Genomic DNA, 171,211 nt, shown 5'->3' with positions numbered 1-171,211 from the left:
GATCGCACTTACCAGGCCGCTTGGGGTGTAGGCAAATTCGGTCTTGTTGCCCAGCGGGTCGACCGTCTCTACCAGGTTGCCGCGCTCGTCGTAGTCGCGCAGCCAAAGGCCACCCTCGGCATCGCGGGTCTTAATCAGCTGGTCATGGTCGTCGTAGGCGTAATGCACCACGCTGTGGTCGGGACGGATGTGCTGCAGCAGGTTGCTACGCTCATCAAAGCTGTAGCGGTCCTGGCTACCGTCGGGGTGCACGTGGCGGATGATGTTCGAAAAAGTGCGCAACTTCTTGCGCAGTACTGTGCAAGAAGTTGCGCAGTTGGCTGCAGGCCACGTTTATTATGACCTGCAGCAATGTATGCACAGGTTTATCCACATTTTGGTGCGCAAGAAGTTGCGCAGCTGGGTGAAAGCGACGAAAGGTGAAATCCCCCGAGAATAGCGCTCCTCGAGGGGATTCAACCGGTACAAAGCGGCCCTAGGCCGTGGCAGGCTCGAAGGCATTCGGCCGCATCGCCAACAGCACCAGCCCGAACGCGCCCGCCGCCATCAGCAGCGGCAACGCATGCCCGCTCACCCACTGGCTGCCGGCCCCTGCAGCCAATGGCCCGATCAGGCAGCCGATGCCCCACAGCTGCGCCACGTGGGCGTTGGCGCGCACCAGCGCATCATCGCGATAGCGTTCGCCGATCAAGATCAGCGACAGGGTGAACAGGCCACCGGCACTGGCGCCGAACAGCACCCACAATGGCCAGATCGCCGGCGTGTGCATCAGCACCGGAATGGCCAGGCTCGACACCAGCAGGGTCATGGCGCAGCCGGTGAACAGCGTGCGGCGCGACATGTAGTCGGCCAGCGCCCCGATCGGCAGTTGCAGCACCGCATCGCCTACCACCACGGTACTGACCATGAACAGCGCCAGCTCGGTGGTGAAGCCCTGCTGCAGGCAGTACACCGGCAACAGGGTGAGGATCATCGCCTCGAACGCGGCGAACAGTGCAATGGCCCAGGCGATTACCGGCAAGCGCCGGCAGAAGCCCACCAGGTCACGCAGGCCCACACCACAGGCTTCAGCGCTGGGCGCCCCGCTGCGGCCGATCAGCACCAGCGGTGCCACCACCAGCAACCCGGCCCCGATCCAGAAGCCCAGGTCATCCTCCGAACCCAGCACGCCCAGCAGCAGCGGCCCGGCCAGCTGGCTGAGGGCATAGCTGCTGCCATACAGCGCCACCAGGCGGCCACGCCATTGCTCGACCACCAGCTGGTTGATCCAGCTTTCGCCAAGGATGAACACGATGGTCAGGATCACCCCGATCAGCAGGCGCAACGCCAGCCACACCGGATAGCTGGGCAGCAGCGCCAGCAGGCCGATGGACAACGCACCGGCCAGCAGGCACAGGCGCATCAGCGTGGCGGTGCCGAAATACGCCGCCAGGCGGCTGGACAGGCTGGCGCCAACCAGCACGCCAATTGCCGGCATCGCCGCCATCACGCCAATGGCAAAGCTGCCATAGCCCCAGCTCTCCAGACGCAGCGATACCAACGGCATGCTCACGCCCAGGGCAAGGCCGACGCTCAGAACCGACGACAGCACGGCGAAGTAGGTAGCCCAACGCATGTGTACTTCCTCGCAGAATGATGGATCGCCACAAGCAACACAGCCGGGCCTGCGCTAACGCAGGGCCCGGCTGTGGCGCGGATCGCTCGGGGCGCGGCACCAGGCCGCGCCCATGGCCTTACAGCTTGATCCAGGTGGCCTTGAGCTCGGTGTACTTGTCCAGTGCGTGCAGCGACTTGTCACGGCCGTTGCCCGACTGCTTGAAGCCACCGAACGGCGCAGTCATGTCGCCACCGTCGTACTGGTTGACCCACACGCTGCCGGCACGCAGGGCCTTGGCGGTCTTGTGCGCCTTGCTGATGTCGGCGGTCCATACACCTGCGGCCAGGCCGTAAGGGGTGTCGTTGGCGATCTGGATGGCTTCTTCGACGCTGTCGAAGGTGATCACCGACAGTACCGGACCGAAGATCTCTTCCTTGGCGATGCGCATGGCGTTGCTCACGCCGTCGAAGATGGTCGGTTCGACATAGGTGCCGCCGGTTTCTTCGAGGATGCGCTTGCCGCCCACCAGCAGCTTGGCGCCATCGGTGTGGCCAGCCTCGATGTAGGACAGCACGGTGTTCATCTGCTGGGTGTCGACCAGGGCACCAACGGTGGTGGCCGGGTCCAGCGGGTTGCCAGGCTTCCAGGCCTTGAGGGCCTCGAGTACCAGCGGCAGGAACTTGTCCTTGATCGAGCGCTCGACCAGCAGACGCGAACCTGCGGTGCACACTTCGCCCTGGTTGAAGGCGATGGCACTGGCCGCGGCGGCGGCAGCGGCGTTCAGGTCCGGGGCATCGGCGAACACGATGTTCGGGCTCTTGCCGCCGGCTTCCAGCCACACGCGCTTCATGTTCGATTCGCCGGCGTAGATCATCAGCTGCTTGGCGATCTTGGTCGAGCCGGTGAACACCAGGGTATCGACGTCCATGTGCAGGGCCAGAGCCTTGCCGACGGTGTGGCCGTAGCCAGGCAGCACGTTCAGCACGCCGGCCGGGATACCGGCCTCGATGGCCAGCTGGGCGATGCGGATGGCGGTCAGCGGGGACTTCTCGGACGGCTTGAGCACCACCGAGTTACCGGTGGCCAGCGCCGGGCCGAGTTTCCAGCTGGCCATCAGCAGGGGGAAGTTCCACGGCACGATGGCCGCTACCACACCCACAGGCTCGCGGGTTACCAGGCCTAGCTGGTCGTGCGGGGTGGCCGCGACTTCGTCGTAGATCTTGTCGATGGCTTCGCCGTTCCAGCTCAGTGCCTGGGCAGCGCCCGGCACGTCGATGTTCAGCGAGTCGTTGATCGGCTTGCCCATGTCGAGGGTTTCGAGCAGGGCCAGCTCCTCGACGTTCTGCTTGAGCAGCGCGGCGAAACGGATCAGGGTAGCCTTGCGCTTGGCCGGGGCCAGGCGTGACCACACGCCGGACTCGAAGGTGGCGCGGGCGTTTTCCACGGCGCGCTGGGCGTCGGCCTCGTCGCAGCTGGCGACCTGCGCCAGAAGGCGTCCGTCAACCGGGCTCAGGCACTCGAACGTGGCGTTGGAAACGGCGGCGGTGTATTCACCATTGATGAAAGCACGGCCTTCGATCTTGAGTTGCTGGGCACGCTGTTCCCAGTCCGCACGAGTCAGGGTGGTCATACGAAACTCCTCCTGTTGTTGAAATGCAGCGCCGCACGAGGGGCCAGGGCGCTGTCAGAATACGGCCGGAGCGATTGTCGCTCTACGGCACTCGACACCCTAAACTCTGGCACCTGAATTATCAATATATTTGACAATACATGGCCAAATGCCTAGTGATGTGCACTTTATTTAACAATCAGGGGACCCAAACATGAATATCCAGCAGATTGTCGACTTCGCACAGGTACTGACCGAGGCCGAGCGCTACCGCCCGGCTGCCGAAAAAGTGCTCAAGGGCGACCCGGAGCAGGCGGTCTACAACCATTACGCCAGCCCTTGCGGGCAATTCGCCGCTGGCGTGTGGGAGGGAGCGCCCGGGCAATGGACCGTCAATTACACTGAACACGAATACTGCGAGATCGTGCACGGCGTATCGGTGCTGCGCGACGAAGAAGGCAACGCCAAGACCCTGCGCACCGGTGACCGCTTCGTGATCCCGGCCGGCTTCAAGGGCACCTGGGAGGTGCTGGAGACCTGCCGCAAGATCTACGTGATGTTCGAGCCCAAGGCATAGGCCATAGATAGATACCGCCGCGCCAGCCCTCCCTGGCGCGAGCATGGCGAGGTCCTTATCCGGACCCACCTGAACTCAAGGAGCCTCACCATGCAAAAGGATCAACCGGTCGTCTGCCCCATCGAAGCGTTGCAACTGAGCAACGACGAAGTGCTCACCTGCATCGGCCGCCTGGTCGGCACCCGCTACGTGCCGACCGTGAAGGCCTACATCAGCGAACTGACCGGGCGCCAGCGCGTGGTCGGCATCGGCGAGATGTCGACCCGCGAAATGGACCCGCAACGCGTGAACATCAGCGGCAACGAGGCGGGCCTGATCAGCGGTTTCCATTTCGGCTGAACAGAAAATCGCCATAAAAAAAGGCCCGCATCGTGAGATGCGGGCCTTTTTTCGTAAGCCGGGATCAATTACTTGATCTTGGCTTCCTTGTAGATCACGTGCTTGCGAACAACCGGATCGAATTTTTTGATTTCGATTTTGTCCGGAGTGGTGCGCTTGTTCTTGTCGGTGGTGTAGAAGTGGCCGGTATTAGCGGTCGACACCAGACGGATCAATTCACGCATGATTTTCTCCCTTAGACCTTGGCGCCGTTACGGCGAATTTCGACCAGAACGGCATCGATGCCGCGCTTGTCGATGATACGCATGCCTTTGGCAGAAACGCGCAGACGCACGAAACGCTTCTCCGACTCGACCCAGAAGCGGTGATGCTGCAGGTTCGGCAGGAAACGACGACGGGTTTTGTTATTCGCGTGGGAAATGTTATTCCCGGTTACCGGACCCTTACCGGTAACTTGACAGACTCTCGACATGCCTCAGCCCTCTAAAACCACATGCCCAACCCGGCATGGGTTGGCCGCTTAATCTCTCAGTCTTTGGCGCCAGGCGCCGTGTTTCTTCAGGGTCTTATCGGCAAGATCTGCAGATGCGACAAACCGAGCCCCTAGAAAAGAGCGCTGCTTTATACCAGAAAGGCCGGGGTACAACAACATTTGATGTGATCGCACGATGCATGAATCAACCCAGGCCGCCCGGATGCAGGGCTTCCAGCGACAAAACCGCTCGTCGCAATATTCCTTGAAAAAGGAGTTGGCCATTTACGGCCTTGCGCACTAGGGTAGGAGTTTTCCAGACTGCACGGGCAGATGGGCCATTGATCAGCCAAGGAGTCACCATGCGTCGTGCCGCTTTACCCCTGTTGCTCGCAGCGCTGCTAAGCCCCGCACTGGCCCAGGCAGGCGCCTTGAGCGTATGTACCGAGGCCAGCCCCGAAGGCTTTGACGTGGTGCAGTATAACGCGCTGACCACCACCAATGCTTCTGCCGATGTGCTCATGAACCGGCTGGTGGAATTCGACGCCACCAGCGGCAAGGTGGTGCCGAGCCTGGCCGAAAGCTGGACGGTATCGGCCGACGGCCTGGTCTACGACTTCAAGCTGCGCCCGGGGGTAAAGTTTCACAGTACGCCGTACTTCAAGCCCAGCCGCGTGCTGAACGCCGACGACGTGCTGTTCAGCTTCCAGCGCATGCTCTACCCCGCCCACTCCTGGCACAAGATCACCCAGAGCGGCTACCCGCATGCCCAGTCGTTGCAGCTGCCCAGCCTCATCAAGCAGGTGGAGGCACCCGATCCGCTGAGCGTGCGCTTTACCCTCGACCATCCGGACGCGACCTTCCTCGCCACCCTGAGCATGGGCTTCGCCTCGATCTATTCGGCCGAATACGCCGACCAGTTGCTCAAGGCCGGCACCCCGGAGAAGCTCAACAGCCAGCCGATCGGCACCGGCCCGTTCGTGTTCCAGCGTTTCCAGAAGGACGCAGTGATCCGCTACCGCGCCAATGCCGACTATTTTGCCGGCAAGCCGAGCGTCGACCCGCTGATTTTCGCGATCACCCCCGACGCCAACGTGCGCCTGCAGAAACTGCGGCGCAACGAGTGCCAGATCGCCCTGTCGCCCAAGCCGCTGGACGTTGCGGCAGCCGCCGAAGACGCAAACCTGAAGGTCGAGAAGACCGAGGCGTTCATGACCGCGTTCGTCGCGATCAACAGCCAGCACCCGCCGCTGGACAAGGTCGAGGTACGGCAGGCGATCAACCTGGCGCTCGACAAGACCAGCTACCTCAAGGCCGTGTTCGAAGGCACCGCAGTCGCCGCTGAAGGCCCCCTGCCGCCCAACACCTGGAGCTACGCCAAGGACTTGCCGGGTTACCCGACCGACGCGACCAAAGCCAAGGCGCTGCTGGTCAAGGCCGGGTTGCCGGACGGCTTCAGCACCACAATCTGGACGCGCCCTTCGGGAAGCCTGCTCAACCCCAACCCGAGCCTGGGGGCACAACTGCTGCAGGCAGACCTGGCGAAGGTCGGCATCAAGGCCGAGATTCGCGTGATCGAATGGGGCGAGCTGATCCGCCGTGCCAAGGCCGGTGAGCACGATTTGCTGTTCATGGGCTGGGCCGGCGACAACGGCGACCCCGACAACTTCCTCAGCCCGCAGTTTGCCTGCCCGGCAGTCGAGTCGGGGACCAACTTCGCGCGGTACTGCGACAAGCGCCTGGACCAGTTGATCAGTGCCGGCAAGACCACCAACGACCAGAGCGTGCGCAGCCGCCTGTACCAGCAGGCCCAGGGGCTGATCCAGCAGCAGGCGCTGTGGCTGCCACTGGCGCACCCCACGGCAGCGGTGCTGATGCGCAAGGATGTGGAGGGCTACACGGTCAGCCCGTTCGGCCGGCAGGACTTTGCCACGGTGAAGACCGCACGCTGAACGACTCGCGCCTGCAGGCTTCTGACAGCGTCCTCTGGTAGCCCGAAGGACACTGCAGCAGCCTGCAGCGCGTGTTCAGCCGCCAGGTGACTCTCGCCATCGACTTACGATGGTTGCCCAGCGAACCGCACCGTACGGATAGCCGCATTGGATATTGAATACTGGACCGAAGCGGCTATCGCCGGCCTCACCGTGGCACTGATACTCGGCCCGGTGGTCTTCGGCGCACTGCTTCTCTACATTGCCACCCAGCGATTGGCCGAAGCACTCGAGCACCTTCACAACTCGCCGCTGGTTGACGCTCATCGGTACAGCCTCAACCTGGGCCTGCGCCAGCGATTCAGGGCAGTGGGCGACATTGCCGGCCTGTTGGCCTACCCCGATTGCCCGGTCGAGTTCGGGGGCCTGAGCGCAGAGGACATCAAGCGCTTCCCCGGCAACCTCAGAACGCTGCTGGTTCTTAGCCACCACCTCAGGCTGGCAATGCTGGCCGTTCTGGTGCTGCTGGCCCTTGCCCTGCAGGTGCTCAAAGCCGTTCAGCACCAGGGCGAGCCGACGGAGTTCGGGCTCGGCGGGTATTCACCCTATTGGCTGCCCCTTGCACTGCAACTGCCTTGCATCGCCGGCCTGGGGTGGGTCGCCACCCAGTACGCACAGGCTGGCATGCGCTACATGACCAGTGCATCCCGGTACCTTGCCAACTGCAAGGCGGTGGTGAATCGACAGCGCCCGGTGATGTACAACACGGTGTTTGGCAGAATCGTGTTTACCGTATGCATCGCTGCGCTTCTGGCTCATGCGAAGCTCTTCATCAGAACAGGATCGCTGCAGGCCGCAGACGTGGAGTCCTTTCCAGCCACGATCAGAACCGAGCTTGTGGTGCGTCACTACCTGCTGCTGGCTTCGGTTGTCGGGCTGGCTGCGTCGTTTGTTGCAACAAAGCTGATCGACTAGTACCGCCCACGCACAGCAGCGTCAGGCAGCGAACAAGCCCCGCTCCACCATCGACAATGGCTCCCCATCGCCGATGATGATGTGATCCAGCACCCGCACCTCGATCAGGCCCAGGGCTTTCTGCAAGCGCAGGGTCAGATTGATATCTGCCTGGCTTGGCTCGGAAACACCTGACGGATGATTGTGGCAAAGGATCAATGCTGCGGCATTTCTGGCCAACGCACGCTTGATGACTTCCCGAGGGTAGACGTTGGCACTGCTGATGGACCCGCGGAACAACGCCTCGAACCCTAGAGGACGGTGCTTGTTGTCCAGGTACAGGCAGCCGAACACCTCGCTTTCTTCATGACGCAGCATCGATTTCAGGTAACGCCGGACCGCCCCCGGGCTCTGCAACGCCGGGTCGCGGATGATGGTTTCGGCCAAGTGCCGGCGCCCAATCTCCATCACCGCCTGCAGTTGCGCATACTTCGCCGGGCCCAGCCCCAGCTCGCGCTGAAACGTCGGCTGATCGGCCTCCAGCAGTTGCCGCAAGCCGCCAAACTGCTGCAACAGGTGGCGCGCCAGGTCCACCGCGCTCTTGCCTGCCACACCGGTGCGCAGGAACACCGCCAGCAACTCGGCGTCCGACAGGCTCGCGGCCCCTCGCTCCAGCAACTTCTCCCGCGGGCGTTCCGCCGACGGCCAATCCCTGATACCCATAGCTGTCCCTCTGTCTGTGTGTGGCTGCTCCCCATTTCAGCCCTGTGCTATCGTAGCCCCCTCTTTTTACGCGACGATTCGGCCTGGGGAGGCGTCGTCGCCGCGTGCAAACACTGATCAAAGAAAGGCAAGCCTATGCAGCGGCTGTATCGGAAACGCATCGTTCTTGGCGTCGGCGGCGGCATTGCTGCCTACAAGAGCGCCGAGCTGGTTCGCCGACTCCTGGAGCACGGCGCGCAAGTGCGCGTCGTCATGACCCACGGCGGGGCCGAATTCATCACCCCGCTGACCATGCAGGCCCTGTCCGGGCACCCCGTGCACATGGACCTGCTCGACCCTGCCGCCGAAGCGGCGATGGGCCATATCGAACTGGCCAAGTGGGCCGACCTGGTGCTGATCGCACCTGCCACCGCCGACCTGATCGCGCGCCTGGCGCAAGGCGTTGCCAACGATCTGCTGACCACCCTGGTACTGGCTACCGACGCCACCGTGGCGCTGGCACCGGCCATGAACCAGGCCATGTGGCGCGACCCGGCCACCCAGGCCAACCTGCAGCTGCTGCAAAGCCGCGATATCCAGGTGTTCGGCCCGGCCTCCGGCAGCCAGGCCTGTGGCGACGTGGGCCTTGGCCGCATGCTCGAAGCCACCGACCTGGCCTGGTGCGCCGCCGAAACCTTCAAGCGCCAGTCGCTGACCGGCAAGCACGTGCTGATTACCGCAGGCCCGACCCAGGAAAACATCGACCCGGTGCGCTACATCACCAATCATAGCTCGGGGAAGATGGGCTTTGCCCTGGCCGAAGCGGCGGTGGAAGCCGGTGCTCGGGTAACCCTGGTGACAGGGCCGGTGCACCTGCCCACACCCGACCGGGTGACCCGTATCGACGTGGTGAGCGCGCGGGACATGCTCGCCGCGTGCGAAGCGGCGATCCCGTGCGATGTGTTCATCGCATCGGCTGCGGTTGCGGACTACCGCCCCGAAGTCGTCGCCCCGCAAAAGCTCAAGAAAGACCCTACGACAGGTGACGGCCTGCTGCTGCAGATGGTGCGCAACCCGGACATTCTGGCCACCATCGCCACCCGCCCCGACCGCCCGTTCAGCGTCGGCTTTGCCGCCGAGACCGAACACCTGCTCGATTACGCCGCGCGCAAGCTCAAGGACAAGAACCTCGACCTGATCGTCGCCAATGACGTGGCCAACCCCAGCATCGGCTTCAACAGCGAGGAGAACGCCTGCAGCGTGATCGATCGCCAACTTCAAGCAACACTCTTTGCACAGACCAGCAAGGGCAAGATCGCCCGTCAGCTGGTAGCCTTCATCGCCGAACGTCTCAACCAGGTTTAACTCTGCATGCACGCCTTACAAGCCAAGATTCTCGATCCGCGCCTTGGCAGCGAATTCCCGCTGCCGCAATACGCCACCCCCGGTTCTGCCGGCCTCGACCTGCGCGCCATGCTCAAGGAAGAGACCGTCCTGGAGCCGGGCCAGACCATACTGATCCCTACCGGCCTGTCGATCTACGTCGGCGACCCGGGCCTGGCCGCGCTGATCCTTCCGCGCTCGGGCCTGGGCCACAAGCACGGCATCGTGCTGGGCAATCTGGTCGGCCTGATCGATTCGGACTACCAGGGCGAGCTGATGGTGTCGTGCTGGAACCGCGGCCAGACCCCTTTCACCATCGCCATCGGCGAGCGCATTGCGCAACTGGTGCTGGTACCGGTGGTACAGGCGCACTTCGACATCGTCGAAACCTTCGACGAAACCCAGCGTGGCGCTGGCGGCTTCGGCCATTCGGGCAGCCATTGAACAACGCGCGAGCCCTGCTGCCAGGCCTGTATTGGGGCCTGGCCGGCATGCTCGTCGCCGGGCTCGCGGTGTGGCTGACGCTGGTAATCCCTCTGCAACGCGAGCAACGTAACCTGCAGACGTATTTTCCGGCCTTCGGGCTGGTCATTGCGCTCGACCAGCAGATCGCCCGTCTGGTGTCCGAGGTCGACACCGTGGCCCGCCATCCGGCCCTGCTTGCCGCCGCCAAGGCGGCTGACGCCCGCCAGGCGCGCCAGGTGCTGGACGACTTCAGCTACCTCGAAGGGTTGGTCAGCAGTCGGTTGCTCACGCCCGGCCAGGCCAGGCGCGAGAGCCTCCACGACCGCTCACTCAGCCCGCCATTGCTGGACATGATCGGGCGAGCCGAACGCGGGGTACCACCGAACCTGGAGGCCCACCCGACCAACGGGCAACTGCATATCCACAGTGTCACGCCCATTCGAGGCAGTGCGACAGGCCCGGTGCAGGCTGTGCTGCTCATGACTTTCGAGCTGCAACGTGTAAGTGCTGCTCTGAAAATAGACATGCCGGAAATCGGCAAGGCCAGCCTCGTGCAAGGCGTGTTCGACGACCCTCAGGCCGTACTGGCCAGCGCAGGCGAAAGTGATAGCCCGGCAATAACCCCGATAGGGACCTTCAACGATGCATGGAGCCTGCACTTTCAGCCCGGGTCGATCTTCCAGAGGTGATCGACGGATGAATGGCCCGGCTCAAGAACTCTATGTCGAAAATGCCGTCAAAGCCGGACATCTTTAGCCGCGCGGCGCGCCGGGTGCCTGCAGCGCATGCCGACCGTCGACCCAACATAGCCCCTTCCAATTGGAGTTTCCCCAGGTGAGCAACATGGAACGCATGACCCCGAACCTCCCCGCCAGCATCTTCCGCGCCTACGATATCCGAGGTGTGGTCGGCGAAGGCCTCACCGCCGAAACCGCCTACTGGATCGGCCGCGCCATCGGTGCACAGAGCCTGGCCCAGGGCGAGCCGCATGTATCGGTTGGCCGCGACGGTCGCCTGTCCGGCCCGATGCTGGTCGAGCAACTGATCAAGGGCCTGGTCGAGGCCGGGTGCAAGGTCACCGATGTCGGCCTGGTGCCCACGCCCGCCCTGTACTACGCCGCCAACGTGCTGGCCGGCAAGTCCGGGGTGATGCTCACGGGCAGCCACAACCCGCCGAACTACAACGGCTTCAAGATCGTCATCGCTGGCGACACCCTGGCCAATGAGCAGATCCAGGCCCTCCTGATTCGCCTGCAGACCAACGACCTCACCCGCGGCGAAGGCAGCGTCGAGAAGGTCGAGATCCTGGACCGCTACTTTACCCAGATCACCGGCGACATCAAGCTGGCGAAGAAGCTCAAGGTGGTGGTGGACTGCGGCAACGGCGCCGCCGGGGTGATCGCCCCGCAGCTGATCGAGGCGCTGGGCTGCGAGATGATCCCGCTGTTCTGCGAGGTCGACGGCAACTTCCCCAACCACCACCCCGACCCGGGCAAGCCGGAAAACCTGGTGGACCTGATCGCCAAGGTCAAGGAAAGCGGCGCCGACCTGGGCCTGGCCTTCGACGGTGACGGCGACCGTGTCGGCGTAGTGACCAACACCGGCAACATCGTCTACCCCGATCGCCTGCTGATGCTGTTCGCCCAGGACGTGCTGGCGCGCAACCCGGGCGCCGAGATCATCTTCGACGTCAAATGCACCCGCCGCCTGACCCCGCTGATCGAACAGTACGGCGGCCGCGCGCTGATGTGGAAGACAGGTCATTCGTTGATCAAGAAGAAGATGAAGCAGACTGGCGCCCTGCTGGCCGGCGAGATGAGCGGGCATATCTTCATCAAGGAGCGCTGGTACGGTTTCGACGACGGCATCTACAGCGCCGCGCGCCTGCTGGAGATCCTGAGCAAGGCCGATAGCGATGCCGAAACGCTGTTCGCGGCGTTCCCGAACGATATTTGTACCCCTGAAATCAACATTGATGTGACGGACGAGGGTAAATTCAGCATCATTGAGGCACTGCAACGCGACGCCGACTGGGGCCAAGACGCCAACCTGACCACCATCGATGGTGTACGGGTCGACTACCCCAACGGCTGGGGCCTGGTTCGCGCCTCCAACACCACGCCGGTGCTGGTACTGCGCTTCGAGGCCGACAGCGAAGCCGAGCTGCAGCGAATCAAGGACGTGTTCCTTGCCCAGCTCAAGCGCGCAGCCCCTGATCTGCAACCAACGTTCTGACCGACCCCTTGTTCCAACTGGAGCCCTGCATGACCCTTGATCGTGATGCCGCCACCCATGTCGCCCAGGTACTGTCCGAAGCGCTGCCCTACATCCGCCGCTTTGTCGGCAAGACGCTGGTGATCAAGTACGGCGGCAACGCGATGGAGAGCGAAGAGCTCAAGACCGGCTTCGCCCGCGACGTGGTGCTGATGAAGGCAGTCGGCATCAACCCGGTGGTGGTGCACGGCGGCGGCCCGCAGATCGGCGACCTGCTCAAGCGCCTGTCCATCGAAAGCCGGTTTGTCGATGGCATGCGCGTCACTGATGCGCAGACCATGGACGTGGTGGAGATGGTGCTCGGCGGCCAGGTGAACAAGGACATCGTCAACCTGATCAACCGTCATGGCGGCAGCGCCATCGGTCTGACCGGCAAGGACGCCGAGCTGATTCGCGCCAGGAAGCTCACCGTCACCCGCCAGACGCCAGAGATGACCAGCCCTGAAATCATCGACATCGGTCATGTGGGCGAAGTGGTCGGGGTGAACACCGACCTGCTGAACATGCTGGTCAAGGGCGACTTCATCCCGGTGATCGCGCCAATCGGCGTGGGCGCCAACGGCGAGTCGTACAACATCAACGCCGACCTGGTGGCAGGCAAGGTGGCCGAAGCGCTCAAGGCCGAGAAGCTGATGCTGCTGACCAACATCGCCGGCCTGATGGACAAGCAGGGCACCGTGCTCACCGGCCTGACCACCGAGCAGGTTGACGAACTGATCGCGGACGGCACCATCTACGGCGGCATGCTGCCCAAGATCCGTTGCGCACTGGAAGCAGTACAGGGCGGCGTGCACAGCTCGCACATCATCGACGGCCGCGTGCCGAATGCGGTGCTGCTGGAAATTTTCACCGACAGTGGCGTGGGTACCCTGATTACCAATCACGAACCGCGCTGAGGCATCCGCCGGCAAGGCCGGCTCCTACAGGAGCGGGCCACCACAGGTACAAAAAAGGCGACCCGCGGGTCGCCTTTTTGTTTGCCTCAGATACCGTACTGGGCCCGGTAGGCCTCGACGGCCGGCAAGTGCTGCTTGAGCGCCGGGTCATCGGCGAGGAACTGCAGCACCTGGGTCAGCGATACGATGCTGACCACCGGAATGCCGAAGTCACGCTCCACTTCCTGGATCGCCGACAGGTCGCCGTTGCCACGCTCCTGGCGATTCATCGCGATCAGTACGCCCGCCGCCCTGGCCTGCTGGCCCTGGATGATCTGCATCACCTCGCGGATGGCCGTGCCGGCAGTGATCACGTCGTCGATGATCAGCACGTCGCCTGCCAGTGGCGAGCCCACCAGGCTGCCACCCTCGCCGTGCGCCTTGGCTTCCTTGCGGTTGAAGCACCACGGCACATCCAGCCCATGGTGCTCGGCCAGTTGCACCGCCGTCGCGGCAGCCAGGGGGATGCCCTTGTAGGCCGGGCCGAACAGCACGTCGAACGGGATCTTGCTGTCGACGATCGCCGCCGCATAGAACCGACCGAGCTGAGCCAGGGCAGCGCCACTGTTGAACAGGCCGGCGTTGAAGAAATACGGGCTGATGCGGCCCGACTTGAGGGTGAACTCACCGAAGCGCAGAACCCCACGATCGATGGCAAAACGAATGAATTCGCGCTGATACGGCTGCATGAAGAGTCCCGGCTACCACAGATTTAGCTAAATGAGTACAGCTCGGGTATCATACACGCACGAGATTTTTGGGGCCATTTATGCGGATCATCAGTGTGAACGTTAATGGCATTCAGGCTGCAGTCGAGCGTGGTTTGCTCAGTTGGCTACAAGCCCAGAATGCCGACGTCATCTGCCTTCAGGATACCCGCGCCTCGGCCTTTGAACTCGACGACCCAGCTTTCCAGCTCGATGGCTACTTCCTTTATGCCTGCGATGCAGAAGTTCCAGCCCAAGGCGGCGTGGCACTCTACTCGCGTTTGCAGCCCAAGGCAGTCATCAGCGGCCTGGGCTTCGAGACAGCCGATCGCTACGGGCGTTACCTGCAGGCCGATTTCGACAAAGTCAGTATTGCCACCTTGCTGTTGCCTTCGGGCATGAACGGTGACGAAGACCTCAACCAGAAATTCAAGTTGATGGACGACTTCGGCAAATACCTGGACAAGCAGCGCCGCAAGCGTCGCGAGTACATCTACTGCGGCTCGCTGTATGTGGCGCAGCAGAAGCTCGACGTGAAGAACTGGCGCGACGGCCAGCAGTCGCCAGGTTTCCTGGCGCCAGAGCGGGCCTGGATGGACGAGATCGTCGGAAACATGGGCTATGTGGATGCGTTGCGCGAAGTCAGCCGTGAGGGCGACCAGTACAGCTGGTGGCCGGACAACGAGCAGGCCGAGATGCTCAACCTGGGCTGGCGTTTCGACTACCAGCTGCTGACCCCGGGCCTGCGCCGCTTCGTACGAAGCGCTCGCCTGCCGCGTCAGCCACGCTTCTCCCAGCATGCGCCACTGATCGTGGACTATGACTGGACGCTGACGATCTGATCGCTCAGCCACAAAAAAGCCGACTGCGTGTCGGCTTTTTCGTATCTGGCCTTCGGGCCCTTTCGCCGGCAAGGCCGGCTCCTACCGGGTCAACACAACCGCCGTAGGAGCCGGCCTTGCCGACGAAGCATGTCAGGTCAGCACACGCCAGGCCCAGGGATAACGAAAGGCCTTGCCCTGCTTGACCTTGACCGCCGCAATGACGATCAGTACCGCCACCCCCAGCGAGATGATGGTCAGCGCCAGCTTGGCCATCGGTACGGTAAACCCCACCACGCACACCATGCCCAGCAGGGTCATGGTCAGCTGGAAGTTCACCGCCTCCTTGCCCTGGGCGTCGACGTACGGGTCGATCCCGCGCTTGAACCACCACAAGGCCAGCGGCGCGATCAGGTTGGCGAACGGCACCACCATGCCGGCAGCCGCCGCCAGGTGGCACAACATGCCCCAATGACGGGCTGCATCACCGGGCATCGGCGCGTTGGACGGCTCGGCCATGTCGACTCCCGATCAGTCCGCCAGCGCGGCCTGCTGCAGTTGGAACAGGTCGGTCATGCCCTTCTGCGCCAGCGCCAGCATGGCGTTGAGCTCTTCAGGCTGGAACGGAGCCCCTTCGGCGGTGCCCTGGACTTCGATGAAACCACCGGCGCTGGTCATCACCACGTTCAGGTCGGTTTCGGCCGCCGAATCTTCCGGGTAGTCCAGGTCGAGCACCGGCACGCCCTGGTACATGCCGACCGATACGGCCGCAATCATGTGCTTGACCGGGTCGCCGCCCTTCAGGCCGCCACGCTTCTTGACCACGCGCAGGGCGTCGACCAGCGCAACCATGGCACCGGTGATCGACGCGGTGCGGGTGCCGCCATCGGCCTGGATCACGTCGCAGTCGACGTACAGGGTGATGTCGCCCAGCTTGCTCATGTCCAGCGCGGCGCGCAGCGAGCGGCCGATCAGGCGCTGGATTTCGAGGGTACGACCACCCTGCTTGCCGCGGCTGGCTTCGCGCTGGTTGCGCTCGCCGGTGGCGCGCGGCAGCATGCCGTACTCGGCGGTCAGCCAGCCCTGGCCCTGGCCTTTGAGGAAGCGCGGTACGCCGTTCTCGACGCTGACCGTGCAGATGACTTTGGTGTCTCCGAACTCGACCAGTACAGACCCCTCGGCGTGTTTGGTGTAGTTGCGGGTGATGCGGATCGAGCGCAGCTGATCGGCAACGCGACCACTTGGACGTTTCATTTGGGCTACCTGTACTGGATATGAATCTGCCCGGCATTATAGGGCTACAGGGCCCTCGGTGGACATGCCTGCGGCCAAATGCACGGCCAGCCGATCATCGGCGCACCACGCCACAAGCCCCGATCTGGCCGCGCCGCCCGGTATTTGCGGCGCCCTGCCCGCTGCTTTGTAGCATCAGCGCATTGGGAGCCGGCGCCGCACTGCGTTACAATCCTGCGCCTTTGCAGGCTGTCGGCTTGCTCCCTAATCTGCGAGGTACTTCCCATGGTGCACAGCATGACCGCCTTCGCCCGCGTCGAGCAGGCCGGGACCCAGGGCACACTGATCTGGGAACTGCGCTCGGTCAATCATCGCTACCTCGAGCCGCACCTGCGCCTGCCCGAAGCCCTGCGCGACCTCGAAGGCGCGGTGCGCGAGTCCCTGCGCCAGGGCCTGTCGCGCGGCAAGGTCGAATGTACCCTGCGCTTCAATGAAGAGAACGCCGGCAAGCCGCTGCAGGTCGACCGCGAGCGTGCCGCTCAGCTGGTCGCCGCCGCCGAGACCGTGGCCGGCCTGATCAAGCAGCCCGGCCCCCTCAACCCGCTCGAGGTGTTGGCCTGGCCGGGCGTGCTGGTGGCCGATGCCAGCGACCCGCAGGCGCTCAATGCCGAGGCCATGGGCCTATTCGAACAGGCCCTCAAGGAGCTCAAGAACGGCCGCAACCGCGAAGGCGCGGAACTCGCCCGACTGATCAACGAGCGCCTCGACAGCATGAGCGAGGAAGTCACCACCCTGCGCGCCCTGGTGCCGCAGATGCTCGCCGCCCAGCGCCAGAAGGTGCTGGACCGCTTTGCCGACATGCAGGCCGAACTCGACCCGCAGCGTCTGGAGCAGGAGATGGTGATGCTGGCGCAGAAGAGCGATGTGGCCGAAGAACTCGACCGCCTCAGCACGCATGTAACCGAAGTGCGCCGCGTGCTCACGTCGGGCGGCGCCGCCGGCCGGCGCCTGGATTTCCTGATGCAGGAACTCAACCGCGAAGCCAACACCCTGGGCTCCAAAGCCTTTGACACACGCAGCACCCAAGCGGCGGTCAACCTCAAGGTTCTGATCGAGCAGATGCGTGAACAAGTACAGAACATCGAGTAAGGCCACCCCTACCATGACCCACAGCAGCGGCACCCTTTTCATCGTCTCGGCCCCTTCGGGCGCCGGCAAGACCAGCCTGGTCAAGGCGCTCACCGACGACCTCAACCACATTCGCGTGTCGGTCTCGCACACCACGCGGGCCATGCGTCCGGGCGAGCATGACGGGGTGAACTACCACTTCGTCGACCGCGCCGAGTTCGACCGCATGATCGCCCAGGGCGACTTCCTGGAGCAGGCCGAAGTCTTCGGCAACTGCTACGGCACCTCGCGCAGCGCACTGCAGCAGACCCTTGACCAGGGCCATGACCTGATCCTGGAAATCGACTGGCAGGGTGCACAGCAGGTGCGCAAGCTGATGCCCGAGGCGCGTTCGATCTTCATCCTGCCGCCCAGCCAGCAGGCCCTGCGCCAGCGCCTGACCAACCGCGGCACTGACAGCGACGAGATCATCGAAGGGCGCATGCGCGAGGCGGTCAGCGAGATGGTGCATTACGACGAATACGAGTTCGTCATCATCAACGACGACTTCGCCACGGCACTGGACGACCTCAAGGCGGTGTTCCGTGCCAACCGCCTGCAGCGCGGCCAGCAGCAGCAACGTCACAGCGAACTGCTCAGGCAACTGCTTGCCTGAGCAGCGTGCCCCGGCCGCTTAACCGCGGCCGGGCACCGTTGCGTGACGGCGCAGGGTCATGCCCAGGAAGAACGCCGGCGCACGCAGGCGCGACAGCATCATCAGCACCAGGCCCAGCAGGGTGATGATCATCGCGATCACGAACACCAGCCCCAACCCCCCTACATGCGAACCGCTGCCGAACGACGGCGAAGCACTGTCATAGGCTGTCTGCAGGAAGATCACCGAAAGAATGCCGCCGCCCAGCAACGGGCACAGGCCGCGCATCAGGAAGTGACGCAGGCTGTCGGTGAGGCTGTGGCGGAAGTACCACACGCAGGCGAACGCGGTCAGCGAGTAGTAGAAGCAGATCATCATGCCCAGGGCAGTGATGGTGTCGGCCAGCACGTTCTCGCTCAGGGTACGCATGGTGACGTAGAACACGCCTGCGGCCACGCCGGCACAGATGGTGGCATAACGCGGGGTTTTCGAACGCGGGCAGACGCTCGCGAAGCGCTCCGGCACTGCGCCGTAGTACCCCATCGCCAGCAGCGTGCGCGCCGGCGAAACGAAGGTCGACTGCAACGAGGCCGCGGTGCTGGCCAGTACCGCGATCGACATCAGGATCGCCAGTGGCCCCATCACCGGGCCGGCCAGGTGGGCGAAGACGTTTTCCTGGATACGCGGGTTGCCCAAGCCCAGGCCGATATCGCTGATGCCGGCAAACTGCAGGGTGGCAATTGCGGTCACCAGGTACAGGCCCAGAATCAGCAGCACGGTCAGGGTCGCTGCCTTGCCCGGTACGTCATCGCTGCCCACCGATTCTTCGCTGATGCTCAGACACACGTCCCAGCCCCAGAAGATGAAGATCGACAGCGACAGGCCGGCGGTGAAGGCCGAGAACGACTCCACCCCGAACGGGTTGAACCAGTCCATCTCGAAGGTCAGCGGCGGCGCCTCCGACGACCCGCCGAATGCGGCCATGGCAAAACCCAGCAGCACGATCAGTTGCAGCGCCACCAGGCCGTACTGCACGGTCATGGTGGTGGCGATGCCGCGACAGCAGATCCACACGGCCATGGCGATGAACACGCAACAGGTGGTCACATTGACCAGCAGGTTGTCGGCCAGCGCCGCCACCTCGTGTTTGCCGGTGATCTGCCCGAGGAACAGATAGAAGAAGTCCACCGCCACACCGGCGAGGTTCGACAACACGATGGTGGTGGCGGTGACCAGCCCCCAGCCACCGATCCAGCCGATCATCGGGCCGAAGGCACGTACCGACCAAGTGAACGAGGTGCCGCTGTCGGGTTCGGCGGCATTCAGCTCGCGATAACCCAGCGCCACCAGCAACATGGGCAGGAAACCGACGATGAACACCGCCGGCAGGTGGGCGCCGACTTCGCGTACGGTCGGGCCGAGGGCGCCGGTGAGGGTATACACCGGCGCAATAGTGGAAATGCCCAGCACGATGCTGGCCAGCAGTCCGAGCCGGCCCTTGGCCAGCCCTTTGGATCGCCCGCCCACACCTGGGGACAGGCCTGCTTTGTGTTCGCTCATGAGTAGTTGCCGTCACTATTGGTATTATTTTCCGGGCCCCCCGTGGGGTGCCCGCTATCACTCAATGAAACTTGTTGCAGTGCATCGCCGGCTCAGCCGGGTGACCTCATAGGGCCTTCTCCCGGCGTAGCGCATGGGCGATGCAGGCTTCGCGAAACGCCTCGAACAGGCGCAGCGACACCGGGTTTTCGGCAAAGCGGTATTCCGGGTGCCATTGCACACCGACCACAAAGCCTGGGGCGTCATCCATGGACACAGCTTCGATCAGTCCATCGGGAGCCAGGGCTTCGGCGCGCAGGCCGGCGGCCAGGCGATCGATGCCCTGGCTGTGCAGCGAGTTGACCATGAAGCGGGCAGGCAGCCCCATCTGCTCGAATTTCCCCCCGGGCTGACATGTCACCAGGTGGCGGGGGCTGTATTGCTCTTCCAGCGGCGCATCCTGCGACTCGCGATGGTCCAGGTAGCCTGGCAGCTCCTGCACACGCTGGTGCAAGGTGCCGCCCAGGCTGACGTTGAGTTCCTGGAAGCCCCGGCACACGCAGAACACCGGTACACCCCTGGCAATCGCGGCCTGCAGCAGCGGCAGGGTCAGCCGGTCACGAAACACGTCGTGGCGGGTGCCTTCCACGCTGGGGGCGCCATTGTAATGATGCGGCTCGACATTAGAAGGCGAACCGGTAAAAAGAATGCCATCCAGATGCTCCAGCACAAGGTTCGGGTCGCTTGCGACGTCCCGGGCCGGGAGAATCAGCGGCAATCCGGCAAAACCGGCCGCCTCGACATACTTGTCGCCCACGGTATGCGACGAGTTCTTGCCCAGTTGCTGGCGGCAAGCACTCACACCAATCAGGGGCAGCCGCCCTGCGCGCTCGTTCATCGGTTAAGCCTCCGTTGCAGCTTTATCCAGCCATCACACCGTATGCAGGTACCAGTTGTATTCGAGGTCGGAGATCGACACTTCGAACTCCGCCATCTCGCTTTCCTTGCAGGCCACGAAGATGTCGATGTAGTCGGGGCTGATGTACTGGTTCAGCACCTCGCTGTCATCGAGCTCGCGCAGCGCATCGCGCAGGTTGTTCGGCAGGCTCTGCTCCAGTTGCTCGTAGGAGTTGCCCTCGACCGGCTCGCCCGGGTCGACCTTGTTGGTCAGGCCGTGGTGAATGCCGGCCAGGATCGAAGCCATCATCAGGTACGGGTTGGCATCGGCGCCGGCCACGCGGTGCTCGATACGTACGGCATCGCTGCTGCCGGTAGGCACGCGCACGGCCACGGTACGGTTGTCCAGGCCCCAGCTCGGGGCATTGGGCACGTAGAACTGCGCGCCGAAACGGCGGTAGGAGTTCACGTTGGGGCACAGGAAGGCCATCGATGCCGGCATGGTTTCGAGCACGCCGCCGATGGCGTGGCGCAGGGTTTCGCTGTTTTCGGGGTCGTCGGTTGCGAAGATGTTCTTGCCGGTCTTCTTGTCCAGCAGCGAGATGTGCACGTGCAGGCCGTTGCCCGCCTGGCCAGGGTACGGCTTGGCCATGAAGGTGGAGTCCATCTCATGGTCGTAGGCGATGTTCTTGATCAGGCGCTTGAGCAGCACTGCGTAGTCGCAGGCCTTCATCGCGTCAGCCACGTGGTGCAGGTTGACCTCGAACTGCGCCGGGGCGCTTTCCTTGACGATGGCATCGGCCGGGATACCTTGCTCCTTGGCCGCTTCGAGCATGTCCTGCAGGCAGTCGACATACTCGTCCAGGTCATCGATCAGGTAAACCTGGGTCGATTGCGGGCGTTTGCCGGAGATCGGCGAGCGCGGCGGCTGCGGGCGACCGTTCAGGTTGTCCTGGTCGATCAGGTAGAACTCCAGCTCGAACGCGGCGCAGATATCCAGGCCCAGCGCGTCGAACTTCTCCACCACGCCGCGCAGCACTTCGCGCGGGTCGGCGAAGAATGGCGTGCCGTCCAGTTCATGCATGGTCATCAGCAGCTGCGCGGTGGGGCGCTTCTGCCAGGGCTCGAAGCTCAAGGTGCCGGGGATCGGGTAGCAGATACGGTCGGCGTCGCCGATGTCCAGGCCCAGGCCAGTGCTTTCGACGGTGGAACCGTTGATGTCCAGGGCAAACAGCGAAGCCGGCAGGTTGATGCCTTTTTCGTAGACCTTGACCAGGCTCGCACGCTCGATGCGCTTGCCACGCACCACGCCGTTCATGTCTGCAATCAGCAGATCGACAAATTGCACCTCAGGGTGGGCCTTGAGAAATTCACCCATCTCGTCGAGAGGGATGGCGCACGGGGAGACCGACGTCATGGCTAGGCATCCTTTGATTTTTTATCGGGCGGCAATGGAGGAGGTGTTACTGCGCTATCGGGAGCGGCGATGGTTTCATTTGTTCTTTTTAAGGTTCCCATCGTGGGGAATGCCGAACGCCGCGGCATTGCACGGTCGTTCCAGGTTCTGACAACGTCGCGGATTGATTCACGACTGCCGCCTCACTATAGAATGGCCCCCACGCAACAGACATTGGCATTTAGGCAAGCAAAGAGTGCACCCATGCAATATCAGATCAGTCACGCCGACCTTTCCCTGGTGCTCGCGCTGGTACGCGGACGCTCCCTGGCCAAGGCTGCAGACCTGCTGCGGGTCGATGTGTCGACGGTGTTCCGCTCGATCCGGCGCATGGAGGCCGCACTGGGCACCGCGCTGTTCGTGAAGAGCCGCAAGGGCTACATCCCTACCGGCACCGCCCAGGCCCTGGCCGAGCAGGCCGAACGTGCCGAGCAGGCGCTGGATGCGGCGCGGGTGGCGCTGGAGCACGGCGAACAGGTGGTCAGCGGCACGGTGCGCCTGACCTGTACCGATGCGGTGCTGCACAGCCTGCTGCTGCCGGCCCTGGCCGACTTCATGCCGGCATACCCGGCCCTGTCACTGGAACTGGCGACCTCCAACACCTTCGCCAACCTCAGCCGGCGCGACGCCGACCTGGCGCTGCGCCTGACCAATTCGCCACCCGAGCACCTTGTGGGGCGCTGCCTGGGGGCGGCCTCGTATGTGGTGTGCGGGCGCGAGGAGTACCGCGAGCGGCTGGCCGAGGCCCCGGCCAGCGTGCCCTGGATTGCCCCCGACGACTCCATGCAGGACCACGCCACAGTGGTGTGGCGCAGTCAGCAGCTGCCGGGGGTGATGCCGCGCTATCGCTGCAGCGGAATCGCGGCGATTGCACAACTGGTGGCGGCCGGGCTGGGGGTGGCTGCCCTGCCCGACTACATGGCCGACACCTTGCCGGGGGTGGAACAGTTGAGCGGTGCCCTGCCCGGGTGCAATACCGAGCTGTGGCTGCTGACCCGCCCCGATTGCCGTGCGCTGCGTTCGGTGCAGACCCTGTTCGACGAATTGACCCCGCGTTTGCGCGGGATGCTGGGGCGCCAGGAGGGTCAGGCCTGACTTTCGGGCCCCTTCGCCGGCAAGGCCGGCTCCCACGGGGCAGGTGCGCAGTTCTGCAGGCGCCGACCTGCCGGCCAAGCATTTGAATCCACTCCCACAAGACAGTTGTGCTAGAGCCTCACAACTGGTTATTGTCGGCTTACACAAGTCTCGACGTGAAATCAGCGCTTCCCTAAAGGCTGGTGATTTTTTAAACTATCGAGTCCGCTCGCCCATTCGGGCTGAACACCGCATTTGCTACTGAGGAAGACCATGGCCCGCGTAACCGTTGAAGATTGTCTAGAACACGTGGATAACCGCTTTGAGCTGGTCATGCTGTCTACCAAGCGTGCCCGCCAACTGGCCACCGGCGGCAAAGAGCCGAAAGTGGCGTGGGAAAACGACAAGCCGACCGTCGTCGCCCTGCGCGAAATCGCCGAAGGCATCTGCACCCCAGAATTCATGGCCGAACAGGACATCGTCCACGAAGACCCGGTCTTCGCTGCATTCGGTGAGGACGAGGCCAACGAGGCCGTCTAAGTCCATGCCTGGTCGACGTTGTACGGCGCAGGGCCCACTTTCTCGGCAGGAGCTAACATCGTGCCGAGCATAGACGCCCTCGCCGATCGCCTCTCGACCTACCTCGGCGCCGACCAGGTCAACCTGGTACGCCGGGCGTATTTCTACGCCGAACAAGCCCACGACGGCCAGCGCCGTCGCAGCGGCGAGCCATACGTCACGCACCCGCTGGCGGTGGCAAGCATTCTTGCCGACATGCACATGGACCATCAGAGCCTGATGGCCGCCATGCTGCATGACGTGATCGAAGACACCGGAATCGCCAAGGAAGCCCTCAGTTCCCAATTCGGCGAAACCGTCGCCGAACTGGTCGATGGCGTCAGCAAGCTGACCCAGATGAACTTCGAGACCAAGGCCGAAGCCCAGGCCGAAAACTTCCAGAAGATGGCCATGGCCATGGCCCGCGACATTCGCGTGATCCTGGTCAAGCTGGCCGACCGCCTGCACAACATGCGCACCCTGGAAGTGCTGTCGGGCGAAAAACGCCGGCGCATCGCCAAGGAAACCCTCGAGATCTACGCCCCCATCGCCAACCGCCTGGGCATGCACACTGTGCGCGTGGAGTTCGAGGACCTGGGCTTCAAGGCCATGTACCCGATGCGCTCGGCGCGTATCTACCAGGCAGTCAAGCGTGCCCGCGGCAACCGCAAGGAGCTGGTCAACAAGATCGAGGAATCGCTCAGCCACTGCCTGGCCGTGGACGGTATCGAAGGCGAGGTCAGCGGGCGGCAGAAGCACATCTACGGCATCTACAAGAAGATGCGCGGCAAGCGCCGCGCCTTCAACGAGATCATGGACGTGTACGCCTTCCGCATCGTGGTCGACAAGGTCGACACCTGCTATCGCGTGCTCGGCGCCGTGCACAACCTGTACAAGCCGCTGCCGGGGCGCTTCAAGGACTACATCGCGATCCCCAAGGCCAACGGCTACCAGTCGCTGCATACCACCCTGTTCGGCATGCACGGCGTGCCCATCGAGATCCAGATCCGCACCCGCGAGATGGAAGAGATGGCCAACAACGGCATCGCGGCGCACTGGCTGTACAAGTCCAGTGACGACGAGCAGCCCAAGGGCACCCATGCCCGGGCGCGCCAGTGGGTCAAGGGCGTGCTGGAAATGCAGCAGCGCGCGGGCAACTCGCTCGAATTCATCGAAAGCGTGAAGATCGACCTGTTCCCGGACGAGGTCTACGTGTTCACGCCCAAAGGCCGCATCATGGAGCTGCCAAAGGGCTCCACGGCGGTCGACTTTGCCTACGCGGTGCATACCGACGTCGGCAACAGCTGCATCGCGTGCCGCATCAACCGCCGCCTGGCACCGCTGTCCGAACCGCTGCAGAGCGGCTCGACGGTCGAGATCGTCAGCGCCCCGGGCGCACGACCGAACCCGGCCTGGCTGAACTTCGTGGTCACCGGCAAGGCGCGCACCCATATCCGCCATGCCCTGAAGCTGCAGCGCCGCTCCGAATCGATCAACCTGGGCGAGCGCCTGCTCAACAAGGTGCTCAACGGTTTCGACAGCGCGCTGGACAAGATCCCCCAGGAGCGCATCCAGGCCATGCTGGCCGAGTATCGCCTCGAAGTGATCGAAGACCTGCTCGAAGATATCGGCCTGGGCAACCGCATGGCCTACGTAGTGGCCCGCCGCCTGCTCTCCAGCGAAGGCGAGCAGTTGCCCAACCCCGAGGGTCCTCTGGCCATTCGCGGCACCGAGGGCCTGGTGCTCAGCTACGCCAAGTGCTGCACGCCGATTCCGGGCGACCCGATCGTCGGGCACCTGTCGGCGGGCAAGGGCATGGTGGTGCACCTGGAGAACTGCCGCAACATCAGCGAAATTCGCCACAACCCGGAAAAATGCATCCAGCTGTCCTGGGCCAAGGATGTCACCGGCGAATTCAATGTCGAGCTGCGCGTCGAGCTGGAACACCAGCGCGGCCTGATTGCCCTGCTGGCCAGCAGCGTCAACGCCGCCGACGGCAACATCGAGAAGATCAGCATGGACGAACGTGATGGCCGCATCAGCGTGGTCCAGCTGGTGGTCAGCGTGCACGACCGTGTGCACCTGGCCCGCGTGATCAAGAAACTGCGTGCCCTGACCGGGGTGATTCGCATCACCCGCATGCGCACGTAGCCCTCCCCCTGCAAGGAGTCACCATGACCAAGACCGTCATCACCAGCGACAAGGCCCCAGCGGCCATCGGCACCTACTCCCAGGCGATCAAGGCCGGCAATACCGTGTACATGTCGGGCCAGATCCCGCTGGACCCGAAAACCATGGAGCTGGTCGAAGGCTTCGAAGCCCAGACCGTACAGGTGTTCGAAAACCTCAAAGCCGTGGCCGAAGCTGCCGGCGGCTCGTTCAAGGACATCGTCAAGCTGAACATCTTCCTGACCGACCTGAGCCACTTCGCCAAGGTCAACGAGGTCATGGGCCGCTACTTCGAACAGCCCTACCCTGCCCGCGCCGCCATCGGCGTCGCTGCGCTGCCACGCGGCTCGCAGGTTGAAATGGACGCGATCCTGGTCCTCGAGTAATACCTCGCGCGGCGGGCCGGCCGGCTCGCCGCCGCACTGTTCTGGAAGGACCCCGCCATGCGCCACGCGCTTGCCCTGGCTCTGGCCGCCGCACTGTTGAGCGGCTGCGCCAGCCACAAACCCGAAGACTACAACGGCATCTGGATCAACCAGCAGGCCATCGATGCTGCCGCCAAAGGCGTGAGCCTGCGCAAGGCGCTGCAGGACAGCGGCGGCAACCTGGAATGGAAGGTCAACGTCGCGGCCGAACAGGCCAGCTACACCAACGGTTTCGAGATCGTCGAAGGCCAGCTCAAGGCCGGCGAAAAACAGCGGGACGTGGTATTCCCGGGGAATGAGATACAGACGCTGAGCCTGGATGGCGACGAACTGGTGCAGCACGCCACCCCGATGGCGCCGCAGCACAGCTTCCAGAAGGCCAGCTCTCCCGCCCCAATGGAAGCCCGCACCGGGACCACCTTCGAGCAGGCGCTGTACGGCGCCTACCTGAAGGGTGACTGGAAGGTGATCGAGGGCCCTGGTCAGGGCAATGTCGTGCGCTTCGGCGACACGGGCAGTGTCGAGGGCCTGCCCAATCTGGACCGCTACGCACTGTGCCTGGCCGGCGACTGCGCCAGCATGAGCGGCGAGTACGACAGCCTGTGGCTGGAGCGCAACCAGCAGGGCAACCCGTGGATCTTCAAGCGTGATGGCAAGACGCTGGAAATCCTGCGTGCCCTCAACAGCGCCCAGCCAGACGAGATGCCGCAGCTGTATCCCGGCGCCCGGCAATGGCTGCTCGAGCGCGACTGATCAGGTGAGCCCTCAGGGTTGCGCCGCCAGAATCGCCGCGTAGCCTTCCTTGTAGCTCGGGTACTGTGGCACCCAGCCCAGTGCCCGGGCACGCGCATTGCTGCAGCGCTTGCTGCCGGTGCGCCGCACACGCTGCTGCTCCGACCAATGCGTGACGCCCATGTACTCGCGCAACCAGGCCACCACGTCGGCCAATGGCGCCGGCGCATCGTCCACCCCGATGTAGCAGTCCTCCAGCGCACGCCCTGACGCATCGGCCTTGAGCAGGAAGGCCAGCAGCCCTGCCGCGTCCTCGGCATGGATGCGGTTGCCGTACAGCGGCGGCTCTTCGGTCACCCGATACCCCTGGCGCACCTGGCTGAGCAGCCATTCGCGGCCCGGCCCGTAGATACCGGTCAGGCGCACGATGCTGGCCGGAATGCCGCTGGCCAGTGCCAGCTGTTCGGCCTGGAGCATGACCTGCCCCGAATAACCTGACGGCAAGGTGGCGGCGGTTTCATCGATCCACTCGCCGTCCTGCTGGGCGAACACACTGCTGCTGGACACGAACAGCAGGCGCTGCGGTCGCTGGCCACGCTCGGCCAGCCAGCCCAGTACATGCTTGAGGCCCTGTACATAAGCCGCCTGATAGCCCGCCTCGTCATGCTGGCTCGCGGCCACGCAGTACACCAGGTAGTCGGGTGCGACCAAAGGCCAATCGGTCGGGCACTGCGGGTTTTCCAGGTCTGCCGCGATGCCGGCAACCCCCGCGGGCAAGGCCGCCACATTTCTGCGCAAACCGCTTACCGACCAGCCAAGGCCCAGCAATTGCTGGGCCAGACGGCCACCCACATCGCCGCAACCGACGATCAGAACTGAAGGCGAAGACATCCGCACACTCCGTCAGACAAAGCCACAGCCTATCTGTGGAAATCGATAGGCGGCTAGTTAATATGCAAAAAAAGATACTGTGTATCTTCTGTTAACAAGAATTACTTGCAATAATGGCCGCCCAAATTTTGTTCTCGGCCCGACTCGAGGCCTGGAAGGACAACCACCCATTTCTTCTTCATCAGGTCCGGCCAGCATGACACGTATTCAACCTTCCGCTTCGCCAACCCTGTCGCGCGCCTGGCGCGCCATTGCCGCGCTGATGTTCAGCCTGGTACTGGCCCCCGCCGCCATGGCCGATGAGCCCGCCGCACAGAACGCCACACCGGCCGCCGCCGTTGCCCCTGCCGATGCTACCCCGGCCGCACCTGCTGCCCCGGGCGCCGAGCCTGCGGATGCCGCCGCCGCGCCGGGCGCTGCCCCTGTCGAAGGCCAGGCCGACGACGCCACCCAAGCGCTGGTCGAAGACACCAGCCTGGGCATGGCCCACGACCTGTCGCCATGGGGCATGTACCAGAACGCCGACATCGTGGTGAAGATCGTGATGATCGGCCTGGCCATCGCCTCGCTGATCACCTGGACCATCTGGATTGCCAAGGGCTTCGAACTGATGGGCGCCAAGCGCCGCCTGCGTTCTGAAATCGCCCTGCTGAAGAAGGCCACCAGCATCAAGGACGCCAGCGAAACCGCCGACAAGCCCGGCACCCTGGCACACCTGCTGGTGCACGATGCCCTCGAGGAAATGCACCTGTCGGCCAATGCCCGTGAAAAAGAAGGTATCAAGGAGCGCGTGAGCTTCCGCCTCGAGCGCCTGGTCGCGGCCAGCGGTCGCAACATGAGCAGCGGTACCGGCGTGCTTGCCACCATCGGCTCCACCGCTCCGTTCGTCGGTCTGTTCGGTACCGTGTGGGGCATCATGAACAGCTTCATCGGCATCGCCAAGACCCAGACCACCAACCTCGCGGTGGTTGCACCCGGTATCGCCGAGGCCCTGCTGGCCACCGCCCTGGGCCTGGTTGCCGCGATCCCCGCAGTGGTCATCTACAACGTCTTCGCCCGTTCCATCGCCGGTTACAAGGCACAGGTTTCCGACGCTTCGGCGCACGTGCTGCTGCTGGTCAGCCGCGACCTGGACCACCAGCCAGGCGAGCGTTCCGCTGCGCCACACATGGTGAAAGTGGGGTAAACCATGGGCCTGCATCTTAACGAGGGCGGCGACGATCTCGCCGAGAACCACGAAATCAACGTCACGCCGTTCATCGACGTGATGCTGGTACTGCTGATCATCTTCATGGTGGCGGCGCCCCTGGCCACGGTCGACATCAAGGTCGACCTGCCGGCCTCGACCGCCAAGCCCGTGCCCAGGCCGGAGAAGCCGGTGTTCCTCAGCGTCAAGGCCGACCAGAACCTGTACGTCGGCGACGATCAGGTGCAACGCGACCAGCTGGGCGCGGTACTGGACGCCAAGACCAAGGGCGACAAGGACACCACCATCTTCTTCCAGGCTGACAAGGGCGTCGATTACGGCGACCTGATGGAAGTCATGAACACCCTGCGCGCAGCCGGCTACTTGAAGGTCGGCCTGGTGGGACTTGAGACGGCAGCCAAGAAATGACCAATACGCGGCATAAACTGGCGCGCTACGGCGTCAGCCTGGCGATTGTGCTGGCCGTGCATGCCGTTGCCGTGGTGCTGATGCTCAACTGGTCGGTGCCCCAGGCAATCGAACTGCCGCCTGCGGCGATGATGATCGAGATGGCGCCGATGCCCGAGCCGGCCCCACCACCGCCGCCGAAGGTCGTGGCCCCGCCACAGCCGCCGACGCCGGTCGAGGAGCCACCACTGCCCAAGGTGGCAGAAGCGCCCAAACCGAAAATCGCGATACCCAAGCCACCGCCCAAGCCCAAGGCCAAGCCCCAGCCTCCGAAACCGGAGAAAAAACCGGAGCCGCCGCAGGACAAGCCGGTCGACCAGGAAACCGTGGATTCCCCGCCAAGCAACGCTCCGGCGCAGAAATCCGCAGCACCGGCGCCAAGCATCGCCGCCAACAGCAATGCCCTGCCGACCTGGCAGAGCGACCTGTTGCGTCACCTTGGCAAGTACAAGCGCTACCCGGAAGACGCGCGTCGACGGGGCCTGCAGGGCATCAACCGGCTGCGCTTCGTGGTCGACGCCGAAGGCAAGATCCTGTCGTACTCGCTGGCCGGTGGTTCAGGCAGCGCGGCACTGGACCGGGCAACCCTGGAAATGATCCGCAAGGCTCAACCCGTGCCCAAGCCGCCTCAGGAACTGCTCAACAACGGCAGTATCGAAGTGGTCGCGCCGTTCGTGTACTCGCTGGACAAGAAACGCTGAGTTGTTTGTTTCTGTCACACGCACGCAAGTCTGATAACGTGCGTCTATCGATTGCAGCCGCTATGCTGGGCTCGCAACTTCATGGACGCACGTTATGACCCTCACAGAATTGCGCTACATCGTCACCCTCGCTCAGGAACAGCACTTCGGCCACGCGGCCGAGCGTTGCCACGTCAGCCAGCCGACCCTGTCGGTGGGCGTGAAGAAGCTGGAGGACGAGCTGGGCGTGCTGATCTTCGAGCGCAGCAAGAGCGCGGTGCGCCTGACCCCGGTCGGCGAAGGCATCGTGGCCCAGGCGCAGAAGGTACTGGAGCAGGCCCAGGGCATCCGTGAACTGGCCCAGGCCGGCAAGAACCAGCTGACCGCGCCGCTCAAGGTGGGGGCCATCTATACCGTCGGCCCGTACCTGTTCCCGCACCTGATTCCGCAACTGCACCGGGTTGCCCCGCAGATGCCGTTGTACATCGAAGAAAACTTCACCCATATCCTGCGTGACAAGCTGCGCAACGGCGAGCTGGACGCGGTGATCATCGCCCTGCCGTTCAATGAAGCCGACGTGCTGACGCTGCCGCTGTACGACGAGCCGTTCTACGTGCTGATGCCCAGCGAGCATCCCTGGACAAAGAAAGAGACCATCGACGCCAGCCTGCTCAACGACAAGAGCCTGCTGTTGCTCGGCGAAGGCCACTGCTTCCGCGACCAGGTGCTGGAGGCCTGCCCGACCCTGACCAAGGGCAACGACGGCGCCAAGCACACCACGGTGGAGTCCAGCTCGCTGGAAACCATCCGCCACATGGTCGCCTCGGGGCTGGGCGTGTCGATCCTGCCGCTGTCGGCCGTGCATAGCCATCACTACGCGCCGGGCATCATCGAAGTCCGCCCATTGAGCCCGCCGGCACCGTTTCGCACCGTGGCGATCGCCTGGCGCGCGAGCTTCCCGCGGCCCAAGGCCATCGAGATTCTGGCCGACTCGATCCGCCTGTGTTCGGTGGCCAAGCCACCCGCCGCACCTTAGGGCCCGAGCATGACCGAGTTGTCGAAGGTGTCGGTCACGGCACTGAAGGGCGTTGGCGAAGCCTTGGCCGAGAAGCTGGCCAAGGTTGGCCTGGAGAACATCCAGGACGTGTTGTTCCACCTGCCCCTGCGCTATCAGGACCGCACCCGCGTGGTGCCGATCGGCGCCCTGCGCCCGGGCCAGGATGCAGTGATCGAAGGCGTGGTCAGTGGCACCGACGTGACCATGGGCAGGCGCCGCAGCCTGCTGGTGCGCCTGGGCGATGGCACAGGTTCGCTGAGCCTGCGCTTCTACCACTTCAGCAACGCCCAGAAAGAAGCGCTCAAGCGCGGCACCCACCTTCGCTGCTACGGTGAAGCGCGCCCCGGCGCCTCGGGCCTGGAGATCTACCACCCCGAGTACCGCGCCCTGACCGGCGACGAGCCGCCCCCGGTCGATACCACCCTGACCCCGATCTACCCGACCACCGAAGGCCTCACCCAGCAGCGCCTGCGCCAGCTGTGCCAGCAGAGCCTGGGCCTGCTCGGCCCGCGCAGCCTGCCCGACTGGCTGCCGCTGGAACTGGCACGCGACTACCAGCTGGCACCGTTGGCCGATGCTATCCGCTACCTGCACCACCCGCCGGCCGATGCCGATGTCGAAGAACTTGCCGTGGGCCACCACTGGGCCCAGCACCGCCTGGCCTTCGAAGAGCTGCTGACCCACCAGCTGTCGCAGCAGCGCCTGCGCGAGAGCCTGCGCGCCCAGCGGGCCCCGGTGTTGCCCAGGGCGAGCAGGCTGGCGGCCCAATACCTGGCCAACCTGGGCTTCGCTCCAACCGGCGCACAGCAGCGCGTGGGCAACGAGATCGCCTACGATCTCAGCCAGCCCGAGCCGATGCTGCGCCTGGTGCAGGGCGATGTGGGTGCCGGCAAGACCGTGGTCGCCGCGCTCGCAGCCCTGCAGGCGCTGGAAGCCGGCTACCAGGTGGCGCTGATGGCCCCCACCGAGATTCTTGCCGAGCAGCACTTCGTCACCTTCAAGCGCTGGCTCGAACCGCTGGGCATCGAAGTCGCCTGGCTGGCCGGCAAGCTCAAGGGCAAGGCGCGCACCGCCGCGCTGGAGCAGATCGCCGCCGGCGCGCCAATGGTGGTGGGTACCCATGCGCTGTTCCAGGAAGAGGTGAAGTTTCACAACCTGGCGCTGGCGATCATCGACGAACAGCACCGCTTTGGCGTACAGCAGCGCCTGGCCCTGCGCCAGAAAGGCGTGGGCGGCCAGTTGTGCCCGCACCAGCTGATCATGACTGCCACGCCGATCCCGCGCACCCTGGCCATGAGCGCCTATGCCGACCTCGACACCTCGGTGCTCGACGAGCTCCCGCCGGGGCGTACCCCGGTCAACACTGTACTGGTGGCCGACAGCCGCCGCATCGAAGTGGTCGAGCGCGTGCGCGCCGCCTGTGCCGAAGGGCGCCAGGCCTATTGGGTATGCACCCTGATCGAAGAGTCCGAAGAGCTGACCTGCCAGGCCGCCGAAACCACCTTCGAAGAGCTCACCAGTGCCCTGGGCGAGTTGCGCGTGGGGCTTATCCACGGGCGCATGAAGCCGGCCGAGAAGGCTGCGGTGATGGCCGAGTTCAAGCAGGGCAACCTGCAACTGCTGGTGGCCACCACCGTGATCGAGGTGGGCGTGGACGTACCCAACGCCAGCCTGATGATCATCGAGAACCCCGAACGCCTTGGTCTTGCCCAGCTGCACCAGTTGCGCGGGCGAGTCGGACGCGGCAGTGCGGCCAGCCACTGCGTACTGTTGTATCATCCGCCACTGTCGCAGATCGGGCGTGAACGCCTGGGGATCATGCGCGAAACCAATGACGGCTTTGTCATTGCGGAGAAAGACCTGCAACTGCGTGGCCCGGGCGAAATGCTCGGGACCCGCCAGACCGGCCTGTTGCAGTTCAAGGTCGCCGACCTGATGCGCGACGCCGACCTGCTGCCGGCGGTGCGCGATGCTGCACAGGCCCTGCTGGCACGCTGGCCGGACCACGTCAGCCCGTTGCTCGACCGCTGGTTACGCCACGGGCAGCAATATGGCCAGGTGTGACGTACCTCCCATGTCGACGCGGGCCGCCCCCATCGAGCCGGCTATACTGGCCGCTGAAAAAATACTGGATACAGACCATGACTGAAGTTGCCCTGGATACCGCAACCCCCCACACACCGTCTGTTATCCGGTTGCTGCTCGACAAGCTCGGCATCGCCTACCGCGAGGTCATCGACCACCCGAAGCTGCCGCCCGAGGCCAAGGTCCAGGCCGTGCTGCTCGACGACGCGGTCGGTGCGCTGATGGTGCTGTTCCCGCAGAACCAGCTGCTGGACCTCAGCCACCTGACCGAGCTGACCGGCCGCAAGCTCACCGCCGTGCCGCTCGAGCGGCTCGAACTGATGCTCAAGAAGCACGGCCTGACGATCCTGCCCGCCATTCCGGCGCTGACCAGCTCACCGTGCCTGTACGAGGAGCGCCTGCTCAAGCAGCCGGCCCTGCTGATTCATTCCGGATCCCCCGGCCTGCTGCTGGAAATCCACAGCGAGCACTTCAGGAAGATGCTGGCCAAGGCCAGTGCCGGGCATTTCGGTGTACTGCTCAGCGAGATCCGCCCCAACCTCGACCGTCCGGCCGATGACAGCAAGGAGATCACCGAGGCGGTGCAGGCATTTACCGCACGACGCATCCAGCAGCGCCTGGAATCGACCATCGAGATCCCGCCGCTGGCCGAGACCGCACAGAAGATCATCAAGCTGCGGGTCGACCCCAACGCCACCATCGACGACATCACCGGTGTGGTCGAGACCGATCCGGCGCTGGCCGCGCAGGTGGTCAGCTGGGCCGCCTCGCCCTACTACGCCTCCCCCGGCAAGATCCGCTCGGTGGAAGACGCCATCGTGCGGGTGCTGGGCTTCGACTTGGTGATCAACCTGGCGCTGGGCCTGGCCCTGGGCAAGACCCTGAGCCTGCCCAAGGATCACCCGCAGCAGACCACCCCCTACTGGCAGCAATCGATCTACACCGCCGCCGTGATCGAGGGCCTGACCCGCGCCATGCCCCGCGCCGAGCGTCCGGAGTCGGGCCTGACCTACCTGGCCGGGCTGCTGCACAACTTCGGCTACCTGCTGCTGGCGCATGTGTTCCCGCCGCATTTCTCGCTGATCTGCCGCCACCTGGAGGTAAACCCGCACCTGTGCCACAGCTATGTCGAGCAGCACCTGCTGGGCATCAGCCGCGAGCAGATCGGTGCCTGGCTGATGCGCTTCTGGGACATGCCCGAAGAGCTGGCCACCGCCCTGCGCTTTCAGCACGACCCGAATTACGCGGGCGACCATGCCGCCTTCCCCAACCTGGTGTGCGTGGCGGTACGCCTGCTGCGCGCGCGCGGCATCGGCTCGGGGCCGGACGACCGCATCCCCGACGCGTTGCTGGAGCGCCTGAACATCAGCCGCGAGAAGGCCGAGGACGTGGTGCACAAGGTGCTTGAAGCCGAATCGCTGCTGCGTGAACTGGCGTCACAGTTCACCCCGCACTGACAACCTGAAGCCTGGGCGCTGCGCTCAGGCTTTCTTCTTGCGCGGCATCAGGTACTTCATCAGGCCCTGGAACCAGATCACCAGGGCCGGGTTGCCCTTGATCTGAATCGACTTGTCCTGAATCCCCTGCATGAACGCCAGCTGCTTGTTCTTGGCCTGCAGCGTGGCGAAGCCGTAGGCGGCATCCTTGAAGGCAATGGCGAACGCAGGCTCGGCATGGGTGCCACCCTTGCTGCGGATGCGCTGTTTGCTGACGATGAAGTGCCGGGCGACCTTGCCGTCGAGGGTCTGCAACTGGAACACCAGGTCCTTGTCCTTCAGTTGCTGCTGGAACGCCGGGTTGTTGCGGCTGGCCCGGGCCATCAGCAAACCCATGGCCCAGAGCAGAAAACGAAACTTCATATGCGCCCCTAGGCGAAAAGTGACTGAGGGGCGCAGTTTAGCTTTTTTGCGACCAAAGGCTACAGCCGACTTCGCTTTGTTGAAGGCGACTGTATGTCAGGGTGTGCGGCCTACCGGTTGGGGTCGGCAGCCGGTACCGCATCCAGGCGCAGTTGCACCCGTGACGGAATCTTCTGCGCCGCGCCGGCCTCCAGCATCTGCTGGCGATAGCGCGCGTAGTAAGGGCCGGCTTCGCGCGAGTTGCCGTAGCCCCAGAGAATATCGGCAATGTTCAGCTGCAGCGCCCGACGCCCCTGGGCAAAGGGCTCGATGGCGCGATAGATGCGCAGCATCAGGTTGGGGTTCCAGTCGTCGCCGATCAGGTAGCCCATGTCGTTGTAGCCGGGCACGTTGTCCTGGGGCGCATGGCAGGCCATGTAGGAATCCAGGCCCATGTACACCTCTTCGGCCAGTACGGCGTGACGCGCGGGTATCTCGCGGTTCTCGCTGCTGTGCAGCAGGCCTGCGACCTTGGCCGGCTTGATGGTTTCCAGCTTGGTAGCCCAGGGCAGCTTGTTCTCCGGCTGCCAGGCGCCGTTCTGCCAACGGCCCACGCAGTACTGGGCCAGCCGCGTGGCCATCACACAACCGGTGTCCATCGCCACCATGTCGCAGCGCAGCGTGGGGGGCGTGAACTGCCGCCCCGACTGGCGCAGGCGGTAGAGCATCACGAAGCGCCCGTCAGGCGACACTGCCGAAGCGTCGCCATCGATCGCATCCCGCGCAAACTCGTGCGGGTACAAGGTGAAGCTCTTGCCATTGGCGCCTTGCCACTGCACCGCATGCCAGCCGTTCTCCTCGGCGCTCCATTTGGAGAACGAAAGCTTCGCCCCGCCTGCGCCCTCGATGGTTTTTTCGGCAGGTACTGCGGCATGGGCAGTGCCTGCCAGTGACAGTGACAACGCCAAGGCAACGGCGTGAGGGGTACGCTTCATTTCGAACCCTTGAAGATGAGGTTGAGAAAGTGACGGTGCAGCTGCGCATTAGCGCCGATGGCCACCAGGGTCACACTGGCAGACAGCGTGCTGTAGAACAGCGCCCGCAGCGGATGCTCGGGCCACAGGTAGAAGCCGATGATCGCCACCATGAACACCGTGGCCTGTACCTTGCCCCACACTCGTGGCAGCAGGGCGATCAGCAGGTTCATGCCGACGAAGAACCAGAACACCATGTACATCGCTATGCCAACGGCTACCCCGCGCGACGTCAGCCCGCCGGCGTACTGCTTGTACCAGCTCACCAGCGTGCCGTTTAGCGCCACGTAGGCCACCACCGCAAACAGGTGCACCACTATCGGCAGCACCCAGCGCAGCAACTGGCGGTGGGTGACCGGGCTGTCGCCACGCCAGTGTTCGGGCAGTGGCGCCAGCCCGGGCGACGGAGGCTGGTTGTCGATGTGCGCCAGATACTCTGCCCAGCCACGCGGTGCGTTGTGGCGCAGCAGGTAGGCCTGCTGGCGGGCCTTGCCCAGGCGCAACCAGAACGGCCACCAGCAGTAATGCCAGTAGTGTTCGAAATCGCCCTGCAGGCTGCCCAGCCCCTGCGGGTCGAGCTCGGGAAAACTGACCCAGGGCGCGGGCGGGCTCAGCGCCGGGTCTTGCAGGCATTCGCGCCAGTTGTGGGCTACAGGCATGGCTGGTCCTTGTCGGCGCGGGCGCCGCGTTTGATCATCTCCTGGGCATTGAAGTCCGCCCAGTCTGCGCCGTGCGCCACCGCCTCGGTGTAGCAGGCCAGCGAGCGTGCCGGTTGGGCGGGCACGATTTCACCGCGCGCATACACGCTGCCCAGCTCGTTGAAGGCATTGCCCGAGCCCATCGCGGCGGACTGACGCAAGGCGTCGAGGGCCTTCTGCGGGTGTTTGCAGGTGTTGTCGTCGGGGCGGTACTGGCCCTCGTCGCAATAGAAGCTCGCCAGCATCAGTGCCCCTTCAGGCACAGTGGCCGACGACAGGCGCAGCAACTGCTCCAGGCGCTGGTTGCTCAGGCGCGGCGCCATGCCCGACAGGCTGATTGCCGCAGCGCTGTAGGCAGCGTAGGCAGAGCCCTGGTCCACGGCATCGAGATAGCTGTTGAGCGCAGCGATGAACAGCTGCTTGTCGATGGGCTTGATTTCACCCTGGCCCAGTTGCTCGTAGGCATCGCCGCGCAGCAGCGCACGCACGCCGGGGGCGGCATCATCGCGGGTTTTCACGCTCTTGAGCGCGTCGCTCGGCGACCAGTCCTCGACCCGCGCCAGCGCCCAGCAGTCGGCCTGCTCGAAGATGAATGCCTGCAACACCTCGCCGCGCTGGTCGCGCAGGTAAACCCGGTCGGGCAGCGCGATTTCACGGATCAGCCCGTTGGCCGCCACCCGCTCCGACGACAGCTGCGAAAGATCAGGACGCAGGGCCGGCTCGAGCTTGCGTACCACCGGTTGCGGCCCCTCGGGCCCGGCCTGGAGGCGCTGCTCGACCAGGGTATGGGCGGTAAAGTCGGCCTGCAGCTGCGCATCCTCGGCAAACGCCTTGAAAAACATCGCGAAGTCGCGGCTGGGGCAAACCGGCGCGGCCTGCGCCAGCGCACTTGCCAGCAGGCCGGCCAGCAGCATCGGGATACTCGACTTCATGGCTGATACACCGGGGGCGGGTTGATGTAGTACTCGGTTTGCGTGCAGGGGTAGTCGCTGACCCACACCAGCCACAGCCACAGGTCCCAGATGTAGCGCACCAGGTGCTCGGGCTTGCGGCAGCGGGCCTGTTCTTCGGCCACGGTGTAGTCGGTATTGGCGATGAAGCTGTTGAGCCAGTGCGGCTCCCATTGCGGCATGGCGATGTCGAAATGGCGGTCGCGCTTGTTGAAATTGATCCAGTAGATGCCCACTTCGGCTTCATCCTCGAAGTCGCGCATGTCCAGCGACTGCAGGTCGTACAGCGGCGTGCGCCAGACCTCACCCGGGCGCTCGCGATCGGTCACGCGCATGTAGCCCATGCCGCCGAAAGGTATCAGCCAACTGCGCGCCGGCACGTTCTGGAAACGGTAGCGCCCCGACTCGCTGACGAACGAGGTCTGTCCGGGTGCCTCGATCAGCGCGTGAATCTGATAGCCCACCCACGCCAGCACGCCCAGCACCACCAGCCAGCGCCACAGTTGCTGCTTTACGGTCGGGCTGCTCATTTACGCCTCAGCCAATGCGAGATCAGCACCGCCGACAGGCTGAGGCCGCCCGCCAGGCAACTGAAGAAGTACGCCCGCACCGGGTGCTCAGGCAACAGCCACCAGAGGATCAACACGATTTGCGCGGCCACCAGCCAGTACTTGAGCTTCCAGTTGGTCAACAGGGGCAGCACCACATTGAGCGGCACGAACACCCACATCACCAGGAACACAATGCTGCCGGAGGACACGCCACGGGCGGTAAAGCCGCCGTAGTGGCCCTTGTACCAGTCCACGGCAATATCGTTGAGCACCCCGTAGAGCACGATGGCCAGTGCATGCAGGGCGACATTGATCAGCAGTTGTCGCTTCATTTGGGCGGCGTTCCTTGCAGCGCATTGCACCAGCTGCGCACATCGTCACGGTCGAACGCCGGGCAGTGATTGTCCTTGGCGATATAGCGATAGGGGTGAGCGGGCTCATGCGTGAAGTGGTAGTAGTAACGGTCGTCCTCGCCGTACAGCCAATAGTTCGATGAGCCCTGGGACACCTGATACGGCTCGAAACTCAGCAGCGACGATTCGGCGGGGATGAAGTTGTCGCGGTCCATCAGCAGCATCAGCAGGTTGCCGAACAGCGGCGTGCCCACCCCCAGCGCCAGCACGGCCACCAATACCACTCCGATTACTGCCTTCATCACGGTACCTGGGTATTCATGCAGTAGGTGCCCACACCGTGCAGCAGCACCACCGCCAACAGGCAGCCAAACGTCAGCAGCCTAACCCAGCGCGTGTTGCGCTGGCGCTCGCCGAGGTTCAGCAGCAAGGCGAACAGGCACAGGATGGCCAGGCTGCCGAACAGGTTGCTGTCGGCGAGACCTGCCAGGTAATTCTTCAGCTCAAGGTCCATTGCACAGGCGCCTTTGCGCCGCCAGCAGCAGCGCGGTCAGGGTGACGAAAAAATAGCCGGCGCCCAGCAGGTAGGGCACAAAGGCCACCCACATCAGCATCAGGCCCAACCCGGCGATACGGCCGGTGAGCAGGTAGACCAGGCCATACAGCACCCAGGGCAGTGCGTAGAAAGGGACGCACCACAACGGCGCCCACCACAGGTGCCGAGGCGCCAGGTGCAGGCGGCGGCTGGCCCACAGCGCGAACAGGGGGTAGCCAAGCAGGCCGAAGCCCAGCAGGTAGATTTGCAGGAACGGCTCGAAACCGGTCACGCGCAGGCCGTACTGGTAGACATCCAGGCACAGCAGCGAAACCAGGCATACCCAGGGTAACCAGACGTAGAAGCGATAGGGGGGCGCACAGCTCACAGGCATGAGCCGAACGATTCGATGAATGATGAGTTGCCCATGCCGCTCCCTCCCTGGAACACCGCCGCGCGGGTGTGGGCGGCGGCGTATGCTAGTCACAAGCACGGGGCACGGCAATAGCGCACTGCACGGTGGGTTCCTCGCCGGCAACGCCGGCTCCTGCAGACGGCGGTTATCTCCTGCAGGCGCCGGCATTGCCGGCGAAGAGCCGCCACACAAACAAGAACGGGCACCTTGTAGGGGTGCCCGCTCTTCAATGCAATCAGTAGCCCACGGCCTTACGGATTGACGCTGTCCTTGAGGAACTTGCCTGGCTTGAACGCCACGGTGTTGCTGGCCTTGATCTTCACCGGCTCGCCCGTCTGAGGGTTCTTGCCGGTGCGCGCGCCACGGTGGCGCTGCAGGAACGTGCCGAAGCCTACCAGGGTGACGCTGTCTTTCTTGTGCAGCGCGTTGGTGATTTCTTCCAGTACGGCATTGAGCACGCGGTTGGCCTGCTCCTTGGTAAGGTCGGCTTTCTCGGCAATGGCTGCGGCGAGTTCTGGTTTACGCATGGTGAAGCCCCTCTGACGGATTTTTTGTTGTTATGCCGTGCTGCCTTGCAGGCAGCGCCTAAGGCACCGCAGGCTCTAAACTGCGGCAGACGGGTGTGAGAATGGCACGCCGCCAGTGGCCGCGCCAGTCTCTGGGCGGCCATTGTTCAGGCAATGGCAGGGTATATCCGACAGAACGACAGCTATTTATGCCAGCAACGGCGGAAGTTGACGGTTCAGCGCCAGCTTTTCCATCACTGCCGTACCGGTCAATACATAGCCCAGCAGTTGGCCATCGGCATCCCGGCAGAGCACCTTGATGTCGCTGCCCTGCCCTTCGACCTGCCACTGGCCTTCGCGGGCGCGTGGCGGCGGTGAAACGACCAGCGGGCATACCGGGGTCTTCACCGTGATGGGCATAGGCCCGTAGCTGACCACCGTCGGATTGCCCGCCAGGGTCTGCGCCAGCGCGCGCGCGCAGGCCATCAGCGGCATCACGTACAGCAGGTTGATGCCGTCGACCTCGGCACAGTCGCCCAGGGCATGGATATTGGCGTGCGAGGTGCGCAGGTGGCGGTCGACCACCACCCCGCGATTGACCTGCAGGCCAGCGGCGGCAGCCAGGTCGATGCGGGGGCGCAGGCCGATGGCCGATACCACCAGGTCGCAGACGATCACACTGCCATCGGACAGATGCGCTTGCAGGGCATCGGCCGAACGTTCCAGGCGGGTCAGCACCGGGCCCAGGTGAAAGCGCACACCAAGCCCTTGCAGCCCAGCCTGCACCGCAGCCGCGGCGGCCGGGTGCAGCAGGGTCGGCATGACCTGCTCGCAGGGGGCGACGATGTCGATCTCGAAGCCACCCAGGTGCATGTCGTTGGCGAACTCGCAGCCGATCAGCCCGGCGCCCAGAATCAGTACCCGGCGCTTGCCGGCCGCCGCGGCGCGAAAGCGCGCGTAGTCTTCGAGGTCGTTGATCGGGAAGATCGCATCGGCTGCGTCGCCCTGCACCGGCACCTGAATGGTCTGCGCGCCCAGCGCCAGCACCAGGTCGCGGTACGGCACCTGCTCCTCGCCGATCCACAGGCGCTTGTGGCCCGGGTCGATGCCGCTGATGCGCGTATGGGTACGCACCTGGGCCTTGAGCTGCTCGGCCATGGCCCCCGGCTCGGCCATGCTCAGGCCGTCGGCGTCCTTGTCCTTGGCAAAGCCGGTGGACAGCATCGGCTTGGAATACGAGCGACCATCATCGGCGCTGATCAGCAGCAACGGCGTCTCGCCGTCGAGCTTGCGAAATTCGCGGGCGAGGTTGTAGCCCGCCAGCCCCGTACCGACAATCACCACCGGATCGCTCATGCCTTCATCCCTTCCCTGTATAAAAAATGATCAGTTGATTTCGATCATCTCGAAATCCATCTTGCCCACGCCGCAGTCCGGGCACAGCCAGTCTTCCGGCACGTCCTGCCACAAGGTGCCCGGCGCAATGCCGTCATCCGGCCAGCCATCGGCCTCGTTGTAGATAAGCCCGCATACCACGCATTGCCACTTCTTCATGATCGCTCTCCCTCCAGTAATCCAGACGCACATCGGTTGTGATCATTACAGTCTTGGCGCTGCATGGATCGTCAGGGGGCTTTGTACTGAGGCTGGTGGCGCGATGCAAGCGCAACCGGCAAACATGCTAAGCTCGGCGCCTCACTGGCTTGTAACCGCATACCTACCGTGCCGTACGAAACCTCGCAAGTGCCCGCGCCACACTGGCTGCAGCAGCAAACGCCGCTGGCCGCAAGCGCCGACCCCCTTACCGCCGACTGGCTGTTCGACCAGGGCTCGTTGACCCGCCGCCTGACCCGATTATCCGCCGATCACTTCAGCGTGACCCCCCTGTACGAGGGCTGGCAGCCGCTGCGCGCCGACGAGTGCACCAGCCTCGGCCTGGCCCCGGGCAGCGAAGGCTGGGTGCGCGAGGTGTACCTGCGCGGGCATGGCCAGCCGTGGGTGTACGCACGCAGTGTGGCCGCGCGCAGCGCCCTGCAGCAGGGCGGCCTGGACATGGAAGCGCTGGGCAGCCGTTCGCTGGGCGAGTTGCTGTTCTGCAGCCCCGGGTTTACCCGCCAGGCCATCGAGGTGTGCCACTACCCTGCCGCCTGGTTGCCCCGCGAGCAGCGCCATGACGGCCTGTGGGCACGCCGTTCGCGGTTCGACCAGGGTGAACTGAGCATCCTGGTGGCCGAGATCTTCCTGCCCGCCCTGTGGCAGGCCACCGACACCCGCCTGGAGGACCGCTGATGTACCTGAGCCTGCTCAAGTCGCTCAATCGCCTGCACCCCCGGGCCTGGGACTTCATCCAGCTCAGCCGCATGGACAAGCCGATCGGCATCTACCTGCTGCTGTGGCCCACCCTCACGGCGGTATGGATCGCGGCCAAGGGCACGCCCACCGTGGCCAACGTGCTGATCTTCCTGTTCGGCGTGGTGCTGATGCGCGCCGCGGGCTGCGCGATCAACGATTTTGCCGACCGCAAGGTCGACGGTCACGTCAAGCGCACCGCCGAACGCCCGCTGGCGGCCGGGCGCATCAGCGGGCGCGAGGCGCTGGTCCTGTTCGCGACCCTGGTGGGGCTGAGTTTCGTGCTGGTGCTGTGCACCAATGCGCAGACGGTATGGCTGTCGTTCGGCGCCGTGGCGCTGGCAGCCTGCTACCCGTTCATGAAGCGCTACACCTATTACCCGCAGGTGGTGCTGGGCGCGGCCTATTCCTGGGGCATCCCCATGGCCTTCACCGCCGCCACCGGCGAGCTGCCGGCCATCGCCTGGCTGCTGTACATCGCCAACCTGCTGTGGACCGTGGGCTACGACACCTACTACGCGATGGTCGACCGCGACGACGACCTGAAGATCGGGGTCAAGTCCACCGCGATCCTGTTCGGCGAAGCCGATCGCGCCATCATCCTGACCTTGCAGCTGCTGTCGCTGGGCTGCCTGCTGATGGCCGGCAACCGCTTCGAGCTGGGTGGCTGGTTCCACCTGGGGCTGGTAGGCGCGGCGCTGTGCTTCGCCTGGGAATACTGGTCGACCCGCAGCCTGGATCGCGACGCCTGCTTCAAGGCCTTCCTGCACAACCACTGGGCCGGGCTGCTGGTGTTCATCGGCGTGGTACTGGACTACGCCCTGCGCTAGCCGCCCCCGGGGGCGGCCGCGCAAGGCCGGCCTCATGGCTTGGCGGCGTGCCAGACGTCCTTCATGCCGTCGCCGGTCATGTCACCGCCCTTCTTGTCCTTGACGAAGGTGTACAGCGGCTTGCCATCGTAGGCCCACTGCATCGAGCCGTCTTCGCGCTTGATCTGCGTCCACTTGCCCTCGGCGGCGTCGCCCGCCATGGCCTTGAGGGGCGGCCAGTTCTTGGCGCAGTCGTCATTGCACATGGATTTGCCGCCGGCATCCTTGTCGAAGGTGTACAGCGTCATGCCGGCAGAATCGACCAGCACGCCGTTCTTCTCCATCCCCGGCGCGGCCGCTGCCACCCCCGGCAGGGCCAGTGCTGCAACAGCAAAGAGAGCCATCCAGTTCAGCGTATGTCGTGTCATTGGATTCACCGTTTTTGGTGATGGGTGGGAGCTAAAGCCTAGCTCAGCCAAGGAATGTTGCCGCCAGGCCACACGACCTGTCACACGACTGCAATAATTCCGTTATCTAATGCGGGCCAAGACACCTTAATGGGAAGAGGTTTGAGCATGGTTGGCAGGAACATTCTGATCGTTGACGACGAGGCGCCGATTCGCGAGATGATCGCCGTTGCATTGGAAATGGCCGGCTACGACTGCCTGGAGGCGGAAAACTCGCAGCAGGCCCATGCCATCATCGTCGACCGCAAGCCCGACCTGATCCTGCTCGACTGGATGCTGCCGGGCACTTCGGGCATCGAACTGGCGCGGCGCCTCAAGCGCGATGAGCTGACCGGCGACATCCCGATCATCATGCTCACCGCCAAGGGTGAGGAAGACAACAAGATCCAGGGCCTGGAAGTCGGCGCCGACGACTACATCACCAAGCCGTTCTCCCCGCGCGAACTGGTGGCCCGCCTCAAGGCCGTGCTGCGCCGTGCCGGCCCCAGTGATGGCGAGGCCCCGATCGAGGTCGGCGGCCTGCTGCTCGACCCGATCAGCCACCGCGTGACCATCGACGGCAAGCCTGCCGAGATGGGCCCTACCGAATACCGCCTGCTGCAGTTCTTCATGACCCACCAGGAGCGCGCCTACACCCGTGGCCAGCTGCTCGACCAGGTATGGGGCGGCAATGTGTACGTGGAGGAGCGCACCGTCGACGTGCATATCCGCCGTCTGCGCAAGGCGCTGGGTGAAGCCTACGAAAATCTGGTACAAACCGTGCGCGGCACGGGATACCGGTTCTCAACCAAGAGTTGAGAACACGGCAAGCTACAAGCCTCAAGTAAGAGCAAAAGCAAACGCAGATCCGCTTCAATCTTGCAGCTTGCCGCTTGCAGCTTGCAGCGGGTCCTAAGGACCCACCGTGAACCAAAACTGGCATGGCACCCTGATTCGCCACATGCTGCTGCTGACCACCGTCTGCCTGCTGGCAGGGCTGATCAGCGGCCATTACGGCTGGAGCCTGGCCCTGGGCCTTGGCGTGTATCTGGGCTGGACCCTCAAGCAACTGCTGCGCCTGCACGACTGGCTGCGCCAGCACAAACCCGACGAGGCCCCGCCCGACGGCTATGGCCTGTGGGGCGAGGTGTTCGACAGCATCTACCACCTGCAACGCCGCGACCAACGCGTGCGCGGGCGCCTGCAGGCAGTTATCGACCGCGTGCAGGAGTCCACCGCCGCCCTCAAGGATGCGGTGATCATGCTCGACAGCGACGGCAACCTGGAGTGGTGGAACCGCGCCGCCGAGACCCTGCTGGGGCTCAAGACCCCACAGGACAGCGGCCAGCCGGTCACCAACCTGGTCCGCCACCCGCGCTTCAAGGAGTACTTCGAACAGGAGAACTACCTCGAGCCGCTGGAAATCCCCTCGCCCATCAGCGACCGCCTGCGCATCCAGCTGCACATCACCCGCTACGGCAACAACGAACACCTGATGCTGGTGCGCGACGTGACCCGCATCCACCAGCTCGAACAGATGCGCAAGGACTTCGTCGCCAACGTCTCCCACGAGCTGCGCACGCCACTGACGGTGATTGCCGGGTACCTGGAGACCCTGCTCGACAACGTCGAGGAGGTGAACCCGCGCTGGGTGCGGGCCCTGACCCAGATGCAGCAGCAAGGCGTGCGCATGCAGACGCTGCTCAACGACCTGTTGCTGCTGGCCAAGCTGGAGGCCACCGACTACCCCTCCGACAATCAGCCGGTGGCCATCGACAGCCTGCTGCAGTCGATCAAGGGCGATGCCCAGGCCCTGTCCGGCCAGCGCAACCAGCGCATCACCCTGGACGCCGAGCCGGGCGTGCGCCTCAAGGGCAGCGAGGCGGAACTGCGCAGCGCGTTCTCCAACCTTGTGTTCAACGCCGTCAAGTACACCCAGGATGAAGGCCAGATCCGCATCCGCTGGTGGGCCGACGCCCAGGGCGCGCACCTGAGCGTGCAGGACTCGGGCATCGGCATCGACCCCAAGCACCTGCCACGCCTGACCGAGCGTTTCTACCGCGTCGACTCCAGCCGCAACTCCACCACCGGCGGCACCGGCCTTGGCCTGGCGATCGTCAAGCACGTACTGCTGCGCCACCGCGGCCGGCTGGAGATCAGCAGCGTACCGGGCCACGGCAGTACCTTTACCTGCCATTTCGCCCCCGTTCAGGTGGCAACCCGCACCGTTTCCTGAGCGACCGCCCTTTAAATTTGCGCAGTCAGCCGCTACATTGGCTGACTCGCGCCAGTACCTGCTGGCATTGCCACACTCCCTTATTTCAGAAGACGGACCCCGTAAAACTCCATCATGGACCCTTCCCCTGGTATCACCCTCGCTTCACTGTTCGCCGATTTCGGCATGATTCTTTTTGCTCTGCTGCTGGTTCTGCTCAACGGATTCTTCGTTGCGGCCGAGTTCGCCATGGTCAAGCTGCGCTCGACCCGGGTCGAGGCGATTGCCGGCAAGAACGGCTGGCGCGGGCATATCCTGCGTACCGTACACAGCCAGCTGGACGCCTACCTGTCGGCCTGCCAGCTGGGCATCACACTGGCCTCGCTTGGCCTGGGCTGGGTCGGCGAGCCGGCCTTCGCGCACCTGCTCGAGCCGCTGCTGGCGGCGGTGGGCGTGCAATCGCCCGAAGTCATCAAGGGCGTATCGTTCTTCAGCGCCTTCTTCGTGATTTCCTACCTGCACATCGTGGTCGGCGAGCTGGCGCCCAAGTCCTGGGCCATTCGCAAGCCCGAACTGCTGTCGCTGTGGACGGCGGTGCCGCTGTACCTGTTCTACTGGATGATGTACCCGGCCATCTACCTGCTCAACGCCAGTGCCAACGCCATCCTGCGCATCGCCGGCCAGGGCGAGCCCGGCCCGCACCACGAGCACCATTACAGCCGCGAGGAACTCAAGCTGATCCTGCACTCCAGCCGGGGTCAGGACCCCAGCGACCAGGGCATGCGCGTACTGGCCTCGGCGGTGGAGATGGGCGAACTGGAGGTGGTCGACTGGGCCAATTCCCGTGAAGACATGGTCAGCCTCGACGCCCATGCGCCGCTCAAGGAGATCCTCGCGATGTTCCGCCGGCACAAGTTCAGCCGCTACCCGGTGCTCGACGCCGAAAGCGGCGAATTCGTCGGCCTGCTGCACATCAAGGACCTGCTGCTGGAACTGGCCGCGCTGGACCACCTGCCCGAGTCGTTCAACCTGGCCGAGCTGACCCGCCCGCTGGAACGCGTATCGCGGCACATGCCGCTGTCGCAGCTGCTGGAGCAGTTCCGCAAGGGCGGCGCGCACTTTGCCCTGGTCGAAGAGGCCGATGGCAAGGTGATCGGCTACCTGACCATGGAAGACGTGCTCGAAGTGCTGGTGGGCGACATCCAGGACGAACACCGCAAGACCGAGCGCGGTATCCTCGCCTACCAGCCCGGCAAGCTGCTGGTGCGCGGCGACACCCCGCTGTTCAAGGTCGAGCGCCTGCTGGGCGTGGACCTGGACCATATCGAGGCCGAAACCCTTGCTGGCCTGGTCTACGAGACGCTCAAGCGCGTACCGGAAGAAGAAGAGGTGCTGGAGGTCGACGGCCTGCGCATCATCATCAAGAAGATGAAAGGGCCCAAGATCGTGCTGGCCAAGGTGCTCAAGCTCGATTGACGCGCCTTACGGGTTGCCGGCGGTAAAGCTCGGCAGCCCGCCGATGGGCTGGTTGAACTGGTACGGGATCGACTCCAGCGCCAGCCCCACGTTGCGCTGCACCACGAAATGCAGGTGCGGCCCGCTGCTGTTGCCGGTGTTGCCGGACCTTGCCAGCGGCGTGCCATAGGCCACCCGCTGGCCTTCGCTGACCACCACCGACCCGCGCATCAGGTGCAGGTACACGCCCATGGTGCCGTCGGCATGCAGAATCCGCACGAAATTGCCTGCCGGGTTGGTACCGCGCCCGCTCTGGGTGTTTTCCGTCTTTATCACCACCCCTGCCCGCGCCGCGATGATCGGCGTGCCTTCGGGCATGGCGATGTCCATGGCATAGCGGCCCTTGGGGCCGAAGTGGCTGTAGGTGCCATTGGGGCCCTGGGAGAGGCGGAACGGGCCGCCGCGCCAGGGGAACGGGTAGCGATAGGCCTGGGTGCGCTGGGCGGGGTTGCCCAACGTGTAGTTGAACTGCTCGCGGTAGCTGACCGGGGTACCGGGCTTGCGCGCACCGAGGGCAGTGAGCAGCAGCGTGGAACGGGCCGGTACCACCCGCCGGACGATGCGCGGCGCCAGGTTCTGCACGTTGCCCAGGCGCTCCAGGCGCAGTTCCACTTCGACCGGGGCGTGCAGCTCGTTGCGGGCACTGAAACGCACGCCGTCGGCGTACTTGCTGACCTGCAACTGCACCTGCTGGCCCAGCTGCTCGACCATGCGATCACGGAACACCAGTGCGCGAGCGCCGGGGCTGGGGCGATCGGAATAGGACACCACGCCGTCGGCGTCGGTGTTCTTGTAGATGGTCATGGCCCAGCTCGGGCCGGCAGCCAGCAACAGGGCGCAGAACAGCAGCAGGTGTGGCGGCATCGGTAGTGGCCATCTGACAGGTTAGCTGTGAGCAAGCCTAGCAGGGGAATATGGAGGGCGTGTTGCGGGGAGTGATGCGGGGTATGGCAGGCGATCAGTGGTGTGTCCTTCGCCGGCAAGGCCGGCTCCTACGGCTGTAGGAGCCGGCCTTGCCGGCGAAGAGGCTGCGAGCAGCAAAGGGCCTGTCAGGCCCCCGGCACGAAGTGCTTGAGCGCCGTACCGCGGGCAATCAGCCGCGACAGGTAGTCGAGCTTCTGCGCATCCTGATCGACAAAGCGGAAGGTCAGCTGCAGCCAGTCGCTGTCCGGCTTGGATTCCACCGCCACCACCGCATGCAGGTACCCGTTGAGCCGCGCGATCTCGGCATTGTCGCCCTGCTCCAGGTCCAGCACCGCGCCTTCCAGGATCTGCGGCAGCACTTCGCCACGGCGTACCACCAACAGGGCTTCCTTCAGGCTCAGAGCCTTGATCACGCAGGCCTGGTTGCCGCTGGACAGGCGCAGCTGGCCCTGTCCGCGGCCCGCCGGCGCCGCCGCCTTGGCCGCGCCCGGTTGCGGCGCATTGATCAGTGGCTTGGCCGTCGCCACCGGGGCCGCGGCTGCAGGGGCGGCCGGGCGCACGGTCTCGGCCTTGCCGCCGGTCAGGGCCGACAGCGAATCATTGGCAAACGCGGAGGTGGCGCGGGTGGGCGCACTGGCCATCAGGGTATCGAGCTTGCCCAGCTTGGTCAGCGCCTTCTTCACCTTGGTCAGCAACTGCTCGTTGGTGAACGGCTTGCCGACAAAGTCCGACACACCGGCCTGGATCGCCTGCACCACGTTTTCCTTGTCGCCACGGCTGGTCACCATGATGAACGGCATGGCCTTGAGCGCTTCGTGCTGGCGGCACCAGGTCAGCAGCTCCAGGCCCGACATCTCGGGCATCTCCCAGTCGCACAGCACCAGGTCGAAACGCTCGCGCTCCAGCAGCACCTGGGCTTTGCGACCGTTGACCGCGTCCTCGATAACCATGCCGGGGAAGTAATTGCGCAGACACTTTTTCACCAGGTCACGGATAAACGGCGCGTCATCCACGACCAGAACACTGACTTTACTCATCGCCACTCCTTCAAGACCCGGCTAGCATAACGTTGACTGATGGCCATTTGCCAAGACTTCGCTCATGCCGGGGCTCCGTCAAATCATTCGCGGGTGCGTGCTGTTGCGCTGCCGCAAACGAAAACGCCCGGCCAAGGCCGGGCGTTCATTCTCGGGGCAGTCCTATTTATCGTCAGGTTTGCCCGGAACATTAGCTTTTTCGCCGTTGCCGTTGCCCTCGACTTCTTCCTTCATTCGCTTCAGGCCCAGGTGACGCACGTCGGTACCGCGCACCAGGTAGATCACCAGCTCGGCGATGTTGCGCGCGTGGTCGCCGATGCGCTCCAGCGAACGCAGCGCCCAGATCACGCTCAGTACCCGCGAGATCGAGCGCGGGTCTTCCATCATGTAGGTCACCAGCTCGCGCAGGGCGGTCTTGTACTCGCGGTCGATGGTCTTGTCGTACTGCGCCACCGACAGCGCCAGCTCGGCATCGAAGCGGGCAAAGGCGTCGAGCGCGTCGCGCACCATGTTGCGTACCTGGTCGCCGATGTGACGCACCTCCACGTAGCCGCGCGGCGACTCGCCTTCTTCGCACAACTGGATGGCGCGGCGGGCGATCTTGGTCGATTCGTCGCCGATGCGCTCCAGGTCGATCACCGACTTGGAGATGCTGATGATCAGGCGCAGGTCCGACGCCGCCGGCTGGCGCCGGGCCAGGATGCGCACGCACTCCTCGTCGATGTTGCGTTCCATCTGGTTGATCTGCTCATCGACTTCGCGCACCTGCTGGGCCAGGCCCGAATCGGCCTCGATCAGCGCGGTGACGGCGTCGTTGACCTGTTTCTCGACCAGGCCGCCCATTGCCAGAAGATGGCTGCGAACCTCTTCAAGTTCGGCGTTGAACTGCTGGGAGATGTGATGGGTAAGGCTGTCTTTGTCGATCATGAGAAATCCTTGGCGCGTCCGGTAAGTGCTGTCAGGCGGCGTTCAATCGTTGAATCCTAGCCATACCGACCGGTGATGTAGTCTTCGGTCTGCTTCTTCGCCGGGTTGGTGAACAGGGTGTCGGTGTCACCGTATTCCACCAGCTTGCCCATGTACATGAACGCGGTGTAGTCCGAAACCCGCGCGGCCTGCTGCATGTTGTGGGTCACGATGACGATGGTGTACTTGGACTTGAGTTCGTAGATCAGCTCTTCGACCTTGAGCGTGGAAATCGGGTCCAGCGCCGAGCACGGTTCGTCGAGCAGCAGCACCTCAGGCTCCACCGCGATGGTACGGGCGATCACCAGGCGCTGCTGCTGGCCGCCGGACAGGCCCAGGGCCGAGTCGTGCAGGCGGTCCTTGACCTCCTCCCACAGTGCGGCACCCTTGAGTGCCCACTCCACGGCTTCATCCAGTACACGCTTCTTGTTGATGCCCTGGATGCGCAGGCCGTACACCACGTTTTCGTAGATGGTCTTGGGGAACGGGTTGGGCTTCTGGAACACCATGCCCACGCGGCGGCGCAGCTCGGCCACGTCCTCGCCCTTGCGGTAGATGTTGTTGCCGTCGAGGTTGATCGCGCCTTCCACCCGGCAGCCGTCGACCAGGTCGTTCATGCGGTTGAAGGTGCGCAGCAGGGTCGACTTGCCGCAGCCCGAGGGGCCGATGAAGGCGGTCACGCGCTGCTTGGGAATGTTCAGGCTGACATCGAACAGCGCCTGCTTCTCGCCGTAGAACAGGCTCAGGCCCGGCACTTCGATGGCCACGGTCTCGTCGGCCAGCTGCAGGCTCTGCTTGGTGCGACCCAGGGCGGACATGTCGATGCCGTGGGTGTGGGATTCATGCTGCATGGTAAGACTCCATACGCTATCAATTTCGTTTCATCGTACCGCCCGGCACAACACACGGGCGGCGCTTGCAATAAGGGGTATCAGCTGTCCAGCGCCTTGTACTTCTCGCGCAGGTGGTTGCGTATCCATACCGCCGAGAGGTTGAGCGTGGCGATCACCATCACCAGCAGCAGCGCCGTGGCGTACACCAGCGGCCGCGCGGCCTCGACGTTGGGGCTCTGGAAGCCGACGTCGTAGATGTGGAAGCCCAGGTGCATGATCTTCTGGTCCAGGTGCAGGTACGGGTAGTTGCCGTCCACCGGCAGCGACGGCGCCAGTTTCACCACACCCACCAGCATCAGCGGCGCCACCTCGCCCGCGGCACGGGCCACGGCCAGGATCATGCCGGTCATCATCGCCGGGCTGGCCATCGGCAGCACGATCTTCCACAGCGTCTCGGCCTTGGTCGCACCCAGGGCCAGCGAGCCCTCGCGCACGGTCCGCGGGATCCGCGCCAGGCCTTCTTCGGTGGCCACGATCACCACCGGCACCGCCAGCAGCGCCAGGGTCAGCGAGGCCCACAGCAGGCCCGGGGTACCCAGGGTCGGCGCCGGCAGTGCTTCGGGGAAGAACAGGTGGTCGAGCGAGCCGCCCAGCACGTACACGAAGAAGCCCAGGCCGAACACGCCGTAGACGATCGCCGGCACGCCGGCCAGGTTGTTCACCGCGATGCGGATCAGCCGGGTCACCGGACCCTGGCGGGCATATTCACGCAGGTACACCGCCGCCAGCACGCCGAACGGGGTGACGATCACGGCCATGATCAGGGTCATCATCACGGTGCCGAAGATCGCCGGGAAGATCCCGCCCTCGGTGTTGGCTTCACGCGGGTCGTCGCTGAGGAACTCCCACACCTTGGCGAAGTAGGTGCCCAGCTTGGTGAAGTTGTTCATGGCGTTGGGCTGGTAGGCGTGCACCACCTTGTCGAGGTTGATCTCGACTTCGCGGCCATTGCCGTCACGGGCCACCAGGCTGTCGCGGCTGAAGTCCTGGTGCAGCTTGCCCAGGCGGTCCTCGATGGCCTTGTAGCGGTTGTTCAGCTCGGCGCGCTCGGCATCCATGTCGGCCTGCGCTACAGGGGTCAGCTTGCCTTGCAGTTCCAGCTTGCGGGCTTGCAGACGCAGGCGCTCAAGGCCATGGTTGATCGCACCGATGTCCTTCTTCTCGAGCTTCTGCAGCTCGCCGGCCAGGCCGGCAGCACGCTTGAGGCGTGCCTGCAGCTCGTTCCAGGCGGCCTGCCCTTCGGCAACCACCTTGCCGTTTTCCTTGACGCTGACCAGGTAGCCGTAGAAGTTGCCCCACTCGCGGCGCTCCAGGGCGATCAGGTCGACCGGCTTCTGCTGGTCCACCAGCCAGTCGCCGACCACCCAGGTGAAGTCACTGCCGTTGAGGTCACGGTTGCCGACCTTGATCAGCTCACGGGTCATGAACTCCGGGCCGTTGTCGGGTACCGGCAGGCCGGCCCCCTTGAGGCGTGCCAGCGGCACCTCTTCCTTCTGCACCACTTCGCCGATGACGATGTGGTTGGCCTGGCCCGGCACGTTGTAGCTGGCCTGGATCAGGTCGGCCGGCCAGAAGTGCGCCAGGCCGCGCACGGCGATCACGGAGAGCAGACCGATGGTCATGATCACCGCGATGGACACCGCGCCACCGCTTATCCAGACGCCGGGGGCGCCGCTCTTGAACCAGCTCTTGAGGGAATCCTTTTTCACGGATCTCTACCTTTCTATCAAAGCGACGAGTATTTCTTGCGCAGACGCTGGCGAATCAGCTCGGCCAAGGTGTTCATCACGAAGGTGAACATCAGCAGCACCAGCGCGGCGAGGAACAGCACGCGGTAGTGGCTGCCACCGACTTCCGATTCGGGCATCTCCACCGCGACGTTGGCCGCCAGGGTGCGCATACCTTCGAACAGGTTCATTTCCATGACCGGGGTGTTGCCCGTGGCCATCAGCACGATCATGGTTTCACCCACTGCGCGGCCCATGCCGATCATCAGCGCCGAGAAGATGCCCGGGCTGGCGGTCAGGATGACCACGCGGGTCAGGGTCTGCCACGGCGTGGCGCCGAGTGCCAGCGAGCCCAGGGTCAGGCTGCGCGGCACGCTGAACACGGCGTCCTCGGCAATCGAGTAGATGTTCGGGATGACCGCAAAGCCCATGGCGATACCGACCACCAGGGCGTTGCGCTGGTCGTAGGTGATGCCCAGGTCATTGGTGATCCACAGGCGCATGTCGCCGCCGAAGAACCAAGTTTCGAGGAACGGGCTCAGGGTCAGCGCGCCCCAGCCGGTGAACAGGATCACTGGGATCAGGATCGCCGCTTCCCAGCCATCCGGCACACGCAGGCGGATCGACTCCGGCAGGCGGCTCCAGATGAAGCCGGCCAGCAGGATGCCGAACGGCATCACCACGAACAGGCTGAACACACCGGGCAGATGCCCTTCCAGGTAAGGCGCCAGGAACAGCCCGGCGAAGAAGCCGAGGATCACCGTGGGCATCGCCTCCATCAGCTCGATCACCGGCTTGACCTTGCGGCGCATGCCCGGGGCCATGAAGTAGGCGGTGTAGATCGCTGCGGCAATCGCCAGCGGTGCGGCCAGGATCATCGCGTAGAACGCGGCCTTGAGCGTACCGAAGGTCAGTGGCGACAGGCTCAGCTTGGGCTCGAAGTCGGTGTTCGACGCGGTGGACTGCCAGACGTACTTGGGCTCGTCGTAGTTCTCGTACCAGACCTTGCTCCACAGCGCGCTCCAGGACACTTCCGGGTGCGGGTTGCGCAGGCTGGCCGGGATCAGCTTGCCGCCCTCTTCGACGAACAGGCGGTTGGCCCGTGGCGACAGTGCCAGCACGCCGGCGCCTTCGGCCATCGGCTCCACCAGCAGGGTGCGGTGCGCGGTGCTGTGGAACACGCCGAGCTTGCCGCTGGCATCCAGTGCCACGAAGCCCTTGCGGCGCTCTTCGGCATCGATCTGCACGATCGGCGCCTTGCCCATCTGGAAGGTACGAATCTGCTTGAAGCGCTGCTCGCCGTCCGGGTCGCGGGCCATGAACCACTGAGCCAGGCCACCCTTGGAGTCACCGATGATCAGCGAGATGCCGCCCACCAGCTGGGCGCTGGCGGTGACTTCGGCATCGGCGTCGTCGAGCAGCTTGTAACGACCGTTGAGGCTCTTGTCGCGCAGGCTGAACACATCGGCCTGGGCCCGCCCGTTGATCACGTACAACCACTGCTGGCGCGGGTCGATGAAGATCGCCTTGACCGCCTCGGTCATCTGCGGCAGTTCGATGTGGTTCTGCTCGCTGGTGACTTCGCCGGTCATCATGTTTTCTTCGCGGCTCAGTTGCAGTACCTGCAACTGCGCACCGCTGGAGCCGGCCACCACCAGGGTGTCGCCATTGACGTTCAGGCTCACGTGCTCCAGCGCACGGCCCGAATCGCCGAGGGCGAACGGTTGCTGGCCATAGGGGTAGTCGATGGCCGGGGTGATGGTCTTGTGGTTGTCCGGGTAGGTGATCTTGTAGCTGTGGCTGAACACCAGTGCCTGGCCGTTGGACAGGCCCAGCACCACCAGCGGGTTGCCCGGCTGGTCGGCGCCGATCGAGGTCACCTGGGTGCCGGCCGGTACCGGCAGGTCGACACGCTTGAGCTCGGCACCGGTCTTGGTGTCGAAGAACAGCGCCTGCCCCTTGTCCGAGACGCGCATGCCGACCAGGTTCTGCTCTTCGAGCGCGATCATCAGCGGCTTGCCGGCGTCCTGGGTCAGCCAGGCCGGGGTCATGGCCTTCTTGGTGGTCAGTTCGGCGCCTTGAAACAGCGGCACCACCACGTAGGCCAGGTAGAAGAAGATCAAGGTGATCGCCGCCAGCACGGCGAGCCCGCCCACCAGTACATACCAGCGGGTCAGGCGGTCCTTGAATGCACGCAGGCGACGCTTGCGTTGCAGCTCGGGCGTATTGAAATCAATCCGCACGGGGGGAGAATTTTGGGTCATGGTGGAGTTGGCCAGATCATTCATGCGCTCACCCTAGCGGTCCCGTATGACAAAAACATGACAATGCAGTGACGCAAAAAAGCCCGCCGCTCAGGCATGCCTGGCAGCGGACTCGCAATTTGCAGCGCGGCCCGCACAGATGCAGGGCGCGCCCGTTCACACTCAGTTTGCAGCGACGCCTTTGGCGGCGTGGTTCAGGCCCAGGTCGGCCAGCGCTTTCTCGGCCACTTTGGCGGGCAGCGGGATGTAACCGTCTTTCACCACGACCTGTTGACCGGCCTGCGACAGCACCAGCTTGACGAACTCGGCTTCCAGCGGGGCCAGAGGCTTGTTCGGGGCCTTGTTGACGTAGACGTAGAGGAAACGCGACAGCGGGTAGGTACCGTTCAGGGCGTTGGCTTCGTTGTCTTCGACGAACGCGCCGCCTTCCTTCTTGGCCAGGGCCACGGTTTTCACGCTGGCGGTCTTGTAGCCGATGCCCGAGTAACCGATACCGTTCAGCGAGCTGCTGATCGACTGCACGACGGACGCCGAGCCAGGTTGTTCGTTGACGTTAGGCTTGAAGTCGCCTTTGCACAGGGCTTCTTCCTTGAAGTAGCCATAGGTGCCGGATACCGAGTTGCGACCGAACAGCTGGACCGGCTTGTTGGCCAGGTCGCCGGTCACGCCCAGGTCGCCCCAGGTTTTCACGTCGGCCTTGGCACCGCACAGGCGGGTGGAGGAGAAGATGGCGTCGACCTGAGCCATGGTCAGGCCCTTGATCGGGTTGTCCTTGTGCACGAACACGGCCAGGGCGTCGACGGCGACCGGGATGGCGGTCGGCTTGTAGCCGTACTTCTGTTCGAACGCCTGCAGCTCGACGTCTTTCATCTTGCGGCTCATCGGGCCCAGGTTGGCGGTGCCTTCGGTCAGCGCGGGTGGCGCGGTGGAGGAGCCGGCGGCCTGGATCTGGATGTTTACGTTCGGGTATTCCTTCTTGTAGGCCTCGGCCCACAGGGTCATCAGGTTGGCCAGGGTATCGGAACCGACGCTGGAGAGGTTGCCCGATACGCCGGTGGTTTTGACGTAGGTCGGAATAGCAGGATCAACAGCGGCAACTGCGTTGGCAGTCGCAACGCCAGCGGCGGCAAAGGTCAGGGCCGCCATCAAACGCTTCAGTTTCATGCCTTACTCCTAGCAGGAATTGGGGGTAGATGGATCGGGCCCAAGTATCTGCAGGCCGTATGACTACTCTATGAACTGAATGTGACAATTAGATGAAAGGCCATCACCTCGTTCGAGGGATGGCCCTTATAGCGGACGCGGGGCGGGGTTTCAGCGCTTGGTGAGCAGCAGGTAGATGCCTACCAGCAGGCCCAGGGTGCAGATGCCGGCGACATAGTAGGCCGGGCCGAGCGGGCTGAACTTCATCAGCGAGGTGACCATGATCGGGGTCAGGCCACCGAAGATCGCGTAGGCCAGGTTGTAGGAAAACGACAGGCCGCTGAAACGCACCACCGGCGGGAAGGCGCGCACCATCACGTAAGGCACCGCACCGACGATGCCCACGCACAGCCCGGTAACGGCGTACATCGGGTACAGCCACTCAGGGTGCGCCGCCAGGTTGTGGTAGAAGCTCCAGGAGCTGGCCAGCAGCGCCAGGCTGCCGACGATGAACACGCGCCCGGCGCCGAAGCGGTCGGCCAGGCGCCCGGCCACGATGCAGCCGATGCTCAGCAGCACGATGGCCAGGCTGTTGGCCTTGAGGGCCTCGGTGGCGCTGATGCCGTAGAGGGTCTGCAACACGGTCGGGGTCATCAGGATGACCACGATGATGCCGGCCGACAGCAGCCAGGTCAGCAGCATCGACAGTACGATGGCGCCACGGTGGTCACGCAGCACCGCGCGCAGCGGCACTTCCTCGGCCAATGCCTTGCGCTGCTGCATCTCGGCGAACACCGGGGTTTCGTGCAGCCAGCGGCGCAGGTACACCGAAAACAGGCCGAACACGCCGCCGAGCAGGAACGGGATCCGCCAGGCGTAGTCGCTCAGTTGCTCGGGGGTGTACACGGTGTTGATCAGGGTCGCGACCAGCGAGCCGAGCAGGATGCCCGAGGTGAGGCCCGCCGTCAGCGTGCCGCAGGCGTAGCCGATGTTGCGCGCCGGCACGTGTTCGGACACGAACACCCAGGCACCCGGCACTTCACCGCCAATGGCGGCGCCCTGGATCACGCGCATCAGCAGCAACAGGATCGGTGCCCACATGCCGATCTGCGCGTAGGTGGGCAGCAGGCCCATGATCAGTGTCGGCACGGCCATCATGAAGATGCTCAGGGTGAACATCTTCTTGCGCCCCAGCAGGTCGCCGAAGTGGGCCATCACGATGCCGCCCAGCGGGCGCGCCAGGTAGCCGGCAGCGAAGATGCCGAAGGTCTGCATCAGGCGCAGCCACTCGGGCATGTCGACCGGAAAGAACAGCTTGCCCACCACCGCGGCGAAGAACACGAAGATGATGAAGTCGTAGAACTCCAGCGCCCCGCCCAGGGCGGAGAGCGACAGGGTCTTGTAGTCACTGCGGGTGAGCGGCCGCGAGGGCTGCTCTATGGAGGGGGGCACGGAGGTCATCGAAGCGTCTCTTATTGGCAAATCAGGCCGCGGCAGCGCTGGCCCCGGCCTGTCAGGAGGTCGAACGATAGCAAATTGTTCGAAAAAGCACATGGATCGACATAATCGGGGCAGATAATCATGACCGCATGGTCGTCGCCCCACGCGCGGCTCTATATACTGGCCGCTCGTATCAAACGGTTACGCCTTGTGTGGGATGTTGTGCGAAAACGCCGCTAGGTATGCTTAGTCGGTTTCGCAGAGTTTCCCTTCGCCGCACGGCAGAGCGAAGCAGCGTAGTATGTTCGTGCTGAATCGTTTTTCGCGGCGTCCGCACCAGCGCAAACCAACGAAGCGTTACGGGTCAGAGGCACCCCGGCATGATTGAACTCGAACAAGAAGATCCTATTCCGCAAGGCGACCTGGCCTTGCAGATCACCGCATTGCCCCGTGAAACCAACGGTTTCGGCGATATCTTCGGCGGCTGGCTGGTCGCCCAGATGGACCTGGCCGGCACGGCCATGGCCAGCCGAGTCGCAGGTGGGCGCGTCGCCACCGTGGCGATCGACCGCATGGCCTTTCTGGTGCCGGTGGCGGTGGGCGCGCAACTGTCCTTCTATACCCAGACCCTGGAAATCGGCCGCAGCTCGATCCAGATGATGGTCGAGGTGTGGAGCGACGACCCGCTGAGCAGTGAATGGCGCAAGGTCACCGAGGCAGTGTTCGTGTTCGTCGCCATCGACGGCAGCGGCCGCACCCGCTCGGTGCCGCCTCGTCGCTGAGCCTGGGGCGCGCTAAACTCGAGGGTCTGCGCGAGGTCCAAGACCTCGTAGGCCACCCTTCGAGAGCAACGCATGTCCACATCCAAGGTAGAAGTCGAACAGCATGGCGAGCTTGCCTGCTGGCGTATCACCACGCCTCGCGCCGAGCTGCTGATTGCCCAGCAGGGCGCACAGGTGCTCAGTTACCAGCGCGTGGGCGAGCCGCCGCTGCTGTGGCTCAGCGATCAGGCGATCTTCAGGCAGGGCAAATCGGTGCGCGCCGGTGCCCCGGTGTGCTGGCCCTGGTTCGGCAACCTGCAACGCAACCCAGCGGCCGTACAGGCCATGTTCCACGGCGCCGAGGCCCCGGCCCACGGGCTGGTGCGCGGGCGTGACTGGCAGTTGCTGGGTATCGACAGCAGTGCGGATTCGGTACGCGTAGACTTCACGCTCCCCCAAGCGTTGGGAGAGCTACCCGGCTGGCCGCACACGGTAGAACTGAAACTGAGCATCGTGCTCGGCGAAGAACTGGCGCTGACCCTCGACAGCCACAACCTGGGCAGTGGCAGCGTCACCCTCAGCCAGGCGCTGCACAGCTACTTTGCAGTCAGCGATGTGCGTGGCGCGCGGGTTGACGGCGTGGACGGGCTGGCCTACATCGAGACGCTGGCAGACTGGGAGCAACGCACCCAGCAGGGCGACCTGGGGTTTGCCGGGGAAACCGACCGCATCTACCTGCAGGCACCTGAGCGTCTGAGCATCGTCGACCCGGGCTGGAACCGGCGTATCACCCTGCGTACCCAGGGTTCGCGTTCGGCGGTGATCTGGAACCCATGGGTGGACCGCGCCGCGCAGCTCACGGACATGGCCGATGACGGCTGGCAGCGGATGCTGTGCATCGAGACGGCGAACGTGTGGGATGACGTGGTGGAACTTGCGCCCGGGGCGACCCATTCGCTGAGTGTCAGTATCGGCAGCGAACCGCTCTAGACCGCTATAGCGGGTCAAGCCCGCTCCCACCGGGCATTGCACTGATCATGAGGGCAGCACTGTACCTGTGGGAGCGGGCTTGACCCGCGATGCAGACGACGCGGTTACAGGTCGGAGTCCTCCACCACCCTCACCTTCCCCGCATCCAGCGCATACGCCGCATCGGCCAGGTCATTGCTGACCTTCTCCACCTTCAGCGTGCCGCTGACCCACAGCGGCGTGTAGATATCGTCCAGCTTCAGGCCATGGGGATAACGCACCAGCACCAGCTGGTTGGGCGGCGGTGGCGGTACATGGATGCAGGCGCCCGGATAGGGTACGAGGAAGAACAGCGTGCTGTTGCCCTTGGCGTCGGTTTCCAGCGGCACCGGGTACCCGCCCAGACGGATCTGCCTGCCGTTCATGGCAGCCACCGTCTTGCTCGAATACATCACCGCCGGCAGGCCCTTGCTCTGCTTCAGGCCACCCTTCTCGGTAAAGGTACCCATCGCCTCGGGGGAGTTGTGGTCGATCTCGGGCATCTGCTCCAGCGCCTTCTGGTCCGACTTGGGCATCAGCTCCAGCCAGTCGGTCTCGGGCAGCTCGGCGCGGGCCAGGCCACTACACAGCAACAGGGTAAGCAGTACGACTCGGCGCATGAAAAAAAGCTCGGCAACTGACGGAAAGTTGCCGAGCATTCTAGCGTCCTGTCAGCGCTTTTTGATCATGCCGTAGATCACCAGCAGGATGATTGCACCCACCAGTGCACCGAGGAAGCCAGCACCCTCGCCCGCATGGTAGATCCCCAGCGCCTGGCCACCGTAGGTCGCCGCCAGAGAGCCGGCGATACCCAGCAGAATGGTCATGATCCAGCCCATGCTGTCGTCGCCCGGCTTCAGAAAACGTGCCAGCAAGCCGACGATCAGGCCGATGAAGATGGTTCCGATGATACCCATGGCATTCCCTCTGAATTGAGTGCACGAGCCAAAGCCTAGTCAGCGCTTTGGCATCCTGCCATCAGAGGGATGCGCGGCGGGAATGGTTCCGCTCAGCCTGCGATGAGCGCTTCGACCTGCTGGATCTTCTGCTCCAGCGTGGCCATGTCGGCGCAGCGCAGGGTGGCGTGACCGACCTTGCGCCCGGCCTTGAAGGCCTTGCCGTAGTGATGCAGGTGACAGTCGTCGATAGCCACGACCGCGGCCACCGCCGGCACTTCGCCGATGAAGTTGAGCATGGCGCTTTCGCCGACCTTGGCGGTCGAGCCCAGCGGCAGGCCGGCCACGGCGCGCAGGTGGTTCTCGAACTGGCTGCACTCGGCGCCTTCGATGGTCCAGTGCCCGGAGTTGTGCACACGCGGCGCGATCTCGTTGGCCTTCAGGCCACCGTCGACCTCGAAGAACTCGAACGCCAGCACGCCGACATAGTCGAGCTGCTCGAGCACACGGCTCGCGTAGTCTTCGGCCAGGCCCTGCAGCAGGTGGTCTTCGCTGGCCACCGACAGGCGCAGGATGCCGCTGTCGTGGGTGTTGTGCACCAGCGGGTAGAAGCGCGTCTCGCCATCGCGGCCGCGAACGGCAATCAGCGACACCTCGCCGGTGAACGGCACGAAGCCCTCCAGCAGGCAGGGCACGCTACCAAGTTCGGCGAACGTGTCGACAACATCGGCTTCGGTGCGGAGCACCTTCTGGCCCTTGCCGTCATAACCCAGGGTGCGGGTCTTGAGCACGGCCGGCAGGCCGATGCTGGCGACGGCGGCCTCCAGGTCGGCTTGCGACTGGATGTCGGCGAAGGCCGGGGTCGGGATGCCCAGGTCACGGAACATGCTCTTCTCGAACAGCCGGTCGCGGGCGATGCGCAGCGCTTCGGCGCTCGGATACACCGGCACGAACTGCGACAGGAAGGCCACCGTCTCGGCTGGCACGCTTTCGAATTCGAAGGTCACCAGGTCGACTTCGTCGGCCAGCTGGCGCAGGTGATCCTGGTCGCCGTAGTCGGCACGCAGGTGCTCGCCCAGAGCGGCCGCACAGGCGTCAGGGGCCGGGTCGAGGAAAGCGAAGTTCATGCCCAGCGGGGTACCCGCCAGGGCCAGCATGCGGCCCAGTTGGCCGCCACCGATTACACCGATTTTCATGCGTGTGACCTCAGGCCTGGCGCGGGTCTGGATTGTCCAGAACGTTGTCTGTCTGCTCAGCGCGGAACTGTTTCAGAACGGTATGGAACTGCGGGTGCTTGGCGCCCAGGATGCTCGCCGAGAGCAGCGCGGCGTTGATCGCGCCGGCCTTGCCGATGGCCAGAGTGGCAACCGGGATGCCGGCCGGCATCTGCACGATCGACAGCAGCGAATCGACGCCCGAGAGCATGGCCGACTGCACCGGCACACCCAGCACCGGCAGGTGGGTCTTGGCGGCGCACATGCCTGGCAGGTGGGCAGCGCCACCGGCACCGGCGATGATCACCTCGATGCCACGGCCTTCGGCCTCTTCGGCGTACTGGAACAGCAGGTCCGGCGTGCGGTGGGCGGAAACCACCTTCACTTCGTAGGGAATGCCGAGTTTTTCCAGCATATCGGCGGTGTGGCTAAGGGTGGACCAATCGGACTTGGAGCCCATGATCACGCCAACCAGTGCACTCATCGTCGAGCCTCTTCTCTTGGGCGCCTTCAGGCGCGTCAAAAAACAACAAGCCACGCAGGGACGACCGGCGTGGCTTGTTATGCGAATTAGGGCCGGGTGTACCGACCGAAGGCCGCGCAGTATATCGTAAAGCCGTGTGTTTGATGCACCCCGGCGACCAACTGTAAGCCTTATTTTTCGGGCTTTTTCAGGGCTTCGGGCTGACTCTGGAGTCAAGCTGTCGCCGGCCCGCCTTCGAGCTTGCGCCACAGCAGGCGCACGTTGGCCTTGCGCACCAGCGCGCAGCGGTACAGGCGGATCTCCAGCGGCACGTGCCATTGCGCACCGCCACAGATCACCAGCTCGCCACGTTCAAGCTCGGCACGGGCCGACAGGCGCGGCACCCAGGCAATACCCAGGCCTTCCAGGGCCATGCTCTTGAGGCTGTCGGCCATGGCGGTTTCGTAGATGGTGGTAAAGCGCAGGTTGCGCTGGCGCAGCAGCAGATTCACCGAGCGCCCCAGAAACGCTCCGGCGCTGTAGGCCAGCAAGGGCACGCTGGCGTCGTTTTCCAGGTCGAACAGCGGCTTGCCGTCGGCATCCGCTGCACACACCGGCAGCATCTCGGTGTGCCCCAGGTGCAGCGAGGGGAAGATCTCGGCGTCCATCTGCAGGGCCGCATCCGGGTCGTAGAACGCCAGCATCAGGTCGCAGCCACCTTCGCGCAGGGCGTGCACCGCATCGCCGACGTTGGTCGCCACCAGCCGCGTGGCGATGTTCAGACCGTCGTTGCGCAACTGCGCGATCCAGCGCGGAAAGAAGCCCAGCGCCAGCGAGTGCGCCGCCGCCACCTGGATCACCTCGCCCTGCCCGCCTTCCAGGTGATGCAAGTGGCGCAGCACCTCGCCCAGCTGGTCGACCACCGTGCGCGCCGTCACCAGGAACAGTTGGCCGGCAGCGGTCAACTCGATCGGCGTGCGCGAGCGGTTGACCAGGGTCAGCCCCAACGCAGCCTCCAGGCTGCGAATGCGCCGGCTGAACGCCGGCTGGGTCACGAAGCGACGCTCCGCCGCCTGGGAAAAGCTGCGGGTGGCGGCCAGGGCGCTGAAATCTTCCAGCCATTTGCTTTCGAGGTTCATCGGGCTCTCCAGGCATGCACCAAAATGGTACACGCTCGAATGTCAATTGGCGTCACATGGAACGTTATGCCGTTTGTGCATAGGTTAGCGTGCAACAGCATTGGCCGCAAAATCCGTGCAGGCCTAGGATTGGCGCCATTCCGGCATGTGCCGGGCCTAACTCGAGATGATCTCTATCATGTCCGCTGCTGCATCGTTCCGTGTCGAAAAAGACCTGCTTGGCACCCTCGAAGTCCCTGCTGATGCCTACTACGGTATCCAGACCCTGCGTGCTGCCAACAACTTCCACCTCTCTGGCGTGCCGCTGTCGCACTACCCGAAAATGGTTGTCGGCCTGGCCATGGTCAAACAGGCAGCTGCCGACGCCAACCGCGAGCTGGGTCACCTGAGCGATGCCAAGCACGCCGCCATCAGCGAGGCCTGTGCCCGCCTGATCCGCGGTGACTTCCACGAGCAGTTCGTGGTCGACATGATTCAAGGCGGTGCCGGTACCTCCACCAACATGAACGCCAACGAAGTGATCGCCAACATCGCGCTGGAAGCGATGGGTCACCAGAAGGGCGAGTACCAGTACCTGCACCCGAACAACGACGTGAACATGGCGCAGTCGACCAACGACGCCTACCCGACCGCCATCCGTCTGGGCCTGCTGCTGGGTCACGATGCGCTGCTGGCCAGCCTCGACAGCCTGATCCAGGCCTTCGCTGCCAAGGGTGAAGAGTTCAGCCACGTACTGAAGATGGGCCGTACCCAGCTGCAGGACGCCGTGCCGATGACCCTGGGCCAGGAATTCCGTGCCTTCGCCACCACCCTGACCGAAGACCTCAACCGCCTGCGCACCCTGGCGCCGGAAGTGCTGACCGAAGTCAACCTGGGCGGTACCGCGATCGGTACCGGCATCAACGCCGACCCGGGCTACCAGGCCCTGGCCGTACAGCGTCTGGCGCTGATCAGCGGCCAGCCGCTGGTACCGGCTGCCGACCTGATCGAAGCCACCTCCGACATGGGCGCCTTCGTGCTGTTCTCCGGCATGCTCAAGCGCACTGCAGTCAAGCTGTCGAAGATCTGCAACGACCTGCGCCTGCTGTCCAGCGGCCCGCGCACCGGCATCAACGAGATCAACCTGCCGGCACGTCAGCCAGGCAGCTCGATCATGCCCGGCAAGGTCAACCCGGTTATCCCGGAAGCGGTCAACCAGGTGGCCTTCGCCATCATCGGCAACGACATCGCGCTGACCATCGCGGCCGAAGGCGGCCAGCTGCAGCTGAACGTGATGGAGCCGCTGATCGCCTACAAGATCTTCGACTCGATCCGTCTGCTGCAACGCGCCATGGACATGCTGCGCGAGCACTGCATCGTCGGCATCACCGCCAACGAACAGCGCTGCCGTGAACTGGTCGAACACTCGATCGGCCTGGTCACCGCCCTGAACCCGTACATCGGCTACGAAAACGCCACCCGTATTGCCCGTATCGCGCTGGAAAGCGGCCGCGGCGTACTGGAACTGGTGCGTGAGGAAGGCCTGCTGGACGAAGCGATGCTCAACGACATCCTGCGTCCGGAAAACATGATTGCACCGCGTCTGGTACCGCTCAAAGCGTAACCGACGCCGTACTACCGCTCACCAGGTTGAGGGACTAGACACCTCTCACCTTTTGAGGGCCCAGGGACTTTGTCTCCGGGCCCTTTTTTTTGCCTGCGGTGCGACCTTCGCCAGCAATGCCGGCGCCTAAAGGGAACGGGTAGTGTCGGCTGCTTCTGCCGACGAGGGCAGCAGCAGCACATTCAGGAAGGTCGAATCGCTGACGATCTCCTTCATGAACCACCACACGAACGCCAGGCAGAGCGCCACCATGAAGGCGGTCAGATCGCCCGTGTAATGGCGCACCGTGAGCACCCCGATAAAGCACAGCACCACGCCCAGCCCGCTGATCAGGTCTGCCCAGTTGGAACGGCTGAGGTGGCGCTTCATGGCCCGGTGATCCGCCTCGGGCAACACCAGCGCCTGGGCACACTTTGCACAGGTGAGCGGCTGCCCGCCCATGAGCGTTTCCAGCTCGCCCTCGCTCGGCAACCAGACGTGGCCGCATGCCGGGCAATTGAGGTCCACCGCGGCGCACAGGCGCTCTTGCGCGGATTTGTACTTGTTCGTCGACACGTCCTTGGCACCTTCGTCCTGAAGCAGGCGCGATGGTAACCGCTGGCCGTCACGCTGCCCATCGCGAACTCGGGCGGCCCGGCCGCTGACAGCGCGCCGGGGGATGGCGTAAGGTGGTCGGCTTTCCTTCAGTCGAGCACGGAGACAGGCCATGACCCCGGCCCCTGCCCACAACATCATGGTGCTGTACACCGGTGGCACCATCGGCATGCAGGCCAGCGCCGGCGGCCTGGCCCCGGCGTCGGGCTTCGAGCAGCGCATGCGTGAGCAACTGGCCGGGCAACCGGGCCTGGCAGCCTGGCAGTTCCGCGAACTGCTGCCGCTGATCGACAGCGCCAACATGACGCCCTGCTACTGGCAGCGCCTGCGCGCCGCGATCATCGAAGCGGTGGATGGCCAGGGCTGCGATGGCGTGCTGGTGCTGCATGGCACCGACACCCTGGCCTACAGCGCCGCCGCCATGAGCTTCCAGTTGCTCGGGCTGACGGTGCCGGTGCTGTTCACCGGCTCGATGCTGCCGGCCGGTACGCCGGACAGCGATGCGTGGGAGAACCTCACGGGGGCGCTGCAGGTGCTGAGCCAGGGTACGTCGCCGGGTGTTCAGCTGTATTTCCACGGTCAGCTGCTGGCACCAAACCGCACCGCCAAGGTGCGCAGCTTCGGCCGGAACCCGTTCGCGACCTTGCAGCGCTCGGGCGGTGCGGCGCAGGCGCCTGTACCGGCAGCACTGGCTTATCGCGCGCCGCTGCAGGTGGCCAAGGTTGCAGTGTTGCCGCTGGTGCCAGGCCTCGACGCCGCGCTGTTGCAGGCCACACTCGACAGCGGGGTCCAGGGGCTGGTGCTGGAATGCTACGGCAGCGGCACCGGGCCGTGTGATGACGATGCGTTCGTGGCCGTGCTGGAACAGGCCCGCGCGCGTGACATCGTGGTGGTGGCGATCACCCAGTGCCATGAAGGCGGGGTCGAACTGGAGGTGTACGCAGCCGGCAGCCGCCTGCGCGAGGCCGGTGTGCTGTCGGGTGGCGGAATGACCCGGGAGGCGGCGTTCGGCAAATTGCAGGCATTGCTCGGTAGCCAGTTGCCGGTTGACGAGGTGCGACGGCTGGTTGGGCTGGACCTGGCTGGCGAATTACGTTGAGCCCTTCGCTGGCTTGCCAGCGAACAGGCCCTGAAGGGCATACAAATTGCTCACTCAACCCCAAGCCCCTCAGCCGGATGCCGAGCATGCTCCACTCCCACCTCACCACCCTGAACGCGGTTTCCCTGATGCTGCAGGCCTTCAAGGACGAAGACCGTGCCGCCCAGCGGCTGCTCGAAGGCACCGGCATCACCCCGGCCGACCTGGGCCGCGCCGACTGGCGCATCACCACGCACCAGGAACTGCGCGTGTGCGCCAACGCCGTGGCCATGCGCCGGGAAGTCGGGCTGGAACTGGGCCAGCGCATGCACGTTTCATCCTACGGCATGCTCGGTTACGCCCTGCTTTCCGGTGCCACCCTGGGTGACGCCCTGCACCTGGCCCTGCAGTACCCCGCGCTGCTGGGAACACTTTTCCAGCTGCGCCTGATCGAGGACGGCGAGCGGGTCTGGTTCAGCGCCAGCGACTACGGCCAGGCCCCGGAGCTTGCGGCGTTCAATGCCGAGTTCTGCCTGACGTCGCTCAAGGTCATCTGCAACGACCTGCTCGGCCAGCCGCTGCCCTTGCTGGGCGCGCGTTTCGCTCACCCTGCCCCGGATTACCAGGCGCTCTACAGTGCGCCTTTCGACTGCCCCCTGCAGTTCGGCGCCAGCGACAATGCCTTTGCCTTCGAACGCCACTGGCTGGCCCGGGCCCTGCCCCTGGCCGACCCGATCACCCACCGTGCGATGAGCGAACGCTGCCGCCGGCAGAACCTGGAATTCACCGGGCGCCAGGCCTGGCTCGGGCGCATTCGCCAGCTGCTGCAGCAGCAGTTGGAGGCACCACCAGGCCTCGAGGGCCTGGCGCGGCAGATGAGTTGTTCGTCACGCACCCTGCGTCGCCACCTGCACGAGCTGGGCAGCAGTTATCAACAACTGCTCGATGAGCTGCGCTTCGAACGGGCCAAGCAGTTGCTGGCCGAGGACGAGCTGCCGATCTACCGCATCGCCGAGGTGCTGGGCTTCAGCGAGCCGGCCAGCTTCCGACACGCCTTCCTGCGTTGGAGCGGCGTGGCACCGAGCCATTTTCGCGCCTGAAACACGCGCATGCACCGCGAGGGGGCGAAATGCGGACAACCGTGTTGGCCATATCGATCCCCTTTTGGCCGTTTGCGCCGTTCTGCCGGTGGGCGTACCTCTCGACAATGGGGCCACGCCAGTAAACCCGGAGAACAAAAAATGCTGACGATCTATTCCGATGACCATCGCCTGCACCACGGCCGCTGCGAGCTGATCGACGGGCAGTTGATGCCCTGCTTCGAAATGCCCTCGCGTGCCGACCATGTGCTCGAGCGGGTCAAGGCCCAGGGCCTGGGGCCCGTCGAAGGCCCTACCGATTTTGGCCGCGCACCGCTGCTGCGCGTGCACAGCGCCGACTACCTGGATTTCTTCCAGGGCGCCTGGCAGCGCTGGAGCGCACTGGGCCATGACGGCGACCTGCTGCCGTTCACCTGGCCGGCGCGCAGCCTGCGCCAGGTCAAACCCAGCGGCCTGCATGGCGAGCTGGGCTATTACAGCTTCGACGCCGGTGCACCGATCACCGCCGGCACCTGGCAGGCCGCCTACAGCTCGGCGCAGGTTGCCCTGACCGCACAGGCGGCGGTGCAGGCCGGTGCCCACAGCGCCTTCGCCCTGTGCCGGCCACCGGGGCATCATGCCGCCAGCGACGTGATGGGGGGCTACTGCTATCTGAACAACGCCGCGATCGCCGCCCAGGCCTTCATCGACCACGGTCGCCAGCGCGTGGCGATCCTGGATGTGGACTACCACCACGGCAACGGTACCCAGCAGATCTTCTACGCACGCAACGACGTGCTGTTCGCCTCGATCCACGGCGACCCGCAAGCCGAATTCCCGTTCTTCCTCGGCTATGCCGACGAGCACGGCGAAGGCGACGGGCTGGGCTGCAACTTCAACTATCCGCTGCCGGCAGGCAGCGACTGGGCCACCTGGCGCGGCGCGCTGGACGAAGCCTGCGAACGCATCGGCGCGTATGACCCCGAAGTGCTGGTGATCTCGCTGGGCGTGGACACCTTCAAGGACGACCCGATCTCGCAATTCAAGCTCGACAGCCCGGACTACCTGGCCATGGGCGAGCGCATCGCGCAGTTGGGCAAGCCGACCCTGTTCATCATGGAAGGTGGCTATGCCGTGGCCGAAATCGGCGTCAACGCGGTCAACGTGCTCGAGGGTTTCGAGCGCGCCCGTCAAGGCTAGGCTCAGTCGACCCAGGCACGTGCAAGGCGTGCCAGGGCCTGGGCAATCGCGGCCTCGTTCACGGCCGCGAACCCCAGCACCAGTCCGGCACGCTTATCCACAGGCAGCGGCGTGTCGGGCAACCAGTAATCACTCAGCGCATTGAGTTCGACACCCACCGCTGCGGCACGGGCGATCAGTTCCCGTTCGCGCGCCTGGCTGTCCACGTCGATCTTCAGGTGCAGGCCCGCCGCCACCTCCGGCAAGGCTCCCAGCCCCGCCACAGCCTTCGGCCAGCCGGCCAGAAGCGCATTGCGCCGGCTCAACGCCGCGCGGCGCATGCGCCGGATATGACGCTGGAAGTGCCCTTTAGCCATGAACTGCGCCATCACCGCCTGTGTGCCGACCTCGGAATGGCGCACCGCCAACGCCCGAAAGCGCGAGAATGCCTCCACCAGCCGGGCCGGCAGCACAAGGTAGCCCAGACGCAGCGCCGGAAAGGCCACCTTGCCGAAGGTGCCGACATACAGCACCCGTCCGCTGCGGTCCAGGGCTGCCAGCGGGGCCAGCGGCGCGCCGCTGTAGCGGTACTCGCCGTCGTAGTCGTCCTCGATGATCCAGCTGTCGTTGCGCTCGGCCCAGGCCAGCAGTTCCAGACGCCGCGCCAGGCTCAGGGTGACGCCGGTGGGGTACTGATGCGCGGGGGTAACGTAGCTCAGGCGACAGTTGGGCAACTGGGCCAGGGCAGCGCACTGCAACCCGTCGTGATCCACCCCCACGCCATGCACCTTCGCGCCCGCCATGACGAAGGCTTTACCCGCCGCACGATAGCCGGGGTTTTCCACAGCCACACCGTCACCGGGCGCCAGCAGCAGCTGTGCACAAAGGCTGATTGCCTGCTGCGCACCACTGGTGATCACAATTTGTTCAGCCACGCAGGACAACCCACGGGAGCGACGCAGGTAGGTGGCAATCAGCTCGCGCAGCAGCGGTTCTCCGGCCGGGTCGCCGTAACCGAGTGACGCCGGGTCGGGATTTCGCCAGAAACCCGCCTGCAGCTTGGCCCACACCTCGAAGGGGAACAGATCGAAGGCCGGTATGCCAACCTGAAAAGCCCGCGGCGCACGAGGCTCATGCACGGATAAATGATTGTTTTCCAGGCGCTCCAGCACGTCCGTGTGGATAACTTTACTGGATAAATCCTCAGTGCAATCACCCGTTTTTGTGGATAACCCTGTGGAAAAACCCAGGGATAACCCTGTGGACAGTTTTGTGGATAGTTTTGGCAGCTGACTGACGTAGGTACCATCGCCCACCCGGCTTTCGATATAGCCTTCGGCATACAGCTGGTCGTAGGCACGAACTACGCTGTTACGTGAGACGGCAAGCGCTGCGGCCATGTCGCGGGTGGCGGGAAGACGCGTGCCGCTACCCAGGCGCCCGTCCAGCACGCGCTGGCGCAGCGCCTGGTACAACTGGCGACTGAGCCCCTGACGACGGTCCAGCACGATGCCGGTGGGGTCGAAGGGCAAGGCAACGCTACGTTCGCTCATGAAATTGGACCTACCAAATAAGCCGGAAATGGCTCTTACCATAAGCCAATAGCCTGCCTAGGATGGGGCCATTCGCCAACCCCTGTATTGCACACAAGGATCCTTCGATGTCTACCGTGACCCTGCGCCCCGTGACCGCCGATGACCACGCCGCCTGGCTGCCGCTATGGCAGGCCTACCAGCGTTTCTATGAGACCCGCATCGATGAGGCGGTCAGTGCCGTGACCTGGCAGCGCATGCTCGACACCAGCGAGCCGACCAACGCTGCGCTGGCCTGGGTCGATGGCAAGGCGGTGGGCATGGTGCACTGGATCTACCACCGCTCCAACTGGACGGTGGAGAACGCCTGCTATCTGCAGGATCTGTATGTCGACGCCAACCAGCGCGGCAAGGGCGTGGGCCGCCAGCTGATCGAGCTGGTGTACGACACGGCGCGCCAGGCCGGCTGCACCAAGGTGCACTGGCTGACCCATGAAACCAACGCCACCGGTATTTCGCTGTATGAACAGGTGGCCGAACGGCCGGGTTTCATCCAGTTCCGCAAAGCCCTGTAATCGGAGAAGCCACCATGAGCACACCGTTGAACTGGCGGCCGGCCAAGGCCCCGCAGCCTGTCCCGCTGGTCGGGCGCTTCATCCGCCTGGAAAAACTCGACCCGCGCCGCGACCGCGAGCACCTGTGGGCGGTGTTCCAGGGCCCCGAGGCCGACCAGACACTGTGGAAGTACCTGGCCTACGGACCATTCACCGAGCGCGAAGACTTCGACCACTGGCTAGACAGCAACGCCGCCAGCAGCGACCCGCTGTTCTACAGCGTGATCGACCTGGCCAGCGGGCAGACCCAGGGTATCCTCAGCCTGATGTCGATCGTGCCCGAGCAGGGCCGTATCGAGATCGGCCACATTGCCTTCGGCGCGGCCATGCAGCGCACGCCCAAGGGCACCGAGGCCATCTACCTGCTGGGCAAGCAGGCCTTCGCCCTGGGCAACCGGCGCCTGGAATGGAAGTGCAACAACGACAATGCCCGCTCCAAGCGCGCGGCCGAGCGTTTCGGGTTCACCTTCGAAGGGGTGTTTCGCAAGCACATGGTGACCAAGGACCACAACCGCGACACGGCCTGGTACTCCATCACCGATGACGAATGGCCGGCCATTGCCGCTGGTTTCGAACGCTGGCTGAGCGAGGACAACCAGCGCCCAGAGGGTCAGCTCAAGACGCTGGAAGCGTGCCGTACGGGTGCGTGAGGCCGGTACCCGGAGCGGGCGTATCCAACAGAAGATAAAAAAAGGGGAGCAATTCGCTCCCCAGAGGTTAACCGCTTGCAGATGAAGGCCTGAATCAGCCTTCGATCTCGATCAGGATCTCGCCCGGGTTGACCCGGTCGCCCTTGGCCACGTGTATGGCTGCAACCTTGCCGGCGATGGCCGATTGCACCTCGGTTTCCATCTTCATCGCTTCGGTGATCAGCACCGCCTGGCCGGCCTTGACCGTGTCGCCCTGCTTGACCAGCACATCGACGATGTTGCCCGGCATGGTGGTGCTCACATGGCCCGGCTCGCTGGCCTGCTTGCGCTTGCTGCTGCCACCGCCGACGAATTCGTTGAGCGGCTCGAACACCACCTCTTCCGGCATGCCGTCGATGGACAGGTAGAAGTGGCGCTTGCCTTCGGCCTTGACGCCCACACCGGTGATATCCACGCGGTAGGTCTCGCCGTGCACGTCGATCACGAACTCGGTTGGTACGCCTTCGCCACCGGCCGAGGCCACCGCGCCGGCTTCCGGAATCGGCAGCAGCACTTCAGGGGTCAGGCTGCCGGCTTCACGCTCTTCAAGGAACTTGCGCCCGATGTCCGGGAACATGGCGAAGGTCAGCACATCTTCTTCGGACTTGGCCAGGCTGCCGATGTCGGCACGCAGCTTGGTCATCTCGGGCTTGAGCAGGTCGGCGGGGCGCACGTCGATGACGTCTTCGCTGCCGATGGCCTGGCGACGCAGCTTCTCGTCGACTACCCCCGGTGCCTTGCCGTAGCCGCCCTGCAGGTACAGCTTCACCTCGTTGGTGATGGTCTTGTAGCGCTCGCCGGCCAGCACGTTGAAGAACGCCTGGGTACCGACGATCTGCGAGGTGGGCGTGACCAGCGGCGGGAAGCCGAGGTCTTCACGCACCCGCGGGATCTCGGCCAGCACTTCGTTCATGCGGTTGAGCGCACCCTGCTCCTTGAGCTGGTTGGCCAGGTTGGAAATCATCCCGCCCGGTACCTGGTTGACCTGCACGCGGGTATCCACGGCGGTGAACTCGCTTTCGAACTGGTGGTACTTCTTGCGCACGGCATAGAAGTACAGGCCGATCTCCTGCAGCAGTTGCAGGTCCAGGCCGGTATCGAACTCGCTGCCCTTGAGCGCTGCAACCATCGATTCGGTGCCCGGGTGGCTGGTGCCCCAGGCGAAGCTGGAGATGGCGGTGTCGATATGGTCGGCACCGTTCTCGATGGCCTTGAGCTGGCACATCGCGGCCAGGCCGGCCGTGTCGTGGCTGTGGATGAACACCGGCAGCGACTGCTCGGCCTTGAGTGCCTTGACCAGCTCGCCGGTGGCGTAGGGGGTCAGCAGGCCGGCCATGTCCTTGATCGCGATGGAATCGCAGCCCATGGCTTCCATCTGCTTGGCCTGGGCCACGAACGCCTCGATGGTGTGCACCGGGCTGGTGGTGTAGGCGATGGTGCCCTGGGCATGCTTGCCGGCCGCCTTCACGGCCTCGATGGCCACGCGCAGGTTTCGCACGTCGTTCATGGCGTCGAAGATGCGGAACACATCGATGCCGTTGACTGCTGCCTTGGCCACGAAGGCCTTGACCACGTCATCGCTGTAGTGCCGGTAGCCAAGCAGGTTCTGGCCGCGCAGCAGCATCTGCAGCCGGGTGTTGGGCAGTGCTGCGCGCAGCTTGCGCAGGCGCTCCCACGGGTCTTCCTTGAGGAAGCGCACGCAGGCGTCGAAGGTCGCGCCGCCCCACACTTCCAGCGACCAGTAGCCCACCTTGTCGAGCTTGTCGCAGATCGGCAGCATGTCGTCGGTGCGCATGCGGGTGGCCAGCAGCGATTGGTGGGCGTCGCGCAGGATCGTGTCGGTTACGAAAATTTTCTTGGACATTGTAGGGTTCCTCACAGGCCTGCGTGGGCGGCGATGGCGGCGGCGATGGCCAGGGCCAGCTCTTCGGGTTTGCGCTTGATCGAGTAGTTGGTCAGTTCGGGGTGGCTTTCAACGAAGCTGGTGTTGAACTGGCCGCTACGGAATTCCGGGTTGCGCAGGATTTCCTGGTAGTACGCGGCGGTGGTCTTGACCCCCTGCAGGCGCATGTCGTCCAGGGCCCGCAGGCCGCGGTCCATGGCTTCTTCCCAGGTCAGCGCCCAGACCACCAGCTTCAGGCACATCGAGTCGTAGAACGGCGGGATGGTGTAGCCGGTGTAGATCGCCGTGTCGGTGCGCACGCCCGGGCCGCCGGGGGCGTAGTAGCGGGTGATCTTGCCGAAGCTGGGCAGAAAGTTGTTTTTCGGGTCTTCTGCATTGATCCGGAACTGCAGCGCGAAGCCGCGGTGCTGGATGTCTTCCTGCTTGACCGACAGCGGCAGGCCCGAGGCGATGCGGATCTGTTCGCGAACGATGTCGATACCGGTGATTTCCTCGGTGATGGTGTGCTCCACCTGCACCCGGGTGTTCATTTCCATGAAGTACACCTCGCCATCGGCGAGCAGGAACTCCACGGTACCGGCATTCTCGTAGCCCACGGCCTTGGCCGCGCGCACCGACAGGTCGCCTATGTAGGCGCGCTGTTCGGGGGTCAGCTGCGGGCTGGGGGCGATCTCGATGAGCTTCTGGTTGCGGCGCTGGATAGAGCAGTCGCGCTCGAACAGGTGCACCACGTTGCCGAAGCTGTCACCCAGGATCTGCGCCTCGATGTGCTTGGGGTTGACGATGCATTTTTCCAGGAACACCTCGGCCGAACCGAATGCCTTGGTGGCTTCGGAAATCACCCGCGGAAAGGCCTGCTCGAGTTCTTCGCGGCTGTTGCAGCGACGAATGCCGCGCCCGCCGCCGCCGGAAGTGGCCTTGAGCATAACCGGGTAACCGATGCGGTCGCCCTCTTCCAGGGCTTCGTGGATGTCGGCCACGTTGCCTTCGGTGCCCGGGGTGACCGGTACGCCGGCCTTGATCATGCTGCGCCGCGCCTCGGTCTTGTCGCCCATGCGGCGAATGACTTCGGCGGCCGGGCCGATGAACTTGATCCCGCGTTCGGCGCAGATGTCCGCCAGCTCCGCGTTCTCCGACAGAAAACCATAGCCCGGGTGCAACGCATCGCAGCCGGTTTCCACTGCCAGGTTCACCAGCTTGCGCGGGTTGAGATAACCGGCCAGGGGTTCGGCACCGATGCTATGGGCCTCGTCCGCACGCTTTACGTGCAGGGCGTGACGGTCGGCGTCGGAATAGATCGCCACCGAGCGAATGCCCATCTCGGCGCAGGCACGCACAATGCGTACTGCGATTTCACCCCGGTTGGCGATCAGGATTTTTTTTATCACTGGAGTCTTCCCAAAGCCGTTGGTAACAAACGAACCGGCAGTACCGGTCGGCGCGTGACCAGACGTCGCTGGCCAGTCGTATAATCACCCTAGCGCCGAACGTGAATAAACAAAAATCAATATTTGTTAGGGGCAGCATTAGCAATTGCTTATAGTGCCGTAACAGGGTTTTGCCGAGGCGACGGGAAATATGCGTAAGTCATTGATGCGTATGACATTGCGTCAATTGCAGATCTTCAATGAAGTGTGTGATTTGCGTTCCTACAGCCGGGCCGCCGAGGAGATGTCGCTGACGCAACCCGCCGTTAGTCTACAGATCCGCCAGCTCGAAGAACTGGTAGGCCAGCCGCTGTTCGAGTACGTCGGCAAGAAGCTCTACCTCACCGAGGCCGCCGAGGCGCTGCAGCGCGCCAGCCGGGACATCTTCGGACGCCTGGAGAGCCTCGACATGCAGCTGTCGGACATGCAGGGCTCGCTGCAGGGCCAGCTCAAGCTGGCGGTGGAATCGAGCGCCAAGTACTTCGTGCCGCACCTGTTCGCCGCCTTCAAGCGCCTGCACCCGGAGGTCAACCTGACCCTCACCGTGGTCAACCGCGCCCAGGCCATCCGGCGCCTGTCGGACAACCGCGACGACCTGATCATCATGTCGATGGTGCCGCAGGACATGGGCCTGGAGTTTTTGCCCTTCCTGAACAACCCGATCGTGGCCGTGGCCCCGCCCGATCACCCGCTGTGCACGCTCGACAGCCTGCGCCTGCAGGACCTGGAGCCGCATACGCTGCTGGTGCGCGAACAGGGTTCGGGCACGCGCAAGGCGTGCGAGGAGTACTTCAAGGAAAAGCGCGTGCACTTCACTCAGACCCTGGAAGTGGCATCGGCCGACGCCCAGCGCGAATGCGTGATCGCAGGCCTTGGCATCGCCCTTTTGACCCGGCATGCACTGAACATGGAACTGGCCACCGGGGTGCTGCGCGAGCTGCCGGTAGAGGAGCTGCCGCTGTATCGCAGCTGGTGCGTGGTGCAGGCCAAGGCCAAGCGGCAGTCGCCGGTGGCCCTGGCCTTTGTTGCGTTCATCCGCAGCGAACGTGCGCAGATCAGCGCGCTTGTTGAGCGTTTCTCGGGGACGTTGCCGCTGACACCTGCCATACGCTGACAGCGTGCAGTTCGGGGTAGTCGGCGATGTCCTGCAGCAATTGGCGCTGCTCGGAATAGCTTTCGATCGCGCGGCGAAACTCCATGCGGCGCTGATCCTTTTCCTGCTGCTTGCGGGACTTGGCGGTAGGTTGGTGCGAGCCATCGAATTCACGAGCCATTGCGTGTCTCCCTGGTCGATTGCGGGGAGTTTCAGCGTGCCCGGGCGGGGTTACGGTTTGGCGGCGGGAGGGTTACAAAAGCATGAACAATCAGGCGTGGCATGCGGTGCTGCCCTTCGCCGGCAAGCCAGCGAAGGCGTCAGTGCGGGCGGTGCAAGACGATCAGTCGTCCATCGCCTTGATCGACTTGGGCGACAGGCGCAGGCTGCGCAAGCTGCGTTTGACGCTCTTGAGGTGGTTGACCAAGCTCGGCCCGCGCGCCATGGCAACGCCCATGGCCAGCACGTCGATCACCACCAGGTGGGCGATACGCGAGGTCAGCGGGGTGTAGATTTCGGTGTCTTCATGCACGTCGATGGCCAGGTTGACCGTGGACAATTCGGCCAGCGGGGTCTGGCTCGGGCACAGGGTGATCAGCGTCGCGCCGCTTTCACGCACCAGGTTGGCAGTGATCAGCAGGTCCTTGGAACGCCCTGACTGGGAAATGCAGATCGCTACATCACCCGGCTTGAGGGTGACCGCCGACATCGCCTGCATGTGCGGGTCGGAATACGCCGCTGCCGTCAGCAACAGGCGGAAGAACTTGTGCTGGGCATCGGCAGCCACCGCACCCGATGCACCAAACCCGTAGAACTCCACGCGCTGCGCCTGGGCCATGGCCGTCACGGCGCGCTGCAATGCCTGGGCATCGAGGTGCTCGCGCACTTCCATCAGGGTGTGCAGGGTGGTGTCGAAGATCTTCAGGCTGTAGTCGGCTACCGAATCGTCTTCATGAATCGCGAACTGACCGAAGCTCGCACCCGCCGCCAGGCTTTGCGCCAGCTTGAGCTTGAGGTCCTGGAAACCGGTGCAACCGATCGCCCGGCAGAAACGCACGATGGTCGGCTCGCTGATCCCGACGCTGTGCGCCAGATCAGCCATGGAGCTATGCATGACAGCCGCTGGATCGAGCAATACGTGATCGGCAACCTTCAGTTCCGATTTGCGTAGCAGATGGCGCGACTGGGCGATGTGTTGCAACAGATTCAAGGGCAGGACTCGGTTATGATCGGCTGACCGGGTTGTAGCTTTCTTGTAGTTATACTACATGACCGGCGACCCGCCCAGCTAAACGATCTTGGAGAGTGGTGGCATTGACTATCCCGTGCGACATTCTGGTGTTCGGCGGCACCGGCGACCTGGCCCTGAACAAACTGCTTCCAGCGCTCTACCACCTGTTTCGCGAAGGCCGTCTGCACAACGCCGTGCGGATCATCGCCCTGGCCCGCCGGACCTTGCCACGGATTGAATTTCTCAAGCTGGTCGAACGCCGCTGCCGCGCCCAGATCGCGCCCCAGGACTTCAGCGACGAGGTGTGGCACCGCTTTTCCACGCGCCTGGACTACTTCTCCATGGACGCCATGCAGAGCGCCGATTTCGGCCGCCTCGCCCGCTTTCTGGGCGAGCCCGGCGGGCTGACGCGGGTCTACTACCTGGCCACCGCACCCAACCTGTTCGTGCCCATCGCCACCCACCTGCAGGTGGCCGGGCTGGTCGACAGCGAAGCGCGTATCGTGCTGGAAAAACCCATCGGCCACTCGCTGGAGTCCGCCACCACGATCAACAGCGCCATCGGCGCGGTATTCGCCGAATCCCAGGTGTTTCGCATCGACCACTACCTGGGCAAGGAGACGGTGCAGAACCTCATGGCATTGCGCTTTGCCAACGCGCTGCTGGAGCCGGTGTGGCGCACCAACCAGGTGGACCACGTGCAGATCAGCGTGTGCGAAACCCTCGGCGTGGAAAACCGCGGCGGCTACTACGACCGTGCCGGCGCCACCCGCGACATGCTGCAGAACCACCTGCTGCAACTGCTCTGCCTGGTAGCCATGGAGCCACCAGCGCAGTTCGAGGCCGAGGCGGTGCGCGATGAAAAGGTCAAGATCCTCAAGGCCCTCAAACCCATCACCGGGCAGGACGTGCAGGACAAGACCGTGCGCGGCCAGTACAGCGCCGGCAAGATCGGCGGGCAGGAGGTTCCGGCCTACTACTTCGAGAAGGACGTGGACAACGACAGCGACACCGAAACCTTCGTCGCCGTCGAAGCCCACATCAACAACTGGCGCTGGGCCGGCGTGCCCTTCTACCTGCGTACCGGCAAGCGCATGGCCAAGCGCTCCTCGCAGATCGTCATCCAGTTCAAGCCGGTGCCCCATCGCCTGTTCGACGGCGACCAGGCCAACCAGTTGCTGATCCAGCTGCAGCCCGATGAGCGCATCAGCCTGCAGATGATGACCAAGGCACCGGGCAAGGGCATGCGCCTGGAGCCGGTGGAACTGAACCTGAACCTGGCCCAGGTGTTCGGCCAGGCACGACGCTGGGACGCCTACGAACGCCTGCTGCTGGATGTTCTGGACGGCGACTCGACCCTGTTCATGCGCCGCGACGAAGTGGAGGCCGCATGGGCCTGGATCGACCCGATCCTGACTGGCTGGCAGGAGCACTTCCAGGCCCCCCGCCCTTACCCGGCCGGCTCCAATGGCCCGGACCAGGCCCACAGCCTGCTGGCTCACCAGGGACGCGCCTGGCACGGTTGAAAGCTTTCCGGCTGCCGGGTGCAGCCGCGCTGTTCGATAGTGGGCACGCAACATCCCACCCACCATCGAATGGAGTACAAAGGAATGTCCCTGAAAGCAAAAGGCTGGATCGCGCAGAACGACAAGATGCCGGGCAACGCCAGGTTTCGAGTGTATGGCACCGTGGAAGTCGCCACCTCGGCCATCGTGCCAGTGCTGGTGAAACGCGCCATCCAGGACAAATCGCACGCCCTGGCGCTGGAACTGAAGCTGGAGAATGTGGACGCCCTGGCTGCCCAGGTGATCACCGAACGTGCGGTCTGTTTCGAAATGGACGGCGACCACAGCAACATCCCGAAAGTGGATATTTTCCACGACGGCAAACTGCTGGTGAGCCTGGAGGAGATCCTGGTCACTCACTGACCGGCAGGCTGCGACTTGTTACAACGCCAGGGCCCCGTTGATCGGGGCCCTGGCCGTGGGGCTACCAGCGCCGATCCTCACGCAGCAAGGCGGCCAGGCTGTCGGCCTCCACCGGCCGGCTGATCAGGTAGCCCTGCACCTCATCGCAGCCCTGCTCGCGCAGAAACGCCAACTGCTCCTGGGTTTCCACCCCTTCGGCCACCACCTGCAGGCCCAGGCTTTGGGCCATGACAATGATCGCACGGGTGATTGCGGCGTCCTCGCTGCCTTCGTGCAGGCCACGGATGAAGGTCTGGTCGATCTTCACGTAATTCACCGGAAAACGCTTGAGGTAGCTGAGCGACGAATAGCCGGTGCCGAAATCGTCGATGGCCAGCTTGACCCCCAGTTCATGCAACTGATGAAAGGTCGCGATGATGTGCTCCACGCTGTCGAGCAACTGGCTTTCGGTCAGCTCCAGCTCCAGCAGGTGCGGTGCCAGGCCGCTGTCTTCCAGCACCTGACGCACCAGGCTGACCAGCTTGCCCTGGCGCAACTGATACACCGACAAGTTCACCGACACGCGAATCGGCGCCAGCCCCTGCCGTTGCCATTCACAGGCCTGCCAGCACGCCTGGCGCAACACGAACTCGCCCATCGGCGCGATCAGCCCGGTCTCTTCGGCCAGGCCGATGAAGTCGCCCGGTGGCACCATGCCCACCTGTGGGTGATGCCAGCGCACCAGGGCCTCGGCAGCCTGCAGGCGGCCGCTGGTCAGGCACAGCTTGGGCTGGTAATAGACCTCCAGCTGGCGTTCTTCGATGGCCTTGCGCAGCTGGTTCTCCAGTTGCAGGCGCTCCAGGGTGCTGGCCTGCAGGCTCTCGGTGTAGAACTGGAACCCGTCGCCGCCGAGGTGCTTGGCGTGCTGCATGGCCATGTTGGCCTGGCTCACCAGGGTGCTGACATCCAGGCTGGCATCGGGTAGCAGACTGACCCCCACTGAAGCGCTGATCACCAGCTCGTGCCCGTCGACACGCAGCGGCACGCGCAGCTTGTCAAGCAGGCGCGTCGCCACCCGCACCAGGCTGGACAGGTGTGAATAGCCGTCGAACAGCACCACGAACTCGTCACCGGACAGACGCGCCACGGTATCGGCCTCGGGCACTGCGTTGCCGATGCGCTGGGCCATGGTCTTGAGCAGCCGGTCGGCCAGCTCGTGGCCCAGGCTGTCGTTGAGCAGCTTGAAGCGGTCCAGGTCGATGTGCAGCAGCGCCAGGCTGCGACCGCTGCCACGCAGGCGCTGGCCGGCTTCATGCAGACGCAGGCGGAACAACGCGCGGTTGGCCAGGCCGGTCAGTTCGTCGTAGTGCGCCAGGTACCGCAGGCGCTCTTCGGACTCGCGGCGTGCCGACAGGTCGGTGAAGAAACCCACGATGGTGCCGACCTGGCCACGCGCATCCGTCACGCCGGTCAGTTGCAGCCACTGCGGGTAGAGTTCCCCGCTCTTGCGCGCCTCAACCAGCTCGCCTTCCCAGCGCCCCTGCTGCGCCAGGGCCTGGTCGATGGCACCGTAGTGCCGGCGCGCGTCGCGGCTGCATGGCAGCTCCAGCGCATTGCGCCCCAGCAGTTCTTCGCGCACGTAGCCGGTCATGTGGCAGAACGCCTGGTTGGCGGCCAGTACGGCATAGTCCGGCCCCATGATCGCGATGCCTTCGCTGGCCGCCTCGAATACGGTTGCGGCCAGGCGTTGCTGTTCCTGCTGAGCCTTGCGCGCGCTCACGTCGCGCCGGGTGCCGAGCATGCGCACCACCCGCCCGGCGGCATCGCGCTCCACCGCGCGGCCGCGGTCCTCGATCCAGCACCAGTGGCCCTGGGCGTGGCGGAAGCGGTACTCGATACGGTAATCGTCGGTGCGCCCCTTGAGGTGGTCGACCAGGGCGCGCTTGAGCGCCGGCACGTCATCCGGGTGCAGGCGCGGCTTGAGGTGCGCCTGCACCGCCCGCACCTGCTCCGGGTTCAGGCCGAACAGCTCGTGCAATTGGGTGTGATGCACCTCGTCGGTTTCCAGATTCCAGTCCCACAGCCCCAGCTCACTGGCTTCCAGCGCCAGGGCCAGGCGCTGCTCGCTCTTGCTCAGGGCCTGGTTGGCGCGGTCCAGCTCCTGGCTGCGCTGCGCCACCCTCGATTCCAGCCCGGCCTGGGCCTGACGCAGTTGCTCCTCGATCAGCCGACGCTGCTCGACCTCGGTCGCCAGGGCCTTGTTGAGCCGCTCGCTGCGCGCCTGCGCGGCCTGCAGGTGCTCGATCAGCGCCTGGTTCTGAAAGCGGCGCAACAGGCCCCCCTCGATCAGCCGATTGACCTGCCAGGCCACCACCATCAACGCGCCGAGCAGGATCAGCCCCAGCCAACCCCAGCCCTGCTGCTGCTCGTCACCGCGCCAGAACAGGAACGCGATCGGCGGCAGCAGGCACGGCAAGGTGAAACTCAGGAACGCCGGCAGGCTGACCGCGTAGGCCACGCTCGCCGACAGGGTCGCGGCCCCCAGCAAGCCGAAGACCCAGGCCTGTTGCACGAAGTTATCCACAGGCACCAGGGCAATCGCCGCGCTGGCCAGGGTCAGGCCGCTGAAGGCCGAACCGAGCAGGAACATGCGCCACCAGGTCGGTTGCACCTGTCGATCGGGCATCGCCGCGTCGAAGGCCGCAACCTGAATGACCCGCAGCGCTACCAGCGCCATCAACCAAACGATCCACACACTGACCAGCAGGTAGCGCTGCGGGCTCCACAGCAGCCAGGCACACACCAGGCCGTTGAGCAGCATGAACAGGGTGGGCAGCAACGAGCCCTGGTACAACAGACGGGTACGCTCGACGGCCAGTTGCGTGGCGAACTGTTTGCGAATACCGCGGCGCGCTTCCAGCGGCACGCTGACGGAGGCAGATGCGAAGGTCATAGGCAATGTTCTTGTAATGGTGAGCCTCGAACGAGCACGGAGCATACACAAGCAGGCGCCTGGGCCAAACTGCTCTGGGTCATAAATTGTGCGTGGCAATTATGGAACCTGGTTTCAGTGCCGAGCCCTCAAGCACGCGGGCCAAGGGGCACGACCGATGAGCGGGCGGCGCCTTGGGCGATCTTTTTCCACCATGGGTTTGCCCCCGGCTCGCTTGCGCCCCTAAAATGGCCGGATGCGCGATGACCTCTCCCTCCTGTTGAACTCCCTCAACGACGCCCAACGCCAGGCCGTAGCGGCCCCGCTTGGTCGCCAGTTGGTTCTGGCCGGTGCCGGCTCCGGTAAGACCCGAGTGCTGGTGCACCGTATCGCCTGGTTGATCCAGGTCGAGCAGGCCTCACCCCATTCGGTGCTGTCGGTGACCTTCACCAACAAGGCCGCCGCCGAGATGCGCCAGCGCATCGAGCAGTTGATGGGCATCAACCCGGCCGGCATGTGGGTGGGTACCTTCCACGGCCTGGCGCACCGCCTGTTGCGTGCCCACTGGCAGGAAGCGGGGCTGAACCAGAACTTCCAGATCCTCGACAGCGACGACCAGCAACGCCTGGTCAAGCGGGTGATCCGCGAGCTGGGCCTGGACGAACAGCGCTGGCCGGTACGCCAGGCGCAGTGGTTCATCAACGGGCAGAAGGACGAAGGGCTGCGCCCGCAGCACATCCAGGCCAGCGGCGACCTGTTCCTGGGCACCATGCGCAGCATCTACGAGGCCTACGAGGCAGCCTGCCAGCGCGCCGGCGTGATCGACTTCTCCGAACTGCTGCTGCGCGCGCTGGACCTGTGGCGCGACAACCCGGGCCTGCTGCAGCACTACCAGCGGCGCTTCCGCCACCTGCTGGTAGACGAGTTCCAGGACACCAACGCCGTGCAGTACGCCTGGTTGCGCCTGCTGGCCCAGGGCGGTGACAGCCTGATGGTAGTGGGCGACGACGACCAGTCCATCTATGGCTGGCGCGGCGCCAAGATCGAGAACATCCACCAGTACAGTGCCGACTTCCCCGACACCCAGATGATCCGCCTGGAGCAGAACTACCGCTCCACCGCCGGCATCCTCAAGGCGGCCAACGCCCTGATCGCCAACAACAGTGATCGCCTGGGCAAGGAGCTGTGGACCGACGGCGGCGACGGCGAACCGCTGAGCCTGTACGCCGCCTTCAACGAACACGACGAAGCGCGCTATGTGGTCGAGACCATCGAGAGCGCGCTCAAGACCGGCATGGCGCGCAGCGACATCGCCATCCTGTACCGCTCCAACGCCCAGTCGCGGGTGCTCGAGGAAGCCCTGCTGCGCGAGCGCATCCCGTACCGCATCTATGGTGGTCAGCGCTTCTTCGAACGCGCCGAGATCAAGAACGCCATGGCCTACCTGCGCCTGCTTGAAGGGCGTGGCAATGACGCGGCGCTGGAGCGGGTGATCAACGTACCGCCGCGCGGCATCGGCGAGAAGACCGTGGAGGCGATTCGCGAACACGCCCGTCACGCCCAGGTATCGATGTGGGAGTCGATGAGCCTGCTGATCGCCAACAAGGGCCTCAAGGGCCGTGCCGCCAGCGCCCTGGCCGCGTTCATCGAGCTGATCGAGAACCTCTCGGCCAAGGTCATGGACATGCCGTTGCACCTGATGACCCAGACCGTGATCGAGCAGTCCGGGCTGATCATCTATCACCAGGAAGAAAAGGGTGAAAAGGGCCAGGCACGGGTAGAAAACCTTGAAGAACTGGTCAGCGCCGCGCGCAACTTCGAAAGCGCCGAGGAGGACGCCGAGCTGTCGCCGCTGGCTGCGTTCCTGGGCCACGCCTCCCTCGAGGCCGGCGATGCCCAGGCCGAGGAACACGAAGACAGCATCCAGCTGATGACCCTGCACAGCGCCAAGGGCCTGGAGTTCCCCCACGTGTTCCTGGTGGGCATGGAAGAGGGCCTGTTCCCGCACAAGATGAGCCTGGAAGAGCCCGGCCGCCTGGAAGAGGAACGCCGCCTGGCCTATGTGGGCATTACCCGCGCCATGCAGCAGCTGGTGATGACCTACGCCGAAACCCGGCGCCTGTACGGCAGCGAAACCTACAACAAGGTGTCGCGATTCGTGCGTGAGATCCCTGCGGGGCTGGTGCAGGAAGTGCGCTTGTCCAACAGCGTCAGCCGGCCGTTCGGCTCGGGTCAGAAACAGAATTCGAGCAGCCTGTTCGGTGCGGCGAACATCCCCGAAACCGCGTTCAACCTCGGCCAGCGCGTGCAGCACGCGGTGTTTGGCGAGGGCGTGATCCTCAATTTCGAGGGCGCCGGTGCCCAGGCGCGGGTGCAGGTGAACTTCGCCGAAGGCAGCAAGTGGCTGATGCTTGGCTACGCCAAGCTGGAGCCGCTGTAACACCCTCCGCCGGCAAGGCCGTCCCCTGTGGGAGCCGGCCTTGCCGGCGGAGGTGTCGGCCAATTCCTACACGCACTTGATAAACATCCCACAGCGCCAAGCAAAAGATAGAAACATTATGACGCTAGTCATGTGTCCTACAACCTGTGCACCATGGCGCGCGTGCACTCCACAAAACGGGAATACCCTTCTATGCAACGTTTTCTTAGCATCGCCTTGGCGCTGTGCATCGGCCTTACGCTGAGCCTCGACGCCAACGCCAAGCGCTTCGGCGGCGGCAAGAGCTCGGGCGCCGCGCCGACCCACCAGACGCGCCAGGCCGCTCCGGCCACGCCGGCCGCCACGCCAAATGCGGCAGGCCGTCCACCGGCAGCCGCCAGCGGTGCTTCGCGCTGGCTCGGCCCTCTGGCCGGCCTCGCCGCCGGGGGCCTGCTGGCCTCCATGTTCATGGGCGACGGCTTCCAGGGCATGCAGATCTTCGACATCCTGATCATGGCGGTCATCGCTTTCCTGATCTTCCGTTTCATTGCCGCCCGTCGCCGCAAGCAACAGCCGCAGATGGCCGCTGCCGGTCACGCGCCGTTCCAGCGTGAAGTTCACGAGCAACCGGCTCAGCCGTCGATCTTCGGTGGTTCCGCTGCACCTGCCGCGGCCCGCCCGGTAATCAACGCACCAGCCTGGTTCAATGAAGAGAGCTTCCTGGCCGCTGCACGCAACCACTTCCAGACCCTGCAGCAGCACTGGGACGCCAACGAGATCGACAAGATCGCCGAGTTCGTTACCCCGCAGATGCTGCAGTTCCTGAAAAAGGAACGTGCCGAGCTGGGTGAAGGCTTCCAGTCCACCTACATCGACGACCTGAACGTGCAGCTGGAAGGCGTGGATGACCGTGCCGACCGCACCATCGCCACCCTGACCTTCAGCGGTGTGTCGAAAACCTCGCGTTTCGACCAGGGCGAAGTGTTCAGCGAAAGCTGGAACATGGAACGTGCCCAGGGCGAAAACCAGCCTTGGCTGGTCGCAGGGATCCGCCAGAACGGCTGATCTTGAGGCATTGCACAAAAAACCCCGGGCTTGCCCGGGGTTTTGCTTTTAGCGTAGCGTCCTACTAGGGTATAACGCGCAGCGTGTCGTCAAGGTAAGAGGATTGAACCCGTGGAAGAAATCATCGAGCAACTGCGTGAAGCCAACGAACCGGTACCCGTACCGCTTGAGTTGCCCGACGAAGACCTGCTGGTCGAGATTGAAGAACAGCTGTTCATCGATATCCCGTTCGTCTTCAGGGAGTTCCTGCTGACCGTCAGCGATGTGGTGTACGGCAGCCTGGAGCCGGTGACCGTTACCGACCCGCAATCGCATACCTACCTGCCTGACGTGGCGGCCAATGCCTGGGATGCCGGCGTGGACCGTTCGCTGATTCCGATCTGCCAGGATGGTGACGATTACTACTGCGTCGAGGAAGACGGCACCGTGGTGCTGTGGTCGGCCGAAGAAGAGCTGGTGACCGAAGAAACCTGGGAATCGGTATGGCACTGGGCGCGCGACGTGTGGCTGGAAAGCTGATCCGTCAGTTTGTCGGACAAAAATGATGGCTCTGAGCTATCAATCTTCGTAGAATCGCCGCGCCTTCCTGTGCGCGGCGGTGTTGCTACCGCTCCATCCCCTCGGACATACGACCCGCGCGCACAGGAATGCACCTTCACATGCCGGGGCCCTGTCGATGTACTCCAGACTGTTCACACTGCTCGCCCTGCTGCTGGCGAGCGGCTGCCAGGCGCCGCTGACACAGTTGCAGACCCTCAGCCAGACCCATGGCCATCGTGTCGAGATCCAGCCTACCCAGCCCTTCCCGCTGGCGCTGAGCGTTCCGCTCAAGGCGCCAGGCGCCCTGCGCCTGCGTGTCTATCTGGAAGGTGACGGACGCGCCTGGGCCACCGCCAGCCAACCCAGCCTGGACCCCAGCCCGCGCAACCTGTTGCTGGCGCGACTGGCCCTTGAAGACCCACAGCCCAGCCTGTACCTGGCGCGCCCTTGCCAGTTCGTCAGTGCGCCTGGCTGCCGCGCAGCGATGTGGACCGACCAGCGCTTTGGCAAGGCAGTGCTCGATAGCCTGGACCAAGCCCTGAGCGGCATCAAGCAACGCTATGGCAACCAGGAGTTCGAGCTGATCGGCTATTCCGGCGGGGGTGCGCTGGCCTTGCTGCTGGCCGCCCGGCGAAGCGACGTTACCCAGGTACAGACCCTGGCCGGCAACCTCAGCCCGCGGTACTGGGCACAGACCCTGCAACTGACGCCGCTGGCGGGCTCACTGGAGCCGCTGGACTATCGCCAGCGCCTGCGCGACCTGCCGCAGCGCCACCTTCTCGGCCTGCAGGACCGCAGCGTGCCGGCCTCGCTGTTCGAGCACTACCGCGTGGAACTAGGCAGTGCCCGCTGCATGCAGCAGGTTGCGTTGCCCGGTGTGAGCCACGCCGAAGGTTGGACACAGGCCTGGGCCCAATGGCGGGACCAGCCGCTGCGCTGCAAACCCTAGGGGTGATGTTCCTTCTGATTGTCGAGGGTTTCGAGCAGTGCGATCTGCATGCGCGTGTGCACCCGGATGAACCAGCGCCACAGCAACGCCACCACACCGGCCGCCACCACCGCGATCAGCAACAGCAGCTCGCTGGTGGGCAGGATGCTCGCCGACAGCGCCGACAGCAGCAGGAAGATCACCAGCAGCGACAGCAGCGGGATCACCTCGGCGATCACCCGGCGCACGCGCTGGGTATGGCGCCCGGCCATTTCCGGCTTGACCCCCATTTCGGCCAGCAGCATCGACAGCGCCTTGAGCTTGCGATACGCGGCAATCAGGAACGGCAATGACAGCAGCAACGCCGCGCCCCAGATCAGCGCTTTCTGCTGGGCCAGGTCGGGCAACCATTCGCTCAGGTACTCGCCGATGCGTGCCGCGAAGTAACCTCCACTGAAGAAGATCGCCACCACCAGCGCCAGGTTGACCCCCACCTGCAGCAGGATGCGCCGGATCATCGCCGCCACCATCGCGCCCTCGCCTTGCGGCTGGATGCTGCGCAGCCATTCGCCGTACAGCGACAGCACCCGCGACAGGCGCTTAGGCACCACACTGGCAAGCTTGAGCGACAGCGGGTCGGCGGCGCGAATCAGGTAGGGCGTGAGCAAGGTGGTAATGGCCGACACCGCCACCGCCACCGGGTAAAGGAAGTCGCTGGTGACCTGCAGGGTCATGCCCAGCGCAGCGATGATGAAGGAGAATTCGCCGATCTGCGAAAGCCCCATGCCCACCCGCAACGAGGTGCGACCGTCGTTGCCAGCGATGAAGGCGCCCATGCCGCACGAGAGCATCTTGCCCAGGACCACCGCTACAGTAATGACCACGATCGGCCAGATGTACTCGATGAGCACGCTCAGGTCGATCATCAGGCCGATGGCGACGAAGAAGATGGCACTGAACAGGTCGCGAACCGGCTCGATCAACTGCTCGATCTTCAGCAACTGGCGCGATTCGGCCATGATCGCCCCGATCAGGAACGCGCCCAGCACCATGCTGTACTCGAGCTTGACCACCAGAAGGCAGAAGCCGAAGCACAGTCCCAGCACGGTAATCAGCAGCATCTCATTGCTTTCGAACCTGGCCACGTAGGCCAGTACCCGCGGTACCAGCAGTATGCCGATGACCAGCGCCACGATCATGAACAGCGAGAGCTTGCCGACGGTGGAGAACACCTCGCCGGAACTGACCGCGCCGCTGACCGCAATGCCCGACAGCAGGGCAATGATGCCGATACCGAGGATGTCCTCGACGATCAGCACACCAAAGATCAGCTGGGCGAAGCGCTCGTTCTTCATCTTCAGGTCGTTGAGCGCCTTGACGATGATGGTGGTGGAAGAAATTGCCAGGATTGCGCCCAGGAACAGCGAGTCCATGGTATTCCAGCCGAACCAGCGGCCGATCTCGAAGCCGATCCAGATCATCAGCACGATTTCGAGGAAGGCCGCAATGAACGCCGTGGCCCCCACCTTGAACAGCTTGCGCAGGCTGAACTCCAGCCCCAGGCAGAACATCAGGAAGATCACCCCGAGTTCGGCCAGCGTCTTGATCGTGTCTTCGTCGTGGATGAGGCCGAATGGCGGGGTGTGCGGGCCGATGATGAAGCCGGCGACGATATAGCCGAGTACCACCGGCTGCTTGAAACGGTGAAACAGGATGGTGACCACACCGGCAACCAGCATGATCACCGCCAGATCCTGAATAAAGCTGATGGCATGCACGGCGTGGAGCTCCTTACTTCGAACCGAAGAACAAGCCCGCCGCTCGATGACATGCCTGTCGTGGAGCGGCGGGGGAATTAGTCTGTCAAATGACGCCAGGCACCACATTGCATGGGCTTGGTCAGGTTAACACCGGCGCCTGCGACGAAAAGGCGGTGTAATATCAAGAAACAGATAGACCGGTAACACGCCAAAGATGGCACGAACGGCGTGACGGCAACGGCGCTGTCAGCGTCCCGTTTTCATGGGATTCGAAATTGGGGAAAAGAAGCGTGACGACCACTCGCCACCCCGCCTCAGCGCAACCTTACCGTGAGCACACTATGGAACCTGGAAACGCCCAGCTGTCGATGACCGTCCTGATGACCCCGGACATGGCCAACTTTTCTGGCAACGTACACGGCGGCACCCTGCTCAAGTACCTCGATGAAGTCGCCTATGCCTGCGCCAGCCGCTACGCGGGCCGTTATGTGGTGACATTGTCGGTGGATCAGGTGGTCTTTCGCGAGCCGGTACACGTGGGCGAACTGGTGACCTTCCTGGCGTCGGTGAACTACACCGGCAACACCTCGATGGAGGTCGGGATCAAGGTCGTCACCGAAAATATCCGCGAGCGCTCGGTGCGCCACAGCAACAGCTGCTTCTTCACCATGGTCGCGGTGGACGACGATCGCAAGCCGGTCGCCGTGCCGCCACGCCAGCCAGAGACCAGCGAGGAAAAGCGCCGCTTCGTGCAAGGCAAGCAGCGCCGCCTGATTCGCCAGGAACTCGAAAAGCGCTACCAGGAACTCAAGGGCGACGCCTTCTAGAGCGCCAGGCGCCGCGCCTCGAAGCGCACCCGCGGGTGCATGATGCGGTCCTGGGCACGCACCAGCTCCAGCTCGTAGCTGGTGCAAGCCTGGGTTTCCAGCAGCACCTCGTGCACGGCCGCGGCAGTGAATTCGAAAGCCGCCACCCAGCTGTCACCCAGCAGCACCCGCGCCAGGAACAGGCCGGAGGTCAGATCGCCGACCCCCACCGGCTGCCGCGCAAACGCCAGCAGCGGTCGCTGCAGGTGCCAACTGCCTTCGGCAGTCACCAGCAGCATCTCGAAGTCTTCAGCCTTGCGTCCCGGGTATGCCAGGTGCTTGACCAGCACAGCCTTGGGCCCGCGGGCGAGCAGGCTGCGCGCCATGGCCACGCAGTCCTCCAGCGACTCGGCCCGACGCCCGCAGAAGCTGTCGAGCTCCAGCTGATTGGGGCACAGCACATCTGCCACCGCCACCGCTTCATCGAGCAGGAAGTCACTGACCTCGGCGGGTACGATGCAGCCTTTTTCCGGATGCCCCATGACGGGGTCGCACAGGTACAGGGCGTTCGGGTTGACCGCCTTGATCCGCGCCACCCCAGTAAGAATCGCACGGCCCTGGGCGGCGCTGCCGAGGTAGCCGGAAAGCACCGCATCACAGTTGCCCAGCTCGCCGATCGTCGCAATCCCGTCCACCAGCGCCGGAATTTGCTCTGGCGCAAGCACTTCGCCGGTCCACTGGCCATACTGAGTATGGTTGGAGAACTGAACGGTGTTCAGCGGCCAGACATTGACCCCCACCCGTTGCATCGGAAACACCGCGGCGCTGTTGCCGGCGTGGCCGAATACCACGTGTGACTGGATGGCGAGCAGATGCGGTGTACGTTTCATGCAGGGCTTCCAAACGATCGAATGAAAAACAAGGCGCGCAGTATGGCGCCAAATGCCACCTGTACGACAGACCGGGGTGGCAGTTAAGCTGAGCCTATCTGGTTGGAGCGAACGTAGATGTTAACCCTCGAAAACCTTCTGGTGCTGATGCTGCTGGCCACCGCAGGCGCCTGGCTGTGGCATAACCACGGCCTGCGCGAAAAGGCACTGGAACGGGTCAAGCAGCATTGCGCCAAGCTCGACCTGGAACTGCTGGATGGCAACGTGGCGCTCAAGCGCATCGGTTTTGTGCGCGATGCCAACGGGCGCAAGCGCCTGGCCCGTGTGTACAACTTCGAATTCACAGTGACAGGCGAACATCGTCACCCCGGTACGGTGACGCAGTTTGGCGCGCATACGATGCAGATCGAACTGGCACCCTACCCGTTCGAGATCAAGCCGCCGGTGCAGGGCGGCAACGTGATCGAGATGAACCAGTGGCGCCAGGAGCACAATCGCTGGCGCCAGTGACGTTCCCTTCGTCTACCGGGGCCAGCCTTGCCTGCAAAAAGGCCGGCCCTGTCTTCAGGGAATCCGGCATTCCTGCATCCCCTGCTCCAAGGCCGCCACTGCCTGCGGCTGTGCAAAAATCAGCTCGATACGCGAGTCGCGCCGCCACTCGCTGGCCTGCCAGTGCAGCGCCTGCCCCTCCAGCGCATTGGCCGACTGCCAACCCTCCGGGCTGTGGATAACCAGTTTGGCCCTGCGCCACCCAAGGCCTGCAAGCCATTGCTGCAAACGCTGCGAGTGCAACTGCTGGCTCGGGTGCCAGCGCCAGCCAATGCTCCAGCCCTGCTCCAGCTGTTGATAAAGACAGATCGGCGTCAGCGGGTTTATCCACAGCGCCGCCGGCAACGGCCTGGCCTCCGGCAACTTGAAGTTATCCACCGGCAACGGATGCACACCAACGCCCGGCAGGCTGTTCAGCGCAATCTGCCCATGGTCCGTCCAAAGCTGGGGTACATCAGGCAAGCCCTGGCTTATCCACAGGCGCGTGGCGGCCGCCAAGCCTTCAGATTTGTTGAGCACCAGCAGCCCCGCACCGTGCAGTGCCTGCGCCTGCGGCTGGGGTAATACCTGGCCTGCCGCCAATGCCTGGGCGTCCAGTACCAGCACCGACGGCTGAACCGCCAGCACGCCTTGCCAGGGAGCCTCGCCCAGCTGTTCCAGCAACTGGGCAGGATGACCCAGCCCCGAAGGCTCGATGAACAGTCGATGAGGGCGCGCCTTGCGCAACAAGCGCCCCAGGCCCACCTGGAACGGTGCGCCATTCACGCAGCACAGGCATCCGCCCGCCACTTCGCCCATCGCCACGCCATCATCGTCGGTGGCGAGCAAGGCGGCATCCAGGCCGATCTGGCCGAACTCGTTGATCAGCACCGCCCACCGCTCGTGGGCCGGGCGCTGGGCCAGCAGGTGCCGAATCAGGCTGGTCTTGCCGGCGCCCAGGGGGCCGCCGATCAGGTGGGTGGGTATGTTCTGCAGCATGCGCATCGATTCGTCAGGAAGGATACGCACTATGCTGCGCGCTCAGGCCATCCAGTCAAGCGTCAGCATAAGGCGGCGCTGCCCCGCAGGTACCGCCGGCGAACGGTGCACCAGCCCCTGCCCCTCATTGCCCAGCCACCTCTCGCCCTTGAGCACGGCCACATCACCGGTCGACAACTGCTCCACCTGCACCGCATCGGGCGCCGTCAGCCATTCACTGCCGGGGCCCGCATAGGTACAGATCAGCCGCGCCGGCACGTGGTCGACGTGAAAACGCGGGCACATTGCGCCCTCCAGTGCGCGCAGGCGCAGGCCCACCCGACGCGCGTCGAGCAAGCAGGCGTAGGCGCCCACCAGCCAGCGCACATCGCAGATGAACCCCTCATACCCCTGCAGATCGGCATACGCTGCCGCCAACCCGCGCAGGGCGGGTGCGTCGTCATCTGGCTGCAACTCCAGGGTCAGGGACTCGGCCAGCGGCTGCCCAAGGGACAACAGCACCTGGGCAAAATCGGCCACATGCACCGGCAACTGGCGCTGCCACACGGCCAGATTGACGCCATCCTGCAGCACCTCGGTCAGCACCTGGGGCGATTCGCCGACTGTTTGCCGGGCGCTGCCACGGCGTTTCAGGGCCAGCATCAGGCCGCCTCTTCGTCGTGCCAGTCGCCAAACGGGTCGGGCAGGCGTTGCCAGCCCTCGGCGCCCAATGCCATTTCTTCATCGCTCAGCAGGCAGGCGCCCAGCTCGGCATCCAGTTGCGCAAAGTCGATGTGCTGCCCGATGAACACCAGCTCCTGTCGGCAATCGCCGCATTCGGCCGTCCAGTGCTTGAGGATCGCCGCCGCGTCCTGCGGGTCCTGGGGCCATTGCCCGCGTGGTACGAAACGCCACCAGCGACCGGCAAAGCCGTGGCGCATCATGCCGCCGGCCTGGGACCAGCTGCCGGCTTCCTGGTGCTTGCTGGCCAGCCAGAAAAAGCCCTTGGAACGCAACAGGCGGCCGTTGCTCCAGGGCCTGTGGATAAAGTCGAAAAAACGCTGTGGGTGCAAGGGGCGGCGGGCCTGCCAGGTGGTGGCGGCAATGCCGTACTCCTGGGTTTCCGGCACATGCGTACCGCGCAGTTCCTGCAGCCAGCCCGGCGCCTGGGCAGCACGCTCGAAGTCGAACAGGCCGGTATCGAGAATCTGCGCCAATGGCACCTGCCCCATCACCATCGGCACGATCTGGGCGTGGGCATTGAGCGAGCGCAGAATGGCGCAGAGTTCTTCGCGCTCATCGCTGCCGATCAGGTCGATCTTGCTCAACAGGATCACATCGGCGAACTCGACCTGCTCGATCAGCAGGTCGCTGATGGAACGTTCATCGCCCTCGCCCAGGGTCTCGCCGCGCGAAGCCAGGCTGTCGGCGGCCTGGTAGTCACCCAGGAAATTCAGCCCGTCTACCACCGTGACCATGGTGTCCAGCCGCGCCTGGTCGGCCAGGCTGCGGCCTTGTTCATCACGGAAGGTAAAGGTTTCGGCTACCGGTAGCGGCTCGGATATGCCGGTGGACTCGATCAACAGGTAATCGAAACGCCCCTCGCGGGCAAGCCGCGCGACCTCTTCGAGCAGATCTTCGCGCAGGGTGCAGCAGATGCAGCCATTGCTCATCTCGACCAGTTTTTCTTCTGCACGATTGAGGCTGACGTTGCGCTGCACTTCGCTGGCGTCGATATTGATTTCACTCATGTCGTTGACGATCACCGCCACCCGCAGGTTGTCGCGGTTACGCAGCACATGGTTGAGCAGGGTGCTCTTGCCGGCACCTAGAAAGCCGGACAGCACGGTAACGGGGAGACGGTCGGTCATGGCGCAAATACCTCATCAGGGCGTCGGAGCATTCGAAGGATGCCTTTTTCAATGTTATATTATAACAATGCAATTTAGCCAATCGGAGATTGGATGAAAACCTTCGTACTGCTTTCGCTCCTGCTGATCCCCGTCGCGACGGTTCACGCCGAGATGACGCGCAGTGAGCCTGCCCAATGCACGCGCAGCGCCAACCTGCTGGCCTGCCAAGATCGCGATGGCAATGTGTACAGCGTGCACAGCCAAGGCAACACCCAGTACGTGCGCGGCCTTGAGGTGCTGGGGCAGCGGCGCTGGGTACAAACCAACAGCCTCTATGGGCCGCTGACCTTCTACACGGGCCTGGCCAGCGACGGCGAAGCTTGGGTCGGCTATAGCCGCCGGGTGGGTTGGACCACGCAGAACCGGGTGTCCAGCTCCAGCGGCCAACGCTTCAGCCTGCGTTGCAATCGCCTTGGGGGCTGCGAGTGAGGACTCGGAAAAAGCTATGATGAATGAATCGTTATAATGTAACGTATCGGTTTTTAATTCAGCGATGGTTTCAGCATGAACGCCCTGACCCTTCCCGATATCGCCGCTCAAGCCAGCCAGCAATCCATGCCTCTGGAATGGGTTGGCATGTGCGGCATCGCACTGCCTATCACACTCGACGGCGTGCAGGTACGCGCCAGCGCCGATGCCGGCGTCAGCCTGGATGATGGAGCCTCGCGGGGGATTCACATGTCGCGCCTGTACCTCGCGTTGGAGGCATTCGAGCACGCGGCGTTTTCAGTAGGGTTGGTGCGCCAGGTCCTGGAACGGTTTATCGACAGCCATCAGGGCCTCTCGACCACCGCTTACCTGCGTCTGGGCTTTGAATTGTTGCTCAAGCGGCCTGCGCTGGTCAGCCCGCTGGCAGGCTGGAAGGCTTACCCGATGAGTGTGGACGCGCGTTTGGAAAACGGAGTGTTCCACGTGGAACTAAACGCACAAGTCGAGTATTCCTCGACCTGCCCATGCTCCGCCGCGCTCGCCCGCCAATTGATTCAGCAGCAGTTCGTCGATGATTTCGCCAACCGCAGTAACCTCGATCATGCTGCCATCCTGCATTGGCTCGGCACTGCCCAAGGCATCGTGGCAACACCACACAGCCAACGCAGCACGGCCCATCTGCACCTGCGCCTAGCCCCAGGCGAGGAGCAAATGCCCTTTCGACAGCTGATCGACCTGGCCGAGGCAGCTCTCGGCACTGCTGTGCAGACAGCCGTGAAACGAGCCGACGAACAGGCGTTTGCGCTGGCCAACGGGCAGAACCTGATGTTCTGCGAAGACGCCGCGAGGCGCCTGCATCTGGCCCTGCAACCGCTGCCGTGGATCGACGGCTTCAAGCTGCGTGTGGAACATGCCGAAAGCCTGCATGCCCACGACGCTGTCGCGCAAAGCCAATGGCAGTGGCACCCGCGCTGATCAGGTGCGCGGCTTGACCGTGCCGCAATCGTTGCCCAGCCACACCGCACGGGTGTTCATGCTGCCCTTTTGCTCAACACCGGACGCATTGAACGTGCCGCTGACCTTGGTCAGAAATTCCCGATCGCTGAGAAACTGCGCTTCACCGTTGCCTTGAGCCTTGGGGCAACTGAAGGTGAACTTCCACACATTGCCGTTGCGCTCGGTGATCTTCTGCGTGCACCCCGACTGCGGGTCTTGCAGCGGAATGTCGTTGGTCTGAACCTGCTCCTGGGTCAGGCACGAACGCACCCCTTTGCCCCCGACGCTGATGCCTTGCTTGGCCAGGCCACCCTCGATCATCGCGCGCTGCTCGGGCGGCAGGTTCTTCAACTGGCCGAGCATGAATTCCATGTCGGGCAGTGGCTTGCCATCGACCTGCATGTTGCTGCTGGTCAACTCCCACAGGCCCGGTTGCAACATCTGCGCATGCACCAACGGGCTCGCCAGGCCCAGTACCAGTGCCAGCATCGGCAGACGACTTTTCATGTAGTGACTCCTTCAGAATCCGGCCCCAAGCCGGAACACAGCTTAGACGCGTTTTCGTGCTTTCAGTTGCAAGTGCAGGCGCGAACGTGCTCTGTTAGCGGGCAGTGCCCTCGGATAGCAGAATGTGTATGGATTACCACAGCCCTTACTTCTTCGGTTACCTCATCGGTGTGATTCACCTGCTGGGCGTGATTGCCGCCCTGCATGCCGTGTTCACCGTGCGCACCGCCCAAGGTGCAATTGCCTGGGCCATGTCGCTGCTGTTTATCCCCTACTTCACGCTGATTCCGTACCTGGTGTTCGGCAGTCGCACCTTCGACGCCTACATCCAGGCCCGCCGCCAGGCCAACCGCGAAATGCACGTGGCCATGGCCGACCTCAACTGGCGCCCCTGGGTGGAAGAGGCGCTGACCGCGCGCAACTCCGAATCCTATGCGGCGCTGCGGGCCATGCCCAAGCTTGGGCGCATGCCGTGCCTGGCCAACAACCAGGTCAGCCTGCTGATCGACGGGCAGGCCACCTTCGACGCGATCTTCAAGGCGATAGAAGCGGCCCACGACACGGTACTGATCCAGTTCTTCATCATCCACGACGACGGCATCGGCCGTGAGCTCAAGGCGCTGCTGCTGAGAAAGGCCGCTGAAGGGGTGAAGATCTACGTGCTGTTCGACAGCGTTGGCAGTCACGCCCTGCCCTCCGCCTATATACAGAGCTTGCGCGAAGGCGGCGTGAACATCCGCGCCTTCGCCACCCGCCGCGGTTGGTTCAACCGCTTCCAGGTCAACTTCCGCAACCATCGCAAGATCGTGGTGGTCGACGGCATGCTGGGGTTCATGGGGGGCCATAACGTGGGCGACGAATACCTGGGCGGCAACCCCAGGCTATCGCCCTGGCGCGACACCCATGTGCAGGTCAGCGGCCCGGTGCTGGCCTGCCTGCAGGAATCCTTTGCCGAAGACTGGTACTGGGCGGCGCGCCAGTTGCCGCCACTGATCCTGCCCGACACCTACCCCGACAACGGCGTACTTTGCCAGGTACTGGCCAGCGGGCCGGCCGATCCGCAGGAGACCTGTTCGCTGTTTTTTGTCGACGCCATCCACGCGGCGCGCGAGCGGCTCTGGATCACCAGCCCGTACTTCATTCCCGACGAGGCCGTGTCGGCCGCGCTGCGCCTGGCGGTGTTGCGGGGCGTCGACGTGCGTATCCTGATTCCCTCGCGCCCTGACCACCGTATCGTGTACGCCGCCTCCAGCCTGTTCGCCTTCGAGGCGGTGCAGGCCGGGGTGCGCATGTTCCGCTACGGGCCGGGGTTTCTGCACCAGAAGGTGGTGCTGGTCGACAACGAAGTCAGCGCCATCGGCAGTGCCAACCTGGACAACCGCTCGTTCCGCCTGAACTTCGAAATCATGCTGCTGACCGTAGACCTTGCCTTTGCGGCGCAGGTCGAAGCCATGCTCCAGCACGACTTCGACCAAGCGCGGGAAATCACCCCCGAGGACAGCCAGCAGACGCGCCGCCTGCAACAACTGGGGATGCGCATCGCCCGACTGATCTCGCCGATCCTCTGAGCGCGACTGTCAGCGGTACAGGTCCTCGCGGGTCAGCGGCAGGTCGTGGCCACCATCGGCGAACGGCTTGACTGCCAGAATCTGGTGCAGGTTGATCCAGCCCTTGGCAAAGGCATAGGAGCAACCGGCCAGGTACAGCCTCCAGATGCGCAGGGCCTTTTCCGGCACCAGGCTCGCGGCCTTGTCCAGCTGGCTTTCCAGGCGATCGCTCCACTGCGCCAGCGTCCGTGCGTAATGCAGGCGCAGGCTCTCGACGTCGACCACTTCCAGCCCCGCTTCGCTGATACGCGCACTGATCATCGACAGGTGCGGCAGCTCGCCATGGGGGAACACATAGCGCTCGATGAAATTGCCCGCGCCGCGCCCCACCGGGCGCCCGTCCACATGCTTGGCGGTGATGCCGTGGTTCATCACCAGGCCGCCTTCGCGCACCGCGCCGAACAAGCGCTGGCAGTACAACGCCAGGTTGGCATGCCCCACGTGTTCGAACATGCCGACACTCACCACCTTGTCGAAGCGACCGTCCTGGGGCAGGTCGCGGTAGTCGAGAATCTGCAGTTCCACCTGATCTTCAAGCCCTTCTGCCTTGACCCGTTCACGCCCCAACTTGAGCTGCTCCTTGCTCAGGGTGATGCCGAACACCTTGGCGCCGAACTCACGTGCGGCATAACGTGACAACCCACCCCAGCCACAGCCCACGTCCAGCAGGTAGTCGCCCTGCTTGAGCCGCAGCTTGCGGCACAGGTGCTCGAACTTGTTCTGCTGGGCCTGCTCAAGGGTGTCGCCGGGGGTCTTGAAGTAGGCGCAGGAATACGCCATGTCGCGGTCCAGCCACAGCTGGTAGAAATCGTTGGACAGGTCGTAGTGGTAGGAAATGGCCGCCGCGTCGGTGGCCTTGTCATGCTCGCTGCGCACCGGCTGGTCTTCTTCCTCGTCCGTGAGCAACGCCTGACTGAGCTCGTCGCACACGCGGATGACTTCGCCGATGGTGCCCTCCAGTTCCAGCTTGCCCTCGACGAACGCCGCGCCCAGCTCATCCAGGCTGGGGTGGGTCAACTGGCCGATCAGCTGGGGATCCTTGACCACGATGGTGACCTGCGGCTGGGGGCCGAGATCGAATTCGTGACCATCCCAAAGCTTGAGTCGCAAGGGCAACCGCAGGCTTTGCAGAACAGGTGGAAGTTGCGCAAGCATGAAATGAGCCTCCCGTAATCTTCGGACGTCTGCACAAAAGGGTAGCCCATCCTCAAGAACAGGGAGGCATGCCGGACTATCGTCGTAGACCGGCCGATGCAAAAAGGTAGTGGCATAAATTGTATACAACCTCCAGATCGGCCCCTAACCTTGGCGGCATTGTCGATTCTTCATCCGGGAGTACAACAATGAAAACCTATGATGTCGTGATCATCGGCGGCGGCCCTGGCGGCTACAACGCTGCCATTCGCGCAGGCCAGCTGGGCCTGAGCGTGGCCTGTGTCGAAGGTCGCCCGACCCTCGGTGGCACCTGCCTGAACGTTGGCTGCATGCCGTCCAAGGCCCTGCTGCATGCCTCCGAACTCTACGAAGCGGCTGCCGGCAGCGAGTTCGCCAACCTCGGTATCGATGTCAAGCCAAGCCTGAACCTGGCGCAGATGATGAAACAGAAGGACGAGAGCGTCGCGGGCCTGACCAAGGGCATCGAGTTCCTGTTCCGCAAGAACAAGGTCGACTGGATCAAGGGCTGGGGCCAGCTCGATGGCGTGGGCAGGGTCAAGGTCACCGATGACCAAGGCGCCGTGACCGAACTGCAGGCCAAGGACATCGTCATCGCCACCGGGTCCGAGCCGACTCCGCTGCCCGGCGTGACCATCGACAACCAGCGCATCATCGACTCCACCGGCGCCCTCGCCCTGCCCCAGGTGCCCAAACACCTGGTGGTGATCGGCGCGGGCGTGATCGGGCTGGAGCTGGGCTCGGTGTGGCGCCGCCTCGGTAGCCAGGTCACCGTGGTGGAATACCTCGACCGTATCTGCCCCGGCACCGACGAAGAAACCGCCAAGACCCTGCAGCGCGCATTGGCCAAGCAAGGTATGAGCTTCAAGCTGGGCAGCAAGGTGACCCAGGCCACGCCGTCGGCCGACGGTGTCAGCCTGACCCTCGAACCGGCCGCCGGCGGCACCGCCGAAACCCTGCAGGCCGACTACGTGCTGGTCGCCATCGGCCGTCGCCCCTACACCCAGGGCCTGGGCCTGGAAACGGTAGGCCTGCAGACCGACAAGCGCGGCATGCTCGAGAACCAGGGCCATCGCACCAGCGTGCCGGGCGTGTGGGTGATCGGCGACGTCACCAGCGGCCCGATGCTCGCCCACAAGGCAGAAGACGAAGCCATCGCCTGCATCGAGCGCATCCACGGCAAGGCCCACGAAGTGAACTACGGGCTGATCCCGGGGGTGATCTACACCCGCCCCGAACTGGCCAGCGTGGGCAAGACCGAAGAGCAGCTCAAGGCCGAAGGCCGCGCCTACAAGGTCGGCAAGTTCCCGTTCATGGCCAACAGCCGGGCCAAGATCAACCACGAGACCGAAGGCTTCGCCAAGGTGCTGGCCGATGCCGAAACCGACGAGGTACTCGGCGTGCACCTGGTTGGCCCGTGCGTCAGCGAGATGATCGGTGAGTACTGCGTGGCCATGGAGTTCTCGGCCTCGGCCGAAGACATCGCCCTCACCTGCCACCCGCACCCGACTCGCTCCGAGGCCTTGCGCCAGGCGGCGATGAACGTCGAAGGCATGGCCATGCAGATCTGACCCCGGTCAGCCTGCACGCTTGATCCGTGCGCCTGAACCGACGGCGACCATCACCGCAGGTTCAGGCACGCACCGGGTCAGGCCTGGGCGGCTTTGGGCTCAGTACCGAAGCGGTCCGCGAGGAACGGCGTCAGGTCCAGCGGCAGTGCCTCCTCATGCAGGACCTTGTCGATCAGCACGCCAGTGATCGCCGAGGTCAGGATGCCGGTGCGAAAGTGCCCACAGGCATTGAGGTAGCCACTCACGCTCTGCACCGGGCCGAGAATCGGCAGCTCGTCCGGCGAACCGGGACGCAGGCCTGCCCAGCTGCGCTTGAGGTTGATCTGCGCCAGCTCCGGAATGCAGCGCACCGCGCCCTGCACCAGACCGTTGATTTCCGGATAGGTGGTGGTGACGTCGAAGCCCTTGTCTTCGGTGGTGCTGCCGATCAGGATCTCACCGTTGTCCTTCTGCGCCATGTAGCAATCGGCGGTGGTCAGGCAGCCCTGCAGCAGCTTGGGCATGCGCTCGGTGAGCAGGATCTGGCCCTTGACCGGCTTGACCGGAATGCTCAGGCCGGTGGCCATCTCGCTCAGTTCTGCCGCCCAGGCGCCGCCGGCGTTGATCAGGGTCTGGCAGTGAAACTCGCCTTCCACGTCGGTCTTGACCCCCACCACCCGGTCGCCTTGGTGCAGCACGCCGGTGACGTTGGTGTTGAGGAACAGGTCGACGCCGTTCTGCCGCGCACCTTCGGTGTAGGCATCGGCCAGACGGAACGGGCTGACCTGGTGATCGCACAGGAACTCCAGCGCGCCGTGGGCATGGTGGCTGACGGCTGGCTCGGCCTTGCGCAGGGCATCGCGGTCGAGCCAGCGAACCTCGTGGGCCAGGTGCGGGATCTGCGCGACGATATGCTCGGCGTACAGGCGGTCCTCGTCGTCGTAGATCACGTACTTGAGGCCGGTGCGCTCGAACTTGAAGTCCATGCCGTGGCGCTCCATCAGCTCCTGGTGCAGGCCGGGGTACAAGGCATTGGATTGCAGCGCGAAGTCGAAGAACGACTGCGGCAGGATGTGCGGGGTGCTGGAATCGACCGCCACGGCGGCGCCGTTGGCTTCGCGCTTGTGCTTTTGCGACATCATGCGAAAGAAGATCACCCCGCAGCCCAGGCCGACCGATTCGCCGATCGCCCACAACCCGCCCGCCGAGGCACGGGTAGCGTTGCCGGGGCGCTTGGCGTCGATCAGCGCGATCCTGAGGTTGCCACGCTTGGACAACTGGTAGGCGCAGGAAGCGCCGATCACACCGCCGCCGGCGATGACCACATCATAGGTTCTGTTCATGCTTCAGCTTCCGTGCCGAGGTTCTTGAATGCGGAGAAAGGGATCGGGTCGATGGGGAACCGCGGGCGCAGCCAGCCCACATCGGCACGCCCGGTGGCCTGGCGCAGGCGATCGTTGCAGTAGCCCACGCACATGCGGCCCTGGCAATCGCCCATGCTCACGCGGGTGCGCATCTTCAGCCCGGCCATGTCCTGTACACCCTGCTCCAGGGCGCGGTCGATGTCGCTGCGGGTGACGTGCTCGCAGCGGCAGATGACGGTGTCGGGTGCGGGCAGCGTGATCTGCTCAGTGCCGCGCAGTGTGTAGCGGTCTACCCCGGCACGAAAGCGCTTGATCGCGGCCAGCTTGCCCAGGTAGCGCTCGCGCAGGTCCAGCGCCTGTTCGGGGGTGATGACCTGAGCCTGGTGCAGGATCGACACGGCGGCGATGCGCCCGGTGAGCATCGCGGCTTCGCCACCGCGAATCCCGCCCATGTCACCGGCCAGGTGAATGTGCGGCTCGCTGCTCTGTTGCCACACGTTGCTTTCGGCGCGCAGGTAGCCGTCTTCGTTGAAGCCGTGGGCCAGGCCCATCTGCTGGCTGAGCTGGGTGCGCGGAATGAAGCCGTAGCCCACGGCCAGGGTCTGCGCCGAAACGCGCTGCACACGGCTGATGTCCGGCTGCCAGTTGTCACTATAGGGGGCCAGGCGCACTTCGGTGAGTTCGCCCTCGCCGTTGGCACCTACCACGCCCCAGCCGTAGTTCATGGGGATACCGTTGAGCTTCAGATAACCGAGCATGCTCAGGCCGTCGAGAAACAGCTGCGGCTTGTTCAGCAGCGCCAGGCTTTCCTTGGCGATCTTGCCGAAGGCACATGCCTCGTAAACCCCTTCTACCTTGACCCCGGCCGCGTGCAGTTGGCATGCCACCAGGGGCAGCAGCGGGCCGGTGCCGGCGATGACGGTGGTGCCCAGCGGCTTGACCACGCCGCTCTTGATCTGCAACTGCAGACCGCCCAGCAGCATCACGCCGGGCAGGGTCCAGCCGGGGAACGGCACGTTGCGCTCATGGCAGCCGGCGGACAGTACCAGGTGGCTGTATTCCACTTCGTGCAACTGCTCGTCGCTGTCCAGCACCATCAGGCGGTTGCCGCCTTCGCCCCCGACCACACGGGTTTCCAGGCGCACGTCGATGCGCTCGGCACAATCGGCGAACTCTTCGTGCAGGGTGTTCAGCGCGCTGGCATAGCGCTTGCCCAGGTAGCCCAGGTCGACGCCGCTGCGCAAAGGGCCGCGATAGACCACCCCGCCCAGACGCGAAGCTTCGTCGAACAGCACGCTGGAGACGCCATGCCGGGCCAGTTCGATGGCAGCCGCCATGCCTGCCGAACCGCCGCCGACTATTACCGGACGCAGGCTCATTCGACACCCTCCACGTCGAAGCGGTTGACCCCGGTTTCGACCTGCATGCCAGGCTTGACGATGGTCTGGCAGGCGCGGCGCTTGGGGCGACCGTTGATCGACACCAGGCAGCAGTGGCACACGCCCATGCCGCAGAAGGCACCCGTGACCTGGCCATGGTCGTTGCGCGCCACCTGGCGCAGGCCCACCGCGTGCAGCACGTTGAGCACGCTTTCGCCTGCCGCGGCCGGTACCGGCCGACCGTTGAGCTCGATGGTCATGTCTGCCCGCGACAGGGGCTGAATATCATGATTGCGGTCCATTGACTGCATTGCGTTTCATCCTTGAAAAGAGTGGCAGGAACCCACCACGGTAAGCCATGAAGGCGCATTCGACATTGATCCAGGCCAGAAAACTGGGTTTCGACTTGTTGCCGGAATGCTGTGGAGATGTACTGCACTTGGTACCATCACCACATTTACATGACGACATGATGACGAACGCCCCCGTGAAACGTATCTATCGCTGGTTGCAGCACCCTCGCGCTTCGCTCGCCGCACTGTTCGGGCTGCTGGTGGTGGTTCCTGTATGCCTGCGCGTGGCGAACGGCTGGGCCGATCCGCTGGGGTACCTGTCCGACGTGGGCCTCGGTGGAGCACTGGTCGTTCTGCTGTACCGTCGTCCGGTATGGCTGGCAGTGCCCGTGGTGCTGGCGTGGGGAGTGCTGAGCCTGGCCAGTGCCGAGCTGGTGGCCGCAGTAGGCCGATTGCCGACCCCGGCCGACCTGCACTACCTCACCGATGTGCAGTTCATGGAAAACTCCGCCGGTGGCAGCCTGGCCAACCCTGGCTTCGCCATTGCCCTGGGGCTTGGCCTGCTGTTGTGGCTTGCGACCCGCTGGGCGGCCCGGGCCAGACCCGTCGCGCCATTGCCGCGGCACCTGTGGGCGGTGCCCGTGACCTGCCTGCTGGTGCATGCCGGTACCCAGGCCTGGGAACCTGCCGAAGCGGACGAATGGCAGGTGTTCAACCTGCCACATCAATTGCTGGCGGTAGGCGTGGGTGAAAGCCAGGCGCGTATCGAAGACTGGCTGGAGGCCGATGTGGTCGACCCGCCCGTGGCCATGGCCGGCCTGACCCGCCTGGACCTGAGCGGCAAGCCGCTGCTCGACGCGCCCGGCAGCGCGCGCAACGTGCTGGTGGTCGCGCTGGAAGGCATCCCGGGGGCTTACCTGGACATCAACCGACGCACCCTCAACCCCGCCTACCAGGAACACCTGATGCCCAAGCTGAGCGCCTGGGCCGAACGCGGCATGAACACCCCCGACTACGTGCTGCATACCCACCAGACCATCCGTGGCCTCTACGCCATGCTGTGTGGCGACTACGACAAGCTCGACAACGGTACCCCCAAGGGGGTCGAGTTGCTGACGCAGAACCAGCGCAACCAGGAATGCCTGCCGGCGCAATTGCGCGAACATGGCTTCAGCACGCACTACCTGCAGGGTGCCGGGCTGCGCTTCATGGCCAAGGACAAGATCATGCCGCATATCGGCTTCGATACCACCCTGGGCCTGGACTGGTTCAAGAACCCCAACTACCTGGACTTCCCGTGGGGCAAGGACGACAAGGCGTTTTTCGAAGGCGCGCTGGACTATGTCGGCCAACTGCAGAAGCAGCCTGAACCCTGGATGCTCACCCTGCTGACCGTGGGCACCCACCAGCCCTATTCCGCGCCGGCAGAGTACCTCGAACGCTACGCCACGCCCAAGCAGGCGGCAGTGGCCTACCTCGACGACGCTGTGGATAACTTTCTTGCCGGGCTGGAACGTCAGGGGGTACTCAAGGACACCCTGGTGGTGATCACCTCGGACGAATCCCATGGCATCGACGGTGTACGCCTGGCGTCTTCGTGGGGCTTCAACCTGATGCTGGCGCCCGAGCAGGCACAACTGCCACAGGTGAAATCCGGCGTGTACGGTCACGTCGACCTGACCGCATCGGTGCTCGACTACTTCGGCTTCCCGGTGCCCAACGCCCTCAGTGGGCGTTCGCTGCTGCGCGACTATGACAACGGGCGTGAAATCATGTCGTTCACCAACGGCAAGCTGCGCTATCACGATGGCAATGCCACCTTCACCGAATGCGATTTCCAGCAGCGCTGCCGGTCGTATGCCAGTACCGGCTTCATTGCCGAACGCGCCAACCTGACAGATCGCTTCCGTGGCCAGCGGGCACGCCAGGTGCAGGCGCGCGCCAGCGCACTGGATCAATCAGTGATGGGCTCACCGCTGAACCAGCACTACCAGTTTGGCAGCGCGACAGTGATCCCGCTGCAGCCGCAGATCAAGGATGACTGGGCCGACAACCTGATCGGCGCGCAGTACCTGGAGATGCCCAAGGGCTCGCACACCCGGGTACGCCTGACGGTACGCTCGGCCGACCCGCAGCAGAACGCCTATATCGTGCTCAAGACCAAGGAGTTCGAGCAGGAGGTGCTGGTGGGGCTACCTACCGAGGAGATGCTGGTCACGCCGGATCAGCCCCTGGAAATGGAGTTCACGTTCGACAACAACGAGTCGCGCAAGGCGTTCTCGTTCCACCTGCTGGGGCATGGGTTGGGGGCGGTCGAAGTGAGCGACTTCAGTGTGGTGACCGAAGCGCCGGGGCAGATTGATGAGCTGGATGAAACGCTGGCGCGGTTGAACGGCAAACCCAGTTGATTCCCTGATTGTCGGTGGACAGTTCACCGGCCCTCAGCGCACAACGCGGCTGTTCAACCAGCAGAAGCGGCTGCCCGCTTTTTCCGGTGGAAGCGTGGCGCTGGAGCTGGTCGACACTGTGATAGCTTGAGGCACGCGCCTCAAGGGAGCTGACGTACGCTGTGGCAAAAACGACCGATGGCCTCGCAGGCCGCTCGCAGCGACAGGTCATCCAGCGCGTAGGCAATGCGCAGATAGCCCGGCAGGCCAAATGCGCTGCCCTGTACGACGGCAACATCGGCCTCATCCAGCAGCGCCAGCGCTACCGCCTCATCGTCGACCAGCGTGCGCCCGCCCGGGGAGCACTTGCCAATCAACCCCGTACAGTCGGCAAAGGCATAGAACGCACCCGCCGGAAGTTCGCAACGGATGCCTGGCGCCTGATTCAGCAGCGCTACCATGAAATCACGACGACGCTGGAACACTTCGCGGCTGTGGGCGATGAATGCCCTGGGGCCGTCCAGCGCGGCTATCGCCGCATGCTGGGAGATCGAACATGCCCCCGACGTCTGCTGACCTTGCAGCTTCTGCATCGCGTCGAGCAACCAGCGCGGCCCCGTGGCGAAGCCGATGCGCCAGCCGGTCATGGCGTAGGCCTTGGATACGCCGTTCATGGTCAGCGTGCGCGGCGCCAGCTGCGGTTCTACCTGGGCCAGGGTAAGAAAGTCGCGGCCATCGAAGATCAGATGCTCATAGATATCGTCCGCCAGGATCAACACCTGAGGGTGGGCCAGCAGGACCTTTGCCAGCGCTTCGAGCTCTGCACGGCTGTATACCGCACCGGTCGGGTTGGCGGGCGAGTTGAGAATGAGCCAGCGGGTCTTGGGGCCGATAGCACCTGACAATGCCTGCGGCGTCAGCTTGAAGCCTGACCCCGCACCACAAGCGAAAATGCGCGGCTCGCCACCACACAGCTGAACCATTTCGGGATAGCTCACCCAGTACGGCGCGGGGACCACCACCTCGTCGCCCTCGTTCAGCGTCGCAGCCAGGGCATTGAAGATCACCTGCTTGCCGCCACTGCCTACCAGGGTGTCCTGCCAACCGACATCCAGACCATTTTCGCGCTGGAACTTGCGCGCGATCGCTTCGCGCAGAGCGCGAAGGCCCGCCACCTGGGTGTAGCGGGTGTGGCCACTATTGATGGCCTGTATGGCTGCGGCGCGGATATGTTCCGGGGTGTCGAAATCAGGTTCGCCGGCACACAGCGAGATGATGCTGCGCCCCTCGGCGCGCAGCACGGCTACACGGTCGATGATGGCGTAAGTCGCCGAAGGCCTGGCGGCCTCCAGGCGATGATTCAGGGCTTCAAGGCTCATGGCTGCTCCTGCGGGCGGGTCAGCCCAAGCAGATCGAGCGTGGTGTGACCTTCGCGCAGCCTGGCCATCAACAGCGCCTCCTTGTCCGCACGTTGCCGGCCTTCGCGCAGGGTGCGCTCCACAGCGGCGACCGGAATGATGATCACGCCATCCTCGTCGGCAACCACCAGGTCGCCGGCGCAGACCGGGGTGCCGCTGAAGACGAACGGCTTGCCCACCGAAGGCGCGGTGGCCTTCACCGTCCCCTTGACCGAGATACCTCGCGCAAACACCGCGAAACCTCGCGCCTGGAGCGCTGCAACATCCCGCACGCCGCCGTTGATCACCAGGCCGACGATGCCGGCGGTTTCTGCAGCCACGGTCAGTACCTCACCCCAGTAGCCGGCGACGAAATCGGCGGTATCACACACCAGCACGCTGCCGCGTGGCGCCTTGGCCACGGCCAGGTGCAGGCCAAGGTTGTCCCCCGGCGCGCACTGCAGCGGGTAGGCCGGCGCGGCAATGAATGCACCGGGCCAGACGGCCCTGATCTGCCGGTCAACCGCGCACGGCAGGCCCGAGGCCTCGTAAAGGGTGGAACTGCCAAGGGCCTTGGCGATGGGTTGATAATCGTGTGGAAGGCTCATGGCTGCTTGCTCTGCAGGGTGTGATAACCGAGGGCGGCCCGGGCTTGCCTGAGGCCTTTGCCACCGGCCAGTTGCTGACGAATCTGCGCCTCGACCTGCTCGATACGGTGTGCTGTGTCGGCGACTTCCCGGGCGCGGCTGCGCGGTACGATGACCACACCGTTGGCGTCGGCCACGACGATATCGCGGGCACAGGCCCGGGCAGTGCCAACCGACACCGGCTGGTTGACGGTAGCCACTTCCACGCGGTCCTTGCCGGTGCGCATGAAGCGGCCTTTGCTGAACATCGGGTAACCGTCACCCAGTGCCTTGTTCACATCACGGCAAACGCCGTCGATGACCGTTGCGGCGACACCACGGGCCAGTGCGTACTGGGTCATGATGTCGCCCCACACCGTGCAATCGGTGCGTCCCTTATTGGCGATCACCACGACATCACCCGGGGCCACGTCATCCATGAAGTCGCCAACCGTGCCTGGCGGAGTGCCTGCGCTGACGTACTGCACGGTGAAGGCCGGACCTACCAGCACCTGGTCGTAGTTGGCCAGCGGCGCAATGCCGAAGGCCTGGCCAGCAAGGCCCAATCTGTCCAGGGCATCGGAGACGCCAGGGGTATCCAGGCCATCGAACAACGCGACGAGGTCTTTATCGGACAGGCTCATTTCAGTGCTCCGCCTTGATGGCTTCGAATTGGGCGTCATGCATCACGTGTTCGACCGAGCGGCCCGCCCGCACGGCATCGAGCATGCCGGCCTGGCGCCGGTCTATCCGCTCGGCCAGGGCCAGAACCTGCTCAATGACAGCGGCTTGAATGAAAACGGTGCCGCATTCGTCGGCGATCACGTAGTCATCTTCTTCGACCGCCACGCCGGCCATGTGCACCTTGACCGCAGCGTCGACTTGAATGAGCCGATTGCGTGCGCTGATCATGGTTATGCCGCGGCCAAACACCGGGTAGCCGATGTCTGCATTGGCGCGGATATCGCGGCTGAAGCCATCGGTGACCGTGCCACGGATGCCCTTGCATCGCGCCGCATTGGCGAGGATGTCGCCCCAGCTGGAAACGCCGTGGAGGCCACCGGCAATGACCAGAACGCGATCATCGGTGGTGATTCGCTCCACCACCGGTGTAATCAGGTGAACGTCTGGCGCCGTTCCCTGCTTGGGGCCGAGCTGCACGGTGCTGGCACGGCCGACGATTTGCGGGCAGTTCCAGAGCGGCATCAGCCCGTTGGTGGCGCCAGGAAGTTCGAGGAAGTCCAGCGCGTCCGACACGGTGTTGGTGTCGAGCGCTGCCAGGCGTTCAAGCGTGGCTTTCAGGCTCATCGGTTGCAGACCTCTTGGGAGATGAGGCCTGAGTATCGACAAGGTGTTTTGATACGTATATTCCTAAGAAACTAAGCTTGTCATAGCCCTGACATATGGAAGCACACTGTGATCAATTTCCGCCTGATACGTCATCTCTGGTTGTTCCTGGCCGTTGCCGAGGACCAGAACTTCAGCCGCGCCGCCAGGCGCCTGGGCATGTCGCAGCCGCCGTTGACCGAACAGATCCAGGCCCTTGAACAGTCCTTGCGCGTGCAACTGTTCACCCGCTCGCGCCGCGGCGCGCAGCTCACCGCAGTTGGGGCGGCGATTCTGCCGGCGGTGCGCAAGTTTGCCGACCAGCTCGAGCGGCTCGAGCTGGCGGTGCATGAAGCCGTGGCCGGTCATGCTGGCGTGCTGACGATCGGGGCGATCACCTCGGCCATGATCGATGTGCTGCCGCCATTGATCGAGCGGTTCAAGCAGGACCACCCACTGATTACGGTATCGGTGCGGGAAATCGACAGTGCAGAAGCCATCCCTGCGCTGGAGGCTGGGGATATCGACATTGCCTTTGCGCGTCTGGAGGGGAACCTGGGCCGCCACCTGCAATCCATGCCGCTGTCCGAGGATCGTCTGGCGGTGGCGCTACCCAACGACCATCATCTGGCGAAGTGTGCGGCGATCAGCCTAGGGGCGCTTGCCGATGAAACCCTGGTGATGGCTTCACGGGATGTGAGCCCGGTGTACTTCGACTGCCTGGTGGGGTTATGCAAAGCCAGCGGTTTCGCGCCACGCATCGTGCACCAGGTGCGCTCGGTATCTTCCCAGGTGGCGTTCGTCAGCTGCGGCCAGGGCATCGCATTGGTGCCCGCCTCGATGGACAAGCTGGCCCCTGAAAACGTACTGGTCCGGCCGTTGCAGCCAGAAGTGAAGGTGGTCACCACCGCCGTGGCCTGGCACGACGGGCACAACAACCCGCTGGTCGAGGCGATGATCGATCAGGCCAGGCAAGGCTTGTTGATGGATTGAGCAGCGGCCGCACGGGTGTGCGGGGCAAGCAGGATCCGGGAAGGCGAACCTTCCCGGATCCTTTGGCGGTGTGGAGTGCCTGGGCCTGACCGGCCCCTTACTCCACCGTCACCGACTTGGCCAGGTTGCGGGGCTGGTCGACGTCGGTGCCCTTGAGCACGGCCACGTAGTACGACAGCAATTGCAGCGGGATGGTATACAGGATCGGTGCCAGCGCATCGACGATGTGCGGCATGGCGATCACATGGGTGCCCTCGCCATTGCTCATGCCAGCCTTCTCGTCGGCGAACACGATCAGCTCGCCGCCACGGGCGCGCACTTCCTGCAGGTTGGACTTGAGCTTCTCCAGCAGCTCGTTGTTCGGCGCCACGGTAACGACCGGCATGTCGGCATCCACCAGCGCCAGCGGGCCGTGCTTGAGCTCGCCAGCCGGGTAGGCTTCGGCGTGGATGTAGGAGATTTCCTTGAGCTTGAGCGCCCCTTCCATCGCCACCGGGAACTGCGCGCCACGGCCCAGGAACAGGGTGTGATGCTTGTCGGCGAACAGCTCGGACGTCTTCTCGATGGTGGCGTCCATTGCCAGCGCTTCGCCCAGGCGTACCGGCAGACGACGCAGTTGCTCGACCAGTTCGGCTTCGACGCCAGCCGGCAAGGTGCCACGCACGCGCCCCAGCGACAGGGTCAGCAACATCAGCGACACCAGCTGGGTGGTGAACGCCTTGGTCGAGGCCACGCCGATTTCCGGGCCGGCACGGGTCAGCAGGGTCAGGTCCGATTCACGCACCAGCGAGCTGATGCCAACGTTGCAGATGGCCAGGCTGGCAAGGAAGCCCAGCTCCTTGGCATTGCGCAGCGCCGCCAGGGTGTCGGCAGTTTCGCCCGACTGGGAAATCGACACGAACAGGGTGTCGGGCTGCACCACCACCTTGCGGTAGCGGAATTCACTGGCCACTTCGACCTGGCACGGAATGCCGGCCAGTTCTTCGAGCCAGTAACGCGCAACCATGCCCGCGTGGTAGCTGGTGCCACAGGCCACGATCTGTACATTGCGCACCTTGGGGAACAGCTCGGCCGCCTTGGGGCCGAAAGCCTGCACCAACACGTGATCCGAACCCAGGCGGTCTTCCAGGGTGCGCTGCACCACGGTGGGCTGCTCGTGGATTTCCTTGAGCATGAAGTGGCGGTAATGGCCCTTGTCGGCCGCCTCTGCACCTTCGTGGTACTGCACCGCCTCGCGCTGCACCGGCTGGCCATCGACGGCCCAGATGGTGATCTGGTCGCGGCGAATCTCGGCGATGTCGCCCTCCTCCAGGTACATGAAGCGGTCGGTGACCTGGCGCAGGGCCAACTGGTCGGAGGCCAGGAAGTTCTCGCCGTGGCCCAAGCCGATCACCAGCGGGCTGCCGCTGCGGGCGGCCAGCAGGCGGTCTGGCTGGCTGGCGCTGATAACCGCCAGGCCATACGCGCCATGCAGTTGCTTGACGGTCGCCTTGAGGGCGTCGGCCAGGTCCGGCAGGCTTTTGAGGGTGTGGTGCAGCAGGTGCACGATCACTTCGGTGTCGGTCTGCGAGGTGAATACGTAGCCCAGGCCCTTGAGCTGTTCACGCAGCACATCGTGGTTCTCGATGATGCCGTTGTGCACCACCGCCAGGTCGTGGCCGGAGAAATGCGGGTGTGCATTGCCTTCGGTTGGCGCGCCATGGGTCGCCCAGCGGGTGTGGGCGATACCCAGGTTGCCGACCAGCGGCTCGGCGGCAACGGCCGCTTCCAGCTCGCTGACCTTGCCGATGCGACGACGGCGTTCAAGGTGGCCCTGCTGGGTGAAGACAGCCAGGCCAGCACTGTCATAACCGCGGTATTCCAGGCGCTTGAGGCCTTCGATCAGGATGGTGGTGATGTTGCGTTCGGCGACGGCGCCCACGATTCCACACATAGATGTTGCTCCTAGCTGATAGCGGCACAGATGAGGTTGATGCCGCGGGCTTGAATTTGATCGCGTGCCTCCTGGGGCAGGCGTTCGTCGGTAATCAGGGTACTCACGCTGGCCCAGGGCAGCTCCAGGTTGGGAATCTTGCGCCCGACCTTGTCCGACTCGACCATCACGATCACTTCGCGGGCCACCTCGGCCATCACCCGGCTCAACCCCAGCAATTCGTTGAAGGTGGTGGTGCCGCGCACCAGGTCGATGCCATCGGCACCAATGAACAGCTGGTCGAAATCGTAGGAGCGTAGTACCTGCTCGGCAACCTGGCCCTGGAACGATTCGGAATGCGGGTCCCAGGTGCCGCCGGTCATCAGCAGTACCGGTTCGTGTTCCAGTTCGCTCAAGGCACGGGCCACGTTCAGCGAGTTGGTCATCACCACCAGCCCCGGTTGCTGACCCAGTTCGGGGATCATCGAAGCCGTGGTGCTGCCGCTGTCGATGATGATGCGCGCATGCTCGCGAATCCGCGCCACGGCGGCACGAGCGATGGCCTGTTTGTAGAGAGAGACGGGCTGGCCCTGGTCGGCGAACAGTTCCTGAGGCAGGGTCACCGCGCCACCGTAGCGGCGCAGCAGCAGGCCGTTGGCCTCCAACGCGGCGAGGTCCTTGCGAATGGTGACTTCGGAGGTTTCGAAACGCTTGGCCAGTGCATCCACACTCACCTCGCCCTGCTCATGCAGCAAGGCCAGGATGTTGTGTCGGCGTTGAGGTGTGTTTCGTTTCGACATGGGAAGTTAAGTTTCGATTCGAAAGATAATGACGCCAATCAAAACCTAAAGCTTTCATTTGGTCAAGCAGGCAATGAGATTTTTTCTGTGGATAAGGCGTTGCTGGGGTCAGGTTATCCACACTCCAATGCCAGGCAAAAAAAAGCCGACTTATGCACAATGCGGTCGGCTTTTTCAGAGCTGTGTACAACTCAGCTCTTCTTGACCTTCTCTGGTCGTTTCCAGCCATCGATGTTGCGCTGACGACCGCGGGCCACGCCCAACTGGCCAGCCTCGACCGTCTGGGTGATGGTGGACCCCGCAGCAGTGGTGGCCCCATCGAGGATATCCACAGGCGCCACCAGCGAGTTGTTGGAACCGATGAAGACATCCTCGCCCAGTACGGTACGGAATTTGTTGGCCCCGTCGTAGTTGCAGGTGATGGTGCCGGCGCCGATATTGGTGCGCGCCCCCACCTCGGCATCACCCAGGTAGGTCAGGTGGCCTGCTTTGGCACCTTCACCCAGGTGGGCATTCTTCAGTTCGACAAAGTTACCCACATGCGCACGGGCATCCAGCACGCTGCCCGGGCGCAGCCGCGCGAACGGACCGGCATCGCTGCCCTCGCCCAGCACGGCACCTTCGAGGTGGCTGTTGGCCTTGACCACTGCGCCCTTGCGCAGGGTGCTGTTCTTGATCACGCAGTTCGGGCCGATGACCACGTCATCCTCGATCACCACACGGCCTTCGAGGATAACGTTGACGTCGATGAGCACGTCACGCCCCACGATGACTTCGCCGCGCACGTCGAAACGCGCCGGGTCACGCAGGGTCACGCCCTGGGCCATCAGGCGACGACCTTCGCGCAATTGATAATGACGCTCCAGTTCGGCCAACTGACGACGGTCGTTGGCGCCCTGCACTTCCATCGGGTCCAGCGGCTGCTCGGTGGCTACCACCAGGCCGTCGGCCACTGCCATGGCGATCACGTCGGTCAGGTAGTACTCACCCTGTGCGTTGTGGTTCGACAGGCGGCCCAGCCACTCGGCCAACCGAGCCCCCGGTACGGCAAGGATGCCGGTGTTTCCTTCATTGATCGCCTTCTGTGCGTCGCTGGCATCCTTGTGCTCGACGATGGCAGCCACCTGGCCCTGGTCGTCGCGCACGATACGGCCGTAGCCGGTCGGGTCGGCCAGGGTCACAGTGAGCAGGCCCAGTTGCTGCGGGTTTACCCTGGCCAGCAAACGCTGCAGGGTGTCCACCTCGATCAGCGGTACATCGCCGTAGAGGATCAGCACGGTGTCGGCACTGAGCGCCGGCAAGGCCTGGGCCACGGCGTGGCCTGTGCCCAGCTGTTTGTCCTGCAACACGAAATTCAGGTCATCGGCAGCCAGTCGCTCGCGAACCAGCTCGGCACCATGTCCGATCACCACGTGAATACCCTGGGGCTCGAGCTGGCGGGCGCTGTGGATAACATGGCCAAGCATCGAGTTGCCGGCGACCGGGTGCAGTACCTTGGGCACGGCCGAGCGCATGCGTGTGCCCTGGCCTGCCGCGAGAATAACGATATCGAGAGACATTGACTGGCTACCAAATCCGGGGAGAGGTCGATGAATGACCGAAATGAGATATGCAGAAAAAGAAAAAGGGTAGCCGAGGCTACCCTTTAACTCAATCGCGGCGAAAGCAATCAGCCTGTAGGCCGAATTACCTTCCCTTGCGCAACTGCTGGACGGTGCGCAGCTGAGCTGCGGCTTCGGCCAGACGTGCGGCAGCGGCGCCGTAGTCGAACTCCGCGCCTTTGGCGTTCAGGGCGTTCTCGGCAGCCTTGAGGGCTTCCTGGGCCTGAGCTTCGTCCAGGTCGGCAGCACGTTGCACGGTATCGGCAAGCACCTTGACCATGTTCGGCTGGACCTCGAGGAAACCACCAGAGATGTAGAACACCTCTTGGGCGCCACCCTGCTTGGTCAGCGTGATCGGACCAGGCTTCAGATTAGTGATCAGCGGGGCGTGGCCTGGAGCGATACCAAGATCACCCAGGTTGCCGTGCGCAATCACCATCTCGACCAGGCCGGAGAAGATCTCTCCTTCCGCGCTGACGATATCGCAATGGACTGTCATAGCCATCTGCTTGCCTCAACCTGATTAGCGCCCCTCGCGGGGCGCCGGGATTACAGTTTCTTGGCTTTCTCGACTGCTTCTTCGATGCCGCCGACCATGTAGAACGCTTGTTCTGGCAGGTGGTCGTAGTCACCGTTGAGGATGCCTTTGAAGCCAGCAATGGTGTCTTTCAGGGAAACGTATTTGCCTGGAGAACCGGTGAAGACTTCAGCCACGAAGAACGGCTGGGACAGGAAGCGCTGGATCTTACGAGCACGGGAAACCAGTTGCTTGTCGGTCTCGGACAGTTCGTCCATGCCCAGGATCGCAATGATGTCCTTCAGCTCTTTGTAGCGCTGCAGCACGTACTGAACGCCGCGAGCGGTTTCGTAGTGCTCGTTGCCGATCACGTTCGGGTCCAGCTGGCGCGAAGTCGAGTCCAGTGGATCGACCGCTGGGTAGATACCCAGGGAGGCGATGTCACGGGACAGTACGACGGTGGCGTCCAAGTGGGCGAAGGTGGTGGCTGGCGACGGGTCGGTCAGGTCGTCCGCAGGTACGTATACGGCCTGGATCGAGGTGATCGAACCTTCCTTGGTCGAAGTGATACGTTCTTGCAGAACGCCCATCTCTTCAGCCAGGGTCGGCTGGTAACCTACCGCCGAAGGCATACGGCCCAGCAGTGCGGATACTTCGGTACCGGCCAGGGTGTAACGATAGATGTTGTCGACGAACAGCAGAACGTCGTTACCTTCGTCACGGAACTTCTCGGCCATGGTCAGGCCGGTCAGCGCTACGCGCAGACGGTTTCCTGGTGGCTCGTTCATCTGACCGTAGACCAGCGCTACCTTGTCGAGAACGTTGGAGTCCTTCATCTCGTGGTAGAAGTCGTTACCCTCACGAGTACGCTCACCCACACCGGCGAACACGGAATAACCGCTGTGCTCGATGGCGATGTTACGGATCAGTTCCATCATGTTTACGGTCTTGCCTACACCGGCACCACCGAACAGACCAACTTTACCGCCTTTGGCAAACGGGCAGACCAGGTCGATAACCTTGATGCCGGTTTCCAGCAGGTCGTTGCCGCCTGCCTGGTCAGCGAACGAAGGCGCTTCGCGGTGAATGCCCCAGCGCTCTTCTTCACCGATCGGACCAGCTTCGTCGATCGGGTTGCCCAGCACGTCCATGATCCGGCCCAGGGTCGCTTTACCGACCGGTACGGAGATGGCTGCGCCGCTGTCGACGACGTCCAGACCGCGCTTCAAGCCTTCGGTCGAGCCCATCGCAATGGTACGGACCACGCCGTCGCCCAGCTGCTGCTGAACTTCCAGGGTGGTTTCCGCGCCTTGTACTTTCAGTGCGTTGTACACGCTCGGCACGCTGTCACGTGGGAATTCCACGTCGATGACGGCGCCGATGATTTGAACGATACGTCCGCTACTCATAGCTGGATCCTCTGAATATTTGAACCGTTAAACCGCGGCAGCGCCGCCGACGATTTCCGAGATCTCTTGGGTGATCGCAGCCTGACGCGCCTTGTTGTAGATCAGCTGCAATTCGCTGATCAGGTCGCCGGCGTTGTCGGTGGCGTTCTTCATTGCGATCATCCGCGCAGCTTGTTCGGCCGCGTTGTTCTCGACCACCGCCTGGTAGACCTGCGACTCCACGTAACGCACCATCAGGCCGTCCAGCAGCTCCTTGGCGTCAGGTTCGTAGAGGTAGTCCCAGTGGTGCTTGAGTTCTTGATCCGGGGTTGCAACCAACGGAATCAACTGCTCGACCGTTGGGGCTTGCGTCATGGTATTGATGAACTTGTTCGATACCACGGACAGACGATCGATACGACCATCCAGGTAAGCGTCCAGCATGACCTTGACGCTGCCGATCAGATCATTGATCGACGGCTCTTCGCCCAGGTGGCTGATCGCTGCAACGACGTTACCGCCGTAGCTGCGGAAAAACGCCGCACCTTTGCTGCCCACCACGCACAGGTCGATTTCGACCCCTTGCTCGCGGTTGGCTGCCATGTCCTTGACCAGGGCCTTGAACAGGTTGGTGTTCAAGCCACCGCACAGACCACGGTCACTGCTCACAACCACATAACCGGCGCGCTTGACAGGGCGTTCGATCATGAAGGGGTGGCGGTATTCCGGGTTGGCGTTGGCCAGATGACCAATCACCTGGCGGATACGCTCCGCATAGGGACGGCTAGCAGCCATGCGCATTTGAGCCTTGCGCATCTTGCTGACCGCCACTTTTTCCATGGCGCTGGTAATTTTTTGCGTGCTTTTGATGCTCGCAATCTTACTGCGAATCTCTTTTGCGCCTGCCATGTAACACCTATCAGGTTAGCAAGCGGGGGCTGCAAAGCCCCCGCTGCGGCTTACCAGGTTTGGGTGGCCTTGAACTTCTCGATACCGGCTTTGATGCCAGCGTCGATTTCGTCGTTGAAGTCACCCTTCACGTTGATCTTCGCCATCAGTTCGGCGTGATCACGGTTGAAGAAAGCGATCAGCGCTTGTTCGAAGCTGCCGATCTTGGTGATTTCTACGTCGGTCAGGAACCCACGCTCAGCGGCATACAGCGACAGCGCCATGTCCGCGATGGACATTGGAGCGTATTGCTTCTGCTTCATCAGCTCGGTAACACGTTGACCGTGCTCGAGTTGCTTGCGGGTGGCTTCGTCCAGGTCAGAAGCGAACTGGGCGAATGCCGCCAGTTCACGGTACTGAGCCAGAGCGGTACGGATACCACCGGAGAGCTTCTTGATGATCTTGGTCTGAGCGGCACCACCTACACGGGATACCGAAACACCGGCGTTCACTGCAGGACGGATGCCCGAGTTGAACATGGCCGATTCCAGGAAGATCTGACCGTCGGTGATCGAGATCACGTTGGTCGGAACGAACGCGGAAACGTCGCCAGCCTGGGTTTCGATGATCGGCAGTGCGGTCAGCGAACCGGTCTTGCCAGTTACGGCACCGTTGGTGAACTTCTCTACGTACTCTTCGGAAACGCGCGATGCACGCTCCAGCAGACGGGAGTGGAGATAGAACACGTCACCTGGGTATGCTTCGCGTCCTGGTGGACGGCGCAGCAGCAGGGAGATCTGACGGTAGGCAACAGCCTGCTTGGACAGGTCATCGTAGACGATCAGTGCGTCTTCGCCGCGGTCACGGAAGAACTCGCCCATGGTGCAACCGGCGTATGGCGCCAGGAATTGCAGTGCGGCGGATTCCGAAGCACTGGCAACCACCACGATGGTGTTGGCCAGGGCGCCGTTTTCTTCCAGCTTGCGAACGATGTTGGCAACGGTCGAACGCTTCTGGCCGACAGCAACATACACACAGAAAATACCGGAGTCTTTCTGGTTGATGATGGCGTCGATGGCCATGGCGGTCTTGCCGATCTGACGGTCACCGATGATCAGCTCACGCTGGCCACGGCCGACAGGGATCATGGCGTCAACCGATTTGTAGCCAGTCTGTACAGGCTGGTCTACCGATTTACGCCAGATAACGCCCGGTGCAACCTTTTCAACTGCGTCGGTCTCGGTGTTGTTCAGCGGACCTTTGCCATCGATTGGGTTACCCAGTGCGTCGACGACGCGACCCAGCAGTTCCTTACCAACCGGAACTTCGAGGATGCGGCCGGTGCACTTGGCGCTCATGCCTTCAGCGAGGGTGTCGTACGCGCCCAGTACTACCGCACCAACGGAGTCTTGCTCCAGGTTGAGGGCCATACCGAACACGCCGCCCGGAAACTCGATCATTTCGCCGTACATAGCGTCGGCCAGACCGTGAATCCGCACGATACCGTCAGAAACGCTGACGACAGTACCTTCGTTGCGGGCTTGGGAGGCTACATCGAGTTTCTCGATGCGGCCCTTGATGATTTCACTAATTTCGGAAGGATTGAGTTGCTGCATTGCTCTGCTGCCCCTTCAAACTCAAGATTTCAATGCTTCGGCCAGTTTCGCGATTTTGCCGCGTACTGAACCATCGATAACCAGGTCGCCGGCGCGGATTACGACACCACCGATCAGGCTGGCATCCTCCGTCGCGTGCAGGCGCACTTCCCGGCTGAGTCGTGCACTGAGAACCTTGGCGAGTTTGTCTTGCTGTTCTTGGTTCAACGCAAAAGCACTGGTGACTTCCACGTCCACGGATTTCTCTTGTTCGGCCTTGTACAGATCGAACAGAGCCGAAATCTCCGGCAACAGCAGGAGACGTTCGTTTTCCGCGGCAACATGAATGAAATTCTGTGCCTGTGCATCGAACTTGTCACCGCACACGTCAATAAACGCGGCGGCCTTTTCTGCGCTCGTCAGTCGCGGGGCCTTGAGCAGGCGCTGCATTGTGTCGTCTTGAGACACTGCAGCAGCCAGGCCGAGCATGGCTGACCAATTGGCCAGTTGCTGATGGGCCTGGGCGTGCTCAAAGGCCGCCTTAGCGTAAGGTCGGGCCAACGTGGTCAGTTCTGCCATGATCGCCCTCGCTTAAATTTCAGCGGCCAGTTTATTAACCAGCTCCGCATGCGCGTTTTGATCGATTGTGGCGCCAAGGATCTTTTCAGCACCGTTGACGGCCAGGCTACCCACTTGGGCGCGCAGCGCGTCTTTGACACCGTTCAGTTCCTGTTCGATCTCGGCTTGAGCCTGGGCCTTCACACGGTCAGCTTCGACGCGAGCCTGGTCACGGGCTTCCTCGACGATCTGGTTACCGCGTTTCTTGGCTTGCTCAATGATTTCGGCTGCCTGAGCTTTAGCTTCGCGCAGTTGCTGACCCGCTTTATCTTGGGCCAGCTCCAGGTCGCGAGCTGCTCGGTTGGCAGCGTCCAGTCCTTCCGCGATCTTCTTCTGACGTTCTTGCAAAGCCGCGATGACCGGAGGCCACACGAACTTCATGCAAAACAGTACAAAAATGAAGAACGCAACGGACTGGCCAATCAGGGTTGCATTAATGTTCACGCCAACACCTCGCTCGTTCTAAGTCCATCACACCAATCCACTCGAAAATTCGAGTGATTAGCCAGCGATTTGACCAACGAAGGGATTAGCGAAGGTGAAGAACAGAGCGATACCAACACCGATCATGGTCACGGCGTCGAGCAGACCGGCGACGATGAACATTTTGACTTGCAGCATCGGAACCATTTCTGGCTGGCGAGCAGCGCCTTCCAGGAACTTGCCGCCCAGCAGGCCGAAACCAATGGCGGTACCCAGGGCACCCAGGCCGATCAGCAGAGCAACAGCGATAGCGGTAAGACCAACTACAGTTTCCATCTTTCCTCCCGACTTTTACGTCGTATTGGTTAGGTTTTTTAGTTTGAAGCGGTAAAACAAAATCGTTTGGTACAGCTGCCCTTGCGGACTTTTTCGGCCTCCCCCCACCCCGGCGGAGAGGCCTCAGACACGCCAGGCGGTCTTAATGGTTATCTTCGTGAGCCATCGACAGGTAGACGATGGTAAGCATCATGAAGATGAACGCTTGCAGGGTGATGATCAGGATGTGGAACACAGCCCACGCCCATTGCAGCACCACGCCCAGGCCGCTCAGCCACAGCAGACCGGCACCGAACATCACGGCGATCAGGATGAACACCAGCTCGCCGGCATACATGTTGCCGAACAGACGCAGGGCCAGCGAGATCGGCTTGGCGATCAGGGTCACGAATTCCAGCAGGAAGTTGACCGGGATCAGCAGGATCTGGACGAAGATGTTCTTGCTGCCGAACGGGTGCAGGGTCAGCTCGCCGATGAAGCCGCCGATGCCCTTGACCTTGATGCTGTAGAAGATGATCAGTGCGAACACGCAGAAGGCCATCGCGATGGTGGCGTTCGGGTCGGTGGTGGATACGGCACGGAACGGGATGTGCGGATCACCGGAGATCAGCATCGCCAGTTGCGGGATCCAGTCGACCGGGATCAGGTCGACGGCGTTCATCAGGAACACCCACACGAAGATGGTCAGTGCCAGCGGTGCGATGACCGGGCTGCGGCCGTGGAACGAGTCCTTGACGCTGCCGTTGACGAATTCGACCATCACCTCGACGAAGTTCTGCAGGCCGCCGGGTTGACCGGAAGTCGCTTTTTTCGCCGCCATGCGGAACAGGAGGATGAAGATCAGACCCAGCGCAACGGACCAACCCAGGGTGTCCACGTGGAACGCCCAGAAGCCCATTGCCTTGGCTTCTGCTGCGGAATGGGCAAAGCCCCAACCGCCGTCTGGTAATTGCCCGAAGGTCAAGTTCTGCAAGTGGTGCTGGATATAGCCCGAAGCGGTTTCTGCTGCCATGTTTGCCTCAAACGCCCTAAGGTCTCGAAAGTCTCGTTTTTATCAGCAGGGGCGCGAACCAGCTGACCAACTGGGTCAGCAAGAAGACGCCGAATACTGCTAATGGCGCCAATGGCTTCACTCCTGCGAACGTCAATGCGAACAGCACTGCCGTCAAAATCAATTTGCCTGCCTCGCCAGCGTAGAACGACTTGACGATGGCCTGCGCTGCCCTGGCGCCGGTGTAACGGAACGCCTTGTAGGCAAAGTACAGATTCGGCAGCCAGGCGATCAGTCCTCCGCAGAGTGCCGAATAGCCGCTGACCACCCCATGCCACTGCCACACCCCCAACGATGCCAGCAGCAACACGACAAATTGAGCGAACAGTACCGGAAAAACCGCCCAGCGATGGAAAGGCAAGCGGTTTGGCGTGCGGGTCTCCATCACAACTGCTCCTCGAAAGTCGACCAACCAGTCAGTAATGACTTGGCATAATTTGTGCCGACAAAATGCGCGCAGAGTATAGGGGCGCTTGGACCCCTATTCAACTGCTGGGTAGTGATTTCCGACTGCGCGCTACAAAGCGAATTGTTTCAGCGGATGTGAGCAAGCACACCCTGCAACTCGTCCAGGGAGTTGTAACGGATCACCAACTGGCCTTTGCCCTTGTTGCCGTGACGGATCTGTACCGCCGAGCCCAGCCGCTCTGCCAGACGCTGTTCAAGGCGGGTGATGTCCGGATCGGGCTTGGCCGGTTCCACCGGCTCGGGCTTGCCGCTGAGCCACTGGCGAACCAGGGCTTCGGTCTGGCGTACGGTCAGGCCTCGTGCGACAACGTGTCGCGCCCCGTCGACCTGCTGTTCTTCAGGCAAACCGAGCAGCGCACGGGCATGCCCCATCTCCAGGTCGCCGTGGGACAGCATGGTCTTGATGACTTCCGGCAGCGAGATCAGGCGCAGCAGGTTGGCCACGGTCACCCGCGACTTGCCCACAGCATCCGCGACCTGTTGCTGGGTCAGCTGGAACTCCTGCTGCAGGCGCTGCAGCGCGATGGCCTCTTCCACCGGGTTGAGGTCTTCGCGCTGGATGTTCTCGATCAGCGCCATGGCGATGGCGGTTTCATCCGGCACATCGCGCACCATCGCCGGGATGGTCTCCATGCCGGCCTGCTGGCTGGCGCGCCAGCGGCGTTCGCCGGCGATGATCTCGAAGCGGTCGTCACCGATCGGGCGGACCACGATCGGCTGCATCACGCCCTGGCTCTTGATCGAATGCGCCAGTTCTTCAAGGGCCTGCGGGTCCATGTCCCGACGGGGCTGGTATTTACCGCGCTGGATCAGGTCCAGCGGCAAGTGTTGCAGTTCTTTCTGGTCGACCTTGACAGCCTGCTCTTCGAGCGCGCTGACGGTAGGACCACTGAGCAGTGCATCCAACCCACGTCCGAGACCTCGTTTCTTAACGGCCATGCGGATTCCTTAAGTTGCCTGTGCGGCAGTGCGGGTTTGACGGCGTTGACGGCGTACCAGTTCACCGGCCAGGGCCAGATAGGCCAGGGCGCCACGGGACTGCTTGTCGTAGGCCAGGGCCGGCATACCGAAGCTCGGGGCCTCGGCCAGGCGGATGTTGCGCGGGATCACCGTATCGTAGAGCTGCTCGCCGAAGTGTTCCTTGAGCTGCGCGGACACGTCGTTGATCAGGCTCAGGCGCGGGTCGTACATGGTGCGCAACAGGCCTTCGATCTTGAGCTGCGGATTGAGCTTGGCAGCGATGCGCTTGATGTTATCCACAAGGTCGCTCAAGCCTTCCAGGGCAAAGTATTCACATTGCATCGGAATGATCACGCCATCGGCGGCCACCAGGGCATTGAGCGTCAGCATCGACAGCGACGGCGGGCAGTCGATCAGGATGTAGTCGTAACTCTCGCGGATCGGCGCCAGCGCTGTGCGCAGCCGGCTCTCCTTCATCTGCATTTCGAGCAGAACCACTTCGGCCGCAGTGAGGTCGCGGTTGGCCGGCAGCAGTTGATAACCACCGTGTTCGGACACGTGCATGGCTTGAGCCAGGTCGCACTCGCCGATCAGCAGGTCATAGACCGAATGTTCAAGGACGTGTTTATCCACACCGCTACCCATGGTGGCGTTGCCCTGTGGATCGAGGTCAATCAGCAGCACGCGGCGCTTGGTAGCCACCAGCGATGCAGCGAGATTGATGCAGGTGGTGGTCTTGCCCACACCACCTTTCTGGTTCGCGATCGCGAATACCTTAGCCATTCTTGCTTGTGTTCCCAGTCATGCCGTGCGGCGCAGTATCAGCAGATGGCGCTGGCCTTGGCAACCCGGAACGGTCAAGGCCTGCTCGCTATCCACTTTGAAATCTGCCGGCAATGCTACCAGCTCATCAGCCGGATGCAGCCCTTTCATTGCCAGCCACTGCGTCTGGGCGTCGCCAAGGTGGCGCGTCCAATTGGTGAAGTTCTCCATGCTGCTGAAAGCACGAGAAACAATTCCGGAGAAAGGCTGTTCCGGCTGGAACGCCTCGACCCGGCTGTGGATAACTTGCAGGTTATCCAGCTTCAGCTCCAGTTTCACCTGGGTGAGGAAGCGGGTTTTCTTGCCGTTGCTGTCCAGCGCCGTGACCTGCTTGTGCGGATGCAGGATAGCCAGGGGAATGCCCGGCATGCCGCCGCCGCTACCGACGTCGAGCCAGCGCTCGGTGTCGCTGTGGATAAACGGCATGACGCTCAGGCTGTCCAGCAGGTGGCGGGATACCATTTCGTCGGGATTGCGCACTGCAGTCAGGTTGTAAGCCTTGTTCCACTTGATCAGCAGCGCCAGATAAGCCAGCAGTTGCGCGTGCTGGGCCTCGCTCAGCTCGACACCAAGCTGGCGGGCACCTGTGGACAACTCCTGGGCGTGTTGAGGGGTGACCATAGAACTCAAGCGCTTTGCTCCAACTCGCGGCCTGCGCCGCGTTTTTTCAGGTGAATCAGCAACAGGGAAATAGCCGCCGGGGTCACGCCGGGAACGCGCGAGGCCTGGCCGAGTGTCTCTGGGCGGGCCTGGCTGAGCTTACCCTGAATCTCCTTGGACAACCCGGAAATACCAGCGTAGTCGATATCCTCGGGCAGGCGGGTGTCTTCGCTTGCCCGCAGGCGAGCGATTTCTTCCTGTTGCCGGTCGATGTAACCGGCGTATTTGGTCTTGATCTCGACCTGCTCGGCCACCTGAGGGTCGATTTCTCCACCGCCGGTCACTTCCACCAACCCGGCATAGTCGATTTCCGGGCGGGTCAGCAGGTTGAGCAGGTTGTATTCATGGCTGAGCGGCGTGCCGAACTTATCCACAATCGCCTGGCCCATCGCGGTATTGGGCTGAACCCAGGTGGACTTCAGGCGTTGCTCCTCGCGCTCGATGCTTTCGCGCTTGGCGCTGAACGCGGCCCAGCGTGCATCGTCGACCAGGCCCAGTTCACGGCCTTTTTCGGTCAGACGCAGGTCGGCGTTGTCTTCACGCAGAATCAGGCGGTACTCGGCCCGCGAGGTGAACATGCGGTACGGCTCCTGGGTACCCAGGGTGATCAGGTCGTCGACCAGCACCCCGATGTACGCCTCGTCGCGGCGCGGGCACCAGCTTTCGCGGCCCTGTGCACGCAGCGCGGCGTTGGCACCGGCCAGCAGCCCCTGCGCACCGGCCTCTTCGTAACCGGTGGTGCCGTTGATCTGGCCGGCAAAGAACAACCCGCCGATGGCCTTGGTTTCCAGGCTGTACTTCAGGTCACGCGGGTCGAAGTAGTCGTATTCGATGGCATAGCCCGGGCGCACGATGTGCGCGTTTTCCATGCCGCGGATCGAACGCACCAACTGCAGCTGCACGTCGAACGGCAGGGATGTGGATATCCCGTTCGGGTAAAGCTCGTGGGTATTGAGCCCTTCTGGCTCGATGAATACCTGGTGGCTCTGCTTGTCGGCAAACCGGTGGATCTTGTCTTCGATCGACGGGCAGTAACGCGGGCCGATGCCCTCGATCACGCCGGAGTACATCGGCGAACGATCGAGGTTGGAAGCAATGATCTCGTGAGTGCGTTCGTTGGTGTGGGTAATCCAGCAACTGACCTGACGCGGGTGCATGGCCTTGTCGCCCATGAACGACATCACCGGTATCGGGGTGTCACCGGCCTGTTCGGTCATCACCGAGAAATCTACCGAACGCCCGTCGATACGCGGCGGCGTGCCGGTTTTCAGGCGACCCATGCGCAGCGACAGCTCACGCATGCGGTGCGCCAGAGCGATGGCCGGCGGATCGCCGGCACGCCCACCGGAATAATTCTGCAGACCTATGTGGATAAGTCCGCTGAGGAAGGTACCCGTGGTCAGCACCACAGAATCGGCATGGAAACGCAGACCCATCTGCGTGACGACGCCGCGTACCTGGTCCTGCTCGACGATCAGGTCGTCACAGGCCTGCTGGAATATCCACAGGTTGGGCTGGTTTTCGAGAATCTCGCGTACCACGGCCTTGTAGATGGCGCGGTCGGCCTGGGCGCGGGTTGCACGCACCGCCGGGCCTTTGCGGTTGTTCAAAACGCGGAATTGGATACCGCTCTTGTCGGTAGCCAGGGCCATGACACCGCCCAGCGCATCGATCTCCTTGACCAGATGGCTCTTGCCAATACCGCCAATGGCCGGGTTGCAGCTCATGTGCCCGAGGGTTTCCACGTTGTGGGTCAGCAGCAGGGTTTTCACACCCATGCGTGCAGACGCAAGCGCAGCCTCGGTTCCGGCATGGCCGCCGCCGATGACGATCACTTCAAAACGGGAAGGGAAATCCACCACGCACCTCGTGCCTGTTTCGGGAATAGATAGGAATAACGCACAAGTATAGGGACTTACCCCCCTTCTAGGAACCGCTTGAACAAAATTTAACCAGCCTGTGGATGAGTGGCTGACAATAGAAATAAAGAGAGAGAAATTTATTAAAGCTTTGTTTTTATGTTTATTCTTAGTGAGGCAGCTTTCTGTGGATAAACCTCTACAGCCCTTATTCCACCTTATGTACAGAGGTTCAAAAGGCTGTGGTCTAGTGGCCATGAGGGGTCTGGATAAGCGCCTTAAGCCTGTGGATGAAACACCCACTTATCAACAGGGGGAGTTATCTCCAGCCTTGAGGCCGGGTTATCAACCGAGCTGAGGCGGGGTTTTCCACAGGGCTTATTCTGCGGTTTGTGAGTAAGACAGGCACGCGAAAGCCCCGGAGCGTTCCGGAATTCTCGACAGGGGATAAAAAACCGAGGGGATGACAGCCGACAACGAGGCCCTGGATCGGCCCCGTTGTGGATAAACGGACTACTTGCCGATGCAGAAGCTGGAGAAGATGCGCCCCAGCAGGTCATCGGAGCTGAAGGCGCCGGTAATTTCGCCCAGGGACTGCTGGGCCTGGCGCAGGTCTTCGGCCAGCAGCTCTCCAGCGCCCGCCAGGGTCAATTGCGCATGACCGTGGTCCAGGTGCGAACTGGCCTGGCGCAGGGCGTCCAGGTGGCGACGGCGGGCACTGAAGCCGCTTTCGGCGGTCTGTTCGTAGCCCATGCAGGCCTTGAGGTGATCGCGCAGCAGTTCCAGGCCCTGGTCGGCGCCCTTGGCACTGAGGGTGATGGTGACGTGGCCATCGTCGGACAACTGCAGGCCCACGGGGTCGCCACTGAGGTCGGCCTTGTTGCGAATCAGCGTGACCTTGGCCGGGTCGGGGCGCTGTTCAAGGAATTCAGGCCACAATGCGAACGGATCATCGGCTTCAGGTGCCGTGGCATCCACCACCAATAGCACCCGATCGGCCTCGCCAATGGCCTTGAGGGCACGTTCCACCCCAATCTTTTCCACATGGTCTTCGGTATCGCGCAGGCCGGCGGTGTCCACCACGTGCAACGGCATGCCGTCGATGTGGATATGTTCGCGCAGCACATCCCGGGTAGTACCGGCGATGTCCGTCACGATGGCCGCCTCGCGCCCGGCCAGTGCGTTGAGCAGGCTGGACTTGCCGGCATTCGGCCGCCCGGCGATCACCACCGTCATGCCGTCGCGCAACAGCGCACCCTGCCCCGCCTCGCGCTGCACTGTGGATAAACTTTCGCGCACCTCCTCGAGCATGCGCAGGACGTGGCCATCGGCAAGAAAATCGATTTCCTCTTCGGGAAAGTCGATTGCCGCCTCGACGTAGATACGCAGGCTGATCAGTTTTTCGGTGAGGTTATCCACACGGCGGGAGAATTCGCCCTGCAACGAGCGCAGCGCATTACGCGCCGCCTGTGCAGAACTGGCCTCGATCAGGTCGGCGATGGCTTCGGCCTGCGCCAGGTCGAGCTTGTCGTTGAGAAAGGCGCGCTCGCTGAATTCGCCCGGGCGCGCCAGGCGGCAACCCAGTTCCACGCAGCGCTGCAGCAGCATGTCGAGCACAACCGGGCCGCCGTGGCCCTGCAGTTCCAGCACATCTTCACCGGTAAAGGAGTTGGGCCCGGGAAAATACAGGGCAATGCCTTCATCCAGCACCAGGCCATCGTCGCCCTTGAACGGACCGTAATGGGCATACCGCGGGGTGAGCTCACGGCCGGTGATGGCCAACCCGGCCTTGCCGGCCAGCGGTCCGGAAATACGCACGATTCCTACACCGCCACGACCCTGGGCAGTGGCAATTGCAGTGATGGTTTCACGACGAGCATTCATCAGCGAAGGCCTCAGACAAAAACGACAGATAGCAAAACGCCCCACGAGGGGGCGTTTTATCCACAGGTTAGCTGGCTAACCCGTCAAGCGGTGGCTTTGTTGCTCGCCGCTTCGATCTTGCGGGTGATGTACCACTGCTGTGCGATCGACAGGCAGTTGTTCACAACCCAGTACAGCACCAGACCTGCCGGGAACCACAGGAAGAAGAAGGTGAAGATGATCGGCATCAGCTTCATCACCTTGGCCTGCATCGGATCCGGCGGCGTCGGGTTCAGGCGCTGCTGGATGAACATGGTCGCGCCCATGATGATCGGCAGGATGAAGAACGGATCCTTGATCGACAGGTCGGTAATCCAGAACATCCACGGGGCCTGGCGCATTTCAACGCTTTCCAGCAATACCCAGTAGAGCGAAAGGAAGACTGGCATCTGCACCAGGATCGGCAGGCAGCCGCCCAGCGGGTTGATCTTCTCTTTCTTGTACAGCTCCATCATGGCCTGCGACATCTTCTGCCGGTCATCGCCATGTTGTTCTTTCAGCGCGGCCAGTTTAGGTGCCACGGCACGCATGCGCGCCATCGACTTGTAGCTGGCAGCGGACAGCGGGAAGAACAGCAGCTTGATCAGCATGGTCAGGACGATGATCGACCAGCCCCAGTTGCCGAGCAGCTCATGGATATGTTGCAGCAGCCAGAAGATCGGCTGGGCAATGAACCACAGGATGCCGTAGTCGACGGTCAGCTCCAGGCCCGGGGACAGCGCCTTGAGTTTTTCCTGGCTCTTGGGACCGGCGTACAGCAGCGTGCTGGTTTCGCCCTGGGCGCCGGCAGCCACGTTCAGCTCCGGACCGGTGAACCCGATGATGTAGTTGCCCTGGCTGTCCTTGCGTGTCTGAACAACGTTGTTGTCCGACTTGTTGGGAATCCAGGCGGTCACGAAGTAGTGCTGCAACCAGGCAACCCAGCCGCCGGTAACATTTTCTTTCAAACTTCCTTTGTCGATGTCCTTCATCGACACTTTCTTGTACGGCTCGGCACTTGTCCACAGGGCGGCGCCCAGATAGGTGGCGGTACCGGTGGCGGTGCTCGACGACGGATCGGAGCTGGCATCGCGCTTGAGCTGTGCAAACAGGTTGCCTGTCCACGGCTTGCCGCTCTGGTTGTCGATCAGGTGAGTGACTTTCAGGTCATATTCACCACGGTTCAGGGTGAAACGCTTGATGTAGTTCACACCCGCGTCGCTGAACTTGAGGTCGACGACCAGTTGGTTCTGGCCATCGGCCAGTTGATAACTTTTCTGCTCGGCGGAATACAGCGGGCGACCAGCGGCACGTGCATCGGGGCCGTTGGCACCGGTCAGGCCGCTCTGGGCCAGGTAAACGCGCTCGCCGCCGTTATCGAACAGCTGGAACGGAATTTCCGGATGGTCCTGGCGACGTGGATATTTCGGCAGGGTCAGCTGCGCGATATCACCGCCGTTGGGGTTGATAGCCAGGTCGAGGACATCGGTCTTGACCCTAATCAGGTCTGTGCTGACGGCAACCGGTGCAATTTCTGCAGGGGTGGTTTCAGCAGTGGCGCTCGGAACATCGGCGCTGGCGCCGGATGTGCCAACGGTCGGGGTATCGGGCAAGCCCGGCGCGACGGTGCTGGCAGCAGTATTCTGAGTCGGCAGGGCAGCCTGGCCGTAGTCCTGGTTCCACTTGAGGACCATGACATAGGACACGATTGCCAGGGCGGCGATCAGGATCGTGCGTTTAATATCCATGATTACTCGGCTATCGAAGAAGAAGTACGGGAAGTGGGAGCAGGCGGAACCGGGTCATAACCGCCGGCATTCCACGGATGACAACGCCCGAGACGACGAGCGGTCAACCATCCACCGCGCAATGCGCCATGTGTTTCGATGGCTTCAATCGCATAGGTGGAACAGGTCGGATAGAAACGACAGTGGCTGGCCATCAGAGGGCTAATGGCGTAACGGTAAAACTGGATCGGAACGAGTACCAGTTTACGCATCTGGACGGTCTACCCCTGCAGATTCGCTGTTAACCACTGGAGCGGGCCGACTGCGTGCAAGGCGCTTCCAGAGCTTGCCAAAATGTTGGTGCAATTCTGGGTTTTCTACGTCGCCCAGGCCTTTGCGCGCGACGATCACGATGTCCCAACCGGCCAGCAAATGCTGGTGGAGACGAAACGAATCGCGCATCAAACGCTTCAAGCGGTTGCGTTGAACGGAGAGCTTGACGCTCTTTTTCCCGATCACGAGCCCCAGGCGGGGATGATCCAGGCCGTTCTCGCGGGCAAGGAGCAAGAGACTCTTGCCTGGCACCTTGCCGGATGGAGAGTCAAAGACCGCTTTGAAGTGTCGGGGTGTCAGAAGACGTTTTTCCCGACTGAAGTCCTGACTCACCACCTGTGCCGAAAAATCAAACTGCCAGACGCTTACGGCCTTTGGCACGACGGCGGGACAGTACGGCACGGCCGTTCTTGGTAGCCATACGGGCACGGAAACCGTGAGTGCGGGCGCGCTTGATGGTGCTTGGTTGGAAAGTACGTTTCATGGCGTGTTACCTGGTTCGTCGACAACGGGCCGGAATGGCCCCCGTTTTAAGAGACCGGCGATTCTAGAGAAAGCAGCGCCATAGGTCAATTTCCAACCAGCTTTTCCTTATGGATAAAAAACCGGGCGCCTTCGCATGCTCGTCCACAGGCCTGTGCCCCGGATGACAGGGACACAGCCTTGCCGGACGCTTAAACATAGAAAAAAGAAGAGAAGGTATTTAAAGCTTTTTTGTAAATCTTATAGAACTTAGGCAGCTGTTTTCTGTGGATAGAACGCTACAGGCCTTGTTCTACGTACTGTACAGAGAAAAGAAACCCTGTCGGGAAGCGGTGCTCTGGCTGTGCTGTGCAGGCGCAAAAGCTGTGGATTAAAAGGTCTTTTATCCACAGCGCAGTTATCCACCGATTTCAACCCCCAGTTGTGCAAAGTGCTCAGGCATGGTTATCCACAGGGCTTATTCACAGCGGTAAAGTGACGTTTTTGCCACTAACCTGCTGATTTATCGCCACCCTCGACACACCTGCATGTGGATAACTGCGCTGGTGGTCGGTACAATGGCCGCTTGTTTTTGCCTCACCGGCGTTCAACTCAGGGGATATCCGTGTCAGTGGAACTTTGGCAGCAGTGCGTGGACCTTCTGCGCGACGAACTGCCTGCCCAGCAATTCAACACCTGGATCCGTCCGCTACAGGTCGAAGCCGAAGGCGACGAGTTGCGCGTCTATGCGCCTAACCGGTTCGTACTCGATTGGGTCAATGAAAAGTACCTGGGTCGCTTGCTCGAACTGCTGGGCGAACACGGCAACGGCATCGCCCCTGCGCTTTCCTTATTAATAGGCAGCCGACGCAGTTCGGCACCCCGTGCTGCGCCCAACGCACCGCTCGCCGCCTCGGTCGCCGCTTCCCAGGCCCAGCAGGCTGCCCAGGTCGCCGCCGTGGCAGCCCCGGCAGCGCCAGCACCTGTGCCGGCAGCGCCCCAGGTCGAAGATGCACCTTCGCGCGACAGCTTCGACTCGATGGGCGAGAACACTGCCGTGGTGGCTCCACCCAGCAGCCGTACCGAACAACGTACTGTGCAGGTAGAGGGTGCGCTCAAACACACCAGCTACCTGAACCGCACCTTCACCTTCGAGAATTTCGTCGAGGGCAAGTCCAACCAGCTGGCCCGCGCGGCAGCCTGGCAGGTCGCCGACAACCCCAAGCATGGCTACAACCCGTTGTTCCTCTATGGCGGGGTGGGCCTGGGTAAGACTCACTTGATGCACGCTGTGGGTAACCACCTGCTCAAGAAGAATCCGAATGCCAAGGTGGTGTACCTGCACTCGGAGCGCTTCGTCGCCGACATGGTCAAGGCGTTGCAGCTCAATGCCATCAACGAGTTCAAGCGCTTCTACCGCTCGGTCGATGCGCTTCTGATCGACGACATTCAATTCTTTGCCCGCAAGGAGCGTTCGCAGGAGGAGTTTTTCCACACCTTCAACGCCCTGCTCGAAGGTGGCCAGCAGGTGATTCTCACCAGCGACCGCTACCCCAAGGAAATCGAAGGCCTCGAGGAGCGCCTCAAGTCCCGCTTTGGCTGGGGCCTGACCGTTGCCGTAGAGCCGCCGGAGCTCGAGACCCGCGTTGCGATCCTGATGAAGAAGGCCGACCAGGCCAAGGTCGACCTGCCACATGACGCTGCGTTCTTCATTGCCCAGCGCATCCGCTCCAACGTGCGGGAACTGGAAGGCGCGCTGAAGCGGGTCATTGCCCACTCGCACTTCATGGGCCGCGATATCACCATCGAGTTGATTCGCGAGTCGCTCAAGGATCTGCTGGCACTGCAGGACAAGCTGGTGAGTGTGGATAACATTCAGCGCACAGTGGCCGAGTACTACAAGATCAAGATTTCCGATCTGCTGTCCAAGCGGCGTTCGCGTTCGGTGGCCAGGCCGCGTCAGGTGGCCATGGCCCTGTCCAAGGAACTGACCAACCACAGCCTGCCGGAAATCGGCGACGTCTTCGGCGGCCGCGATCACACCACGGTGTTGCACGCGTGCCGCAAGATCAACGAACTCAAGGAATCCGACGCGGATATCCGCGAGGACTATAAGAACCTGCTGCGGACCCTGACGACGTGATGAACGTCAGCGCGGCTTTTTTTTAAGGCAAGGGACTAGACCATGCATTTCACCATTCAACGCGAAGCCCTGTTGAAACCCCTGCAACTGGTCGCAGGCGTCGTCGAGCGCCGCCAGACCTTGCCGGTATTGTCCAACGTGCTGCTGGTGGTCCAAGGCCAGCAACTGTCGCTTACAGGTACTGACCTGGAAGTGGAGCTGGTTGGCCGTGTGCAACTGGAACACCCTGCCGAGCCTGGCGAGATCACCGTACCTGCACGCAAGCTGATGGATATCTGCAAGAGCCTGCCGAGCGAAGCGGAGATCAGCATCAAGGTCGACGAGCAGAAGGTCATCATCAAGGCCGGCCGCAGCCGTTTCACCTTGTCGACCCTGCCAGCCAACGATTTCCCCACCGTCGAGGAAGGCCCGGGTTCGCTGACCTGCACCCTGGAGCAGAGCCGTCTGCGCCGCCTGATCGAGCGCACCAGCTTCGCAATGGCCGTCCAGGACGTGCGCTACTACCTGAACGGCATGCTGCTGGAAGTCTCCACCGGCACTCTGCGCGCGGTCGCCACCGATGGTCACCGTCTGGCCATGTGCTCGATGCAGGCCGATATCGGTCAGGCTGATCGCCACCAGGTGATCGTGCCTCGCAAGGGTATCCTTGAGCTGGCGCGCCTGCTCACTGATCCGGAAGGCACCGTTGCCATCGTGCTGGGTCAGCAACACATTCGCGCCACTACTGGCGAATTCACCTTCACCTCCAAGCTGGTGGATGGCAAGTTCCCGGACTACGAGCGCGTATTGCCAAAGGGCGGCGACAAACTGGTACTGGGTGATCGCCAGGCACTTCGCGAAGCGTTCAGCCGTACCGCGATTCTGTCCAACGAAAAGTACCGCGGCATTCGTCTGCAACTGGCGGCTGGCCAACTGAAGATTCAGGCCAACAACCCTGAGCAGGAAGAAGCCGAAGAAGAGATCGGCGTCGACTACAACGGCGGTTCGCTGGAAATCGGTTTCAACGTGAGCTACCTGCTCGACGTGCTGGGCGTGATGACCACCGAACAGGTTCGTCTGATCCTGTCTGATTCCAACAGCAGCGCCCTGCTGCAAGAGGCGGACAATGACGATTCTGCATACGTCGTCATGCCGATGCGCCTGTAATTTGTCCAGCACTCGCTAGATGTCCCTCAGTCGCGTTTCAGTCACCGCGGTGCGCAACCTGCACCCGGTGACCTTCTCCCCCTCCCCCCGCATCAACATCCTGTATGGCGCCAACGGCAGCGGCAAAACCAGCGTGCTGGAAGCCATCCATTTGCTCGGCCTGGCCCGTTCATTTCGCAGCACTCGCCTTACACCGGTCATCCAGTATGAAGAACTGGCGTGTACGGTATTCGGCCAGGTCGAACTGAATGAAGGTGGTTCCAGCAACCTGGGCATATCGCGGGAACGGCAAGGGGATTTCACCATTCGCATCGACGGGCAGAACGCCCGCAGTGCCGCCCAACTGGCAGAGATACTGCCGCTGCAACTGATCAACCCGGACAGTTTTCGCCTGCTCGAAGGTGCGCCCAAGATTCGCCGGCAATTCCTGGATTGGGGTGTGTTCCACGTGGAACCTCGCTTCATGTCCACCTGGCAGCGCCTGCAGAAGGCCCTGCGGCAGCGGAACTCATGGTTGCGGCATGGTACACTTGACGCTGTTTCGCAAGCAGCCTGGGACCGGGAGTTATGCCTGGCCAGTGCGGAAATCGACGAGTACCGCCGTAATTACATCAAAGCGCTGAAACCCGTCTTCGAACAAACCTTGAGCGAATTGCTGGAGCTCGAGGGGCTGACCCTGAGTTACTACCGAGGGTGGGACAAGGACAGAGACCTCAGTGAGGTCCTGGCTGGCTCGCTCCATCGGGATCAGCAGATGGGCCACACACAGGCAGGTCCGCAACGTGCGGATCTGCGGCTCAGGTTAGGCGCCAACAACGCGGCCGATATCCTGTCTCGCGGCCAGCAGAAACTGGTGGTGTGCGCACTGCGTATCGCCCAGGGGCATCTGGTCAACCAGGCACGCCGCGGCCAATGTATTTATCTGGTGGATGACCTGCCGTCCGAATTGGACGAGCAGCACCGTCGTGCACTTTGCCGCTTGCTGGAAGACTTACGCTGCCAGGTGTTTATCACCTGTGTAGACCACGAATTATTGAGGGAAGGCTGGCAGACGGATACGCCAGTTGCCTTGTTCCACGTGGAACAAGGCCGTATCACCCAGACCCACGACCATCGGGAGTGAAGGCATGAGCGAAAATCAAACGTACGACTCCTCCAGCATTAAAGTGCTCAAAGGGTTGGATGCCGTACGCAAGCGTCCCGGTATGTACATTGGCGACACCGATGATGGTAGCGGCCTGCACCACATGGTGTTCGAGGTGGTCGATAACTCGATCGACGAAGCCCTCGCCGGCCACTGTGACGACATTACCGTAATCATCCACCCGGATGAGTCCATCACCGTTCGCGACAACGGCCGCGGCATCCCGGTCGATGTACACAAGGAAGAAGGGGTTTCCGCCGCAGAGGTCATCATGACCGTACTGCACGCCGGCGGTAAGTTCGACGACAACTCCTACAAGGTATCCGGCGGCCTGCACGGTGTGGGCGTCTCGGTGGTGAACGCGCTTTCCGAAGAGTTGATCCTCACCGTTCGCCGCAGCGGCAAGATCTGGGAGCAGACCTACGTTCACGGTGTACCGCAGGCTCCGATGAAGGTTGTCGGCGACAGCGAAACCACCGGCACCCAGATCCACTTCAAGCCATCGTCCGAAACCTTCAAGAACATCCACTTCAGCTGGGACATCCTGGCCAAGCGGATTCGTGAACTGTCGTTCCTCAACTCTGGCGTAGGCATCCTGTTGAAGGACGAACGCTCGGGTAAGGAAGAGGAATTCAAGTACGAAGGTGGCCTGCGCGCATTCGTCGAATACCTGAACACCAACAAGACTCCGGTGAACGAAGTGTTCCACTTCAGCGTTCAGCGCGAGGATGGTGTGGGTGTGGAAATCGCCCTGCAGTGGAACGACAGCTTCAACGAGAACCTGTTGTGCTTCACCAACAACATTCCGCAGCGCGACGGCGGTACTCACCTGGTGGGTTTCCGTTCGGCGCTGACGCGTAACCTGAACAACTACATCGAGCAGGAAGGTCTGGCCAAGAAGAACAAGGTCGCGACCACCGGTGATGATGCCCGTGAAGGCCTGACCGCAATCATCTCGGTGAAGGTGCCTGATCCCAAGTTCAGCTCGCAGACCAAGGACAAGCTGGTTTCGTCCGAAGTCAAAACTGCGGTGGAACAGGAGATGGGCAAGTACTTCTCCGACTTCCTGCTGGAAAACCCGAACGAAGCCAAGGCTGTGGTCGGCAAGATGATCGACGCTGCGCGCGCCCGTGAAGCGGCCCGTAAAGCGCGTGAAATGACCCGTCGCAAGGGCGCGCTGGACATTGCCGGGCTGCCGGGCAAGCTTGCCGACTGCCAGGAGAAAGACCCTGCCCTCTCCGAACTGTACCTGGTGGAGGGTGACTCCGCAGGCGGCTCGGCCAAGCAAGGTCGCAACCGCAAGACCCAGGCTATCCTGCCGCTCAAGGGCAAGATCCTCAACGTCGAGAAAGCACGTTTCGACAAGATGATTTCGTCCCAGGAAGTGGGCACGCTGATCACCGCACTGGGCTGTGGCATCGGCCGCGAAGAGTACAACATCGAGAAGCTGCGCTATCACAACATCATCATCATGACCGATGCTGACGTCGACGGTTCGCACATCCGTACCCTGCTGCTGACCTTCTTCTTCCGTCAGTTGCCGGAGCTGGTCGAGCGCGGCTACATCTACATCGCGCAGCCGCCGCTGTACAAGGTCAAGAAGGGCAAGCAGGAGCAGTACATCAAGGACGACGAGGCCATGGAAGAGTACATGACCCAGTCGGCCCTCGAAGATGCCAGCCTGCACCTGGACGAGTCCGCGCCACCGGTTTCCGGTGTCGAGCTGGAGCGTCTGGTCAACGAATTCCGTACCGTGATGAAGACCCTCAAGCGTCTGTCGCGCCTGTACCCGCAAGAGCTCACCGAGCACTTCGTGTACCTGCCGGCCATCTCGGTGGAGCAGCTGTCCGACCACGCGCACATGCAGAACTGGCTCGCCAGGTTCGATGAGCGCCTGCGCAATACCGAGAAGTCGGGCTTGCTGTACAAGGCCAGCCTGCGTGAAGACCGCGAGCGCAACGTGTGGCTGCCAGAAGTGGAAATCACTTCCCACGGCCTGGCCAGCTACGTGACCTTCAACCGCGACTTCTTCGGCAGCAACGACTACCGCACCGTGACTGCGCTGGGCGCCCAGCTTGCCACCCTGCTGGGTGAAGGTGCTTACGTGCAGCGTGGCGAACGCAAGAAAGCCATCACCGAGTTCAAGGAAGCCCTGGACTGGCTGATGGCCGAAAGTACCAAGCGTCACACTATCCAGCGCTACAAAGGGCTGGGCGAGATGAACCCGGACCAGCTGTGGGAAACCACCATGGACCCGACTGTGCGCCGCATGCTCAAGGTGACCATCGAAGACGCGATCGCTGCCGATCAGATCTTCAACACCCTGATGGGCGACGCCGTGGAACCGCGCCGCGAGTTCATCGAAAGCAACGCCCTGGCGGTATCCAACCTGGACTTCTGACCGGTTTCAGTACCTCTGAAAGCGGGCGGTTATCCACAGTGACAACGCCCTCGAAAGGCCAACCCTCAGGGGTTGGCCTTTTTGTTTTCCTGCCTAGGTGCTGCTGCGCCCTAGGCGTGAGCACTCAAGAAACACCCAGCTCGCGCAGGCGCCGATACAGGGTGCGCTCGCTCAGCCCCAGGTGGCGGGCAAGCTCGCTGCGCGATCCTTCGAAGCTGTCCAGCGCCTGGGCTATGTCGCGCAATCGGGTATTCGAGCGGCGTGGGGCACTGGCGGGCGAGTCGGCTCTCAGCTCCGTGGGCAGGTGCTCGGCGCGGATGATGCCGTCGTCGCTGAACAACCTCGCCCGCTCCAGAATGTTGCGCAGCTCGCGGATGTTGCCGGGGTAGCGGTACAGCCCCAGCAAGGTCATGGCCTCCTCGTCGACCCGCGGCGCAGCGGACCCGGCCAGGCGCTGCAGCAGGGTCTCGATCAGCAGGGGCAGGTCTTCGAAGCGCTCGCGCAGTGAAGGCAGGCGGATCGGGAAGCCGTTGATACGGTAGTAGAGGTCTTCGCGAAAGCTGCCGGCGGTGGCCATTTCCTTGAGGGGCTTGTGGGTGGCCGAGATCAGGCGGAAATCCGAATGCACCGTGCGCAGGCTGCCCACCGGGCGAAAGCTGCCCGACTCGATCAGACGCAGCAGCTTGACCTGCATCGCGAGCGGCACCTCACCGATCTCGTCGAGAAACAGGGTGCCGCCATGGGCGGCTTCGGCCAGGCCGATCTTGCGCTGGTTGGCACCGGTGAATGCGCCCTTCTCGTAGCCGAACAGCTCGCTCTCCAGCAACGTCTCGGTCAGCCCCGTGCAGTCCACCACCACCAACGGACCGCTGGCACGCGGGCTGCTGGCATGCAGGGCGCGGGCGAACAGCTCCTTGCCGGTGCCGGACTCCCCTTGCAGCAGCACCGGTATCTGCGCCGGCGCGGCCCGCTGGACACCGGCAAGGGCCTCCTGGAAGGCCGCCGAACGCCCTACCAGGCCGAACTGCTGCGGCTGTGCCGACGCCACGGCGATGCTGGTCAGGCGTTCGACAAAGGCGATCACTTCACCCTGCTCGTCCAGGATCGGGCGCAACTCCACGTCCACATGCTCCGGCCCGCGCGGGGTGTGATGCACATGCAGCACCCGCTCGGGGGTGCGGCTGTGCCTGGCCTTGCGCATCGGGCAGTGCTCGCCCGCCTGGTCGCACGGCACCGCGTAGTGGTGCGAGACGTGGTGGCACTTCTGGCCGATCGGCGCGGCGCCCACCACCCCGAATTGATGCAGGTACGCGGTGTTGGCGGCAAGAATGTTGTACTGCAGGTCGAGCACGATGCTCGGCTGAGGTTCGTGTTCGAGGTAGGACACCAGCGCCTGCAGGGCGGGGCTGGCGGGTGTGTCGGGGTTCATGGGCATGACGGCACCAGGGGCAAGGCAGGCCCGCAGCTTAACCGAACGCCTCGCTCACTGCCAAAAACTGCCAGCCTCTGCCAACCAGCTGCCAGAACCGTGGCAGGCAGTTTCGGCCAGAGGGTCCAGACTCAGGTAAATCGGGCGTGCTGGCCGGGGGCAGGCGTGAATCTGCGCTGGCACATATCTTGATGACTGTTGGTCGAATGCCTGCACGGCTGGCCGGCAGGCATCAGCGGATTTCTCTGGAGAGCGGTAATGATCATCGGCGGTAACCTGTATGTAGAAGCGCTGTTCGACAGCGCGACCTCGACCATCAGCTACCTGGTCATGGACCAGGCCAGCGCGCACTGCGCCCTGATCGACAGCGTGCTGGACTATGACCCGAAGGCCGGGCGTACCGATACCGCCTCGGCCGACAAGCTGATCGCACGGGTACGCGAGCTGGGTGGTCAGGTGCAGTGGATACTCGAGACCCATGTGCACGCCGACCACCTCTCTGCTGCCGCCTATCTCAAGCAGGCGCTGGGAGGCCAGGTGGCCATCGGCAGCCGCATCACCCAGGTGCAGAAGGTGTTCGGCACGCTGTTCAATGCCGAACCCGGCTTTGCCCGTGATGGCAGCCAGTTCGATGTGCTGCTGGACGACAACGGCGAGCTCGCCCTTGGCACGCTCAAGCTGCGCGCCTTGCACACCCCGGGGCATACCCCGGCCTGCATGACCTACCTGGTACAGGCGGGTGACGAGTGCGTCGCGTTCGTCGGCGACACCTTGTTCATGCCGGATTACGGCACGGCCCGCTGCGACTTCCCCGGGGCCGATGCGCGCACCCTGTACCGCTCGATCCAGCGCATCCTGGCCCTGCCGGATGCCACCCGCCTGTTCATGTGCCACGACTACCTGCCCGGAGGCCGTGCGTTGCGCTACATGACCACTGTGGGCGAACAGCGCGCCAGCAACATTCACATTCGCGACGGCATCAGCGAGGACTGCTTCGTGGCCATGCGCGAAGCCCGTGATGCCACCCTCGACATGCCGCAACTGATCCTGCCCTCGGTGCAGGTGAACATGCGCAGCGGCCAGTTGCCCGAGCCAGAAGACAACGGTGTGCGCTACCTGAAGATCCCGCTCAACAAGCTCTGAACCTGCTGCACCAGAATTATTATTAAAGGACGTACTGCCATGCCTGCCCCCTCCTCTGCCGCTGCCCGCGAGGTCAGCCACCACAAGGTGCTGATCGTCGGCGCCGGTGCCGCCGGAATCGCCACCGCCTCCAGCCTGCTGGCGCGTGATGCCTCCCTGGATATCGCGATCATCGACCCCGCCGACGTTCACTACTATCAACCTGGCTGGACCATGGTCGGCGCGGGCGTGTTCCGTGCAGCGTCCACCGCCCGCACCCTGGCCTCGACCGTGCCGGCGGCGGTCAGGTGGATCAAGGCCGCCGTGCAACAGTTCGACCCGCAGGCGCAGACCGTCAGCCTGGATGACGGGCGCCTGGTGAGTTACGAACAGCTGGTGGTATGCCCCGGGCTGCGGTTGGCCTGGGACGCCATCGACGGCCTGGTCGAGACCCTCGGCCAGAACGGCGTGACCTCCAATTACCGCTACGACCTGGCACCCTACACCTGGCAACTGGTGCAGGGCCTGAAGGAAGGCCGCGCCGTGTTCACCCAGCCACCGATGCCGATCAAGTGCGCCGGTGCCCCACAAAAAGCCCTGTACCTGTCGTGCGACCACTGGCTGCGCAGCGGTCGCCTGGGGGCGATCCAGGCGCAGTTCTTCAACGCCGGCAACGTGCTGTTCGGTGTCGCCGACTATGTGCCGGCGCTGATGGAATACATCGACCGTTACGGCGTGGACCTCAACTATTCACACCGGCTGGTGGCGGTGGACGGGCCGGGCAAGCGCGCGACCTTTCTGCGCACCCTGCCCGACGGCAGCAGCGAAACCGTGGTGCAGGCATTCGACATGCTGCATGTGGTACCGCCGCAGGTTTCGCCGGACTTCATCCGCAACAGCCCGCTGGCCGATGAGGCCGGTTGGCTCGAGGTCGACCCGGCCACCCTGCGCCATGCGCGCTACGGCAACATCCATGGCCTGGGCGATGTGATCAACACCAGCAATGCCAAGACGGCCGCCGCTGCCCGCAAGCAGGCGCCGGTGGTGGCCAACAACGTGCTGGTGGCACTGGGGCGCCTGTCGCGTCTGGCCGAGTACGACGGCTACGGGTCGTGCCCGCTGACGGTGGAGCGCGGCAAGATCGTGCTGGCCGAGTTCACCTACGGCGGCAAGCTGGCACCGAGCTTTCCGCGCTGGTTGCTCGACGGGCGCAGGCCCACGCGCCTGGCCTGGCTGCTCAAGGCGCGGATACTGCCGCCGCTGTACTGGCGCTGCATGCTCAAGGGGCGCGAATGGCTGGCCAAGCCAGTAGCGCGACTGCGTGAGGCGCGCCAGTGACAGAGCATGAACTGGTCGGCGCCGGTCTGGGCGCCCTCATTGGCATCATCCTGGCCCTGACGGGCGCCGGTGGCGGCATACTTGCGGTGCCGCTGCTGGTGTTCGGCCTGGGCCTGAGCATGGTCGAGGCGGCCCCGGTCGGCCTGCTGGCGGTGGGCCTGGCGGCAGGTGTGGGTGCGGTGCTGGGGCTGCGTCAGGGGCTGGTGCGCTACCGGGCCGCGCTGTTCGTCGCGCTGATCGGCATGTGCGCCACCCCCTTCGGCCTGCTGCTGGCGCATCGCCTGCCCAATGCACCGCTGGCGCTGGGGTTCAGCGTGGTGCTGGTGTATGCCTGCGCACGCATGCTGCGCAAGGCCCGGCGCGAGCTGCGGGGCGAGCCGCCCTGTGCGGATCGTGCCCTGCAGCCCTGTGTGCTCAACCCGTTGCAGGGGCGCTTGCGCTGGACCCTGCCCTGCGCCCGCGCGTTGGCCTTCACCGGCTTGCTCAGCGGCCTGCTGTCCGGCCTGCTCGGGGTCGGTGGCGGGTTTGTGATCGTGCCTGCCCTGGGGCGCTACACCAACCTTGAGATGAAAAGCATCGTCGCCACGTCGCTGGCGGTGATCGCTCTGGTGTCGCTGGGCAGCGTGTTGAGCGCCAGCCTCAGCGGGGTAATGCACTGGGGTGTCGGCGTGCCGTTTGCCGGCGGTGCGGTGGCGGGCCTGGTGGTTGCGCGCCAGTTCGCCCACCGCCTGGCCGGGCCGCGTCTGCAACAGGGCTTTGCGCTGGTGGGGATAGCGGCTGCACTGTTGCTGGCGGTCAACACCCTGGCGCGCTGAACGCCGCTCACTCGGCGAGCAGTTCGCCCTGCTCGTCGGCGCACAGCGCCAGCAGGTAGTCCCACACTACGCGCAGGCGCACCGACTTGTGCAGTTCGCGCCGGGTGCTGATCCAGTAGCTGCGCTGGATGGTTTCGCTGGGCAGCACGCGCACCAGGTGCGGGTCGTGGCGGGCCATGTAGTTGGGCAGTACCGCGATGCCCAGCCCGGCACGCGCCGCATGCTGCTGGGCGATCACGCTGGTGCTGCGAAACACCACGTTCGGTGCGCGGCAGAAGCTGTTGAGAAACAGCAACTGCTGGCTGAACAGCAGGTCGTCCACGTAGCCGATCCAGCTGTGCCGGGCCAGGTCTTCGCGGCTGTTGAGCGGCGCAGCCCTGGCCAGGTACTCGGGGCTGGCATACAGCGCCAGGCGGTAATCGGTGAGTTTTCGCGTGATCAACAGGTCGGCATGCGGGCGTTCCAGGTGAATGCTGATCTCTGCCTCGCGGTTGATGATGCTGACAAAGCGCGGCACTGCAACCAGCTCCACCTCCAGCCCCGGGTAGCGTTCGAACAAACTGCCCATGCGCGGGGTGAAGAACATGATGCCGATGCCCTCGGTCACCCCCAGGCGAATCTTGCCCAGCGGCGTGATGGCCTGGGTGATCTCCTCCTGCGCCAGCAAGGCGACGTTCTCCATGGCTTCGGCGTGCTTGAGCAGGGCCTGCCCGGCCGGGGTCAGTTCATAGCCCTGGGCGTGCTGCACGAACAGTGCCGTGCCCAGGCTGCTCTCGATGCTCTCGATATGCCGGGCCACGGTGCTATGGGTGGTGTTGAGGCGCTTGGCGGCGGTCAGCAGGCGGCCGCTACGCTGCAACTCGAGAAAAAACCGCAGGTCATTCCAGTCGAACATGCTTTTCCTTGTGAATCAGAGGTTCACTTGCGTTGTTCTAAAACGCACAGCCGTTGCGTGAAATCTAACGTGTTCAACTCGAAAATAATCAATAACACTGGCCTGGACAAGAATAAAAATCAGGCGCGAGGTCTTCATGGCACCAGCCGATCATTCCTACGACTACGTGGTAGTCGGTGCCGGCCCTGCCGGCTGTCTACTGGCCAATCGGCTGTCTGCCGACCCTGGCTGCCGCGTGCTGCTGCTCGAAGCCGGCGGTCGCGACAACTACCCCTGGATCCACATTCCGGTGGGCTACCTCTATTGCATTGGCAACCCGCGTACCGACTGGTGCTTCAAGACCGAAGCGCAACCGGGGCTCGACGGGCGCAGCCTGGGCTACCCACGGGGCAAGGTGCTGGGCGGGTGTTCCTCGATCAACGGCATGATCTACATGCGCGGTCAGGCCCGCGACTACGATCACTGGGCCGAACAGGGCAATCCCGGGTGGGCCTGGAATGACGTGCTGCCACTGTTCAAGGCCAGCGAAAACCATTTTGGCGGCGCCAGCGAGCTGCACGGCAACGCTGGCGAATGGCGGGTCGAACGCCAGCGCTATTCGTGGGCGATCCTCGATGCGTTTCGCGAGGCGGCAGCCCAGAGCGGCATCGCCAGCATCGACGACTTCAACGGTGGGGATAACCAGGGCTGTGGATACTTTCAGGTCAACCAGCGCAGCGGCGTGCGCTGGAATGCGGCCAAGGCATTCCTGCGCCCCGTGCGCCACCGCCCCAACCTGACGGTGCTGACCGGGGTCGAGGTGGACAAGGTGCTGCTCGACAATGGTCGCGCGTCGGCCGTTCAGGCGCGCTGGCAGGGCAGCGAACAGCGTTACCAGGCCCGCCGCGAAATCATCCTGTGTGCCGGGGCGGTGGGTTCGCCGGGCATTCTTCAACGCTCCGGCATCGGCCCGCGGCCATTGCTGGAACGCCTAGGCATCCCGGTATTGCACGAATTGCCCGGCGTGGGCGGCAACCTGCAGGATCACCTGCAACTGCGCCTGATCTACAAGGTCAGCAACGTGCGCACCCTCAACCAGGTGGCCAACACCCACTGGGGCAAGCTGGGCATGGGCCTGCGCTATCTGTATGACCGCAGCGGCCCGTTGGCCATGGCGCCGAGCCAGCTGGGGGCGTTCGTGCGCTCGCACCCCGAGCAGCCCACGCCCAACCTGCAGTACCACGTGCAGCCCCTGTCGCTGGACCGCTTCGGCGAGCCGCTGCACCGCTTTGCCGCATTTACCGCCTCGGTGTGCAACCTGCGCCCGCTCAGCCGCGGGCGTGTGGATATCCGCTCGGCCAACCCGGGCGATGCACCGGTCATCGACCCCTACTACCTCAGCGAGCCTGAAGACCTGCGCGTCGCCGCCCAGGCCATCCGCCTTACCCGACAGATCGTGCAGGCCCCTGCCCTCGCCGCTTTTGCACCGGTCGAATACCTGCCAGGCGCAGCACTCGATACCGAGGAGCAGTTGCAGCAGGCTGCCGGGCAGATCGGCACCACCATTTTCCACCCGGTAGGTACCTGCCGCATGGGCAACGGCCCGCTGGATGTGGTGGACGCGCAACTGCGCGTGCATGGCGTGGCGGGGTTGCGCATCGCCGATGCCTCGATCATGCCGCAGATCACCTCTGGCAATACCTGTTCACCCACCCTGATGATCGGCGAGAAGGCCGCGCAACTGATTCTCCAGGCCGCACCCGCAGCCAGCAACAGCAGTGGCAAGACCGCGTTAGCGACGCCCTGAGGGCGGCGTGCAGTGACGTCGGCAGCAGTCGGCCGGCGACGACAGTGGAACAACAACAAGAATCACTGTGCCCGCAAGGGCCGAGGACAGCACGATGTCGGACACTCTTCAACAGCAGGGCGCTGCAGCAGCGGGCAACAGCCGCCGCGAAGAACGCAAGATCATTTTCGCGTCATCCCTCGGGACGGTTTTCGAGTGGTATGACTTTTTTCTCTATGGGGCGCTGGCGGTCGTCATCAGCAAGCAGTTTTTCGCCGGGGTCAACGACACCACGGCGTTCATCTTCGCGCTGATGGCGTTCTCTGCAGGGTTCCTGGTACGGCCCTTCGGCGCTCTGGTGTTCGGGCGCCTGGGCGACATGATCGGGCGCAAATACACCTTCCTGGTCACCATCGTGCTGATGGGCCTGTCGACCTTTGCGGTGGGCCTGCTGCCCAACTACGCCAGCATCGGCATTGCCGCGCCGATCATCCTGGTGGTGCTGCGCATGCTCCAGGGCTTGGCCCTGGGCGGCGAATACGGCGGCGCGGCCACCTATGTGGCCGAGCACGCGCCGCCCGGCAAGCGCGGCTTTCACACCGGGTTCATCCAGTCCACCGCTACCCTCGGCCTGCTGCTTTCGCTGCTGGTGGTGCTGGGCAGCCGTTACCTCACGGGCGACCAGTTCGAGGTATGGGGCTGGCGCCTGCCGTTTTTGCTGTCGATCGTGCTGCTGGGTATCTCCACCTGGATCCGCATGAGCATGCACGAGTCGCCGGCCTTCGTGAAAATGAAGGCCCAGGGCAAGACCAGCAAGTCGCCGATTCGTGAGTCGTTCGGCTCGTGGGCCAACCTCAAGATCGTGCTCACCGCACTGTTCAGCATCAACGCCGGCCAGGCGGTGACCTTCTACACCGCGCAGTTCTACGTGCTGTTCTTCATGACCCAGATGCTCAAGATGGACCCGGCCCAGGCCAATACCCTGCTGATCATCAGCGTGGTGATCGGCGCGCCGTTCTTCGTGTTCTTCGGCTGGCTGTCGGACCGGATCGGGCGCAAGCCGATCCTGATGCTCGGCCTGCTGCTGGCCACCGTGCTGTACTTCCCGCTGTTCAAGGGCCTGAGCCACTACGCCAACCCGCAGATCGACGCGGCCAGCCGCCAGGCGCCGATCGTGGTGATGGCCGACCCGCAGGGCTGCACCTTCCAGTTCGACCCGGTGGGCAAGGCACGTTTCGACAGCACCTGCGACAAGGTCAAGACCTTCCTGGTCAAGCAGGGCCTGCCGTACAGCTCGCAATCGGTGCCTGCCGGTACCGAGGTGGTGGTGACCATCGGCGAGCAGCGTATCGACGGCTTCGACGAAGCGGCCATGCGTGCGGCCATCGAAAAGGCTGGCTACCCGGCCAAGGCAGACCCGGCCAACGTGAACCAGCCGATGGTGGTGCTGCTGATCGTGGTGATGATCCTGATCGCGACCATGACCTATGGTCCGCTGGCGGCGGTGATGGTGGAGCTGTTCCCCACGCGCATCCGCTACACCTCGATGTCGCTGCCGTATCACATCGGCAATGGCTGGTTCGGCGGCTTCCTGCCGACGGTATCGTTCGCGCTGGTGGTGTATACCGGGGATATCTTCTACGGGCTGTGGTACCCGGTGCTGATTACCGGGGTGAGCCTGGTGGTGGGGATCTTCTGCCTGAAGGAGACCAACAAGGTGGACCTGGACAAGGTGTGAAAGGGCCTTAAGTAATCCACAAAAAAACCGGCCTAAAAGCCGGTTTTTTTATCGCGCGAAAAAACTTATGCACGATTTTCGCAAAACAGTCATACAGAGAAATAAGCAGTTAAATCATAAGGTTAGCGAATTTTTCTGAAAGAAATCCAAATACTGTACACACGTTATCCACAGAACGGTCAGGTCACCGGCTGGGCGTCGTCGGGGGCGTGCGCCGGCAGCGAACCGAGGTCGCGCTGGGTCTGCTCGTTCCATGCCGCCGCACGGTCGTTGAGCGCTGCGATGGCGCGTGGCCCGGTGCCTTCGGCATACATAGGCTCGCCGATCACCACCTCGATGGTGCCGGCGCGCTTTCCCCAGCCTTCCTTGGGCCAGTACTTGCCGGCGTTGTGCGCGATCGGCAGCACCGGCAGGTTGGCATTAACCGCCAGCGCGGTACCGCCACGGGAGAACTTGCCGATCTTGCCGAACGGCACGCGGGTACCCTCCGGGAAGATCAGCACCCACACACCGTCCTTGAGCAGCTTGTCGCCTTCGGTGGCCACCTGCTTGAGCGCAGCCTTGGGGTTGTCGCGGTCGATGGCGATGGGCCGCAGCATGGCCATGGCCCAGCCGAAGAACGGCACGTACAGCAGTTCGCGCTTGAGCACCTGGCTCAAGGGCTGGAAATAGGCGGAGAGGAAAAACGTCTCCCAGGTGCTCTGGTGATTGGAGAGGATCACGCAGGGTTGCGCCGGAATGTTCTCGGCCCCGGTGACGTTCACCCGAATGTTCAAGAAAACACGCACCAGCACCAGCGCAAAACGGCACCAGTACACATTGATGAAGCGGTAACGGGCGCGGAACGAAAGGAACGGCGCGATAAAGAAGCTCAGGGTGCACCACAGCAACGAGCTGGTACCCAGCAGCAGGTAAAAAAGAAAAATTCTGATCGCCTGCAGGATCGACATAGCGGAATGTACCGTTGCGGGCTAACCCGCCTGTGTGTGGATAAGTGCACTGGCGATCGACGCCAGGTCATCGAAAATCAGCGTTGCCTCGGGCACGCCCTTGCTCAGGGTCTGCTCGCCTTTGCCGGTCCTTACCAGAACCGGTTGTGCATCGACGGCGCGCGCGGCTTCCAGGTCACCCTTGCTGTCACCCACGAACCACACCCCGGCCAGGTCGACCGCGTAATGGTTGGCAATGGTGCGCAGCATGCCCGGCCTGGGCTTGCGGCAATCGCAGCCGTCGTCCGGGCCATGCGGGCAATAGACGATCAGGCCCACCTCGCCGCCCTGCGCCGCCACCAGCTCGCGCAGGCGCGCGTGCATGGCGTGGAGGGTGGCCAGGCTGTAATAGCCACGGGCGATGCCCGACTGGTTGGTGGCCACCGCCACCGTCCAGCCGGCCTTGCTCAGCTGCGCAATGGCCTCGATCGAACCCGGGATGGGAATCCACTCGTCCAGCGACTTGATGTAGGCGTCGGAGTCCTGGTTGATCACCCCGTCCCGATCGAGAATCAGCAGCTTCACGTCCTACCCCAGCAGCGAGATGTCGGCCACGCCCAGGAACAGACCGCGCAGGCGGCTGAGCAGGGCATAACGGTTGGCTCGCACGTTGGCGTCGTCGGCGTTGACCATCACCGCCTCGAAGAACGCATCCACCGGCTCGCGCAGCGCGGCCAGGCGCGCCAGCGACTCGCTGTACTGACGCGCAGCGGCCATCGGTTGTACCGCCTGGTCGGCCTGTTGAATGGCCGAGTACAGCGAGAACTCGTTGGCGTTGTCGAAGTACTTGGGCTCTACCGAGGTCGCCACCGAACCTTCGGCCTTGCTCAGCAGGTTGGACACACGCTTGTTCACCGCAGCCAGGGCTGCGGCTTCCGGCAGCTTGCGGAACGCCTGCACGGCTTGCACGCGCTGGTCGAAGTCCAGTGCCGAGCCTGGCTTGAGCGCACGTACCGAGAGGTAGGTGGCCACGTCGATGCCTTCATCTTCGTAACGCGCACGCAGGCGGTCGAAGACGAATTCCAGCACCTGCTCGCTCAGGCCGGCAGCCTTGACCTTGGCACCGAACTGGGCGACGGCGACGTTCACCGCCTCGTTCAGGTCCAGGTCCAGCTGCTTCTCGATCAGGATACGCAGCACGCCCAGGGCGGCGCGGCGCAGGGCATAGGGGTCCTTGCTGCCGGTTGGCAGCATGCCGATGCCGAAGATGCCGACCAGGGTGTCGAGCTTGTCGGCGATGGCCACGGCCGCACCGGTCAGGGTCGAGGGCAGTTCGGCACCGGCACCGCGCGGCATGTACTGCTCGTTCAGGGCCAGGGCGACGTCTTCGGGCTCGCCGTCGTTGAGGGCGTAGTAGTAGCCGGCAACGCCCTGCATTTCAGGGAACTCGCCAACCATCTCGGTGGCCAGGTCGCACTTGGACAGCAGGCCGGCACGCGCCGCGCGCTGGGCGTCGCCGCCGATGCGCTGGGCAATGAACGCAGCCAGCTTGGCCACGCGCTCGGCCTTGTCGAACACGCTGCCCAGCTGTGCCTGGAACACCACGTTCTGCAGGCGCTCGTTGAAGCTTTCGAGCTTCTGCTTCTTGTCCTGCTTGAAGAAGAACTCGGCGTCGGTCAGGCGCGGGCGCACGACCTTCTCGTTGCCTTCGATGATCTGCTTCGGATCGCGGCTCTCGATGTTGGCCACGGTGATGAAGCGCGGCAGCAGCTTGCCGTCCACGTCCAGCAGGCAGAAGTACTTCTGGTTGTCCTGCATGGTGGTGATCAGGGCTTCCTGCGGCACCTCGAGGAAACGCTCCTCGAACGAGCACACCAGCGGCACCGGCCATTCGACCAGCGCGGTCACTTCGTCGAGCAGGGCCGGCGGCACGATCGCGGTGCCTTCCTGCAGGGTGGCCAGTTCGGCGGTGCGTTTGCTGATCAGCTCGCGGCGCTCGTTGGCGTCGGCCAGCACATAGGCAGCGCGCAGGTCGGCCAGGTAGTTGGCAGGCGAGGTGATGCGCACGGCTTCAGGGTGGTGGAAGCGGTGGCCACGCGAGTCGCGGCCGGCCTTCTGGGCGAGGATGGTGCAATCGATGACCTGGTCACCGAGCAGCATCACCAGCCACTGGGTCGGACGCACGAACTCTTCCTTGCGTGCACCCCAGCGCATGCGCTTGGGAATCGGCAGGTCGTTGAGCGAGTCTTCGACGATGGTCGGCAGCAGGCTGGCGGTCGGCTTGCCGACGATGTTCTGGCTGTAGCGCAGCTTCGGCCCGCTCTGGTCGATTTCACTGAGGTCCACGCCGCACTTCTTGGCAAAACCCAGGGCGGCCTGGGTCGGGTTGCCGTCGGCGTCGAACGCGGCCTGGCGTGGCGGTCCGTCGAGGTTGACGCTGCGGTCCGGCTGCTGGGTGGCCAGGGCGGTGATCAGCACCGCCAGGCGACGTGGCGCGGCGTACACGGTCTTGCTCTCGAAGCTCAGGCCGGCCGCTTGCAGGCCCTTGTCGATGCCGGCCAGGAAGGCTTCGGCCAGGGTGTTCAGGGCCTTGGGTGGCAGCTCTTCGGTGCCCAGTTCTACCAGGAAATCTTGAGCACTCATTGTGCAGCCTCCAGCTTGGCCAATACTTCGTCACGCAGGTCCGGGGTCGCCATCGGGAAGCCCAGCTTGGCACGGGCCAGCAGGTAGGCCTGGGCCACGGCACGCGCCAGGGTGCGCACGCGCAGGATGTACTGCTGACGCGCGGTCACCGAGATGGCGCGGCGTGCATCCAGCAGGTTGAAGGTGTGCGAGGCCTTGAGCACCATTTCATAGCTTGGCAGCGGCAGCGGCTGGTCCAGTTCGATCAGGCGCTTGGCCTCGCTCTCGTAGAAGTCGAACAGTTCGAACAGCTTGTCGACGTTGGCGTGTTCGAAGTTGTAGGTGGACTGCTCCACCTCGTTCTGGTGGAACACGTCGCCGTAGGTCACCTTGCCGAACGGGCCGTCGGCCCATACCAGGTCGTAGACCGAGTCCACGCCCTGCAGGTACATGGCCAGGCGCTCCAGACCGTAGGTGATCTCGCCGGTGACCGGGTAGCACTCGATGCCGCCGGCCTGCTGGAAGTAGGTGAACTGGGTCACTTCCATGCCGTTGAGCCAGACTTCCCAGCCCAAGCCCCAGGCGCCCAGGGTCGGCGACTCCCAGTTGTCTTCGACGAAGCGGATGTCGTGCACCAGCGGGTCCAGGCCCACGTGCTTGAGCGAGCCCAGGTACAGTTCCTGGAAGTTGTCCGGGTTCGGCTTCAGGACCACCTGGAACTGATAGTAGTGCTGCAGGCGGTTGGGGTTTTCGCCGTAGCGGCCGTCAGTCGGGCGACGACTGGGCTGCACATAAGCGGCGTTCCAGGTTTCCGGGCCGATGGCGCGCAGGAAGGTGGCGGTATGAAAAGTGCCGGCGCCTACTTCCATATCGTAGGGCTGAAGTACCACACAACCTTGCTCGGCCCAGTACTGCTGCAGGGCGAGGATCAGGTCTTGGAAGGTACGCACGGCTGGCGTAGGCTGGCTCACGAAATTCACCTTTTCCAGGGCTGCGAATATAAAGAGCGGGAGTATAACCCGATTCGCCCCCGCCTCTACCCTTGGAGCCTTATGCCACGCTGCTTTTGGTGTACCGATGATCCGTTGTACCAGGCCTACCACGACAGCGAGTGGGGCACGCCCCAGCGCGAGCCTGGCGCGCTGTTCGAAATGCTGCTGCTCGAAGGCTTTCAGGCCGGGTTGTCGTGGATCACGGTGCTGAAGAAGCGCGAGCGCTACCGTGAGGTGCTGTTCGGCTTCGACCCGCAGCGCCTGGCGCAGATGACCGATGCCGAGATCGAGGAGCGCATGCTCGACCCCGGCATCATCCGCAACCGCCTCAAGCTCAACGCCGCGCGGCGCAACGCCAGGGCCTGGCTGGCGCTGGACGAGCCGGCGCAGTGGCTCTGGTCGTTCGTCGGCGGGGTGCCGAAAATCAATCATTTCAGCCAGCGCAACGAGGTGCCGGCCGCGACCGACGAGGCCACGGCCATGAGCAAGGCCCTGAAGAAGGCCGGCTTCACCTTTGTCGGGCCGACCATCTGCTATGCCTTCATGCAGGCCACTGGCATGGTCATGGATCACACCACCGATTGCGATCGTTACGCCGCCCTGCGCCGCTGACGGTTACAATGCGCGGCTTGCAGAAGGAGGAACCTGCCTGTGGATAAGTTCAAGGGCGCCTTGATGGTCGGGGCGTTGCGATTGTTTGCCAAGTTGCCCTGGGGCGCGGTGCAGCGGGTTGGCGCGGCCATCGGCTGGATCATGTGGAAGGTGCCCAACAGCTCGCGCAACGTGGTGCGCATCAACCTGGCCAAGTGTTTCCCCGAGATGGACCCGGCCGAACGCGAGCGCCTTGTGGGCCGCACGCTGATGGACATCGGCAAGTCGTTCACCGAAAGCGCCTGTGCGTGGATCTGGCCGGCGCAGCGCTCCATCGACCTGGTGCGCGAGGTCGAGGGCCTGGAGGTGCTGCACGAGGCACTGGCGTCGGGCAAGGGCGTGGTGGGCATCACCAGCCACCTGGGCAACTGGGAAGTGCTCAACCACTTCTATTGCAGCCAGTGCAAGCCGATCATCTTCTACCGCCCGCCCAAGCTCAAGGCGGTGGATGACCTGCTGCGCGAACAGCGCGTGCAACTGGGCAACCGCGTGGCGGCGTCGACCAAGGAAGGCATCCTCAGCATCATCAAGGAAGTGCGCAAGGGCGGCCAGGTGGGCATTCCGGCCGACCCGGAGCCGGCGGAATCGGCGGGGGTGTTCGTGCCGTTCTTTGCCACCAGGGCACTGACCAGCAAGTTCGTGCCGAACATGCTGGCCGGTGGCAAGGCGGTGGGGGTGTTCCTGCATGCGTTGCGCCTGCCGGACGGTTCGGGCTTCAAGGTGATCCTGGAAGCGGCGCCGGATGCGATGTACAGCACCGACGTGGAGACCTCGGCGGCGGCCATGAGCAAGGTGGTGGAGCGTTATGTGCGCGCGTATCCAAGCCAGTACATGTGGAGCATGAAGCGCTTCAAGAAGCGCCCGCCGGGCGAGACGCGCTGGTACTGAGCGCCCCTTCGCGGGTCAAGCCCGCTCCCACAGGGATATCAGTGGTCTCAGGATCTGCTCTGTACCTGTGGGAGCGAGCTTGACCCGCGATGGGCTGCACAGCCGCCCTAAACAGCCTTGTCGAGCTTCCTGAGAAACACCGTCATCTCCTTCTCCGCCTGCTTGTCCCCATGCGCCTGCGCTGCAGCCAGCCCTTCGGTCCAGGCCTGGCGCGCGCCGGCCACGTCGCCCTGCACCTGATACGCCTTGCCCAGCAGCTTCCACGCCGCCGAGTACTTGGGGTCGAACTCCACGCAGCGGCGCAGGTGCAGCGCGGCCTCTGCGCCGTTGCCCTCATCCAGCCAGGCCTTGCCCAGGCCGAAGCGCAGCAGCGAGTTATCCACACCCTTGGCCAGCATCTTTTCCAGTGATTCGCGCATTCCGGTTTCTCCCTAGAAGAAGCTCAGGCCCACGTGGAACAGCTTCTCCACGTCGCGGATGTACTTTTTATCCACAACGAACAGGATCACGTGGTCGCCGGACTCGATCACCGTGTCGTCGTGGGCGATCAGCACCTGCTCGTCGCGGATGATCGCACCGATGGTGGTGCCCGGCGGCAGCGCGATGTCCTCGATGGCCTTGCCGATCACCTTGCTCGACTTCGAATCGCCGTGGGCAATGGCCTCGATGGCTTCGGCCGCGCCACGGCGCAGCGAGTGCACGCTGACGATGTCACCGCGGCGCACGTGGGCCAGCAAGGTGCCGATGGTGGCCTGCTGCGGGCTGATGGCGATGTCGATCTCGCCGCCCTGCACCAGGTCGACATAGGCCGGGTTGTTGATGATGGTCATCACCTTCTTCGCGCCCAGGCGCTTGGCCAGCAGCGAGGACATGATGTTGGCTTCGTCATCGTTGGTCAGGGCCAGGAAGATGTCGGCGTCGGCGATGTTCTCTTCCAGCATCAGGTCGCGGTCCGAGGCGCTGCCCTGCAGCACCACCGTGCTGTCGAGGGTGTCGGACAGGTAGCGGCAACGGGCCGCGTTCATCTCGATGATCTTGACCTGGTAGCGGCTCTCGATGGCCTCGGCCAGGCGTTCGCCGATCTGCCCGCCGCCGGCGATCACCACGCGCTTGTTGGTTTCGTCGATGCGGCGCAGCTCGCCCATCACTGCGCGGATGTGGTTCTTGGCGGCGATGAAGAACACCTCGTCGTCGGCCTCGATCACCGTGTCGCCCTGTGGCTTGATCGGCCGGTCGCGACGGAAGATCGCCGCCACGCGGGTGTCCACATTGGGCATGTGCTCGCGGATCTGGCGCAGCTGCTGGCCCACCAGCGGGCCGCCGTAGTAGGCCTTGACCGCCACCAACTGGACCTTGCCCTCGGCGAAGTCGATCACCTGCAGGGCGCCGGGGTGCTCGATCAGGCGCTTGATGTAGTGGGTGACCACCTGTTCGGGGCTGATCAGCACGTCGACCGGGATCGCCTCGTTGTTGAACAGGCCGCTGCGGGTCAGGTAGGCCGACTCGCGAACCCGGGCAATCTTGGTCGGGGTGTGGAACAGGGTGTAGGCCACCTGGCAGGCGACCATGTTGGTCTCGTCGCTGTTGGTCACCGCCACCAGCATGTCGGCATCATCTGCACCGGCCTGGCGCAGCACCGTCGGCAGCGAGGCGCGGCCCTGCACGGTGCGGATGTCGAGGCGATCGCCCAGATCGCGCAGGCGGTCGCCATCGGTGTCGACCACGGTGATGTCGTTGGCTTCGCTGGCCAGGTGCTCGGCCAGCGTGCCGCCGACCTGCCCCGCGCCCAGGATGATGATCTTCATCCGCTCTCCCTTGTGCTGGTTAGTGTCCGCGAACGGCGGCGATCTTGATCAGCTTGGCATAGTAGAAGCCATCGTGGCCGCCTTCCTGTGCCAGCAGCTGCCGGCCATGGGGCTGGCGGATGCCGGCCTCGGTGGCCAGGTCCAGCTCGCGTGCGCCCGGCGTGCGGGCCAGGAACGCCTTGATCACTTCGGTGTTCTCGGTCGGCAGGGTCGAGCAGGTGGCGTAGAGCAGGATGCCGCCCACTTCGAGGGTTGGCCACAGCGCGTCGAGCAGCTCGCCCTGCAGGCTGGCCAGGGCAGCGATGTCATCGGCCTGGCGGGTCAGCTTGATGTCCGGGTGGCGACGGATCACACCGGTGGCCGAGCAGGGAGCGTCCAGCAGGATGCGCTGGAAGGTCTTGCCGTCCCACCAGCTGGCGGTGTCGCGGGCATCGCAGGCGATCAACTGGGCATCCAGGCCCAGGCGGTCGAGGTTTTCACGCACGCGGGTCAGGCGCTTTGCTTCCAGGTCGATGGCCACCACCGCCTCCAGCCCGGCATGCGCCTCGAGCAGGTGGCAGGTCTTGCCGCCGGGGGCACAGCAGGCGTCGAGCACGCGCTGGCCGGGCGCCAGGTCGAGCAGGTCGGCGGCCAGCTGCGCGGCTTCGTCCTGCACGCTGATCCAGCCCTGTTCGAAGCCCGGCAAACCGCGCACGTCGCAGGCCTCGGCGAGCAGGATACCGTCACGGCTGTACGTGCACGGCGCGGCATCGATGCCGGCTTCGCGCAGCAGGCCCAGGTAGGCATCGCGGCTGTGGTGGCGGCGGTTGACCCGCAGGATCATCGGCGGGTGGGCATTGTTGGCGGCGCAGATGGCTTCCCACTGCTCGGGCCAGAACGCCTTGAGCGACTTCTGCAGCCAGCGCGGGTGCGCGGTGCGCACCACCGGGTCGCGTTCGAGTTCGGCAAGCATCTCGCTGCTCTCGCGCTGGGCGCGGCGCAGCACGGCATTGAGCAGGGCCTTGGCCCAGGGCTTTTTCAGCTTGTCGGCGCACCCGACCGTTTCGCCGATGGCGGCGTGGGCCGGCACGCGGGTGTACAGCAGCTGGTAGAGGCCCACCAGCAGCAACGCCTCGACATCCGCGTCGGCGGCCTTGAACGGCTTTTGCAGCAGGCGCTCGGCCAGTGCCGACAGGCGTGGCTGCCAGCGTGCGGTACCGAAGGCCAGGTCCTGGGTGAGGCCGCGATCGCGGGCCTCGACCTTGTCCAGCTGGGCGGGCAGCGAGCTGTTGAGCGAGGCCTTGCCGCTGAGCACGGCGGCCAGGGCGCGGGCGGCGGCCAGACGCGGGTTCATTGGCCCAGCACCGTGCCGCTGGCGAATTTTTCGCGGCGGCTGTTGTACAGGTCGCTGAAGTTCAGCGCCTTGCCGCCGGGCAGTTGCAGGCGGGTCAGGCACAGCGCCTGCTCGCCGCAGGCCACGATCAGGCCGTCCTTGCTGGCAGACAGGATCTCGCCCGGCGTGCCCTTGCCATCGGCCAGGCGCGCACCCAGCACCTTGAGGGTTTCGCCGCCCAGGGTGCTGTGGCAGATCGGCCACGGGTTGAAGGCGCGGATCAGGCGCTCCAGTTCCTCGGCGGGGCGCGACCAGTCCAGACGCGCCTCGTCCTTGTTCAGCTTGTGGGCATACGTGGCCAGCGCGTCGTCCTGCACTTCGCCGTGCAGGGTGCCCGCGCCCAGGCCGTCGATGGCCTGCAGCACCGCGGGCGGGCCCAGTTCGGCCAGGCGATCGTGCAGGCTGCCGCCGGTGTCGCTGGCGCTGATCGGGGTGCTGACCTTGAGCAGCATCGGCCCGGTGTCCAGGCCGGCCTCCATGCGCATGACCGTCACGCCGCTTTCGGCGTCGCCGGCCTGCACCGCGCGCTGGATCGGCGCGGCGCCGCGCCAGCGTGGCAGCAACGAGGCGTGGCTGTTGATGCAGCCCAGGCGCGGAATATCCAGCACCGCCTGGGGCAGGATCAGGCCGTAGGCCACCACCACCATCAGGTCGGGCTTGAGTGCGGCCAGCTCGGCCTGCGCCTCGGGGCTGCGCAGCGTCGGCGGTTGCAGCACCGGGATGGCGTTATCCACAGCCAGCTGCTTGACCGGGCTGGGCATCAGCTTCTGGCCACGGCCGGCCGGGCGGTCTGGCTGGGTGTAGACCGCGACGATTTCATGGGGGCTGGCCAGCAGGGCCTTGAGGTGTTCGGCGGCAAACTCGGGGGTGCCCGCGAAGACGATGCGCATGAAGTTCTCGCTTAAAAAGAAAAAGGCTTGCCGGAGCAAGCCTTCTGGAATGAGGGATCAAGCGTTCTGGCGGTGCTGCTTTTCCAGTTTCTTCTTGATGCGGTCGCGCTTGAGGTTCGACAGGTAGTCGACGAACAGCTTGCCGTTGAGGTGGTCGCATTCGTGCTGGATGCACACGGCCAGCAGGCCTTCGGCGATCAGTTCGAAGGGCTTGCCGTCGCGATCCAGGGCCTTGACCCTGACCTTCACCGGGCGGTCGACGTTCTCGTAGAAGCCGGGTACCGACAGGCAGCCTTCCTGATACTGGTCCATGTCGTCGGTGAGCATTTCCAGCTCGGGGTTGATGAAGACCCGCGGTTCGCTGCGGTCTTCGCTCAGGTCCATGACCACCACGCGCTTGTGCACGTTGATCTGGGTGGCGGCCAGGCCGATGCCAGGGGCTTCGTACATGGTTTCAAACATGTCATCGATCAACTGACGGATGCTGTCGTCCACTTCCGTCACCGGTTTGGCGATGGTGCGCAGGCGCGGGTCCGGGAATTCGAGGATGTTCAAGATGGCCATAAGCGTATGAGCTGCACTGTGCGATGGGTTGCAAACATGAATGCACATAATAAAGGTATTCGGCGCGTTCGGCACCCTTCTCAAGGTCGGCTAGGGTTTTGAAGGCGACTGGCGGCCCGCACCGGGCGGCGAGTTGTCAAACTATTATCAACAGAGTTATCCACAGGTTTTCACGCGTGGCTGACCCGCCTTCGATCAAGGATGATCCGATGCCCCTCCCGCCTGTTGCGGCGTGCTCGCCGGTTGAACTCGAGGCACGTCTGCGCCTGCACCGCCTTCCCGATATCGGGCCAAAGGGCTTTGGCCTGCTGCTGGAAGCCTTTGGCAGCGCGGCCGCCGCGCTTGATGCGCCCGCCACACAATGGCGGGCGCTGGGCCGCAGCCCGGCCAGCATAACGGCTCGCCACAGTGCCGAGGCTTACGCCGGCGCAGCGGCCGCAATGGCCTGGCTAGAGCGGCCCGGGCAGCATTTGCTGATGTGGGACGCCCCCACCTACCCTGGCTTGCTGGCCGAGCTTTGCGATGCCCCGCCCCTTCTGTTCATTGCCGGCGACCCGATGATTCTGGAGCAGCCGCAGCTGGCCATCGTCGGCAGCCGGCGTGCTTCACGCCCGGCCCTGGACACCGCGGCCGCGTTTTCCAGGCAACTGGCCCAGGCCGGTTTCGTGATTACCAGCGGCCTGGCGCTGGGGGTCGACGGTGCCGCTCACCAGTCTGCAATGGATACTGGCGGACGCACTATCGGCGTGCTCGGCACCGGCCTGCAAAAACTTTATCCACAGCGACATCATGCCCTCGCGCAGGCCATGGCCGAGCGCGGTAGCGCAGTGGTCTCGGAGTTCCCGCTGGATGCCGGACCGGTGGCGGCCAACTTCCCGCGGCGCAATCGCATCATCAGCGGGCTGTCGCTCGGCGTGCTGGTGGTGGAGGCCAGCCTGGCCAGCGGTTCGCTGATCACCGCGCGCCTGGCGGCCGAACAGGGGCGCGAGGTGTACGCGATTCCTGGCTCTATCTACCATCCGGGGGCCAGGGGTTGCCATCAATTGATACGTGACGGCGCGATGCTGGTGGAGAGCATAGAGCAGATTCTGGAAAGTTTGCGTGGCTGGCAGAACCTTCCGTCGGCCGCCCCCGAGCCGGTGGTGCACCCGCTGCTGGGGTTGCTGCTGGCGGCGCCGCACACCACCGAGGCGTTGGCGCTGGCCAGCGGTCAGGCCCTGCCCCAGGTGCTGGCCACGCTCACCGAACTGGAGCTGGACGGGCGTGTGTGCAGTGACGCGGGGCGTTGGTTTGCCCGGCCGGGCTAAGTACACTGCGTACCAGCCTTTGAACGCGGAGTGACAACGATGGTGAACAGTTGGCGTGTGCAACAAGCCGCGCGGGAAATTCGGGCGGGTGCGGTACTGGCCTATCCGACCGAGGCGGTCTGGGGCCTGGGCTGTGACCCGTGGAACGAGGAGGCGGTGGACCGCCTGCTGGCGCTCAAGTCCCGCTCGGTGAACAAGGGGCTGATCCTGATTGCGGACAACATCCGCCAGTTCGACTTCTTGTTCGAGGACTTCCCCGAGCTGTGGCTGGACCGCATGGCCAGCACCTGGCCGGGGCCCAATACCTGGCTGGTGCCGCACCAGGGCATGTTGCCGGAATGGATCACCGGCGTGCATGACACCGTGGCGCTGCGGGTCAGCGACCACCCGGTGGTGCGCGACCTGTGTTCGCTGGTGGGCCCGCTGGTGTCGACCTCGGCCAACCCGCAGGGCCGGCCGGCAGCGCGCTCGCGCCTGCGCGTGGAACAGTACTTCCACGGGCAGCTGGATGTGATCCTGGGCGGCAGCCTTGGCGGGCGGCGCAACCCGAGCGTGATTCGCGATCTGGCCACGGGGCAGGTCGTCAGAGCGGGCTGAAGGCCCTTCGGGCCTTTTTCGCGGGTCAAGCCCGCTCCCACAGGCGTTGTGGATAACCTTGTGGGAGCGGGCTTGACCCGCGATGGCGTCACTGCTGAATCAAGGCAACAACACCGTAGACCCCACCGTCCGCCGCGCCGACAGCTCTGCCTGAGCCTTGGCCGCCTCGGCCAGCGGATAGCGCTGCTGGATATCCACAGCCAGCTTGCCGCTGGCGATCATTTCGAACAGCTCGTCGGCCATCGCCTGGGTGTTCTCGGCATTGTTGGCATAGCTGGCCAGCGTCGGCCGGGTCACATACAGCGAGCCCTTCTGCGCCAGGATCCCCAGATTGACTCCGCTCACCGCGCCCGACGCATTGCCGAAGCTCACCATCAGCCCGCGCGGCGCCAGGCAGTCCAGCGAGGTCAGCCAGGTGTCCTGGCCCACGCCGTCGTACACCACCGGGCACTTCTTGCCGCCGGTCAGCTCCAGCACGCGCTGCGCCACGTCTTCACGGCTGTAGTCGATGGTTTCCCATGCACCCAGGGCCTTGGCCCGCGCCGCCTTCTCCGGCGAGCTCACGGTACCGATCAGCTTCACGCCCAGGGCCTTGGCCCACTGGCAGGCCAGCGAACCCACCCCACCGGCGGCGGCATGGAACAGCACCGTCTGGCCGGCCTGCAGCGCGTAGGTCTGGCGTAGCAGGTACTGCACGGTCAGGCCCTTGAGCATCACCGCGGCGGCCTGCTCGAAGCTGATGCTCTCGGGCAGCTTCACCAGGTTGGCTTCAGGCAGCGTGTGCACCTCGCTGTAGGCACCCAGCGGACCGCCAGCGTAGGCCACCCGATCGCCCACCTTGATCCGCGTCACGCCCTCGCCCACCGCCTCGACCACGCCGGCAGCTTCGGTGCCCAGGCCCGAGGGCAGTGCCGGCGGCGCGTACAGCCCGCTGCGGAAATAGGTGTCGATGAAGTTCAGACCAATGGCGTGGTTGCGCACGCGGACCTGTTGCGGGCCGGGCGCGGCGGGTTCGAAGTCCACCAGGGTCAATACCTCGGGGCCGCCATGCTGGCTGAACTGGATACGCTTGGCCATCTGCACTCTCCTGCTGGATCCGGGAAAACCCCTATCGGACGCCTTTGCTTGATCGCCGTCAACTGCGGGTGGCCTGCCGCCGGTGGTATGCTACGCGCCGAATTCAGCGCCGGCCCCCGCCTGGCCCGGCCCTAGCCCGTTTCCAAGGTGACCTGATGACTACCCGCACCGAGGCCGTGAAGGCCTACCTGCTCAACCTGCAAGACCGGATTTGCGCCGCCCTGGAAAGCGAAGACGGCGGCGCCCGCTTCGTCGAGGACGCCTGGGTACGCGAAGCCGGTGGCGGTGGGCGCACGCGGGTGATCGGCGAAGGCAACGTCATCGAAAAAGGCGGGGTCAACTTCTCGCACGTGTTCGGCAGCGGCCTGCCGCCGTCTGCCAGCGCGCACCGCCCCGAACTTGCTGGCCGTGGTTTCGAGGCACTGGGGGTGTCGCTGGTGATCCATCCGCACAACCCCCATGTGCCGACCTCCCACGCCAACGTGCGCTTCTTCATTGCCGAGAAGGAAGGTGAAGAGGCGGTATGGTGGTTCGGCGGCGGCTTCGACCTCACGCCCTACTACGCCCACGAAGAAGACTGCATCCACTGGCACCGCGTGGCCGAGCAGGCCTGCGCACCGTTCGGCGCCGATGTGTACCCGCGCTACAAGGCCTGGTGCGACCGCTACTTCCACCTCAAGCACCGGGGCGAGCCGCGGGGCATCGGCGGCTTGTTCTTCGACGACCTGAACGAGTGGGACTTCGACACCTGCTTCGCCTTCATCCGCGCCATCGGCGATGCCTACGTCGAGGCCTACCTGCCCATCGTGCAGCGGCGCAAGGCGCAGCCGTACACCGCCCAGCAGCGTGAATTCCAGGAGTTCCGCCGCGGGCGCTACGTGGAATTCAACCTGGTGTACGACCGTGGCACCCTGTTCGGCCTGCAATCGGGCGGCCGTACCGAGTCGATCCTGATGTCGCTGCCGCCGCAGGTGCGCTGGGGCTATGACTGGAAGGCTGCGCCGGGCAGCGAAGAAGCACGCCTGACCGAGTACTTCCTGCAGGACCGCGACTGGCTGGGCCTGGACAAGGCCGGTCACTGAACCCATTGTGGATAACGTGCCCGATTCGCCGGGCGGACTCAGGAAACGCGTCATGGACCAGTACGTTGTATTCGGCAACCCGATCGGCCACAGCAAGTCGCCGCTGATTCACCGGCTGTTTGCCGACCAGACCGGCCAGCAGCTGGAGTACAACACCCTGCTGGCGCCGCTGGACGATTTCAGCATGTGCGCGCTGGGCTTCTTCAAGCAGGGCAGTGGCGCCAACGTCACCGTGCCCTTCAAGGAGGAAGCCTACCGCCTGGTGGGTGACGGCCTGACCGCACGCGCCTGGCGAGCCGGGGCGGTGAACACGCTGACCCGGCTGCCCGACGGCAGCCTGCAGGGCGACAACACCGACGGTGCCGGCCTGGTGCGCGACCTCACGGTGAATGCCGGGGTCGAGCTCAAGGGCAAGCGCATCCTGCTGCTGGGGGCCGGCGGCGCGGTGCGCGGGGTGCTCGAGCCGTTGCTGGCGCATGAGCCTGCGTCGCTGGTGATTGCCAACCGTACGGTAGAAAAGGCCGAGCAGCTGGCCCGCGAGTTCGACGACCTGGGGCCGGTGGCCGCCAGCGGCTTCAGCTGGCTGGAAGAGCCGGTGGACCTGATCATCAATGCCACCTCGGCGAGCCTGGCCGGCGAGATGCCGCCGATTGCCGCGAGCCTGATCGAACCGGGCGTGACCGTGTGCTACGACATGATGTATGCCAAGGAGCCCACGCCGTTCTGTCGCTGGGCCACCGAGCACGGGGCGGCCAAGGTGCTGGACGGGCTGGGAATGCTGGCTGAGCAGGCGGCGGAGGCGTTCTTCATCTGGCGCGGGGTGCGCCCGGACACCGGGCCGGTGCTCGATGAGCTGCGCCGGCAGCTGGCGCGGGGCTAGAACGCGGCGCTGCCTTCGCCGGCAAGGCCGGCCCCTGTAGGCGCCGGCCTTGCCGGCGAAGGGCGCAACTCAATCCTCAAACTGGACCGGGCAATCAGCCGCCCCTTCCAGCTTCTGCAACTCCTCCACCACCAGCCCCCTCGCCCGCCGCAGCACCAGCTGACGCCCCTGCCGGCGCAGCCGCCGCGCCTCCTGGTGCAGCATTTCCACCCCCGAGTAATCGATGAAGTTGATCTGCCGCGCATCGATCACCACCACCGGTGCCTGGCACCGCTGCAGGCGCACCTGCAGATAATGGCTGGCGCCGAAGAAGATCGAGCCGAACACCCGCAGCACATCCGCCTCGCCTTCGCGCGACTGCTGTACCCGTGGCTGCGAAGTGCGCTTGAGGTAGAAGAACAGCGACGCCAGCACCCCGGCATAAATCGCCGTCTGCAGCTCCAGCAGCAAGGTGGCGACGCAGGTCAGCAGCATCACCAGAAACTCCGGCCGGCTGACCCGGTACAGCGCCCGAATCGCACGGTGATCCACCAGCCCCCAGCAGATCAGCAGGATGCTGCCGGCCATCGCCGGGATCGGGATGTGCGCGATCAGGCTGGCGCCCGCCACGGCGAACAGCGCCACCCACAGGGCCGAGAACACCCCCGCCAGCGGTGACTGCGCCCCGGCCTCATAGCTGAGCCCGGAACGGGTGAACGAGCCCGACGACAGGTAGCCGGAGAACCACGCACCGCCCAGGTTGGACAGGCCCTGGGCGCGGATCTCCTGGTTGGCGTCGATCAGCTGTTCGGAGCGGATCGACAGCGAGCGCGCAATCGACAGGCTGGTGACCAGCCCCAGCATGCCCACCGCCACGGCACTGGGCAGCAGGCGCAGGATCAGCTCCAGGTCCAGCAGCGGCAGCGGGCTCAGCGGTGGCAGCCGGCCAATGAACGCCGGCACCAGCGCCACATGGCCGAACAGTGCCGGCCACAGCCACACCAGCAGGCTGGCGCCGGCAAGGCTGATCAACAGCGCCGGCCAGCGCGGCCGTGCGAGCTTGATCGACAGCCCCAGCAGCAAGGTGCCCAGCCCCAGCAGCAGCGAGGGCCAGTCGATGTCGCCGGCATGCTGCAGCAGGCCTTGCAGGGTTCTGAGGGCGGTGGCCTGGCTGGCGAGGTCGAGCCCCAGCAGGTTCGGCACCTGGCCCAGCGCGATCACCACTGCAGCGCCGAGGGTGAAGCCGAGCACCACCGAGTGCGAGACGAAATTCACCAGCGCGCCGAAGCGCAGCATGCCCAGCAGCCACTGGAACACCCCGGCCAGGAAGGTCAGCAGCAGGATCAGGCGGATGTAGTCGTCGCTGCCGGGCACCGCCACGGGGCTGATGCTGGCGTAGAGCACGATGGAGATGGCGGCGGTGGGCCCGCAGATCAGGTGCCACGACGAGCCCCACAGGCACGCGATCAGCACCGGCACGATGGCCGCGTACAGCCCGTACTCGGCGGGCAGGCCGGCGATCAGCGCATAGGCGATCGACTGCGGCAGGGCCAGGATCGCCCCGCTGAGCCCCACCAGCAGGTCGCGCCGCACGCTGGCACGGGTTTGCCGAGGCAGCCAGGCGAGAAAGGGAAACAGACGGTGGCGCTCTAGCCAGGCCATGAAGCTCTCTATGCAGTGCGGTGAAGGCTCAGGGTGCAGGCTATGGAGGCCCGGTGCAAGTCAGGGGGCCTCGATGAAATTCACCTGTTCGCCAACATGCAGGTTCAGGTCCAGCAGGTCGGCAATGCCCGCAGCGATGCCTGCCAGGCTGTCCGGGTGCTCGCTCAGTGGCGTGTTGACCAACGTCCAGCGCAGGCCGCCGGCCTGCAACAACTCCGCCAGCGGCGCCGCGCCGCCGCCAAACTGGCCCACCAGCACGATGCGACGCAGGGGCGTGCGGGCCATGCCCGCGAGCAGGGCCTGGGTCATCAGCCCCTGGCGCGAGAAGTCGCCGGGCGCCAGGCCGTCGAGCAGGCACACCACGGCCGAACCGCCGGCGATGCTCTGTTCGGCCTGGTCTGCGCTGGCCAGGCCGCCGTTCTTGACGTGCAGGCCGGGGCGCGCCTGGGGCTGGTTGAGGTCGTCGAGGATCAGGGTCACCTCGTGCTGGCGCTGCAGCAGTTCGCTTACCAGCGCATCACCCAGGGTGCACTGGCCGCCGAGCAGGATCAGTTTGAAGACAGGTGTTTCGGCGTTTTTCACGATAGCGCTCCGGGGGTATCCTGATGGCCTTTGGACCTGCGGGAGCACCTGGGGGTTCGGTCGAATTCAGGAGGCAGCGTGCAACGGATAAAGGGGTATCACGCCCATGTGTATTACGACGCCGGTACGATGGAGCAGGCGCGGGCGCTGTGCGAGGAAGCCGCCACGCTGTTTGGCGTGAGCATGGGGCGCATGCATCAGAAACCGGTGGGGCCGCACCCGGACTGGAGCTGCCAGCTGGCATTCGGGCCGGAGATGGTGGGCGTGGTGCTGCCGTGGCTGGCGTTGTACCGCAAGGGGCTGGTGGTGTTTCTGCATCCGCTGACCGGCGATGAGCTGGCCGATCATCGGGACCATGCGATCTGGATGGGGGCCGTGCGGCCGCTGGATCTTTCGATGTTCGAAGGGGCCTGAAGCGGCGGTGAGGCTTTCGCCGGCAAGGCCGGCTCCTACAGGACTGCGGTGTCTGTAGGAGCCGGCCTTGCCGGCGAAAGAGGCGACGCGGTATCAGCCTTTGCGCGCGCCGCGCACACCTTCGGCCAGCGCCGAACACAGCGCCAGCACATCGCTTACCGCCTGCTCGCCCGTACTGGCGTTGGCCACCTTGTCCACCAGCGCCGAACCCACGACCACACCATCGGCCAGCCGCGCAATGGCTGCCGCCTGTTCAGGCGTGCGAATGCCGAAGCCCACGCTGATCGGCAGGTCGGTGTGGCGGCGCAGGCGCTCGATGGCGCCGCTTACCTGATCGCTGGTCGCCGAGCCTGCGCCGGTCACGCCGGCTACCGACACGTAGTACACAAAGCCCGAACTGCGCTCCAGCACGCGTGGCAGGCGCGCGTCATCGGTGGTCGGGGTGGTCAGGCGGATGAAGTCGATGCCCGCGGCCTGGGCCGGGGTGGCCAGCTCGGCGTCGTGCTCCGGCGGCAGGTCGACGATGATCAGGCCGTCCACGCCCGCATCCCTGGCCTCGGCCACGAACTTCTCCACGCCGAAGCGGTGGATCGGGTTGTAGTAACCCATCAGCACGATCGGCGTGGTGGCATTGCCGGTGCGGAACTCGCGCACCATCTGCAGGGTTTTGGCCAGGGTCTGCCCGGCCTCCAGCGCACGCAGGGTGGCCAGCTGGATGGCCACGCCGTCGGCCATCGGGTCGGTGAACGGCATGCCCAGTTCGATCACGTCGGCACCCGCAGTCGGCAGGCCCTTGAGGATCGCCAGCGAAGCGTCGTAGCCCGGGTCACCGGCGGTCACGAAGGTCACCAGGGCAGCGCGGCCCTCGCGCTTGAGGTCGGCAAAACGTTGTTCAAGACGGCTCATGCCTGCTTCTCCTGCGCGGCCATATGGCTCATTACGGTTTGCATGTCCTTGTCGCCACGCCCCGAAAGGCACACCACCATCAGGTGGTCCCTGGGCAGGGTGGGCGCACGCTTGATGGCTTCGGCCAGCGCGTGGGAGGTTTCCAGCGCCGGGATGATGCCTTCCAGGCGGCAGGTAGCGTGGAACGCATCCAGCGCCTCGTCGTCGGTGATGCTCACGTACTCGACGCGCTTCACTTCGTGCAGGTAGGCGTGCTCCGGGCCGATGCCGGGGTAGTCCAGGCCGGCGGAAATCGAGTGGGCGTCGGTGATCTGGCCATCGGCGTCCTGCAGCAGGTAGGTGCGGTTGCCGTGCAGCACGCCGGGCACGCCGCCGTTGAGGCTCGCTGCGTGCTTGTCGGTGTCGACCCCGTGGCCGCCGGCCTCGACGCCGATGATCTGCACACTGGCGTCATCGAGGAAGTCATGGAACAGGCCCATGGCGTTGGAGCCACCACCCACGCAGGCGATCAGGCTGTCGGGCAGGCGCCCTTCCTTGGCCTGCAGCTGCTCGCGGGTTTCCTTGCCGATGATCGACTGGAAGTCGCGCACCATCGCCGGGTACGGGTGCGGGCCGGCCACGGTGCCGATCAGGTAGAAGGTGTCGTCGACGTTGGTCACCCAGTCGCGCAGCGCTTCGTTCATGGCGTCCTTGAGGGTGCCGGTGCCGGCGGTGACCGGCACGATCTCGGCGCCCAGCAGCTTCATGCGGAACACGTTGGCCTGCTGGCGCTCGATGTCGGTGGCGCCCATGTAGATCACGCAGGGCAGGCCGAAACGTGCGGCCACGGTGGCGGTGGCCACACCGTGCATGCCGGCGCCGGTTTCGGCGATCAGGCGCTTCTTGCCCATGCGCTTGGCCAGCAGCACCTGGCCGATGCAGTTGTTCACCTTGTGCGCGCCGGTGTGGTTGAGCTCTTCGCGCTTGAAGAAGATCTTCGCCCCGCCGCAGTGTTCGGTGAGGCGCTCGGCGAAGTACAGCGGGTTAGGACGGCCGATGTAGTCGCGCTGGAAGTACGCCAGTTGCTCGTTGAACTCGGGGTCGGCCTTGGCCGCTTCGTATTCGCGGGCCAGGTCGAGCACCAGCGGCATCAGTGTTTCGGCCACGTAGCGGCCACCGAATGCGCCAAACAGGCCGTTGGCATCGGGGCCGCTGCGGAAGTTGGTCTGGGTCATGGGTCGCTCCAGGGCGTGAGTATGAGGTCGCAATGGGCCTACTCTACCCACGACACGCGCCGCTGAAAACCGATAAGATCGCCACAACCTGTCAGGAAAACTCACACGTCAATGGCCAGAGAACTGCCCCCGCTCAATGCCCTTCGGGCCTTTGAAGCCACCGCCCGGCTCAACAGCGTAAGCCAGGCTGCCGAGCAACTGCACGTGACCCACGGTGCGGTGAGCCGGCAGTTGAAGGTGCTCGAAGAGCACCTGGGCGTGAGCCTGTTCGTCAAGGAAGGGCGCGGCATTAAACTCACAGATGCCGGTGTGCGCCTGCGCGACGCCAGCAGCGACGCCTTCGAGCGCCTGCGCAGCGTGTGCGCCGAACTGGGCCAGGACCGCGCCGACGCACCGTTCGTGCTGGGTTGTTCAGGCAGCCTGCTGGCGCGCTGGTTCATTCCGCGCCTTGGGCGCCTGCAGGCCGACCTGCCGGAACTGCGTCTGCACCTGTCGGCGGGCGAAGGCGACCTGGACCCGCGCCGGCCGGGGCTGGATGCGCTGCTGGTATTCGCCGAGCCGCCGTGGCCGGCCGACATGCAGGTGCACGTGCTGGCACAGGAATGCATCGGGCCGGTGCTCAGCCCGCACTTTCCAGGGTTCGACCGCCTGCGTCAGGCGCCAGCCAGCGCCTTGCTGGGGGAAACCCTGCTACACACCACCTCGCGGCCCCAGGCCTGGCCCGACTGGGCCCGCCAACAGCACATCGACCCGCAGGCAATGCGCTACGGGCAAGGGTTCGAGCATCTGTATTACTTGCTGGAGGCAGCTGTGGCCGGCCTGGGGGTGGCGATCGCCCCGCAGCCGCTGGTGGCCGATGACCTGCGTGCCGGCAGGCTGGCGGCACCGTGGGGCTTTGGTCCTACGCGGGCGTCATTGGCCCTGTGGGTGCCCCGGCGCGCCGCGGACGGGCGCGCCGAGCAGCTGGCGCACTGGTTGCGCGCCGAACTGGGGCGGCAGGCGCTTTAGTCGCCGCGCTTGCACAGCAGGTAGGCGGCCAGCAGGCCCAGTGCGCCCACGGCCACGCCGGCGGTGGTCCAGGGGTGTTGCTGGGCATAGTCACGGGTGGCGATGCCGGTTTCGCGGGTCTTGGTCTTGACCTCTTCATAGGCATCGGTGAGCAGGCTGCGCGAGTGACGCAGGGCATTTTCGGCATTGCCCTTGAGGCTCTTCAAGGTCTTGCGCGACTCGTCCGAAGCATCGTCTTTGAGGTTTTCCAGGGATTTGAGGAGACTTTCGATTTCCGCTTCCATGCTTTGCAACGAGGCTTTACGTAGCGAGCTATTGGCCATGGTGGCTCTCCTTCAGGGTTTGAGTGGCATGTGAAGAATGGGACTGCGCAGTGCCGCGAAAGTGCAGAGCAATCGAACTTTTGCCAGGTTTTTACCCACACAGGTAAACCTGCCTGGCGCTGCTAGGCTCAATGCACACCATTGATGGAGAGTAGTCATGTCTGATCACCACACGTACAAGAAGGTCGAACTGGTCGGCTCCTCGCCCAGCAGCATCGAGGACGCGATCAACAATGCCCTGGCCGAAGCGGCCAAGAGCATCAAGCACCTGGAGTGGTTCGAAGTGACCGAGACCCGGGGCCATATCAAGGATGGCAAGGCGGCGCATTTTCAGGTAACCATCAAGGTGGGCTTCCGTATCGCCAACAGCTGATGGCGGCCGGCTGGCCCTGAACCCTTTTTGATCTGAACAAGGAATGCGATCGATGAAGAAGCTGGTATTGGCGTTTGGCTTGATGACCCTGGCCGGGACTGCGCTGGCGGCAGGCAAGCCGTGTGAAGAATTGAAGAGCGAGATTGCCGCGAAGATCGACGCCAATGGCGTACCGCACTATTCGCTGGAAATCGTCGACAAGGGCGCTGCGACCGATGGCAAAGTGGTGGGGTCGTGTGAAGGCGGTACCAAGGACATCGTGTACAAGCGCGGCTGATCGGTGAGTCTTTCGCCAGCAAGGCTTGCTCCCACGTAGGAGCCAGCCTTGCTGGCGAAAGGGCCCTCAGTTGCCCTTGATGATCTGCGACAGAATCTCGTAGGACCGGATCCGGTCCGCATGCTCGTACAGGTCGCAGGTAAAGATCAGCTCATCAGCACCGGTCTGCTCCAGCAGCACGTCCAGTTTGGCGCGGATCTTCTCTGGCCCGCCCACCATCGCCAGGCCCAGGAAACTTCCCACTGCCTCCCGCTCATGGGGCTGCCACAGGCCGTCCATGCTGTCGACGGGCGGGCGCTGCACCAGGCTCTGCCCACGCATCAACGCCAGAATTCGCTGATACACCGAGGTGGCCAGGTACTCGGCCTGCTCGTCGGTATCGGCCGCCACCAGCGGTACACCCAACATCACGTAGGGCTTGTCGAGCACCGTCGAGGGCTTGAAGTGGTTGCGGTACACGCGGATCGCTTCATGCATCATGCGCGGCGCAAAGTGCGAGGCAAACGCATACGGCAAGCCGCGCATCCCCGCCAGCTGTGCACTGAACAGGCTCGAGCCCAGCAGCCAGATCGGCACCTCGGTGCCATACCCCGGCACGGCAATCACTTTCTGGTCGGGCGTGCGCGGGCCCAGGTAGCGCACCAGTTCCTCTACATCGTCCGGGAAGTCGTCGGCGCTGCCCGAGCGCTCGCGGCGCAGGGCGCGGGCGGTCATCTGGTCGGAGCCCGGCGCACGCCCCAGGCCCAGGTCGATACGGCCCGGGTACAGGCTGGCCAGGGTGCCGAACTGCTCGGCAATCACCAGCGGCGCGTGGTTGGGCAGCATCACCCCGCCTGCACCCACGCGGATCGTCGAGGTACCACCGGCCAGGTACCCCAGCAGCACCGAGGTGGCGGAGCTGGCAATGCCGTCCATGTTGTGGTGCTCGGCCACCCAGAAGCGGTTGTAGCCGAATTTCTCCACGTGTTGCGCCAGGTCCAGCGAGTTGCGCAGCGACTGGGCCGGGCCGCTGTCCTGGCGTACCGGTACCAGGTCGAGGGTGGAGTATTTGATGTCCGCGAGTCGCGTCATGGCGTGTACGCCTCCTGAATGGTTAGGCCGACAGCATGCCGCGACCTTTCTGACTCTGTATGGGCAGATCACAGGTATTCAATGCCTGCCCCTGCAATCGGGCTGAACTTGCCCGTGGTGACGCCCTCTGAATTGAACGCCAGGCGCGATCCCCCGCGCTCTCAGGCACTCAGGAGGCTTTATGAGTTCGATAAAAAAGACAGCATCGGCAATTTGGCAAGGCGACCTGAAGACCGGCAAGGGCCAGCTCTCCACCGAGAGTGGCGCCTTGAAGGCCAACCCCTATGGCTTCAACACCCGGTTCGAAGGCCAGCCTGGTACCAACCCTGAAGAACTGATCGGCGCTGCCCATGCAGGCTGCTTCTCCATGGCCTTTTCGATGATCCTCGGCGAAGCCGGCCTGACCGCCGAGCGTATCGACACCATCGCCGAAGTGACCCTGGACAAGCAGCCCGATGGTTTTGCCATCACCGCCGTGCACCTGATCCTCAAGGCCAAGGTGCCCGGTGCCGACAAGGCGAAATTCGAGGAGCTGGCCAACAAGGCCAAGGCGGGATGTCCGGTATCCAAGGTGCTCAAGGCCCAGATCAGCCTGGATGCCACCCTGGTGGACTGACGCCGGCGCAGATCAGAACGACGCACGGCTTCTTGTGGTCAAATGGCTGTCGGCAGATGGTCTGCCGCCACAAGGAGCTGTTCTGATGACTCGTATTGCATTCGCTGTGCTGACCTCGTTGCTGGCCACCAGTGCGCTGGCCGCGCCCAAGGACTGCGCCGAGCTCAAGGCCGAGATCGAAGCCAAGATCCAGGCCAACAATGTCTCTTCCTACACCCTGGAAATCGTGACCAACGATGAAGTCCATGACCAGAACATGGTGGTGGGCAGCTGTGAGAACGGTACCAAGAAGATCATCTACCAGAAAAACGATCGCTAGCCGTCACGGGATGCAGAAGATGTCGTTCTGTTCTTCGGCGACCAGCTTGCGCTGCGCGTCGTACAGATAGGCACTGGGCTGCATGGCCGGGGCGCGGGCTTCGATGCGGTAGCGCTGGCCGGCCTGGAAGTCGTCGTAGCGAATCTTCAGGTAGCAGGTGCGTTCGGTGGGGTCGGTGCTGAAACCGCCTGAATACACCTCGAAATCAAAGCGCACCACCAGTTCATGTTTGCCCGGCGTGACCTGGAAGAAACGACCGTCGTTCAGGCGCTGACCATCCAGGCGGTCGGCCATGAGCACCTTGCCCGGCGTGACGGTATACAGGTCGATCCAGGCCTGCTTGCTGTTGACCGGTGGCAGGGGACTGGCACAGGCCCCCAAGGTACTGATGGCAAGCAGCATCATGGGCTGGCGCATGGCAATCTCCGCTGGCGGGCTACAAGCTACAAGCATAGCGCCATTAGTCTGTTCAGGTACGCTGGCATCCGGCAGGCAAACCGGTGCCGACCAGTTTGCGCTGCTCGTCGTAGAGCTTGGCCCAGGGCCTGAAGCCGATGCTGCCGGCCTGCAACTGATAGCGCTGGCCGGCATTGAAATCCTTGAATTTCACGTTCAGCTGGCAATCGCGCCACAGCGGTTCGTCCACCGGCCCGATGTTGCCGGGCGCTACCGCGAACTGATAGCGCACCGTCAACTCGTGACTGCCCGGCGTGACTTCGAAGTAGCGGGTGTCGGCCCAGCTGCGCTCGTCCACCTCCAGCGCGTGCAGGG

General features: G+C 63.8%; 172 protein-coding genes and 1 pseudogene (1 of these 173 only partly in view). 72 read left to right on the top strand and 101 right to left on the bottom strand.

Going from position 1 to position 171,211, the window contains the following annotated elements; all coding sequences use genetic code 11:
* From JZZ72_RS03600 to JZZ72_RS03590, 3 genes are all read right to left on the bottom strand, one after another.
* Positions 1-282 (bottom strand): RHS repeat domain-containing protein (locus JZZ72_RS03600; RefSeq protein ID WP_236066221.1); only part of this gene is annotated, 282 nt, incomplete at its 3' end.
* Positions 283-475: 193 nt separating this feature from the next.
* Complete coding sequence (locus JZZ72_RS03595; protein WP_043859849.1) at positions 476-1,615, bottom strand: MFS transporter; 1,140 nt, start codon at positions 1,613-1,615, stop codon at positions 476-478.
* A gap of 118 nt (positions 1,616-1,733) precedes the next feature.
* Complete coding sequence (locus JZZ72_RS03590) at positions 1,734-3,227, bottom strand: aldehyde dehydrogenase (RefSeq protein ID WP_043859850.1); 1,494 nt, start codon at positions 3,225-3,227, stop codon at positions 1,734-1,736.
* 193 nt (positions 3,228-3,420) lie between these two features.
* Here JZZ72_RS03590 and JZZ72_RS03585 point away from each other — a divergent pair, with 193 nt between their 5' ends.
* The gene (locus JZZ72_RS03585) at positions 3,421-3,783 is read left to right on the top strand and encodes a cupin domain-containing protein (protein WP_043859851.1); all 363 of its coding nucleotides are present in this window, start codon (positions 3,421-3,423) and stop codon (positions 3,781-3,783) included.
* Positions 3,784-3,873: 90 nt separating this feature from the next.
* A complete protein-coding gene (locus JZZ72_RS03580) occupies positions 3,874-4,122 on the top strand; it encodes a hypothetical protein (RefSeq protein ID WP_370409248.1) in 249 nt (82 codons plus the stop codon).
* Positions 4,123-4,190: 68 nt separating this feature from the next.
* Here JZZ72_RS03580 and rpmG read toward each other — a convergent pair whose 3' ends face one another.
* Positions 4,191-4,346 carry a 50S ribosomal protein L33 gene (rpmG, locus tag JZZ72_RS03575; protein WP_010225867.1) on the bottom strand — a complete coding sequence of 52 codons (156 nt, stop codon included), beginning with the start codon at positions 4,344-4,346 and terminating at the stop codon, positions 4,191-4,193.
* An 11-nt stretch (positions 4,347-4,357) separates the two neighbouring features.
* On the bottom strand, positions 4,358-4,594 hold the full coding sequence (gene rpmB, locus JZZ72_RS03570; protein WP_043859852.1) for a 50S ribosomal protein L28: 237 nt from the start codon (positions 4,592-4,594) through the stop codon (positions 4,358-4,360).
* A gap of 362 nt (positions 4,595-4,956) precedes the next feature.
* Here rpmB and JZZ72_RS03565 point away from each other — a divergent pair, with 362 nt between their 5' ends.
* Together JZZ72_RS03565 and JZZ72_RS03560 are read left to right on the top strand one after the other, a co-directional pair.
* Entirely contained in the window at positions 4,957-6,546 is a 1,590-nt protein-coding gene (locus JZZ72_RS03565) for an ABC transporter substrate-binding protein (protein ID WP_058541936.1), read from the top strand.
* A 147-nt stretch (positions 6,547-6,693) separates the two neighbouring features.
* Positions 6,694-7,500: a hypothetical protein gene (locus tag JZZ72_RS03560; RefSeq protein WP_058541937.1), complete on the top strand. Its 807-nt coding sequence runs from the start codon at positions 6,694-6,696 to the stop codon at positions 7,498-7,500.
* 21 nt (positions 7,501-7,521) lie between these two features.
* Here JZZ72_RS03560 and radC read toward each other — a convergent pair whose 3' ends face one another.
* On the bottom strand, positions 7,522-8,202 hold the full coding sequence (radC, locus tag JZZ72_RS03555) for a RadC family protein (protein ID WP_058541938.1): 681 nt from the start codon (positions 8,200-8,202) through the stop codon (positions 7,522-7,524).
* A gap of 135 nt (positions 8,203-8,337) precedes the next feature.
* Here radC and coaBC point away from each other — a divergent pair, with 135 nt between their 5' ends.
* From coaBC to argB, 5 genes and pseudogenes are all read left to right on the top strand, one after another.
* A complete protein-coding gene (gene coaBC, locus JZZ72_RS03550; RefSeq protein WP_058541939.1) occupies positions 8,338-9,546 on the top strand; it encodes a bifunctional phosphopantothenoylcysteine decarboxylase/phosphopantothenate--cysteine ligase CoaBC in 1,209 nt (402 codons plus the stop codon).
* Between the two features lie 6 nt (positions 9,547-9,552).
* Positions 9,553-10,008: a dUTP diphosphatase gene (gene dut, locus JZZ72_RS03545; protein WP_043859857.1), complete on the top strand. Its 456-nt coding sequence runs from the start codon at positions 9,553-9,555 to the stop codon at positions 10,006-10,008.
* On the top strand, positions 10,005-10,718 hold the full coding sequence (locus JZZ72_RS03540; protein ID WP_058541940.1) for a hypothetical protein: 714 nt from the start codon (positions 10,005-10,007) through the stop codon (positions 10,716-10,718). The genes dut and JZZ72_RS03540 overlap by 4 nt, the downstream gene beginning before the upstream one ends.
* Positions 10,719-10,887: 169 nt before the next feature.
* Positions 10,888-12,264: pseudogene (locus JZZ72_RS03535) on the top strand (phosphomannomutase/phosphoglucomutase); the annotation flags it as partial.
* A gap of 29 nt (positions 12,265-12,293) precedes the next feature.
* Complete coding sequence (gene argB, locus JZZ72_RS03530) at positions 12,294-13,199, top strand: acetylglutamate kinase (RefSeq protein ID WP_043859860.1); 906 nt, start codon at positions 12,294-12,296, stop codon at positions 13,197-13,199.
* Between the two features lie 86 nt (positions 13,200-13,285).
* Here argB and pyrE read toward each other — a convergent pair whose 3' ends face one another.
* Positions 13,286-13,927 carry an orotate phosphoribosyltransferase gene (gene pyrE / locus JZZ72_RS03525; RefSeq protein ID WP_043859861.1) on the bottom strand — a complete coding sequence of 214 codons (642 nt, stop codon included), beginning with the start codon at positions 13,925-13,927 and terminating at the stop codon, positions 13,286-13,288.
* An 80-nt stretch (positions 13,928-14,007) separates the two neighbouring features.
* On the opposite strand from pyrE, the gene JZZ72_RS03520 reads away from it, so the two are divergent.
* Entirely contained in the window at positions 14,008-14,787 is a 780-nt protein-coding gene (locus JZZ72_RS03520; protein ID WP_043859862.1) for an exodeoxyribonuclease III, read from the top strand.
* Between the two features lie 132 nt (positions 14,788-14,919).
* Here JZZ72_RS03520 and JZZ72_RS03515 read toward each other — a convergent pair whose 3' ends face one another.
* Entirely contained in the window at positions 14,920-15,285 is a 366-nt protein-coding gene (locus JZZ72_RS03515; RefSeq protein ID WP_043861577.1) for a DUF4870 domain-containing protein, read from the bottom strand.
* A 12-nt stretch (positions 15,286-15,297) separates the two neighbouring features.
* Positions 15,298-16,020 (bottom strand): ribonuclease PH, encoded by a 723-nt coding sequence (gene rph / locus JZZ72_RS03510; RefSeq protein WP_043861576.1) that lies wholly within the window; start codon positions 16,018-16,020, stop codon positions 15,298-15,300.
* 264 nt (positions 16,021-16,284) lie between these two features.
* Between rph and JZZ72_RS03505 the strand changes: the two genes are divergently transcribed.
* The gene (locus tag JZZ72_RS03505) at positions 16,285-17,148 is read left to right on the top strand and encodes a YicC/YloC family endoribonuclease (RefSeq protein ID WP_043861575.1); all 864 of its coding nucleotides are present in this window, start codon (positions 16,285-16,287) and stop codon (positions 17,146-17,148) included.
* A gap of 13 nt (positions 17,149-17,161) precedes the next feature.
* Positions 17,162-17,782, top strand: a complete 621-nt coding sequence (gene gmk, locus JZZ72_RS03500) for a guanylate kinase (protein WP_043861574.1) — start codon at positions 17,162-17,164, stop codon at positions 17,780-17,782.
* An 18-nt stretch (positions 17,783-17,800) separates the two neighbouring features.
* Here gmk and JZZ72_RS03495 read toward each other — a convergent pair whose 3' ends face one another.
* The 3 genes from JZZ72_RS03495 to JZZ72_RS03485 all read right to left on the bottom strand — a co-directional run bounded on the left by JZZ72_RS03495 (position 17,801) and on the right by JZZ72_RS03485 (position 21,614).
* Positions 17,801-19,321 (bottom strand): APC family permease, encoded by a 1,521-nt coding sequence (locus JZZ72_RS03495; protein ID WP_043861573.1) that lies wholly within the window; start codon positions 19,319-19,321, stop codon positions 17,801-17,803.
* Positions 19,322-19,427: 106 nt separating this feature from the next.
* On the bottom strand, positions 19,428-20,198 hold the full coding sequence (locus tag JZZ72_RS03490) for a gamma-glutamyl-gamma-aminobutyrate hydrolase family protein (RefSeq protein ID WP_054916675.1): 771 nt from the start codon (positions 20,196-20,198) through the stop codon (positions 19,428-19,430).
* A gap of 33 nt (positions 20,199-20,231) precedes the next feature.
* Complete coding sequence (locus JZZ72_RS03485) at positions 20,232-21,614, bottom strand: glutamine synthetase family protein (RefSeq protein WP_043861571.1); 1,383 nt, start codon at positions 21,612-21,614, stop codon at positions 20,232-20,234.
* 243 nt (positions 21,615-21,857) lie between these two features.
* Between JZZ72_RS03485 and JZZ72_RS03480 the strand changes: the two genes are divergently transcribed.
* The 5 genes from JZZ72_RS03480 (at position 21,858) to JZZ72_RS03460 (ending at position 26,632) form a co-directional block, all read left to right on the top strand.
* Positions 21,858-22,748 (top strand): LysR family transcriptional regulator, encoded by an 891-nt coding sequence (locus JZZ72_RS03480; RefSeq protein ID WP_054916676.1) that lies wholly within the window; start codon positions 21,858-21,860, stop codon positions 22,746-22,748.
* A gap of 252 nt (positions 22,749-23,000) precedes the next feature.
* Positions 23,001-23,267 (top strand): DNA-directed RNA polymerase subunit omega, encoded by a 267-nt coding sequence (rpoZ, locus tag JZZ72_RS03475; protein WP_043861569.1) that lies wholly within the window; start codon positions 23,001-23,003, stop codon positions 23,265-23,267.
* Between the two features lie 60 nt (positions 23,268-23,327).
* Positions 23,328-25,436 carry a bifunctional GTP diphosphokinase/guanosine-3',5'-bis pyrophosphate 3'-pyrophosphohydrolase gene (gene spoT, locus JZZ72_RS03470; protein WP_043861568.1) on the top strand — a complete coding sequence of 703 codons (2,109 nt, stop codon included), beginning with the start codon at positions 23,328-23,330 and terminating at the stop codon, positions 25,434-25,436.
* 23 nt (positions 25,437-25,459) lie between these two features.
* Entirely contained in the window at positions 25,460-25,840 is a 381-nt protein-coding gene (locus tag JZZ72_RS03465; RefSeq protein ID WP_043861567.1) for a RidA family protein, read from the top strand.
* Positions 25,841-25,897: 57 nt separating this feature from the next.
* Positions 25,898-26,632: a hypothetical protein gene (locus JZZ72_RS03460; RefSeq protein ID WP_043861566.1), complete on the top strand. Its 735-nt coding sequence runs from the start codon at positions 25,898-25,900 to the stop codon at positions 26,630-26,632.
* Positions 26,633-26,644: 12 nt separating this feature from the next.
* Here JZZ72_RS03460 and JZZ72_RS03455 read toward each other — a convergent pair whose 3' ends face one another.
* Positions 26,645-27,502, bottom strand: coding sequence for an SDR family oxidoreductase (locus JZZ72_RS03455; RefSeq protein ID WP_210014039.1), 858 nt, complete (start codon positions 27,500-27,502; stop codon positions 26,645-26,647).
* A 196-nt stretch (positions 27,503-27,698) separates the two neighbouring features.
* Here JZZ72_RS03455 and exbB point away from each other — a divergent pair, with 196 nt between their 5' ends.
* The 6 genes from exbB (at position 27,699) to JZZ72_RS03425 (ending at position 34,435) form a co-directional block, all read left to right on the top strand.
* Positions 27,699-28,688: a tonB-system energizer ExbB gene (exbB, locus tag JZZ72_RS03450; protein WP_043861564.1), complete on the top strand. Its 990-nt coding sequence runs from the start codon at positions 27,699-27,701 to the stop codon at positions 28,686-28,688.
* Between the two features lie 3 nt (positions 28,689-28,691).
* The gene (gene exbD / locus JZZ72_RS03445) at positions 28,692-29,117 is read left to right on the top strand and encodes a TonB system transport protein ExbD (RefSeq protein ID WP_043861563.1); all 426 of its coding nucleotides are present in this window, start codon (positions 28,692-28,694) and stop codon (positions 29,115-29,117) included.
* Positions 29,114-29,857 carry an energy transducer TonB gene (locus JZZ72_RS03440; protein WP_043861562.1) on the top strand — a complete coding sequence of 248 codons (744 nt, stop codon included), beginning with the start codon at positions 29,114-29,116 and terminating at the stop codon, positions 29,855-29,857. Before exbD ends, JZZ72_RS03440 begins: the two co-directional genes overlap by 4 nt.
* Positions 29,858-29,951: 94 nt before the next feature.
* Entirely contained in the window at positions 29,952-30,872 is a 921-nt protein-coding gene (locus JZZ72_RS03435) for a hydrogen peroxide-inducible genes activator (protein ID WP_043861561.1), read from the top strand.
* A 9-nt stretch (positions 30,873-30,881) separates the two neighbouring features.
* On the top strand, positions 30,882-32,957 hold the full coding sequence (gene recG / locus JZZ72_RS03430) for an ATP-dependent DNA helicase RecG (RefSeq protein ID WP_043861560.1): 2,076 nt from the start codon (positions 30,882-30,884) through the stop codon (positions 32,955-32,957).
* Positions 32,958-33,034: 77 nt separating this feature from the next.
* Positions 33,035-34,435, top strand: coding sequence for an aminoacyl-tRNA deacylase and HDOD domain-containing protein (locus JZZ72_RS03425; RefSeq protein WP_210014038.1), 1,401 nt, complete (start codon positions 33,035-33,037; stop codon positions 34,433-34,435).
* 24 nt (positions 34,436-34,459) lie between these two features.
* Here the strand turns inward: JZZ72_RS03425 and JZZ72_RS03420 are convergent, their stop codons facing one another.
* From JZZ72_RS03420 to JZZ72_RS03365, 12 genes are all read right to left on the bottom strand, one after another.
* On the bottom strand, positions 34,460-34,837 hold the full coding sequence (locus tag JZZ72_RS03420) for a helicase (protein WP_210014037.1): 378 nt from the start codon (positions 34,835-34,837) through the stop codon (positions 34,460-34,462).
* 110 nt (positions 34,838-34,947) lie between these two features.
* Positions 34,948-35,811 carry a hypothetical protein gene (locus JZZ72_RS03415; protein ID WP_196932051.1) on the bottom strand — a complete coding sequence of 288 codons (864 nt, stop codon included), beginning with the start codon at positions 35,809-35,811 and terminating at the stop codon, positions 34,948-34,950.
* Entirely contained in the window at positions 35,808-36,509 is a 702-nt protein-coding gene (locus JZZ72_RS27725; protein WP_236066220.1) for a hypothetical protein, read from the bottom strand. Before JZZ72_RS27725 ends, JZZ72_RS03415 begins: the two co-directional genes overlap by 4 nt.
* Positions 36,500-37,480 (bottom strand): SEL1-like repeat protein, encoded by a 981-nt coding sequence (locus tag JZZ72_RS03405; protein WP_147303848.1) that lies wholly within the window; start codon positions 37,478-37,480, stop codon positions 36,500-36,502. The genes JZZ72_RS27725 and JZZ72_RS03405 overlap by 10 nt, the downstream gene beginning before the upstream one ends.
* Positions 37,477-38,028 carry a hypothetical protein gene (locus JZZ72_RS03400; RefSeq protein ID WP_078481447.1) on the bottom strand — a complete coding sequence of 184 codons (552 nt, stop codon included), beginning with the start codon at positions 38,026-38,028 and terminating at the stop codon, positions 37,477-37,479. The genes JZZ72_RS03405 and JZZ72_RS03400 overlap by 4 nt, the downstream gene beginning before the upstream one ends.
* Positions 38,025-38,381 carry a hypothetical protein gene (locus tag JZZ72_RS03395; protein WP_043861556.1) on the bottom strand — a complete coding sequence of 119 codons (357 nt, stop codon included), beginning with the start codon at positions 38,379-38,381 and terminating at the stop codon, positions 38,025-38,027. The genes JZZ72_RS03400 and JZZ72_RS03395 overlap by 4 nt, the downstream gene beginning before the upstream one ends.
* Entirely contained in the window at positions 38,378-38,704 is a 327-nt protein-coding gene (locus tag JZZ72_RS03390) for a hypothetical protein (RefSeq protein WP_088513975.1), read from the bottom strand. Before JZZ72_RS03390 ends, JZZ72_RS03395 begins: the two co-directional genes overlap by 4 nt.
* The gene (locus tag JZZ72_RS03385; protein WP_043861554.1) at positions 38,704-38,916 is read right to left on the bottom strand and encodes a hypothetical protein; all 213 of its coding nucleotides are present in this window, start codon (positions 38,914-38,916) and stop codon (positions 38,704-38,706) included. The genes JZZ72_RS03390 and JZZ72_RS03385 overlap by 1 nt, the downstream gene beginning before the upstream one ends.
* Positions 38,906-39,331 (bottom strand): hypothetical protein, encoded by a 426-nt coding sequence (locus tag JZZ72_RS03380; protein WP_078481443.1) that lies wholly within the window; start codon positions 39,329-39,331, stop codon positions 38,906-38,908. The genes JZZ72_RS03385 and JZZ72_RS03380 overlap by 11 nt, the downstream gene beginning before the upstream one ends.
* 272 nt (positions 39,332-39,603) lie before the next feature.
* Positions 39,604-39,879, bottom strand: a complete 276-nt coding sequence (locus tag JZZ72_RS03375) for an HU family DNA-binding protein (protein WP_008366879.1) — start codon at positions 39,877-39,879, stop codon at positions 39,604-39,606.
* Positions 39,880-40,065: 186 nt separating this feature from the next.
* Complete coding sequence (locus JZZ72_RS03370) at positions 40,066-41,214, bottom strand: NAD(P)/FAD-dependent oxidoreductase (protein ID WP_054916465.1); 1,149 nt, start codon at positions 41,212-41,214, stop codon at positions 40,066-40,068.
* A 30-nt stretch (positions 41,215-41,244) separates the two neighbouring features.
* Entirely contained in the window at positions 41,245-41,412 is a 168-nt protein-coding gene (locus JZZ72_RS03365) for a rubredoxin (protein WP_007954349.1), read from the bottom strand.
* Between the two features lie 168 nt (positions 41,413-41,580).
* On the opposite strand from JZZ72_RS03365, the gene JZZ72_RS03360 reads away from it, so the two are divergent.
* Positions 41,581-42,147, top strand: a complete 567-nt coding sequence (locus JZZ72_RS03360; protein ID WP_210014036.1) for a chorismate--pyruvate lyase family protein — start codon at positions 41,581-41,583, stop codon at positions 42,145-42,147.
* Positions 42,147-43,037 carry a 4-hydroxybenzoate octaprenyltransferase gene (ubiA, locus tag JZZ72_RS03355; protein WP_054916464.1) on the top strand — a complete coding sequence of 297 codons (891 nt, stop codon included), beginning with the start codon at positions 42,147-42,149 and terminating at the stop codon, positions 43,035-43,037. The genes JZZ72_RS03360 and ubiA overlap by 1 nt, the downstream gene beginning before the upstream one ends.
* 32 nt (positions 43,038-43,069) lie before the next feature.
* Here ubiA and JZZ72_RS03350 read toward each other — a convergent pair whose 3' ends face one another.
* Positions 43,070-43,444, bottom strand: coding sequence for a COG4315 family predicted lipoprotein (locus JZZ72_RS03350; RefSeq protein ID WP_043861550.1), 375 nt, complete (start codon positions 43,442-43,444; stop codon positions 43,070-43,072).
* 147 nt (positions 43,445-43,591) lie between these two features.
* Between JZZ72_RS03350 and phoB the strand changes: the two genes are divergently transcribed.
* From phoB to JZZ72_RS03335, 3 genes are all read left to right on the top strand, one after another.
* The gene (phoB, locus tag JZZ72_RS03345; protein ID WP_028942483.1) at positions 43,592-44,281 is read left to right on the top strand and encodes a phosphate regulon transcriptional regulator PhoB; all 690 of its coding nucleotides are present in this window, start codon (positions 43,592-43,594) and stop codon (positions 44,279-44,281) included.
* A gap of 142 nt (positions 44,282-44,423) precedes the next feature.
* Entirely contained in the window at positions 44,424-45,698 is a 1,275-nt protein-coding gene (gene phoR / locus JZZ72_RS03340; protein ID WP_213085772.1) for a phosphate regulon sensor histidine kinase PhoR, read from the top strand.
* A gap of 114 nt (positions 45,699-45,812) precedes the next feature.
* Complete coding sequence (locus tag JZZ72_RS03335) at positions 45,813-47,153, top strand: hemolysin family protein (protein WP_043861548.1); 1,341 nt, start codon at positions 45,813-45,815, stop codon at positions 47,151-47,153.
* A gap of 6 nt (positions 47,154-47,159) precedes the next feature.
* On the opposite strand, the gene JZZ72_RS03330 is transcribed toward JZZ72_RS03335, so the two are convergent.
* From JZZ72_RS03330 to JZZ72_RS03295, 8 genes are all read right to left on the bottom strand, one after another.
* On the bottom strand, positions 47,160-48,056 hold the full coding sequence (locus JZZ72_RS03330; RefSeq protein WP_054916463.1) for a peptidoglycan DD-metalloendopeptidase family protein: 897 nt from the start codon (positions 48,054-48,056) through the stop codon (positions 47,160-47,162).
* Positions 48,057-48,241: 185 nt separating this feature from the next.
* Entirely contained in the window at positions 48,242-49,153 is a 912-nt protein-coding gene (locus tag JZZ72_RS03325) for a response regulator (protein WP_210014035.1), read from the bottom strand.
* A 162-nt stretch (positions 49,154-49,315) separates the two neighbouring features.
* Positions 49,316-50,080: a phosphate signaling complex protein PhoU gene (gene phoU, locus JZZ72_RS03320; RefSeq protein ID WP_043861545.1), complete on the bottom strand. Its 765-nt coding sequence runs from the start codon at positions 50,078-50,080 to the stop codon at positions 49,316-49,318.
* Between the two features lie 56 nt (positions 50,081-50,136).
* Entirely contained in the window at positions 50,137-50,970 is an 834-nt protein-coding gene (gene pstB, locus JZZ72_RS03315; RefSeq protein ID WP_043861544.1) for a phosphate ABC transporter ATP-binding protein PstB, read from the bottom strand.
* Between the two features lie 80 nt (positions 50,971-51,050).
* Positions 51,051-52,721 carry a phosphate ABC transporter permease PstA gene (pstA, locus tag JZZ72_RS03310; protein ID WP_043861543.1) on the bottom strand — a complete coding sequence of 557 codons (1,671 nt, stop codon included), beginning with the start codon at positions 52,719-52,721 and terminating at the stop codon, positions 51,051-51,053.
* A 17-nt stretch (positions 52,722-52,738) separates the two neighbouring features.
* The gene (locus JZZ72_RS03305; RefSeq protein ID WP_043861542.1) at positions 52,739-55,027 is read right to left on the bottom strand and encodes an ABC transporter permease subunit; all 2,289 of its coding nucleotides are present in this window, start codon (positions 55,025-55,027) and stop codon (positions 52,739-52,741) included.
* Positions 55,028-55,165: 138 nt separating this feature from the next.
* Complete coding sequence (locus JZZ72_RS03300) at positions 55,166-56,167, bottom strand: phosphate ABC transporter substrate-binding protein PstS (protein ID WP_043861541.1); 1,002 nt, start codon at positions 56,165-56,167, stop codon at positions 55,166-55,168.
* Positions 56,168-56,317: 150 nt separating this feature from the next.
* Entirely contained in the window at positions 56,318-57,607 is a 1,290-nt protein-coding gene (locus tag JZZ72_RS03295; protein WP_043861540.1) for an MFS transporter, read from the bottom strand.
* Positions 57,608-57,966: 359 nt separating this feature from the next.
* On the opposite strand from JZZ72_RS03295, the gene JZZ72_RS03290 reads away from it, so the two are divergent.
* Together JZZ72_RS03290 and JZZ72_RS03285 are read left to right on the top strand one after the other, a co-directional pair.
* Positions 57,967-58,368 (top strand): acyl-CoA thioesterase, encoded by a 402-nt coding sequence (locus JZZ72_RS03290; RefSeq protein WP_009402429.1) that lies wholly within the window; start codon positions 57,967-57,969, stop codon positions 58,366-58,368.
* A gap of 72 nt (positions 58,369-58,440) precedes the next feature.
* A complete protein-coding gene (locus JZZ72_RS03285; RefSeq protein ID WP_210014034.1) occupies positions 58,441-59,337 on the top strand; it encodes a D-hexose-6-phosphate mutarotase in 897 nt (298 codons plus the stop codon).
* Positions 59,338-59,441: 104 nt separating this feature from the next.
* Here the strand turns inward: JZZ72_RS03285 and JZZ72_RS03280 are convergent, their stop codons facing one another.
* The 5 genes from JZZ72_RS03280 to JZZ72_RS03260 form a co-directional block, all read right to left on the bottom strand.
* Positions 59,442-59,975, bottom strand: coding sequence for a DUF3299 domain-containing protein (locus JZZ72_RS03280; RefSeq protein ID WP_043861581.1), 534 nt, complete (start codon positions 59,973-59,975; stop codon positions 59,442-59,444).
* A gap of 51 nt (positions 59,976-60,026) precedes the next feature.
* Complete coding sequence (locus JZZ72_RS03275; protein ID WP_043861538.1) at positions 60,027-60,272, bottom strand: GlsB/YeaQ/YmgE family stress response membrane protein; 246 nt, start codon at positions 60,270-60,272, stop codon at positions 60,027-60,029.
* 92 nt (positions 60,273-60,364) lie between these two features.
* Entirely contained in the window at positions 60,365-61,447 is a 1,083-nt protein-coding gene (locus JZZ72_RS03270) for a 5-(carboxyamino)imidazole ribonucleotide synthase (protein ID WP_210014033.1), read from the bottom strand.
* Between the two features lie 10 nt (positions 61,448-61,457).
* On the bottom strand, positions 61,458-61,949 hold the full coding sequence (purE, locus tag JZZ72_RS03265; RefSeq protein ID WP_054916459.1) for a 5-(carboxyamino)imidazole ribonucleotide mutase: 492 nt from the start codon (positions 61,947-61,949) through the stop codon (positions 61,458-61,460).
* Positions 61,950-62,161: 212 nt separating this feature from the next.
* Positions 62,162-63,067, bottom strand: a complete 906-nt coding sequence (locus JZZ72_RS03260; protein WP_043861535.1) for a LysR substrate-binding domain-containing protein — start codon at positions 63,065-63,067, stop codon at positions 62,162-62,164.
* A 178-nt stretch (positions 63,068-63,245) separates the two neighbouring features.
* Here JZZ72_RS03260 and aspA point away from each other — a divergent pair, with 178 nt between their 5' ends.
* A complete protein-coding gene (gene aspA / locus JZZ72_RS03255) occupies positions 63,246-64,670 on the top strand; it encodes an aspartate ammonia-lyase (RefSeq protein ID WP_043861534.1) in 1,425 nt (474 codons plus the stop codon).
* A gap of 126 nt (positions 64,671-64,796) precedes the next feature.
* On the opposite strand, the gene JZZ72_RS03250 is transcribed toward aspA, so the two are convergent.
* On the bottom strand, positions 64,797-65,225 hold the full coding sequence (locus JZZ72_RS03250) for a hypothetical protein (RefSeq protein ID WP_058541954.1): 429 nt from the start codon (positions 65,223-65,225) through the stop codon (positions 64,797-64,799).
* 151 nt (positions 65,226-65,376) lie between these two features.
* On the opposite strand from JZZ72_RS03250, the gene JZZ72_RS03245 reads away from it, so the two are divergent.
* The 3 genes from JZZ72_RS03245 to JZZ72_RS03235 all read left to right on the top strand — a co-directional run bounded on the left by JZZ72_RS03245 (position 65,377) and on the right by JZZ72_RS03235 (position 68,621).
* Positions 65,377-66,363: an asparaginase gene (locus tag JZZ72_RS03245; RefSeq protein ID WP_058541955.1), complete on the top strand. Its 987-nt coding sequence runs from the start codon at positions 65,377-65,379 to the stop codon at positions 66,361-66,363.
* Positions 66,364-66,449: 86 nt separating this feature from the next.
* Positions 66,450-67,442: an AraC family transcriptional regulator gene (locus tag JZZ72_RS03240; RefSeq protein WP_043861531.1), complete on the top strand. Its 993-nt coding sequence runs from the start codon at positions 66,450-66,452 to the stop codon at positions 67,440-67,442.
* A 141-nt stretch (positions 67,443-67,583) separates the two neighbouring features.
* Entirely contained in the window at positions 67,584-68,621 is a 1,038-nt protein-coding gene (locus JZZ72_RS03235; protein ID WP_043861530.1) for a histone deacetylase family protein, read from the top strand.
* 2 nt (positions 68,622-68,623) lie between these two features.
* Here JZZ72_RS03235 and pdxR read toward each other — a convergent pair whose 3' ends face one another.
* The gene (gene pdxR, locus JZZ72_RS03230; protein WP_210014032.1) at positions 68,624-70,153 is read right to left on the bottom strand and encodes a MocR-like pyridoxine biosynthesis transcription factor PdxR; all 1,530 of its coding nucleotides are present in this window, start codon (positions 70,151-70,153) and stop codon (positions 68,624-68,626) included.
* A gap of 107 nt (positions 70,154-70,260) precedes the next feature.
* Here pdxR and JZZ72_RS03225 point away from each other — a divergent pair, with 107 nt between their 5' ends.
* Together JZZ72_RS03225 and JZZ72_RS03220 are read left to right on the top strand one after the other, a co-directional pair.
* A complete protein-coding gene (locus tag JZZ72_RS03225; protein ID WP_043861529.1) occupies positions 70,261-70,707 on the top strand; it encodes a GNAT family N-acetyltransferase in 447 nt (148 codons plus the stop codon).
* A gap of 14 nt (positions 70,708-70,721) precedes the next feature.
* Positions 70,722-71,396 (top strand): GNAT family N-acetyltransferase, encoded by a 675-nt coding sequence (locus JZZ72_RS03220; protein ID WP_054916454.1) that lies wholly within the window; start codon positions 70,722-70,724, stop codon positions 71,394-71,396.
* A gap of 94 nt (positions 71,397-71,490) precedes the next feature.
* Here JZZ72_RS03220 and oadA read toward each other — a convergent pair whose 3' ends face one another.
* Complete coding sequence (oadA, locus tag JZZ72_RS03215) at positions 71,491-73,299, bottom strand: sodium-extruding oxaloacetate decarboxylase subunit alpha (protein ID WP_043861527.1); 1,809 nt, start codon at positions 73,297-73,299, stop codon at positions 71,491-71,493.
* 11 nt (positions 73,300-73,310) lie between these two features.
* Positions 73,311-74,726 (bottom strand): acetyl-CoA carboxylase biotin carboxylase subunit, encoded by a 1,416-nt coding sequence (locus tag JZZ72_RS03210; RefSeq protein ID WP_043861526.1) that lies wholly within the window; start codon positions 74,724-74,726, stop codon positions 73,311-73,313.
* 205 nt (positions 74,727-74,931) lie between these two features.
* Between JZZ72_RS03210 and JZZ72_RS03205 the strand changes: the two genes are divergently transcribed.
* A complete protein-coding gene (locus JZZ72_RS03205; protein WP_162484870.1) occupies positions 74,932-75,879 on the top strand; it encodes a LysR family transcriptional regulator in 948 nt (315 codons plus the stop codon).
* Here JZZ72_RS03205 and JZZ72_RS03200 read toward each other — a convergent pair.
* Together JZZ72_RS03200 and hexR are read right to left on the bottom strand one after the other, a co-directional pair.
* The gene (locus tag JZZ72_RS03200) at positions 75,821-76,039 is read right to left on the bottom strand and encodes a PA3496 family putative envelope integrity protein (protein WP_078481432.1); all 219 of its coding nucleotides are present in this window, start codon (positions 76,037-76,039) and stop codon (positions 75,821-75,823) included. The genes JZZ72_RS03205 and JZZ72_RS03200 overlap by 59 nt on opposite strands.
* Before the next feature lie 162 nt (positions 76,040-76,201).
* Positions 76,202-77,068, bottom strand: coding sequence for a transcriptional regulator HexR (gene hexR, locus JZZ72_RS03195; RefSeq protein WP_043861524.1), 867 nt, complete (start codon positions 77,066-77,068; stop codon positions 76,202-76,204).
* Positions 77,069-77,172: 104 nt separating this feature from the next.
* Between hexR and zwf the strand changes: the two genes are divergently transcribed.
* On the top strand, positions 77,173-78,615 hold the full coding sequence (zwf, locus tag JZZ72_RS03190) for a glucose-6-phosphate dehydrogenase (protein WP_210014044.1): 1,443 nt from the start codon (positions 77,173-77,175) through the stop codon (positions 78,613-78,615).
* Between the two features lie 84 nt (positions 78,616-78,699).
* A complete protein-coding gene (locus tag JZZ72_RS03185; protein ID WP_054916453.1) occupies positions 78,700-79,017 on the top strand; it encodes a hypothetical protein in 318 nt (105 codons plus the stop codon).
* Positions 79,018-79,078: 61 nt separating this feature from the next.
* Here the strand turns inward: JZZ72_RS03185 and JZZ72_RS03180 are convergent, their stop codons facing one another.
* The gene (locus JZZ72_RS03180) at positions 79,079-81,949 is read right to left on the bottom strand and encodes an EAL domain-containing protein (RefSeq protein WP_210014031.1); all 2,871 of its coding nucleotides are present in this window, start codon (positions 81,947-81,949) and stop codon (positions 79,079-79,081) included.
* Positions 81,950-82,184: 235 nt separating this feature from the next.
* Here JZZ72_RS03180 and uvrD point away from each other — a divergent pair, with 235 nt between their 5' ends.
* The 4 genes from uvrD (at position 82,185) to JZZ72_RS03160 (ending at position 86,901) form a co-directional block, all read left to right on the top strand.
* Positions 82,185-84,368 (top strand): DNA helicase II, encoded by a 2,184-nt coding sequence (uvrD, locus tag JZZ72_RS03175; RefSeq protein WP_054916451.1) that lies wholly within the window; start codon positions 82,185-82,187, stop codon positions 84,366-84,368.
* Between the two features lie 192 nt (positions 84,369-84,560).
* Positions 84,561-85,412 (top strand): Tim44 domain-containing protein, encoded by an 852-nt coding sequence (locus JZZ72_RS03170; RefSeq protein ID WP_043861520.1) that lies wholly within the window; start codon positions 84,561-84,563, stop codon positions 85,410-85,412.
* Between the two features lie 111 nt (positions 85,413-85,523).
* Entirely contained in the window at positions 85,524-85,931 is a 408-nt protein-coding gene (locus JZZ72_RS03165; RefSeq protein ID WP_014720555.1) for an SMI1/KNR4 family protein, read from the top strand.
* Between the two features lie 157 nt (positions 85,932-86,088).
* Complete coding sequence (locus tag JZZ72_RS03160) at positions 86,089-86,901, top strand: alpha/beta hydrolase (RefSeq protein WP_210014030.1); 813 nt, start codon at positions 86,089-86,091, stop codon at positions 86,899-86,901.
* On the opposite strand, the gene JZZ72_RS03155 is transcribed toward JZZ72_RS03160, so the two are convergent.
* Entirely contained in the window at positions 86,898-88,658 is a 1,761-nt protein-coding gene (locus JZZ72_RS03155) for a cation:proton antiporter (RefSeq protein WP_054916449.1), read from the bottom strand. The two genes, JZZ72_RS03160 and JZZ72_RS03155, sit on opposite strands and share 4 nt — an antisense overlap.
* A gap of 323 nt (positions 88,659-88,981) precedes the next feature.
* Here JZZ72_RS03155 and JZZ72_RS03150 point away from each other — a divergent pair, with 323 nt between their 5' ends.
* Positions 88,982-89,467, top strand: coding sequence for an acyl-CoA thioesterase (locus tag JZZ72_RS03150; protein WP_043861517.1), 486 nt, complete (start codon positions 88,982-88,984; stop codon positions 89,465-89,467).
* Here the strand turns inward: JZZ72_RS03150 and pdxY are convergent.
* Complete coding sequence (pdxY, locus tag JZZ72_RS03145; RefSeq protein WP_043861516.1) at positions 89,464-90,336, bottom strand: pyridoxal kinase PdxY; 873 nt, start codon at positions 90,334-90,336, stop codon at positions 89,464-89,466. The two genes, JZZ72_RS03150 and pdxY, sit on opposite strands and share 4 nt — an antisense overlap.
* A 117-nt stretch (positions 90,337-90,453) precedes the next feature.
* On the opposite strand from pdxY, the gene JZZ72_RS03140 reads away from it, so the two are divergent.
* Complete coding sequence (locus tag JZZ72_RS03140; protein ID WP_043861515.1) at positions 90,454-90,846, top strand: DUF3301 domain-containing protein; 393 nt, start codon at positions 90,454-90,456, stop codon at positions 90,844-90,846.
* Between the two features lie 54 nt (positions 90,847-90,900).
* Here the strand turns inward: JZZ72_RS03140 and JZZ72_RS03135 are convergent, their stop codons facing one another.
* Genes JZZ72_RS03135 through zigA form a run of 3 tightly spaced genes read right to left on the bottom strand, consistent with a single transcriptional unit; the run spans position 90,901 to position 93,713 of the window.
* Positions 90,901-91,863 (bottom strand): CobW family GTP-binding protein, encoded by a 963-nt coding sequence (locus JZZ72_RS03135; RefSeq protein ID WP_210014043.1) that lies wholly within the window; start codon positions 91,861-91,863, stop codon positions 90,901-90,903.
* Positions 91,864-91,905: 42 nt separating this feature from the next.
* Positions 91,906-92,505: a DUF1826 domain-containing protein gene (locus JZZ72_RS03130; RefSeq protein WP_043861514.1), complete on the bottom strand. Its 600-nt coding sequence runs from the start codon at positions 92,503-92,505 to the stop codon at positions 91,906-91,908.
* The gene (gene zigA, locus JZZ72_RS03125) at positions 92,505-93,713 is read right to left on the bottom strand and encodes a zinc metallochaperone GTPase ZigA (RefSeq protein ID WP_088513960.1); all 1,209 of its coding nucleotides are present in this window, start codon (positions 93,711-93,713) and stop codon (positions 92,505-92,507) included. The genes JZZ72_RS03130 and zigA overlap by 1 nt, the downstream gene beginning before the upstream one ends.
* Before the next feature lie 93 nt (positions 93,714-93,806).
* On the opposite strand from zigA, the gene JZZ72_RS03120 reads away from it, so the two are divergent.
* Together JZZ72_RS03120 and folE2 are read left to right on the top strand one after the other, a co-directional pair.
* A complete protein-coding gene (locus tag JZZ72_RS03120; RefSeq protein WP_123753557.1) occupies positions 93,807-94,184 on the top strand; it encodes a glutamine synthetase in 378 nt (125 codons plus the stop codon).
* A 75-nt stretch (positions 94,185-94,259) separates the two neighbouring features.
* Positions 94,260-95,159, top strand: a complete 900-nt coding sequence (folE2, locus tag JZZ72_RS03115) for a GTP cyclohydrolase FolE2 (protein ID WP_210014029.1) — start codon at positions 94,260-94,262, stop codon at positions 95,157-95,159.
* On the opposite strand, the gene JZZ72_RS03110 is transcribed toward folE2, so the two are convergent.
* Positions 95,160-95,687, bottom strand: a complete 528-nt coding sequence (locus tag JZZ72_RS03110) for a DUF3617 domain-containing protein (RefSeq protein WP_043861510.1) — start codon at positions 95,685-95,687, stop codon at positions 95,160-95,162.
* A 128-nt stretch (positions 95,688-95,815) separates the two neighbouring features.
* Between JZZ72_RS03110 and cls the strand changes: the two genes are divergently transcribed.
* Entirely contained in the window at positions 95,816-97,255 is a 1,440-nt protein-coding gene (gene cls / locus JZZ72_RS03105) for a cardiolipin synthase (RefSeq protein ID WP_043861509.1), read from the top strand.
* Positions 97,256-97,264: 9 nt separating this feature from the next.
* On the opposite strand, the gene cfaB is transcribed toward cls, so the two are convergent.
* Complete coding sequence (gene cfaB / locus JZZ72_RS03100; protein WP_054916443.1) at positions 97,265-98,449, bottom strand: C17 cyclopropane fatty acid synthase CfaB; 1,185 nt, start codon at positions 98,447-98,449, stop codon at positions 97,265-97,267.
* Between the two features lie 188 nt (positions 98,450-98,637).
* On the opposite strand from cfaB, the gene lpdA reads away from it, so the two are divergent.
* The gene (gene lpdA, locus JZZ72_RS03095; RefSeq protein ID WP_058541962.1) at positions 98,638-100,038 is read left to right on the top strand and encodes a dihydrolipoyl dehydrogenase; all 1,401 of its coding nucleotides are present in this window, start codon (positions 98,638-98,640) and stop codon (positions 100,036-100,038) included.
* Positions 100,039-100,115: 77 nt separating this feature from the next.
* On the opposite strand, the gene hcnC is transcribed toward lpdA, so the two are convergent.
* Genes hcnC through hcnA form a run of 3 tightly spaced genes read right to left on the bottom strand, consistent with a single transcriptional unit; the run spans position 100,116 to position 103,071 of the window.
* Positions 100,116-101,360: a cyanide-forming glycine dehydrogenase subunit HcnC gene (hcnC, locus tag JZZ72_RS03090; RefSeq protein WP_058541963.1), complete on the bottom strand. Its 1,245-nt coding sequence runs from the start codon at positions 101,358-101,360 to the stop codon at positions 100,116-100,118.
* Entirely contained in the window at positions 101,357-102,760 is a 1,404-nt protein-coding gene (gene hcnB / locus JZZ72_RS03085; protein WP_043861505.1) for a cyanide-forming glycine dehydrogenase subunit HcnB, read from the bottom strand. The genes hcnC and hcnB overlap by 4 nt, the downstream gene beginning before the upstream one ends.
* Positions 102,757-103,071: a cyanide-forming glycine dehydrogenase subunit HcnA gene (gene hcnA, locus JZZ72_RS03080; RefSeq protein WP_043861504.1), complete on the bottom strand. Its 315-nt coding sequence runs from the start codon at positions 103,069-103,071 to the stop codon at positions 102,757-102,759. Before hcnA ends, hcnB begins: the two co-directional genes overlap by 4 nt.
* Positions 103,072-103,247: 176 nt before the next feature.
* Here hcnA and JZZ72_RS03075 point away from each other — a divergent pair, with 176 nt between their 5' ends.
* On the top strand, positions 103,248-105,461 hold the full coding sequence (locus JZZ72_RS03075; RefSeq protein ID WP_235593731.1) for an LTA synthase family protein: 2,214 nt from the start codon (positions 103,248-103,250) through the stop codon (positions 105,459-105,461).
* Positions 105,462-105,601: 140 nt separating this feature from the next.
* On the opposite strand, the gene JZZ72_RS03070 is transcribed toward JZZ72_RS03075, so the two are convergent.
* The 4 genes from JZZ72_RS03070 to JZZ72_RS03055 are packed head-to-tail and all read right to left on the bottom strand — an operon-like array spanning position 105,602 to position 108,771.
* A complete protein-coding gene (locus tag JZZ72_RS03070) occupies positions 105,602-106,819 on the bottom strand; it encodes a pyridoxal phosphate-dependent aminotransferase (RefSeq protein ID WP_058541964.1) in 1,218 nt (405 codons plus the stop codon).
* Positions 106,816-107,445, bottom strand: a complete 630-nt coding sequence (locus tag JZZ72_RS03065; RefSeq protein WP_058541965.1) for an RraA family protein — start codon at positions 107,443-107,445, stop codon at positions 106,816-106,818. The genes JZZ72_RS03070 and JZZ72_RS03065 overlap by 4 nt, the downstream gene beginning before the upstream one ends.
* A complete protein-coding gene (locus JZZ72_RS03060; protein ID WP_058541966.1) occupies positions 107,442-108,107 on the bottom strand; it encodes an RraA family protein in 666 nt (221 codons plus the stop codon). The genes JZZ72_RS03065 and JZZ72_RS03060 overlap by 4 nt, the downstream gene beginning before the upstream one ends.
* Position 108,108: 1 nt before the next feature.
* A complete protein-coding gene (locus JZZ72_RS03055) occupies positions 108,109-108,771 on the bottom strand; it encodes an RraA family protein (protein ID WP_058541967.1) in 663 nt (220 codons plus the stop codon).
* 108 nt (positions 108,772-108,879) lie between these two features.
* Here JZZ72_RS03055 and JZZ72_RS03050 point away from each other — a divergent pair, with 108 nt between their 5' ends.
* Positions 108,880-109,782: a LysR substrate-binding domain-containing protein gene (locus JZZ72_RS03050; RefSeq protein WP_058541968.1), complete on the top strand. Its 903-nt coding sequence runs from the start codon at positions 108,880-108,882 to the stop codon at positions 109,780-109,782.
* 97 nt (positions 109,783-109,879) lie between these two features.
* Here JZZ72_RS03050 and glmS read toward each other — a convergent pair whose 3' ends face one another.
* The 21 genes from glmS to rpmH form a co-directional block, all read right to left on the bottom strand.
* Positions 109,880-111,715 carry a glutamine--fructose-6-phosphate transaminase (isomerizing) gene (gene glmS, locus JZZ72_RS03045; protein ID WP_058541969.1) on the bottom strand — a complete coding sequence of 612 codons (1,836 nt, stop codon included), beginning with the start codon at positions 111,713-111,715 and terminating at the stop codon, positions 109,880-109,882.
* 11 nt (positions 111,716-111,726) lie between these two features.
* Complete coding sequence (locus JZZ72_RS03040; RefSeq protein ID WP_058541970.1) at positions 111,727-112,494, bottom strand: DeoR/GlpR family DNA-binding transcription regulator; 768 nt, start codon at positions 112,492-112,494, stop codon at positions 111,727-111,729.
* Positions 112,495-112,685: 191 nt separating this feature from the next.
* Positions 112,686-114,053: a bifunctional UDP-N-acetylglucosamine diphosphorylase/glucosamine-1-phosphate N-acetyltransferase GlmU gene (gene glmU / locus JZZ72_RS03035; RefSeq protein ID WP_058541971.1), complete on the bottom strand. Its 1,368-nt coding sequence runs from the start codon at positions 114,051-114,053 to the stop codon at positions 112,686-112,688.
* A 127-nt stretch (positions 114,054-114,180) separates the two neighbouring features.
* Positions 114,181-114,600, bottom strand: coding sequence for a F0F1 ATP synthase subunit epsilon (locus tag JZZ72_RS03030; RefSeq protein WP_043860662.1), 420 nt, complete (start codon positions 114,598-114,600; stop codon positions 114,181-114,183).
* A gap of 44 nt (positions 114,601-114,644) precedes the next feature.
* Positions 114,645-116,021: a F0F1 ATP synthase subunit beta gene (gene atpD, locus JZZ72_RS03025; RefSeq protein WP_043860663.1), complete on the bottom strand. Its 1,377-nt coding sequence runs from the start codon at positions 116,019-116,021 to the stop codon at positions 114,645-114,647.
* Positions 116,022-116,048: 27 nt separating this feature from the next.
* Positions 116,049-116,909, bottom strand: a complete 861-nt coding sequence (gene atpG, locus JZZ72_RS03020; RefSeq protein WP_054916061.1) for a F0F1 ATP synthase subunit gamma — start codon at positions 116,907-116,909, stop codon at positions 116,049-116,051.
* Between the two features lie 50 nt (positions 116,910-116,959).
* Positions 116,960-118,504, bottom strand: coding sequence for a F0F1 ATP synthase subunit alpha (gene atpA / locus JZZ72_RS03015; RefSeq protein WP_043860665.1), 1,545 nt, complete (start codon positions 118,502-118,504; stop codon positions 116,960-116,962).
* Positions 118,505-118,525: 21 nt separating this feature from the next.
* Positions 118,526-119,062 (bottom strand): F0F1 ATP synthase subunit delta, encoded by a 537-nt coding sequence (locus tag JZZ72_RS03010; protein ID WP_043860666.1) that lies wholly within the window; start codon positions 119,060-119,062, stop codon positions 118,526-118,528.
* A 12-nt stretch (positions 119,063-119,074) separates the two neighbouring features.
* Positions 119,075-119,545, bottom strand: coding sequence for a F0F1 ATP synthase subunit B (locus JZZ72_RS03005; protein WP_043860667.1), 471 nt, complete (start codon positions 119,543-119,545; stop codon positions 119,075-119,077).
* Positions 119,546-119,602: 57 nt separating this feature from the next.
* Positions 119,603-119,860: a F0F1 ATP synthase subunit C gene (gene atpE, locus JZZ72_RS03000; RefSeq protein WP_003097235.1), complete on the bottom strand. Its 258-nt coding sequence runs from the start codon at positions 119,858-119,860 to the stop codon at positions 119,603-119,605.
* A 142-nt stretch (positions 119,861-120,002) separates the two neighbouring features.
* Complete coding sequence (gene atpB / locus JZZ72_RS02995; RefSeq protein WP_043860668.1) at positions 120,003-120,872, bottom strand: F0F1 ATP synthase subunit A; 870 nt, start codon at positions 120,870-120,872, stop codon at positions 120,003-120,005.
* 16 nt (positions 120,873-120,888) lie between these two features.
* Complete coding sequence (locus tag JZZ72_RS02990; protein WP_043860669.1) at positions 120,889-121,296, bottom strand: F0F1 ATP synthase subunit I; 408 nt, start codon at positions 121,294-121,296, stop codon at positions 120,889-120,891.
* A 149-nt stretch (positions 121,297-121,445) separates the two neighbouring features.
* Complete coding sequence (locus JZZ72_RS02985) at positions 121,446-122,318, bottom strand: ParB/RepB/Spo0J family partition protein (protein WP_043860670.1); 873 nt, start codon at positions 122,316-122,318, stop codon at positions 121,446-121,448.
* A gap of 9 nt (positions 122,319-122,327) precedes the next feature.
* A complete protein-coding gene (locus JZZ72_RS02980; RefSeq protein ID WP_043860671.1) occupies positions 122,328-123,122 on the bottom strand; it encodes a ParA family protein in 795 nt (264 codons plus the stop codon).
* A gap of 18 nt (positions 123,123-123,140) precedes the next feature.
* On the bottom strand, positions 123,141-123,791 hold the full coding sequence (gene rsmG / locus JZZ72_RS02975; RefSeq protein ID WP_210014028.1) for a 16S rRNA (guanine(527)-N(7))-methyltransferase RsmG: 651 nt from the start codon (positions 123,789-123,791) through the stop codon (positions 123,141-123,143).
* On the bottom strand, positions 123,788-125,680 hold the full coding sequence (mnmG, locus tag JZZ72_RS02970) for a tRNA uridine-5-carboxymethylaminomethyl(34) synthesis enzyme MnmG (protein ID WP_054916064.1): 1,893 nt from the start codon (positions 125,678-125,680) through the stop codon (positions 123,788-123,790). Before mnmG ends, rsmG begins: the two co-directional genes overlap by 4 nt.
* 513 nt (positions 125,681-126,193) lie before the next feature.
* On the bottom strand, positions 126,194-127,564 hold the full coding sequence (gene mnmE, locus JZZ72_RS02965) for a tRNA uridine-5-carboxymethylaminomethyl(34) synthesis GTPase MnmE (RefSeq protein WP_058541973.1): 1,371 nt from the start codon (positions 127,562-127,564) through the stop codon (positions 126,194-126,196).
* A gap of 83 nt (positions 127,565-127,647) precedes the next feature.
* A complete protein-coding gene (gene yidC / locus JZZ72_RS02960; protein WP_043860674.1) occupies positions 127,648-129,330 on the bottom strand; it encodes a membrane protein insertase YidC in 1,683 nt (560 codons plus the stop codon).
* A gap of 2 nt (positions 129,331-129,332) precedes the next feature.
* Positions 129,333-129,581 (bottom strand): membrane protein insertion efficiency factor YidD, encoded by a 249-nt coding sequence (gene yidD, locus JZZ72_RS02955; protein WP_078481305.1) that lies wholly within the window; start codon positions 129,579-129,581, stop codon positions 129,333-129,335.
* Positions 129,574-129,978, bottom strand: coding sequence for a ribonuclease P protein component (rnpA, locus tag JZZ72_RS02950; RefSeq protein WP_196933215.1), 405 nt, complete (start codon positions 129,976-129,978; stop codon positions 129,574-129,576). Before rnpA ends, yidD begins: the two co-directional genes overlap by 8 nt.
* A gap of 13 nt (positions 129,979-129,991) precedes the next feature.
* Positions 129,992-130,126: a 50S ribosomal protein L34 gene (rpmH, locus tag JZZ72_RS02945; RefSeq protein WP_002551315.1), complete on the bottom strand. Its 135-nt coding sequence runs from the start codon at positions 130,124-130,126 to the stop codon at positions 129,992-129,994.
* 603 nt (positions 130,127-130,729) lie between these two features.
* Here rpmH and dnaA point away from each other — a divergent pair.
* The 4 genes from dnaA to gyrB are packed head-to-tail and all read left to right on the top strand — an operon-like array spanning position 130,730 to position 136,938.
* On the top strand, positions 130,730-132,247 hold the full coding sequence (gene dnaA / locus JZZ72_RS02940) for a chromosomal replication initiator protein DnaA (RefSeq protein ID WP_058541975.1): 1,518 nt from the start codon (positions 130,730-130,732) through the stop codon (positions 132,245-132,247).
* A gap of 42 nt (positions 132,248-132,289) precedes the next feature.
* Positions 132,290-133,393: a DNA polymerase III subunit beta gene (dnaN, locus tag JZZ72_RS02935; protein ID WP_043860677.1), complete on the top strand. Its 1,104-nt coding sequence runs from the start codon at positions 132,290-132,292 to the stop codon at positions 133,391-133,393.
* Between the two features lie 19 nt (positions 133,394-133,412).
* Positions 133,413-134,516 carry a DNA replication/repair protein RecF gene (gene recF, locus JZZ72_RS02930; protein WP_058541976.1) on the top strand — a complete coding sequence of 368 codons (1,104 nt, stop codon included), beginning with the start codon at positions 133,413-133,415 and terminating at the stop codon, positions 134,514-134,516.
* A 4-nt stretch (positions 134,517-134,520) separates the two neighbouring features.
* Positions 134,521-136,938 (top strand): DNA topoisomerase (ATP-hydrolyzing) subunit B, encoded by a 2,418-nt coding sequence (gene gyrB, locus JZZ72_RS02925; RefSeq protein WP_210014027.1) that lies wholly within the window; start codon positions 134,521-134,523, stop codon positions 136,936-136,938.
* A 124-nt stretch (positions 136,939-137,062) separates the two neighbouring features.
* Here gyrB and JZZ72_RS02920 read toward each other — a convergent pair whose 3' ends face one another.
* Positions 137,063-138,373 (bottom strand): sigma-54 interaction domain-containing protein, encoded by a 1,311-nt coding sequence (locus JZZ72_RS02920; RefSeq protein ID WP_210014026.1) that lies wholly within the window; start codon positions 138,371-138,373, stop codon positions 137,063-137,065.
* Positions 138,374-138,625: 252 nt separating this feature from the next.
* Between JZZ72_RS02920 and JZZ72_RS02915 the strand changes: the two genes are divergently transcribed.
* Genes JZZ72_RS02915 through JZZ72_RS02905 form a run of 3 tightly spaced genes read left to right on the top strand, consistent with a single transcriptional unit; the run spans position 138,626 to position 141,642 of the window.
* Positions 138,626-139,510, top strand: a complete 885-nt coding sequence (locus tag JZZ72_RS02915; protein WP_043862233.1) for an MBL fold metallo-hydrolase — start codon at positions 138,626-138,628, stop codon at positions 139,508-139,510.
* 39 nt (positions 139,511-139,549) lie between these two features.
* Positions 139,550-140,827: an NAD(P)/FAD-dependent oxidoreductase gene (locus tag JZZ72_RS02910; protein WP_043862234.1), complete on the top strand. Its 1,278-nt coding sequence runs from the start codon at positions 139,550-139,552 to the stop codon at positions 140,825-140,827.
* On the top strand, positions 140,824-141,642 hold the full coding sequence (locus JZZ72_RS02905) for a sulfite exporter TauE/SafE family protein (protein ID WP_043862235.1): 819 nt from the start codon (positions 140,824-140,826) through the stop codon (positions 141,640-141,642). The genes JZZ72_RS02910 and JZZ72_RS02905 overlap by 4 nt, the downstream gene beginning before the upstream one ends.
* A 7-nt stretch (positions 141,643-141,649) precedes the next feature.
* Here the strand turns inward: JZZ72_RS02905 and JZZ72_RS02900 are convergent, their stop codons facing one another.
* On the bottom strand, positions 141,650-142,537 hold the full coding sequence (locus JZZ72_RS02900) for a LysR family transcriptional regulator (RefSeq protein ID WP_054916053.1): 888 nt from the start codon (positions 142,535-142,537) through the stop codon (positions 141,650-141,652).
* A gap of 136 nt (positions 142,538-142,673) precedes the next feature.
* Between JZZ72_RS02900 and JZZ72_RS02895 the strand changes: the two genes are divergently transcribed.
* Complete coding sequence (locus tag JZZ72_RS02895; RefSeq protein WP_210014025.1) at positions 142,674-144,323, top strand: GMC family oxidoreductase; 1,650 nt, start codon at positions 142,674-142,676, stop codon at positions 144,321-144,323.
* A 94-nt stretch (positions 144,324-144,417) separates the two neighbouring features.
* The gene (locus JZZ72_RS02890; RefSeq protein WP_043862238.1) at positions 144,418-146,040 is read left to right on the top strand and encodes an MFS transporter; all 1,623 of its coding nucleotides are present in this window, start codon (positions 144,418-144,420) and stop codon (positions 146,038-146,040) included.
* Between the two features lie 179 nt (positions 146,041-146,219).
* On the opposite strand, the gene JZZ72_RS02885 is transcribed toward JZZ72_RS02890, so the two are convergent.
* The 4 genes from JZZ72_RS02885 to glyQ are packed head-to-tail and all read right to left on the bottom strand — an operon-like array spanning position 146,220 to position 150,562.
* On the bottom strand, positions 146,220-146,990 hold the full coding sequence (locus JZZ72_RS02885) for a lysophospholipid acyltransferase family protein (RefSeq protein WP_043862239.1): 771 nt from the start codon (positions 146,988-146,990) through the stop codon (positions 146,220-146,222).
* Positions 146,991-147,011: 21 nt separating this feature from the next.
* Positions 147,012-147,554, bottom strand: a complete 543-nt coding sequence (gene gmhB / locus JZZ72_RS02880) for a D-glycero-beta-D-manno-heptose 1,7-bisphosphate 7-phosphatase (protein WP_196933206.1) — start codon at positions 147,552-147,554, stop codon at positions 147,012-147,014.
* A 3-nt stretch (positions 147,555-147,557) separates the two neighbouring features.
* The gene (glyS, locus tag JZZ72_RS02875; protein WP_043862241.1) at positions 147,558-149,612 is read right to left on the bottom strand and encodes a glycine--tRNA ligase subunit beta; all 2,055 of its coding nucleotides are present in this window, start codon (positions 149,610-149,612) and stop codon (positions 147,558-147,560) included.
* A complete protein-coding gene (gene glyQ, locus JZZ72_RS02870; RefSeq protein ID WP_043862242.1) occupies positions 149,609-150,562 on the bottom strand; it encodes a glycine--tRNA ligase subunit alpha in 954 nt (317 codons plus the stop codon). The genes glyS and glyQ overlap by 4 nt, the downstream gene beginning before the upstream one ends.
* 81 nt (positions 150,563-150,643) lie before the next feature.
* Here glyQ and JZZ72_RS02865 point away from each other — a divergent pair, with 81 nt between their 5' ends.
* Together JZZ72_RS02865 and JZZ72_RS02860 are read left to right on the top strand one after the other, a co-directional pair.
* On the top strand, positions 150,644-151,195 hold the full coding sequence (locus JZZ72_RS02865; protein WP_210014024.1) for a DNA-3-methyladenine glycosylase I: 552 nt from the start codon (positions 150,644-150,646) through the stop codon (positions 151,193-151,195).
* A gap of 39 nt (positions 151,196-151,234) precedes the next feature.
* Positions 151,235-152,122, top strand: coding sequence for a lysophospholipid acyltransferase (locus JZZ72_RS02860; RefSeq protein WP_116052444.1), 888 nt, complete (start codon positions 151,235-151,237; stop codon positions 152,120-152,122).
* Between the two features lie 107 nt (positions 152,123-152,229).
* Here the strand turns inward: JZZ72_RS02860 and JZZ72_RS02855 are convergent, their stop codons facing one another.
* From JZZ72_RS02855 to def, 5 genes are read right to left on the bottom strand one after another with little or no spacing between them, the layout of a single operon-like run.
* Positions 152,230-152,541 carry a tetratricopeptide repeat protein gene (locus tag JZZ72_RS02855; RefSeq protein WP_043862245.1) on the bottom strand — a complete coding sequence of 104 codons (312 nt, stop codon included), beginning with the start codon at positions 152,539-152,541 and terminating at the stop codon, positions 152,230-152,232.
* A 12-nt stretch (positions 152,542-152,553) separates the two neighbouring features.
* The gene (trkA, locus tag JZZ72_RS02850; protein ID WP_043862246.1) at positions 152,554-153,927 is read right to left on the bottom strand and encodes a Trk system potassium transporter TrkA; all 1,374 of its coding nucleotides are present in this window, start codon (positions 153,925-153,927) and stop codon (positions 152,554-152,556) included.
* Positions 153,928-153,946: 19 nt separating this feature from the next.
* Positions 153,947-155,260: a 16S rRNA (cytosine(967)-C(5))-methyltransferase RsmB gene (gene rsmB / locus JZZ72_RS02845; RefSeq protein ID WP_210014023.1), complete on the bottom strand. Its 1,314-nt coding sequence runs from the start codon at positions 155,258-155,260 to the stop codon at positions 153,947-153,949.
* Positions 155,257-156,189, bottom strand: a complete 933-nt coding sequence (gene fmt / locus JZZ72_RS02840) for a methionyl-tRNA formyltransferase (RefSeq protein ID WP_043862248.1) — start codon at positions 156,187-156,189, stop codon at positions 155,257-155,259. Before fmt ends, rsmB begins: the two co-directional genes overlap by 4 nt.
* Before the next feature lie 57 nt (positions 156,190-156,246).
* Positions 156,247-156,753, bottom strand: coding sequence for a peptide deformylase (gene def / locus JZZ72_RS02835; RefSeq protein WP_043862249.1), 507 nt, complete (start codon positions 156,751-156,753; stop codon positions 156,247-156,249).
* 209 nt (positions 156,754-156,962) lie between these two features.
* On the opposite strand from def, the gene dprA reads away from it, so the two are divergent.
* Entirely contained in the window at positions 156,963-158,060 is a 1,098-nt protein-coding gene (dprA, locus tag JZZ72_RS02830) for a DNA-processing protein DprA (RefSeq protein ID WP_210014022.1), read from the top strand.
* A gap of 39 nt (positions 158,061-158,099) precedes the next feature.
* Positions 158,100-158,657 (top strand): L-threonylcarbamoyladenylate synthase, encoded by a 558-nt coding sequence (locus tag JZZ72_RS02825; protein ID WP_043862251.1) that lies wholly within the window; start codon positions 158,100-158,102, stop codon positions 158,655-158,657.
* A 99-nt stretch (positions 158,658-158,756) separates the two neighbouring features.
* On the opposite strand, the gene JZZ72_RS02820 is transcribed toward JZZ72_RS02825, so the two are convergent.
* The gene (locus JZZ72_RS02820) at positions 158,757-159,734 is read right to left on the bottom strand and encodes an NADPH:quinone reductase (RefSeq protein ID WP_054916045.1); all 978 of its coding nucleotides are present in this window, start codon (positions 159,732-159,734) and stop codon (positions 158,757-158,759) included.
* 155 nt (positions 159,735-159,889) lie between these two features.
* On the opposite strand from JZZ72_RS02820, the gene hemF reads away from it, so the two are divergent.
* Together hemF and aroE are read left to right on the top strand one after the other, a co-directional pair.
* The gene (hemF, locus tag JZZ72_RS02815; RefSeq protein WP_210014021.1) at positions 159,890-160,816 is read left to right on the top strand and encodes an oxygen-dependent coproporphyrinogen oxidase; all 927 of its coding nucleotides are present in this window, start codon (positions 159,890-159,892) and stop codon (positions 160,814-160,816) included.
* A gap of 52 nt (positions 160,817-160,868) precedes the next feature.
* Complete coding sequence (gene aroE, locus JZZ72_RS02810) at positions 160,869-161,696, top strand: shikimate dehydrogenase (RefSeq protein WP_043862253.1); 828 nt, start codon at positions 160,869-160,871, stop codon at positions 161,694-161,696.
* Positions 161,697-161,765: 69 nt separating this feature from the next.
* Here the strand turns inward: aroE and JZZ72_RS02805 are convergent, their stop codons facing one another.
* Together JZZ72_RS02805 and JZZ72_RS02800 are read right to left on the bottom strand one after the other, a co-directional pair.
* Positions 161,766-163,337: a SulP family inorganic anion transporter gene (locus JZZ72_RS02805; RefSeq protein WP_210014020.1), complete on the bottom strand. Its 1,572-nt coding sequence runs from the start codon at positions 163,335-163,337 to the stop codon at positions 161,766-161,768.
* Positions 163,338-163,397: 60 nt separating this feature from the next.
* Positions 163,398-163,919 carry an NAD(P)H-binding protein gene (locus JZZ72_RS02800; protein WP_058541986.1) on the bottom strand — a complete coding sequence of 174 codons (522 nt, stop codon included), beginning with the start codon at positions 163,917-163,919 and terminating at the stop codon, positions 163,398-163,400.
* A gap of 78 nt (positions 163,920-163,997) precedes the next feature.
* Between JZZ72_RS02800 and JZZ72_RS02795 the strand changes: the two genes are divergently transcribed.
* Positions 163,998-164,333, top strand: a complete 336-nt coding sequence (locus tag JZZ72_RS02795; RefSeq protein ID WP_043862256.1) for a DOPA 4,5-dioxygenase family protein — start codon at positions 163,998-164,000, stop codon at positions 164,331-164,333.
* 93 nt (positions 164,334-164,426) lie between these two features.
* On the opposite strand, the gene trpA is transcribed toward JZZ72_RS02795, so the two are convergent.
* Positions 164,427-165,239 carry a tryptophan synthase subunit alpha gene (gene trpA, locus JZZ72_RS02790; RefSeq protein WP_210014019.1) on the bottom strand — a complete coding sequence of 271 codons (813 nt, stop codon included), beginning with the start codon at positions 165,237-165,239 and terminating at the stop codon, positions 164,427-164,429.
* Complete coding sequence (gene trpB / locus JZZ72_RS02785; RefSeq protein WP_043862258.1) at positions 165,236-166,453, bottom strand: tryptophan synthase subunit beta; 1,218 nt, start codon at positions 166,451-166,453, stop codon at positions 165,236-165,238. Before trpB ends, trpA begins: the two co-directional genes overlap by 4 nt.
* A gap of 111 nt (positions 166,454-166,564) precedes the next feature.
* Between trpB and JZZ72_RS02780 the strand changes: the two genes are divergently transcribed.
* Positions 166,565-167,461: a LysR family transcriptional regulator gene (locus JZZ72_RS02780; protein ID WP_043862259.1), complete on the top strand. Its 897-nt coding sequence runs from the start codon at positions 166,565-166,567 to the stop codon at positions 167,459-167,461.
* On the opposite strand, the gene JZZ72_RS02775 is transcribed toward JZZ72_RS02780, so the two are convergent.
* The gene (locus JZZ72_RS02775; RefSeq protein WP_043862260.1) at positions 167,458-167,784 is read right to left on the bottom strand and encodes a DUF883 family protein; all 327 of its coding nucleotides are present in this window, start codon (positions 167,782-167,784) and stop codon (positions 167,458-167,460) included. The two genes, JZZ72_RS02780 and JZZ72_RS02775, sit on opposite strands and share 4 nt — an antisense overlap.
* A gap of 157 nt (positions 167,785-167,941) precedes the next feature.
* Between JZZ72_RS02775 and JZZ72_RS02770 the strand changes: the two genes are divergently transcribed.
* Both JZZ72_RS02770 and JZZ72_RS02765 read left to right on the top strand, forming a co-directional pair.
* A complete protein-coding gene (locus JZZ72_RS02770; RefSeq protein ID WP_043862261.1) occupies positions 167,942-168,157 on the top strand; it encodes a dodecin in 216 nt (71 codons plus the stop codon).
* A 52-nt stretch (positions 168,158-168,209) separates the two neighbouring features.
* Positions 168,210-168,434, top strand: coding sequence for a DUF1161 domain-containing protein (locus JZZ72_RS02765; protein ID WP_043862262.1), 225 nt, complete (start codon positions 168,210-168,212; stop codon positions 168,432-168,434).
* A 66-nt stretch (positions 168,435-168,500) separates the two neighbouring features.
* Here the strand turns inward: JZZ72_RS02765 and JZZ72_RS02760 are convergent, their stop codons facing one another.
* Positions 168,501-169,505 carry an LLM class flavin-dependent oxidoreductase gene (locus JZZ72_RS02760; RefSeq protein ID WP_210014018.1) on the bottom strand — a complete coding sequence of 335 codons (1,005 nt, stop codon included), beginning with the start codon at positions 169,503-169,505 and terminating at the stop codon, positions 168,501-168,503.
* A 181-nt stretch (positions 169,506-169,686) separates the two neighbouring features.
* On the opposite strand from JZZ72_RS02760, the gene JZZ72_RS02755 reads away from it, so the two are divergent.
* Positions 169,687-170,121, top strand: coding sequence for an OsmC family protein (locus JZZ72_RS02755; RefSeq protein WP_088514205.1), 435 nt, complete (start codon positions 169,687-169,689; stop codon positions 170,119-170,121).
* 85 nt (positions 170,122-170,206) lie between these two features.
* The gene (locus JZZ72_RS02750) at positions 170,207-170,440 is read left to right on the top strand and encodes a DUF1161 domain-containing protein (protein ID WP_043862264.1); all 234 of its coding nucleotides are present in this window, start codon (positions 170,207-170,209) and stop codon (positions 170,438-170,440) included.
* A 3-nt stretch (positions 170,441-170,443) separates the two neighbouring features.
* Here the strand turns inward: JZZ72_RS02750 and JZZ72_RS02745 are convergent, their stop codons facing one another.
* Together JZZ72_RS02745 and JZZ72_RS02740 are read right to left on the bottom strand one after the other, a co-directional pair.
* Positions 170,444-170,857: a PA0061/PA0062 family lipoprotein gene (locus JZZ72_RS02745; RefSeq protein WP_210014017.1), complete on the bottom strand. Its 414-nt coding sequence runs from the start codon at positions 170,855-170,857 to the stop codon at positions 170,444-170,446.
* 52 nt (positions 170,858-170,909) lie between these two features.
* Positions 170,910-171,211: the 3' portion of a PA0061/PA0062 family lipoprotein gene (locus JZZ72_RS02740; protein ID WP_054916040.1), read on the bottom strand. The gene runs 112 nt beyond the window's last position; the window shows 302 of its 414 coding nt (coding positions 113-414); the start codon falls outside the window, past its right edge; it ends in the stop codon at positions 170,910-170,912.

It is taken from the genome of Pseudomonas palmensis, from assembly GCF_017848315.1.
Taxonomy (GTDB): Bacteria; Pseudomonadota; Gammaproteobacteria; order Pseudomonadales; family Pseudomonadaceae; genus Aquipseudomonas; species Aquipseudomonas palmensis.
This window is presented reverse-complemented; position numbering and strand designations above follow the sequence as displayed.

Bases quoted from the DNA above. Each gene is read 5' to 3' on its own strand.
- JZZ72_RS03595 (WP_043859849.1), bottom strand. From the start codon at position 1,615: ATGCGTTGGGCTACCTACTTCGCCGTGCTGTCGTCGGTTCTGAGCGTC.
- JZZ72_RS03590 (WP_043859850.1), bottom strand. From the start codon at position 3,227: ATGACCACCCTGACTCGTGCGGACTGGGAACAGCGTGCCCAGCAACTC.
- JZZ72_RS03585 (WP_043859851.1), top strand. From the start codon at position 3,421: ATGAATATCCAGCAGATTGTCGACTTCGCACAGGTACTGACCGAGGCC.
- JZZ72_RS03580 (WP_370409248.1), top strand. From the start codon at position 3,874: ATGCAAAAGGATCAACCGGTCGTCTGCCCCATCGAAGCGTTGCAACTG.
- rpmG (WP_010225867.1), bottom strand. From the start codon at position 4,346: ATGCGTGAATTGATCCGTCTGGTGTCGACCGCTAATACCGGCCACTTC.
- rpmB (WP_043859852.1), bottom strand. From the start codon at position 4,594: ATGTCGAGAGTCTGTCAAGTTACCGGTAAGGGTCCGGTAACCGGGAAT.
- JZZ72_RS03565 (WP_058541936.1), top strand. From the start codon at position 4,957: ATGCGTCGTGCCGCTTTACCCCTGTTGCTCGCAGCGCTGCTAAGCCCC.
- radC (WP_058541938.1), bottom strand. From the start codon at position 8,202: ATGGGTATCAGGGATTGGCCGTCGGCGGAACGCCCGCGGGAGAAGTTG.
- coaBC (WP_058541939.1), top strand. From the start codon at position 8,338: ATGCAGCGGCTGTATCGGAAACGCATCGTTCTTGGCGTCGGCGGCGGC.
- dut (WP_043859857.1), top strand. From the start codon at position 9,553: ATGCACGCCTTACAAGCCAAGATTCTCGATCCGCGCCTTGGCAGCGAA.
- argB (WP_043859860.1), top strand. From the start codon at position 12,294: ATGACCCTTGATCGTGATGCCGCCACCCATGTCGCCCAGGTACTGTCC.
- pyrE (WP_043859861.1), bottom strand. From the start codon at position 13,927: ATGCAGCCGTATCAGCGCGAATTCATTCGTTTTGCCATCGATCGTGGG.
- JZZ72_RS03520 (WP_043859862.1), top strand. From the start codon at position 14,008: ATGCGGATCATCAGTGTGAACGTTAATGGCATTCAGGCTGCAGTCGAG.
- JZZ72_RS03515 (WP_043861577.1), bottom strand. From the start codon at position 15,285: ATGGCCGAGCCGTCCAACGCGCCGATGCCCGGTGATGCAGCCCGTCAT.
- rph (WP_043861576.1), bottom strand. From the start codon at position 16,020: ATGAAACGTCCAAGTGGTCGCGTTGCCGATCAGCTGCGCTCGATCCGC.
- JZZ72_RS03505 (WP_043861575.1), top strand. From the start codon at position 16,285: ATGGTGCACAGCATGACCGCCTTCGCCCGCGTCGAGCAGGCCGGGACC.
- gmk (WP_043861574.1), top strand. From the start codon at position 17,162: ATGACCCACAGCAGCGGCACCCTTTTCATCGTCTCGGCCCCTTCGGGC.
- JZZ72_RS03495 (WP_043861573.1), bottom strand. From the start codon at position 19,321: ATGAGCGAACACAAAGCAGGCCTGTCCCCAGGTGTGGGCGGGCGATCC.
- JZZ72_RS03490 (WP_054916675.1), bottom strand. From the start codon at position 20,198: ATGAACGAGCGCGCAGGGCGGCTGCCCCTGATTGGTGTGAGTGCTTGC.
- JZZ72_RS03485 (WP_043861571.1), bottom strand. From the start codon at position 21,614: ATGACGTCGGTCTCCCCGTGCGCCATCCCTCTCGACGAGATGGGTGAA.
- JZZ72_RS03480 (WP_054916676.1), top strand. From the start codon at position 21,858: ATGCAATATCAGATCAGTCACGCCGACCTTTCCCTGGTGCTCGCGCTG.
- rpoZ (WP_043861569.1), top strand. From the start codon at position 23,001: ATGGCCCGCGTAACCGTTGAAGATTGTCTAGAACACGTGGATAACCGC.
- JZZ72_RS03465 (WP_043861567.1), top strand. From the start codon at position 25,460: ATGACCAAGACCGTCATCACCAGCGACAAGGCCCCAGCGGCCATCGGC.
- JZZ72_RS03460 (WP_043861566.1), top strand. From the start codon at position 25,898: ATGCGCCACGCGCTTGCCCTGGCTCTGGCCGCCGCACTGTTGAGCGGC.
- JZZ72_RS03455 (WP_210014039.1), bottom strand. From the start codon at position 27,502: ATGTCTTCGCCTTCAGTTCTGATCGTCGGTTGCGGCGATGTGGGTGGC.
- exbB (WP_043861564.1), top strand. From the start codon at position 27,699: ATGACACGTATTCAACCTTCCGCTTCGCCAACCCTGTCGCGCGCCTGG.
- exbD (WP_043861563.1), top strand. From the start codon at position 28,692: ATGGGCCTGCATCTTAACGAGGGCGGCGACGATCTCGCCGAGAACCAC.
- JZZ72_RS03440 (WP_043861562.1), top strand. From the start codon at position 29,114: ATGACCAATACGCGGCATAAACTGGCGCGCTACGGCGTCAGCCTGGCG.
- JZZ72_RS03435 (WP_043861561.1), top strand. From the start codon at position 29,952: ATGACCCTCACAGAATTGCGCTACATCGTCACCCTCGCTCAGGAACAG.
- recG (WP_043861560.1), top strand. From the start codon at position 30,882: ATGACCGAGTTGTCGAAGGTGTCGGTCACGGCACTGAAGGGCGTTGGC.
- JZZ72_RS03425 (WP_210014038.1), top strand. From the start codon at position 33,035: ATGACTGAAGTTGCCCTGGATACCGCAACCCCCCACACACCGTCTGTT.
- JZZ72_RS03420 (WP_210014037.1), bottom strand. From the start codon at position 34,837: ATGAAGTTTCGTTTTCTGCTCTGGGCCATGGGTTTGCTGATGGCCCGG.
- JZZ72_RS03415 (WP_196932051.1), bottom strand. From the start codon at position 35,811: ATGAAGCGTACCCCTCACGCCGTTGCCTTGGCGTTGTCACTGTCACTG.
- JZZ72_RS27725 (WP_236066220.1), bottom strand. From the start codon at position 36,509: ATGCCTGTAGCCCACAACTGGCGCGAATGCCTGCAAGACCCGGCGCTG.
- JZZ72_RS03405 (WP_147303848.1), bottom strand. From the start codon at position 37,480: ATGAAGTCGAGTATCCCGATGCTGCTGGCCGGCCTGCTGGCAAGTGCG.
- JZZ72_RS03400 (WP_078481447.1), bottom strand. From the start codon at position 38,028: ATGAGCAGCCCGACCGTAAAGCAGCAACTGTGGCGCTGGCTGGTGGTG.
- JZZ72_RS03395 (WP_043861556.1), bottom strand. From the start codon at position 38,381: ATGAAGCGACAACTGCTGATCAATGTCGCCCTGCATGCACTGGCCATC.
- JZZ72_RS03390 (WP_088513975.1), bottom strand. From the start codon at position 38,704: ATGAAGGCAGTAATCGGAGTGGTATTGGTGGCCGTGCTGGCGCTGGGG.
- JZZ72_RS03385 (WP_043861554.1), bottom strand. From the start codon at position 38,916: ATGGACCTTGAGCTGAAGAATTACCTGGCAGGTCTCGCCGACAGCAAC.
- JZZ72_RS03380 (WP_078481443.1), bottom strand. From the start codon at position 39,331: ATGCCTGTGAGCTGTGCGCCCCCCTATCGCTTCTACGTCTGGTTACCC.
- JZZ72_RS03375 (WP_008366879.1), bottom strand. From the start codon at position 39,879: ATGCGTAAACCAGAACTCGCCGCAGCCATTGCCGAGAAAGCCGACCTT.
- JZZ72_RS03370 (WP_054916465.1), bottom strand. From the start codon at position 41,214: ATGAGCGATCCGGTGGTGATTGTCGGTACGGGGCTGGCGGGCTACAAC.
- JZZ72_RS03365 (WP_007954349.1), bottom strand. From the start codon at position 41,412: ATGAAGAAGTGGCAATGCGTGGTATGCGGGCTTATCTACAACGAGGCC.
- ubiA (WP_054916464.1), top strand. From the start codon at position 42,147: ATGTACCTGAGCCTGCTCAAGTCGCTCAATCGCCTGCACCCCCGGGCC.
- JZZ72_RS03350 (WP_043861550.1), bottom strand. From the start codon at position 43,444: ATGACACGACATACGCTGAACTGGATGGCTCTCTTTGCTGTTGCAGCA.
- phoB (WP_028942483.1), top strand. From the start codon at position 43,592: ATGGTTGGCAGGAACATTCTGATCGTTGACGACGAGGCGCCGATTCGC.
- phoR (WP_213085772.1), top strand. From the start codon at position 44,424: ATGCTGCTGCTGACCACCGTCTGCCTGCTGGCAGGGCTGATCAGCGGC.
- JZZ72_RS03335 (WP_043861548.1), top strand. From the start codon at position 45,813: ATGGACCCTTCCCCTGGTATCACCCTCGCTTCACTGTTCGCCGATTTC.
- JZZ72_RS03330 (WP_054916463.1), bottom strand. From the start codon at position 48,056: ATGCCGCCACACCTGCTGCTGTTCTGCGCCCTGTTGCTGGCTGCCGGC.
- JZZ72_RS03325 (WP_210014035.1), bottom strand. From the start codon at position 49,153: ATGAGTAAAGTCAGTGTTCTGGTCGTGGATGACGCGCCGTTTATCCGT.
- phoU (WP_043861545.1), bottom strand. From the start codon at position 50,080: ATGATCGACAAAGACAGCCTTACCCATCACATCTCCCAGCAGTTCAAC.
- pstB (WP_043861544.1), bottom strand. From the start codon at position 50,970: ATGCAGCATGAATCCCACACCCACGGCATCGACATGTCCGCCCTGGGT.
- JZZ72_RS03305 (WP_043861542.1), bottom strand. From the start codon at position 55,027: ATGAATGATCTGGCCAACTCCACCATGACCCAAAATTCTCCCCCCGTG.
- JZZ72_RS03300 (WP_043861541.1), bottom strand. From the start codon at position 56,167: ATGAAACTGAAGCGTTTGATGGCGGCCCTGACCTTTGCCGCCGCTGGC.
- JZZ72_RS03295 (WP_043861540.1), bottom strand. From the start codon at position 57,607: ATGACCTCCGTGCCCCCCTCCATAGAGCAGCCCTCGCGGCCGCTCACC.
- JZZ72_RS03290 (WP_009402429.1), top strand. From the start codon at position 57,967: ATGATTGAACTCGAACAAGAAGATCCTATTCCGCAAGGCGACCTGGCC.
- JZZ72_RS03285 (WP_210014034.1), top strand. From the start codon at position 58,441: ATGTCCACATCCAAGGTAGAAGTCGAACAGCATGGCGAGCTTGCCTGC.
- JZZ72_RS03280 (WP_043861581.1), bottom strand. From the start codon at position 59,975: ATGCGCCGAGTCGTACTGCTTACCCTGTTGCTGTGTAGTGGCCTGGCC.
- JZZ72_RS03275 (WP_043861538.1), bottom strand. From the start codon at position 60,272: ATGGGTATCATCGGAACCATCTTCATCGGCCTGATCGTCGGCTTGCTG.
- JZZ72_RS03270 (WP_210014033.1), bottom strand. From the start codon at position 61,447: ATGAAAATCGGTGTAATCGGTGGCGGCCAACTGGGCCGCATGCTGGCC.
- purE (WP_054916459.1), bottom strand. From the start codon at position 61,949: ATGAGTGCACTGGTTGGCGTGATCATGGGCTCCAAGTCCGATTGGTCC.
- JZZ72_RS03260 (WP_043861535.1), bottom strand. From the start codon at position 63,067: ATGAACCTCGAAAGCAAATGGCTGGAAGATTTCAGCGCCCTGGCCGCC.
- aspA (WP_043861534.1), top strand. From the start codon at position 63,246: ATGTCCGCTGCTGCATCGTTCCGTGTCGAAAAAGACCTGCTTGGCACC.
- JZZ72_RS03245 (WP_058541955.1), top strand. From the start codon at position 65,377: ATGACCCCGGCCCCTGCCCACAACATCATGGTGCTGTACACCGGTGGC.
- JZZ72_RS03240 (WP_043861531.1), top strand. From the start codon at position 66,450: ATGCTCCACTCCCACCTCACCACCCTGAACGCGGTTTCCCTGATGCTG.
- JZZ72_RS03235 (WP_043861530.1), top strand. From the start codon at position 67,584: ATGCTGACGATCTATTCCGATGACCATCGCCTGCACCACGGCCGCTGC.
- pdxR (WP_210014032.1), bottom strand. From the start codon at position 70,153: ATGAGCGAACGTAGCGTTGCCTTGCCCTTCGACCCCACCGGCATCGTG.
- JZZ72_RS03225 (WP_043861529.1), top strand. From the start codon at position 70,261: ATGTCTACCGTGACCCTGCGCCCCGTGACCGCCGATGACCACGCCGCC.
- JZZ72_RS03220 (WP_054916454.1), top strand. From the start codon at position 70,722: ATGAGCACACCGTTGAACTGGCGGCCGGCCAAGGCCCCGCAGCCTGTC.
- oadA (WP_043861527.1), bottom strand. From the start codon at position 73,299: ATGTCCAAGAAAATTTTCGTAACCGACACGATCCTGCGCGACGCCCAC.
- JZZ72_RS03205 (WP_162484870.1), top strand. From the start codon at position 74,932: ATGCGTATGACATTGCGTCAATTGCAGATCTTCAATGAAGTGTGTGAT.
- JZZ72_RS03200 (WP_078481432.1), bottom strand. From the start codon at position 76,039: ATGGCTCGTGAATTCGATGGCTCGCACCAACCTACCGCCAAGTCCCGC.
- JZZ72_RS03185 (WP_054916453.1), top strand. From the start codon at position 78,700: ATGTCCCTGAAAGCAAAAGGCTGGATCGCGCAGAACGACAAGATGCCG.
- JZZ72_RS03180 (WP_210014031.1), bottom strand. From the start codon at position 81,949: ATGACCTTCGCATCTGCCTCCGTCAGCGTGCCGCTGGAAGCGCGCCGC.
- uvrD (WP_054916451.1), top strand. From the start codon at position 82,185: ATGCGCGATGACCTCTCCCTCCTGTTGAACTCCCTCAACGACGCCCAA.
- JZZ72_RS03170 (WP_043861520.1), top strand. From the start codon at position 84,561: ATGCAACGTTTTCTTAGCATCGCCTTGGCGCTGTGCATCGGCCTTACG.
- JZZ72_RS03160 (WP_210014030.1), top strand. From the start codon at position 86,089: ATGTACTCCAGACTGTTCACACTGCTCGCCCTGCTGCTGGCGAGCGGC.
- JZZ72_RS03150 (WP_043861517.1), top strand. From the start codon at position 88,982: ATGGAACCTGGAAACGCCCAGCTGTCGATGACCGTCCTGATGACCCCG.
- pdxY (WP_043861516.1), bottom strand. From the start codon at position 90,336: ATGAAACGTACACCGCATCTGCTCGCCATCCAGTCACACGTGGTATTC.
- JZZ72_RS03140 (WP_043861515.1), top strand. From the start codon at position 90,454: ATGTTAACCCTCGAAAACCTTCTGGTGCTGATGCTGCTGGCCACCGCA.
- JZZ72_RS03135 (WP_210014043.1), bottom strand. From the start codon at position 91,863: ATGCTGCAGAACATACCCACCCACCTGATCGGCGGCCCCCTGGGCGCC.
- JZZ72_RS03130 (WP_043861514.1), bottom strand. From the start codon at position 92,505: ATGCTGGCCCTGAAACGCCGTGGCAGCGCCCGGCAAACAGTCGGCGAA.
- zigA (WP_088513960.1), bottom strand. From the start codon at position 93,713: ATGACCGACCGTCTCCCCGTTACCGTGCTGTCCGGCTTTCTAGGTGCC.
- JZZ72_RS03120 (WP_123753557.1), top strand. From the start codon at position 93,807: ATGAAAACCTTCGTACTGCTTTCGCTCCTGCTGATCCCCGTCGCGACG.
- folE2 (WP_210014029.1), top strand. From the start codon at position 94,260: ATGAACGCCCTGACCCTTCCCGATATCGCCGCTCAAGCCAGCCAGCAA.
- JZZ72_RS03110 (WP_043861510.1), bottom strand. From the start codon at position 95,687: ATGAAAAGTCGTCTGCCGATGCTGGCACTGGTACTGGGCCTGGCGAGC.
- cls (WP_043861509.1), top strand. From the start codon at position 95,816: ATGGATTACCACAGCCCTTACTTCTTCGGTTACCTCATCGGTGTGATT.
- cfaB (WP_054916443.1), bottom strand. From the start codon at position 98,449: ATGCTTGCGCAACTTCCACCTGTTCTGCAAAGCCTGCGGTTGCCCTTG.
- lpdA (WP_058541962.1), top strand. From the start codon at position 98,638: ATGAAAACCTATGATGTCGTGATCATCGGCGGCGGCCCTGGCGGCTAC.
- hcnC (WP_058541963.1), bottom strand. From the start codon at position 101,360: ATGAACAGAACCTATGATGTGGTCATCGCCGGCGGCGGTGTGATCGGC.
- hcnB (WP_043861505.1), bottom strand. From the start codon at position 102,760: ATGAGCCTGCGTCCGGTAATAGTCGGCGGCGGTTCGGCAGGCATGGCG.
- hcnA (WP_043861504.1), bottom strand. From the start codon at position 103,071: ATGCAGTCAATGGACCGCAATCATGATATTCAGCCCCTGTCGCGGGCA.
- JZZ72_RS03070 (WP_058541964.1), bottom strand. From the start codon at position 106,819: ATGAGCCTTGAAGCCCTGAATCATCGCCTGGAGGCCGCCAGGCCTTCG.
- JZZ72_RS03065 (WP_058541965.1), bottom strand. From the start codon at position 107,445: ATGAGCCTTCCACACGATTATCAACCCATCGCCAAGGCCCTTGGCAGT.
- JZZ72_RS03060 (WP_058541966.1), bottom strand. From the start codon at position 108,107: ATGAGCCTGTCCGATAAAGACCTCGTCGCGTTGTTCGATGGCCTGGAT.
- JZZ72_RS03055 (WP_058541967.1), bottom strand. From the start codon at position 108,771: ATGAGCCTGAAAGCCACGCTTGAACGCCTGGCAGCGCTCGACACCAAC.
- glmS (WP_058541969.1), bottom strand. From the start codon at position 111,715: ATGTGTGGAATCGTGGGCGCCGTCGCCGAACGCAACATCACCACCATC.
- JZZ72_RS03040 (WP_058541970.1), bottom strand. From the start codon at position 112,494: ATGTCGAAACGAAACACACCTCAACGCCGACACAACATCCTGGCCTTG.
- glmU (WP_058541971.1), bottom strand. From the start codon at position 114,053: ATGTCTCTCGATATCGTTATTCTCGCGGCAGGCCAGGGCACACGCATG.
- JZZ72_RS03030 (WP_043860662.1), bottom strand. From the start codon at position 114,600: ATGGCTATGACAGTCCATTGCGATATCGTCAGCGCGGAAGGAGAGATC.
- atpD (WP_043860663.1), bottom strand. From the start codon at position 116,021: ATGAGTAGCGGACGTATCGTTCAAATCATCGGCGCCGTCATCGACGTG.
- atpG (WP_054916061.1), bottom strand. From the start codon at position 116,909: ATGGCAGGCGCAAAAGAGATTCGCAGTAAGATTGCGAGCATCAAAAGC.
- atpA (WP_043860665.1), bottom strand. From the start codon at position 118,504: ATGCAGCAACTCAATCCTTCCGAAATTAGTGAAATCATCAAGGGCCGC.
- JZZ72_RS03010 (WP_043860666.1), bottom strand. From the start codon at position 119,062: ATGGCAGAACTGACCACGTTGGCCCGACCTTACGCTAAGGCGGCCTTT.
- atpE (WP_003097235.1), bottom strand. From the start codon at position 119,860: ATGGAAACTGTAGTTGGTCTTACCGCTATCGCTGTTGCTCTGCTGATC.
- atpB (WP_043860668.1), bottom strand. From the start codon at position 120,872: ATGGCAGCAGAAACCGCTTCGGGCTATATCCAGCACCACTTGCAGAAC.
- JZZ72_RS02990 (WP_043860669.1), bottom strand. From the start codon at position 121,296: ATGGAGACCCGCACGCCAAACCGCTTGCCTTTCCATCGCTGGGCGGTT.
- JZZ72_RS02985 (WP_043860670.1), bottom strand. From the start codon at position 122,318: ATGGCCGTTAAGAAACGAGGTCTCGGACGTGGGTTGGATGCACTGCTC.
- JZZ72_RS02980 (WP_043860671.1), bottom strand. From the start codon at position 123,122: ATGGCTAAGGTATTCGCGATCGCGAACCAGAAAGGTGGTGTGGGCAAG.
- mnmE (WP_058541973.1), bottom strand. From the start codon at position 127,564: ATGAATGCTCGTCGTGAAACCATCACTGCAATTGCCACTGCCCAGGGT.
- yidC (WP_043860674.1), bottom strand. From the start codon at position 129,330: ATGGATATTAAACGCACGATCCTGATCGCCGCCCTGGCAATCGTGTCC.
- yidD (WP_078481305.1), bottom strand. From the start codon at position 129,581: ATGCGTAAACTGGTACTCGTTCCGATCCAGTTTTACCGTTACGCCATT.
- rpmH (WP_002551315.1), bottom strand. From the start codon at position 130,126: ATGAAACGTACTTTCCAACCAAGCACCATCAAGCGCGCCCGCACTCAC.
- dnaN (WP_043860677.1), top strand. From the start codon at position 132,290: ATGCATTTCACCATTCAACGCGAAGCCCTGTTGAAACCCCTGCAACTG.
- recF (WP_058541976.1), top strand. From the start codon at position 133,413: ATGTCCCTCAGTCGCGTTTCAGTCACCGCGGTGCGCAACCTGCACCCG.
- gyrB (WP_210014027.1), top strand. From the start codon at position 134,521: ATGAGCGAAAATCAAACGTACGACTCCTCCAGCATTAAAGTGCTCAAA.
- JZZ72_RS02920 (WP_210014026.1), bottom strand. From the start codon at position 138,373: ATGCCCATGAACCCCGACACACCCGCCAGCCCCGCCCTGCAGGCGCTG.
- JZZ72_RS02915 (WP_043862233.1), top strand. From the start codon at position 138,626: ATGATCATCGGCGGTAACCTGTATGTAGAAGCGCTGTTCGACAGCGCG.
- JZZ72_RS02910 (WP_043862234.1), top strand. From the start codon at position 139,550: ATGCCTGCCCCCTCCTCTGCCGCTGCCCGCGAGGTCAGCCACCACAAG.
- JZZ72_RS02900 (WP_054916053.1), bottom strand. From the start codon at position 142,537: ATGTTCGACTGGAATGACCTGCGGTTTTTTCTCGAGTTGCAGCGTAGC.
- JZZ72_RS02895 (WP_210014025.1), top strand. From the start codon at position 142,674: ATGGCACCAGCCGATCATTCCTACGACTACGTGGTAGTCGGTGCCGGC.
- JZZ72_RS02890 (WP_043862238.1), top strand. From the start codon at position 144,418: ATGTCGGACACTCTTCAACAGCAGGGCGCTGCAGCAGCGGGCAACAGC.
- JZZ72_RS02885 (WP_043862239.1), bottom strand. From the start codon at position 146,990: ATGTCGATCCTGCAGGCGATCAGAATTTTTCTTTTTTACCTGCTGCTG.
- glyS (WP_043862241.1), bottom strand. From the start codon at position 149,612: ATGAGTGCTCAAGATTTCCTGGTAGAACTGGGCACCGAAGAGCTGCCA.
- JZZ72_RS02865 (WP_210014024.1), top strand. From the start codon at position 150,644: ATGCCACGCTGCTTTTGGTGTACCGATGATCCGTTGTACCAGGCCTAC.
- JZZ72_RS02855 (WP_043862245.1), bottom strand. From the start codon at position 152,541: ATGCGCGAATCACTGGAAAAGATGCTGGCCAAGGGTGTGGATAACTCG.
- trkA (WP_043862246.1), bottom strand. From the start codon at position 153,927: ATGAAGATCATCATCCTGGGCGCGGGGCAGGTCGGCGGCACGCTGGCC.
- rsmB (WP_210014023.1), bottom strand. From the start codon at position 155,260: ATGAACCCGCGTCTGGCCGCCGCCCGCGCCCTGGCCGCCGTGCTCAGC.
- fmt (WP_043862248.1), bottom strand. From the start codon at position 156,189: ATGCGCATCGTCTTCGCGGGCACCCCCGAGTTTGCCGCCGAACACCTC.
- def (WP_043862249.1), bottom strand. From the start codon at position 156,753: ATGGCCATCTTGAACATCCTCGAATTCCCGGACCCGCGCCTGCGCACC.
- dprA (WP_210014022.1), top strand. From the start codon at position 156,963: ATGCCCCTCCCGCCTGTTGCGGCGTGCTCGCCGGTTGAACTCGAGGCA.
- JZZ72_RS02825 (WP_043862251.1), top strand. From the start codon at position 158,100: ATGGTGAACAGTTGGCGTGTGCAACAAGCCGCGCGGGAAATTCGGGCG.
- JZZ72_RS02820 (WP_054916045.1), bottom strand. From the start codon at position 159,734: ATGGCCAAGCGTATCCAGTTCAGCCAGCATGGCGGCCCCGAGGTATTG.
- hemF (WP_210014021.1), top strand. From the start codon at position 159,890: ATGACTACCCGCACCGAGGCCGTGAAGGCCTACCTGCTCAACCTGCAA.
- aroE (WP_043862253.1), top strand. From the start codon at position 160,869: ATGGACCAGTACGTTGTATTCGGCAACCCGATCGGCCACAGCAAGTCG.
- JZZ72_RS02805 (WP_210014020.1), bottom strand. From the start codon at position 163,337: ATGGCCTGGCTAGAGCGCCACCGTCTGTTTCCCTTTCTCGCCTGGCTG.
- trpA (WP_210014019.1), bottom strand. From the start codon at position 165,239: ATGAGCCGTCTTGAACAACGTTTTGCCGACCTCAAGCGCGAGGGCCGC.
- trpB (WP_043862258.1), bottom strand. From the start codon at position 166,453: ATGACCCAGACCAACTTCCGCAGCGGCCCCGATGCCAACGGCCTGTTT.
- JZZ72_RS02780 (WP_043862259.1), top strand. From the start codon at position 166,565: ATGGCCAGAGAACTGCCCCCGCTCAATGCCCTTCGGGCCTTTGAAGCC.
- JZZ72_RS02775 (WP_043862260.1), bottom strand. From the start codon at position 167,784: ATGGCCAATAGCTCGCTACGTAAAGCCTCGTTGCAAAGCATGGAAGCG.
- JZZ72_RS02770 (WP_043862261.1), top strand. From the start codon at position 167,942: ATGTCTGATCACCACACGTACAAGAAGGTCGAACTGGTCGGCTCCTCG.
- JZZ72_RS02765 (WP_043862262.1), top strand. From the start codon at position 168,210: ATGAAGAAGCTGGTATTGGCGTTTGGCTTGATGACCCTGGCCGGGACT.
- JZZ72_RS02760 (WP_210014018.1), bottom strand. From the start codon at position 169,505: ATGACGCGACTCGCGGACATCAAATACTCCACCCTCGACCTGGTACCG.
- JZZ72_RS02755 (WP_088514205.1), top strand. From the start codon at position 169,687: ATGAGTTCGATAAAAAAGACAGCATCGGCAATTTGGCAAGGCGACCTG.
- JZZ72_RS02750 (WP_043862264.1), top strand. From the start codon at position 170,207: ATGACTCGTATTGCATTCGCTGTGCTGACCTCGTTGCTGGCCACCAGT.
- JZZ72_RS02745 (WP_210014017.1), bottom strand. From the start codon at position 170,857: ATGCGCCAGCCCATGATGCTGCTTGCCATCAGTACCTTGGGGGCCTGT.